Genomic DNA, 230,686 nt, shown 5'->3' on the forward strand with positions numbered 1-230,686 from the left:
TATTGGAGTGGCTTGTTACAAAGTTAATGACTCTTTCCTGCATTTTATCTAAGTATTCAAAGGTTTGCGGGACACCAATCACTAGACCAGTTAAACGCACAGGATGAATGGTCATCGTGGCTGTTTCTGCAATATAGGAATAGTCACACGATACAGCAATCGGGACACCAATAGAGTGGCCGCCGCCAAGTACAATCGATACAGTCGGTTTCGATAAAGATGCAAGTATTTCTGCAATCGCTAGTCCCGCTTCAACATCGCCGCCTACTGTATTTAAGATGATCAAAAGACCTTCAATTTTCGGGTTTTGTTCAACTGCGACGATTTGCGGAATGACATGTTCGTATTTGGTTGTTTTATTTTGTGGCGGAAGCTGCATGTGGCCTTCAATTTGTCCAATAATGGTGAGGCAATGTATATTTGTATCTTGCGGCAGCTGTGGTATGGCTGTTTCACCAAGCTGCTGTATTTTGCTCATAATGCTGTCTTTTTCTTCTGGCTTTCGCTCAGGCTGCTGTTCATTCTTTTCGTCCATTTGTCTCCATCCTTTCCTCAAACTCTCCTTCTATTATGAACAAGAAGGCCGTATTCAATCCGCATTCCTAGTGCCACATCAAAAAAGCCCAAAGAGCTTATGCTCCTTGGGCTTTCACATCACACTTCCATAATAATTGGAATGATCATCGGCTTACGTTTTGTTTTTTCATATAGGAATTGATTGAGTACATCGCGCATGGATTGTTTCAATGTTGACCATTCAACAATTGAGTTTTCCGTTTGCTCTTTGACAATTCCTTTGACCATTTCTGTCGCTTTTACAATCAGCTCTTCGGATTCTCTGACATACACAAATCCTCTTGTGATGATTTCAGGTCCAGAAATTAATTGTTTCTTTTGTTTATCAAGCGTAATAACGACAATTAAGATACCATCTTGAGACAATAGGCGTCTATCGCGTAACACAATGTTCCCGATATCACCAACGCCAAGACCATCGATCAAAATATTGCCTTGGTGAACTTTTTCACCGATTTTTACGTTCTGTCCTCTAAACTCTACAACATCCCCTTTATCAATCAAGAAAATGTCACTTCGTTTCATTCCCACTTCTTCAGCAATACGAGAATGTGCTTTTTGCATACGATATTCGCCATTCACCGGAATTAAATACTTTGGCTTTAGTAAGTTCAGCATCAGCTTTAACTCTTCTTGGCAGCCATGTCCAGAGACATGCACACGTTTTTGCGCAAAAATGACTTGTGCGCCGCTTCTTGTGAGGAAATCCACTGTTTTTGAATATGTGAGTTCTTGTCCTGGAAGAGGTGTAGATGCAATCACAACAGTGTCATCTTTTTCAATATGAAGCTGTTTGTGATTTTGTTTTGCCATTTTTGTTAAAGCAGCAAGAGGCTCTCCGTGGCTTCCAGCTGTCAGGATGACCACATCGTTTTTCGCCATTTTCTTCACTTCTTGAACTGGTACAAATAATTCTTCGTCTGCTGTGACATAACCAAGTTTGATCGCCAGCTGAAGAGTCGTCATCATATTCTTCCCTGCTACGGCAAGCTTACGGCCATTTTGATTCGCTGCATTAATGATCTGCTGCACGCGGTTAATGTTAGATGAAGATACAGCGACAATTACTCGATTTTCAGCATTGTACATCGCATTTGAGATTTCGTCTTGGACGAGCGCCTCAGAAGGTGTATAACCTGGTTTTTCAGCATTCGCACTGTCTGAAAGAAGTGCTAAAACGCCATTGTTTCCAATTTTCGCAATCTCTCCGATGTCACAGGCTTGGTTAAGCGCTGGGGTTTGATCAAATTTAAAATCACCTGTGCATACGATTGAACCAAGAGAGGTTTTAAAGCTGATCCCAACTGAATCAGGGATGCTGTGATTCGTTCTAAAGAATGATACCTTTGTTGTTTCAAACGTAATGACTGATTTTGCATGTACCTCACGCAAGTCAGCTTTTTGATTGAAGCCATACTGCTTTAATTTTTCTCGAAGTAACGCAAGGGTCAGCTTCGTTCCGTAAACTGGTACAGACAATTTGCTTAAGCAATGGAATACGCCTCCGATTGCTTCATCATGTCCGTGGGTAAGAAAAATTGCTTTCACCCGATCAGCACGTTCTGTTAAATAAGAGATATCAGGAATAACGACGTCAATGCCTAGCATTTCGTTTTCTGGATGCATCAAGCCTGCATCTACCACATATATGTCGGAATCAATTTCAATGACATATAGGTTTTTCCCGATTTCTCCAACGCCTCCCAGTGCAATAATTCTTACGTTCTCTGTATTTTTCTTTTTCAAAATTCTTATCCTCCTAGTCTCAAGCCCGTCCATCATCGCTTAATGCTATTATAACTGAATCTAATTTTAGAAAACAAGATGAAGTCACATTTTAAGAAAGTGTTTATGTATAAAAAACGGTCATACTCAGGGACATCTGAGAATGACCGCTTACGAAATCTTTTGTTTTGATCAGCTGTTTAAGACGCTGCTTAAATCCAGTCTCTCTTCTTCTGACAAAGGTAAAAGCGGAAGACGAACAGATCCGACATCTAGTCCTTTCAGCTGAAGAGCTGTTTTGACAGGCGTTGGATTTGGCGCTGTGAAAAGCTGTTTCATGATTGGGAGCAGCTTTTGATGGATCAATGCGGCATTGGCCGTTTGACCTGAAGCATAGCTTTTCAGCATTTGCTGCATATCAAGCCCTACGATATGAGACGCCACAGAGACCACTCCTTTTGCACCAACAGATACAGCTGGAAGTGTTAAGCTGTCGTCACCTGAATATACATCGAAATCTTCTGGTGTCTCTGCAATGATTTTTGTCATGGCATCAAGATCACCGCTTGCTTCTTTGATCGCGACAATGTTAGGTATTTGCGCAAGTTTAATGGTTGTTTCTGGGGCTAATGACGCAACCGTTCTCCCTGGTACATTGTAAAGCATGACAGGAAGAGATGTAGACTCGGCAATGGCTTTAAAGTGTGCATACATGCCTTCCTGTGATGGCTTGTTGTAGTAAGGTACGACAAGCATCACTGCATCAACGCCCGCTTCTTCTGCTTTTTTCGTTAGTTTGATAGACGCATTTGTATTATTACTGCCTGTTCCTGCAATGATTTTACAACGACCATTTGCTAATTTCACCGATTGCTGAAAAAGAGCGACTTTTTCTTCAGTCGATAAAGTTGGCGATTCGCCTGTTGTCCCTGCAACGACTAAAGAGTCACTGCCGTTTTTTAATAAGTAATCAATGAGAATTGATAGCTTTTGGAAATCAATGTTGCCCTTTTTATCAAAAGGTGTAATCATAGCTGTTGCGATATTTCCGAAATTCATTTTTTTCACCTCATCATGATTCAATCACATTTATCTTGAAAGTTCAAACACTTCGTGCAGGGCATTGACAGCCGCTCTCATGTTTTCTTCGTTCACTAGCACCCAAATGGTTGTATGGCTGTCAGCCGATTGTAAAATCGGAATGTTTTGCTCGGATAGAGCCGATACAATTTTAGATGTGACACCTGGTACACCCATGATGCCTGCGCCAACAGCTGATACTTTTGCACAATTTGTTGTCACAATTGGCGTATAGCCAAGATCTTTTAGGATCGATGTTGCCTTTTCAGTCATTGCACCTGTCACTGTATACACAATCTCACTCGGTGTAATGTTGAAGAAGTCGACACTGATTTGTGCGTTAGCCATAGCCTTGAAGACCTCTGTTTGGACGCTGTACTGCCCTTCTTTTGCCGGGACCTTGATTTGCGTCACATCATTGACATGTGCAATACCCGTAATGAGGCGGTCGTACACATCATGGCTCATTTTATCTGAGTAGTGTGACGTGACGAGTGTGCCCTCATCATCAGAGTATGTTGAACGGACCCTCATTGGTACTTTTGCTTGCATCGCAATTTCGACAGCTCTCGGGTGAATGACTTTCGCCCCTTGATATGCAAGGTTGCAAATTTCCGTATATGTCACGACTCTGAGCGGCTTTGCATTTTCAACAATGCGGGGATCTGCTGTCATGACGCCTTCTACATCTGTAAAAATATCAATGAAGTCTGCCTGTAATGCAGCACCTAAAGCAGCTGCGGACGTATCACTGCCGCCTCGTCCGATTGTGGTCACGTCCCCATTTTTCGCAGCTCCTTGGAACCCAGCAACAACGACAACATCATGTTCAGACAGTGCCGCCTCGAGACGTTCACACTTCATATCAATAATTTTCGCACTCGTATGCTCCTTATCTGTCACAAAGCCCGCCTGTGCGCCTGTCATTGCTACAGCCTTTAGCCCGTTTTCATTCAGCATACTTGAAAACACAACAGCTGAAATATTCTCTCCGCAGGAAACGAGCAAGTCTTTTTCTCGATTTGTCATATGCTGCGCGCTGCCATAAAGCAGACCAAGCAGCGTATCTGTCGCATAAGGGTCGCCTTTTCGTCCCATTGCGGAAACGACGACAACCGACTTATAGCCTTTCTCTTTTGCCGATAAGATATGTGCAAGTGCCCTTTTTCTACCTTGATCATCTTTGACAGATGTACCGCCAAATTTTTGGACAATTATTTTCACTGTTTTCACTCCAAGTTCATTCTGACGTAACAGAAGAGAGCAGGCGAAAGATGCCTAACTCTCTTCTGTTCGTCCTCATCATCCATTGAATGTTAAACTAATTTTAATGCTTTTAAGCTTTCTGCAATTTGAACTGAGTTCCATGCAGCGCCTTTTAGCAGGTTATCAGATACAATCCACATATGGAACCCGTTTGGACGGTCCAAATCTTTCCGAATGCGGCCGACAAATACGTCGTTTTTTCCAACAGCATCTGCAGGCATTGGATAAATTTGCTGAGACGGATCATCTTGCAGTGTAATGCCTGGTGCATCTTTAAGAATTGACTTAATGTCGTCAACTGTTGCGTCATTTGATTCTAGTTCGACGTAGACAGATTCTGAATGTCCTGTTTCAATTGGAAGTCTCACACATGTTGCCGCTACTTCTAGCTCTGGCATATGCATAATTTTTTTCGTTTCGTTGATCATTTTCATTTCTTCAAATGTATAGCCATTGTCTTGGAATTTATCAATTTGCGGAATCGCATTAAATGCAATTTGATAAGGCATGACTTCCGGCTTTACATCTTCTTTATTTAAAATGGCTTGTGATTGGCTGTATAGTTCGTCAATGGCTTCATGTCCTGCACCTGATACGGCTTGGTAAGTGGACACGATGACTTTTTTCATGCCATACGCCTGACGAAGCGGTTCTAATGCCGCTACCATTTGAATCGTTGAACAGTTAGGGTTTGCAATGATTCCTTGATGGTCATGCAAGTCTTTTTCGTTTACCTCTGGTACGACAAGAGGGATGTTTTCGTCCATACGAAAAGCACTTGTGTTGTCTACAACAATCGCACCTCGTTTGACTGCTTCAGGAGCTAGCGCCTTGGAAACATTTCCTCCAGCACTGAATAATGCAATGTTCACTCCTTCAAAGCTTTCAGGTGTTGCTTCCTGAACGGTATACTCTTGACCTCTGAATGTCACTTTTGTTCCAGCAGAACGTTTTGAGGATAGTAGAGTCAGTGTATCCATTTCAAAATCTCTGTCAGCTAGTGTTTTTAACATTTGTTGACCGACAGCTCCAGTCGCTCCAACTACAGCTACATGCAATCCTCTTCCCATCAGTAAAACTCCTTCCGACCCATCCATGATTCTTTTCTTTCGGATGGCCATCCTATGACTTTTTACATTTTATTTTACCATAGAAAAGCAAGGCTTGAAGCATCTTTTTTGAATCTTTCATGATTTTCTAGTGAATCTATTATTCGTTTGCTCCAATTAAAATCGGCTGAATTTGTCTATGCTGGAGCGCCTCTTCTACTGTTTGAGAAAGCAAATCCATGTTTGCGACCATGGAGGTCGGTTTTTTAAATGGATCATCTTGGCCAAATGGAATAAAGAAAATATTCTTTGTCGACATCAGCCTCATCAGATTTGTACCATTTAAGCCTAGCGCATCATTTGTTGAAATTCCTAAAACGACAGGACGATGATTTCGAATGGTTGCTTTTGCAGCCATTAAAACAGGGCTGTCTGTCATGGCATTTGCGAATTTCGCCATCGAGTTCCCTGTTAATGGAGCAATGACCATACAATCAAGTGGCAGCTTAGGTCCGAGCGGCTCTGCTTTCACGATTGAGTCAATCGCCTTAAAACCAGTCAGCTTCTCAATCCGCTCAATCCAGTCAGCCCCATCTCCGAATCTTGTATTCGTACTCTGGACCGTATATGACACCACTGGACGCACTTCTGCTCCTTCTTTTACAAGTGCTTCGATTTGCGGATAAACAGCTTCGTACGTACAGTGGGAACCAGTTAAGCCAAAGCCGATTCTTTTCCCTTTTAATGTTGTCATGATTCCATCCCCCTTTTTTCCTCTGCAAGTTCACATAAGAGCCCAGAAAGCACTTTTGCAATGATTTGCCCTGCTGTCTTTGGTGCAACAATTCCCGGGAGTCCTGGTGCAAGAAGCGCCTTCACTCCGTGTTTTTGTGCAAAGTCAAAGTCTGTTCCCCCTGGGCGGGAGGCGATATCCAAAATGAGTGTCTTTGGTGTCATACTGACGATGACAGATGAATCTAATACAAGGCTTGGAATGGTATTGATGATGATATCTACATCCGTTACTTCTTCTTTTAACCGGTCCATTGAAAATGGATCGAGTCCCATTTCAAAGGCCCGCGCTAAATGCGCTGTATCTGCTGCCCCTACTTTTACGTCCGCACCGAGTGCCCGAAATGTGCGGGCAATGGTGAGTCCTGTTCTTCCGAGCCCGAGGACAGCAACACGTGATCCATGAATCGTATAATCCGTTTGCTGAATGGCCATCATGATAATCCCTTCAACTGTTGGAATAGAGTTATATATGGCAATATCATCTCGCTCAAACAGCTTCACAAGTTTTCGGTTCACCTGCTTTGCCAGATTGTCTAAGTACGTATTAGAAATACCTGAGTACAAGGTACAATGGGCAGGGGTTCTTTCTAAATATGTTGCTTCTAGTAAAACCTGTTCATTTGAGAAAACTGTCGCGACAACACCTTCATCCGTTGCCCCTGATACTGGCAGGATCATACTGTCTACCTGTTCGAATGGAAGTTCTGACATTTTTAGCTTTTCAGCCCCAATAAATCCGTGATCCAGCTGATCAAATCCAACCAAAAACACTTTGGCATGCTGCTGTGACAGCTTGCGAATAATTTCAAGCTGCCTTGCATCTCCCCCGATCACCGCAACCGTTAAACCGCTCAACATACTGACCGTTCACCTTCTTTATTTAAAAAAGTCTGTAATATTTTCTGAATCTCCCTTCTAGCATATGAGGAGAGGATTCAGCCTGTGAACAAATCGGAGAGAGAAAAGAAAAAGAGCACCCATTTATGATGGATGCTCTTTTTCTCCGGGTGGCTGAAGTGCTTCAGGCACATCGATTATGATCATATCTGATCCTATTTTTTGAATGTGATTCCACGGGACGCGGATGTCATTTCCTTGCTTTCGAAAGCCAAACCACTTCACCGAAGGTATGATGAGTGCTGTTATTTGACCGTCCAGTTCATTGATTTCAAGGTCGGTTTGTCCAAGCACGCCAAGCCGCTCCGCTCTTTTGATATCGACGATCTCTTTTCCTGACAGCTCACTTAGCCTCAAAATCGCATCACTTCCCTTCCGTATCATATATGCAGCCACAAGAAGAAATAGACCGTCCCGCTTTTTCAAGTTATGAATGATGCCAATTTGAATACCAAGCTGGTTTCAGTAGATGAAAGCGATCATGGTCTGCCAGCATTCTCTCCACTCGGTTCACCATTTCTTTTACATGTTTAGGGTCATAAGAAAGCGTCCATACAATAGAAGAAAAGCAGCTCATTGCTGTATAGATGGAAAAAAGAAGCCAAAAATCGTCTGTGGCCTGCGTACTTACATAGTAATCCAGTTGCCCTGCTGAAAACGGAATACTGCTTTCTCGACTAAATAAGGACAATTTATAAAAGTCATGAACCGGGTCACCCCAGTCAGATTGATCAAAATCAATCACGCCGGCATACTCACCTCCTTGAATGATAATATTCCCTAAATGAAAATCATCATGCTGGAACTGGTTCGGTCTCGCCTTTACCGCATCAGCATGTGATTTGATAAAATCTAATACGAATTGATCTTGAGCAAAAGTTACTCCACTTGATTGATAGGCATGTACATACCGTTCATGTTTCGCCATGACTCTCTCATCCCATGGCGCGACATGAGAAGGTGCGTGACATGTATGCATGAAACTCAGCTCTCTGCCTGCCCGCCTCCCGATTTCATACTGCTCTTCATTTGTGAGCAGATGGATGGATGCTCTAGCATTCTCTCCTTCAATCAAGGAGAAAATACGATAGGTACAGTTAAGTTCAGCATTCATTCCAATCTCCATCACTTCAGAACATAGAAGCCCTCGATCTTTTAACTTTCGCTGAACTGACGCTTTTCTTTTAAAGCTGGAATACGTTTTGAGGTTTGATAGCTTGAGCACTAGCTTTTCACTAGAGGATGTTGTGACGAGATAAGTACGGTTTCCTGAAAAGCCAGATGTCATCGGCTGGAAGGAGATGGCTTGTGTCAGAAGCGGAGAGAGGCGTTTCAGTTTTTCATGTTCCATGAAAGCAGTGCTCCCTTCTTCTTTATATACAATAAAACGGCAGACCTCTTAGAAGCCTGCCGTGTTGTTTACATTATGATGGCTGATCACCCGTCGGACTAATAAGCGAGAGCGCATAATCTTCTGTAAAGATTCGTTTTGATAAGTTATTCACGCCGTCTAATGTGACGTGGTTGATTTCGTCAATAATTTCATCGAGTGTACGATGTTTGCCAAGGAGCAGTTCATTTTTACCGTTTCGGCTCATCTTGCTGTTTGTGCTTTCAAGGCTGAGCATGAGGTTCCCTTTCATTTGCTCCTTAGAGTTTTCAAGCTCTTTTTGCGTGATTCCCTCACGTTTTAAGACGTCTAATGTTTGTAAGATGGTTTCAGAGAGCAGGTTTAACTGCTTCGCTCCAGTCCCGCCATAAATCGTCAGCATGCCGTTATCTGCAAATGAACTGTGATAGCTGAAAACGGAATAAGCGAGTCCTTTGTCTTCTCTTACATCCTGGAACAAGCGGCTGCTCATGCTTCCGCCAAGAACATTGTTTAAGACGATTAAGTCATAGATGCCTTTATCTCCAGCTGGGAGGCCATTAAAGCCCATGCATAGATGCGCTTGCTCTGTTTCCTTTTTGCGTGTGAGCTTGTCATAGTGAAATTGCGGCGCTTCTAAAGGCTGTTTTTTCCCTTTCGTTTCATACGAACCGAACAACTTTTCAACCTCTCGAATGAAGGTGTCATCCACATTCCCTGCAACAGAGATCACAACGCGGTCCGGCGTGTAGAATTCATCCATATAAGCTCTAAGAGAGCCTCCGTTAAAAGTAGAAAGTGTTTCTTCTGTTCCTAAAATCGGGAAGCCTAAAGAATGATCACCATAAATCGCTTTGCTCAACAGATCATGAACGATATCATCAGGTGTATCCTCATACATTTTGATTTCTTCATAGACTACATTTTTTTCTTTTTTCAGCTCTTCTTCATCAAAAGCGGAGTGGAAGAACATGTCGCTTAATACATCGAGGGCGTAGCCAGCATGTGAATCAAGCACCTTTGCATAGTAGCAAGTGTATTCTTTTGACGTAAAGGCATTCACTTGACCACCAATGCGGTCAAAGGATTCTGCGATATCACGTGCAGATCTCGTCTTTGTCCCTTTAAAGAACATATGCTCCAGAAAGTGTGAGATTCCATTAATTTCTGGTGTCTCATGTCTAGAACCAGTTCCAATCCAGACGCCAATTGCGACAGATCTTACAGTGGGATTGTTTTCAAGTACAATTCTTACTCCGTTTTGGCATGTATACGTTTTGACCAAGTTTTGCTCCTCCTATTCAACAAACAGATCGGATCACGGATGTCTTTTTTCACTTAGGAGGTCTGAAACCGTTCCTAATTCATATCCTCTTTCCTTAATTTGAGTGATAAGTGCGTCAAGACTTTTCGCCGTCGAATCTGTTGGATGCATTAATATCATCGCCCCATTGTGAATTTTCCCAAGCACCCGTTTTTGTAATATGTCTGGTGACGGTTTTTGCCAGTCAATGGTGTCTACCGTCCACATAATGGTTTCCATTCCTTCTTCAGCAGCGAGTTTCACTGTTTCTTCTTTAAAGCTGCCGCTAGGAGGGGCGAACCACTTCGGTTTTTTTCCAAGGGATTCTTCAATTTGACGATTCGTTTTGGTAATTTGCTCTAATGCTCGTTCTCTTGTCAGTGTGCGCATATCCGGGTGATTGTATGAATGGTTTCCAATTTCATGACCATCTGCCACGATTTTTTTAGCAAGATCCGTGCTTTTTTTCACCCATTTGCCCTCTAAGAAAAAGGTCGCCTTGACCTGATGCTTTTCCAGTGTCTTTAACATCTTGATTAAATGCTCGTCACCCCAAGCCACGTTGATGAGGAAAGCATTCATTTTTTTATCTGGATGTCCCTTGTAAATGGGCTCAGCACCAAGTTCGTGTAAATGAATAGAAGGTTTTGTTTCATTGAAAACAAGCAGCTTTTCATCAAATGACCCTTGTTTTTTCATTTTTTCATAAGAGGCATCGATATTGACTGTCTGTCCATTTAGACCAGGCATCTTTTTCCACACTTTATCAATCTTAGCATTTTGCGCCTTCACTTCATAGTCAGAAGACTTCGATTCAATCTCTTGATATAAAATATCTTTTGAAACAGATGCAACCTCAGCATGCTCTTTCATTGATTCAATATATGTAACAGCAGCCGGCTGCTTCATCGTTTGATATGACACGAGCAGTAAAAATACAAACACAATGAATGGTAACGTTTTTTTCAATGGCTGTCCCTCCCCTTTACCACAAATTATGATGGGGAGAAACAAGCTAGAACTATTGTTAGCGCAAGAAAAGAAAGAAGCCTGGTACGGATACCTGGCTTCTAACACATTTCATTAAGACTGTTTTTCTTCTTTTTCCTTTTCTTCACGTAAAACAGCTTTGCGAGAAAGGTTCACACGGCCTTGTTTATCGATTTCAGTGACTTTGACAAGTAATTCATCGCCAATCTTCACGACATCTTCTACTTTGCCTACACGGTCAAGCGCAAGCTCAGAAATATGAACAAGTCCATCTTTGCCGCTGAAGATTTCAAGGAAAGCACCGAATTTTTCAATGCGTTTTACTTTACCTAAGTAAAGTTGCCCCACTTCAACTTCTCTCACAAGATCTTCAATGATTTTCTTCGCTTTTTGGTTCATGTCTTCTTCTGTAGAAGAGATAAAGATTGTACCATCTTGTTCAATATCGATTTTCACACCGGTATCTTCAATGATTTTATTGATTTGTTTACCGCTTGGTCCAATGACATCACGAATTTTATCAGGATTGATCTTCATCGTTAAGATTTTTGGTGCATAACGAGACAATTCTCCTCTAGAAGCAGGAATCGTTGACAGCATGCTTTCTAAGATTTCCATTCTTCCTTTTTTCGCTTGTTGGAGAGCTTCCTCCAAGATGTCTTTTGATAGACCATCGATTTTGATATCCATTTGAAGCGCTGTTACACCTTTTGATGTACCGGCAACTTTAAAGTCCATATCGCCAAGTGCATCTTCCATTCCTTGAATGTCTGTCAGCACTGTGTAGTATTCACCAGATTTCACAAGCCCCATTGCAATCCCTGCAACTGGTGCTTTAATTGGAACACCCGCATCCATCATCGCAAGTGTGCTTGCGCAAATACTTGCTTGTGAAGTAGATCCATTTGATTCTAGTACCTCAGACACAAGGCGAACCGTATAAGGGAAATCTTTTTCAGATGGGATCACTGGTTCTAATGCACGTTCACCTAGCGCTCCATGTCCGATTTCACGGCGGCCTGGGCCACGCATTGGACCTGTCTCACCAACACTGAATTGCGGGAAGTTGTAATGGTGCATGAAGCGTTTCGATTCTTCAACGCCTAGACCGTCAAGAATTTGCACATCGCCAAGTGCACCTAATGTACAAATACTGAGCGCCTGTGTTTGTCCTCTTGTAAATAGACCTGAACCGTGCGTTCTTGGCAGAAGTCCTACTTCTGAAGAAAGTGGACGGATTTGATCTACACCGCGTCCATCTGGACGTACTTTCTCTTCAGTGATCAGACGGCGAACTTCATTTTTGACAAGCTTGTTTAATACATCCTTCGCTTGTTTAATCGTCGCTTCGTCGCGATCTTCTTCTTCAAATTTCTCAACCACAGCTTTTTTCACAGCACTGATTGCATCCTCACGTGCATGCTTCTCATGTACTTGAATCGCTTTCAGCAGGTCTGTTTCAGCAAGTGCTTTTACTTCGTCTGCTAACGTTTGATCTACTTCATATAAAGGAATATCGATTTTTGCTTTACCGACTGCCTTGACAATTTCCTCTTGGAATTCGATTAAGCGTTTGATCTCTTGGTGACCATACATGATGGCTTCAAGCATTGTTTCTTCTGGTACTTCATCAGCACCAGCTTCGACCATGTTGATCGCATCTTTTGTTCCAGCGACTACAAGGTTGATGTCACTTTGTTCAAGCTGCTCTACATTTGGATTGATGATCAGCTTTCCATCAACTCGTCCTACTGTAACGCCGGCGATTGGTCCCTCAAATGGAATGTCAGACACACATAATGCTAAAGATGAGCCAAACATTGCAGCCATTTCAGATGAACAATCTTGATCCACACTCATGACGATACTAATGACTTGTACTTCGTTTCTAAATCCATCTGCAAATAATGGACGGATTGGTCTGTCAATTAAGCGGCTCGCAAGGATCGCTTTTTCACTTGGACGGCCTTCTCTTTTAATGAAGCCTCCAGGAATTTTACCTACTGCGTATAATCTTTCTTCGTAGTTCACAGTGAGCGGGAAAAAATCAAGTGGTTTTGGTTCTTTAGAAGCTGTTGCTGAGCTAAGCACAGCTGTATCTCCGTAGCGTACGAGGACCGCTCCGTTTGCTTGCTTTGCAAGCTGGCCAGTTTCAACTGTCAGTTGACGTCCAGCCCAGTCTATGGTGAAGACATGTTTCTCTTGTCCCATTCTGAGAAAAACTCCTCTCTTATCTTGAAATTTTAGTTAATTCTTATTATGAACAAAATGATTTTCACATATCAATGTGAAAGGTGTATGTAGAAGGGTTTTTGCCATTCTTTCAACATTTTAACCATAAAATATTAGTGATTATACGATAAAAAAGCGGGAATCCTCCCGCTTTTTACGATTATCGACGTAAGCCTAGTTTGTTAATTAACTCACGGTAACGAGTTACGTCTTTATTACGTAGATACGTAAGAAGATTACGACGTCTACCTACCATTTTCAAAAGACCGCGACGTGAGTGGTGATCTTTCTTATGAGTACGTAAATGCTCGTTCAAGTTGTTAATTGATTCTGTTAGGACAGCGATCTGAACTTCTGGAGATCCAGTATCAGATTCGTGTGTTTTGAACTCATTAATTAATTGAGTTTTACGCTCTTGAGTAATAGCCATCCTGTTTCACCTCCAAATCATGTTAGCCCCATCTACCTCGCAACCGTCGGTGAAGTCGGCCTGCCAAGTAAGTGGTTTTAAAGCTACAGGAATAATCATACTAAAAATATGCTGAATTTGCAAATGGTAGAGCTGTTTTTCTAAGAATTTTTTGTTTGCCTTAGCTGATCTTGAAAAAACTGAATCGCTTCTTCTTTATCTTGACTGATTTGAGCCGTTAACTCCTGGATTCCGTTAAATTTTTGTTCACTGCGAATGCGTTTGAACCACTGTAATTTAATCGGTTCACCATATATTTCTTCGTTAAAATCAAAGAGGTTTACTTCAATGGCAGGCTGATCAGGGCGCTTTTCATAAAAGGTTGGTTTATAGCCAACGTTACAAACACCGTCATACACTTTGCCTTTGACTTCTGCTCTTACTGCATAAACCCCTGTTGGCGGAATAATGTATTCAGCAGATAAACCGACATTTGCAGTCGGAAAGCCGATCGTCCGTCCTCGCTTATCTCCATGAATGACAATACCGCGCAGCTGATAAGGTTTTCCTAAAAGCTCACTCACATATTCAACATCCCCATTTTTCAATGCGGAACGTATGAGTGTAGAGCTGACTTTTCGGTCTTGATTGGACAACTTAGGAACGATGGTGGCCGTGATACGCCCTTTTCCGTACTCATCGAATGTTTCCATTGTGCCTGCACCAAAACGGCCAAACGTAAAATCAAAACCGGCTACTGCGTGCTTCACATTCAGCTCATCCAAATATTGATCCACAAACTCTTGAGGAGACAGCGCTGCAAAGCTTTCGCTGAATTGCACAATGTATAAATAGTCAGCGCCCAGCTGTTCGATGAAATCAATTTTATCCTCAAGCGGTGTAATTAAGTCCTTTGGTTCACGTGCTTTTTGCAAAACATGTGATGGATGCGGATGAAAGGTCATGACTGCTAAAGCCAATCCTTCTTTTCTCGCAATTCTTTTCGCTGCGTCAATAACTTTTTGATGTCCGAGGTGAACACCGTCAAAATACCCTAAAGCCATAACAGACGGGTCTTGATCCTTTTGATTCAATGTATGTGGGTGTGAGATATGTATAGTCTTCACGAGATGGTCACCTTTTCTTTAAGATTGCTTGTCCTGAGATAAGATCTTCGCCGGCTTCATCAGATTCTGTTTGGTCGGGTGCTTCATATATATCGCCATACAGCGGCCTGAAGGAGCAAAGACAGCGACACGATCTTCCTCTGCGAAATGAGCGAATTCATCAGGCATTGGCAGGACTGCACCGTTTTCCACTTTACTTGCTAATGTATCATTTATCTCCCATTTCGGCAAATGATTGAGCGCGCGCTCGATCGGGACAAGGTGCTCATCTACTGCTCCTTCCTCGCTTATATTTCGGAGCTCATCAAGGGTGATGCATTCATCTAGTGTAAAATCACCTGACCCTGTGCGAATGAGATGTGACATATGGGCTGGAAACCCTAGTTTCTTTCCAATATCAACCGCTAAGGTTCTGACATACGTTCCTTTTGAGCATAAAACGGTGAATCTAAATGATACCTTCCCATTCTCAAATAAAGCAGGTGTTGTCCGCTCGATACGGTGAATCGTAATTTCACGGCTCGGCCGCTCAATTTCAATGCCTTCTCTTGCATATTCATAGAGTTTTTTTCCGCCAATTTTCACAGCAGAAAACATGGGAGGAATTTGTTCAATGGTTCCTTGAAACTGTTTCAGCACAGCATCAATTTCTTCTTCTGAGATGGGTTTTTGCACCTTTTCTTCTTCTACGATCTCACCTGTTTGGTCTTCTGTTGTTGTAGAAAAGCCAATCGTGATTTCTGCATCATACGTTTTCGATTTATCTGTTAAGTATTCGACAATCTTCGTTGCTCTTCCGATACAAATGGGCAGAACACCTGATACCTCCGGGTCGAGAGTGCCTGTATGTCCGACTTTTTTGGTATGCAAGATCTTTCTCACTTTGAACACACAGTCGTGAGAGGTCATTCCTCTTTCTTTATGTAATAAAAGAACACCATTTATCATCTGCGTTCTCTCCTTTCATAAACGATGAAAAAGGACAGACGATCATCGCCTATCCTTATTTCAACGTCTTATTCATGATCTTTTGTGTTTAGTTCAGCAATCAGGCTTTCAATTCGATTTCCATAATCTACGGATTCATCGAATTCAAAGTGCAGTTCTGGTGTTTTGCGAAGTCTAATTCGATTGCCAATTTCAGAGCGGATATACCCTTTAGCCTTTGCAAGGCCTTTTAAGGTTTCCTCTCTTTTTTTCTCGTCACCGAGAACAGAAATGTAAACTTTCGCAATTTGCAAATCACCGGATACTTCAACATCGGTTACAGTCAAAAAGCCAATTCTTGGATCTTTTAGCTTTCTGCCTAGGATGTCACCTAATTCTTTTTTCATCTGCTCACCCACGCGGGTTGCTCTCATACTCATGATCTTATCACCTCTAATTAAAACCACTCAGTTTTCGTGATCGTTCGTTCAATTTCAGGAAAAGAATCAATAAAGCTTAAAACACGCTGCAATTCCTTTTCCACTTGAACCCGAGAGGAGGAAATCACGGCGATTCCAATTGATGTACGCTGCCATGTGTCCTGGTAATCCATTTCAGCCATGGTTACATTGAATTTATGGCGCGTTCTTGTCAATATACGCTGAAGAACCGCACGTTTTTCCTTCAGTGAGGAGGCATCATAGATGATGCACTCACATTCGGTATAACCGATCATTTTCTTTCGATTTCTTGCATAACGAATGATTCCATGACATCACCTTCACGGATATCATTGTACTTCTTAATGGTAATACCACATTCATAGCCTTGTGAAACTTCTTTCACGTCATCTTTGAATCGTTTTAATACGTCGACTTCGCCTTCAAATATAACAACGCCGTCACGGATTAAGCGGATACCACTATCTCTTGTAATGGTTCCTTCAGTGACATAGCCACCAGCAATTGTACCGATTTTAGAAACTTTGAACGTTTGACGAACTTCAACTTGACCGATGACTTTTTCTTCATATTCAGGGTCAAGCATCCCTTTCATCGCAGCTTCAATTTCATCGATGACTTTATAAATAATGCGGTGTAAGCGGATATCTACGTTTTCTGTTTCAGCTGTGCTCTTCGCATTTCCATCAGGACGTACGTTAAATCCGATCACGATCGCATTAGAAGCACTTGCTAATATAATATCAGATTCTGTAATCGCTCCAACACCCGTATGGATGATTTTCACTTTTACGCCTTCTACTTCAATTTTTTGAAGAGCGGCCGTCAGTGCTTCAGCAGAACCTTGTACGTCTGCTTTCACGATCAAGTTGATATCTTTCACTTCACCTTGTTTGATTTGCTCAAATAGGTCATCTAGAGATAATTTTGCTTTGTCTGAACGCTGTTCATCAAGCTGTTTCGAAGCACGCGCCTCACCCACTTGACGAGCTGTTTTTTCGTCTTTGAATACGAGGAACTGATCCCCTGCATTCGGTACATCATTTAAACCAGTGATTTCAACAGGTGTAGATGGTCCTGCTGTTTTCACGCGGCGTCCGATGTCATTAACCATTGCACGAACGCGGCCAAATGTATTTCCGACAACGATTGGGTCACCTACATGAAGTGTACCAGTTTGAACAAGAAGGGTTGCAACAGATCCTCTTCCTTTATCAAGCTCAGCCTCGATGACAGTCCCTTTTGCCGCACGACTTGGGTTGGCTTTCAGTTCTCCTACTTCGCTGACAAGAAGGATCATTTCGATCAATTCGTCAATGCCTTCACCTGTTTTTGCAGATAGAGGAACGAAGATCGTTTCGCCGCCCCAAGCTTCTGGTACTAAACCATGCTCAGTTAATTCCTGCATCACACGGTCAGGGTTCGCTGTTGGTTTGTCAATTTTGTTGACAGCGACAATGATTGGCACTTCTGCCGCTTTCGCATGGTTAATGGCTTCAATCGTTTGCGGCATCACGCCATCATCTGCTGCAACGACCAGAATTGTCGTATCTGTTACCTCAGCACCACGTGCACGCATCGTTGTAAATGCTGCGTGTCCAGGTGTATCAAGGAACGTGATTTTCTTGCCGTTTTCTTCAATTTGGTAAGCACCGATATGCTGCGTGATTCCACCAGCTTCGCCTTCGACGACTTTCGTCTTACGAATGCTGTCAAGAAGCGTTGTTTTCCCGTGGTCAACGTGTCCCATGATCGTCACAACTGGAGGGCGTACTTGCATATCTTCTTCTTTATCTTCAACTTCATACTTTTCAAGTTCAGTTTCTTCTAAAATAATGACTTCCTCTACTGGAACGCCATATTCAGAAGCGATTAATTCAACTGTATCTTTATCCAGCTCTTGGTTAATGGTTGCCATAACACCAAGCATCATCAGCTTTTTGATAATTTCAGCTGTTTCTTTTCCAAGCTCTTCAGCCAACTGGCCGACTGTCATTGAATTTGTAAATTCAATTTTTTCAGGAAGCTCTTTCTTAGGCTTCACAGGTCTAGCTTGCTGATGCTGCGGTTTGTTATTCCCACCGCGTTTATTTTTGTTTTTGTTTTGGTTGTTGTTTTTTTTGTTTTTATTAAATTGATTATTCTGCACGTCATTCTTCTTTCTATCATTGTTTTTGTTAGATGATTGTTTTTTTTGTTCTGCGGGTTTCTCGTTAGCTGTCTCTTTTGCTTTGGCTTTTTTGTAGATAGCGTCTAGCTTTTTCACAGTGTCGTCTTCAAGCGTCGCCATGTGGTTGTTCACTTCCACGTTCATATTCTTAAGCGCTGCTATAATATCTTTACTTGAAACATCTATGGCTTTTGCGTATTCATATACTCTCACTTTAGCCATTCGTTCACCCCCAAATAAATTAATCGAGCAAGCTTATCAGCTTCTTAGCGAAGCCTTGGTCAGTGACAGCGACAACTACGCGAGCTTCTTTCCCAATAGAACGTCCGAGAACGGAGCGGTCTTCAACTTTTCTAACCGGAACATTATAAAATTTGCATTTGTCAGATACCTTTTTCTCTGTGTTCGATGAGGCATCTGCTGCAAGAAGAACCAGCTTAGCACGCGCATGTCTAATTTCTTTGATCACAAGATCTTCTCCTGACACGACTTTACGAGCTCGATTTGCTAGACCAAGCAAAGGATACCATTCAGATTGAGTCATTTGGTTTTTTCACCTTTTCAGCTAGTTCTAGTAATTCTTCAAATATGTGTTCGTCAATCTGTGTCTGAAATTGCTGCTGTAAACTGCGTTTGTTCTTTGCCGCAAGAATGGTTTCTTTATCGAGAGAAAGGTAAGCTCCGCGTCCGTTCATTTTTCCGGTTGCGTCAACAGAGACTTCACCTTCTTTAGAACGAACAACACGGATCAGTTCTTTCTTTGGTTTCATTTCTCCCGTCACGACACATTTTCTAAGCGGGATTTTTTTTCGGCTATTCACCTTTTACATCACCTCTTATTCGTCAGATTCCTCAGCTACTGGTTCAGCCTCTAAGAAAAGAGATTCAGAGTCTTCAGTTCTTGGGAAAATACCGAGTTCCCTTGCATCTGTTTCGCTTTTAATGTCAATTTTCCAGCTAGTCAGCTTTGCTGCAAGACGAGCATTTTGACCTCTTTTACCAATGGCTAACGACAGCTGATAATCAGGGACAATCACTGTTGTCGCCTTATCTTCTTCATTTACAATGACATCAAGTACTTTTGATGGACTTAATGCATTGGCAACAAATTCAACCGGGTCATTAGACCAATGGACAATGTCAATTTTTTCGCCTTTTAGCTCGTTGACAATTGCTTGTACACGCTGACCTTTTGGTCCAACACAAGAACCAACTGGGTCAACATCAGGATCATCTGTACGAACAGATATTTTAGAACGGTCCCCAGCTTCTCTAGCAACCGATTTAAGCTCTACAGTACCATCATAAATTTCTGGCACTTCAATTTCAAATAAACGCTTTAAAAGACCTGGATGTGTTCTAGACACATAAATTTGTGGTCCTTTTGTTGTTTTTTCGACTTTTGTAATAAACACCTTAATGCGGTCATGTGGTTTGTAGTCCTCATTTGGCATTTGTTCGTTGACCGGAAGAAGGGCTTCGATTTTGCCAAGTGACACGTAAATGAATTTACTGTCAATTCGCTGAACGATTCCCGTCATAATGTCTTCCTCGCGATCGATAAACTCAGTGTAGATCACACCTCGCTCTGCTTCTCTCACTCGCTGCGTCACCACTTGTTTCGCTGTCTGAGCTGCAATGCGTCCGAAGTCTTTTGGTGTGACTTCAATCTCAACGACGTCACCTACCATGTAATTCGGGTTGATATTGGCTGCATCATCTACAGAGATTTCAAGGCGAGAATCATACACTTCATCTACAACATCTTTTCTTGCAAATACACGAATCGTTCCCGTTTCGCGGTTTAAATCAACACGAACATTTTGTGCTTGATTAAAGTTACGCTTATATGCAGAAATGAGTGCAGCTTCTATCGCTTCAATAATAATTTCTTTACTAATACCCTTCTCTTTCTCAAGAACAGTCAGGGCATCTAACAACTCACTACTCATTTTTATGGTTCCCCCTTATATCAATGAAAAGGTTAATTGAACGAAACTGCTAATCTTGCGTTAGCTATTTTTTCGTATGGAATATTGATCTCTTTCTTTCTTGTCTTGATCTTCACTGTCACTGTTGCAATCTCACCATCAAAGCTTGTAAGCTCACCTTCAAATGCTTTTTCACCATCAATTGGTTCATATGTTTTCATGAAAACATTTTTTCCAAGTGCTTTTTCAAAATCAGCTTTTTTCTTTAATGGGCGCTCCGCTCCAGGAGAGGACACTTCAAGAAAGTAGTTTTGGCTAATCGGATCTGCCTCATCAAGCTTTTCGCTCAAGGCTTCGCTCACTTTGGCACATTCTTCGATATCGACGCCTTTATCAGAGTCAATAAACACGCGAAGGAACCAGTTTTGACCCTCTTTGACAAATTCAACATCAACGAGTTCAAGCTGTAAGCCATCTAAAATTGGCTGCACCATTTCGCTTACGACATCCACTACTTTTTTGCTCATTCTCTTCCTCCTTGTGCTTTCGATAAACGCTCTTATCAATCATTCTGCATAAAAACCCTGCTTTATGTGAGCAGGGGGAGCAGAAAACGGATGAATAATGTCGAGACAAAAATTGCCTGTTCAATACAAAAGAGCGGGTTTCCCCACTCTTGTCTCGGTAATCGTTAGCATTTCCATAAAAACTATACCATATCCAATTTTTTTATGCAAATGAAGTTCCTCCTTATAACAGGTACTCGTCAACCGTTTACTTTAGTACCTCTCTCTTCCTTTATATATAAACGAAAAGCCAATATGAACAGAACGGGCTGATGATAATCGCAGCTGTATACTATGAGAGAAGAACAGAACTCCCTAGAAAGATGATCCCCATCTATACTAAGTCATTTCTATGTCGAAAAAGCATTTTGTATTAAACAGAATGGTTAATACTTAATATAGAAGAAAAGAGTGTAAACGTTAAAGAAATAAGCAGTCTTCCATTTTAATCCCTTTGCCTTTGCTCCCTCACTTCAAAGAAAACCCTTCTAACTTGTTTCTAGCGAATAAAAAATTGAGAAAAAATTCACATCGAACTCCTTGGAGAGTAGTCGGAATACTGTACTGATAACCTTTCAATTACACATAAAGAAAGGACCATGTTTATATGGAGTTATTTAGCCAGAATTTTTAATAAGCCATGCATGTAATAGTACAGGTGCTTTCTGTGTTGAACTGCTATATTCATCTGGAACCTGTCTTAACGTTTGTTGTAAATTTTCATTTCCTATTAACGATAAAAATTCCATACTAAATGGGCTAAATCCTCCAATTATAGAAGTACCAATCTTATACATCATATCTTTTCTCGGTTTGGTAATATAGGTGAGTAACTGTTCAAACTCAGATAATGTCAACGAGGCATGATATTGATCATATAAATACAGTTCTTCTTCTTTGCTCTGAACTGAACTCAATCCACTTTCTATACTATCTCGATTTAAATCAACAATATAAATAATAGATTCATTTGATAAATAAGGAAGTAACTGTTCTAATAATTCGATCGGATTTTCAAATAGCCCAAAACACAGATGTATTAAAATCACATCATAAGTTTTAGCATGTGATGAAAATTTTTTTATATCTGTACAAATAAAATCGGCTTTTATATTTAATTTATTTGCACAATGTATGGCTTCTTCAGATGAATCAATCCCAGTCAAATCAGCTAGAGGTAATTGCTTAGATATATACTCAAGCATCTGACCTTGTCCACATCCTATATCTAAAATAGAGACAGGTGTTTTTTTGAATGTTAGTTGATAATAAGAAATGAAAGTTTCAGCTGATAGAAATCGAGTAAATGGTGTTTCTCTATTATCATAATTTGAACTTATTTTTCTTTTATCTGGATCCAAAAACCATGACTGAGCCAGAGCTCTTTTTACTTCAAGCTCTTTGATCTTTTCTTGTATTATCACAGGGTTTACCACCTTTATAAAAGCCTCACCAGTCAGTTTCAGATAATACGGGAGGTTTCGTTTTGAATTCCTTTACTTTGAGAGGGTGAAAAAAATGAATGAATAGATTATGAGAAACATGAAATGCTATTGCTGCTAAAATCCCAAATGCAAAGTATGAAATAACTGTAATTAATGTAAAAAGCGACATATAAGCAGTTGACTTAGCACTGCCTAATGGTATATGTAGCAATACAAATCCTATTGAACTTATACAGATTGATACCGCAACAGATTCCCAAAAATTTGTTAGTAATAAAACCGGAAGGACGAACCTCCAAATCAATTCTTCTGATAAAGCCGTTAAAGGAAGAAAAACGATTGAATCAACATTGACAACATATCTACCTTTAAATACAATCACTTTGTTTTTTACTTTCCATAGCACTGATGGTAAAAGTACTCCTAACAAAAAGAAAAATAAAATGCCAAATACATTTTTACTATTCGAGAATTCAACAAAGAGTTCTTGAGAAAATGCTCCACAGCATATAGAAGCTCCGACAATGGTGAGTCCATCATAGCTCCTCTGAGGTGTGATATATGTTGTTAGCCTTCGATCGGGTGTTGATTTAGCTCTCATGATTTTAACAACCATTTTAGAGCTTAAGGGACCCAAAAAGTGAATGAGGATCCCTAAAGCTGCTATCATTGAAATCATTTATTTAAGTACCCGCAATCAATGTATAAATTGGGGCATCATCTACCCCATTAAATCCACCGATCAATTCCATCAACTCATCATCGATAAACCCTCCGAACGGTCGACTATTAATCTTCTCTGCAGTAGATAGCATGATCATATTTTGCATGACATGTCCTGCCTCCATAAAAACAAAGCGATAAGAACGATGTCCATACTTAAATCGAGAACGCCAAAAATTAGCTGAAATGACTACAGCAAATGCAAAATCTTGAACTGATTCTTCTTGTAACATTATTTTCTCAAATTCTTTTTCGGAGTAATCACCCATTTTAGTCAATCCTCTTCTATACGGATCGAAATGATAAACACCTTTGTCTAAAGTATCCACTTTGTTGGCTACAATAAATAGATCTAGAGGATAGAGCGCACCCCCAGATGGTATAGGACGTCTAGGCCCTTCTTTGCGCTCTACCAATCCATAACTCTTCTGTAAAACTGTTGAGAGTTGTTCTAATGAAACACTCCCGCCGCTAAAATAATCTGCACTTCTTCGTCCCTTAATGACATCGTCTAAAGATATATTTGTATTTAATGGTTTAGGTAGTGAAATTAAAGGTAGATCATCAAATCTTTTACTTGCATGTGTTGCAATCTTTTGCAAAGTTTGAGATCGTAGCAGCCCTGCAACACCAGGTGCGTCCCATGCCATTGAACCTCTATAGATTTTTGTTGCCTCAAACCAATTTTCAGAAGGATCATCAAACCGTAATGCTTCGTTTCCATACACAACATCAGCCAAATTAGTAGCATGTCTTTCAATACTATTCATATATTTAATCACCTTTCTACGAAATTAAGGAAATGGATGCGGTATTGGATTCAGTTCTTCTAACTTAAAAGGTTTATCTACTAAACCTAAATGATAAGAATGTTTTAAAATTCGTTCTCCACCCAACATTCTACCTCTATATAGAACGTCAATTGGTTTATATCCAGGAACAATTGATTTTACGACATAGGCACCAGCATCTTTTATATCAGGACTGGTTAAATCAAAAGTTGCTACATGATATCCTTGTTTTGATAAATGACTGACGAGATTAGTCCATAAGATGTCTGGAGAACCATCATCAAACGGTGTATAATCTTTAACGTCCACTAATTTCTCACTCGCAGTTAAAAAATCAGCTTCTTTCACAATAGCTGTTCCCGCATAGAGTTTAATATGATCTTCAAAACTATTTATATCACGATGATAATCTACATCTACTAGCGCATTCCCTAATCGTTGTTCTGTTTTTACCCAAGTTCTTGTATACATTCCCTCTATTGCAGCTTTCTCACATGCTCTTTCAATTGAATGAGCAGAGGCAGCGCCAATAGCAAATGGAGCTAAATCTGTATGAGGATTTCTTATCACTGCCAAAATAGTAGGTACACCAGAAAAAACGGTCATGTCTACTAAATGCAAATCAAGAGATGTAGGTTTAATATATCGTTCATAGAAATGTTTTAATCTAGGTGAAGTATTAATATCGATCTGCGGTAAACTTAACTTATTGTACCAAGTAAGCATAAATGCATCTCTTTCAATTGTTTCAAATAAACCTGAGATTGCCGCTTCTTGATATGTAATACCACAAGCTAGTCCATTACTAGTTGCATGACCAATATTTGGGTCTCCTGGCCACTCAGTATAGTTTGCAATATGAATTAATTGAGCAGGCGTCCAAACTTCTTCATTATTTTCAGCAATATGACCTTTTCTCCACCATAATTTTGTATCTTCATTCCATACATTATGAGGAAAATTCGGATCTTCATATTGAGTGACAGCATACATTTCCCACTTATCAAAGCCAATTACTGATTTGCCTTCATTGATTAAGTCCTTTTGTGTTCCAAAACATACAACATCAGAGTTTAAAGGTAAATAAGCTGCACTATATCTTTCTACCGTTTCACCTATAGCTGCTAATCTGGCTGCTGCTGGATTAGCAGATCCTCCCCCATTATAAGAATTAGATGGTACTCCAAATAAAATATTGCTGTCTGTACCATGCGCTCCATATGAATGACCCCATATATCATCAACGTCTCTGAGTTTTCTATACTCTCTACGGACTATCCCAACATAAGGATCCGCCAATTGGTCAAGTATCTTCCATGACTCTTCTAATGTTGTCCATTTATTAACCATAATTAATTATTCACCTCACCATGAAACCAAACTTGAGGAAAACCGGTATCTGCAGCTGGAGAACACTTAGGGCATCTTGGTACTCTATAAACACGATGATTATGAACAGATACTCCCTTATCATCTAAATTAATTGTTGTAAATCCACCTGGTGTTGCACTTGGTGCGTAATCTTTTAAAGTGAGCCATTCTAGAATTAAATTAATTGCAATCCCGATTTGAACTAAATTAATCGGCATATGATAAACCGGTTTCTTTTCAGGATTTACAGGTTTAATTTTCATTAAGTCTGAACGCAATACTTCGTCAGAAAAGTTTGCTGATTTTCGAAGGTTATAGCAATGTAAACAAGCTGATTGATGTGGTATAAAAAATGGACCTACCCAAGATGTCTGTCCGTCATATGGCACAATGCTTAACCAAGGTATATGGTCTTCTAATGCTAGATCATTTATTTCTTCAAAAATTGGATCTAGATGAGAATTACCAATAGCCACTCTCACATCTGGTTGCTTGGTTAATTCTCCTTTAAGTGCTACATTGAGCCCTGCCTCTTGCAAATGACGAATGAATTCTACAGCAACTGGGTTATAATCCTGCGTAATCACTTCAACAATCCCTGTTTTTAAACGATCAAGTATATCTTCAACCAATACTTGGCTACCGGCTCTTTCATAAGACAAAAGCGCAGTCAAATCAAAGTTCATATCAGTCTTAACACATATTCCATTCACAACTAAAAATTCGAGGACATGTTTTAATTGATCACTCTCAATTTCAAAATTCTCCTCTAGCTCTTTAATTGAAACCCCATTATCTTTCGTGAGATAATTAAAAATCTCTTGAATAAATTCAATAATTCCTTCACCTTCAATTTTGGTGACAGTTTGCGCTTTTAAACCAATCAAACTGCCTTCTAAACTACCTAGCGTAACGTGTGGTGCTAATTTATATCTCGTGCTTTCTTGTTCTTTGACAAACATACATTATTCCTCCTTTAAGAATAACTAATTTGTATTTTTAGATAATTGTGCACTTGTTGGGGGGTGACCAATTATTTGTTCTAGCGTTTTCGTAAATGGCTTTAAATGTTTTGAAGAAGAATATTCCTGAAACCCGACTAACCATTCTAATACGTCTAAAGGCATATTATTCTGGGATAAAATTGTTATAACCTCTTCTTTACTTTTACAATATAATTCAATTTTCATGTCTAAATCCTCTTCAAAGATATCCTTCAGCCTACTCATACTTACTAACTCTGGTCCTGTTAAATCATAAGCTTTTCCAGCACGCTTTCTAACATCTTTTTTAGGGATCAAACATGCCTTTACAACATCTCTTGTATTGATCCAATTAACTCCCTCGGGAGAAAATGCAGTTATTAATTTTCCAGTAGCACCTGCCCATCCTCTATAAAGTTCTATATTGATATCAAGCGGTGAAGTCCTATAAAGCATACTATTCTGATAAATTTCCAATAATTCACTTTCAAGAGAACCTAGTTCATCCTCGACATTATGCCTTCTATTAGATAAAATAATTGTTTCCGTTTGAAAATCAGTATTATTTATAAAGTATTCTTTGTCATAACTTACAGCTCCGCCCAAATCAATTATTTGAACAGGGTAGTCGTCATAATCAACTCTCATCTTCTCTAAATAGACTTTTATTGGTTCTCTAATACCGACATAATGAATACTCATAAACAGCACTTCCCTCTTTTCTCTTTCTTGACTCTCAGTTAAATAAAATGGTTAAACTTTTAACAAAAATAGTAATCTTCTTTTTGAGTTCTTCATAACATAGTTAACCTCGACTTTTTTCATACATTTATTAACTTAATATCTAAATACCCAAAACGTTTGATCCAAATTAACATCACCTCTCAATTAAAAAACAACATCGAGACCATATAATGACTTTAAATACATAAAATTTTAATTATAGTATTATTTTCCATGGTCATATTAAACCACACTTTTCTGGTGTTATCAATGTACTTTTCAGAAAATATAAAACTTTCACACTTAATTATTGACAAATAAAGACTTATGAACCATCATATGTAATATATCAACTACATAATCTATGTTGATAAATTTTATTTAAGGAGGTTTAAAGATGACTAAAATTACAATTCCAACTGCTTTGTCTGCTAAGGTACATGGGGAAGGTCAACATTTATTCGAACCAATGGCTGCGCGTTGCACTTGCACAACAATCATCTCAAGTTCTTCAACTTTCTAATCAACTTTAGGTTTTTTCGCAATATATGATTGAAAAGATCTCCCACACACTTAGCGAAGCAGACTTAGCTAGGTGTGTGGGCATCTTTTATTTGAAAAAAAATTTCCCATACTTATTCTCCTTAACGAAAACCTTGCATTTAACTCGCATTTGTAAAGCTTCATCTTATAATTAAACTAATACTTGTACTTCAATTTAAATTCTCTATATGACTGTTTCTCTTACGTATATTTGAATGTTTAACCCAAAGGCACACTAATGGATAGTGGATAAAACAAAAAAAGGCTATTGAGATTTTTCTCAACAGCCTACTACATTAACTATCGATTACTTTCACACTGCTTAAATCAGCCCCTTCTCCTTCTAAGATATGATAAGTCATTTTATCCATTGTCACTCCAATAAAATTTAATTTTTTAAACGTACATGATTTGAAATTAACATTTATTAATTTAGAATTCTCAAAAGAGATGTTTTTAAAATAACAATTTTCAAATGAAACATTTATTAAAGATGATTCATCAATACGAACATTGGGTAAATGACAGCCATATAAAGATGAATTCGTTATCTCACAATGTTCAAAATGAGATTGAGTCAAATCACTCTTTTCAAAAGTTGATGTGGAAATTTTAGAATTGCTAACATTCATTTTTCTTAGATAACACCCATTAAATTCTGAATGGTTCATCACTTTTTGTACGATCGATAGCCCTTTAAAATCGCACAACTTATACTTAACATTTATAAAAGTCAGCCAATCTAAATCAGCATTAACAAATATTTTTTTCACATGCTCTACTCGGTTATGATCATCAATAACTAATGTATTGACATCAATGCTTATTTCACCTGATTTCAGCTTTTCAATAAGCATATCCTGAACTTCTTCATCTTTTGTTCCAGCATTTTTCAGTTTTAATTTAACATTTCCAAGCATCTCTAATAATTCTTTTTTCTTTTCTTCATATGTTTTGTCTTTTTTATATGGCCGAAAACAACTTTCAACATATAATTTTAACTTTTCACTTAACATTGCCCCACTCCTTTTATAAAAAGACGGCTTACAAGTATTGATTTTTCGGTCAACGTTCTAGAAATTAGACTACTTGAAGTTTAGATAAATCATTAAAATTTAAGTTAGTTTATGTGCATAACATTCAGTTGAAATTTTTATAGCCTAGCCCCTGGCTCTCTTTATATATTTTTTATAGCCAACCAACGAAAGAATAAATCCTAACAGTGTATAACCTATAAGGACTACTGTTACTAAGATCAAATTCTCCCCCCCGGGTAGTGTTGATACTGATTGCACTAACCCTTGATGTGCCCAATACTGCGGGAAGAGCATACCAATTATTTTTAAATAACTAGGTAATTGATCAAATGGAGTCCATAAACCACAAGCAACCGCTGTCCCTAAAGCAATCATGTTCGTCATCACTAAGCCTGTATTCTCAGTTTTAGCAAATGCGGCGATGGCTACTCCCCATGAAGTGACTTGCATTGATAATAGGACAACTACTAAGAAATACGAGCTGTATTGTGTTATTTCAATACCATATAAGTAAACACCCAAAATGGTTAACAACAAAACTTGAAATAAAATGATGACAAAAAACGGAACGCACTTTCCAAGAAAAAAATTATGCGGCTGTAAGGGAGTACTTGCCAGCCTTGCCACAATTCCTTTCTCTCGATCTTTTACAAAGCTAATTACAATTGAAATAATAACAAATGTGGAAAAAAACACGCTCATTCCTGTAACCGATTGAGAAGCAACTAATGTTTTTTGTGCTTGTGAACTACCTGATGTAAATAATTCTATTAAAAGAATAATTGAAGCAACTGGCAACAAAATGGTCCAGAACAACAAAGATCGATCTTTCACCTGTTTTATAGATTCGATGCGGACTAATGGCCACATAAAAATCACTCCCGTTATATTAATTTAATTCAAATTCTTATATCACTTTTAAAATAATCACATTTTTTAATTATTTTACCATTTATGGATGTGTTTAATTATAATTAGTCAAATAATCTTAACTAACCTACTTATTATTTTAAATAGAAGGTTCACACAAGGTAATTCTGTTCGTTTGATTTATGCCTCTTCACTATGTCAGTCACTCTTATAAGTTATATGAATTGAAATATGAGAGTGGTTTTCATTCATAAAGACATTTTTATTGGAATTGATCACGCAAATCCGTTCCTGTTAATTGAAAAAATACATCTTCAAGTCTTGGTCTGTACAAAGATAATTGTTCGGGTACCAATGATTCTTTTTTACTCAGTTTAGCCAAACCTTCTAAAGTTTCTAATGGTTTTGTTGTTTTAACTAACACACCGCCTTGATAAGTTACAAAATCATACCCGAGACTAGTTAATGTTTTATTAGGAATCATAGATTCAAAAAAGACAGATGTTTCTGCATAACGATTCAAAAGTTCACCTATTTTTCCTTCTTCAATAATTTTTCCTTTATCAATGAAAGCCACATAATCACATAAACTCTCTATTTCCTCCATATAATGACTAACATAGATAATAGTTCTTCCCTCTTCCTTCAATTTGTTGATTATGTCAAAAATATAACGTCTTGATTGAGGATCTACCCCCACTGTCGGTTCATCTAAAAGAATTAACTCAGGGGCGTGCATGAGAGCGCAGCCAATATTCAAACGGCGTTTCATTCCTCCTGAAAAATTTTCAACTATATCATTTGCTCTTTCCCACAATCCTACATCTTTTAGTGTTTTTTCTACTCTTTCATCTAATGTTTTCCCTTTTAAACCATAAATCTGTCCAAAAAACTCCATATTTACTTTAGCTGTTAATTTTTCCTCTAAGCTGATGTCTTGCGGGATGTAGCCAAGCGCACTTTTAGACTCACCAACATGCTCAACTTTTCCTTCATAAGATTTAATTATATGAGATATAATTTTCATCAAGGTTGATTTACCAGAGCCGTTTGGACCTATTAATCCATAACAAACTCCTTCTGGAATCGTTAATGTAATACTTCTTAATGCTTGGGAAGTTCCATATTTTTTACTGACGTTCTCTATTTTCAACATTCGGCATTCTTTCCTTTCATCTCATTTATTTTTTAAAATGGCTTCAATAACTCTCAAATATTCTTTGTAAGCGTGCTCTCCTAAATCTGTTATACTAACTATTGTTTTTGGTTTTTTATCCACAAAGGTCTTTTTAATTAGCACATAGCCCGCTTCTTCTAATTTTTTTAAATGCGAGCCCAAATTCCCGTCTGTTACAGATAAAGAACCTTTTAAGAAGGTAAAATCACATGTTTCATAAATCATTAATAAACTCATAATCCCTAACCGGACTTTTGGATGGATTAAATCATTTAAACTATTGACATTACTCATTTCCTTGTCCTTTTCTTTTTAAAATCACACCAGTTAATAACAAACTTCCTCCACCAATAAAAGCAAAGATAATGTTCATTAAACTAGGAAATAATAAAAATGTAGTTACACCTAAAACACTTAACCAGAACCCCATAATAAAAATCTCTTTAGCTAGAACAATACCTAAAAGTAAATACATTATGGATACCAATAAAACAATATAAAAAGGTAAATTATCTACTGTATATGGTAATAAACCAACACATATTAAAAAAATAAAGATACCTAAAATGATTCCAAGACCAAGCCATGTGTATTGCAATTGAGTTCTTAAAAACAAGGGCATTGGTATCATTTTCCTTTGTTTAAAATATGTAGTTAAAGTGATAACCCAGCCCACAATACCTAAAACAAGCCAAAAGACACCTATAGTTATTGAATTAGCAAAAAGTAAAGGTATTGAATATCCCATTATCCAAATAAGGCCCCAAATGATAAAATAAATACTTGTTTGTTTACAATACTCTGTTTTATAGTTTGTAATCGTCTTGATATGAGATAAATTCTCTAATATTTCTGAATTATTCGATTTTTCATTCGGCATAAATAAACTCCTCTTCCACAAAGAACTCTGTACTACAGAGTATAGAGTTAAATTTCCATTTAGTCAAGTTAATGGAAATGTTTTTTTACAAATTAAGATAAAAAAATAACCACCTCCTTTTTTTAGGGGGAACGAAATCTCATAAATACCTTCTGTCTCTTGATCCTTTCTGAAAACTTGGTTTAAGCAATATAAACAGCAAATGAAGTTCCTTATTCAGCAGGCATTCGCCATCAGTTCTTTTCGTTCATTCTTTTCGCATGTTCACTGATAAGTGCTGCCTCCCTGCTCCCCTTTATGATGCGGAAACCGTCATAATCCCGATAGAGCGAATCATCGTCCTGAATACTTGTTAAAATCCAAAATTGACTGCCAGCTCCTCCGAGCCGCTCAACCGCTGACAGCCAGCTTTGATATACGTCAGGACGCGCTGATTGATTTTGAACGCCAAACTCTTCTAACACAACTGGTTTTCCGATTGACTTCCCGCGGGTGATATGGTCTTCGATCCATTTCACTCCCCAAGCAGCTGACTTGTTCCAGTGATCTGGGTACAGATGATAGGTTCCATAATCGATATTAGAGAGAGCCGTCAAACGATCCCAATCAACGCCTTCTCCGCCTCCATAAAACCAGTCTTCATGTCCTGGTATGCGAAAGAACCCTTCATCTCCTACTGCAACAAGATGGTGACGATCCAGCGATTTGATCCACGTACTCATTTCATCTGCCCATTTGACTAGTATATTTCCCGTTGGATCTGACTGCACACGCGGCTCATTAGCTAATTCCCAAGTCATAATAGCTGGATCGTCCTTATATTGAACACCTGTGTACGTATTGGTTCTTTCTAATACATAGCGCACATAATTTTTGTAAGCTTTTTGTATACGAGGATCTGTATAAAAGGCATCATGCGCTCCTGCCTCGAACCACTTTACGTATTGATTCATCCCGCCAAAATCATCCCAATTGTTCACTAGTGGGATGACAAGTTTTATTCCTTCCTGTCCCGCTTTATAAATCGCATAATCTAGTTTTTGAAAACCCGATTCTTCATAGACCCCTGGACTAGATTGTAAGACTGAGTTTTCTTGAGGGGCCCCATCGTGAAATCCCCAAATACGTATGACCTTTAAATTCATTGCTTTCATATCATCGAACACAGCATCTACCATCTTTTTAGATTTGTAATGGAAATAGTAATTATTTGTGCCAGCGAAGTAAAATGGTTGATTGTTCAGCGTAAATTGTGTACCAGACGTCTGTACATAAGAGGCGGCCTTAATTGTAAGTGAAAACCACCCGGCCCATATAGCGGCCACAAGTATGAAGCAAGACACTCTTTGAGTCCATTTCTTCATTTAAATTCCCCTCACAATCTAGCCTTCTTCAGGTACGATCACATCTAGCCGAAGCGGTGCTTGTTCATTTGAATCAAGTTCAATTGTCTGTTGTTTTAACAGTTTACTTTCTTTACCGATTCGAATCTCATATGTCCCGTGAAATGCTCGACATGTCACATTGCCATTAGCATCTGTTTTTTCAACTCTTTGTGTCGTCCACTCATTTAGAAGCTTTTCGTAACGTCGGCCTGCTTCATTTAAAGACCAATCATAATTCACGATGGCCGCATGCTCACCTCTCCAATGGGCACCTGCCCAAAATCCCCACATTAGCACTCCTTTTACGGCTGGATGACTAAATGCGACGCGATATAAAGCCTCTAGGTTATCCGCTCTTCTATTAGCGTCAGGGTGAACAGAATCGTACTCTGTAACCCATATAGGAAGACCAAGCTCAGCAAGCACATCGAGCCTCTCTTTTACAACGACTGGATCGACCCGTTCTTCAAAATGTCCTTGAACACCTATCGCCTCAATAGGTGCGCCTAACTGACGCAGTTCATTGATATGCGCTTTATAAGCGTGGTGCTCACCATATGAGATCACATTATAATCATTCACAAACAATAGTGCTTGAGGGTCAATTTTTTTCGTTTCTTCATACATCCACTTCCAAATATTTTTCCCGAAGCGATCTTTAAAAAATGAACCATGCATCATTTCATTGTTTACATCCCAATGACGGAATCTCCCTTTAAAATGATTACCCGCATGCTCAAGCCGGTTTTTCATGGCTTCATACACTTCGTGATTCGGTAGTGACCTCAGCCAGCTTGGATTCGCATCCTCTACCTCCCAAAATAAAGCGTGCCCTCTCACTGGAAGTTGATGTTTATCTGCAAAATTCAGCATCGCATCTGCTTTTTCGTAAGTGATTTTCCCTCTTTCAGGCTCATTCGCATACCATTTTGCCTCATTTTCAAAAACAGCCCAATTAAAATACTTCACAAAAAAATCGGCATATTGTTGATTAAACAACACTTGGTCATTCATCGCTGAACCAAATGCGAATTCATGCCTATTTTGCTTAATCTCAACCTCTATACCTGCTATTGGCTTTTTTTCGTGATTTGTGACATTTATTTCAAGATCTCTTTGTCTATGCTCTGAAATTCGATCATTCGCCTCTTTTTTCCACATCAGATTTATCTGCCCATTTTCGCCCTTGTTTAATGATTGATGAAGAAAACTTCTTTCTTTGACCATGTAAAAACACCCTTATCTTCACTGGATTTATATTTCCTAATCAAACTGCCGGCTCAAAGAAACCGGCAGCTTAAATTTGACCTGCTAGTTGATGAGACGATGATATTCAGCGTAGGCAGTGGCCATATCCACTTGAGACCAGAAACGGTGATAGGTGAAAACCGGTGCCCCATTCTCCCATTTGCCTGTTGCTTCATTAAATGAAGACTGATATTTACTCTCGAGTGAAGACCATGCTGGATCTTGTTTAATGTTCGGACGAAGATCAGCAAAACTCGTATAGACCCCATTACCTCCTCGCTGCGGATCAGAAGGAATAGTGCTGGCTCCAGGAATCTGATTCCCTTGACCAAATGTCCCGTTCCAACCATTTGGGAAATACACTTCTTTTTTAAAGAAGCGGTCATAGTCCTCTCTTTCTTCTTCTGTTACAATGCCCACGCCATCATTGTAATTCCACGCAACCTCAAGGAGCTGTGCGGCAGCATCTTTCGCTCTGACACCAAGCGCTGTATAATCCCCTGTTTCTAGCTTAGTGGCAGCAGCAAAGAAAGTTAAAGCCTTGACTAGACTCCCTAGTACGCCCGTATCCTGAGTTGGATCTTTTGTTACAGCTGTTAAGTTTGGATTTCCTGTTGCAGACTGGAACCCATTCCAAGTGTCAGGCTGTCCGCTCCAAGCAATATTTCCAGGAAGCCAAAACTCGCCAGGTGCACTCGTTGTAGCAACAGCAGCATTTGTTCCTCCTAGAATTCTTTGTCCTTGGTCATCTAAGAAATAACCCTCTTCATCCGACACAGGACGGCTGCCGATAAAAATGTAATCTAATGCATAGTTGACCCATTTTGTGATGCAAGATTTGGCCATTTGGACATTTTCAGATGTTTTGTCTCCATCTTTCACAAAAATGTAATAAAGCTCTGCTACGCGCTCCATCGGCCATGCCTGCATCCCAAACCAGTTATTAGAAGGCGGGTCAAGATAAACAGGTGCATCCTCATATGCCATATCGTAAAAAGTACTTCTTCCCGCCGGATAAGCACTATAGTCTCCATTCCAGCTATTGGTTGCACCTCCTGCAATCGCTCCCTCTTTAGATTGAAGCCATACATAAAATTCAAGCTGCCTTTTTAATGTTTTTTCCCAATCGCTTGCACCAGTAGCGGAAGATGGCTTTAAGCCTCCTTTGTCTGAGGATAAAGCATAAGCGGCGACAGGGTTTTGATACCCTTGGTGACAATGGCTAGCTCCAATACGCCATGACCAGTTGGCATGGTCGCCAAGTCCTCCGCCCCAAGAGGTATACCACGCCATTAAGTAATGACAGGCACCCTTTCCGTTTCCAGGGTACGGATTCCCCTGTTTGCCGCTTCCAATCGTTTGAAAATATTTATCGTACATACCGTAACGAAGAAAATCCCCCATTTTTTTCGCTTTATCAAGATAGGCTGACTCATTATAGCCGAGTTCCTTCGCCCAATACATCACTTGTATTGCACGCGCATCAGCATCCGTCGCATTGGTATAGCGCCACTGAGCAGCTGGTGCTTGATTTTCTTTTGTGAACAAGCTCATAAAGCCTTCATTCGGCTTTCCAAAAGATTTATCATCTTGTGAAGGATGAGGGATGGCCTCCCATACGGATTCCTGCGGCCCGCGCTGGAACGTGTTCACATATGCAGCTTTATGTGATGGGTTGAGCAAGTTTCCATATTTATACCAGTTATCGACATCAAGCAGCCAGTGCATTAAATACGTTTCATTCGTTCCATAGGTTGATTTCAATTCACCATCAATCGGATCTTGACCCGCAGGACGAGCACCGCTTAACTGGCTAGGGTATTGATCCGGGTATGGTTTTTCTGCTGCGTATGTGGCTGGGCTAGAAGGATTGTAGGCGCTCATATGCGGCTGCTCATCATTTCCATCTTCATTTACTGGGATGATGTACTTCTCCATATTGTCCCAGGCTGCCTCTAATTTGCTCCAATCCCCTGTGTAATGTCCGTACAACACCTCAAGCCACAGCCAATAGCTATACGCTTCTGAAGTTGTCATATGCCCGTAATCAGGCGCTTCGCAAATGAGCGTCTCGATTGAATGATACGGAATTCCTTCTGATGAAAAATATCCATTCGCATCACTTTTAATTTGATGATAAAGCGTTAAAAACCGTTCTTTGTTTGACAAGTTCTTCACCCTTTCAATACATCTTGATTTTTATTTGTCTGGAAGTGCACCAAATACCAAAGCACCATCATCAAAAACAGGAATCCTCGCTGTTTTTTGCATATTGGAAGTTAAGCCTTGAAAGGAATAATCATTTGAGGCATCCCATATATTCGCCCCATTTGGTGCAGATAATCGAAATTGTATTTCCTTCTTATGCTCTGATTCTCCTCCAGGAAAAATCGCTACGCCCGTAAAATCAATTTCTGCATAATATACGTGGGCTGATGCGTCATATACCTTCAGCGGAGATAAGGAAGCGCCTTCATTGTAGGCTGCTGTCACTTGAATATCTTTTTCAGTGAATCCCTTTGCAAAGACCTCACTCAGATTGACATAATATCTAAAGGACAGCGTTTGACTGCTTCTTGCCGGCCAGCCGGACCGATTGTATAGAACCGCCTTCACCTGAGTTGATGTTGTATCGTTATTCATCAGAGCTGCCTCTACAAAAAACTCATCCTGAGCCTGTTCTTTAGGCGGGAAATTTGGCAGCTTAGATTGCCCCTTTCCAAACAGCTGCACCATTTTGGCTATATTTCCAGTAAAGGCGGCATTATAGTCCGTCGCCACCTCGTTTGATACATAATCGGAGATGTCATCGTCATATTGATCCTGTGCATTAGGCCCGCCAACAAGCGCTCCATAAAGAGTGTGCCGATGATACGGAGGATTTGTCAGCTGGTTAGACCATGAGCCATGTGCAGTTCGATGGTGTGGATGCTTCGGCGGGTTCTGGCCAAACCCAACGACATAGCTTCTATTGAGCGGATTATCACCAAGCATATAGTGAGTTTGATTGACCGCAAACGTTTGATATCGATTCTTTTTTTCTTCATCTGAAACCCAATCAGCATAGACAAAGGCTAAAAATGCTGCATTTGCTGTATAACGAAGCGATCCCCATTGATCTAGCCATGCCAAACCGCCAGGCGTATAAGTGATTCTTTCGACTTTTCCATTTTGAACAAGACCTGTGGTCCAGTAATCGAGGTTACGCTCTGTCGATTCTATAAATCTATTCTCCTTCGTGATTCTTGCGAGTAAGATTTGTGAAGCGAAGAAAGTATTGTCCCATGACATGGTAAACGTATAATCCCAATCCTTTTGCCATTCTTCTACTGCTTTTAGTGCTTGATTTAAATAGGTCTCTTCATTTGTTGCCAAGTACAGCCAGATTCCGCCCCAAATGAGTTCGTCAATATAGCCGCTCCAGGAGTTGTAAAACGGCTGAGCGTTTGTGACACAATCTGTATACTCGCCGCGATACCTGTCAGCAAATGCATAAAGCTGTTTCGCGTGGGTCAGAAGCTTTGCTGCATAAGGGGCATCTGTCTCTTTAAAAATGATAGAACTCGCTGCTAAAGCTGCAGCAGTTTGTGCGGCTACTTCTGTTCCTGGACAATTTTCATCAATTTTAAAAGCTGGCCGGCTCATCGGCATCACTTCTGCCGGTCCCCACCAAGCATGATCAGCGTTCCCATCACCTACCTGCGCCCAAAACTCGTTCGGACCTGTATGTGCTTTCAAAAAATAATCCGTTGCCCACCTGATTTGATCGAGGATGTCATCAAGCAGTTCTGCCTCTTCATAGGCTTCTCGGTATTCATATACTGTCCATGCAAGCACAGCTGCTGAGTAGGCCATCGGAAGCCCAAATTTCACATGATCACCTGCGTCATACCAGCCGCCAGTTAAATCATGCCCTACATCCTTCCCGTCCTCTAGTCCAGAATCTCCCCGCCAGTTGAGACGGCTGCTTTCGGGAAGCTTTCCAGACCGCTGCGCTTCATAAAACAACAAGGATTTTTGAAGAACCTCTACATAGTTATAAGATGCCATTTCCGTATGACTCACTCCTTCTTTTTAGTCAAACATGAATAGACAAGCCACCTCCTTTTATTCAGAACGTGATTTGAACAGTTTTGAAAAGAATCAAATACGTTTCAAAAATAAGCATAGTAAACAGCAATCAGCTTTACGCTCATCGAAGGTTTTTTCTCTTGATTCTTTTTGTGACTGTACCCAGAATGATCATATGTCGCATGAGAACATTTCAGACGGCGAAATTCTCTTTTTTGCTCTATTTGGGTAGAAAGAATGACATACAATCTCTTCTCTTAAAACATCACGTTAAATCAAGTTATATGAATGAATAAGAAAATGATTCCATTTGGTGGAAAATCTTTATTAGTTAACATAATAAAATTATTGTATATTAAAAAAGAACGCCCCTTTAAGGACGCTCTTCATGAATCGCATTAAAACAAAGAAAGCTGGTTTTGATCGGGAAGTGCTTCTAAGCAGCCTTGACGATCTAAATATTCTAGAATCGTTTTCGACACTTTTCCGCGTTTTTGTAAATCTTCTTTTGAAAGGAATTCCCCGTCTTGTCGTGCGCGAACAATATTTAACGCAACGTTTGTTCCGAGTCCAGGGATCGAGTTGAATGGCGGAATTAATCCATCTCCATCAATGATAAACTCTGTTGCACTTGATCGATAGAGGTCCACTTTTTTGAAATGGTAGCCTCTTTCACACATTTCAAGTGCAAGCTCTAGTACAGTTAATAGGTTCTTTTCTTTCGGTGATGCATCTAGACCTTTTGAGTTAATATCGTCCATGACTGCTCGAATCGCATTCGATCCTTTTGTCATCGTTTCGATATCAAAGTCATCTGCACGAACGGTAAAGTAAGCCGCATAGTATAAAAGTGCATGATGCACCTTGAAGTAGGCAATCCGTACAGCCATTAATACGTAAGCAGCTGCGTGGGCCTTAGGGAACATGTATTTGATCTTTTTACAAGAATCAATATACCAGTTCGGTACATTATTATTCTTCATTTCTTCTTCCCATTCAGGGGGAAGTCCCTTTCCTTTACGAACAGACTCCATGATTTTAAATGCGAGTGACGGCTCTAAGCCCTGATAGATGAGATAGACCATAATATCGTCACGACACCCAATCACTTCACTTAGTTCACACGTTTTATTGTGAATGAGTTCTTGCGCGTTTCCGAGCCATACATCCGTCCCGTGTGATAGTCCAGAGATCTGAACGAGCTCTGAGAAGGTCGTTGGTTTTGTATCCTCAAGCATTTGCCGAACAAACCTTGTCCCAAACTCCGGAATACCGAGTGTACCTGTTTTACAGCCAATTTGCTCTTCTGTTACACCTAGAGGCTCTGTTCCTTGGAAAATTTTCATCACTTCTGGATCGTCTGTTGGAATCGTTTTTGGATCGATTCCGCTTAAATCCTGTAGCATACGAATAACCGTTGGATCATCGTGCCCTAGTATATCCAGCTTGAGCAAGTTGTCATGGATTGAATGGAAATCAAAATGCGTCGTTTTCCAATCAGAACCTGTCGCATCTGCTGGATATTGAATTGGTGAGAAATCATAAATGTCCATATAATCCGGCACTACGATAATACCGCCTGGATGCTGGCCCGTTGTCCGTTTGACCCCTGTACAGCCTTGGACAAGCCGGTCGATTTCTGCGCCCCTCATATGAAGATTATGATCTCCAGCGTAGCCTTTCACGTAACCATATGCTGTTTTTTCTGCAACAGTACCAATCGTACCTGCTCGGTATACATACTCTTCACCGAACAGCTCTTTCGTATAGTTATGTGCAATCGGCTGATATTCACCTGAGAAGTTCAAGTCGATATCAGGGACTTTGTCTCCTTTAAAACCTAAGAACGTTTCAAACGGAATATCATGTCCATCTTTTTTGTACGGCGTACCACATTCTGGGCAGTCTTTGTCAGGAAGGTCAAAGCCTGAACCAACAGATCCGTCATTAAAGAACTCCGAATGCTTACAGCTTGGACATACATAATGCGGGGCAAGTGGGTTCACTTCGGTAATCTCTGTTAATGTTGCAACAAGAGATGAGCCGACAGATCCCCTTGAACCAACAAGATATCCATCATCAAGTGATTTCTTTACAAGCTTATGAGAGATTAAGTAAATAACGGCGAATCCATGGCCGATAATACTTTTTAATTCTTTCTCAATACGGTCTTCTACAATTTTCGGCAAATCATCTCCGTAGATGCTGCGCGCCATTTGATAGCTCATTTCCCGTATTTCTTCATCTGCACCTTCAATTTTTGGTGTGTATAGGTCATCTTTGATTGGTTTAATGCTTTCGACCATCTCAGATACTTTTTTCGTATTCGCCACGACGATCTCTTTCGCTTTTTCGTCTCCTAGGAAGGAGAATGCTTCAAGCATTTCATCTGTCGTTCTAAAATGAACTTTTGGCAGTTCGTGACGGTTAAGCGGATTTGCTCCACCCTGTGATGAAATTAAGATTTTACGATAAATTTTGTCTTCTGGATGCAGATAATGCACATTTCCAGTTGCCACGACTGGTTTATTGAGCTTTTCGCCAAGCTTCACAATGTTTGTGATGATTTCTTTTAACGCACGTTCATCTCGAACAAGCTCCAGCTGCAGCAGATGCTGATACACTTCTGGCGGATGAACTTCTAAATAGTCGTAAAATGCTGCAATGTCTTCCACCTCATCAGGTGATTTTTGCATCATCCCTTCAAAGACCTCACCCTTATCACAGGCAGACCCGATAATTAAACCTTCTCGATATTTCTCAAGCTGTGAGCGCGGAATGCGCGGCACCCGGTAGAAATAATGAATATGAGAAAGAGAAACAAGTTTGAATAAATTTTTCAGACCGGTCTCATTTTGTGCGATCAGAATGGCATGGTAAGGACGTGAGCGCTGGTAGGCATTAGACTGACCCATGTTTTCATTCAATTGATCGTGATAGGCAATTTCTTTTTCAGCCGCATCTTTTAGCATCTTCAGCATGAGGTAGCCTGTCGCCTCTGCATCGTAAATGGCCCGGTGATGCTGCGTCAGTTCTATATCGAACTTTTTACAAAGTGTATTGAGCCGGTGATTTTTAAATTCAGGGTAAAGGAATCGGCCAAGTTCAAGTGTATCAATCACAGGGTTTGACGCTTTATCTGTTTTTAACAGGCGTTTGTACGCTGCATTTAAAAAGCCCATATCAAAACTTGCATTGTGCGCAACAAGGATATCTTGTCCAATCCATTCTTTGAAATCGCGCACGACATCGACGACATCTGGAGCATCTCTGACCATATCATCCGTAATACCCGTTAATTCGATCGTTGTCGCTGATAATGGGTGATGAGGATTTGCAAATGCCTCAAAGCGGTCAATGATTTCCCCGCCTTTTATTTTCACTGCTGCCAGCTCAATGATCGTGTCATAAACGGCTGAAAGTCCAGTTGTCTCTACGTCAAATACGACATACGTCGCGTCATCTAACAAACGGTGCTCCGGATTATAGGCAATGGGTACTCCGTCGTCGACCAAGTTGATTTCCACACCGTACATCATTTTGATGTCATGTTTTTTACTTGCTGCATACGCATCTGGGAAGGATTGTACAACCGCATGATCCGTCAGGGCAATCGCTTCATGTCCCCATTTTTTTGCTTGTTCCACCAGCCTGCCAATGCCAGTGACAGCATCCATTTGGCTCATTGGGGAATGCAAATGAAGCTCGACACGTTTCTCACCCTCAGGTGCCGTATCCTCTTTCAGCTGAGGTTTCATTTCATTGACGTCATTGGCAATCATGACAAGGTCTCTGACAAACGTATCGTTTTGAATGCTTCCTCTTGCTTTGACCCACATGCCTTTTTTCAATGATTTCATCAGCTGGGCATCTTCTTTTTCTCTTGCAAACATTTTGATTAAAATACTGTTTGTATAATCTGTAATCTTAAAGATACAAAGCGTTCTGCCGCTTTTCAGCTCACGCGTTTCTGCATCGAATACGTAGCCTTGAACGGTGATTCTTCGTTCCTCATCCATAATACTATCAAGCGTACGAATTTCTTCATTGTCTTTAATTTGATAGCCAATCATGAGAGGGCCAGACGGAGCTTCATCCTGCTCCTCACTTTCCTTCTTCTCCATCTCAGTGAGGGCTTGCATCGCTCTTTCTTGATCTTCAGCAAGCTTTTGTTCTCTGAACTTCTGAATCTCTTGATCTGATACAAAAATTTCTGTATCGAATTGCAGCTCTGGAAAGCCCACTTGTTTAAAAGCAGCCTGGAGCATTGGGCTGTACTTCTTCTTGATGGCCAAAGCCTCTGTTTCGCTTTTCGTTTTGATGATGATTTTATGTCCAGACAGCGATGGTTTTTGCTGCTGAAGCAAGCTGATGATTGGAGGAGAAATTCCTTGAAGCTCTTCCACACAATGTGACCAATACGATTGAACGAGCTCTTCAGAGATGTTCGGATCATTGACTTCAATCGTACAAGTGACTTGTGCAATATGAGAAAATGCATTTGTCAGCCTGCTGAGAAACATCGCATATACCTTGTAAGGCAGAAGCGCCTTAAATTTAAAAAGGAAATGCCAAGTTTTCGTCGCCTTATGCACCGTCAATTTGACGATTTCTCCTTCTTCAAAGTAACGACTGAGGTCATCATCTGTCATTTGAATCTGATTGAGTAATATATGAAATTGCCGCCGTGTGATCGGTAATTGTTCATCCAAGACAGAACCCTCCTTTTGTCAATCAGAAAGGTACCTCTTTTCTACAGGAGGTACCTTCATTTTTTTGTTCGTTTTTATGCTTGGCGTATAAATGAAATCAGCTCATCAACAGATACTTCATGTGATTCACCTGATTTTCTAAACTTCACTTCAACAATGCCTTCTTCTGAACGTTTTCCGCAGCTAATGCGAATTGGCAGCCCAATTAAATCACTGTCTGCAAATTTTACTCCGGCACGCTCTTGGCGGTCATCGAAAAGTACGTCAAAGCCCTCATCTTCTAAGCGCTCGTATAACGTTTCAGCCAGCTCTTTTTGAGCATCGTTTTTCATATTTAATGCAAGGAGATGAAGGTCATATGGCGCAACAGTTTCGGGCCAAATGATTCCTTTCTCATCGTGATGCTGTTCAACAATTGCTGAAAGAGTTCTAGAGATACCGATACCATAGCATCCCATAATCATTGGCTGCGCTCGTCCATTCTCATCGAGGTACGTCGCATCCATTGACTCAGAATAACGAGTGCCTAGTTTAAAGACTTGTCCTACTTCAATCCCTTTGGCAAACTGGATTGTGCCTTCTCCATCTGGAGAAACATCTCCTTCTTGAATCAAACGAAGATCTGTGAATTCTTTCACTGATACATCACGCGCAGGATTGACATTGACATAGTGATAATCCGCTTCGTTTGCACCTGCGACAGCATTTGTCATGCCTTTAACCGCAAGGTCTGCATAAATATCGACTTCTGCTTCCAGCTTCACAGGACCAACAAATCCAGGCTCTGTTCCAATGACTTCTAGTACTTCTTCGCGAGTAGCAAGCTCTACAAGCTGTGCTCCTACCAAGTTTTTCACTTTCACATCATTTACTTCATGGTCGCCTCTAGTCAGGATTAGAACATACGCATCATCTGCTTTAAACAAAACAGATTTGATACAAAGAGAAGAATCAACTTCTAAAAATCCAGCGATGTCTTGAATCGTTTTCACTTGCGGTGTGTGGACTTTTTCAAGTTCTTTGAAGTCCGCAGGATTTGCTTCTTCTCCGTGATAAACAGCTTCAGCCATTTCAATGTTCGCAGCATAGGAAGATGTGTCAGAGTATGCAATTGTATCTTCTCCTACTTCTGACAGTGCCATAAACTCATGTGTATCTTTTCCTCCCATTGCACCAGAATCTGCAATGACTGGTCTAAAATTAAGACCTACTTTTGAGAATACATTGGAGTAAGCTGTAAACATCTTGTTGTATGTGTCATCAAGGCTTTCTGGTGAAGAATGGAATGAGTACGCATCCTTCATAATAAATTCACGTCCGCGCAGCAGCCCAAAACGCGGTCTCTGTTCATCGCGGAATTTTGATTGAATTTGATAAAGAGTTAAAGGAAGCTTCTTATACGATTTTACTTCGCTGCGTACGAGTGATGTGATCACCTCTTCGTGCGTTGGGCCAAGTGCGAACTCGCGGCCATGACGATCTTTCATACGCATCAATTCTGGACCGTATGTATACCATCTTCCTGACTCTTGCCACATTTCTGCCTGCTGCAGCACTGGCATTAACAGCTCAGCTGCTCCTGCCTTTTCCATTTCCTTGCGAACAATGGATTGAATATGCTGGATGACTTTATGAGCAAGCGGCAGATAATGATAGATTCCGCTTGTATTTTGTCTAATGAACCCAGCTCTTACTAAGAGCTGATGACTTTTTGCCTCAGCATCTGCCGGCACCTCTCGAAGAGTTGGAATGAAAGTCAGGGATTGTCTCATGTCGTTACACCTCATTTATGAAATAGGACTACTCACAAAAACTCTTGTTTCCCGTAATGAGAAACAAGAGACATTGGTTTTTATAAAAATAATCGCTGGATGTCATTCCACGTAACCACTAGCATTAACAGCATGAGGAATGCAACACCGATAAAGACAACAAGTGCTTCTTTCTCACGATTAATTGGTTTACCACGAATGGCTTCAACAAACAAGAATAGTAAACGTCCTCCGTCTAGTGCAGGAATCGGTAATAAATTCACGATGCCTAAGTTGATACTAAGGAACGCCGCAAACTGCATTAATGTTAACACACCTTGCTTGGCTACTTCTCCTGTCATGTCATAGATCCCAACAGGACCTGCTAACATATCTAGTGAAAATTGTCCTGTGACAATTTTTTGCAAGTTCGTTAAAATCAGTCCTGCTGTTGAAATCACAGTCGTTCCTGAGGATGAAATAACCTTCAGAAATCCATTTTCAGTTGGCGGATAAGATCCGAAACGGCCAATGCTTTTTCCGTCTGCTTTCACAGCTTCTGGTACAACCTGCACAGTGCTTTCTTTGCCGTCTCGGTCAATGACGACATTCATTTTTTTCTCAGGGTTCTTTTGAACGGTTTGAACGACGTCTGTCCAAGAATTCATTTTATCCCCGTTAATGGACACGATGTGGTCTCCCTGCATGAGTCCAGCTTCTGCCGCTCGGCCGTCTTTCGTCAGCTTGCCGAGTATAGGATCATCAACGGTTACCCCTTGAATAAAGCCTAAAGCAACCAAAATCACATACGCCAGGATAAAGTTCATAATCGGTCCAGCTGCGATCGCTTTAATACGCTGCCATACCGTTTTTGATCCAAATTGACGATTGTATGGTGCGATTTGAATTTCTTCACCATCTGCAATATAAAAGCTTGTTTGACTGACATTGTAGCCAGTTAAAATATCTTCATTTCCAGCTTCATATCCTGAGATTCTCATGGCATGATCTAAATCAATCTGCTCAACTTCGATGACAAGTGCATCAGGATATTTTTCTTTGTCATTTAAAATGATTTTTTCTACTTCATTTTGCTCATTGAATAAGAGCCCCACTGTATGACCTGGTTTAATTTCAATGACTTCAGGGTCCTCTCCTGCCATTTTAACAAATCCGCCAATAGGGAGCAGTCTAATGGTATAAACGGTTTCCTTTCGTTTAAAGGAGAAAATCTTCGGCCCAAAACCAATTGCGAACTCGCGGCATAAAATCCCCGCTCGCTGCGCCATAATTAAATGGCCAAGCTCGTGGAAAAAAACGAGCGTTCCAAAAATAATAATAAACGCAATCACTGTATTCACGAACATACCACCTTATGTGAGGATTGATTGAACAAAGTCTCGTGTATCTTTGTCCACTTCATGGATATCTTGCAAACTAGGCGTTGAAATCACATGATGTCTATTTAGTGCCTTTTCAATCAATTCTTCAATTTGCAGGAACGTTACTTTGCCTTTCAGAAATGCATCAACTGCCATTTCATTTGCTGCATTGAGCACAGCAGGCATTGTCCCTCCTATTTTACCTGATTCATAAGCAAAATGTAAGCAGCGATACCTGTCAAAATCCGCTTTTTGGAAATTCAATTGTCCAATCTCCCAAAGGTTCAATGATTTCGCTTCTGGTAATGGCGCCCTGTCAGGGTATGTGAGTGCATATTGAATGGGCACTCTCATGTCTGGTGTCCCTAACTGAGCCATGACGCTTTTGTCGTGAAATTCCACCATCGAATGGATAATGCTCTCTTTATGTAACAGCACATCAATTTGTTCATACGGTATATCAAACAACCAATGTGCCTCAATCACCTCGAGCCCTTTATTCATCATCGTCGCTGAATCAATGGTAATTTTCGCTCCCATTGACCAGTTTGGGTGGTTCAGCGCTTCTTCAACCGTAACACCTTCAAGTTCAGTTCGTTTTTTATCTCGGAAACTACCACCTGAAGCTGTCACGATTAAGCGTTCAATGTTTTTAGCTTGTTCACCTTGCAGGCATTGAAAAATAGCGGAATGCTCACTATCGACAGGAAGTAAAGGTACATCATATGTTTTCGCGTACTCTTTTACTATATGACCAGCTGTGACAAGTGTTTCCTTATTTGCGAGTGCAATCGTCTTTTTTTGTTCAATGGCCTTTAATGTTGGAACAAGCCCAACACTTCCTACAAGTGCATTGACCACAACGTCCACTGCATCATAGGTCGCTGCCTCGATGTTGGCTTCATCACCAGCAGCCATCTTGACATCGTATTCAAATGAATGACCTTTTAGCGTCTGATAAGTCTCTTCACTTAAACATCCAACAAATTCAGGCTGAAACTGTTCTATGATTGGAATGGCCTTATCTACATTTCGGCCAAATGTCATGGCTTTCAGCTTAAATTTGTCTGGGTGCTGCCTAATCACATCTAATGTTTGTTCTCCAATTGATCCTGTTGCGCCTAATAGCGAAATATATTTCAAATTGCCACTCCTTCTCTCGTTCAATAAGTTTCTATGAGGTTAGCTGGCAAACGTTGCGAGCAGTAAATATAAAAACGGCAGAACGAACAAAAAGCTGTCAAACCTGTCCAAAATCCCGCCATGTCCAGGGAGAATTGTCCCTGAATCCTTTACGTGATAATGACGCTTTAAAGCAGATTCCACAAGGTCGCCAAGCTGTCCAAAGATACTGAGCAAAAGAGTAATAAACATAACAAGCAGATATGATGGCAAAAATCCTGTAACCGCCTGAAACACAAATGACAACACGACCGCTGTGACGATTCCGCCGATAAATCCTTCTACTGTTTTGTTTGGACTGATCTCTGGCCAGAGCTTTCGTTTCCCCATAGATTTCCCAATAAAGTAAGCACCTGAGTCAGTGGACCAAATAATCACTGCTGCGAAGAAGATCGCACTCATGCCATATAAGCCTCTAATTTGGATGAAATAATAGAAACTGACGCCAATATATAATGTCGCTAATACAACAAAAGCAACCTCATCGAATGTGAAAGAGTTTTTGCTCAACACTGTATAAGTTAAAAGGATTAAGACTGCAAATAAAGCAATTTGCATTTTTGATGCGTCTACGTTCGGGAAGAAGCTGTTCTCTCCGCCCATTAAAAGCCAAAGCAATATTAAGCTGACAATACCAGGAAAGCTGAAAATCGATATCTTTTTCATTCTTAGAAGCTCAAAGAGAGCGACACTTCCCATTAAGTAAATCAGCAGGGTAAATGGCATCTGTCCATATATAACCGCAAGTAAAAAGACTGCAGCTGCCAAAACACCCGTCAAAATTCTTTGTTTCATCTGCACCACCCTCTAAATTCCACCGAACCTCCGGCCGCGGCGCTGGTATTCTCCGATAGCGCCTATAAGATGCTCATCAGAAAAGTCAGGCCAAAGCACATCCGTAAAGACAAACTCGCTGTATGCAATTTGCCAAAGCATAAAGTTACTTAATCTAATTTCTCCACTTGTGCGAATAAGCAAATCCGGATCTTGAAGAGATTCTGTCATTAAATAAGCTGAAAACATCTCTTCTGTGATGTCTTCTGCTTGAAGCTTACCTTCTTTGACTTTTTCAGAAATTTGTCTGCATGCGGAGACGATTTCTGTGCGCCCTCCATAGTTGAGCGCAAAATTCAAAACGAGTCCGTCGTTATTCGCCGTACTCTTTACTGCGTTCTCTACCGCTCTTTTCGTATGCTGCGGGAGGCCGTCTGGATCACCTGTTAAGCGCACACGGACATTTTCCTCGATGAGTTCAGGCAGGTAGATGTTCAAAAATTCTTCAGGAAGCTTCATTAAAAAGTCTACTTCTAGTTTTGGACGTTTCCAATTTTCCGTAGAGAAAGCATACAAAGTCAGCACTTTGACATTCAGCTCATTTGCAAGCTTTGTCATGCGCTTGACGACTTTCATTCCTTCATGATGTCCTGCTACCCGTGGAAGAGCACGTTTTTTCGCCCATCTTCCGTTCCCATCCATGATAATGGCGATATGTTCAGGAATTTCTCCATTTAATATGTCTTCTTTTGTCAGGCTTTCTAAGTTGGAAGCAGCAGTTTGCTGATTCTTCCAATTTTTGAGTATATTGAGCATGAGATTCCTCCATCACCCAAAAAGGTTGCGTTCCCGCTAATAATATAGTCACCAACAGTATTAACAAAAAAACCCCCTGTAAACATGAAGAGGGTTTTTCACTATTATCTATTGTACATAGTTTTTTCTTAAACTTCCATGATTTCTTTTTCTTTATCTTTCGTCACGTCATCAATTTTAGCGACATATTCATCTGTCAATTTTTGAACATCCTCTGTCGATGATCTTAATTCATCTTCAGTGATCTCACCATTTTTCTCAAGCTTTTTCAACTCATCGTTTGCATCACGACGAACATTACGAACAGCTACTTTTGCTTCTTCTGAATATTTTCTTACCACTTTCACAAGCTCTTTACGTCTTTCTTCTGTTAGTGCAGGAATCGCAATGCGGATCACATTTCCGTCACTTGTTGGCGTGATGCCAAGATCAGACTTTTGGATCGATTTTTCGATATCACCGATGGCTGTTTTATCATAAGGTGTGATAATCAGCATACGTGCTTCTGGCACTGTGATTGACGCGATTTGGTTGAGTGGTGTTTGTGCACCGTAATAATCAACCGTCACTTTATCAAGCAATGAAGCATTTGCTCTGCCCGCACGAACAGTTGCTAGTTCACGTCCGTATGCTTGAACAGCTTTTTCCATTTTTTCTTTCGTTTGGTTCAATACTTCTTTTGACACGTTATTTCCCCCTCACAATCGTTCCAATTGATTCGCCATTTACGGCACGTTTAATATTTCCTTCTTCCATAATGGAGAATACGATTAATGGAATGTCATTGTCCATACATAATGAGGACGCAGTAGAATCCATTACAGCAAGCCCTTCTTTTAACACGTCAAGATATGAAAGCTTATCATATTTTACTGCATCCGCATCTGTACGAGGATCAGCACTGTAGACACCGTCTACATTATTTTTCGCCATTAAAATGACATCTGCTTCAATTTCTGCTGCACGAAGTGCTGCCGTTGTATCTGTAGAGAAATAAGGGTTACCAGTACCTGCAGCAAAAATCACGACACGTTTCTTCTCAAGATGACGGATCGCTTTTCTTCTTATGTATGGCTCTGCAACCTGTCTCATTTCGATAGAGGTTTGTACCCTAGACTGAATGCCAAGCGTTTCTAGGCTGTCCTGTAGCGCGAGTGAATTCATCACTGTTGCCAGCATGCCCATGTAGTCTGCTGTTGCACGGTCCATTCCCAAGTCACTGCCTGTCTTACCGCGCCAAAGGTTTCCTCCGCCTACAACAACTGCAACCTCAACATCAAGCTCTGCAATTTCTTTTACTTGCTTTGCAATTGATTGAATGACAGTTGGGTTAATTCCATTTCCAGCATCACCTGCTAGTGCTTCGCCACTTAGCTTCAGTACAATGCGATTATATTTCGGTTTGCTCATGATAACCTCCAAGTGTAAACTATACCGTCTCTTATTATGCGTAAGAAACTGTCTTTTGTAAATCAATATCCTCTAAAAAATAGGGAACACAGTGCTTGTGCTCCCTAAAAAAGCCCCAGAGAGCTTTTCAAACATTATTTTTTCACTTGGCTCATAACTTCTTCAGCAAAGTTGTCTTGACGCTTTTCAATACCTTCGCCCACTTCATAGCGAACATAAGTTTGAATGCTTGCGTTTTTCGCAGCTACTACTTGTTTCACTTTTTCATCTGGGTTTTTAACGAATGCTTGGTCAAGTAAGCAAATTTCTTCAAAGAATTTATTTAGACGGCCTTCTACCATTTTAGCTACGATATTTTCAGGCTTTCCTTCTTGAAGCGCTTGCTGTGTTAATACTTCGCGCTCACGGTTTGCTTCTTCTTCTGACACTTGGTCACGAGAAATGTATTTAGGGTTTACAGCAGCAACGTGCATTGCAATGTCTCTTGCAAGCTCTTCGTCAGTTGTTCCGTTAAGAACAGCTAACACACCGATGCGTCCGCCCATGTGTAAGTAAGAACCGAATGCTGCGTTATCTTCCTTCGTGATAACAGAGAAACGACGTAGAGTGATTTTCTCTCCGATTTTTGCAATTGCAGATGTGATATGCTCTTCAACTGTTGAACCGTTTTCCATTTTAGAAGCATGAGCTTCTTCAATTGTTGCAGGTTTAGCAGCAAGCAAATGATCAGCAAGTTCGTTAAGAAGAGATTGGAATCCTTCGTTTTTCGCAACGAAATCAGTCTCAGAGTTCACTTCTAGGATCACGCCTGTGTTGCCGTCAGTTTTGATAAGAGTTAATCCTTCTGCAGCAATACGGTCTGCTTTTTTCGCAGCTTTTGCAATTCCTTTTTCTCTTAGAAGATCGATTGCTTTGTCGATGTCACCATCAGTTTCTGTTAACGCTTTTTTACAGTCCATCATACCTGCACCAGTTTTTTGACGCAGTTCTTTAACTAATTGAGCAGTAATTGCCATTTTACATTTCCTCCTTCTATGTTAAAACACGGATTACTAGGTGAAAAAAAGGTGATAAAAGGCATTTCCCTCTTATCACCTTTTGAATAGGTTACGCAGTTGTTGTTTCAGTTTCTGTCGTTTCTTCTACAACAGCTTCTTCTTCGCCTTGTTTAGACTCAAGAATCGCATCTGCCATTTTAGCAGTTAGAAGTTTTACAGCACGGATTGCATCATCGTTTGCAGGGATCACAACATCAATTTCGTCTGGATCACAGTTTGTGTCAACGATACCGATGATTGGGATATTCAATTTACGAGCTTCTGCAACTGCAATACGCTCTTTACGAGGGTCGATAATGAAAAGTGCATCCGGAAGACCTTTCATGTCTTTGATTCCGCCTAGGAATTTTTCAAGACGCTCTAATTCTTTTTTCAGTTGAACGACTTCTTTCTTAGGAAGAACATCGAATGTACCGTTTTCTTGCATTTTTTCAATATCTTTTAAACGTTTGATACGTTTTTGGATTGTTTCAAAGTTTGTTAAAGTTCCACCAAGCCAGCGTTGGTTCACATAGAACATACCAGAACGGATTGCTTCTTCTTTCACTGAATCTTGTGCTTGCTTTTTCGTACCAACGAAAAGGATTTTTCCTCCGTCAGCAGCAAGGTTTTTCGTGAAGTTGTAAGCTTCTTCTACTTTTTTCACCGTTTTTTGAAGATCGATGATGTAGATACCGTTACGCTCTGTAAAGATGTAACGCTTCATTTTTGGGTTCCAACGGCGCGTTTGGTGACCGAAGTGAACACCAGCTTCTAGCAATTGTTTCATAGAAATAACTGACATTTTGTTGCCTCCTAATATAATGGTTTTTTTTCCTCCGCTCAAGTCATGTTCACATAAAACTGCGCCACGGCAGCACCTTCATACGAATCATTAAGCGTGTGTATTTAACACCAAGAAATAATATAACACATGATGGACTGACAATCAAGAATCCTTTACAGCTTTCCGCTAAATTTTAATAAAAGCTCGATTTCTGTCTTGCCAGTTTTCAGTTCTTTCGCTATTTCTTCTAGCGAATGCCCTTTGTCATATAAGGTCTTCACTTGGTCCTCGAATGTTTCTTCTATTTCACTTTCAGAAGGCACAGAAGCTTCTGATTCAAGATGTGGAACGGGTTCGTTTACCTTCTCTTCCTGCACTTCAACTTCACTAAGGAGAGCCGACAAGTGCTCTGGTACTGGATCTTCACTTTCTACCGATTGCTGGGTTTCAATTGGTGGTTGTGGCTGCTGTGGTGTCTGAAAATCCGATTTCAGCTCTTCAGCAGAAAAATCAGGGGAAGCGGCTGCCACTTTTAATAGTTTGTCATTCTCTTCTTTGACTTCCATCAAAAATGCAGCCAGGGTATTTTCCGTTTCTTCTAGAAGTTCTCGCTGCTTTTGTTCAGTTGCCTTCAGCGAATTCATTCTCGTATATAAAATGATCACAAAATAAATAAGTGCAGCATGAAGCATGAAGCTAATCAGCCATAACATATTTTTTCACTCACTAACTCTTTAAGATTGAATGGCTTTATCAAGCAGATGCTTAAGCTTGAACAATGCCTTTGAATGAATTTGCGAAATGCGCGAGGTCGATAAATTGAGCACGTGACCGATTTCTGTTAACGTCAGTTCCTCTTTATAGAAAAGACTGATCACGAGCTTTTCTTTTTCTGATAGCTCGGTCATTTTTTCAGCAAGCTGTTCTATTAATTCATCTTTCAGCATCTTCTCTTCAGGTGTCACTGTTTTCTCGTCGCGAATCATGACTTGGACGTTTTCACCGTCTTCTTGATCATGCAGCTTCTCGTCGATTGAAAGCAGATTCGCAAAGAATCCTTCATTCATTGTTGTGACAACATCCTGTTCACTCATGCCAAGTTCCTCTGCCACTTCTGTCGGCGTCACATTTCGTAAATAGCGCTGTTCAAGCTTTTCAATAGCCGCTTCTACTTTTTTTGTTTTTTCTCTTGATGTACGAGGCAGCCAGTCCTCTTTACGAAGACCGTCGATGATGGCCCCGCGGATTCTGAAGGATGCATATGTATCAAACTTCAGATCTCTTCCGGGGTCGAATTTTTCAAGGGCATCATATAAACCGAGCATCCCTAGACTGATCAAGTCTTCTTTATGCACTGACTTCGGGAGTCCGATGGAAATTCTTCCAACATGATATGTGACGAGCGGCATATAGCGGCGCATAAGATCATCTCCAGCAGCTGGGTCCTTCCACTCTTTCCATCTAGCCCATAGCGCCTGATCTTCGTAATTTAAGGATTGCATCTTTCTCCCCCTATACTTCCTTAGTTATATCTTCATAATGCCTTGCTTCACAGTGCGGATCTCAAGCTCTGTCGTAAGCGGATCAAATTCAATCGTACGGCCATTGTTCCCGCCCGTATCCTCACTAATGATCGGGATGCGATAAAGAGACAGATGTTCTTTAACAGCTGATACGTTTCTAGGTCCAATTCTCATCAGATCATTGGTTGACTTAAACTTAAACATTTCTGCGCCGCCAGCAAGTTTTGCCTTTAGCGCATGTTTGCGCGCTCCTTCTTTAAGAAGCAGATCAATTGTATGCTTGACACCTGTATCTGCATATTTAGCCAAGTTCTCCACTGCCCCTTTTGCAAGGGATGAGTCTGGAAGCATGACATGGACAAGACCTGCCAGTTTTTTTTCTTGATCAAACAGAACAAGTCCTACACAAGAACCAAGTCCGGATGTCCGAATGCGGTCCGGTGTTTTCACAAGCTGAACATCCGCTATACCAACCTTTACAACTGCCGGAATCTGAACGTTCATTACAGGTTACCTAATGCTTTGAATAGTTTTTCAAACGATTCAAAGTCTGGTAATAGAAACATATTTCCTTTCAGCTCTTGCTTATTTTGATCATCAAAAATCGATGTATCAATCACAATTGCCTGATCCCCTAGAGGGCTGAATTGCATTAACCCTTCACTAATGACAGCCCCGAACATATCGAGCGTAACATCTGGAACACTTGGGTGAAGCTGCAATTTTGTTAAATCGGCAAGGGCTGATAAATAAGAGCCTGCTAAAATATTTCCCAGCTCGTGTAGTGCTGACGTCCCCATCACATGCTCGTGAATGGTATCAATATCAAATGCCGGATCCTGTACAAGCTCTCTTACAAATTGCTCTGCTTGCTCAAATGGCATAATGAAAAAGATAGAGCCGGATAAATCTCCTTCCATCCGCAGGAAAATACTTGCAACTGGGAGGTCTGCACCGCCAAAGAAATCCATTAATTCTTCAAACGAGAGAACCTTGACAAACGGAACAGCCATATCTATTTTGCGATCCAATAGGCTGGCAAGAGCAGACGCGGCGTGGCCTGCTCCAATATTCCCAACCTCTCTTAATACATCCAGCTGTTCATCTTTTATTTCATTGAAAATGCTCATTTCACATCCTCCTTAATGAACAGGTGCATCTTGAACGCTCTTGTCGAGGACGGCACCAGGATGAATGATATTAAATAGACGCTGATCATGCTTAATGATACCTGTCACCCATGATTGTCCTTCTTTTTCAGCTGATTCAGGAGAAGATTCTACTTCTTCTTGATGGACTGTAATGACATCATTCGCTTCATCAACAATCCAGCCGACTTCAATGTCACCAACTTGTACAATAATCATTCTTGTTTCATCTGTAATGTCGTTGTCAGTTGATCCAAGTCTGACTCTAAGGTCGATGACAGGTGTCACGACACCGCGCAGATTAATAACACCACATATATAAGGGGCAACGCCAGGGACTCTTGTCGGCTGCTGCCATTTTTCAATGGACTTTACTTCTGATACTGAAATGGCGTATTCTTTTTTGTTTACGATAAACACAATCATTTTTTCGCCAGTTTTGATATCTGTACTCATTTCAGACCGCTCCTCTATTGTTTTTTACTTGATCAGTGCATTACAGTCAACGATGAGTGCAACTTGACCGTCGCCTAGGATTGTTGCGCCTGAGATCGCAAACACGTTTGGCAGGTAATCTCCTAGTGATTTCAATACAACCTCTTGCTGACCAATAAATGAATCGACCACAAATGCTGTCAGCTTATCTCCTTTACGAACAACGATGATGTGCAGTTCTTCCTCTAATTCATTCGCATTTGGTACGTGGAATTGTTTCTTCAAGTACACGACCGGTACGATAAATCCGCGGAAATCAATCACTTCACGATCATGCGTTTGAAGGATGTCGCTTTTCTTAATGACAGCCGTTTCAATAATAGAAGAAATCGGAATCGCAAATGTTTCCTCTTCCAATTTCACAAGAAGAACGGAAATAATCGATAATGTAAGCGGAAGCTGGATCGAGAATAGTGAGCCCTGTCCTTCTGTTGAGTTGATGCTCACAGATCCGCCTAGTGATTCCAGCTTGTTTTTCACAACGTCAAGGCCTACACCGCGGCCTGAGATGTCAGAAATCGTATCAGCTGTAGAGAAACCTGCTGCAAAGATCAATGAATCAATTTGATGATCTTCAAGCGTTTCCGCTTCTCTTTCAGTAATAACCCCGCGCTCTAATGCTTTTTCAAGCACTTTCTTACGGTTAATTCCGCCGCCATCATCTTCTACTTCAATGAAGACGTGGTTTCCGCTATGATACGCCTTTAATAGAACGGTGCCTTTTTCTGGCTTGCCTTTTTTCACACGTTCTTCTGGCGATTCAATTCCGTGATCTAGACTGTTTCTAAGTAAGTGTAAGAGCGGATCTCCAATCTCGTCGATGACTGTTCGATCAAGCTCTGTCTCAGCACCTTCAATGATTAGTTCAATTTTCTTATTCAGCTCTTTTGTCAATTGACGAATCATACGCGGGAATCTGTTAAACACTGTTTCCACAGGGACCATTCTCATGTTCAGGATGATCGATTGCAGGTCTCCAGAAATACGTGTCATTCTTTCAACGGTGTCTGTGAGTTCATTATTTTCTAATTCTTTGGCAATCTGCTCTAAACGGCCTCTGTCAATCACCAGTTCTTCAAATAGATTCATGAGAGAATCGAGACGGTCAATGTTGACACGAATCGTTTTTGTTCCGCCGGCAGCTGCACCGTTATTGCCATTTGCTTTTGGCGCATCGCTTGCTGGTGCTTTCGCAGCAGACACAGATACTTCTTCTTTTTCCTGTTCAGGTTTTGCCTCTTGTTTTTCAGCTGGAGCCGCTTCTTCAAATGCAGAGACTTCTGAGATCTCAACATGTTCAACTTCTGAGATCGCCATCACGATTTTTTTCACTTCATCCATCGGTTGTTTAGATAAATAAGAAATACTAAATTCAGATTCGAAATCTTCTGATTCTAAAAGTTCTGCATTTGGAACTGTTTTGACGACCTCGCCTGCTTCGTTCAGTCTTTCAAAGATCATATAGACACGAACGGCTTTTAATAAGCATGCGTCACTTAATGTCACATTGAGTTCATAACATTTAAAGCCTTGTTCCCTCGCTTCATCAAGCACTGTTCGTTCAAATTCGTTATAGTCTAAGTCGTTAGCAGCCGCAGCTGATACATCCGCTGTCTCAACACTAGGAGCTGCCTCAGCATGGCTTCCTGTCACATCTAGCTTTTTACTAACCTCTGTGACATCGCGTTTCCCATCTCCGCCTTCTGCAATTGATTGAACCATTGCTTCAAGGTGATCAAGTGCTTCAAACATCGTGTCCATTGACTCAGGTGTGACAATCATTTGTTCATTTCGAATGGCATCAAACATGTTTTCTAAATGATGTGTTAGCTGAGCCATATCAGCGTAGCCCATCGTTGCACTCATGCCTTTCAATGTGTGAGCCGCTCTGAATATATCATTCACTAGCTGCAAGTCGGTTGGGTTCTTTTCTAAATCAAGAAGTTTTTCATTACAAGTTTGTAAGTGTTCTCTGCTTTCATCTAAAAAGATATCTAAGTATTGGTTTACATCCAACGTGTTCACGCCCTCTCTTTTTTCATGGAGCTTATAATTGCATGTGCGATGTCATCCACATGCCTTGTTTCATGTGCAAGGCCTGCTTTAATGACTGATTTAGGCATTCCGAAAACAACACATGATTCTTCTTTTTCTGCAATGACTTTCGTATGACCGCTTGCGACCATTTTTTTGACACCTTCTGTGCCGTCACTACCCATGCCTGTCATAATGACAGCAATTTTCTCGTAACCCTTTATATTGCTGATGGATTCAAATAAATAGTTAACAGAAGGTTTGTGCCGGCTTTCCGTGTCCTCTGGAGACAGCCTGATGACTAAGGATGCCCCTTGTTCATGAAGTGACATATTCATTCCACCAGGAGCTATGTAAGCCACTCCATTTTTAGCGATATCTCCATCTTGTGCTTCTTTAATCGAAATTTGAGATAAATGGTCTAACCTAGTAGCAAGTGATGCCGTAAATCCTGCCGGCATATGCTGCACAATCAAAATGGGTGCTTCTATGTCCTTTGGCAGCTTCGTGACGACTCGCTGAAGTGCTCTTGGCCCTCCCGTCGATGTTCCGATTGAAATAATCTTTCGGAGTGAGCTGCTTTTTACTGCTTGCGGGCGAGGAAAAGCCACTGGACTTGGCGTCTTCATCACCGGCTTAGGAGAAATCTGCACTTCTGTGCGTTTCCTTGACATCCCTGCCGCAAGCACCCGCTCTACAATTTGGCCTCTTACTTTGTGCAAATCGAGGGAAATACTTCCTGAAGGCTTTGTCACAAAGTCAAACGCACCAAGTTCTAAGCAATGGATAGTTAAATCTTTCCCTTGCTTTGTCTGGCTTGACACCATAATCACGGCAAGGTCATGTTCAGCCAGAATTTGTTTTAATGCTTCTGTTCCATTTAAAACAGGCATTTCCACATCTAGTGTGACAACATCTGGATTCAGTTCCTTGATCCGTTTTAAGGCATCTTCCCCATTTCGCGCCGTTCCGACGACTTCTATTTCTTGCTCGGCACTTAGGAAATCACTAATGAGCTTTCGCATAAAGGCCGAGTCATCTACTACAAGCACTCTAATCATGAGTCCACCTTCCTCCTTTTAAAAAAAGAGGACAACTTATCTATAAACGTATGCTGCTCTCTCTGTGCCTCTCTTATCTGCTGTTGATAAAGTGTTTCTGCCAGCATCTTGATCGTTTTACTCAGCCTTGAGTGAGGCTGCTTGATATAAAATGGAATTTGTTCAGCCACTGCTTTAGGAACCGCAGGATCATCTGGCACAGCACCAGCAAATACTAGCTTTCTGTGTAGAAATGATGTGACCACTCCTGCTAATTTCCGGTAGGTTTCAGACCCTTCTGACGGGGTTTTACACCGGTTGACAATGATTTGCACAGATTGTTCAAACTGATGAATAGCTAAGTGTTTAATTGCGCTGTAAGCATCCATGATCGATGTTGGTTCTGGCGTTGTCACAACCACAACTTCTCCTGCTGATAAAACAAAAGGCAGTTGATCTTTTGACAAGCCGGCACCCATATCAAAGAAGATACAATCAAAGTCGTGCATCATTCTTTCCATTTCCTCTAGAAAGAAAGACCATTGATCTTTATCTAAAGAAAACAGCTGTTCAAGTCCGCTTCCGCCAGAAATGTAATAAAGGTTGTTCGTTCCTTGTGTCATAGCTGCTTGGAAGGATTTCTTCCTGACAAGAACATCTAATATAGAGCTAGTCGATGTTTTTCCTAGTAAAATATCAATATTCCCCATACCAAAATCAAGGTCGATGACTAACACTCGCTTGCCTGCATTTGCGATAGACAGTGCCATATTCAGCGTCAAATTCGATTTTCCTACCCCGCCTTTACCGCTCATGACAGCAATGGTTTTTGCCTGTTTGCTTATACCAAGAGGAGCCGGTGTGATCGTTTGATTCTGCTGAACGAGCTTTCTTAAACCTTCCGCTTGGTCGGGCTTCATCATTGTAAGACCATCCTTGTTAATTCAAGAGGAGAGCCCTCAAGAATATCCTCAGGTACATTTTGACCATTTGTTAAAAATCCAAGTCCGATTTGAGAGTCTGTAATGATTTGAAAGATTGTTCCCATCGTGTCTGTTTCATCTACCTTTGTAAAAATGAATTGGTCGATTGGAACGTGTTCAAATCGTTTAACCATGGCTCTCATGTCCTGATACTTCGAGGTCGCACTCATCACTAGGAAACTTTGAAAGCTTTCATCAAATGGAATAATGTCTGTCAGCTCTTTGATATACGCTTCTTCTTTAAAGTTACGACCGGCTGTGTCTACGAAAATATGATCATACTCTTTAAAGGTCTCTTGAGCTTTCACAAAATCCTCTCTCGAATAACAAACCTCAAGCGGTGCATTGAGCAGTTCCGCGTATGTTTTCAGTTGTTCGATCGCTGCAATTCGGTACGTATCTGTTGTAATAAAAGCGATTTTCTTTTGCTTCTGAATGGCAGTTTTGGCAGCCAGCTTTGCAATTGTTGTTGTTTTACCAGCCCCAGTTGAACCAAACAGCACAATGTATTTTGAACGAATCATCGGCTCATCAGAGGTATGAGCCGGCAGCATACCTGTCAGCAGTTGTTCAAGTTCTTTTTGAATTTGATCTTCCTTGACAGCACCCTTCGTTAAAAGACCTTTTAGGCATTCGTCTCGAATTGAATCATCAAGACCTTGATCCTTAAGCTTTTGATCGATTGCCATGAGAGGATCGGGCAGAATACCAGCATGCCGCTCATTCCTCGCATATTCTAAAGGCTGAGCATGAGAAGGTACTGGTTTCACTGCCTCAGGAGCAAGGGATGGCTCTGCAGGCCAGTGTTGAACCTGCTCCTTTTTCGGAATTACTGGAAGAGGAGGCGCAGGATGTACACCTTTACCCGCTCTTTCTTCAAAATCTTGATCCAGCACAGCTATTACTTCAACCATTTGCTGTTTCTTTAAACCGAATAGCTTTCGTTTAACAACGGTTTTGGAATTTAAAATGACGGCATCCTTCCCAAGCTGCTGCCTAATTTGAATCGTTGCCTCCTGCATTGAATTCGCTGTGATTTTTTTCATTTTCATTAGATATCCACCACTCCGATGCTCTGTACTTCCACATTTGCTTCTAGTTCGTTATAAGATAGTACCGGTAAATCCGGGAAATATCTTTCTAACAGCTGCTTGACGTACATTCTTATAGGAGGTGAGCACAATAGAACCGGCGTTTCCTGACGAAGCGAAAGCTGTTCAATTTCTCTCGCCACTGATTGAATCACACTTTCAGAGGATTCTGGATCTAATGATAAGTAGTTGCCATGCTCTGTTTGCTGTACGCTGTCAGCAATTACCTTTTCGACTCGACCTGAGCATGTCACGACTTTGAGCGATTCATTTTCTCTTGCATATTGTGCGGTAATCTGTCTTGCCAGCGCCTGTCTGACATACTCTGTTAACAAATCTGTATCCGTCGTTAATTTTCCGTAGTCTGCAAGCGTCTCAAAAATGGTGACAAGATTTCGAATAGAAACCTTTTCTTTCAGCAGTTTTGCCAATACTTTTTGAATATCACCAACTGCTAGTGGATTTGGCGTCACCTCATCCACTAAGACAGGATAACTTTCTTTCAGATGATCGATTAATTGCTTCGTTTCTTGGCGTCCGAGCAGTTCGTGTGTGTTTTGTCTAATCTTCTCTGTGATGTGAGTAGACACAACAGATGCAGGATCTACAACCGTATAGCCAAGCATCTCAGCCTGATCTTTTTCTGCTTCTGAGATCCATTTAGCCGGAAGACCAAAGGATGGCTCGATTGTTTCAATCCCTTCAATCGGATCATCATCAGGCGTAGGAGACATCGCTAAGTAGTGATCAAGCAGCAGCTCACCTTTTGCCACTTCGTTCCCTTTTATTTTGAGCCGATACTCATTTGGGTTAAGTGCAATGTTGTCTCGAATTCGGACAACTGGAATCACAAGACCTAGTTCGAGGGCAAGCTGCCTTCGGATCATCACAATTCGGTCTAACAGGTCACCGCCTTGATTTGCATCGGCTAGCGGAATCAGGCCGTAGCCAAATTCAAATTCAATGGCATCCATTTGCAGAAGGTGAATGACGCTTTCTGGACTTTTCATCTCTTCTACCTCTGCCTGTTCCTCTAGTACCTCTTCGATTTCTTCTTGATCCTGTTTGTTTTTCGACATCAAGTATGCGCCGAGGGCAAGTAAACCTGCGATCGGTCCTGTCAAAAGTACGCCGATTGGAGTAAACAACCCAAGAAGGAAGATCGTACCTGATGTGACGTAAAGCATAGCCGGGAATGCAAACAGCTGTTCAGTGATATCTGAACCAAGGTTCCCATTAGAAGCAGCCCTTGTGACGACAATCCCTGTCGCTGTTGAAATGAGAAGTGCAGGAATTTGTGAAACAATCCCGTCTCCTACCGTTAATAGTGTAAAGTGGGAAGCTGATTCTTGAATCGACATTCCTTGCTGAAGCATCCCAATAATAATGCCAAAAATAATATTAATAATGACGATGATAATACCTGCGATGGCATCCCCTTTGACGAACTTACTTGCACCATCCATTGCACCATAAAAGTCTGCTTCTCTCGCTACTTTTTCACGGCGATTTCTTGCTTCACTTTCTGTCAGCATCCCTGCATTTAAATCTGCATCAATACTCATTTGTTTCCCTGGCATTGCATCGAGGGTAAATCTTGCCGCAACCTCTGAAACACGCTCAGCCCCTTTGGTGATTACAACAAATTGAATGATGATCAGAATAAGGAAGACCACCAGACCCACGAGTACATTACCTCCAACAACAAATGAACCAAACGTTTCTACAACCTTTCCAGCGTCTCCAGTTGATAGGATAGATCGTGTTGTAGAGATGTTAAGCCCTAAGCGGAACAGCGTTAAGAGCAAAAGCAATGATGGAAATATTGAAAATTGCAGTGGTTCTTGCATGTTCATTGTGGTGAGAAGCACGATAAGCGCAAGAGAAATATTAATAATGATTAAAATACTTAATAGCATTGGCGGAAATGGTATGACCAGCATCGCCACAATTAAAATAACACTGAATAAAACAGATAAATCTCTTGCTGCCATGCCTGTTCTCTCCTTTTAAAACCAAAAATTCATAAAATCTTTTGTTTCGTTTTATATACGTAAGCTAAAATTTCTGCGATCGCCTTAAAGTATTCCTCTGGCACCGCTTGGTCGATGTCGACCTGATCATATAGTGCACGAGCGAGCGGCCGGTTTTCTACGGTCATGATATCGTGCTCTTTCGCAATCGTTCTAATTTTCAAAGCCAAAATATCTGTTCCCTTTGCCACAACAAAGGGCGCGTCCATCTTTTCTTCGTCATAATTTAAAGCAATTGCATAGTGGGTTGGGTTTGTAATGATGACGTCCGCTTTTGGGACTTCCTGCATCATCCGTCTCATGGCCATTTCCCGCTGGCGCTGTTTAATCTTTGATTTTATGAGCGGGTCACCCTCAGATTTTTTATACTCATCTTTGATGTCTTGTTTGGACATCCGCAAGTTTTTTTCATAATCAAATTTCTGGTACATATAATCAAGCCCTGCTAAGATCATGAGAGCACCTGCTGCATATAGACCCATAATCAAGGTCATATTTGCGACGAAATGAAGGGTTTCCTCTGCTGTTAATAAAGGAAGCCGCAGAATTTCATCAAAGTGCATCCAAAGTGCAATAAATGTCGCAAAACCAACAAAACCAATTTTCAAAATGGATTTTAACAGCTCTACGAGGGCTCGAATACTGTATATCCGTTTAAATCCTTTGATAGGATCTAGCTTTTCTAATTTCGGTTTGATGACTTCTGTTGAAAAGAGAAAGCCAACTTGTAAATAGTTACTGATGACGCCTGCCAGCATACCAACACCAAGGATTGGCATGAGAAGGAGCGCTGTTTCCTGAAGCAATTCCACAAATAGTTGATGAATATTAGATGTGCTAACCTTCATTAGCATGGTTGTTGAATAAAAACGTTCAATAAGCGCAATAATACGCTCTTTCATAAAAGGCCCAATAAAAAAGAATGATAAAAAGATTAATAGAAATGAGATGGCTGTATTGACGTCGGTACTTTTGGCAACCTGACCTTTTTTACGTGAATCTTGTCTCTTTTTCGGCGTTGCTTTTTCTGTTTTTTCACCTGCGAAAAATTGCAAGTCTAGTCTAAGCCTTGTCATCATGACGAACCACCGACCAATGCTAAGAAATTCCTCATGGTGAGTACAATCGTATCAAATGTATTTTGGACAACACCGAAGATGACGCCCATACAGATGATGATCATAATAAAACTCACACCCATTTTAATAGGAAGTCCGACCACAAAAACGTTCATCTGCGGAACTGTTCGTGCCACAATGCCCAGTGCCAAATCGACCAAAAACAAGCTGGCGACAACCGGTGCTGAGATTTGAAAGGCAATGATGAACATTTGGTTGAAGCTCTTTGCAATAAAGTAAGCAAAGGATTCACTGCCGAAATTCAGTGCGTACTGATCAACTGCAATATATTGAAAGCTATAATAGATTCCATCAAGCAGCAGGTGGTGTGCATTGGTTGCCAGCATCAATAGCAATGTGACCGTATAAAAAAACTGCCCCATCAGCGGCGTTTGTGCCCCTGTTTGCGGGTCAATTACATTGGCGATCGCAAAACCCATTTGAAAATCAATGAATGAGCCGGCAATTTGAACAGCGGACACCATGATATATGCAATCAGTCCAAGCAGAAGTCCGACCATTGCTTCTTTCACTGCAAGCATCATATAAAGACCGTCTACGTCGAGTGCTGGCGGTTCCTTAATCGTGCTAAAACTAATCACGGCTAAAAACAGTGAGAAGCCAACTCTGTGTACAGCTGGGATTGTTCTATGCGCTAAAAGCGGTACTGTCACAAAAAAAGCGGTGATCCGAATAAAAACTAACAGAAAAGCAGGGAATAATTCTATGATTGACATCGCTGGTTAACCTGCAAATCGATCTAAATTCGAGAACAGCTCTGTCGTAAAGGACACAATGGTTGACAGCATCCATGGACCAAACACAACAAGCCCAATAAGAACTGCAACAATTTTAGGAATGAACGCAAGCGTCTGTTCTTGAATTTGGGTTGTCGCCTGAAACACACTGACAATCAGTCCCACAATAAGAGCGAGCGCTAGAAGCGGCCCACTGACAAGCAATACCACATACACTGATCTTTCAGCCATCGTAATGACAAATTCTGAACTCATGTTTTAAGCACCTACTCTAAAAGCTTTGCAGCAAAGATTTAACAATCAAATACCATCCATCGACTAAAACAAATAACAATATTTTGAAAGGGAGCGATATCATAACCGGAGGAAGCATCATCATCCCCATTGACATCAGGACACTTGCGACCACCATGTCAATAATTAAAAATGGAATAAAGATCATGAAACCAATTTGAAATGCCGTCTTTAATTCTGAAATCGCAAAAGCGGGTACCATCGCCGTTAACGGAATATCTTTTATCGATTCAGGTGTATCCATTTTTGCGTAACTAAGAAATAAAGCCAAATCCTTCTGTCTCGTATGTTTACTCATAAACTCTTTAATTGGCACTTCGGCTTTTTCATATGCCTGATTTAGCGTAATGTCATCATTTAAAAGCGGCGTCAGTGCCTCTTTATTAATCTCTGAGAACGTGGGTGCCATGATAAAAAATGTGAGAAACAAAGCAAGCCCTACAAGCACTTGGTTTGGCGGCATTGAGTTGGTTGCAAGTGACGTTCTAACGAATGAAAGTACAATCACTATTCGTGTAAAACATGTCATTAAAATGAGAATGCCTGGTGCAACCGAAAATACGGTTAAAAGTAAAAGAAGACGGACAGACGTGCTAATGTTCCCTGCACCGCTGGAATTAAATAAATCGATAAACTCATTCATTTTGTTTCGGGCCTTTCTTTCTGACTTCTGCTTGGGTCTTTTTCAATTCGGCTAGCTGCGCCTTCAAATTGGCTGAAAAAGAAGAAGTGGTTGGCTGATTTTGTTTCTTTACCTGCGATGTGAATTTTTGAACGATTTTTGGTAAATCTGTTTTGCTTTCCATCGCTTCTTCATATTGTTTCACGATCGCTTCACATTCTTGTTCATCATCAATTTCTTTTAGCAGCTGGATTGAGTCCGCTACACCGACAACTAATACTCGTTTGCCCACTTTGATAAGCTGGACTGAACGGTTTTGGCCAACCGTCGTTCCGCCAATATTTTCAACATAGCGAAATGGTTTGAGTAAGCGGTTTTGCTTACCAACAAATCTCACCAATCCATATATGAGCAGGATGACAAAAAGTAAAGCACCAATCATTTTGACAAAATCCATAATGGAGACAGAAGAAGAGGGAACTTCTTCTGCCGGATTCGTTTGATTGTCAGTGGTTGTCTTTTCTGTATCCTTTTTGCTGCTTTTCTCTTCTTTGATCCAGTCATTCACTGTGCCATTTTCAGGATCTTTCGTTTCAGCAAACAGTGAGGCAGGCTGCATCGTCAAGAAAAGCATAAAACTGATCATTGCTATACATATCAAACGTTTTTTCAACAAGTCTTACACCCTTTTTTAGCCTAACGTTTTATTAATTGCTTCAAGTACACGGTCTGCCTGGAACGGCTTCACGATAAAGTCTTTTGCACCTGCTTGGATCGCGTCAATAACCATTGACTGCTGCCCCATTGCAGAACACATGATGATTTTTGCAGAAGCGTCGATTTGTTTAATTTCTTTTAGCGCTGTGATCCCGTCCATTTCTGGCATTGTGATATCCATTGTGACAAGGTCTGGAGAAGTTTCTTTGTATTTTTCAACTGCTTGAGCGCCGTTTTCTGCTTCTCCTACGACATCAAATCCGTTTTTTACAAGAATATCCTTTATCATCATTCTCATGAATGCTGCATCATCTACGATTAATACCTTAGTAGCCATTTACTTATTCTCTCCCTATATGTTTGTTTATTTTAAATTAGAAAGTCTTTCTGACTGACTTAATATATCAGTCACACGAACACCAAAGTTCTCATCAATGACAACGACTTCCCCTTTGGCGACGATTCGTTTGTTCACCAGAATGTCTACTGGCTCCCCAGCAAGTTTGTCCAGTTCAATGATACTTCCAGCTGAAAGCTCAAGGACTTCTTTTACACTGCGCTGAGTTCTTCCAAGTTCCACCGTAATGGAAAGCGGAATATCCATCAGCATATCAAGATTTCCAAGCTGGCTTGTTGTATGCTGAGGCTCACTGAACGCTTCAAATTCAACAGGCGCTACATTTACAGGTGCTGCCGGCTTTGGCTTCGCCTGTCTTTTCGCCGGAGCTGCTTGCTGCGCTGGTGCAGACTGCGTTTGCGGAGCTGCCGGCTGAGGTTCAGGTGTGCTCACTTGCGTGTCTTGAACCGGCTCTTCCTCTTGCGCAGGGTCTGTTAATTCTGCGATTAAATCCTTCGCAAATGTAATAGGATAAAGCTGCATAATATTTGAATCGATGAGTTCACCTATTTTTAATCTGAAGGATACTTTGACAAGCATTTCTTCAGCTGGAATGCGGTCTGTCCCTTCTCCTTCTTTCACATCAAGTAATTCGACGCGCGGCGGAGAAATATCAATCTTTTTATTAAAGACCGTCGACATGGATGTCGCAGCAGAACCCATCATTTGGTTCATTGCTTCTTGCACTGCACTTAAGTGAATCTCGCTTAAAGAAGGGTCAGCATTTGTCCCGTCTCCGCCCATCATTAAGTCCGCAATGACTGCTGCATCTGTTTGCTGGACGACAAGCAAGTTACTTGCGCTGAAGCCTTCTGTATAATTCACTTCAATAGCGACATACGGATGAGGAAATTCCTCATTCAGCATACTTTTTTGAATCACTGTAACAGTTGGAGTAGTAATCTCCACTTTTTGATTTAATAGGGTTGAAAGTGCTGTTGCAGAGCTACCGAATGAAATGTTTCCGATTTCCCCAATGGCATCTTGCTCCATTGCAGAAAGGATTGTATCAGGCTCTATATCGTCATTGCTGCCTCCTTTAAGGAGCGCATCGATTTCGTCTTGTGATAATTTACTTCCGTTATTCTCCATCTTCTTCACCTCTTATGTCGTGATCTAGAATTTGAATCGCCTGTTTCCGATTCACGCGGCCGGCCTGTCCCAAGAATTTCGGTTTATTTCCGACCATAACAGTAAGAGGCGCATTTACTGGTTTGTCCAAGGCAATACAATCACCAATTTCCAAATTCAAAAACTCTTCCACCGTCATTTCCGATTCCCCTAGCTCTGCGACTACCGGTATTTTTGCCGTCATAATCCGTTTTTCAATGGCCTTTGTTTCTTGTCGTTTTGGTTCATTTCGTTCAGACTGCATCCAGTAGTGTACAGACAGCTTCGGAATAATAGGCTCCAATACAACATGAGGAATACATAGGTTAATAACCCCGCTGACCTCACCAATTTGTGTATTAAGAGAAATGACGACAACTGTTTCGTTTGGTGACACCATTTGAACAAACTGGGGATTTACCTCGAAATCTGCCATTTCAGGCTCGATGTCGGTTATGGACTGCCACGCTTCTCTGTAATTTTCCAAAGCTCCCTCAAACATGTTTGAGATAATCTTTGTTTCGATTTCTGTAAGTGATTCTGTCTTATTATGACTAATGCCAATCCCGCCCATCAGCCTGTCCATCATGGCATAGCCGATTGTTGGGTTCACTTCAAGCATGATTCTTCCTTCAAGCGGGCTGACATAAAATAAGTTTAATAATGTCATATTAGGAATCGAACGAATAAATTCTTCGTATGGTACTTGGTCAACCGAGCTGACAGTAATTTGAATATATGATCTTAGCTGAGCTGAAAAGTGCGTGGTGAGCAATCTAGCGAAGTTATCATGAATCCTTGTTAAACTTCGAATCTGGTCTTTCGAAAAGCGCAGTGCACGTTTAAAATCATACACCTTCACTTTTTTCGTCGTTTCTTCTTTTTTCAGCTCTTCTGCATCCATTTCGCCTGTAGATATGGCGGATAATAATGCATCGATCTCATTCTGGGAAAGCACTTCTCCTGACATTTCTTCACCTCCATCGTGTCAATTAATCGCCTCTATTGCAGATTAAAGGAGGTTATATATACTTCTTTCACCTTGCCATCTTGCAAATAGTTATTCACTTTGTTTTTGACTAGTGTTTTAAAATGTTCTCTGCCTTTTTTGCCATCAAGTTCATCTGCATTCGTGTCTGATAAAATGTCGATTACGGCGTCTTTCACTTGAAAACTTCTTTTCTCGAGCTCTTCTTTTGCTTTTTCAGAGTCCGTTTCAATATTCAATACAAGTTTGACAGCATTTCCTTCAGACTTTAAATTAGTAATGATCTCAGGAATTTCAACAGAAGCTTTTACGACTTCATCTGCTGTTGGCTCTTTTTCTGCTTTTGCTTCGTCTGACCCATTCAGCAGAAAAAAGATGCCTGCTCCAATTCCGACGATGGCAATAATCATGATTAGCATTACTACGACTAATTTCTTCTTCATTCAAACTCCTCTATTCCTTGATTCAATGAAATGACTTGGATTTTTCTGTAGAAAGAAATGATTTTCTCTTGAAGCTGCTCTTTATCTTCTTTCACAACGAATTTCTTTCCATTGGCTAATGTAATGGTCGTGTCTGGAAAGCTTTCGATTTGCTCGATATGGAGAGCGTTCAGCATAAATCCTTTGCCATTTAATCTTGTCACTTCAATCATATTAAGCAGAGAAGCGATAAACCGCTCCCCCTACCTCCTATCGTTTCAGATTCACAAGCTCTTGCAGGATTTCATCAGATGTTGTGATCGTCTTTGCATTCGATTGGAAACCACGCTGTGCGATAATCATTTCAGTAAACTCGTCTGTTAAATCAACATTTGACATTTCAAGTTTACCTGTTTGGATGACGCCCGTTCCTTGTTCACCAGGTACGATAGGGTTACTTGGAGCACCTGAGCTTAAGGTCTGGCGGTAAAGGTTGTCACCAACTTTGTCTAACCCTCCTGCGTTACGGAAAGATACGAGTGATACTTGACCAACGGTTCTTGATACATTGTTTTCAACAACCGAAACCGTTCCATCTGGACCAACACTCACACTCGAAACGCCGTCTGGAATCGTTATCTTTTGTCCATTCATTCCAAGCAGATAATTTCCATCAGGGGTGACTAAGCTTCCCTCTGAATCAGTGTCGAAATTCCCTGTTCTTGTATAAAGAATTTCTCCTTGACTTTCAATCCGGAAAAACCCATCTCCATTGATATAGAAGTCGTAAGGTTCATTTGTATTTTGAGAAGATCCCGCTGACATGATTTTATCAATAGAAGATAAAGATGATCCTAAACCAATTTGTTTTGAGTTGATTGAACCAGAGTTGTTCGTTGGTCCACCAGAACTTCCAATGGTTTGGCTGACCATATCTTTAAAAGTGATACGGCTTTTTTTGTATCCGTGTGTATTGACGTTGGCTACGTTGTTGGCTACAACATCTAATTTTGATTGGAAGTTTTTCATTCCGCTAATTCCTGAGTAAAGTGAGCGTAACATTTATTTTCCTCCTCGAATTACTTCGTTTTTTCTCCAACTGCTGTAACATCCCAAGGGCTGATTTTCGTTCCATCTTCTAAATACAAGAAGTATTCATTGTTTATGTTTTTAACAGACTTCACAGTGCCTGATATCTCTTTATCATCTTGTTTACCGGATACTTCTTTACCAATCCATCCTACATACGTCGTAAACGGATCTTGGTGAGCAACAAATGTAGACATGAGCTGATTCAGCTTGGTGATAGAATCATTCATATTGGTTTGTTGTTCTAAAGATGAAAATGTTGCAAGCTGTGTGACAAACTCACGGTCATCTAGTGGGTTTGTCGGATCTTGGTTTTGAAGCTGTGTAAGCAATATTTTCAAGAATTGATCTTTACCGAGCGTATCTGTTTTCTTTTCTGCCTTTGAAGAAGTGTCTGTTTGTGCGACTGTTCTATTTGTAGCATCAACTGTTGCCATTAGATCTCCTCCTCTTCTTCATCTGACCCAACAAGAGCATCCAGTACATCTTGGAATTCTGCTTCCTGTTCATCAGGCTTCTGGAAATTCTGCCCTTTTGACTGCTGCTGCTTGTTTTCTTCATTAAACTGTCCAAATAACGACTGCTCATTTGATTGAAGCGGTATATGGAAACGGTCCACTTGAACCGACATATTCGGAAGCGCCTGTTTGAGCTGCGGCAGGTGATGCTCTAACAGCTCTTTCGCTGCTTGTGTCGAAGCTGTAATTTTACTCGCATACATGCCGTTTTGCTTCGTCAGCTGAATCGTGATAAATCCGAGATTTTCTGGATTTAATCGAACTGTGAAGCGTCCGCTTGAGTTTCCAAATGGCGTGAATTTCATTTGCTTCCACGTATTTAGTATTTGTTGATCAACCGTTCCTGGCTTTTCATCAGTTGTTTGTGTCTGCTGAACAGGAGCTGCTGATTGCAGTTGAAAAAACTGCTTATGACCTGGCAAAAGCGTATGAGTGATGTTTTTTTCAGAAGCAGGTGCAGCAGTGCTTTGTCCTTTGACAACTTCCTTTTTGATGAGCCATTCAAGGGAGGAAGCACCTTTTGCCGGAGAAGCAAGAGTAGATTCTTGTCTTGGAGAGACCAATTCTTTTAACTCTCCTAAAGCAATTTTCAACTCTTTGTCTGATCCTTTTGCGTTTGCCATCATATGGTCGATTAACTGATTAAAGTGTTTCAGCTCACTTTGAGACATCGAATTCAGCTTTGGTGCTGAACCCTGCGAGAAAAACTGCTCTTTTACTTGCTGAATCAGTTTCTCATCTACCCCATTTTTTGAAAGAAAGTGAATGAAGTCTTGACCCTTTGCTTCAATATCCTCCACTAACTTTGCATCAAAGCTGAGCGGCTGTTGATTGAGCAGTTGATATAAGAAAAAGTGGACTTGTATGAGCTGCTCACTATGTTCAGAAGCTGGCTTATCAGCTTGATCACCGTAAATGGATGATTCCATTTTTTTAAATAGCTCTTCTAGTGACTTGAGATCAGACGAATCAAGCGTTTGACCTTGAAGTGTTTGAAGCGCGCTAAGAAGGTCTCCGTTGATGCCTTCTTCAGGTGATTGCATCCATTTTTCAATGATTTGCATCGCATCATTGATGGAAAGAGTGGCACCCGCTGTCTCAGTATTCACAAGGTCGCTTTGAGCGCCTGCCCCGCTAAGTAATTGTTTAAACAACCCGCTTGCAGAGGCCACGCCGCTCCCCTTTGGTCCCGAGAGACCTTGAGACGATTGCTGTAAGGCTCCAATATCCAATAGCTTCACTTATTGTCCACCCCCATTTTCACTTTCTTTTTTAGAAAGCTCTTTCGTAAACGTAGCTGCCTTCTGAGGTGTTAGTTTTGCTAATATGTCTGTTAGTTTATTTTTGCTCAGCTCTTCGAGGATCTTCAATGCCTCTTTATCACTTAATTCTGATAAAATTTTGGCGGATTTCCCTGCGTCCATGCTTTCATAGATACTGACAATCTTCCCTTTAGGTTTCTGGTTAGAGGCTCCTGCCCCATCAGAAGTTGTCCCTGACGCATTATTACCTGATGTATCGCTTGATGAGGTGTTGTTTGTTGAACTATCACTCGCTGACGTATTATTCGCATCATTTTTAGATGTTTTTTCAAGCGAACTGATTTTTTGATTCAGTCTTTTAATCTCTTCATCACTTGTTTTTAAATCTTTTTGCGCAATTTCAAGTTCATTTTTTTGCTCTTTAATGGTCTTTTTCAGTTCCTTCAATTCTGCATCGCTTTGATCATTATGTGAAGATGACGTTTTTGAGGTGTCATCTGAACCAACCAAACTGCTGATCACCGGAATGTTTTGGAGCGGTTTCTTTAGATCAAAACCCGCAATATAAAGGATTGTGCCAGTCACAATCACAAGCACAATCAATGGGATAATGACAATAAACAAGATCCATTGAAATTTACCGCCGCTTGATTCCTTCGTTTTTTCCTTCTTAGGCATTCATCTCGACTCCTAATGTCCTTGAAACATGAATTGGCTGATAGAGATATCATCCATTTCTTTCATTTCAATGGCCTTATGTTCAAGGGAAAACTTTTCATACTGCTTTTCTTTCATTTTTTCAAACTTTTTAAACTCAATGTTTTTTTCAGTTAAATCAGATTGTTTTTCATTCATTTGATGGCGTTTCATGATCACAAGCTGCTGATAGTGCTGAATGGTGTTATCTAAATTGGTCACAAATTGCTGGTAATGACGCATTTCTTGAACACTCATACCACTTCTCAGCTTTTCTTCTTTGCTTTTTTCCATTAATTCTTTTTTACTCATATTTTCATAGAGTTTTTCAGCGACTTGCTCAAATGCTGAAACGGATTGTTGGTACGCTGCAAGTGACTTGTCTTTCTCACTTTCTTTCAGTTCTAAGAGCTTTTGAAATTTGTATTGATATCTCACTGTTTTTGTCAATCCTCTCTATTCATCAAACGGAGCAATAAATTCACACTGTCTTCAATAGATACAGCTTCTTCTACATCCTGCTTCAAAAATGAAATCAGATGAGGATAAGCCTGCATGGCCTCATCAATGTCTTTCGAGGAGCCTTTTTTATAAGCCCCAATGTTAATGAGGTCTTCAGCGTTTTGATAAGTGGATAAAAGCTGGCGGAACCGGTTGGCCGCCTCCTTGTGATCATGACTTGCGATATTGCTCATAACGCGGCTGATACTTTTCAGAATATTGACAGCGGGAAATTGTCCTTTGTTGGCTAAAGCACGATCAAGTACAATGTGGCCATCTAAGATCCCCCTGACTGTATCAGCGATTGGCTCATTCATATCGTCACCATCAACAAGCACTGTGTAAAACGCTGTGATGGAACCAAGCTGATTCGTTCCAGTTCGTTCAAGTAATTTAGGCAGTATAGCGAACACCGAAGGCGTATATCCTTTTGTCGTTGGCGGTTCGCCAGTTGCAAGACCGATTTCCCTTTGTGCCATAGCGACCCGTGTAACAGAGTCCATCATGAACATGACATTTTTCCCTCTGTCTCTAAAATATTCCGCAATAGCTGTTGCTGTATAAGCAGCTTTCATTCTCGTCAGTGCAGGCTGGTCAGAAGTTGCGACAACAACAATCGATCGCTTCAGTCCTTCGGCACCTAAATCCTTTTCAATAAACTCACGAACTTCACGGCCACGCTCTCCTACAAGGGCAATGACATTCAGATCTGCTTCTGTCTGCTTTGCAATCATCCCCATTAAGGTACTTTTTCCAACACCACTTCCAGCAAAAATCCCGATCCTTTGACCAGTGCCAACTGTGAGCAGACTGTCGATCACTCTGACACCAACGCCCATCTTTTCTCGAATCGGCGGCCTGTCCATCGGATTTGGGGGAGACTGTTCTGTCGAAACAGGCGCAAGTCCCTTTGGAAGCATACTGCCGTCCAGCGGATCACCGAAGGCATCAACGACTTCGCCGATTAATCCAGTCCCAACTTTGACCTTCAGCGACTCACCTGTCGCTTCAACTAGACTTCCTGGTGAAATATTGGATGCTTCTACATAAGGCATGAGCAGAATGTTTTCATCTCTAAACCCTACGACCTCTGCTTTTATCGGATCGTGCCTACGCCCTTTTTTATGAATGAGACACACGTCTCCGATAGAACTCTCCGGCCCCTTAGATTCAATCATCAGCCCAACAACTCGATTGACTTTGCCAAATCGTTTATAAGGATCGGCGGTTTCAATTGTTTCTTTTAACACATCAATGTTCATTTGTGATCACCTGAATCAATGACTTCTAGTAACTTTTCTTTCAACTGATTCATTTGGGTATCAACACTCGCTTCCACTTTTCCAAAGCTTGTTTCTACGTAACAAGTCCCTTTTGGCGCTTTTTCATCCGAGTAAATGGCAAGGTGTGTATCCTTTTGAAGGATTCTGATTAATTCGTCTTTATACTCCATCACATGATCGTAATGTTCAGGGTCAACATAGATGGAAATATCGTCATATTCTTTCACTTCTGAAATGACCTGCTTCACGAGAGCCAAAAATTGATCTTTCGTGTCCTCAGCCGAGTACCAAACGCGTTTGGCGAGTTCGAAAGCCAGTTCCACAATTTTTTCTGCGGAGCTTTCAATTTTTTCTTCGTAATCCTGCTTGGCAAGACTGACAATGTCATTCGCTTGATCAAGAATCGATTGGTACTGCATATTCGCATCTGTTTCACCCTTTTGGAAGCCATCTTGGTAACCTGCTTGTTTCGCTTCTTCAATGAGCTGCATTCTTTCTTCTTCAAAAGCAGCGCGGCGCTGATTGATTTCAGCCATTGTTTTTTCAAGCTCACTATTTGCTTGTTCTACTATACGGCTTGCTTGATCTTCAGCATCACTTAGTACAAGCTGCGATGCTTCTGTTTCATTGACAAGCTCTTCTTCGTGATGTTCTTTTTTAAACTCCACTTGCTGCAAAGGAATCGTTTGCCGGCCTTGCTCAGGAATAACAGATGTTTCATGTTTGATAATCCTAGACAATGATATCGTCTCCTCCGCCTCGAGCTATGACGATTTCTCCAGCTTCCTCGAGTCGTCTTACGATGCTGACAATACGAGTTTGTGCTTCCTCGACATCTCTAAGCCGGACAGGTCCCATAAACTCCATTTCTTCTTTGAACGTTTCGACCATTCGCTGTGACATGTTGCGGAAGACAATTTCTTTGACCTCTTCGCTTGCCACTTTGAGCGCGAGCAATAAGTCGTCATTTTCAACATCTCTGATCACGCGCTGAATCGCTCTACTGTCAAGAGTGACAATATCTTCAAAGACAAACATACGTTTCTTAATTTCATCAGCAAGCTCAGGATCTTGAATTTCAAGTGTGTCTAAAATGGTCTTCTCGGTCGCACGGTCTACACCATTTAGTACTTCTACAACCGCTTCGACCCCGCCCGTTTGCGTATAGTCCTGCGTAAAGGTTGAAGAAAGCTTTTGTTCAAGAATGCGTTCCACTTCATTGATGATCTCTGGAGATGTGCGGTCCATTAAAGCAATACGTCTCGCAACCTCTGTTTGTACTTCCTCTCCTAATTCAGATAAAATCTGCCCAGCTTGGACTGGATCTAAGTAGGAAAGGATGAGCGCGATGGTTTGTGGATGCTCATGCTGGATAAAGTTTAAGATTTGTTCTGGGTCAGCCTTTCGAGCAAAATCAAACGGTTTCACTTGAAGCGAGGATGTTAATCGGTTTAAGATGCTGTCCGCTTTGTCCTCACCAAGCGCTTTTTCAAGCACTTGTCTTGCGTACATAAGACCGCCTTGTGATATGTAGTCCTGCGCGATGGCGATGCTGTGAAACTCTTCGATGATTTCATCTTTCTTAGCAGTATCTACACTTCGTACATTGGAAATTTCTAATGTTAATTTTTCTATTTCGTCTTCAGACAGATGTTTGTATACAGATGCTGACACGTCTAGCCCTAAGGAAATCATTAGGATTGCTGCTTTTTGTCTGCCTGTTAGTCGATTTGGATCTTTTCTCGACATGTGTATTCCTCCTAATCCTCGGACAGCCAGCTGCGTAGCAATTTAGCAAAGTCTTCTGGTTTTTCTTTTGCCATTTTTTCAAGCTGATTTTTTCTCACCATTTCTTCTGTTTCTGGTTCAGTGTCGATATCAGGAACATGGATTGGTGTACGTTCATCAAACTCAAACTCTTCTTCCTCTTCTTTTCTGCGTTTACGCACAAGAAGAATAATGAGAGCGATAATTGCAAGTAGTAGCACACCGCCTACAATATAAACCCAGATTGGAATATTGTTTGATGGGTTTTCTGCTGCAGTTTGCTGTTTACCGTCTAATTTTGATACAGATAAAACAATTTTGTTATCTAAGTCCGCTTGAGTGAGCGCTTGACCATTTGTGTATTCTTTATCAATTGAAGTGCTAATGATCGTTGAAAGAATCTTTTTGATATCATCTTGCCTTTCAGGTGTTAAAGAGTTCACATCGTTTGCAGTTGGTGGTTCGACCAATGCTTGAATGCCAACATCTCTAATTTTATAAGGGCTCTCTTTGATATCTTTATGAATGCGGTTGACTTCATAGTTGATACGATCTTCGCTCTTTTCGTAATCTCCGCTACCGTTCGCTCCATCGGCGCCTTGATAATTTGTGACATCATCGTCGCCTGTTCCAGCGGTGCCTCCAGCTGCTGCACCATTTCCTGAATAAGTTTCAGCAATCTTTTCAGCACTGACAGCAATGCCTTGCATGTTTTCTTTATCAACTGGTTCTACAAGATCTTCTTTTCTTTTCTCTTCAGTAAAATCAATGTCTGTTGTGACCGATACAGCCACTTTTTCTTGACCCATCATTGTTCCGAGCAGCTGTTGAATTTTTCTTTGAAGGTTCTTTTCAATCTCTTCTTTTTTCTGCTGCTGTGCATCCATTCCACTTGCATAAGAATCGGAACTGCTGTTTAAGTCGTAGTAGTTGGAATCTTGGTCCATAATGACAATGTTTTCTGTCTTTAAATTCGGCACACTTTTTGAAATAAGATGATAAAGGCCTTTTACTTGCTGCGGCGCGAGCGTGTAGCCAGACTCAACTTGCAGCACAATGGATGCTGATGCATTACTTTGCTCTTCTCCAACAAAAACGGAATCTTTTGGCAGGTTAATCATAACTTTTGAATCTTTAATCCCATCAATCGTGTTGATCAGATTGGATAGTTCTGTCTGAGTTGCGTCTACTTTCAGAACATCAAATTCATTATCTGTTAAACCGAAGCCGGAATTGTTCGCAAAGAAGGAATAATCAATATTCCCTGTCTTAGGGAGACCCTCAGATGCGAGTGTTACTTTTAAAGTGTCGGCCTGCTTTTCTGGAACGAGAATCGTTGTTCCATTATTCGCAAGTTCCGATTTAACGTTTTTGCCATCCAGTTCCTGTTTGATTTGCCCAGCTTCTGCCTCAGACAAATCTCTAAACAATGGAACCATTTTTTCAGAAGAAGCAAAGATGCTAACAACCGTAATAATGATTGCTAGGGCAGCAACGCCGCCAATCATGAGTATTTTTTGTAATTTTGATCGATTTCGCCAAAACTCAACTGTTTTTGTTCTTAATTGCATTAAAGTACGATTCATCTTAACCCCCGGTCATTCCATTCAGTCTTTTTTTGTCCGTCAGCACCTCCTACATCTGCATTCTCATAATCTCTTGGTACGCTTCGACTGCTTTATTTCGAAACTCCGTTGCAGCTGTGAGTGTCACACTCGCTTTTTGCGAGGCAATCATGACTTCATCGAGATTGACATCTTTTCCTTGTGCAAGAGCATTTGTATACTGGTCTGATTTCAGCTGTGATTGATTTAATGCCTCAATGGAATTCTTCAGCACATCAGAGAAATTCGTTTGACTTTTAGGTGCAGCCGCCTGAACGGACGATGCATTCGTCAATTCACTTGCTTGCTGAGCGGTTTGAAGCTGGAAAGGAGATATTGCGTTAACCAATTCTTTTCACCTTACTTTCCTATTTCTAAAGCTTTCATCAACATGCTTTTATTCGCATTTAGTGCGGTCACGTTTGCTTCATATGACCTTGAGCTGCTGATGAGGTCAACCATTTCCTTTAATGGATCAACATTAGGTGTTTGAACATATCCATTTTCATTGGCATCGGGATTTGTAGGATCATATTGAAGGTTGAATGGAGTTTCGTCTTCTGTAATCTTCGTTGCTTTCACGCCGTTTCCTAATTTGCCGCTCGAATTCATGCTTGAGTTCAATATAGATGAAAACGATTCACCTGACGGCTGTAATGTGACGAGCTTACGTCTATAAGGCTCCCAGTTGCCATCAACCTGTTTCGCTCTTGTTGTATCCATATTTGCAAGGTTAGAGGATACAACGTCCATTCTGAGCCTCTGAGCTGTTAATGCTGAGGCCGAAGCGTTAACGCCTGAAAAAATTGACATCACTTACCTCCTGTCAAAACTGTTTTAAGAGAATTGAATTTTCCACTCATTCTTTCAACCAACGCATTATACTGAATTTGGTTTTTAGCGAGTTCACTCATCTCTTGATCAATATCGACATTATTTCCGTTTTCTTGATATGAAGTACGGTTGCTCGAAACAACTGAATAATTAGACCCTGTTTTAGAAAAATCAATGTGACCTTGGTATGTTTTTTTAGCATCTAACTTGATCGACGCATCGTTTAGCATATCATGAAAAGCGACGTTTTTCGACTTGTAGTTCGGTGTGTCTATATTCGCGATATTATTGCTTATGACTTTTTGCTTAACATTCGCTCTGCCCAAGGCATTCTCAAGGTTGCTTATCGTTCCAGAAAATATATCCAAAACCATATACCTCCAATCATATGTATTTCATTCCATTTAATCATGTCGAGATTTGTAAAACCATATGTTCATTGTAAGAAATAATAGGATTAAAGTCTATGATGTATATGTAAAAAAAACTCGTAATATATATCTATTTTATGAATAGGTATAAAGACCTAGATTCAAAGAACTAAGAATTGTAAGGGTTTTCTTGGAAAAAAGAGTGTCATTTTTCGGACAAATCCTCTTTTTTATAAAAAAATACCCCTTTTCAGCTTGTAATTTTGGCCGAAAAGGGGTTTTGATTAATGAGATTTTAAATTTTCAAGTTCGATTAAAAATTTGTTGTTTAACACTTTGATATACGTTCCCTTCATTCCAAGAGAACGAGATTCGATGACGCCTGCACTTTCTAACTTACGTAAGGCGTTCACGATCACTGAACGAGTGATTCCTACACGGTCAGCAATTTTACTTGCCACAAGAAGCCCTTCGTTGCCATCAAGTTCTTCAAAGATGTGCTCAATGGCTTCAAGCTCACTATATGATAGAGAACTAATCGCCATTTGGACAACGGCTTTACTTCTTGCTTCTTCTTCGATTTCCTCTGCTTTCTCACGAAGGATCTCCATTCCAACAACTGTTGCACCGTATTCAGCAAGAATTAAATCATCATCTTTGAATGTATCTTGCAAACGAGACAGGATTAACGTGCCTAAACGATCTCCTCCTCCGATAATTGGAACAATGGTTGTCAAACCTGATTCGAATAAATCACGGTTCTCAATCGGGAAAGCTGTATACTCACTATTAATGTCAAGGTTTGAAGATGTTTCAGGGATGTTGAATAGACTCTTTGTATATTCTTCAGGGAACTGACGGTCTTCAAGCATTTTCTTCATACGCGGATTTTCAATCTGCTGGTTGATCGAGTAGCCTAGAAGCTTCCCTCTTCTGCTTAACACGAAAATGTTTGAATCAATGACATCTCTCAACGTTTCTGCCATTTCCTTAAAATTAACTGGTTTCCCCGCTGCATCTTGCAGCATTGAGTTAATAATCCTTGTTTTTTGTAGTAACGCCATATTAATGATCCTCCTAGATTACTTTATTCATTTGTTAAAGTATAAATTGACTTAAGTCTTTGTTATTTGCAATCTTTCCTAGCTTCTCTTCTACATACTGAGGGGTAATGGTCACTGTCTCCAGTGTAATATCAGGCGCCTCAAATGAAAGCTCTTCAAGCAGCTTTTCAAGTATGGTATGAAGCCTTCTTGCACCGATGTTATCTGTCTCCTGATTGACATGATAAGCCACTTCGGCAATCTTATGAATAGCATCGTCAGAAAATTCAAGAGATATACCTTCTGTTTCAAGTAAAGCTTTATATTGCTTTAATAATGCATTATCTGGTTCCGTTAAGATTTTCACAAAGTCTTCGATACTTAATTTATCTAATTCTACACGGATTGGGAAGCGCCCTTGAAGCTCTGGAATCAAATCTGATGGTTTCGCCATATGAAATGCACCTGCTGCTACAAAAAGCACATGGTCTGTTTTCACTGCCCCATATTTCGTCATCACAGTTGAACCTTCTACAATCGGTAAAATATCACGTTGAACACCTTCACGAGAAACATCTGCAGATGATGCACCACCGCTTTTGGCGATTTTGTCGATTTCGTCGATAAAAATAATCCCTTGCTGTTCTGCTTTATAAACGGCTTCCTGACTGACTTCATCCATGTCAATTAGTTTTGAAGCTTCCTCAGCAGTTAACGCCTTTCTTGCTTCTCTGACGGTCAGCTTTCTGCGTTTTTTCTTTTTAGGCATGAGATTGCCGAGCGCATCCTGCATGTTCATGCCCATTTGCTCCATACCCGAGCCCTGAAGCATATCAAACATGGATGGCTGCTGCTCTTCCACTTCGATCGTGACGTAATGATCTTCAAGTTCTCCCATAGCCAGCTGATGAGTGATTCGCTTTCTTGTCGATTCAAGTTCAACTTCTTCACTTGATTGATCTCGATCACGGTCATCTTCATCAGAACCGCCAAACAGCATCTCAAAAGGATTTTTCACAGACTGGCTTTTTTTCTTGCCAGGAACAAGTAAATGAACAAGACGTTTATTTGCTTGTTTTTCTGCTTCTTCTTGAACTTCTTTCATCTTTTCTTCTTTGACAATTCTGATCGCTGTCTCAACTAGATCTCTGACCATCGATTCTACATCACGGCCGACATAACCAACTTCAGTAAACTTCGTCGCTTCCACTTTAATAAAAGGCGCACCAGAAATTTTTGCAATTCTGCGGGCAATCTCTGTTTTCCCCACACCTGTTGGGCCGATCATTAAAATATTTTTCGGAACGACTTCATCCTTTAGCTTATCATGTAAAAGGCTTCTTCTGTAACGGTTTCTTAAAGCCACCGCCACTGCTTTTTTCGCATCAAGCTGACCAATAATATATTGATCAAGCTTTTCAACTATCTCTCTTGGGGTGAACGGCTTTTTCTCCATACGTCTCATGTCCTTTCTATTCAAGCTCTTCTAAAGTGATTTGATCGTTCGTGTAGACACAGATTTCTCCGGCGGTTTCAAGAGCAGCCTTTGCAATATCTCTCGCTGTGAGGTGATCACCTGCATGTGTTTTGAGTGCTCTCCCGGCGCTAAGCGCATAATTGCCGCCTGAGCCGATGGCCAAAATACCGTCATCTGGTTCAATGACCTCTCCTGTCCCAGAGACAAGCAGGATGCTGTCTTTGTTCATAACGATCAGCATGGCCTCAAGCTGTCTGAGCATCTTGTCACTTCGCCATTCTTTCGCTAGTTCTACGGCTGCCCGCTTTAAGTTACCACCATATTCTTCAAGCTTCGTTTCAAACTTTTCAAAGAGTGTAAATGCATCTGCTACTGAACCTGCAAAACCTGCAAGCACCTTGCCTCCGAAAAGACGGCGCACTTTTTTTGCCGTGTGTTTCATCACGACAGCCTGCCCGAAAGTGACTTGACCGTCTCCAGCCATCGCACTTTTTCCTTTATGTTGAACGGCAAAGATGGTTGTTGCATGAAATGATGACATGAAAAAACCTCCTTTTAGGATCGTTTAAAAGCCCTTGGGTGATGAGACATGTATGTTTTCCTTAAAGAATCTTTTGATACATGCGTGTACACCTGAGTTGATGATAAATTCGAATGACCGAGAAGTTCTTGAACACTTCTCAAATCTGCCCCCTCATTTAAGAGGTGTGTGGCAAAGGTGTGCCTTAACATGTGAGGATGGATATGTAGTGTGCCTGACGCCTTTTTCATTAATTCAGTGAGAATGAATCGAACGCCTCTGTCTGTAAGAGGCGCCCCGCGCTGATTCAAAAACACATATGCATCAGCACGATCATTCCCCTTAGCTTTCAGCTTCTGCCTTCCATCCTCTAAATAAGTGATGAGCGCTTCATGAGCATATGAACCGAAAGGAACATACCGCTGCTTGCTGCCTTTCCCATGAACAAGCACTGTATCCAACGATAAATCAAGATCAGATTCTTTTAATGAACATAACTCACTGACCCTCATACCTGTTGCATAAAGAAGTTCTAAAATCGCTTGGTTTCTTTGCCCAAGCGGTGTGCTGACATCAGAAACTGTAAAAAGCTCTTTAAGTTCCTCTTCATACAAAAATGAAGGAATTCGCTTATCCTGCTTTGGTAAGCTAACGAGTAAAAAAGGATTTTCTTTCACAAGCTGTTCTCTTAATAGAAATTTATAAAAGCTGCGAAGCGCAGAGACTTTCTTACTAATCGTTCTTCTTGTCAGGCCTTTTTCATAAGCTTCTGTTAAATAAATTCTCGTATCTTGATAGGATACCTCTTCAAAACCGTCTATTCCTTGAATGTTCATAAATCTGACAAACTCTTCAATCGCTTCTGTATATCCTGAGATTGTTAAAGCAGAATAGTTTTTTTCAATTTGCAGATATTCAATGAATAAGTGGACAAGACGCTGTTTATTCGTCATTTTTACACCTCTTTAAGGCTTTTAAATGGTATCACATATCTTGCTTTCCGTGCAATGTTTTACTACAGAGATTTCGAAATAGTTTGAATAGTTTCGATTGCGCGCTTAGCGTACTCTGCATAACGCTCTTGTTTGTTTTTAATCCGAACACCAAGATCTTTCAGCAAGCCAAAGTTCGCATTCATCGGCTGGAAGCTTTTCTTGTTTGTCGATGTGATGTAATAAGCCATGCTGCCGATCGCCGTTTCCTCCGGAAGTGTCACAAGCTCTTCTCCTTTGACAAAACGAGCGGCGTTAATTCCAGCCACTAGTCCGGAAGCTGCGGACTCGACATAGCCTTCAACGCCTGTCATTTGTCCGGCAAAGAATAGATCCTCTCTATTTTTAAACTGATACGTTGGTTTTAAAAGACTTGGTGAGTTAATAAATGTATTGCGGTGCATTACGCCGTATCGAACGATTTCTGCTTCTTCAAGACCTGGAATCAAGCGGAATACTTCCTTTTGGTCGCCCCACTTCAGATGTGTCTGGAAGCCGACGATGTTATATAAAGTACCTGCTGCATCATCTTGTCTTAATTGAACAACAGCGTAAGGTCTTTTTCCTGTTTTCGGGTCTTCAAGTCCTACTGGCTTCATCGGACCAAACAGCATCGTTTTCTTTCCTCTTTTCGCCATGACTTCAATTGGCATACAGCCTTCAAAGAAGATTTCTTTTTCGAACTCTTTTAATGGCACAGTTTCAGCAGAAATGAGCGCCTCATAAAAACGATCAAATTCCTCTTCTGTCATTGGACAGTTTAAATAAGCGGCTTCTCCTTTGTCATAACGTGATTTCAAGTACACCTTATCCATATCAATGCTATCTTTCTCTAGGATAGGTGCCGCTGCATCGTAGAAATAAAGATATTCTTCACCAGTTAACGATTTTAATTCTTTTGAAAGTGCTTCAGATGTAAGCGGGCCCGTTGCAATAATTGTCGGACCTTCAGGAATGCTTTGCACTTCTTCTTGAAAAACCGTCACATTCGGGTGATTTTTCACGCGATCGGTAACGTTTGCTGCAAATTCATGACGATCTACTGCAAGCGCTCCGCCAGCAGGGACTGAGCTTTCGTCTGCTGCTGCGATAATCGCTGAATCTAAATGACGCATTTCTTCCTTTAATACACCGACCGCATTCGTCAAAGCGTTGGCACGCAGTGAATTACTGCATACAAGCTCTGCAAATTTATCTGTGTGGTGAGCTGGCGTTTGTTTGACAGGTCTCATTTCATACAAGTTGACTTTAATTCCGCGTTTGGCAATTTGCCATGCCGCTTCACTTCCGGCTAAACCTGCTCCGATCACATTTACAAATTGACTCATTGTACAACTCTCCTATTTCGTAAGTTCTGTTTGATGACATAAAAAAGCAGGTGAACAAGGCTGTTCACCGCTATTTTTGTTGTTCCTCTTTATAATCACAGTTCACACATTGAACTTGAATGCCTTTTTTCAGCTTTTTCTCTACAAGCATATTTTCGCATTTTGGACACTTTCTTTCAATTGGTTTGTCCCAAGAGACGAATTCACACTCTGGAAAACGATCACAGCCATAAAAAATGCGGCGCTTCTTAGATTTTCGTTCAACAATGTTTCCTTCATGACAAGTCGGGCATTTCACACCGATGTCTTTCACAATTGGTTTTGTGTTACGGCAGTCAGGAAAGTTAGAGCAAGCCATGAACTTACCGTATCGACCCATTTTGTACACCATCGGATGTCCACACTCTTCACAGTCAACTCCGGCGTATTCAGGCTCAATCTCAACTTCTTGCATCTCTGCTTCTGCTTTTTCTACCCGTTTTGCAAAGTCTTGATAGAAGCTGTCGATAATGCGAACCCATTCGATCGTACCTTCTTCAACGCTATCAAGTTCTTTTTCCATTTTCGCTGTGAATTCCACGTTAATGATTTCAGGGAAGAATTCAATGATTAAGTTAAGAACAATTTCCCCAAGCTCTGTTGGGATAAACCGTTTATTATCAAGTGCGACATAGCCGCGCTTTTGAATCGTATCTAATGTTGGTGCGTACGTAGACGGACGGCCTATACCCAGCTCTTCAAGTGTTTTGACAAGTCTTGCCTCAGTGTAGCGCGGAGGCGGCTGCGTGAAGTGCTGTTCAGGTTCGATATCTTTTGAAAGAACCGTATCACCTTCTTTAAGATCAGGCAGCATTTTGTCCTTTTCTTCTAGCTGGTCGTCCTTCCCTTCTACATATACCTTCATGAATCCAGGGAATTTCACTTTGCTCCCGTTAGCACGGAATGTAAGCCCGTTATTGTCAAGGTCTACACTCATTGTATCAAGAACAGCCGGCGCCATTTGGCTTGCCACGAATCGTTCCCAAATCAATTTATACAGACGAAGCTGATCTCGGCTTAAGACATGTTTGACATCTGCTGGTTTTCTTAGCGTAGAAGTCGGCCTGATGGCTTCGTGAGCATCTTGTGCATTTTCGTTCTTTTTAGCGGTTCGTTTTGTTGTATTTAAGAAATTCTTACCGTACGTCTGATCAATGAAAGCAGATACTTCTTCAATCGCCGTATTGGAAATACGTGTTGAGTCCGTTCTCATATATGTAATGAGTCCGACTGTACCTTCTTTACCAAGATCTATTCCTTCATATAATTGCTGTGCAATCATCATCGTCTTTTTCGCACGGAAGTTTAATTTTCTTGCAGCCTCCTGCTGTAAAGTAGATGTTGTAAACGGAACAGCTGGGTTGCGTTTACGCTCTTTTTTCGTCACTTTCTCTACAGAGAATTTGCTCCCTTTTAGTTTCGAAAGGATTTCTTTTACATCTTCTTTTGTTTTCAGTGGATGCTTTTTGCCATTGACGCCAAAGAAGCTCGCTTCGAAGCTTTCTTTTCCTTTTAGGAATGTACCGTCAATTGTCCAGTATTCTTCTGGTTTAAATTCATTAATTTCATTCTCGCGATCAATAATCAGGCGGAGTGCAACTGATTGAACACGACCGGCACTTAAGCCCTTTTTCACTTTCTTCCATAAAATCGGACTGATTTTATACCCGACGAGACGATCTAAGATCCGTCTTGCCTGCTGTGCATCAACTAAATCCATGTTGATCATACGTGGATGCTTAAAGGAATCTTTAATGGCATCTTTTGTAATCTCATTAAAGACAACGCGGCAGTCAGAAGAGAGGTCAAGGTCAAGGCTATGCGCTAAATGCCAAGCAATCGCTTCTCCCTCTCTATCGGGGTCAGCTGCGAGATAGACTTTCTTTGCTTTTTTCGCAGCTGTTTTTAATTCTTTTAAAACGGGGCCTTTCCCGCGAATCGTAATATATCTCGGTTCGAAGTCATGCTCAGTGTCAACACCAAGCTGACTTTTCGGTAAATCTCTTATGTGCCCCATTGAAGCCTTTACTTTATACTTTTTACCTAAATAACGCTCAATCGTTTTCGCCTTGGCTGGCGACTCAACGATGACTAAATAATCAGCCATACTCAAAATCCCCCTTAAGAGGTGTTCTCTCTTTATACATTTCACAATTCATATTTATGTTAATTGCACTTATCTAACAGGCAATCATTAAAAATTCTTTATGATGAACATCATTATAAACACGAAAAACAAAGTGTAAACTTAAATCCTCACTATTATTAAATATTCCTATGTCTTTTGTCAAACGATATTTTTATGAGAGTTCAGTATATTGAACGCTGCGGAAGGAGAATTCCTCTAAAATATCCTTCGTTGAATGAACAAGCTTTGCTCCCTGCTGTATAAGTCTGGCTGGTCCTGTGGAATTAGGATCAAAGATAGATCCTGCAACCGCAAATACCTCTTTACCTTGCTCAAGTGCTTGATACGCTGTAATGAGCGAACCGCTCTTTTCTTTGCACTGAATCACGATGGTTCCACTTGTCAGCGCACTAATTAAACGATTCCTCATTGGGAAATGCCACTTTTCTGGTTTCACATAAGGCGGATGCTCGGATAAAAGCAAATGATGCTCTCCCATGTATTGAGCCATTTGCACATGTTCCTTTGGGTATAAGTGCTGAAATCCGCCTGCTATAATACCGATGGTTTTCCCTTTATTCCGAATGCACTCTTTATGTGCAAGTCCATCAATTCCTTTTGCTAAGCCACTGACAATCGTCCAATCTTCCTTTACAAGCTCACCAACAATTTTCTTCACACATGCTTCTCCATAAGACGATGGAACTCGTGTGCCTACTACACCTAAACTTTTTTCTTCATTTAAATATGATATGTTTCCTTTTAGGAATAACACAGGGGGAGGATCATAAATATGTTTTAGTGTGCTGGGATATAAGGGTGATGTGATGGGTATCATGTGAATGTTTTGCTTTAAATAGGCTTGAACGATGTGTTGAAAAATGGGGAATTCATTTTCTTCGGCTTGTTTTAAGCGGGTAAAGTCGATCGTTTGTAATGATCGATCCTGTTTGAAATGTTGTGTTTCTTCATTTATATATAGCTCAGGATCGACTTTCCACCATTTTGTTAACAAAGAGGGTGAGATGAGGCCTTTTAAGCGGTGAAAAATCATTCTTTCGGACACGTTGTACATACCATTCCTCCAGTTTAAGATAGAAAGAAGAAGACTTGTCAAAGAACAAGTCTTCTTGTGTCATTAATGCGTTTTACAAGCTTCGAAGAGATTCTTCTCTTTTAACACTTTAATCAATGTTTCTCCCATGACAGATGGTGTCTCTGCCACTTCAATTCCACATTCACGCATTGTTTTTACTTTTTCATCAGCTGTTCCTTTACCACCAGAAATAATGGCACCAGCATGTCCCATGCGTTTTCCTGGAGGCGCCGTTTTACCGCCAATAAAGCCAACGACTGGCTTTGTCATATTTGCTTTTACCCATTCAGCTGCTTCTTCTTCAGCCGTACCGCCGATTTCACCGATCATAATCACAGCATGTGTATCAGGGTCTTCATTGAATGCTTTTAATACATCAATAAAGTTCGTCCCATTGACAGGGTCTCCGCCGATTCCTACAGCTGTCGATTGACCAACGCCAGCTTCTGAAAGCTGATGTACCGCTTCATATGTAAGCGTTCCAGAACGAGAAACAACACCCACATGACCTTTTTTATGAATGTAGCCAGGCATGATCCCAATCTTACATTCTTCAGGTGTAATGACACCTGGGCAGTTAGGGCCAACAAGTCTTGTCTTTTTCCCTTCCATATACCGTTTCACTTTGACCATGTCAAGCACTGGAATATGTTCTGTGATACAAATAACTAGATCGACTTCTGCATCAACAGCCTCTAAAATGGCATCTGCTGCAAATGGTGCTGGTACATAGATAACAGAAGCATTTGCTCCAGTTGTTTGAACAGCTTCAGATACTGTATTAAATACAGGAACTCCTTCTACTTCAGTTCCACCTTTTCCAGGTGTGACACCGCCAACAATATTTGTTCCGTACTCAATCATTTGTTTTGTATGGAACAATGCGGTTGAACCGGTAATCCCCTGAACAATTACTCTCGTATTTTTATTAATAAATACACTCATTTAGGTTCCCTGCCTTTCTGCTCTACTTGACTAAAGATACAATCTTTTCTGCCCCGTCAGCCATAGACTCAGCAGAAGTGATATTTAAGCCTGAATCACTCAGGATTTTCTTCCCTAATTCAACGTTTGTTCCTTCAAGACGTACAACGAGTGGTAATGTTAAGCCGACTTGTTTCGTCGCTTCAACGACACCTTCTGCAATGACATCACATTTCATGATACCGCCAAAAATGTTCACGAAAATCCCTTTTACATTTTGATCAGATAAGATGATTTTAAATGCTTCCGTTACTTTTTCAGCTGTTGCACCGCCCCCAACATCCAGGAAGTTTGCAGGGTCCCCGCCGTAATGCTTGATGATATCCATTGTAGACATCGCAAGACCTGCACCATTGACCATACAGCCAATATTTCCATCTAGAGAAATGTAGCTTAGATCATATTTAGATGCTTCAATTTCTTTTGGATCCTCTTCATCAAGGTCACGGTATTCTAATATATCTTTTTGTCTATATAAAGCATTGCTATCAAAGTTTAATTTCGCATCAAGTGCCATGACTTTTCCATCGCCTGTTACAACAAGTGGATTAATCTCAGCAATTGAACAATCTTTTTCAATAAACGCATTGTAAAGACTTGTCATAAACTTAACAGCTTGGCCAACTAATTTTGTTGGAATATTAATTTTAAACGCTACTTCTCTTGCCTGATAGCCTTGCAAGCCAATCGCTGGGTCGATGACCACTTTGACGATTTTCTCTGGCGTTTTTTCTGCTACTTCTTCAATTTCAGTACCGCCTTCTTCAGAAGCCATCAATACAATTCTTGATGTCGCTCTGTCCAAAACAAGTCCAACGTAGTACTCCTTTTGAATATCGCAGCCTTCTTCAATAAGTAAGCGTTTTATTTCGCGCCCTTCAGGCCCAGTTTGATGTGTGACAAGTGTTTTACCGAGCAATTCCTCTGCAAACCCTTTCACTTCATCTTTTGTTTTTGCAATTTTTACCCCGCCTGCTTTACCACGGCCGCCTGCATGAATCTGTGCTTTTACGACATATACAGAGCTTTCTAGCTCTTCTGATGCTTTCACTGCTTCATCAGGTGTAAATGCTACTTTACCATTTGGAACTGAAACCCCATATTTTCTTAGGATTTCTTTTCCTTGGTACTCATGGATATTCATTTCCCATCCTCCCAACATATGTAGAAACAAAAATTATAAAATAGACTGCGCTTTCATTTTAAAGAATAAAAAAGAGAATGTCTAGGGTTCTATGTAAAATCGTAAAATCCTTCTAAACATTCAAACTTTTATTTTATTAAAAATATAAATTTTTCAGCCAAATCACTTATTTTTCCTTATTTTTTCATTTTTTGATCTAACCTATAGATAAACGAAAATATTTCTGCTACAGTATCGTATAACGCTTCAGGGATCTCCTCATCAAGTGTTAAATGGCGCATGAGTTCGACTAAATTACGGTCTTCTTGGATAGGAACTCCCGACTTTTTTGCTTCTTCAATAATATGGTCTGCCACATAGCCGCTCCCTGTTGCGACGACTTTTGGCGCCTTTTGTTTTTCTTCATCATAATGTAGAGCGACCGCCCTTCTAAGCGGTTTTGAATCCTTCATACTCGTAAGTCCAGCCCTTTCTCGCTGATTTTATGAAAGTGTTCATCTAGAAAGTGAGACGGATCTACTGGCTCTTGTCTCTTCTTTGCTGTAATTCCCGTTAGACTGTATCCTAAGGCATTTAAATTCTCCCGAACAGCTGGAATCATCGGATTAATGGTTCCTTGAAGTTCATGACCGGTTTCAACTGTAATTGACATGACCTTTTGCTGAATCGTACAGTCGATTAATGTCTCTTCGAGGTTTTCCATGTTTAAGTAAAACATGAGACGGCACTGAGAAATATCAATAGAGCCATCTTTTTTCTTATGTCCTTTTAGAATAAAGGTTAAATCTTGAACACTATGTTTTGAAAAGAGCGGATAAGAGACCATCATTTGGCTGATGGTTTGGTTCTCCTGCTGCACAAATAACTGCCCGTTCAATCTATGAAACAATTGATCGACTTCTTTTTTTACGGGTTCTGGTAAATCAGCCTGCCTCACATCATTTAAGACGAGCTTTAATTGGTGAAGCTCCTGACTTTTTACATCCTGGCTGCCTTTTTCGAGTAGTTTCAGCATACCGATTTCATCTCGTACACCTATTGCCTTTTTCATCGTCATGAGTAAATCGAGCACATCGGTTTTATTGCTTAATGCGGGTTCCGTCTGCTGCACCACCTGAGCCAATGCTTTCGCCTCTGTTTTTGACAGGAACGGAAATTCTTTTTGAAGCACGGATGCTTTTGCGTCAGGCTGAGATCCTGCCTGCTGAAGCCCTTGCAGCAATGACGTGAGCTGTTTTAAGCTAGGCTCTTGCTGCCCGTCTGCACCTTGCTTCGTCAAACTTGCCATTATCCGCTCAATTTGCTGAAGCGGGATTTGCAGCTCTTTTGGACTTGTTGACTGCTGCACGTTAGTTTGAAGAACTTGGGTCGTCTGACGCTCTTGAGCGATTGGAGTTTGGCTATTTTCTTTTGGCTGAGACAGATTGGGCTGAGGCGTTACAGGTAGACTGCCTCCTTGCTTCGCCGCCCCTTCTCTCGCTGCTAGAAGGACCGATAAGAGCTTTTCTGCATGGACGGTCGTCTCAGCATCTATGACTGATCGAATGGCTTGTGTAAGGGCCTGTGTGGCGTCTGAGTGCTTCGGGAGCTGTGTTAATCGTTCTAGCAACGCTGTCATATCCTGATGAAGAGCAGAGGATGATTTCACGGCTAAAATTGATTGAAGCACTCCTTCCTGGATCGGCAAGTCTTTTTTTAAAGCAAATAGGAGTGCCTGAAGACCTTTTTTCACATCAGCTCCTTGAAGCTGTTCGATCCACTTCACTGCCGTTTTTAACTCTGCTTCGTTGATAACGGATTTTTCTTTTAAAAAAGCTGTGGCTGTTAGGATGTTTTCAAGTCCGTTTTTAAGTGAGAGACCTTCTAATAGTTTGGCAGCTGCATCCTTTAATGTCTTAGGGTCTTGATCAAATTGCTGTACTGGCCTTAGTTTATTGAGGCTGCCTCCACCCTCTTGTTCAAATTGGAACCAATAAAATGCGTCTGCTTTGAGCTGAGCCGCTAGCTGTGCTTTTATTTTTGTTGAGCCTATTTGAACAAGGGCTGTATCATCTCCAAGCATTTTCAGTACTTTACCGAGAATCAGCCGATGCACATTTTCCTTTCCTTCGGTGTTTAATGTAACAGATTCTGCCGCACTTAACCGGCTATTCAGTGCTGTATGTATGTCCTCAACTCTTGTCATCACAGGCAGCCTCCTTAGGTCAAAAATTTATGATATAACGGATTTCACTGGCGCAAACGATAATCGATGGATTGGGGCAGCTCCATGTGTTTGAATGGCAGCCAGATGCTCTTTTGTTCCGTACCCTTTATGTTTTTCAAATTGATACTCAGGGTACTTACGCCCGTATTCTTCCATCATCTGATCCCTTGTCACTTTTGCAATACATGCACCAGCTGCGATGGACGCACTTTTTGCATCTCCTTTGATGATATTCTCTTGGTGAATAGGAAGCGGGAGCGTCATGGCATCTATGAGTAGATAATCAGGTATATGAGTTAACTGCTCCACCGCTCTCACCATCGCCAGTCTTGATGCCTCGTAAATATTGATTTCATCAATCGTAGCCGCATCAACAATGCCGATTCCGATATCAAGTGCTTCTTTTTGGATCAGGTCATAATACGCCAATCTTTTTTTCTCAGATAATTGCTTTGAGTCGTTTAAACCGAGCAGGACTGTGTCTTCCTTTAATATGACAGCGGCTGCGACAACGGGGCCTGCCAGCGGTCCTCTTCCTGCTTCATCTATTCCAGCAATACATGTGTATCCCTGCGCCTTAGCTTTGTTTTCAAATTGCAGCATTTCATTCCATGCTGCACGAAGTTGCTGCTGCTTTTCTCTCTCTTTGTGCCACTTCTCTATCAGTTTTTGGACACTTTTTCTCGTATCATCTTTTACCAGCTCACGAATGTATGACTCGTCTTGCGAATGCTTTTCTATCAGTTCTTTTATTTGTTTCACCGTGTACATCAGCTTTTCGTCAGCCTCCTTCTTTATATCGGCAGTTTTCCGCAAAAAATAAAGACCCGCATGAGCTGCGTGTCTTTTAGCTTTCAGGCTTCTCAAAAGTGAGGGGACCAAATTTTTCTGTTCGAATATCCCGAATAATGATTTCGGTGGTTTTGTCGTAATTAATAAATCCACCGCTCATGAGACAGCCGCGCTTTGTACCTATTGCATCAAACAGCTCAACCGTATCTTCAGGGATCTCCGCCAGGTCATAGCGTTTTTTTAATCGCTCTGGATAGTTCTCTTCTAGAAAGCGAAGTCCATACACAGCGACATCCTGTAAGTTGATGATAGAATCTTTGATCGCTCCAGTCACCGCTAGCCTGAGTCCTACTTGCTCATCTTCAAACTTAGGCCAGAGGATTCCAGGTGTATCAAGCAGTTCAAGTTCTTTACCTACCTTCACCCATTGCTGTGAGGTGGTAATACCAGGCCGGTCTCCTGTTTTGGCAATGTTCTTTTTCGCTAAACGATTGATTAAGGTCGATTTCCCGACGTTGGGAATTCCGATAATCAGCGCCCGGATTGCACGCGGTTTGACACCTTTTGCTTTCATGCGGTCGAATTTTTCTTTTAAGATTTCTTTTGAAGTTGTGATGATCTGATTTAACCCTTGTCCATCGACAGAGTTAATAGCAAGTGACCGAACACCTTGCTGCTCAAAGTGCGCCTGCCACTCCTTTGTCACACGAGGATCCGCTTTATCTGCTTTGTTTAATAGCATGATTTTGGGTTTGTTCTGAAGGATTTCTTCGATCATTGGGTTTCTAGAGGACATCGGAATTCTAGCATCGGTTAATTCAAATACGATGTCGATGAGCTTTAATTTTTCTGTGACTTCACGTCTTGCTTTTGCCATATGGCCTGGAAACCATTGAATCGTCATATGTGCACCTTCTCTTCTATCGATTATCTCTATACATTGTACAAAAAAAGAGCCTGTTACAGGTAACAAGCTCTTTCTTTTGATATCATTATCGTCTGATTTCTTTGATACGAGCCGCTTTACCGCGAAGTTCACGTAGGTAGTAAAGTTTCGCACGACGTACCTTACCGTGACGTACAACTTCGATGTTAGCGATTTTTGGTGTGTGTACAGGGAATGTACGCTCAACGCCTACACCGTAAGAAATCTTACGAACTGTGAAAGTTTCGCTGATTCCACCACCACGACGCTTAATTACAACACCTTCAAAGATCTGGATACGCTCACGAGTACCCTCGACAACTTTAACGTGTACACGTAAAGTGTCACCAGGACGGAACGCAGGAAGATCAGTGCGTAATTGTTCTTTTGTGATTTCTTCAATCAAATGTTGCATCGTTTTCAACTCCTTCCAACAGATGCTCATGTCCTCTTTCTTCATTGCAGCGGAACATCGTTTTCAAACTTGAATCGGCAAGCCGTCCAAGTCACAAGTAGTATCATACCATACCTATATGCAGTGTGCAATACAATCTAGTCATTATGAAGCTGCCAAAGCCATCTTTTTTCTTCTTCTGTTAACGTTTTGCAAGAATCGATCAAATCTGGCCGTCTTGTATAAGTTCGCTTCAAAGATTCTTTGCGCCGCCACTCTTCTATTTTGGCATGATTTCCAGAAAGGAGCACATCCGGCACTTTTAGTCCTTTATAATCGGCTGGTCTTGTATAGTGAGGATGCTCTAGCAGACCTGTACTAAATGAATCTTCAATGTGAGACGCTTCTTTTCCAAGCACATGAGGCAAAAGCCTGACCACACTGTCTGCAATCATCATCGCTGGCAGCTCTCCGCCTGTGAGAACGAAATCTCCGATTGAGATTTCATCTGTGACAAGATGCTCCCTGATGCGCTCATCGTAGCCTTCATAATGGCCGCAAATGAACATAAGGTGTTCTTCTTTTGCAAGTTCCTCTGCCTTCTTTTGCGTATATCTTTCTCCTTGAGGACAGACAAGAATAATTCGGGGCTTCTTGCTTGCTTTGTTCGTCAAATCTTCTACCGCATCGAATACGGGCTGTGCTTTCAGTACCATACCAGCACCGCCGCCATACGGATAGTCATCTACTGTTTTATGCTTATGATCCGAATACTCTCTAAAATTGACAACATTGAATGAGACAGCTTCTTTCTCCTGTGCCTTTTTTAAGATCGATGAGTGGAGCACACCTTCGAACATTTCAGGAAAAAGTGTTAAGAAGTCGATTTTCATTCGTCAATGAGTCCTTCCATCACTTCAATGTGTATGGTTTTGGATGAGATATCGATCTTTTTGACGACAGATGGGATATAAGGAATCAAGGCATCTTTTTTACCTTTTCTTCCGACAACCCAGACATCATTTGCCCCTGGTGTTAAAATCTCTTTGATTTGACCGACAAGCTGATCATCTTCATCGTATACTTCACAGCCAATGATTTGGTGGAAATAAAACTCTCCTTCATCTAAAGAGCCGAGATGTTCTTTTTCTACTTTTAAGATTGATTCTTTCAATAGCTCTGCTTCATTTAATGAGCTAATTTCTTCAAATGTGAGCAAATCAAACTGTTTGTGCTGCCTATGTGATGCGACAGTGACTTTCAGCGGCTCCCCTTGACCTTGCTTAAAAATATAGAGGACGCTTCCTTTTTTGTATCGCTCTTCTGGGAAATCTGTCTTTGACACGACGCGTACTTCTCCGCGAACTCCGTGTGTATTAACAATCTTTCCAACATTTAACCATTCTTGTTCCATGTTCTCAATCACCCCTGACGTATTTCCACAATGGTGCCGTCTTTCACGACGATGACATTATCTTGCATCTTGTCATCCCATTTATCACCTATTTTCACTTCAACCAGCGCATCCACTTCTGTCTCTTTCATTTCACTCCCAAGCGGCAAAATATGCAGCTGCTCTACTTGAAAGTCAATTTGCTGGATCTTCTCCTGCCGTTTATCGATGGCTTTTTGAAATTGAGGGATGGCTTCTTGCTGATGTGGTTCTTTTTCATGTTTTTTCAGTTGAAAATATAGTTGATTGCACTCACGTTCTAGTCTTTCTTTTTTCTCCAAAAAAGTCGTTAACAGTTTGTCCTTACTGCTTTCAGTTAATACTTGCATGACGGTGACATGTTGAATGATCTGCATCTTCCTTTTTGTCCCCCTATCCGAAGGCATTTGTCCTCTACAGTATAACGAAAAATAGATTTAAACGTGTAAAAAAAGGGGAGGTCCTAAGCCCTCTCCCTTTTTAGTCAGCAATCTCAAGTTGAACTTTCTTAGAAGACTCTGCACTTGCTGCAAACATGACTGTTCGTATCGCTTTTGCTGTACGTCCCTGCTTTCCGATCACTTTTCCGGTATCTTCAGCATTGACAGACAGTGTGTAAATCACTTGCTCATCTTTTTCTAATGAAGATATGTGAATATCTTCAGGGAAATCAACAAGTGGCTCGACGATGGACACAATCAATTCTTCCAAGGACAGCTCATTCATTATTTGCTGTTTTTCGCATTATGAAATTTTTCAAGAATTCCTTGGCTTGAGAAAAGGTTGCGAACTGTATCAGATGGTTTCGCACCATTTTGAAGCCATTTAAGCGCTAATTCTTCGTTGATTTTCACCTCAGCTGGTGATAACACTGGATTGTATGTTCCAACTGTTTCGATGAAACGACCGTCACGTGGTGAACGAGAATCTGCTACAACAATACGATAGAAAGGAGATCTTTTTGATCCCATACGTTTTAAACGAATTTTTACTGCCATTTTACTAGCACCTCCGAAAATATTTCAACAAGATAGTATATTAACAATGATAAAAGGGTTTGTAAAGTGTTTTTTCTTAACAACGGTTTTATCATGTATAACCAATTACATAAATGGTAATTTAAAGCCTTTTTTCTTCCCTTTGGACATGTTGGTCATTTGCTTCATCATCTTTTTCATTTCGTCAAATTGCTTTAAAAGGCGATTGACTTCCTGTACAGATGTTCCGCTTCCTTTTGCAATCCGTTTTCTTCGGCTTGCATTGATGACCTCTGGCTGTTCTTTTTCCTCGGTCGTCATTGATTTAATGATCGCTTCGATGTGATTGAGCTGCTTTTCGTCTACTTGGACGTTTTTGAGCCCTTTCATTTTACCGGCTCCCGGCATCATTTGGATCAATTCATCAAGTGGACCCATATTACGAACTTGCCCAAGCTGCTCGAGGAAATCATCGAGCGTAAAGCTCATGGTCCGCATTTTTTGTTCAAGCTCTTTCGCTTTATCTTGGTCAACGTTTGCCTGTGCTTTTTCAATAAGTGTAAGCACATCTCCCATGCCAAGAATTCTTGATGCCATCCGCTCCGGGTGGAATGGTTCAATCGCATCCAGCTTTTCTCCTAGTGCGGCGAATTTAATCGGCGTATTGGTGACAGCTCGAATGGAAAGTGCTGCCCCGCCTCGTGTATCCCCGTCTAGTTTCGTTAGAACGACACCTGTTAAACCAAGCTGTTCATTAAAGCTTTTTGCTACATTGACAGCATCTTGACCTGTCATAGAGTCAACAACAAGGAAAATTTCTTCTGGACTCGCTACTTCTTTTACTTTCTGAAGTTCATCCATCAATTCTTCATCGATATGAAGGCGTCCTGCTGTATCTAAAATGACATAATCGTGGTGTTCTTCTTTCGCTTTTTCGATTGCCTGTTTGGCAATGTCGACAGGGCTGACTTGATCACCTAATGAAAACACAGGCATATCAAGCTGTTTCCCCAGCGTTTGAAGCTGCTGGATCGCTGCTGGTCTGTAAATATCTGCAGCCACCATCATCGGCTTGCGATTATGTTTTTTGCGAAGTAAATTGGCAAGCTTCCCAGTTGTGGTTGTTTTACCTGCCCCTTGAAGACCAACCATCATAATGACTGTCGGAGATTTTTTCGCTACAGCGATTTTACTCTCTTCCCCACCCATTAATTCAGTGAGTTCTTCTTTTACAACTTTAATGACCTGTTGTCCAGGGGTAAGGCTTTTCATCACCTCTTGTCCAACTGCCCGCTCGCTTACTTTTTTCACAAAGTCTTTGACTACTTTAAAATTGACGTCAGCTTCAAGAAGGGCAAGGCGTACCTCGCGCATCATTTCTTTTACATCTTGCTCTGACACTTTTCCTTTGCCGCGGATTTTTGAAATCGTCTGCTGCAGTCGGTCGGCTAATCCTTCAAATGCCATACTGTGCCGCCTCCTAATCTAATTTCTCAAGCGATTCAATTAAAGCTTCTGCTTCTTCCGTCTGAGCGGAATCTGCTACGAGCTCTCTCATTTTTTTGAGAAGTTCTTTACGCTCTTTAAATTTCTTAAACAAGAGCAGCTTTTCTTCATATTGTTCAAGCATCGCTTCAGTCCGTTTAATATTATCATAAACAGCCTGTCTTGATACTTCATATTCATCCGCAATTTCACCGAGGGAAAAATCGTCTAGGTAGTAAAGCGACATGTAGCTCTTTTGCTTTGCGGTTAACAACGATTGATAGAAGTCAAACAAGTAGTTCATTCTCGTTGTTTTTTCAAGCGTCATGGGCTCTCTCCCCTTTGTTAAGTTCATTCCCTTTACATCAACTAAGTTTACACGGTTCTCTACTGTGTGTCAAGTTTTTATCTTGTCACTCCATAAAGCGGCGTATAAATAAAAATGCCAGCAGTTTTGCCGGCATTTTTGTTAGTCCTCTTGATCAATCACGTCTGAGAATAATCCATACACATACGATTCTGCATCGAATTCTTGCAGATCGTCTACCTTTTCACCTAAACCGACAAGCTTCACGGGGATGTTCAGCTCATTTCGAATTGCAAGGACAATCCCGCCTTTTGCAGTCCCGTCAAGCTTTGTTAAAGCAATTCCTGTCACATTCGTCGCTTTAGAAAATTCCTTCGCTTGTGCCATCGCATTTTGACCCGTTGTTGCATCAAGAGCGAGCAGCACTTCATGCGGTGCATCTGGAACCTCGCGTTCAATGACTCTCTTGACCTTCTCTAGCTCTTTCATCAAGTTCACTTTGTTTTGCAGTCTTCCTGCTGTATCACAGATAAGGACATCCGCATTTTTCGCTTTTGCTGATTGAACGGCATCATAGATCACCGCTGCAGGGTCAGAGCCAGCCGTCTGTTTGACAACAGGGACACCTGAACGCTCTCCCCATACTTCAAGCTGCTCAATCGCACCGGCACGGAACGTATCACCTGCTGCTAAAATGACGGATTTCCCTTCATTTTTCAGCTTATTCGCAAGTTTGCCGATAGTCGTTGTTTTCCCAACGCCATTGACACCTACAAATAAAATGATATTTAATCGGCCCTCTTCGATGTTCAGCGCAGAGATTTGTTCCTCTCCGCTATTGTAGATTTCAACCAGTTTTTCAGAGATGACCGATTGTACTTCACTTGGGTCTTGAATGTTTCTTAGTTTCACTTCTTTTTTCAGCTCATCAATCAGTTCCATCACCGTTGTGAAACCGACATCCGCGCCGATCAGAACCTCTTCTAATTCTTCAAAAAAGTCTTCATCGACTTTACGGTAGCGAGAAATTAGTTCGTTTACTCTTCCTTGAAAGGAGTTTCTCGTTTTTTCAAGTCCATCTTTAAACTTTTCTGATACTGAATCGGTTTGCTGCGTAAATTTTTCTTTTAATTTCTTAAAAAAGCTCATTTGGTTCAAAAACCTCCTTTAATTACTGGACAAGCTCTTTCGTTTCTTCTAGTTTGACGGATACAAGCTTAGAAACACCTGACTCCTGCATAGTAACGCCGTAGAGCACATCTGCTTCTTCCATTGTTCCTTTACGGTGCGTAATGACAATGAACTGTGTTTCCTGGCTGTATTTCTTTAAATATTGCGCAAAGCGGAAAACATTTGCTTCATCAAGCGCCGCTTCGACCTCATCTAACACGCAGAATGGAACAGGTCTGACTTTTAAAATAGAGAATAGTAAAGCAATCGCTGTTAATGCTCTCTCTCCGCCTGAAAGCAGGCTTAAGTTTTGCAGTTTTTTCCCTGGCGGCTGCGCGACAATATCAACGCCAGAGTTTAGTAAATCGTTTGGATCTGTCAGCTTAAGATCTGCTCTTCCGCCGCCAAATAACGCTTGGAAAACTGATTCAAAATGCCCGCGAATTTGCGAGAATGTTTCAGAGAAGCGCTTTGTCATCTCTTGATCCATTTCTTCGATCACTTGGAATAATGTATTTTTCGCTTCTGTCAGATCGTTTCGCTGTTCTGTTAAGAAGAGATAGCGTTCATTTACTCGTTCATACTCATCAATGCTGCCTAAGTTCACTGTTCCTAGCTCTTCAATGGCTAATTTGATCAGCTTCACTCGTTTTCTTGCTTCATCTGGTGATAACGTCAGATGATACATCTCTTTTGCCCCTTCAAACGAAAGAGCATACTCTTCGTTCAAATAAGCGATGAGGTTGTCGAGCTCAACTTCCATACGGCCAAGCTTAATCTCTTCATCTTTTAAGCTTGTGGTGAGCTGCTTGTAAAGGCGCTTTTGTTCTTTCAGTTCATGTTCAGCAAATTCTAACGTTTCAGAAAGAGCCAGGCGCTGTTTACGACGCTCTGAAATAAGTGCGGTTGTTTTGTTTTTGTTTTCCAGTTTCTCTTTCGCCGCTTCTTCCAGCTGTTCTGCTCCGCTTGAGCTAGACGTCATTTCACTTGTTAAGAGTGACAGGTCTTCTTTTGTTTCCATCAGCGTTTGTTCAGCCTCTTCTAATTCGGCCATTAAGCTCGAAAGCTTTTCTTGTTCATTCGCTAAGGACTGCTCTTTTTTGGCCAGCGAGATTTTCAGCTCTGTTAATTCGGCAGAAATGGTTTCTTTCGTTGAGCTTTGAGTCTGCTTACGCTTTGTTAATGTATTGATCTCTTGATCAAGCGTGGTCAGTTTCTCCCCTATTGAAACTTCAAGGGCTGCCTGCGTTTTGTCCTTATCTGTAAGTTCAGTAGAACGCTGCTGCAATTCTTCTTTTTCTTGATCATAGAGTTCAAGGTGAGCATTAATATTTTTTTCGGCTACTTGCAGTTCGTATAGCTTCCCTTTGAGCTCTTGCTGCTTTTCTCGAAGGGTTTCTCCGCGTTGACGCAGTTCGTTTAATTGGCTTTCGTTTGCTGCAATCAATTGCTTCGTTTCTTTTGTTTCTTTTTCAAGGATCGTTGTTTTTTCTTCCATTTCAACGAGCTGCTTTGTTAATGTTTCGATCTCCCGGTTTCTTGAAAGAAGGGAGTTGTTCTTTTTCTTTACACCGCCACCGGTCATTGAACCGCCGGGGTTCACGACATCTCCATCAAGGGTCACGATGCGATAACGATGACCAAGCATTTTTGCCAGTTCATTGGCGCCTTTTAAGTCTCTAACGATAAGTACCGTTCCAAGCAAGTTCTGAATGACTTTTTGATACTTTTCATCAAAGGAAACAAGGTGACTTGCTACACCGATAAATGCAGCATGCTTCTCAGCTGTTTGGACGTCTCTATGCTGAATGGTTCGTTCTTTGATCACATTCATTGGCAGGAAGGTCGCACGTCCAAAGGAGTGCTGCTTTAAGTATGCAATTGCTTGTCTCGCAGCTGCTTCATTTTCTGTGACTACGTGCTGCGTTGCTGCGCCTAGCGCGATTTCAATCGCTGTCTCATGCTGCTGATCTGTTTGAATCAGCTCTGCAATGGCACCGTGAATACCGCCTAAACGCTCTTTTGCCTTTAAGACCTCTTTCACTCCTTGGAAAAAGCCTGAAAAGTCTTCCTGCATGGATTCTAGCATCTCTTTTTTTGATCTTGCCTGCTGCACATATTGATAGGCTTGGTAAAGAGCCGTTTCTTTTTTCTCGTATTGACGTTTCATTTGCTCAAGCTTTTGTTCCGCTTCCCTAAAGCGCTTGACCTGACCCAGTATGTCTTCTTCTAGTGCGGAAAGCTGCTGCTCAGCTTCTATTTTCTTTTCTTTGACAGACACACGTTCTTCGATGTGTTTTTGGTTGTTTTGCGTGAGCCGCTCCAGCTGCATGGCCGCTTGGCGCTGCTGTTCTTCTAGTAATTTACGTTCATTGCGGATGGTAGCCTGTTCATTAAGCAGATCAAAATAATCGCTTTTCAGCTGTTCAATTTGACCTTCCACATCTTCACTATGGAGCGACAGTTGATGCTGCTTTGTTTTCACTTCATCTTTTAGCTGCTGCACTTCTTTTTGAAGGCTGTCCCGCGTGATTTTCTGCTGCTGAATCTTTTCGGTTAACTGCGTCTGCTTTTCAGTTAAGCGAATGAGCGTTTCTTCTAGCTGTCCTTGGTTTGCAGCTGCATTTTTTTTCCGTTCTTTTAATACTTCTTTTTTTCCTTCAAGCTTTTCTAATTCCTCACTTGTGAAAAGAAGAACTTCTTGCAGGTCATTAATTGATTCGTCAAGCGCTTGAATGCGGTCTCTTGACTCTTCAATTTTGGCTTCTTTTGCTTGAATATCTGTGGACTGCTTCATTTCATCTTGTTTGAAGCGCTCGACAGCTTCACCAAGTGTTGTCCATTTTTCATGAAGTGCTTCGATGTCATGGACAGTTAAGGCAATTTCGACATTTTCAAGCTCTTCTTTTTTTTGCAAATAGTCCTTTGCAATAGATGCCTGCATTCTTAATGGTTCTACTTGATCTTCTAGTTCATGCAGAATATCTTCTACTCGGTTTAAGTTGTCCTGCGTTTCAAACAGTTTATTCTCGGCTTTTTTCTTTCTTGTTTTATATTTCAAAACACCAGCCGCTTCTTCAAAGATGCTTCTCCTCTCTTCTGCCTTGCTTGATAGAATTTCCTCTACCTTTCCTTGGCTGATGATCGAAAAAGCTTCTTTTCCAAGACCTGAATCCATGAAAAGGTCAATAATATCCTTCAAGCGGACAGATTGATTATTTATGAGAAATTCACTTTCTCCTGAACGATAGACTCTTCTTGTCACACTGACTTCGTGAAAATCGATCGGTAAAAAGTGATCTTCGTTATCTAATGTTAAAGTCACCTCTGCTAGATTGACTCTTTTTCTTGAGTCGCTTCCTGCAAAAATGATGTCTTCCATTTTTCCTCCGCGGAGGCTTTTCGCTGATTGTTCTCCAAGTACCCAGCGGATGGCATCGGTAATATTACTTTTGCCGCTTCCGTTTGGTCCAACAACAGCTGTGACCCCTTTGACAAAGTCCACGGTCACTCGCTGTGCAAAAGATTTGAATCCTATCACGTCTAAACGTTTGAGGAACATGAGAGTGATCCTCCTTATGTATTTAAAGTACTATCATCTTACCATATGAAGTGAAAAAAGATGATGGAAAACAGAGTGAAATCCCCCTGAATGACGAGGGGGATTTTATTGGTTCATATGATGTTTCTGCAATTTAGCAAGTGCTTCCTGTGCAGCATGCTGTTCTGCTTCTTTTTTAGAGCGGCCATTTCCAATTCCGAGCACTTCTCCGCGAAGGGATACATTTGCTTCAAATTCCCGGTTATGTGCTGGTCCTTTTTCATGCAGGATGTGGTATTCCAGTACACCTTTTCCATCGCGCTGAACGAATTCTTGCAGCTGGCTTTTAAAGTCCATGACGTGCGAGAACGCTCCATCGTTAATTTTCGGATAGACATAGGCAACTAGGAATCGTTCCACTGGCTCCAGCCCCTGATCTAAATAAAGTGCTCCGATAAACGCCTCGAATACGTCCGCTAAGAGTGCTGGGCGTTTTCTCCCGCCTGTCATTTCTTCGCCTTTTCCTAAAAGAACAAGGTCTCCGAAGGACAGCTCATGTGCCAGTGACACAAGTGACGGTTCACATACGATTGCCGCTCTCAGTTTCGTTAAATCTCCCTCGCTCATCGCTGGATATTTCGCAAATAAGAATTGAGAGATCGTCAATTCTAAAACAGCATCTCCTAGAAATTCAAGTCTTTCATTATCCTCGTATGGCTTTTTCCGGTGTTCATTCACATAAGAGGAATGCGTAAAGGCTTGATATAGAAGTTTTTCATTTTGAAAGTGTACAGAAATGCGCTGCTGGAACTCTCTAAATTGCTCTAGTTTTTTGCTCTGTTTCTGTTTGTCTTTATAGTGTTTTGGCATAGCAACCTCCAGGTAGGCTTAATCGCCTTTAAGGATACTGATTATATGGAGTCTCTCTTTCTACATGCAAGGAAACATTGCTCCTTAGCATCTGAAAAAGGCTGACAATTGATCAGCTGAATGTGTTGAAACTAACATAAATTTTCAAAGTCCCGTCATGAAAATAGACGGGACTTTGTTACGCTTATTGCTGGCTATTTATGTAGTTCACAGCGTCACCGACTGTTGCAATTTTTTCAGCATCTTCGTCAGAAATTTCCATATCGAACTCATCTTCAAGTTCCATAACTAGCTCAACTACATCAAGGGAATCAGCGCCTAAATCTTCTTTAAATGAAGCTTCCATTTTCACGTCAGCCTCATCAACGCCAAGGCGGTCTACAATAATTTTTGATACACGCTCTAATACGTCTGCCATTGCCTTTCACCTCCCCTCAAAGTATTATAGTTGATTCGTTTTTAAAAAACTAGAGAAAACCTAATGAAATTTTGATATTTCTTAGGACATAACCATTCCGCCATCTACTTGGATGGTTTGGCCTGTAATATAACCTGCTCCTTCTGAAGCTAAAAAGACAACGACGTTGCTAATATCTTCAGGTGCACCAAAGCGTGCAAGCGGGATTTGTTTGAGCATTTCAGACTGCACATTCTCATCAAGCTTGTCTGTCATATCTGTCGAAATAAAGCCTGGTGCTACTGCATTGACTGTAATATGACGGGTTGCCAGCTCTTTTGCTGTTGTTTTCGTTAACCCGATGACGCCAGCTTTTGCTGCAACATAGTTTGCTTGTCCAGGGTTTCCACATACGCCAACCACTGAAGCCAAGTTGATGATTCTTCCGCTGCGCTGTTTCATCATTTGACGTGTCACGGCTTTTGTACAGTTAAAGACCCCTTTTAAGTTTATGTTAATGACGTCATCCCATTCATTTTCTTTCATTCTCATGAGCAGGTTGTCCTTTGTGATCCCTGCATTATTGACAAGGATGTCAATTGAACCAAATGTGTCAATTGCTTGTTTCATGAGCGCTTGTACTTCTTCAGCATTTGAAACATCAGCTTTAACGGCAAATGCCTGCTGGCCAAGTGCTTTGATTTCGTCTACGACTTCATTTGCTTTTGCTTCGTTTCCAGAATAGTTGACGACAACATTTGCACCATTCTTCGCTAAATCGATCGCGATGGAACGGCCAATCCCGCGTGATGCACCTGTTACAACGGCTGTTTTATTTGTCAGCATCAAGAATCCTCCTTCAATGTTTGAATAGCTGCTTCAATTGTTTCCTGATCTGAAACAGAAATGGTTGTCAAGCGGCGATTGACCTTTTTCACAAGGCCTGAAAGTACTTTGCCCGGACCAATTTCAATAAACGTTGTCACGCCTAAATCAATGAGGCGTTCCACACTTTCTTCAAATCGAACAGGAGAATACAATTGTTCAATGAGCTTTGTCTCAATAGCATCACGAGATGTGACGATGTCTGCTGTTACATTTGAGATCACTGGTGTTTTGGCATCCGAAATGTCTAGCTTTGACAGAACATCTGTGAATTTTTCAGCGGCTGGTTTCATTAAGGCAGAATGGAAAGGTCCGCTCACTTCAAGGGCAATCGCACGTTTTGCGCCTTTTTCTTTCGCTTTCTCTGAAGCTAGTTCTACACCTTTTGCTGTACCAGAGATGACGATTTGACCAGGACAGTTTAGGTTAGCGAGTTCTACAAGGTGACCGCTCTCTGTCACTTCTTTTGTCACTTCTAGAAGCGCCGCTTGATCTAAGCCAAGAATCGCTGCCATGGCGCCTTCTCCTGCTGGAACAGCTTCGTTCATTAATTCGCCGCGCTTTCTTACTGCATAGACAGCACCTTGAAACGAAAGTGCGCCTGCTGCAACGAGGGCCGTATATTCACCAAGGCTATGTCCTGCTGCGTAATCTGCTTTGATTCCGCTCTCTTCAAATTTCTTTAAGATGGCGATACTTGTCGTTAAAAGAGCTGGCTGCGCATTATAAGTGAGCGTCAGTTCTTCTGCATCTCCTTCAAAAATCATCGAAGATAATTCAAAACCGAGGGTCTTGTCTGCTTCTTCAAATACAGCTTTAGATACCGCTTCTTGGTCAAATAAATCTTTTCCCATGCCAATTTTTTGAGAGCCTTGGCCAGGGAATAAAAATGCAATTTTAGTCATGCTGCTTTACCTCCATTAAGACTCGTTCGTGGTTTCTTTTTGGACTTCTTGATGAATGATGGCTGAAACGTCTTTTTCTACGATATCACGTGCCTGACGAATTGCATGAAAAATGGCGTTTTCATCAGAGGAGCCGTGTGCTTTAATGACAGGTGCTTTTAAACCAAATAAAGCGGCACCGCCATATTCGGAGTAATCCATTTTAGACTTCATCTGCATCAATTTCGGCTTCATCATGCCAGCTGCTATTTTTGCTGTGAAGCTGGATGTTAATGTTTCTTTCAGCATTTTAAATACAGAAAGGGCTGTGCCTTCAATCGTTTTCAAGGCGATATTTCCTGTGAAACCATCTGTGACAACAACATCAGCAACACCTTCTAGTAAATCACGAGACTCCACATTTCCTACGAAATTCAAGTCTGATGCTTTTAATAATTCAAAGGTTTTTTTCGTGAGATCGTTACCTTTTTTATCTTCTGTTCCTACATTTAACAATCCAACGCGCGGATTGCTCTTTGGAAAGACACGCTCTGCGTAGATTGATCCCATCATGGCATATTGCATTAGGTGTTCTGGTTTCGCATCAACGTTTGCGCCGACATCCAGTAATAAAAACCCGCTGCCATCAAGTGTTGGCAGTGTTGGAGCAAGTGCCGGTCTGTCTATGCCGTCGATTCTGCCTACGATAAACAATCCTGCTGTCATGAGAGCTCCAGTATTTCCTGCTGAGATGCAGGCATCTGCACGTCCCTCGGATACTTCCTGCGCCATTTTCACCATAGATGAATCCTTTTTACGTCTAACTGCACGCACTGGTTCATCTGTCGGTTCAATGACTTCTTTTGCATCTAAAATCGTGATGCGCTCGTTATTTGTTATGTATGGTTTGATTTTGTTTTCATCGCCGACAAGTGTAATCTCGATATCTGAAAATGCCGTTAAGCTTTTTTGCACACCGTCAATAATGGCTTTAGGGGCATGGTCTCCCCCCATTGCATCGACTGCAATTCTCATATTACGTGCCACCTTTTACTTTTGTTTTGAGCGATACATGACGAAGTCACCTGAGAAGACAACTTCCTCACCGACATAGCTGTTTACTTCAACTACAGTTCTGCCTTTTTCTTTATCATGTGAGGCTACTTTAGCTTTTGAGACGACTCGTTCGCCTTGTTTAACCTGCCTTGTAAATCTGATATTCGCTTTTGCTGTCAGCGCCAGTTCATCGTCGATGACGGCTACTGCGAGCGAATTAGCCTGGGCGAAGAGATGATGTCCCCTGGCAATTTGATTTCGGCTAAATACATGCTCTTTTCTCACTTCTAAAATGGAAATGGCTTGGTCATCAAGCTCTACATCAATCATTTCTCCAATCACTTCATCCAGCGGAAGTGACTTCACTTCATCCTCTAATGTCTTTTCGGCCACATGCTTAATTCTTTCGCGTAATTCAGGAATCGACAGTTCCAAACGATCAAGACGAACCGTTTGAATGCTTACACCGAATTTACTTGCCAATTCTTCATCAGTAATGAACGGAGTCGAGCTGATCGTTTGCTGGAGAAGCTTTTGACGTTCTTTTTTATTTAGTTTCATATGCAGACACCATCCGTACATTTATGACTAGGTACTAATAGTAGTATATAATCTCATAGATGATAAATCAATCCTTGTTTCAAAAAGACAAGAAAATTCCTCCAGCGCTTGATCAGCTTAATTTATCTCCGCCCAGCACCCCGCTGTCTACAAGTGTTTGCCGAAGTTCTTTGTATTCGGGGTCTGTCCAAAATGCGTCTGATTGCACAAGTTCTGCCGCATCTTTTCTAGCGGTTTCCAGCGCTCTGTAGTCATGAACCATATCTGCTACTTTAAATTCAGGCATTCCGCTTTGTTTTTTACCGAAGAAATCGCCGGGTCCTCTTAGTTCTAAGTCCTTTTCAGACAGCTCAAAACCGTCGGTTGTTTCGGACATGATCCGCATCCGCTCTTTCCCCGTTTCTGATTTTGGATCCGCCATTAAAACACAAAATGATTGATGCTCTCCGCGTCCAACCCGGCCTCTGAGCTGATGAAGCTGAGACAGTCCGAAGCGGTCTGCATCATAAATGACCATGATGGTCGCATTCGGTACGTTGACCCCGACTTCAACGACTGTGGTTGAAACGAGAATTTGAACTTCATTTGCTGTAAAGTCTCTCATCACCTGATCTTTTTCGTCACTCGCCAGTTTCCCGTGCATTAAGCCGATCGACCACTTACCGCGGTAAGCCTCTGTCAGCATACTGTGGACATCGATCGCATTTTGCACATCCAGCTTGTCTGATTCTTCTATGAGCGGACAAATAATATACGCCTGTCTTCCTTTTCTCAGCTCTTTATCCACAAATGCAAGAATCCTCTCAAGCATGTCATGCTTGACCCAATACGTTTCGATCTGTTTTCTGCCGGCTGGTAATTCATCAATGACGGATACGTCCATTTCTCCAAAGACAGTGATTGCAAGTGTTCGCGGAATAGGTGTGGCAGTCATAAACAAGACATCTGGGTCCTGCCCTTTACTTCTTAGTTTTTTTCGCTGTTCTACGCCAAACCGGTGCTGCTCATCTGTGATAACAAGACCGAGCTGCTGAAATTCGACTTCGTCTTGAATGAGCGCATGCGTACCGACTAATATATCAATCTCGCCCTCTTTTAGACGTTCCAGCAATTCTCTGCGGCGCTTTCCTTTCACAGAGCTTGTCAGAAGGGCGATATTCAGTCCCCATTTTTCAAACAGCTGGTAAAGTGAATCTGCATGCTGTTCTGCCAAAATCTCTGTTGGGACCATTAATGCACCTTGATAGCCGGATAAATGAGCGGCATAAAGCGCAATGGCTGCAACAGCTGTTTTCCCTGAGCCTACATCCCCTTGAAGCAGACGGTTCATCCGGTACGGGGATGCCATATCAGACATAATTTCATCAAGCACTCTTGATTGTGCCTTTGTCAGCGGAAATGGCAGGCTGTGAACAAACTCAAAAACAGCCTCTTTGGAAAACGGATGCTGGATGCCTGATGTTTTTTCTCGCTCTTTCTTTCTGATTGCCTGCATCTTCAACTGAAAGATGAGAAATTCCTCGTACACAAAGCGGCGTCTTGCTTGCTTGAGCGAGTCTCTTGTTTCTGGCAGGTGAATGGTTTTTAATGCTTCCTGATAGGACATGAGTTTATAGGCAAAGGCAAGCTGCTTTGGCAGTGGATCTTCGGCTTTGTCTACATAAAGTGACAGGGCTTGTTTTACAAAACGCCTCATCATCTTCACGGTTACATTTTCTTTTACTGAATAAACAGGCTCTATACTGCCATCTTGCTCGTGCGTCCCTTTTTTAAATTCCTGCACCATGATGGATTGACGGTTTTTATCCCATTTCCCAGTGACGGATACTGTATCACCTAAAACAAGGCTTCGTTTTAAATAAGGGCGATTGAAGCAAATCGCTGTGATGAGAAAACGCCCGACAAGCAGCCTGAATGTCAGCCTGCTTCGTTTTTTTCCATAATAGGTGAGGACGGGCTCACTGTGCACTTTCCCTTCAACTGTGACACGTTCATCATGCTTAACTTCTTCTAAATTACGAAGCTCATAGTCGTCATATCGATAAGGAAAGTAGCCAAGCAAATCGGCTACTGTATAGATTCCAAGTTCATTGAGTGTTTTTTCGGTTTCTTCTCCAATCCCTTTGAGGACAGAGACATTATCTTGCAGTTTCTGTATCACGAGATGAGGTCACACCTCCGAAAATCTTCTTTTCAAGCTCTCTTGCTGTCGGTGTTGCAGCAAGTCCGCCTTGTGCTGTTTCACGAAGTGCCGTTGGCATGGTTTGACCGATTTTATACATCGCATCAATGACTTCATCACATGGAATACGGCTTGTGATGCCGGCAAGTGCCATATCTGCTGCGATCATCGCATTTGATGCACCCATTGCGTTTCGTTTTACGCACGGTACCTCGACAAGTCCAGCTACTGGGTCACAAACAAGTCCAAGCATATTTTTCAGTGTAATCGCCATCGCTTCAGTAGATTGCTGAGGTGTACCGCCTGCCATTTCGACAATGGCTGCTGCCGCCATACCTGATGCTGAACCTACCTCTGCCTGACAGCCGCCTGCTGCACCAGAGATGCTCGCATTATTGGCCACAACAAAGCCAAATGCGCCAGAGGTGAATAGGAATCTGACCATTTGTTCCTTAGTTGGCTTTAATGTTTCTTTTACTGCAAATAACGTACCCGGCACAACACCTGCTGAGCCTGCTGTAGGCGTTGCACAAATCGTCCCCATTGCGGCATTGACTTCATTCGTTGCCACTGCCTTACTGACAGCATCTAATATAGTATGTCCAGACAGCGTTTTGCCTGATGCGATATATGCTTGAAGTTTGACCGCATCTCCGCCTGTTAAACCTGATAATGATTTCACACCTTTCAGCCCGTTTTCTACGGCCTGTTCCATCACTTCTAGGTTGCGGTACATCTGGGAGAAAATATCTTCACGTGACTTCCCTGTCACTTCCATTTCTTGCGCGATCATTATTTCTGAAATGGAGGTATTCCGTTCTTCTGTTAGCTGCACGAGTTCTTTGACGTTTTTAAACATCATTCATAACCTCCTTGTTGTTACTCTGCAATTTGTGTGACTTGAATAATGTTTGGCAGCGTTTCAAGCTCTGATAGGACAGCTGGGTCAATATTTTGATCCACTTCGATGGTCATCAGAGCCTCTTGCCCGACATCTTTACGTGCCACTTCCATATGACCGATGTTGATGGCGAATTTCGCTAACACATTGGCCACTGCTGCAATCGTGCCGTAGCGATCGTTATGAACCACAAGAATGGCAGGATGATTTCCTGAAAGCCTGAGCTCAAAGCCATTCAGTTCAGTGATTTCAATTTTACCACCGCCGATGGAAATCCCGATTAATTCAAGCTTTCCATTTGCATCTGATATCTCTACTTTTGCTGTATTCGGATGCGCTGGCACCGCATCTTCTTCTTTAAATTCAATGTCGATCTCTTTGCTTTTTGCAATATCAATCGCTGTTTTGATGCGTTCATCAAATGTATCAAAGTCAAGAACACCGCCGATAATGGCGACATCTGTACCGTGTCCTTTATACGTATCTTTAAAAGAGCCATAAAATGAAACGACAATTTGTTTCGGTTCTCTTCCAAATAAGCTGCGAGCCACTCTTCCTATACGAGCCGCACCCGCTGTGTGCGAACTTGATGGACCAATCATGACGGGTCCAATAATATCAAACACACTTCTAAATTTCATAGGTCTTCCCCTCTCATAACCACTCACATATTGGTTTGGTTCTTTCTTTAGACTAATGGATTCATTCGTTTCCCGCAACTCATTTCATCGTTGAATCACTAGTAAAAAATTGCAAAAGAAGAAGAAGGGCTTTATTTGCCCTTCTTTCGTTATTCAACAGCCAAAATATATGAATAAAGCGGCTGTTTTCCATCGTGGACTTCAACTTCTACCTCTTCAAATGTTTCTTCAATAAAGGCTTCTAACGCCTCCATCTCTTCAGATGATGCATCTTCCCCTTTAATGATCGTGACAATCTCATCATCTTCTGTCACCATTTTGGTCAAAAGCTCTTTTGCTGCATCTAATTGATTTTTCGCGGTTAAGGTAATTTTCCCGTTAAAGAGACCCATATAATCGCCTTTGGCAATATCAATACCATCAATTTGGGTATCTCTCACTGCAAAGGTAATTTGGCCGCTTTTCACGTGGTCAATCGCTTCTAGCATCGCTGCTTCGTTGTCTTCATTTGAAGCTGCTTCATTTAGAGAAAGAAGTGCCGACATTCCTTGGGGAACGGTCTTCGTCGGAATGACAACGACCTCACGACTTGAGACAGTTGCCGCCTGTTTCGCTGCCATGACAATATTAGAATTATTAGGTAAGATAAAGACGGTTTCGGCATGTACGCTTTCAATTGCTGTGACAATGTCTTCTGTGCTCGGGTTCATCGTCTGTCCGCCTTCAATGACGACGGAAGCTCCGATACTTTTAAACAAGTCAGCAATTCCTTCTCCCATTGCGACACTGACTACTCCAAAGCGCTGTTTTTCAGCAGCAGGTGCCTTTGGTGCAGCGGGCGCGTGTTCTCTTTCTTCGTTCACAATCGAGCTATGCTGCTCTCTCATATTTTCAATTTTCATATTGATCAGGCTGCCGTAGCGCTGTGCATAGGATAAGACATCTCCAGGCTGCTCTGCATGAATATGAACTTTCGCCAGCGTTTCATCAGACACCACAAGAAGTGAATCTCCGAATTCGCTTAAGTCTTCTCTGAAGGCATTCTCATCAAAGGACTGTTTGTCTTCTTCAAATTTCACCATAAATTCAGTACAATAACCAAATTCGATATCTTCAGTGTTCATATGGCTTTGTGCACTTTTATGATGCTCTGCACTGACAAGTTCTTTTAACGTTGGCAAAGAGGCCGCTTTCAGATGGAGGTCCTCTCCTCTTAATGAAGCAAGGAAACCTTCATATACGCACAGAAGTCCTTTACCCCCACTATCGACAACGCCCACTTCTTTTAAAACAGGAAGCAGATCTGGCGTTCGATCAAGTGATGCTCTCGCTTCCTCAATCGTTAACTCAAGAACGCGGTCAATGTCATTTTCTGCTGCTGAAACAGCAACCGCTTTCTTTGCTGCATCCTTTGCAACCGTTAAGATGGTCCCTTCAATCGGTTTCATCACGGCTTTATATGCTGTATCAACACCTGCCTGTAAGGCAAGGGCAAATTCTTTTGCATCAATCGTTTCTTTTTGTTCAATATGTTTACTGAAACCTCTAAAGAGCTGTGAAAGGATCACGCCTGAGTTTCCTCTTGCGCCCATCAACAGCCCTTTTGACAGGGCCACGCCGACCTTCCCAATATGATCGGTATTTGTTTCTTCAACTGCTTTTGCCCCTGAAGTCATCGACAAATTCATATTTGTCCCCGTGTCTCCGTCTGGCACTGGAAAAACATTTAACGCATCAACAATTTGTGCGTTTTGAGAAAGATGGTGAGCACCTGCAAGAATCATTTTTGCAAATGAGCGGCCATCAAGATTTCTAATAGACAATATATTTCCTCCTTACTACGGGTTCGTAACTCTTACTCCTTGTACATAAATGTTGACCGAATCAACAGAAAGTCCAACTGTGTGAGAAATCGTATATTTGACTTTCGTTTGAACATTATGTGCGACTTCTGATATTTTTGTACCGTAGCTGACGATGATGTACATATCAATATGAATGCGGTCTTCTTTTTGACGCACAAGAACACCCCGGCTGAAGTTCTCTTTGCGGAGAATATCCGTCAAGCCGTCCTTGATTTGATTTTTGGACGCCATCCCAACAATACCATAACAATCGATCGCAGCGCCTCCTGCCACCATTGCAATGACTTCATTTGATATATCAATTTGTCCGTATTTCGTTCTAAGTTCAATGGACACATTGGTTCCCCCTTTTTGAGAAATTGCCCTGAGTTATCACTATTTTACTATAAGACCCTTCTTTTTAAAAGAAATCATTCAATCCGACCCAATCCTACTTATACTATAGCCTAGATTTTTTATCAAGATGTCAAGGTATTTTTCTTGAAAGAGGAGTAAACAATCCTTGCAAACCCCTTGAAGCTGTGGTAAATTATTAAAGTATCTTGAGGCATCTCTAAGTACGTATATGAAGAATATGATGATGTTTTCGCAGTTAGGAGGGAAACAAATGGCACGTAAATGCGTTATTACAGGCAGAAAAACAAAAGCTGGGAACAACCGTTCTCACGCAATGAACTCTACAAAACGTACATGGGGCGCGAACCTTCAAAAAGTTCGTATTCTAGTGGACGGTAAGCCTAAAAGAGTATATGTATCAGCTCGAGCTTTGAAATCTGGTAAAGTTGAGCGTGTATAAGCAAGAGTAAACGCCTGCTACAATTAATTGTAGCAGGCGTTTTTATGTGGAAATAAAGGAGATTACTCATTAATCTTTCTTAAATGAACCAAGCATCGCACGGACAATGCCGCCAAGAAATCTAGGCAGTTTGATTGTATAAAATTTCATTTTGTCCCCCTCCTAAAAGTACCGCTTGCAGCACAATTGAGCTTAATCAGCCATCCACATTGATAGGTTGGTCAATCTTTGCTTCTTACCATTATTAATATGCCTTCATGAAAAGAAAAAGTACCATTTGAGTGGATGAGTTCGTTACTAATACATAGTGTGGAACCAGGCTCAATATGACAATTTTTCAGAGGATATTTGAAACCTTTTAATGTCAGCTTTTCAACCGGTGTTCCAAAGGGTAGAAACGACACATATTGTTTATCCTGATCTTCTTTTATTTCGTATGTACCAGGTTCAAACATTTGAATGATATTTTGTTTGTCTACAAGGGTGATATTCTGCTTGTGCTGAATCCCTTTGTAAAGAAGATGGATATTTCCTAGAAAATGATCAGCCCTTCCTCCCGTAATACCGTAGATGTAAATATGTGCTGGATGCTGACTCAATGCCCAGTTCAGTGCAAGCTCTAAATCGGTTTCATCCTTTTCAGCTTGAAATACATTCAGGGCAGGCAATTTTTCTTTCAGCTCCCGAAGCTCTTCTTCTGTCACACTGTCAAAATCACCAAAGGCTTTGGCAGGGATGATGCCTTGCTCTAGTAAGAAGAGGGTTCCACGGTCTACGCCAATCCAGAGAATATCCTTCTGTGATGCTTCATGTTCAAGTGGCGGAATGTATCCAAAAGGACCGCCGGCTACGATATGTATGTGCATGATATACGCTCCTCTCTATATAAAAAGAACCAAAGATCACAATGACTTTGGTTCCTTTCTTTACGCTTCTCGAATTGCCTGGATCGCTGCTGCGCGGTTGTCTTTACTGTATACCGCTGAGCCCGCTACAAGTAAATTAGCGCCTGCTTCTTTGCAATCCTTTGCAGTTTCTACATTGACACCACCGTCTATTTCTATCAGTAAATCGGTTAAGCCCTTTTGTTCACTCAGTGCTTTTACTTCTTTTACCTTCGTGAGAACAGATGGAATAAATGCTTGTCCCCCAAAACCAGGATTTACCGTCATGAATAACACAAGGTCCACATCCTCTAATACATGCTCAATGTGAGAAACAGGTGTGTGAGGATTCAAGACGACCCCTGCTTTTACACCTTGTTCTTTAATGTGCTGTATTGTTCGGTGTAAGTGCGGACAAGCTTCCACATGAACAGAAATAATATCAGCGCCTGCTTTTGCGAATGCAGGAATATACCGGTCTGGCTGCTCAATCATTAAGTGAACATCAAGCGGAAGACGCGTATGCGGTCTGATCGCTTCGACAACATTCGGCCCAAATGTCATATTCGGTACAAAATGACCGTCCATGACATCGATATGAATGTAATCCGCACCGCCTTGTTCCACATCACGGATATCTTTCTCCAAATTGGCAAAATCTGCTGATAAAATGGAAGGGGCAATATAAACCATGATTTAGTACCTCGGCTTTCTGTCTTTGATTTCAGTTAAAAACTCTAAATAATGCTGATAGCGATACTCTCTGATTTGATCATGCTCGACCGCATCTTTTATCGCACAGCCAGGCTCTTTCACGTGCAGGCAGCCTCTAAATTTACAATCTGCACTCCGCTCTCTGATGTCTAAAAAGTATAGACCTAGATCTTCTGCTTCGATGCCAGTAAATTCGAGCGAGCTAAAGCCAGGAGTATCTGCAATGAGCCCGTCTGCTGTTCGAATAAGTTCAACATGCCTTGTCGTATGCTTTCCTCGTCCGAGATGGGATGAGATATCATTTGTTTTCAGCGCCAATTCAGGACTCATCGCATTTAAAAGGGAGGACTTGCCTACACCAGACTGACCGGCAAATACCGTAATTTTATTGTGAAAATGCGGGGTCAGCTTCTCAATTCCGTCTCCCTCCATCGTAGAGGTTAAATGAACATCATAGCCAATTTGCCGATAGTCGTCTGCATATGCCTCGATAGTTTCACGCTCTTGATCTGTTTTCAATAAGTCCATTTTAGTGATGCAGATAATCGGCTCAATATGATTGGCTTCAACAAGCACTAAAAATCTGTCTAAGAGTGATGTGCTAAAGGTTGGTTCTGCTGCTGAGAAAACAAGTACCGCTTGATCGACGTTACTAATAGGGGGACGAACAAGTTCGTTTGTCCGTTCTTTTACTTCTAATAAGTAGCCTTCTTTATCGTTGTCTGCTTGATACACGACATAATCTCCAACAAGAGGTGTGATTTTGTTTTTTCGAAAAATGCCTCTTGCTCTGCACTGAACCACTTTTCCACTTTCTTTTGACTCATCCAGCACATAGTAGAATCCGCTTAATGCTTTAATAATTTTGCCCTCAGGCATAAAGTCCCTCCTTTATTCATCATCAGGGTATTCGATCGTTTTAGAGCTTACGACTTTATCATCAACCGTCACTTGATAATATCCTTTTTGACCTGGTTCAATCTTAAACTTAATGGTCCGCTCAGTCGGCGCAGTGATTTTAAAGCTTTCATATGAATCAGAGATGCTATGCTCCGCATCATCAATGGAAATTTGGACATTCATCTCCTGCCCTTCCGTTTCTGGTTCATAAGGGATCGCAATCTTTTCAGTCACCGTTTTGGCTGGTTTTTCCTTCGGTCCAAGAGAGAATGTAATCTTGACCGTATCACCTGGTTTAACAGCAGTTCCTGCTCCTGGTTCCTGCTTCATGACCTCGCCTTTTGGTACTTCGTCAGAATGCGCTTCTTTTTCATCAAGCTTTAATCCGTTATCCTCTAAATAATTCGATGCCGCCTGCTTACTATACGTCGTTAAATCACGTAATGTAATATCGGCAGGACCTATGCTGACAGTCAACGTGACTTCTTCATCTGCTGCTACAAGCTCTGTATTCGCTGAAGGATTCTGTTCCATGACAATCCCAGATTCGGTGTCATTATCATTCACTTCCTCCACAACGACCTGTTTAAACCCTTTTTTCTCTAATAATTCTTTTGCTTTATCGACCTTTTCGCCTGTAACATCAGGTAATTCGGTCTTTTCCTTGCCAGTACTTTCGTAAAGCTGAATTTCTGTCCCTTCTTTTACCTTTGTGCCGATTTTCGGATCTGTTTTGACGACAAGCCCTTTTTCAATTTTCTCATCAGCGATCTCAATTGGTTCCGAAGCGACGGTGAACCCAGCTTTCTTCAAGGTATCTTCTGCTTTTTCAACCGTCATGCCAGATACATCCGTGACCTCAACATCTTTTGGAAAAAGCAGCCCTGGAAACACAGTGATGGCTAAAATCGTCGCAGCGGTCAAAATAAATAAGATGGATGCCACAATCCATGGCCATTTTTTTCGTTTCTTTTTCGGCTTTTGTTTCTCTTTTTTCTTCGGTTTTTGAGCCGGGTGGACAGCTGTTTTTTCATTGTCTTGATCGATTAGATGATCTTGAATGATTGGGATCGCTTTCGTTGCTTCATGGTCTTCTTCAATGACAAAGCGTTTTTCTTTTAATCTGGCTGGATCGAAAGCGGTTTTTAAGTCTTTTTGCATTTCAGATGCATCTTCATATCGATAAAATGGATCTTTGGCCATCGCCTTTAAAATGATGTTTTCCACGCTTTGTGGAACAGAAGGATTCCATCTCCTCACAGATGGAGGCTCTGATTGCAAATGCTTCAGTGCGACACTGACAGCCGATTCCCCTTCAAATGGCATGCGTCCTGAGATGAGTTCATAAAGCACAATCCCAAGCGAATAGATGTCTGACTTTTTCGTTGCAAGACCTCCGCGTGCTTGTTCTGGAGACAAATAGTGCACGGAGCCTAGGACAGAATTTGTATGGGTAATGGTCGCTGAGCTGAGTGCCATGGCAATCCCAAAATCAGTGACTTTGATATTCCCCATATTGTCTATTAATATATTGTGAGGCTTAATGTCACGGTGGACGAGCTGTTTCGCATGGGCTTCTTCCATCGCCGCAACGACTTGCTCCATGATGCGAACGGCTTCTTTCGGATGAAGCGGGCCATTGGCGTGTATGTATTCTTTCAGCGTCATCCCCTCGACATATTCCATCACAATATAATAAATATCATCTTCTTCCCCTACATCGTAGATGCTGACAATATTCGAATGATCTAAGCTTGCAGCTGATTGCGCTTCCCGTCGGAATCGTCTAATAAAATCATCATCGCTCGCAAAGTCAAACCGCAAAATTTTAATCGCTACTTCGCGATCTAAAATCATATCCTCCGCCAAATAGACGTTTGCCATTCCGCCTCCGCCTATGACGCGAAGAATCTGATAACGGCCGCTGATCCTTTTTCCGATCAACACTTGCTGTCACCCTCCTCTGGCTGGGAGGAGATTTCTAACAGTACTGCTGTAATGTTATCTTCACCGCCGTTGTCATTCGCTGTTTGAATTAACTCTGTTACTTTTTCCTCTGGTGCGTTCGTTTGCGTTAAAATATGAATCAAATTCTCTTCTTCTACTTTATTCGATAGACCATCTGAGCAAAGCAGGATTTGATCTCCTGGGTCCACTTCAAAGGTGCGTGCATCAATTTGAACACGTTTATCTGTTCCTAATGCTTTCGTGAGCACATTTTTTCTTGGATGATATTCTGCATCCGCTTTTGAAATTTCACCTGTTTTCACAAGTTCATTCACAAGTGAATGATCATCCGTTAATTGGGTCAGCGCTCCTTCTCTTAGCAGGTAGCAGCGGCTGTCTCCAATATGCGCAATTGTGACCGTTTGCAAATGAACGAGCGCACACACAATGGTCGTCCCCATTCCTTGGCACTCCTCATTGTTTTTCGCATGTTCATATACTTGGTCATTAATGTCACTGATTTTTGAGATTAACCAGCTTTCTTGATCGGCTGGCTTTTCTGGAATTGAAGATGTTTTTTCCCAGTATTCTTTCAAAGAAGAGACTGCCATCTTGCTGGCGACATCACCAGCAAGATGACCTCCCATGCCGTCTGCTACAACAGCGAGAAGTGAGTCTTCTTTTGCTTCAAAAATACCTGCATCATCTTCATTATGCTGACGGACTTTTCCTGTATCGGTTAGAAAGGCTGCCCTTATCAACATTCGTCACCTCGTCTCTTCCTGACGCTCCTTCGCTCTTAGCTGACCGCAAGCAGCATCAATGTCATGGCCTTGCTCTCGTCTAATCGTTACGTTTACGCCGCGTTCTTTCAGCGTTTTTTCAAATAGGAAGATTTGTTCTCTAGGTGTTCTCACATAATCTCTCTCTGGTACATAGTTCACCGGAATGAGGTTTACGTGGCACTTGATTCCTTTTAAAAGGTCTGCAAGTTCTTCCGCATGGTGAACTTGATCATTTACTCCGCCAAACAGGCCGTATTCAAAGCTGACACGTCTACCCGTCTTTTGAATGTAGTATTCAATGGCTTCCATTAATTTTGGCAGCTTATATGCCTTATTGATCGGCATCAGGCGGCTTCTGATCTCTGTGTTCGGTGCGTGCAGAGATACAGCAAAGTTGATTTGCATTTGCTCATCAGCGAATTGATAAATCTTTGGAATGATTCCGCTTGTCGAAACTGTAATATGACGTGCACCAATATTTAAGCCGTTGTCATGGTTGATGATTTTAAGGAAGGCAAGCATTTCTTCAAAGTTATCAAACGGTTCGCCAATTCCCATGATGACAACAGAGCTGACTCTCTCATCTGTTTCGTCAAGTGCCTGCTGCACTTTTAATACTTGTGCAACGATTTCTCCCGCTTCAAGGTTTCGTTTTAAACCGCCAAGTGTAGATGCACAGAATGTACAGCCAATTCTACAGCCAACCTGAGTCGTGACACAGACAGAGTTTCCATATTCGTGACGCATAAGCACTGTTTCAATTGTATAGCCATCATGCAGTTCAAATAAAAACTTGATCGTTCCGTCCTGAGACGTTTGTTTGATCACGGTTTTTAAAGTTGTGATTGTAAATTGATCTTTTAATTTTTCTCTTAAATCTTTGGAGAGGTTAGACATTTCATCAAAGGATGTCACACGTTTCTCATAAAGCCACTCAAAAATTTGAGCTGCGCGGAAAGGCTTTTCGTCTTGTTCTTTTAACCATTCTTTCATTTCGTGAAGCTCAAATGAATAAATCGACGGCATATCTGTTTTCAGTTCTTTTCTTACTTTTTGTTCTGTCATTTTTTATCCCTTCTTTCTCATGCTGCAAATAAAGAAACCATCTGTTCCGAAATAATGAGGAAGAATTTGTACACTTCCGTTTTGAACAAACGGAGCAACCTGCTCAGGCAGCCGTTCATTAAGAGATAGATCGGGTTCGAAGTCTTGGTGTTCTTGTAAAAACGCATGAATCACTTGTTGATTTTCTGTTGGGTCCATTGTACATGTACTATATACAAGGGATCCGCCAGGCTTTAAAAGCGGAGCTGCTTCTTTTAAGATTGCCTGCTGAATAGCAGCAAGCCTTGCTGAGTCTTCTGGAGACTTAGTATATTTCATATCTGGTTTTCGTCTGATGACACCAAAACCAGAACACGGCGCATCAATCAGAATACGGTCAAATGAAGCTTCGCTGTAATAGTCATTCGCTTTCCTCGCATCAAGCGCTTTTGCCTCAATCTGAGTAAGGTTCAGGCGTTTTGCTGCTTGTTTGATGAGTTTCACTTTGTGTTCATGTAAATCAAGTGAAACAATTTGTCCTTCGTCGTTCATACGCTCTGCGATATGTGTTGATTTTCCGCCTGGAGCCGCACAGGCGTCAAGCACTGTTTCTCCCGGCTGAGGGTCTAGTGCTCTTGCGACAAGCATTGAGCTTTCATCTTGAATGGTCACATAGCCTTCTTGAAAAGAAGGGGTTGAAACGATGGACCCTTTCATCAGCTTGAGTGCATCTTCAGATAAGTCGCCGAGCTCCGTTTCGATTCCGGCATCCAGCAGTTCTTGCTGCAATGCCGCGCGGCCGGTTTTCATTCGATTGACACGGAGGGTTTGCTTTGGCGGTACTAAATGAATGCGGCACATGCTTTCTGCCGCTTCAAATCCGTACGACTGAACCCATTCCTGCACGAGCCATAATGGGTGGCTTGTCTCAATTGAAAGCCGCTTGACCGGATCTTTGATGTCATCAAAAGCCGGAACACCTTCTCTTTGCACGGAACGAAGAACGCCGTTCACAAGTGAAGAAATGCCCTTGTGCCCTCTCTTTTTCGTTAGCTCAACTGCTTCATGGATGGCTGCACGGTCTGGAATCTTTTCAAGGTAGACCATTTGATAAAGAGACATTCGCAAAAGCTGCATGACCCATGGAGCCACCTTTTGCGGTTTTTTCACAAATGGTGCCAGCATATAATCTAATGCCAGCTTATTTTGCAGTGTACCGTACACAAGCTCTGTTAAGAGCGGTTTGTCCTGATCTGCCAAGTCTTTGTCTTTCATGACTGACTGCAAAAGCAAATTACTGTAAGCTTGGTTTTGTTCAAGTTTGATTAAAGCGTCCAGCGCTACTTCTCTCACATTACTTTTCTTCATTCATTAACCCTAATTTCTGTCCAATTTCGATATTTGCGCCTCTTAAGAAGTCTTCGCCGCTCATTTTTTTCTTACCAGCTGGCTGCACACCTGTTAATAAAAGGCCTTGCTTATTCCCAGTTCCAATGACCGGACCTTCTTTTTGAAGCTCAATCACTTTCCCAGGTTCTTCTTGCACTTGAAGTGGAACTTTTTTCGCTTCCCATACTTTTAGATGAGCCCCGTTCCATTCAGTATAGGCAACTGGCCATGGATTTAAGCCGCGAACTTGGTTGTAAAGCTCTTCTCCGGTCTTTGTCCAGTCTAACCTTTCTTGCTCTCGCTTTATATTAGGTGCGTACGTTGCCGCTTCTTCATTTTGCGGAATTGGAGAAATAGATCCGCTCAGAACATTTGGCACAGTATCTTTCAGCAATGCGGCGCCTGCTACACTTAATTTGTCATGTAATGTACCGACATTGTCTAATTCGTCGATTTCTACTTCTACTTTACTGATCATGTCCCCTGCATCGAGTCGTTCCACCATGTACATGATGGTGACGCCTGTTTTCTTTTTACCTTGAAGGATCGCATAATGGATCGGCGCGCCGCCTCTTAGTTCTGGCAGCAGTGAGGCATGAACATTGATACAGCCAAACTGAGGTTCATCCAGTAATCGTTTTGGTAGAATTTGTCCAAATGCCGCCGTTACAATTAAATCGGGCTTTAATGAAAGCACTTTATCAATTTCTTCATAAAGACGCACCTTTTCAGGCTGCAGTACAGGAATGCCGTGCTTTAAGGCTTCCACTTTCACAGGAGGCGGTGTGAGTACTCGTTTTCTGCCTTTTGGGCGATCTGGCTGCGTGACGACCCCGACAACTTCGTATCCTTCTGTTATGAGTGTTTGCAGCACAGGTACTGAGAAATCAGGGGTTCCCATAAATACAATACGTGCCATTTTCTTCACCCTTCCATTTCCGCAAGTTCTTTTTCTGTATAGGTTTGAATGATTTTCGACGTGAATAATATACCGTCTAAATGATCAATTTCGTGCAATAAGGCTCTTGCTAAAAATCCTTCTGCTTCTATTGTAAATGGTTTGCCTTTCTTATCAAAGGCTTTTACCTTCACATAGCTCGGTCTTTCTACTGTGCCATATAAAGATGGAAAGCTCAGGCAGCCTTCAATATCTGTTTGACTTCCTTTCACTTCAAGAACCTCGGGATTCACTAAATCAATTCTGCCAGGTTCTTCTCCGATATCGACAACAGCCATTCTTTGTGAAATGCCGATTTGTGGTGCTGCTAGTCCGACTCCATCTAGCTCAAGCATTGTATCATACATATCATCAAGCAGTTTTTTGAGCTTTTTATCGAACGTATCAACAGGCTCTGCCTTTTGTTCAAGTACTTCTGCCGGATGTATGACTATTGGTTTTACTGCCACTTAAAGCCCTCCGTTTTACATCATCATATATGGATTCATATCTATTGAAATCATCAATTGTTTTTGTTCCATTTCCTTTTGATAATGATCTTGTATTTTCTGTAGTAAACTTGCCAGTTCATTTTCCCTTTTGTATTTTATCACGCATTGATATCGATATCTATCTTTGATCTTAGCGATTGGTGATGCAGCCGGACCAAGGATTCTTGTATTCGGTGCACAGTTCATTTTCAGGAACTGGACAATTTGATCAGTGACATGCGCTGCCTTCGTCACTTCCTCGTGTGATACCGTCACCATTGCCAAATAGTAATACGGCGGATAGGACTGGTGGCGGCGATGCAGCATCTCCTGTTCATAAAAGGCTTCATAGTCATGCTGCTTCGTTAATTCAATACTATAGTGAGAAGGCGTATACGATTGAATGATCACAGAACCCGCTTTTTCATGACGTCCTGCCCTGCCGCTGACCTGCGTGAGAAGCTGAAATGTTTTTTCACTTGAACGAAAATCAGGAATATGAAGAGACGTATCCGCACTGAGAACACCAACAAGTGTGACATCTGGGAAATCTAGCCCTTTTGCTATCATTTGCGTCCCGAGCAAAATGTCCGCTTCTTTATTGCCAAAAGACGTGAGGAGCTTTTCGTGAGCACCTTTACGAGACGTTGTATCTACATCCATTCGGATCACTCTTGCCTCAGGCAGTACTTTTGTAAGCTCTTCTTCTACACGCTGCGTACCCGTCCCAAAATAGCGAATATGCTCACTATGGCATTCTGGACATTCAGCAGGCACCGGTGCTTCGTGCCCACAATAATGGCATTTCAGCCGTTTTTGATAGCGGTGATAGGTGAGAGAAATTTCGCAATGAGGACATTGCTCCACATATCCGCAATCACGGCACATCACAAAGGATGAATAGCCCCTTTTATTCAGAAATAAGACGGCTTGTTCTTTTCTTTCAAGCACTTCCTTTAATCTGAGCATTAATTCTTCTGAAAACATGGACCTGTTGCCATTTCTCAATTCTTCTCTCATATCAATTAACGAAACGTGCGGCAGCTGCTGCTGGTTGACGCGATGTTTAAGCGTCAGCAATGTAAACACGCCTTTTTTCGCACGCGCGTAGGTTTCAAGTGAAGGGGTTGCACTGCCTAAAACGACTGGGCATCGATGCCTTCTGGCTCGTTCAATGGCGACATCCTTGGCATGATAACGAGGCATTTCTTCTTGTTTATAAGAAGATTCATGCTCTTCATCTATGATAATCATGCCTAGATTTTCAAATGGAGCGAAAACAGCAGATCTCGCGCCCACGACAAGCTTGACTTCCTTGCGGTGGATTTTCCGCCATTCATCATATTTTTCCCCTGTCGATAAGCCGCTGTGAAGTACAGCCACATTTGAGCCGAACCGTTCTTTAAACCGCTGAACCATTTGAGGGGTTAACGAGATTTCAGGAACGAGGACGATCGCTTCTTTTCCTTTTTGAAGGGCATGATCAATCGTCTGCAAGTATATTTCCGTTTTACCGCTTCCTGTCACCCCGTGCAGCAGAAAGGTTTCATGCCGGTCATCACTGACTGCTTGATGAATATGTTTTGCCGCTTCTGCTTGTTCTGGCATGAGATCAAGTGAAGCAGATGGTGTAAACGCCCGGTCACGATAAGGATCACGGTAGACCTCTTCATAGCTTTCTGTTAGCAGCCCTTCTTGAATAAAGGTTTTAAGCGTTTGAGAACTCGCGCCTGTTTGCTGCTGCAAGTCTTTCGCTAAAAAGGTCGTCTCACTCGCTTGAAGCAAAAAGGAGAGCAGTGCCTTTTGTTTCACCGCATTTTTCTTAAGCTGCTGTTGTTTTTCTTCAAGCTTATCTTTCGATACAGCTAGATGGAGCATGCGCACCTTTTTCTTTCCAGATTTTTGCGAGACGTGATACCTTACCTCTAGATGACCTTTTTGGACATGCTTTTGAATCTGTTTTAGTTGTTCGGCCGGGATGTCAGCGTAAAGGATGCTATCTCGCTGACCGAAAAGCTCTTTCAATGACTGCGGAAGTTCTTCATCTGACAGCACCTGAATTTCTTTTTCATACTTCGCCTTCATGGCTGCAGGCAGCATCGATTGAAGTGCCGTAATGTGATAGGACAATGTTTTTTCCGTCAGCCAGTGGGAAAGCTCCAATAGCTCATCTGTCAGAACAGGTGATAAATCAAATAAATCGACAATGTCCTTGATGTTTCCTGTCTTTATGTCTGTTTCGTCTTTGACTTTTGTCACAAACCCTTGAATCTTCCTTGGGCCAAAGGGAACGACCACCCTCATTCCCGCTTTGACGAGATCTTTGAATCGATCTGGTACACGGTAATCGAATGGCCGGTCAATGGCTTTCGTTGTGACATCCACGATGACTTCAGCAATCATGCTCGATCACGCTCTTTTGGCAACAGCTGTTTTGCCTCCTTTAAGATTTCAAAAGCGAGGTCTTTTTTGCTCATCATCGGCAGCTCTTTTGTTGTACCATCTGCTTTGATGATTGCTGCTACATTTGTGTCTGTGCCAAAGCCTGCACCTTCTTTTGTGACGTTGTTGGCCACAATCATATCTAAATGCTTGGATTCGATTTTCTTTTTCGCGTAATATTCTACATCCTGCGTTTCAGCTGCAAAACCGACAAGCACTTGATGCTCTTTTCTTTTCCCCAGCTCTTTTAAAATATCTTTTGTCCGGGTGAATTCAATCTCTAAGGCGCCGTCCTGTTTTTTCATTTTATGAGGATATGATGTCACAGGGGTATAGTCGGCGACAGCTGCTGATTTAATGACAAGGTCCGCTTCCTCGTACACATCTAATACGGCTTGATACATGTCCTCTGCCGATTCAACGTGCACCACATGTACATGGTCAGGTGCCGTTAAAGAAACAGGTCCTGAAATGAGCGTGACATCAGCCCCCATTTGCTGCGCAGCCTCTGCAATCGCATAGCCCATTTTTCCTGACGATCGATTTGTAAAGAAACGCACAGGATCGATGACTTCTCGTGTAGGACCTGCTGTCACCACGACTTTTTTACCTGAAAGCGGTAAGCTTTTTGGCTCTTCAAAAAATGCACGGATGTGCTCAACAATTTTTTCAGGCTCCTCTAACCGCCCTTTTCCAATGTAGCCGCAGGCTAAATAACCTTCACTCGGCTCAATAAACCGGTAGCCGTCCTCATATAATGTGCGAATGTTCCGTTTTACAGCCGGGTGATCATACATATGCACATTCATAGCTGGTGCGATCCATACAGGAGCGGTTGAAGCAAGTAAGGTCGTCGTGAGCATATCATCTGCAAGCCCTGCCGCCATTTTACCAATCGTATGTGCTGTTGCAGGGGCAACAAGAATGAGATCGGCCCAATCAGCTACGTCAATATGCGCAATGACTTTTGGATTGTTTTCTTTAAATGTATCCACATACACCTCATGTCGAGACAGTGCTTGGAAGGTAAGCGGAGACACAAACTCACGGGCAGATTCCGTCATAATCACTCTTACATTTGCGCCCGCCTGTACGAGTTTACTAGTAAGAGCAGCTGCTTTATATACGGCGATTCCTCCGCTGACGCCGAGCAAAATATTTTTTGACTGTAACATTTGTTTGTCCCCCTTAACGGCCTTTTTCACAAATTCGTCTACAATTCAAAAAAGTCAAAACCAATCATAGTTTTGACTTTTTTGAACGTATCGTATCTGCATAGCAGAAGCGATGTGTTATTCTTGATCCTCTTTTTCAAATGTCAAAAGACCGGCATCGATTTCTTCCAGTGCTTTGCCTACGAATTTGTAAGACTTTGTATTTTCGATTTGCTGATCTTGGTGGATCTGCATTTCACGTGCACGGCGTGCAGACACTGTCACAAGTGTATATTTTGAATCAAGTTTGTTCATCAATGAGTCAATTGAAGGATCTAACATAGTTTATTCTACCCCCAGCATTTTTTTATATCTTGGTGCGACTCTGTCTCTGCGCAGGTGTTCTGCAAGGACGATCGCTTTGATTCTTTCACAAGCAAGCTCGACATCATCGTTTTCCACGACATAGTCGTAAGCATCCATCATTTCAATCTCTTCTTTTGCAGCAGCCATTCGATTGCGAATGAGCTCCTCAGACTCTGTACCACGTGTAATGATGCGGTTTTGAAGTTCTGAAAGACTAGGCGGTGCAAGGAAAATAAAAAGACCTTCTGGGAATGCTTCTCTTACTTGAAGTGCACCTTGCACTTCGATTTCAAGGAAAACATCTTTTCCTTCGCTTAACGTCTGTTCTACATAGTCAACAGGCGTGCCGTAGTAATTCCCGACATACTCTGCCCATTCTAACAGCTTTTTGTTTTCAATCATATGTTCAAATTCTTCCCTGGATTTAAAGAAATAATCGACACCATTTCTTTCACCTTCACGCGGTTTACGTGTCGTCACAGAAATAGAGTATTCAAATTTCGTATCTTCCTGGGAGAAAATGGCTTGTCTGACCGTTCCTTTTCCAACTCCCGAAGGTCCAGAGAGAACGATTAAAAGTCCTCTTTCTTTCATAATGGCGTATTACCCCTGCCCTTCATCTATGATTTCTTCTTTTACAGAAAGTCTTTGCGCGACAGTCTCAGGCTGAACGGCAGATAAGATGACATGGTCACTGTCCATAATGACAACAGCACGGGTTCTTCTTCCGTATGTAGCATCTATGAGCATGCCTCGATCTCTTGCGTCTTGTATCATTCGTTTAATCGGTGCTGATTCTGGACTGACGATCGAAATCATCCGATTCGCTGAAATGATGTTTCCAAATCCGATATTGATCAACTTTATGGTCATCTTCTAACGTCCCCCTGTAATATAAACGTCTCTAGTCTCGCCGAAAGAGACGTACTGTAAACAGCATACACAATGACTATTCTATATTTTGCACTTGTTCTTTTATTTTTTCAATAGCACTTTTCATTTCAACCACCAGCTTTGTTAAATGATGATGGTTCGCTTTTGAGCCAATGGTGTTCACTTCACGGTTGAGCTCCTGTACAAGAAAATCAAGTTTTCTGCCGGCAGTACCGCCTTGCATCAAGATTTGCTGGAACTGTTGAAAGTGACTTTTCAATCTCGTAATCTCTTCTGTAATGTCACAGCGGTCAGCAAAGATGGCAGCCTCTGTTGTCAATCTGCTTTCGTCAAGCGCCTCTCCGATCCATTCTTGCAATCGCTGATTGAGCCTGTCTTTATACTGAGTCACAACCTCTGGTGCAAAGACTTTGATTTCTTCTGTATAGGCCTCTAATTCAGAAAGCCTCAGCTCACAGTCTTTTTGAAGTGATGTCCCCTCCTGCTCTCTCATGAAGCAAAGCTCCTTGACAGCCGTTTCACAAGCATCCATCAGCAATTGCTCTAACTGCTCATTTCGGCTGGCCGACTCTTCTACTTGAACGGCATGCTCCAGCCCCAGTAAGTCATGTGCATGCTGAATGCCTGAAATGTGATAGCGCTTCTCGAGGTCTTTTGCGGCTTTCATGTATTCATCAAGCAGCGGCCAGTCGATCTGCAAGGACCGGCTTGCTAGTTTACCGCCTTCAATCGTGACAAACAGCTCAATTCTACCGCGCTGCACGTGACGAAGAATGATTTTTTTTAATGTGTCTTCGAAATATAAAAGCGGCCTCGGCAAACGGGCATGAACCTCTTTAAAACGGTGATTGACCGATTTTAGCTCAACTGACACTGTCAGTTCTCCATCCGTTTTACTCGCTTGGCCGAATCCCGTCATACTGCGTATCATGTCAAAACACCCAATTCTTTCATATTAATAAAATGAAAAAGGTAATAGCAGACACTATTACCTCAAAATTATACCATAACGAATTATTTTTTTCTTGTCAAAAGTGATCCTGCCAGTAAAAAAGTTGGCAGTGCAGACATACCGATGATCAGCAGCCAATCAATTGGTGCAATGGCCACCGTTTTGAAAATCGGCTGAAGCGGCGGATAATAAATGACCACAAACATAAGTAAAAGTGATGACAAAACCGCACCGATCAAGTAAAGATTCCCGAATGGATTGCGTTCAAAGATGGACCGTTCACTGCGGCAGTCAAATACATGAATGAGCTGCGCCAAAACAAGCGTACTAAATGCAACAGTCTGTGCATATTGCAGGTTGTTTGGATCGCGGTGATACACAAACATAAATGCTAAAAGGGTCGCAAGCCCGATGAGGAATCCTCTAGATACAACCTTCCAGCCGAGCCCTCTAGCAAAAATACCCTCTTTCATGTTCCTCGGCTTTCGCTTCATGACATCGCCTTCTGGCTTATCCATGCCAAGTGCCATCGCTGGAAGACCATCTGTGACAAGGTTGACCCATAAAATTTGAATAGGAACGAGAGGAAGCGGAAGTGCTAGGAGCATCGCGAACAGCATAACCAAAATTTCTCCCACATTGGATGCCAGCAAATACCGGACAAACTTCCGAATGTTTTCATAAATATTCCGGCCTTCTTTAATGGCGGATTTAATGGTCGCAAAGTTGTCATCAAGTAAAATAAGAGAAGATGCTTCTTTGGCTACGTCTGTTCCAGTGATGCCCATGGAGATGCCGATATCTGCTTGCTTAATCGCAGGCGCATCATTGACCCCGTCACCTGTCATCGCCACAATATGTCCATTTTTTTGATAGGCCTTCACAATTCTCAGCTTATGTTCAGGTGATACCCGTGCAAAGACGTATACATTTTCAGCCGTTTGCTCAAGCTCTTTGTCACTCATCTGATCCAGCGCTTTTCCGTCGAGCACCTTTCCTTGCTTTGGTAAAAGGCTCAAGTCTTTGGCAATCGCTTTGGCTGTTTCCACGTGATCCCCTGTAATCATGACTGTTTTTATACCAGCATCCCTGCACTCTTTAATCGCTCGTCTGACTTCAGGACGAGGTGGATCGATCATGCCCTCTAACCCGATAAATGTCAAATCGGTTTCAGCCTGCTGGACAGAGTTGATTTTTTCTGTCAGACCGACTTTTTTATACGCAATGGCAATCGTTCTCAGCGCTTGTCTTGCTAAGCCTTGAATCGCAGCCTCTGTTTCTTGCCTGTGAGTGGTTGAAAAAGAAGCTGTGCGGCCGCCGTGCATGATATGACTTGAACGGTTCATCAGGACATCCGGCGCACCTTTTGCAATGACATACCGCTCTTTTTGATTCGTTTCGACGACGACTGACATCATCTTTCTTTCTGAATCAAAAGGAAACTCCTCTACAACGTGAAATCCGGCTTCGATGAATTGCTCAGTAAACCCTGCTTTACGTGCTGCGGTGAGAAGCGCCCCCTCTGTCGGATCACCATCAAGCCTCATTTCGCCGTCTTTTTCAACGATGGTTGATGTATTACAAAGCGCCCCGTATAATAACACCTTTTGCAGACTTGGATGTTTGTCTACATGGACAAGTTCTCCGTTTAAGGTGAAATCACCAGATGGCTCATAGCCCGTACCAGAAATATTCCACGTTTTGCCCTCTGCCCATACATGTGTCACAGTCATTTTATTTTGCGTCATTGTTCCTGTTTTATCTGAGCAAATGATCGACGCGCAGCCAAGTGTTTCCACCGCCGGAAGCTTTCTGACAATCGATTTTTGTTTGATCATCCGCTGCACTCCTAAGGAAAGTGCGACGGTGACAATCGCCGGCAGTCCTTCAGGAATGGCAGCAACCGCAAGAGATACTCCCGCCAGGAACATATGGTACAAATCATGTCCTTGCACAACGCCAAGAACAACAACGAGAACCGTTAAAAATAAAGCAGCAACAATTAGGATTTTCCCCAGCTGTTCGAGACGTCTTTGCAGCGGTGTTTCCATATTCCCTGCTGCATCCAGCATGCCGGCAATTTGTCCCATCGCTGTATTCATCCCTGTACCAATGACAACGCCCACGCCGCTTCCTCTAGTGACAAGCGTCCCCATAAAGGCCATGTTCGTCAAATCTCCAAGCGAGACATGGTCTCGTGAAAGCGGACTTGCGTGTTTGACCGCAGGGATGGACTCGCCAGTGAGAGCGGACTCTTCAATTTCTAAACTTTTGGTTTCTAGTAATCTAATGTCTGCCCCAATCCGGTCTCCACTCGAAAATTTCACAATATCCCCTGGCACGAGATGTTTAGACGGGATCTTGACCCATTCATTATTTCTCCTAGCATACACATGCGGGGTTGATAATTCCTTTAGCGCTTGAAGAGATTTTTCCGCGCGGCGTTCTTGATAAAAGCCGAGCACTCCATTAATCAGAACAATCGCTACAATTGCTACAGCATCAATGTATTCGCCTAAAAAAGCAGAAATGATCGTTGCCGCAAGCAAAATTAACACCATAAAATCTTTAAATTGCGCTAAAAAAATGATCAGAGCCGACGCCTTTTTCCCTTCCTGCAATTCATTTGGCCCGTGTTTTTCAAGCCGTTTTTGTACATCTTTTTCTGACAGTCCGTCACCTATCGATGTATTCATTGTTTTTAATAAATCGGTTTGGTTCAGTTCATGCCAATTCATTTGACCTCGTCCACTCCTCTTTTGTTCTCTCTCATATGCAGTGTTCTATAAGCCAGTTTATTCAGACTCGTCCTAAATCATGCTATAATAATAAGACTGCCTAAAGAACGAGAAACGGAAGGTTCTTTCAGTAGATTTGTGTGAAAGAAGAGGGTGTATCCAACATGTCATTTGACGGCATTTTTACATATGGTATGACAAATGAATTGCAAGAGACATTAACTGGCGGAAGAATTTCAAAAATTCATCAGCCATATAAGCACGAGCTGATTTTTCATATCCGGGCAAACGGAAAAAATCATAAGCTCCTTTTATCCGCTCATCCGAGCTACGCTAGAATTCAGCTCACAGAGCATCAATATGACAATCCAAGCGAACCTCCAATGTTTTGTATGCTCCTCAGAAAGCATCTTGAGGGCGGATTCATTGAACGTTTTGAACAGATTGGATTTGACCGGGTAATCGTACTTCATGTACGAAGCCGCAATGAAATTGGCGACGAACAGACTCGAAAGCTCTACATTGAAATCATGGGAAGGCATAGTAATTTGATTCTTGTAGAAGATGACACGCAGCAGATCATCGATGGCCTAAAGCATCTTTCTCCATCTGTGAACAGCTATCGAACGGTACTTCCTGGTCACGAATACCTTCTGCCGCCTGCGCAGCAAAAATTGAATCCGTTTGAAGTGACGAAGGATGATATTTTAAAGCATTTACGCTTTCAAGAAGGAAAGATCGCAAATCAAATTGTCGATACATTCTCTGGGGTTTCTCCGCTGTTTGCAAAGGAAGCTGTACACAGGGCCGGTCTTGCCAATAAGGAAACGATTCCAAATACACTGCTCGACATGTTCCAGCTTATTCGCATGCACTCCTTTACCCCGCAGCTCACAAGAAAAGACGGGAAAGAATATTTCTATTTATTAGAACTTCAGCATGTCCATGGCGAGATGAAGACATTCGACTCTCTCAGCCAGCTGCTTGACCGCTTTTATTTCGGAAAAGCTGAGAGAGACAGAGTTAAACAGCAGGCGTCTGACCTTGAACGGTTTGTCGTAAATGAAAAAAAGAAAAATGAAAACAAGCTCAAAAAACTGAAAAGAACTCTTGAAGAATCTCAACATGCACATAAATATCAGCTCTATGGCGAATTGTTAACAGCCAATTTATATGCCATCAAAAAAGGGGATAAAGAAGCGACTGTCATCAATTATTACGATGAAGATGGCGGAGAGATCACGATCCCGCTCAAAACAAACAAAACCCCTTCTGAAAATGCGCAAGGGTATTTCACAAAATATCAAAAGGCAAAAAATGCAGTAGAAGCGGTCAATGAACAAATTGAGCGGACGCATGAAGAGATTGCTTATTTTGAAGAGTTGATTCAGCAGCTATCCTCTGCCTCACCGAAGGATTTAGAGGAAATGAGAGAAGAACTTGTTGAAGGAAAATATTTACGCGCCAAACAAAAGCGCAACGCCAAAAAGAAAAAACAGGCGGCCATTCAGCTTGAAACGTATGAATCGTCTCAAGGTATTCCGATTTTAGTCGGAAAAAACAACAAACAAAACGAGTATTTAACCACAAAGGCTGCTGCCCGTGACGACATTTGGCTGCACACGAAGGATATTCCTGGATCACATGTCGTCATCCGTCATCAAGCACCTGATGAAGAGACGCTGCGTGAAGCGGCTCAAATCGCTGCCTACTTCTCGAAAGCAAAGGAGTCGAGCTCCGTTCCTGTCGATTATACGAAAATCCGGCATGTGAAAAAACCAAATGGAGCAAAGCCGGGATTTGTGACGTATGATCAGCAGCAAACATTATTTGTCACGCCTGACGAAGATGTGGTCCTAAAGCTGCGAAAATAATAAAAGCCGATAAAATCCCTTAAAGAGATTTTATCGGCTTTTTCTTTGTTGTTTTTTTCTTTCGATATAGAGAGCGTCAAGTGCATCTACATCCTCTTGTTCTAGCAACGCCTCAATTTCCGCAGCCAGTTGTTTTGTCCGGGCTGGGCTCGCACCGCTTGTAGAGACTGAAATCGTCACTTTCCCTGCTTTGACCACCTTTGGCACGATCACATTGCCAAGCTCTGATTGGCTCACACAATTCACTAGCTGGTGAGGCCGGGCTGTTTGTGCAATCCATTCATTTACCGCTGGATCGTTTGTAGCAGCTACAATGAAAAATGCACCCTCTAAATCTTCCACGTCCACTTTCTTTTCCTTCCAATTCAGGTTGTATGTATCAATGAGACGTGCCATCTCTTTAGAAATGTCAGGACTCACGACGGTTATATGGCAAGGCTCCATGCATAGCGCCTCTGCCCTTCTTGCGGCTATTCGTCCACCGCCGGCGATGAGCACTTGTTGATCGGTTAAATCAAGATGGACTGGAAGCATGGCTTTCTCCTTGGAAATGAAACGCATCGTCTTTGTTTAAAATGGTTTCTTGCACGCGTTCAATATAAGCCGCTTTTACATGCGGATGAAAGCCAATATACCGGCATACCCGGACATCTTTCAGCCTCTTTCTCGCCTGAGCCGCTTCATTTTCAATCTCTTTCATTAAAATACCCGTAAACAACAAGTAAGGAACGAGATAAACAGGCGCATCATCATCTGCTGTTAATTGCGCAAGAACATCTCGGTAATTTGGCTCACATGCCGTAATAAAACATGGCAAGACCTCTACGAGAGGGAGCAGGCGCCGGACATCGTCCGCAATGCCAAACACATCCCGCTTCACATCGGGGTCAGAGCTTCCGCGGCCAATTAAAAGAATCCGTGCTTTCCCGCCTTGATATCCTGCCTCTTCAATTCTTGCAGCAACCGCTTTTGTCACTTCTTGATTGACCCCGATTGGTTTTCCGTATGTGACCTTCACTTGCGGATATCGCTTTTGTACTTTCTCAATCTCGACTGGAATATCTGATTTGGCATGCATGGCAGTTAAAAGGAGGAGCGGGACGATCGCAATGTGTGTAGCTCCTTTTTTCACACAGGCTTCAAATCCTTCTTCTATAGAAGGGGCTGTCAGTTCTAAAAAACAAATTTCTTGTATATCTGCTTCTACTAACGGCATACAGCTTTTCATAAAAGAAATGGCTTTATCTTGTGCTTCTTTTACTCTGCTTCCATGCCCAACATAAAGTACAGCTTGTTTCATGTGGCTCCTCCCTCTACTTGTTTTGATCAGACGAAAAGACACGATCGATGTACGTGTCTTTTCTTTATCATTCTCATTTCTCGATTAAGGCGGGTTCAAACCAGCTCAGTTTTTGGTGAAAATGAACGACATCTCCAACTACAATTAAACTTGGATGCTCGATGCCTTCTTTTTCAACTGTTTCAGACAGTGTCGCCACAGTGCAGCAAGTCGTCTTTTGCCTCGTCGTAGTTCCCCAGTGTATAAACGCTGCTGGCGTTTCAGGATCGCGTCCATTTTTTAAAAGAAGCTGCTGCACTCTTTTCACGTTTTTGACGCCCATGTAAATCACAAGGGTATCAATCCCCGTAGCCAGCGCTTCCCACTTTTCTTCAAAATGCTCATCCTTTTGATAGTGACCCGTGACAAAAGCGACATTTGAGCTGAATTCACGATGCGTCACGGGAATGCCTGCATAAGCGGCCGCTGCAATACCAGAGGTAATTCCAGGGACGACTTCATACGGAATTCCGTGCTCAGCTAAGCATTCGATTTCTTCACCGCCTCGGCCGAATACAAAGGGGTCGCCGCCTTTCAGCCGAACGACAACGTTCCCTTCCTTTGCATGGGCCACAAGGGCTTCATTGATGGCTTCCTGTCTCATCGTATGATGATTTGGCAGCTTGCCGCAATAGATTAATTCCGCCTCGGGTTTGGCGTGGGCGAGTATTTCTTGATTGACAAGGCGATCATATAAAATGACATCTGCCTGCTGTATTGCCTTATGGGCTTTTAATGTAATTAAGTCTGGATCCCCAGGTCCAGCCCCCACAATGTATACTTTCCCCATCGTGCTTTTCTCCCCCTGCCATCAGGCGATTATTTCGCTCTTCCCTTTACATAATCAACAAGACGCTGTTTGGACTCTTCACGAGATAATTCACCTGTATCTAGTACGAGCTCAGGCGCAGCTGGTTCTTCATACGGTGAATCAATTCCGGTAAAGAATGGAATTTCGCCATTTCTGGCTTTTTTATATAACCCCTTTGGATCACGCTCTTCGCATACGTTCAGATCACATTTCACAAACACTTCGTGAAATTCTCCCGCTTCAACTAACTGTCTGACAATGCGGCGGTCTTCTTGAAACGGAGAAATAAAAGCCGTGATGACAATCGTTCCTTGTTCAACAAATAACTTTGCCACTTCTCCGATGCGGCGAATGTTCTCTTTTCTGTCATCATCTGAAAACCCTAAATCTTTATTCAGTCCATGCCTTACATTATCGCCATCAAGAACGGTGACTTGATAGCCTTGTTCAAACAGCTCTCTGGCCGCTGCATTTGCGATCGTTGATTTACCTGACCCACTTAGACCCGTGAGCCAAATAATGCCGCTCGTATGATTGTTTTTCTGTTGATATTCTTTTTTTGTAATAGATGAATCATGCCACACGATATGTTCATTGCTCATGTCATACCCTCCCATTAAGATACCGTCGTTTTTAATCCTTCGATTAATGTTTCAATAACTTCTTTTCGGCTGAACGTGCTTGGCGGTAATTCACCGTTTCTCAGCATCGTTCGAACTTTTGTACCTGAAAGAATGACATGCTCGCTTTTATCGTGAGGACATGTTTTTGGTGTTGCCATTGCTTCACATGTATTACAGTAGAAGCTATGTTCAAATTTTAACGGGGTAATGCCAATTTCTTCGCTTGTAAATTGTTCAAATAGCTCCTGCGCCTCGTATGTGCCGTAATAATCACCAACACCCGCATGATCTCTTCCCACAATAAAATGAGTGCAGCCGTAATTTTTACGAACAAGCGCGTGAAAGATTGCTTCCTTTGGACCAGCATAACGCATTGCCGCAGGAAAAACACCTAAAAAGACGCGATCCTTTGGATAATAACCGTTCAATAACACTTGATAGCTTTTCATTCTCACGTCTGCCGGAATATCGTCTGATTTTGTTTCACCGACAAGTGGATTTAAAAACAAACCATCGACTGTTTCAAGTGCTGTCTTTTGAATATATTCATGGGCACGGTGAACAGGGTTTCTCGTTTGGAAACCAACAATGGTTTTCCAGCCGTTTTCTTTGAAATGCCGTCTTGTTTCTTCTGGCTCATACGTAAATTGAGGGAATGGTTTTTCACTGCGTTTCGTCAGTGTAATTTTACCACCAATGTACGTGTCACCGCGTTCAAATAATTTTTTCACGCCTGGATGATTGCGGTCATCAGTTTTATATACATTCACCGCTTCTTTTTCCTTATCTGGTGTGTATTGATCCTCTACTTCAATCACCCCATATACAGTTCCATTATACGATAGACGCACAATATCACCTTGATGGATCTCAGCTGCCTTTTCCTTTGTCACTGGCAGTGTAATAGGAAGAGACCAAACAACACCACTTGCTAACCGCATACTGCTCACAACGGCTTCATAATCAGCTTTTGTTAAAAACCCTTCAATTGGACTATACCCGCCAATTGCTATGAGTTCAAGGTCTGCAAAGGAGATAGCATCTAGTTCAATTTCCTTTGCAGCCGTGCTGAGATCATACTCTTCATTTACTCGATTAATTAATACGCCACCATGTGGTGTTAAACTCATTTGTTCATCTTCCTCTCAATGTTCATATTTATTAGATGTAGATAGTCGGATTTGCCGTTAAATCCCGCCGCCCTGTTCATGAATCGAGCTGCTTTCATTTTTGACTGCCTTCATCAGACTCAGCGCACCAAGTGAGGCAAGCAGTACACTCATCATGATAAAGATAGAATAATAGTCTCCTTTTAAGAAAAGGCTCACCAGCAAATACGATAGGCTGAGTGATAAAAAGGGTGACACTACCCACACTTTCAGCATTTTTTTCACCACATGTTTATGAAAAATATTTGGTCCGCCTTTTGCCATTCCAAGCCCAATGATAGACGAGGAGGTGATTTGGGTAAGTGGAACTGGCAGCCCAAAAATAGAGCTGACGATGACAAGTCCAGCACCGGTACTCGAAAGCAAAATCCCTTCACCTGTTTGATAGCGGGTGATTTTCTTTCCGTTTGTTTCAAGCACTCTTCTTCCTAATAAAAGGGCACCCAGTGCAACGAAAAGTCCGCCGTAAAGCGTTCCTTGCCCAACGGATAAAATGCCTGAAGCAACAAGGGGGCCTACAGCATTTGCGACATTGTTCATCCCAGCAGAAAACGCTTCTAGAAATCCACTGATGATCAAAACGATCGATAAAATCATGGTGCCTTTTTTTGACAAGGTTCGTTTCGGGAACATTCTGATGATTTTGACTACAACGAATGTAAAAAGAAAAGCAACAATAGGAATGATGACCCAAAATGACACAATGACTAAAATGGATTTCACATACAATACTTTATACGCTACTGCAACTCCAACGACAGCACCTACTGTGACCTCACTTGTTGATAAAGGGATGGCCATCAGATTCGCTATAAAGAGTGATAATGCAGCAGAACCAATAATAATACAAACAATTTCAAGTGTAATGACAGATTCAGGCATAATTCCAGAGCTAATCGTTTTGACGACCTCACCGCCGCCAATGACTGAACCTGCTAAAATCCCAACTGCACATACGCTAAGTGCATAGATAGGCTTTTGAATAGCACCTGACCCGTACGCGATGCCCATCGAAGCAGCTGCACCACTCGCGCCAATGTTTAGAGCGAAAAATAAACTAAATAAAATTGCGGCGATTTCCATACATTATGCTCCCTTACTCATGTAATCCGCACTCAGTCTTAGCTGTGCCTGACCATCTGCCAGAACGAAGATCCTCGGCAGTAAATGCCGGCTGTGTACACGGGGCACAACCTATACTTGGATATCCCTGATCATGCAGCGGATTATAAGTAAGTTCCTCTCTAGATGCATATCTCCATATGTCCTTCCACGTCCAATGGATAAGCGGACATACTTTCACTGATTTGAATTTTTCATCCTGATTTAAAAAGTTCGTCCCTGCTCGCTTGGGTGACTGCTCTCTTCTTAAGCCAGAAAGCCATGCCGGATAGCCGGATAGCGCTTCTTGCAAAGGAATGACCTTACGCATATGGCAGCAGCTTTGAGGGTCCGTTTTCCATAGCTGATCACCATGCTGCTCGTTTTGCTCCTCAACTGTCAGCTCAGGGGTTTTCAGCACAATATCTAAACCTGGATATCTTTCCTTTACCGCATCAATCGTGTCGTACGTTTCCTTAAAATGCAGACCTGTATCTAAAAAGACAATTCTTGCATCCTTTTTTACTTTCGCAATAAGATCAATGAGGACGATGCCTTCAATACCAAAGCTGCATGCATAAACGAGCTGATCACCATAATGACCGTATGCCCATTTCAGCACAGATAAGGCCCCTTTATACAAATCATCCTCTTGAAATGTAATGGACGGCTCTTGCCAATTTTTATAAGTTAACATTGTTTCTCCCCTTCCGGAGTATCACTACTCTCCGCACTACGTCAACCGAATTTTTCTGTTTTCTTCCACTTGAATCACTTGACCGTCCTGAACAATCAGCGTAACTGAACCGAATTCATATCCCCAATCAGTTTCTGCATATGCTTCAATAAGTCTTCATCCTGATTTCGCTTCACTTCCATCTCGTCTTCCTCCTCACCGTTAAAATAAAAAAACTTCCTTTCAGTCCGAAAGAAAGATGAGGAAGCTCATTTCCTTATCTTTCAAAATAGAATCATTTTGCAGGAAGTAGCACCTTGCAAATCGCAGGTTGCCGGGCTTCATCGGGCCAGTCCCTCCACCTCTCTGGATAAGTGTTTTAATTTGTCTTAAATATTAACACAATTCAAACAAAAGTCAACCCGACTTTATTGATAGGATTAGTTTTTATTTGAATTTGAGTCTATTTTACTATTTTTAACCAAATAAAAAAGCTGTGCGGGTACGCACAGCTTTTTAGACGGTTTCTTCCATCCAAGATTCAGAGGAAGGATCTTGTCTCCAGCGTTTTAGTTTATTCATAGCAGAAGGCTCGATCGCTTTCAGCTCAAGTGCCACGTCTGTCAGTGTGTCATAGTCTGTTAGGGTGACATATGGAATGTTTTTCTCTTGAAAAGCTGCTGCAGCTTTTGGCAGTCCGTATGTGAAGATCGCGGCAACGCCTAGTACGTCACAGCCCGCTTCTTGAAGAGCAGCGACCACTTCAAGCACACTGCCTCCTGTTGAAATCAAGTCTTCTACGACGACCACCTTTTGACCTTTTGATACGGCTCCTTCAATTTGATTCCCTTTTCCATGTGCTTTTGGCTTACTTCTCACATAACACATCGGCACGTTCAGACGGTCTGCCGCTAATGCCGCATGCGGGATGCCTGCTGTTGCAGTACCAGCAACAACCTCCGCTCTTTCAAAATGAGTGAGAATCAAATCTTTAAGACCTTCAGCAATGTCGTGTCTTACTTCTGGGTAGGACAAGGTAAGACGGTTGTCACAATAGATCGGTGATTTGATACCGCTTGCCCATGTAAACGGTTCGTCTGGTTTTAATGAGACCGCTTTGATTTGTAATAGGTGTTTAGCGATTTTTGTTTTCATCTGGCAGTCACTCCCACTCTTTTAAAATTTGATGATAGGCTTCCAATGGTTTTTCAGCTTTTGTGATTGACCTTCCGACAACAATTTGTGAAACACCTTGCTCTTTTGCATAGGCAGGAGTCGCCACACGCTTTTGGTCATCGGTTTGATCATTTTGTAAGCGAATCCCCGGCGTGACAGTGAGAAAGGCAGGTGAGATGTGCTCATGAAGGGCTTTGGATTCATGAACAGAGCAAACAACACCGTCTAGTCCACTTTCATATGCCAATTGCCCGTACCGGATGACAGTCTCTTGCAGCGGACGGTCTATGAGCAATTCGCTCCTCATCATGTCTTCTGACGTACTCGTCAGCTGTGTCACTGCAATAATGCCTGGACGTTTTTGTCCAGCAGGCGTCCCGCTTTCAAGCCCTTCTAACGCAGCTTGCATCATATGTTTCCCGCCAGCAGCATGCACATTGACCAAATCAACACCAAGTGCGGCAAGCCGGTTCATTGCTTTTTGCACCGTTGTTGGAATGTCATGTAATTTGAGATCGAGGAAAATGCGGCAATTTTTTTCTTTGAGCTCGTCAAGGATAGCAGGTCCTTCTTGGTAAAACAGCTCCATGCCGACCTTCACAAATAATCGTGTCCCTTCAAAGGGTTCTAAAAAGGCGAGCGCTTCCTGCGCTACCGGAAAATCAAGCGCGATGATGGGCAAGTGCTTCATGTTTCCAGCTCCTTCCGATACATTCCTCTACAGATGAATAGCCATATGCTGCTAACACTCTTGGCAGTTCTTCAATGATTTCTGGGCAAATAAACGGGTTTACAAAATTGGCTGTGCCAACAGCTACTGCACTCGCACCTGCTAGTAAAAATTCAAGTACATCTTCAGCATTTTGTACCCCGCCCATTCCAATAATCGGAATAGAAACCGCTTGACTGACCTCATGTACCATGCGCACAGCGACAGGTTTTACTGCCGGGCCTGATAATCCGCCTGTTTTATTGGCAAGAATCGGTTTCCCCGTTTTTAAATCTAAACGCATACCGATTAACGTGTTAATCATCGTGAGTCCATCCGCTCCAGCAGATTCAATCGCTTGAGCAATCTCCACAATATTGGCTACGTTAGGAGACAGCTTGACATAGACAGGTACCGAAGAGACTTCCTTCACCGCTTTTGTCAATGCTGCTGCCATATGAGGATCTGTACCAAAGGCAATTCCGCCTGTTTTGACATTCGGACATGAAATATTCAGTTCAAGGGCATGGACATTTTTTGCTTGGCTGATTTGCTTGGCTACTTCGACATAATCATCGACCTGTGAGCCAGCGACGTTTGCAATGATCGGCGTATCAAACTGCTCAAGCCAAGGCAATTCATTTTCCAGCACGCCTTTTAGGCCTGGATTTTGAAGACCGATTGCATTGAGCATACCGGCACCTGTCTCCGCTACCCTTGGTGTCGGATTGCCAAATCTCGGTTCAAGGGTTGTGGCCTTGATCATGATACCGCCCAGCACTGATAAGTCATATAATGAAGCAAATTCCCTTCCGAATCCAAAGCAGCCTGATGCAGGGATAATCGGATTCTTTAAAGATAAGCCGGGTAACTCAACGTTTAGCATGACAATGCCACCTCCTCTGCTTTAAATACAGGTCCATCCAGACAGACTTTGACGTAAGGTTTTTCGTGCTGGTCGGTATGACAGACACATGCAAAGCAAGCACCAATTCCGCAGCCCATTCGTTCTTCCATTGAAATATAGACAGGCTTATCGGGATAAGAGTCTTTTAGTGCTTTTAACATAGGTGTCGGTCCGCAGGAAAGCATGACATCAAAGCTCAAATCATTCTCTTCAATGACACCTGTCACGAAGCCCTTTGAACCATATGTCCCATCAACTGTCGCGATAAACGTATCTCCGAGTGCTTGGAATTTCTCCTCGTAAAATACATCCTTTTTCGATTGAAAGCCAAGGACATGCTTGACGATGACACCTTTTTTCGTTAAACGCTTGGACAGTTCATATAAAGGCGGTACACCAATTCCACCGCCGACTAGTAAGGCTGTCTGACCTGGCTGAACAACTGAAGGATCGTACCCGTTGCCAAGCGGTCCTAATACATCGATGGATTCCCCATCCCGCTTTTGGGAAAGGAGCTTTGTGCCCTCTCCCTCTGCGCGGTAGATGATGGTTGCTTCTTGTTTCTCGGCATGAATATTGGCAATACTGATCGGTCTTCTCAGCAGCGGTGTCATGGACTCGCTGACCTTGATATGAAGAAATTGTCCAGCCGTTTGAAAGGAGTCCACAAGGTCACCTTTTAATGTCATTTCGTAAATATGATCAGCGATCTCTCGGTTTGAGACGACCGTCAAGTATGCTTTTTTCATATCGTTACTGTCACCTCAGCATTCGTTTTCACTTCTGGCATTTCGTCCGCTCTAAATGTCATGCTTTCCAGCACTCTTAAAATGGCTTCTGCTGTATCTAGCGACGTTAAGCAAGCTACGCCATTTTCAACAGCTTCACGTCTGATTCTAAAGCCGTCTCTTGCCGGTTGTTTTCCTTTTGTCAGAGTGTTGATGACAAATTGGGCTTCCCCGTTTCGAATGACATCGAGAAGGTTTTTGCCTTCTTCTCCTATTTTGCCGACAACACTTGATGGGATGGAGGCTTGTTTTAAGTAATTCGCCGTTCCTTCTGTCGCTAAAATATGATAGCCGATCGAATGGAATCTTCTTGCAATCTCAAGTCCTTCTTCTTTATCCTTATCAGCAACTGTTAGAAGAACTGTTCCGTCTTTAGGAATTTGAATGCCTGATGCAATTAATCCTTTGTAGAGGGCTTTTTCAATTGTGACATCTTTCCCCATGACCTCACCTGTAGATTTCATTTCAGGCCCGAGTGTAATATCCACTCTTCTTAGTTTTGCAAAAGAGAAGACTGGAACTTTGACGTACACCCCTTCTTGCTCTGTGTGAAGTCCTTCTTCGTAGCCATAGTTTTTAAGCTTGTCACCTAAAATGACTTTTGTCGCTAGATTTGCCATCGGGATGCCTGTAATTTTACTTAAGAAAGGAACTGTCCGGCTTGAACGAGGATTCACTTCAAGTACGTACACTTCACCTTTCGAGAGAACAAATTGAATGTTTAGCAGCCCAATAATATTGAGGCCTTTTGCAAGCTTGATCGTGTATTCTGCGATCTTCGCTTTGATCTCATCAGACAATGTTTGCGGCGGGTAAACCGCAATCGAGTCACCGGAGTGGACCCCGGCTCTTTCAATATGTTCCATAATGCCTGGGATCACGACAGTTTCCCCATCAGATACGGCATCTACTTCAATTTCTTTTCCCGTCAAATATTTGTCAATTAACACTGGGTGCTGCGGATTGACTCTCACCGCATTCTCCATGTAGTGAAGAAGCTCTTCTTCTTGATAAACGATTTCCATCGCACGACCGCCTAATACATAGGAAGGACGGACAAGGACTGGGTAGCCGATCTGATTTGCAATCGCTACAGCTTCAGGCACAGACGTAGCTGTTTTCCCTTTAGGCTGCGGCACGCCGAGTGCTTCTAATGTTTGTTCAAACTTGTCTCGGTTTTCGGCGCGGTCTAGGTCTTCAAGAGAAGTGCCGAGAATCTTCACCCCTCTATTTGATAATTCATCTGCTAGGTTGATCGCCGTTTGTCCGCCGAACTGGACGACGACTCCTTCAGGCTGCTCAAGATCAATGATGTGCATCACATCTTCTACAGTGAGTGGTTCAAAGTAGAGCTTATCTGAAATACTAAAGTCTGTTGAGACCGTTTCAGGGTTGTTGTTAATAATGATTGCTTCATAGCCTGCTTGTTTAATTGCCCACACAGAATGAACCGTCGCATAATCAAATTCAACTCCTTGACCGATTCTGATAGGACCTGAGCCTAATACGATGACGCTTTTCTTGTCTGTGCGTTCTGATTCATTTTCATCTTCATACGTGCTATAGAAATATGGCGTCTCGGATTCAAATTCAGCCGCACAAGTATCTACCATTTTGTAGACAGGTACGATGCCTGCTTCTTGTCTTAGCTTGTAGACATCCGCTTCATTCATATTCCACTCGCGGCTAATATAGATGTCTGAGAAACCTTTATCTTTCGCATCTTTTAATACGTCTGTATTGCCTTTGTTTTCTTTTAATGTCTTTTCAAATGCGATGATGCTTTCCAGCTTATGAAGGAAGAAGTAATCAATTTTTGAGAATTCATGTATTTGTTCAACCGTATAGCCTCTTCTAAGCGCCTCGGCGATATAGAATAATCGTTCGTCTCCCGCCTTGATAATCCGCTTTTCAAGCACTTCGTTTGTGATATCTGCTTCATCTTTTAATTCAATGTGATGCACATCAGCTTCAAGTGAACGGACAGCCTTTAGAAGGGACTCTTCTAATGTACGTCCGATCGCCATCACTTCACCAGTTGCTTTCATTTGCGTCCCAAGACGTCTGTTAGCAGATTCGAATTTATCAAACGGCCAGCGCGGGATTTTAGACACAATATAGTCAAGTGCCGGTTCGAAGGCAGCATAGGTTTTCCCTGTGACTGGATTCATCATTTCATCAAGCGTTAAGCCAACAGCAATTTTCGCTGCAAGTTTGGCAATTGGATAACCAGTTGCTTTCGACGCAAGTGCAGAAGAACGACTGACGCGCGGGTTTACTTCGATGATATAGTATTGAAAGCTGTCTGGGTCAATCGCCAGCTGTACGTTACAGCCGCCTTCAATGCCAAGTGCCCGGATCAGCTTGAGCGACACATTGCGAAGCAGCTGATATTCACGGTCACTTAATGTTTGGCTTGGCGCCACAACGATACTGTCACCTGTGTGGATACCGACAGGATCAAAGTTTTCCATGTTACAAACAACGATCGCATGATCACCGCTATCACGCATGACTTCATATTCAATTTCTTTAAAACCTGCAATGCTTTTTTCAAGTAAGCATTGTGTGACTGGGCTTAACTTCAGGCCGTTTTCGACGATTTCCTTCAGCTCTTGCTCGTTTGTACAAATTCCGCCGCCTGTTCCGCCTAATGTATAAGCTGGTCTCACAATGACAGGGAAACCGATTTGATTCGTAAACGCTATCGCTTCTTCAAGGTTATGGATGATTTCACTTTCTGGTACAGGCTCATTTAGTTCATTCATCAGATTACGGAATAAATCTCTGTCCTCTGCTTTTTGAATAGCTGACAGCTTTGTTCCTAATACTTCAACACCGCATTCAGCTAATACGCCAAGGTCTGATAATTCAACAGCAAGGTTAAGTCCAGTTTGTCCGCCAAGTGTTGGCAAGATCGCATCAGGACGTTCTTTTCGAATGATTCGTGTTAAGAATTCTGGTGTCAGTGGTTCGATGTATACCTTATCGGCCATTTCTGTATCTGTCATGATGGTCGCTGGATTGGAATTCACAAGAACGACTTCATAGCCCTCTTCTTTCAGTGCTAAGCAAGCCTGTGTGCCTGCATAGTCAAACTCCGCTGCCTGTCCGATGATGATTGGACCTGAACCGATGACTAAAATCTTTTTGATGTCTACGCGTTTTGGCATACTTCTTCCCCTTCTTTCTCAGTTGTATGAATCATGTCCATGAACTGGTCGAATAAGTAGTTCGCATCTTCTGGACCTGGTGACGCTTCTGGGTGGTACTGGACAGTGAATGCTGGTGCTTCTTTATGTTTTAACCCTTCAATCGTATTGTCGTTTAGGGCGATATGTGTGACTTCGAGCACGTCCTCGTTAATCGCACTGACTGTGTAGCCGTGGTTTTGAGATGTCAGTGTCACCTTGCCGGTGGCTAGTTCTTTGACTGGGTGATTCGAGCCTCTGTGTCCGAATTTCATTTTTTCAGTACTTGCGCCGCACGCAAGAGCGAATAATTGATGTCCAAGGCAAATGCCAAAGAGCGGAACCTTTCCAATCAATTGCTGAATCATCTCGACTGCTTCTGGTACATCAACAGGGTCTCCAGGGCCGTTTGAAAGCATGATCCCATCAGGCTTTAACTGCAGCACTTCATCTGCCGTGATATTGCACGGCACCACGATGACATCACAGTCACGTTTATTGAGCTCGCGCAAAATGCCATGCTTCATGCCGAAATCGACAAGGACAATTCTTTTTCCTCTTCCCGGGCTTGGATACGCATTTTTCACAGATACTTGACTCACTTGATCAGTCGGCAGCTGCATTGTTTGAAGGCGGCGGACTACGTCTTCCACTTGTTCATCCGGTCCTGCAAACGCCCCTCTTAAAGTCCCTGCACTTCGAATCATTCTCGTCAGCTTCCGTGTATCGATTCCGCTAAGACCTGGAATGTTTTTCATTTTTAAGTATTCATCTAGTGAGTATGAAGAGCGCCAGTTTGAGGGCTTTTCACAAAGCTCCTTCACAATCAGCCCTTTTACAAACGGTGTGATCGATTCAAAATCATCACGGTTAATGCCATAGTTGCCGATGAGCGGATAAGTGAGTGTGACAATTTGTCCGCAGTATGATGGATCAGACAAAATTTCTTGATAGCCCGTCATCCCTGTATTAAAGACGACTTCTCCGACTGACGATTCTAAGCTGCCAAAGCCTGTTCCTTCGAATACTGTTCCGTTTTCTAGCACTAAGCGTCTCTTCATTTTACTAGTCTCCCCTCTTCATACACGACTTTCCCAGATGAAAGTGTCATGACCGGCCATCCTGATACAGTCAATTTGTCAAACGGTGTATTTTGCCCTTTTGATAAGAAGCTTTTTTTATCGATTGCCATTTCTTTGTTTAAATCAATGAGTGTGATATCAGCTGTTTGTCCTTCTTCCAGCTTTCCATATGGAAGAGAGAAGGCTTCTGCTGGCTTGATTGTCATATAATCAACGAGTTCTTTTAATGTCCATTCGCCTGTTTTGACAAATCGTGTATACAGAAGCGGGAACGCTGTTTCAAGCCCGACAATTCCAAAAGGTGCACGCTGCATCGTTTCGTTCTTTTCTTCTTCAGTATGCGGCGCATGGTCTGTTGCGATGAAATCAATCGTTCCATCTAAAAGTCCCTCGATCAGTGCCTCGCGATCCTCTTTTCCTCTGAGCGGCGGGTTCATTTTATAGTTTGTATCAAGACCAGGGATGTCCGCATCACATAACAGCAGGTGATGCGGTGACACCTCAGCTGTCACACGGATGCCTGCTTTTTTTGCATCGCGAACGACTCGCACAGATTCTTTCGTACTGATATGACATACATGATAATGGCAGTTCGCTGCTTCTGCTAAAAGAACATCTCTTGCAATATGCACCGATTCACAAATGGACGGTATACCGTTTAATTCATTTGCTTTTGAAAATTCTCCTTCATGAACGCATCCTCCGTAAATGAGCGAGTTATCTTCACAGTGTGCCACAATCGCTTGATCAAGACTTGCTGCCTTTTTCATGGCTTCGTACATCATGCCTGCTGTTTGGATGCCAACCCCGTCATCTGTGAAAGCGAAGGCGCCTGCTTCTTTTAGTGCTGCAAAGTCTGTCATCTCTTCCCCAATTTGCCTAGTTGTGATGGAGGCGTATGGCAGTACTCTGACAGAAGAGGTCTCTTCGATCCGATTCATGAGCCACTCCATTTGCTCTTTTGTATCCGGAACTGGGCGTGTATTCGGCATCGCTGCAATCGTTGTATAGCCGCCTCTTGCTGCTGCTTTAGAGCCTGTTTCAATCGTTTCCTTTTTCTCTCCACCTGGCTCTCTTAAATGTACATGCAGATCAATTAAGCCTGGTGAAACAAATAGCCCTTTAGCATCAATGACCTCTTCTCCATCTTCTCTTTCTAAGTGACCAATCGCTTGAATCACTTCTCCTTCTACCCTAATATCCTGCTGCACTTTTTCACCTGTGCTTGTTAAGATAAAACCGTTTTTAATGAGATATGACATAGACAGAATCTCTCCCTTTTTGATGTAGTCTGCTATTTTGAAAAGCTCTTTTTAATACGGCCATTCGGATATAAACTCCATTTTCCATTTGCTTGAAAATTCGTGACTGCTTTGATTCCACTAAAGAATCATCTATCTCCACACCTCTGTTTACTGGTGCTGGATGCATTATAATGGCTCGTTCTTTCATGTTGTTTGCCCTGTTTACTGTTAATCCATAAGTCGATAAGTAATCTTCATTGCCCATTTTTTCAGCGTGCCGTTCATGCTGGATTCTAAGCAGCATCACCACATCAGATTGTCTAATGGCTTCGTCTACTTGGACATACGTTCCGTGAGGGTTTTGCTCATCTTGGAAGGAAGCAGGCCCTGAGAAAAGGACTGTCGCTCCGAGCCTTGAGAGTACTTCAGCATTCGACCTTGCCACCCTGCTGTGCTTGATGTCTCCATGAATCGAAATCGTTAAGCCCTCAAAGCCGCCAAACTCTTCATAGATGGTCATTAGGTCAAGCAGTGATTGGGTCGGGTGCTGCCCGCAGCCATCTCCAGCATTGATGATGGGAATCCCAACCTTCCCGATTAGCTCGTTGTAATATTCATCAGTGCTGTCTCTGATCACACAAGCTTTCACACCGATGGATTCAAGCGTTTTTACCGTATCGTATAGGGTTTCGCCTTTTTGAACGGAGGTGCTTGCCGCATCTAAGCTCAGTACATTCATCCCCAGTTTCTTTTCGGCAACTTCGAAGCTAAATCGTGTTCTTGTGCTTGGTTCAAAGAAGAGGTTTGCTACAAATTCTCCCGCTAAGCCAAGTTCTTGCTTCCCCTTTTTGAGAGCCGTTGCTTCTTCAATCAGCTGTAAAATCTCTTCTTTAGACAAGCTGCTCATTGTCGATAGATCATTCATTTTTTCTTCCCCCTCTAGTTTTTCATCACTTTCAGGTTCAAAAAAACCCTAAGCCTCGGCAGCTTAGGGTTCTCCAAAAGAAGCAGCGGCACTTTCGTGCATTCTGCTCATTTTAGAACCCTTGTCAGCCTCACTGGACTTCTTTTAAAAGGTTTTCTGTATTCGATTCATTTGACTCGTCATCCTCCGCTTTTTGCTGCGGCAGGATCAGGTTTAACAGGACACCCGTGATGGCAGCAAGTGCCATTCCAGATAGTGTGAGGTTGATTTGTTTCACCTCAATGAATGCCCCGCCAATTCCAATGACTAAGATGACTGATGCGATAATGAGATTACGCTTTTCTTCAAAATTCACTTTATGATCAATCAGGATTCTCAGACCGCTTGAGGCAATGATCCCAAAGAGCAGGAACGAAACGCCTCCCATGACCGCGGACGGCACTGTACTGATTAATGCTGAAATTTTTCCGACAAAGCCGAAGCAGATCGCAAAGACTGCTGCTCCGCCGATGACGAAGATACTGAACACTCTTGTGATGGCAAGGACCCCGATGTTCTCTCCATACGTTGTTGTTGGCGGTCCGCCAATGAGTGAAGCGAATATCGTCGCTGCACTGTCTCCTAAAATGGAGCGGTGAAGACCAGGTTTTTTAATAAAATCTTGCCCTACAACTTTACTTAACACCACTTGATGGCCGATGTGCTCAGACATTGTCACAAAGGCAACCGGCACCATCACTGTGAGAATGCTTAAAGTCACAGCAGGTGTGTAGTCGACAAATGGTACGACGAAGTCTGGTACAGCAAACCATTTCGCGTCAATGACCGGCTGGAAGTTCACAATGCCTTGTGTTAAAGCAAAGAGATAGCCGCTAATAATTCCGATTAATACTGGGATCAAGCTTAGGAATCCTCTTAGGAAGATCATGCTGATAATCGTGACAGCCAGTGTGAAGCCGGCGACCATTAGGTGCTTAAGGCTGTAAACAAGCTCGGTTGCATTCGGATCAACATACATCGCCATGTTGACAGCTGTTCCAGCGAGTCCGAGTCCGATGACCATAATGACTGGCCCTACGACGACTGGCGGCAGAAGTTTCATCAGCCAGCCTGTGCCGAGCCATTTAATAAATAGTGCAATGAGTGCATAAGCGACACCCGCCATGAAGGCACCAACCATTGCGGCTCCAGGGCCGCCTGTTGCTTTGACATTCAGTATGGGGGCGATAAAGGCAAAGGACGATCCAAGATATGCCGGAATTTGTCCTCTTGTAATGATTAAGTAAACAATGGTTCCAACACCACTTGAGATGAGCGCGACGGCCGGACTCATATCAATGATTTTTGGTACAAGAATGGTCGCACCAAACATGGCAAACAAATGCTGAAGGCTAAGTGACAGCCATGTGAACGGTTTTGGGATATCTCGAATGCCTAAATTGGCTTTTTGCTGACTCATGATTTTCCTCCTAGATGTGTCCTTTTTCATTAAAAAAGCCTCTTTGCGAGTATGCGCAAAGAGGCCTAGAAAAACCGTACACGTCACTTAAGCCGTGTGCTCGGTGTCTCTGTTATTGCCCTCTTTGCAAACTCTCTGGAATGCATTTAAAAAGGTTATTTTTCATATATAGCGACAAGGTCGTTTTGATCTACTTCATTCAGCTGAACCATGACGGTCTCTGCTTTTGATGTCGGAATGTTCTTCCCGATATAATCCGCTCGAATCGGAAGCTCCCGGTGTCCCCGGTCGACGAGAACAGCAAGCTGAATGGAAGATGGTCTTCCTACATCCACAAGGGCATCCATGGCCGCTCTGACGGTTCTGCCTGTAAACAGGACATCGTCAACGACGATCAGTGTTTTGTCATTAATGTCAGCTGGGATGTCTGCACCCTTTACAAGCGGGTCTTGGTTGTCTGTCTTTTTTGTCAGGTCATCACGGTATAGCGTAATATCAAGTTCACCCACTGTGACTGGATTTCCTTCAATTTGCTCGATGCGCTCTGCAAGGCGCTTTGCAAGATGAATGCCTCTTGTCTTGATCCCCGCAAGGATGACATCTTTCATCCCTTTATTGCGCTCAATCATTTCATGTGCAATTCGGGTAAGCGCTCGTCTGATCGCTTGTTCATCAAGAATGACTGCTTTTTGTTCCATCTTTTACACCTCTTTTTGACAAATAAAAAGCCCCTTCTGCAAAGGGCAGAGAGGGGCGTTCATTTGTGCATACACGTGCACAAATTGATCCGTTATCCTTCTCAGCCTCTCTGGACTGTTTTAAAGAATCTTCATTTCTTCGTTTATTATTTCAAAAAAAGAACTGCCTGTCAATCGTTATTTCTTAATGAATCGATAAAAGCTTGCATATCAGCAGGAATCGGTGCTGTGAACTCGATATATTCTCCTGTTCTAGGATGATCAAATCCTAGAACACCTGCATGAAGCAGCTGTCCATTAAAATCGACTGTCTTTCTCGGTCCATATTTCGGATCTCCTGCAAGCGGATAGCCGATATATTTCATATGAACACGAATTTGGTGTGTTCTTCCTGTTTCAAGACGGCACTCCACAACCGTGAAGTCCTGAAAGCGTTCAATCACATCAAAGTGAGTGACTGCTTGTTTTGCACTTTCTTTTGTAACCGTCATGCTTTGGCGGTCTTTTTTGTCTCTGCCAATTGGGGCATCAATTGTGCCTGTATCATGCTGGATAATGCCATGTACAACGGCCGTATATTTCCTTGTGACGGTCTTAGCCACGAGCTGATTGACGAGTGATTCATGCGCCATATCGTTTTTCGCGACCATTAACAGTCCAGACGTGTCTTTATCAATTCGGTGGACAATTCCAGGACGCATCACACCATTAATGCCTGATAAGTCCGTGCAATGTGCCATCAGTCCATTTACAAGTGTTCCAGAGACGTGACCTGGCGCTGGATGAACAACCATTCCTCGTGGTTTATTCACCACTAGCACATCTGCATCCTCATAATAAATATCAAGATCCATTGGTTCTGCTTCTACATCTAGTACTTCTGGGTCTGGAATCTCGACTTTAATCTCATCTCCAGCTTGTACTTTGTAATTGGCTTTCACTTGTTTCCCGTTTACTTCGATCAGCCCATCCTTTACCCACTGCTGGACTTGGGTTCTTGACCATTCTGGTTCTGTCGTGCTTAGAAATTTATCAAGCCGTTCACTCGTTTGATCTTCTGAAACGGCAATATTTACTTGATTCATGTAGTTGACTCCTTCGTTTTCTTTCCATCTAAAAGCATTTGAATGAAGAGCAGAATAACCCCTACACATAGAGAAGAATCTGCAATATTAAAAATTGGGTAGTGATAATTCCCAAAGACGAAATGAGCAAAATCTACCACTTCCTGACGGAAAACGCGGTCGATAAAGTTTCCAATCGCTCCGCCAAGCATTAAGGCCAGCGCTACTCCAAGCAGCTTGTCCTTTTGCCCATGCTTTTGCAAATAATAAACAATTCCCGCAATAACAACGAGTGTGATCACATAGAAAAACCACATTTGTCCTTGGAGAATTCCCCATGCGGCTCCTGAATTTCGGTGAGACGTGATATAAAAGAAGCCATCAATCACTGGATAAGAATCTCCGAGCATCATATTTTTGACAATGAGCCATTTTGTTAATTGATCTAAACAAATCATCACGAATGCGATTATGTAATAGAACACACACGTTCCTCCATCTTCATACTTTGATCTTTAAGCATTTTATCAAGAAAACAGGAAGGAGTAAAGAAACTTTAGTTGACAGACAAAAACCTCCCTACATGTGGAAGGCTTCAAAATGAGAATCATCTGATTCGTGAGGATAAGGAGTGAAGGCTTTTTTCTCGTATTGCTTATGATATAGAAAGTCGTCAGCCGTGCGGGCGGTAGGAAGAATACTCATTTGTTCAAGCGGAATGACCTCACCTGTCGCCTCACATATACCATAGGTTCCCTGCTCAATTTTTGCAATAGCAAGAGACACATCTTGCAGCTCTTCTTTGATGTGATAAAGAAGCGTGGTCGTTTGGACCTCGTTCATTGTGTCATGCTCAGCGGGTGAACGAAATGATGCGTATTCAAACAGTTTAGATTGCAGCTCTTCTTTCATTTGAAGGAGTTCCGTGTAAATCGTCTCTAGATCGCCATTCATGTCGCTATTTCAACTCCTGCCCTGTCGTGATAATCATATTGTTGCCCCGGCTGCTCACTTTAAAGCCATAAGATTTTTCCTTTCGTTCTAAACGCTGTCATTTTCGCAAAAAAGAAAACGCCCCGCATATGGCGGGGCGCTAGTTGGTCATATCACACTGTTAATTCTGGTAATATTTTTCCACGATTTCAGCATTTTTCAGTGACAATGTTGGGTATTTCGGATTTGCACCAACATCTTTTGAAATAATGCGGGAACGTTCGCACAGTTCTCCTTCTGCTTTTTGAACCAGAATCCGTCCTGATGTGTATCCAGGTGCTGATGCGTCAGCATTTTGCTCATCTTCTACCGTTAATTCAGAGATGATAAAGAGCTGCTTCACATCTTCTTTAATGGATGCAAGAAGATTTTTCACTTCTTCTGTCGCATAAAGAGTCACATTTGCTTCAAGTGAACGTCCGATGACTTTCTCATTACGCGCAATTTCGAGCGCTTTTAGCACATCGTCACGCACTTCCATAAAGCGGTCAAACTTCACTTCTGTCGCTTCCGCTTGAGGAACAGTCACACCTTCTGGCATATCTGTTAACTGAACACTTGGCTCTTCAACAAAACTTAAGTGGCTCCATAATTCATCTGCTGTATGCGGAAGAATTGGTGCAGTCAGCTTCACTAATGCCATTAATGTTTCGTAGAAGACCGTTTGCATGCTGCGGCGGTCTGGATGATCTGCATGCTCAATGTACACGACATCCTTTGCAAAATCGAGATAGAAAGAGCTTAGCTCAATCGTACAGAAATTGTGAATCGCATGATATACGACCGCAAATTCGTAATCATCATAGGCCTTTTTCACTTTATCAATCAATTTGTTTAATTTGATCAAGATATATTGATCCACTTCGCGAAGCTCTTCTACCGGCACCGCATTGACTGCTGGGTTAAAGTCAAATAGGTTTCCATGCAGGAATCGGAACGTGTTACGGATTTTACGATAGACCTCTGCTACTTGTTTCAAGATATCATCAGACACTGGGTGATCGGCTTGATAGTTGACAGAAGATACCCAAAGTCTAAGAATCTCCGCCCCAAGCTGCTTCGCTACCTTTGTTGGGTCAATCGTATTGCCTAATGATTTACTCATCTTGCGTCCTTCTTTATCAAGCGTAAAGCCGTGGCTTAGAACACCTTTATACGGTGCTTTTCCAGTAACAGCAACTGCTGTTGATAAGGAAGAGTTAAACCAGCCGCGATATTGGTCAGAGCCTTCAAGGTAAAGGTCTGCCGGACGGACAAGGTCATCTCTTTCTTCTAAAACGGCCTGGTGAGAAGAACCTGAATCAAACCATACATCCATGATGTCCTGCTCTTTTGTGAATTCACCGTTCGGGCTTCCTGGATGTGTAAAGCCTTCTGGCAATAGTTCTTTCGCTTCTTTTTCAAACCAAATATTAGAGCCATGTTCTCTAAATAATTGAGAGACATGCTGAATCGTTTCATCTGTGATGATCGGCTCGCCATTTTCCGCATAAAAGACCGGAATTGGAACGCCCCATACACGCTGTCTTGAAATGCACCAGTCGCCTCTGTCTCGCACCATGTTGAATAGGCGTGTTTCGCCCCATGCTGGAACCCATTTCGTTTCTTTAATATTGTCTAATAGCGCTTCTCTGAAGTCTTTAATCGATGCAAACCACTGAGCTGTCGCACGATAAATGGTTGGTTTTTTCGTTCTCCAGTCATGCGGGTAAGAGTGCGTGATAAAGTCGAGCTTTTTCAGTGCGCCTTTTGCTTCAAGCTGTTCTGTGATCGCTTTATTGGCATCCTCGTAGAATAATCCTTCAAAACCAGGCGCTTCTTCTGTCATCACACCTTTTTCGTCTACTGGACATAGCACATCAAGACCGTATTTCATACTGACAATAAAGTCATCTTCCCCGTGACCTGGTGCTGTATGAACACAGCCTGTTCCTGCATCCGTTGTCACGTGGTCGCCAAGCATCACAAGAGAGTCTCTACCATAGATCGGATGCTCTGCAACGATGGTATCTAATTCTTTTCCTTTTAATGTTTTCACGACTTCATACTCTTCAAAGCCAAGTGTTTTTGCCACTTGTTCAACTAACTCAGATGCGACAACATATCGCTCAGCACCCACTTGAAGAACGCTGTACTCTAGGTTTGGATGAACACAAATCCCAAGGTTTGCAGGAAGTGTCCAAGGGGTTGTTGTCCAGATGATGAATTGTTCGCCGTTTTCAAGTACGCCTTTGCCATCTTTCACTTTAAATGAAACGTAAATGGATGGTGAACGTTTGTCCTTATATTCAATTTCCGCTTCAGCAAGTGCTGACTCACTTGAAGGAGACCAGTTAACAGGCTTTAGCCCTTTGTAAATATAGCCTCTCTTCGCCATTTCTCCAAAGACAAGAATTTGCTGCGCTTCGTACTCAGGCTTTAACGTGACATATGGATTGTCCCAGTCTGCTCTTACGCCTAATCGCTTAAATTGATTGCGCTGACCCTCGATTTGCTTCCAAGCATACTCTTCACATAATTTACGGAATTCAGCTGTCGACATTTCTTTACGTTTGACTTTTTTATTTTTAGTGAGTGCTGTTTCAATTGGCAAGCCGTGTGTATCCCAGCCCGGTACGTACGGTGCGTGGAACCCATTCATTGATTTAAAACGGACAATAAAATCTTTTAGGATTTTATTGAGTGCGTGCCCCATATGAATGTCACCATTCGCATATGGAGGTCCATCATGCAAAATAAAGGTCGGGCGTCCTTTTGTCCGCTCTAAAACCATTTGATAGATGTCTTTTTCTGCCCACTCCTCTTGGATTTCAGGCTCTTTGTTCGGCAAGTTCCCTCTCATTGGGAATTCTGTTTTCGGCATTAATAAGGTGTCTTTGTAGTTCATACCCATTCCTCCATATGCAAATTCTGATTAAAAAACAATAAAAAAAGCCCTCTCATCCCATAAGGGACGAGAAGGCTTGTCTCGCGGTACCACCCTTTTAGACAGCGCTATGAAACAGCCGCTTATCCACTCTAAAATCGTAACGTGATCAGACGCCTTTTCTTACTCATTCATTTCAGAAAAGGAACTAAAGGGGTGATCTCATTGCAGCGTCTCGTAATGTCAGGCTTCCACCATCCCTGATTCGCTTTATTACGCATATGACAACTGCGAGTGTCCCTTTCAAACGTTTATCTCTTGTTAATTTATGATGGTATTATATGCAACATGTGCACGTCATGTCAAGATGACGCGCTTATTCTTTTTCGTCAAAGACAGCGTCAACTTCATATTCCAGTAAATGATCCCAATCGTCATTTTTTAGAAGATCAAGCTGAGCTTCGATGAGCATTTGGAAACGAGTTCTAAAGACCTTCGACTGTTTCTTCAGCTCTTCGATTTCCATCGCAATCTTTCTTGATTTTGATAGCGCTTCGTTGATAATACGATCTGCATTTTTCTCTGCTTCACGAATAATCAATTTCGCTTCTTTATCAGAATGACGTTTGACGTCTTCTGCTGCTTCCTGCGCCACAAGTATTGATTTGTTTAATGTCTCTTCAATTGTCGCAAAATGACCTAGTCTTTCGTCAAGTTCGTTTACTTTTTCTTCAAGTTCGTTCTTTTTGCGAAGCACGATTTCGTAATCTTTACGTACTTGGCTTAAAAACTCGTTTACTTCATCTTCGTCATATCCGCGAAAGCTTTTTGTGAACGTTTTATTGTGAATATCATTAGGTGTTAATGGCAACCTCGCCACCTCCAGATTCAAGTTCGTTATGTCAGAAGCTCAAATGTTACTTTAAATTTATCTTTTTTGGTCTTCCCATCAATCGTTTTCAAGCTAAATCGGCCAAATCCCCGTACAGAGAGCTGATCGCCTTCGCCGATTGTAAAGGAAGGGTCCTCAGTGACTTTCCAATTAACTTTGACAAGCCCATTTTTGACCAAAAGCTGTGCCTTTTGCCGAGACTGACGGCTGATTGCAGCACATACCGCATCAAGCCGCAGTGAAGAAATAGTATCTTCTTTGATGTCAGTCTTGCTCATAACCGGTTTTAAATCTGCCTGCGTGATTTCCTCTAATGAAACGGAGGCTCTGCCAACATGCGTCAGCTGCGCCCGCACAAAATCAGCGACATCACTTGTACAAATAAACTGCACATCTTCCTCTGAAAATAACAGATCTCCAAATTTTTGACGCTTCAAGCCTGTCCCAATCAGTGAGCCGAGAAGCTTCGGGTGTTCTAAGGAAATAAACTTTTTCGCATAATTCACCTGAAAATAAGACAGCTCAACATCCTGAGTAGCCGGTTCTAAATATTCAGGATAAATGAGAGCTCTTTTGCGCTCCGCTCCTTCATACCCGCCAAAAAACATGATCCCAAGCTCATCAGCATGCTGGATGACGGACTGGGTAATAAACTGCTCACGCGGATCAAGAAAGTCTGTTAATTTCATTCGATACTGGTCGAGTGCGATTTTTTTCCAGCCTAACACTTGGTCGACAAATGGCTGTTCGTCTTTTCTAAAATGTTGATAAATATCGCTCATTTTGTTCCCCTCTTATGTAAAAGAGCCTGGCAGCGCCAAGCCCGGCAGCCTGTCTACATGATTCCTGCAATCATTTGATAAAGACCTCTCAATCCATAATCTGAAGCAAAGCGAATCACAAGCAATGCCACAATTGGCGAGATGTCAATCATGCCAATTGGCGGAATAATTTTACGAAATGGTTCTAAATACGGTTCGCAAATATTTGTCAGAAAACGCCCAATCGATGTTTCTCTTGCAGATGGCACCCATGACATAAAGATGTAAATAATAATCGCGAATGAGTAAATCGTTAATACCGTTCCTAAAATATTAAAAATGAAATTTAGAATCACTATGATTTACCACCTCTGAGGTTCTTCCTCTGTCAAAAGTTCTGATATTGTGCCAGATACATCCACATTATCAGGTGTGCAGAGGAATATATTCGAGCCAATGCGCTGGATGTCTCCACCGATTGCATAAACAGTTCCGCTTAAGAAGTCAATGATTCGCTTTGCTTGATCGTGCTGAATGCGCTGCAAATTCACGACGACTGCACGTCTGTTTTTAATATGGTCTGCAATCTCTTGCGCTTCTGCATAAACACGCGGCTCACTTAACACCACTTTAGAGGATTTCTGCAAGCTTTGCAAGCTGACGACATTTTGTTTTCCAGTCTGCGGACGCTCTTGAAATGCCGCTTTGTCCTTCGTTCCTTTTTCTTCTTGGACTGGTTCTCTTTCTTCATCAATATATTCGTACTCATACTCTTCATCGTCGAGAGTGAAAAAGCTTTTAAACTTATTTTTTATGCTCATGTCACGCACCTCCTGTTTCATTTCCAACAAGTGAAGAGCCAATCCGAACGAATGTCGCACCTTCTTCAATTGCGATTTCAAAATCATTTGACATGCCCATCGATAAATGCTGACAAGGTGCATTTACTTGGTTAAGATGTTTTACTTCTTCTTGAAGATTTTTTAATGTTTGAAAGCAGTTTCGTATCACAGTGTGATCATCTGTAAATGGAGCCATCGTCATCAGTCCAGCAATTTCAATCTTTTTGAAATCAGCGAGCTGCTTCACAAATGGAATCACGTCTTCACTTTGTAAGCCGTGTTTTGACTCCTCCAGCGATGTGTTTACCTGTACAAAACAGCGAACCGTGTGATCCGCTCTTTTTTCAATTTCATTCGCAAGAGACATCCTGTCGAGCGAATGTAAGTAGTCAATTGTTTGAATGACAGATTTTACTTTTCGTGTTTGTAAACTGCCGATGAAGTGCCAGCTAATGCTTTCATCGGTTATGGCCGCTTGTTTTTCAAGTAACCCTTGGTCACGATTTTCTCCAAAGTGCAAAATTCCTGCTTCCTTGGCTTCTTGTGCTCGCTCAATCGAGACATACTTTGTGACAGCGACGACTGATACATCCGCTGGGTTCCGGCCGGCTCTTTTACATGCTTCGTTTATTTGTTCATTTATTTGTCTGAGATTCTCTCGTACATTCAATTGCTCTTATGCCTCCTTAAACCCGACAAAAGACATCATACGTCCTGTTTTCCCTTGATCACGCCGGTGCGAGAAGAAAAGCTGATCACTACAGCTTGTGCACATCGAACTGACATGTATGTTTTCTTCTTTCATCCCTGCATGAAGCAATACGTTTTTGTTTAATGTTTTTAAGTCTAATTTATATTGTCCTTGTGAAATTTCGGAATACACATCCTCTGTTGAAAAGGGAAGCTGTTTCACTTGATCCATGACCACGTCATCGACTATGTAGCAGCAGCTGCCAATGGATGGTCCAATGACGACTTGTATTTGATCGGTCTTGGCACCTTCTTGGTTGACCCATAGATCTACCATCTTTGCACCAATTTGCTTGACGGTTCCTTTCCACCCGGCATGGGCTGTTCCGATGAGTCCATTTTGCGGAGCTAGAAAATAAAGCGGAACGCAATCGGCGAAACAAAGAGCGAGCATCATGTTCGGTTCAGACGTATATAAGCCGTCTGTTCCAGGCAGTGCCTCATGATAATGAAGACTTCCTCTTCCTCTTTGCTCCTTGGTGACTTTCTTGATGCGGTCATCGTGTGTTTGGTCTGCAAACACCCAATCAGAGAGCGGCACAGCAGTAGCATCTGCTATGACTTGACGATTCATTTGGACACTAGAAGCATCATCTCCTACATGGAGTCCAGTGTTCAATGATTGATATGGAGAAAGGCTGAAGCCGCCATTTTTTGTCGTAAATCCGGCCAATACCTCTTTACCAGAACATGTCATGTTCGTCCAATCATGAATGGTCATTGCATAAGGTGATTTCTGCTGAAAGGGGTCATATTTGTGTGTCAAAGCTGCCCTCCCACCTTTCATTCATCTCTCTTTATTTCGCTCCTATTTTACCACAAGACATGCGTAGACAGTTAGTGGGATTCATTAAATATTACACTCAAATGTGCCCTTTCTACAGGTTTTTTTTCAAATTGATATGAAAACGTAATCTTTTTACCCGAAAAAGACATTGTTTGCTAAGAATGGAGAGCTTATTTTAAGGATCATTGAATAATTCATTGAGGAGTTATACGAATTTTAAGAAGACAATCGGACAAGTATCACATCTTCGCCAATTTTTACTATATTTCGCCACGGCACAATCATTTCCTCTTCTTTTCCGAAAAATCCCATCATTTTACCTGTGCCGCCGATAATGATTGCTTGTATTTTACCGCTCGTGACATTAATATCAATGTCCCCAATGGTGCCTAGTTTTTTTCCGCTCGACACATCGACGACATCCTTGATTTGGAATTCAGAAATACTGATCATCTGTCCTTCCCCGCCTTTCGTTTTCTACTATAATATGTATGTTGGAAAAGCAGGGATGCAGACCAATAGTTTCTTTCATCTACAATTTACTTAAGTGAGGACGGCCATTTCTCCACATCACATCTACCGGACATTCAAAGAAGGAAGAAAGCAAGTCGCTTGTCATCATCTCTTTTGTTTCTCCTTGATCAAAAACAGTCCCACCTTTTAATAATAAGGTGTGCTGAAAAACAGGCAAAATCTCTTCTGCATGATGGGTCGTGTAAAGCAAAGTGGGCGCATTAGGCTTTGAAGCAATGAATGAGATGGTCTCCAGCACCTGTTCTCTTGCTAAAAAATCAAGACCCGTCACAGGCTCATCTAAAATCAAGAGCTGCGGATCATTCATTAAAGCCCTCGCAATCAGGACTTTTTGCTTTTCTCCTTGTGAGAGTGTTTCATATGTCCGGTTCGCATATTTGAATGAACCAAATGCTTTTAATAGATCAATGGCCTTCTCTCTTATCTCTTCTGTCGGGGTTTCATAAAGCCCGATCGAAGCAAATGCTCCGCTGAGAACTATTTCAAATGCATTGTCGTCTCTGTGCAGTTTCTTTTCAAGTCCCGCAGAAATGAGGCCAATTTTCTTCCTGAGCTTTTCGCCAAGCGCCTCCTTGCCAAAGACATGTCCCAGCACGGTCATCTCACCTGACGTGGGGAAGTAATATGAGCAGAGCATATTTAATAAAGCGGTTTTTCCCGCACCATTTAAACCGTAAAGCACCCAGTGCTCCTCTTTGTTCACCTGCCAGTCAACAGATTGCAGCAGCCATTTCCCATTTCGTTTTAAAGAAACATCCTTCAATTCAAGTGACACCATCATTTCCCCCTGAGTAAAAATTCTGAATAAACAAATAATGAATGTTTACAGCATATCGCAATTGCTCTTTCTGGTAAACCTCACATAAAAAAAGCTGCTCCTTTTACGGAACAGCTTTTCTTTATAGCTACGAAATTTCAATTCGCACGCCTTCTTTTATATCAGGAAACGTGTGCGGAGATGCAAAGACAGCTCCCGGTAATACATCATCAAACGGCTCTTGGAAGTAGATCGAAATATGGCCGAGCTCTTTAAAGTTGTCATTTGCTTTATTGCCGAGGGCTGTGATCGTGTACGTTTGATCGCCCACTTGAATGGTACCGCCCAGCTTCAGCGGCTCTTCTTCTAAATGTTCGAACTCATGAATGACGGACATATCTCTTAATTCCTGCGGCGCTGCGGGTCCAAATAAAACAATCAGCTTATCTTCTTTAAATTGCGGGACTAAGATCCCAATTTCTTTTATGACAGATTGTGTTACCATGTATCTCGATTCCTCCTTTAATACGTTTAATACATACCGAAGCTGGCAACGTATGCGATCACAACAGATAGAACCCCTGTAATGAGACGGCTATACAAAACAGCTGGTACCCCATATTGTACCGTTTCCGGCTTCGCTTCACCAAGTGACAGACCAACTGGAATGAAATCACACCCTACTTGACCGTTGATGGCAAATAGTGCAGGGAGTGCAAATTGAGGCGGGATATTCCCTAGTGCAATTTGACTACCAATGAGAACACCGATGACTTGTGCAATGACTGCTCCAGGTCCTAAGACAGGCGATAGGAACGGCAATGTACAGACCACGACGAGCAGTAAGAGCCCCCATATAGATCCTGCCAGTGGTGATAGAAAATGAGCAATCAAGTCACCGATTTTTGTATAATTGATAATTCCAATTAACATACTGACAAATGCCATGAATGGAATAATGTTTTTCAAAAGCATATCAACGGAATCACGGCCAGCCTGATAGAACGTACCGGTGACTTTCCCAATTCCTCTTGAGAATCTCATGAGGAAATTACCTTTTTCCTGACGCTCGATATTTTCCTCTTTCAGTTTTGAATAGGTTTCTTTGAAATTCTCCTTGTCAATCGGCTCACTGTTTTCCTGACCTTCTACTTTCGCCTCACCATCAGATGCTTCCGCAAAGGAAATATCCTTTTCTGTTACGCCTGATACGAAGATATCCTCTGTAATATGTTTTGCAAGCGGTCCAGAAGGAGAGGATGCCAAAACGTCTACAGTTGGAATGCGCTTCATTGGATAAAGTCCGATTCGCGCAGTTCCACCGCAGTCAATGACAACACACATCATTTCATCTTCTGGTATCGAGTTTTTAAAGCCGTCACATGCTTCTGTCCCTGTCATTTCTGCAATTTTACGAGCAACTGGGTGAATGCCTCCCCCTGTAATGGAAACAACCTTTCTTCTTTTACCAGTCGGTTCAAGCTCCAAGCCTTTTCCCCATCCGCCAGCACCTTTTGCAACAAATACTTTGTGGTTTGTCATGTCTAACCCTCCCCTATTGTGAATTCGCTTTCATTTTTCCTGCTAAGTATTTTGTAATCCATTCAGTAATGATGCCGCGAAGTAAAATGACGACGATCCCGACTAAGAAGTAACGAACAGCAAGCTCTGACATTGAATATCCTGCTTCTTTAATCCCGTTCGCAATCCCTAAGTAGACAAACAGTTCTCCTGCGTTGGCATACGGGAACAGTGATGTCACCGGATGAACAAATGAAACAGCTGAATCATAGAATGCTGGTTTTTGTTTTTCAGGTAAGAAGCGGCCAAACGTATAAGCCATTGGGTTTGTCAAAATAAGAACAGATAAGATCGGCATTAACGTATAGCGCAAAATCGTATATTTCGCTGCAAACTGGATCGCTCTATTCACTCGCTCTTCTCCAATAAACTTCATGACAGCATAAGTGAAAGTAAGTAACACAACAAGCGTTGGAACGATGCCTGTAACAAGACCCATGAATTGCTTTCCACCGGCTTCAAACATTCCGATAAAGTGCTCTCCAAACCATTGAATCCATTCCATGTTTCATCTCCCCTTTCTCTAGTTCACATTTGTTATATTTTTTTTCGAAATCGAGACAAGTGCTTGTTCAGCCGCCATGGAAAGTGCGTGCATGACAGCTGGCCCCTTTTTGCGTTTTTTCAATGTCTGCTTCATCATATGGTGCTCGTCTAGCACTGCACCAACATGCTTTCCTTCATATGAAGGAACTTCTTTAAATTTAGATAAGATCGACACACCGCCAAGCACATGGCATTTTTGAATGATATAAGATTCATCCACAATGATGAGCGCTATGGCTCCAGGGCCAACTTTGCGCCGTTCCATTCCCGAAAACAAGTGATAGCCTTGCTTCCCTTTGTAGTCATCAATAAGTGAATCCATGCTCTTGCGGTAGTACTTGATTTGAATAAAAGATAACCCATACTGCACAATGAGAATGATACAAAGTACGATTGCTAATTTTTCCATAGCTTCACGTCCTTATGATTGAAATAAATGATCTTGTAATGAACGCAGCTTCCAGACCGTTGTGTTTGAATCAAGTTCTACATCATCATGAGTCAGGAATTGTCCTAATTTGATGTCTTTTTTCGCTACGACTTTTCCGCTGATTAAGCCAATTGGAATGTGGCCGTTCGTTTTCATGTCTTGATGTGTTTCAAGTACACCTCTTACGGAGTACCCGCCAATTCCGTCAAGTGATTCCCCTGCTTTAATCTCTCTTTTCGCAACAGCTACTGTTTCTGACACTGGTACACCAATTGGGTGGATGGATGAATCATGCTGTAAGACCGCTTTTGCGATGGTGACAGGTGTTTCAAGACTGGCTAAGTGGAAAGGACGGTAAAGTGTGTAGTGCGGACCTTTTCCAACTTTTAAATAGCGCAGTTCTTCATCCACTGGCTCAAGATCACTCTTGACGATGACAAATACGCCTGGTGCAAGTCCATTTACATATTCAACGACTCCGAAGTTATCCAGCACGCCGCCTTGCTGTTTTTGATTCAATTTATCTGCTACATTCTCTAAATTCGCTTCGACTCCGTGCATACCGACTTTATCAGGCAGAAGCCCTGTCGCATTACTTAATAAGTTCATTTCGGCCATTGTTTTTGTGCCGTCCTGGAATGCAGCCAGCATATGTGCACTCATATGTTTACTATCTGCTTCTGCTTTACACGTATCTGGGTTTGCTTCTGGGAAGAATGGGTTGTTCTTTCCTTTCCCGGCAACGAGCACCTCAAGACCCATTGTTTTCGCAAATTCATATAATTCTAGTGTTGCTGCTGGTTCGTCTCCAGCTGATCCTGAGTAAACAAGCCCTGCATTTGTGAATAACTTATGCATGACCAAACCGATAGTAATATCAACTTCTACATTTAAAAGAACGAGATGTTTTTTCGAATTAAGCGCTTCCAAAGAAATGTTTGCTCCGACCTCTGGGACACCTGTTGCATCTACTACAACTTCCACGAAATCTGATTGAATCACTTCTCTGTAATCATTTGTGACAACCATTTGATGCGGCTTCGCATGCTGCTTGTAGAAATTTGCTGCCTTCTCTGCTGCACTAAGGTGAATATCACAAACACCAGCGACAATCATGCCTGGAATTTTAGAAATTTGTGAAATGAGTCCAAAGCCCATTTGGCCTGCTCCAATAATCCCTACTTTGATCGGGTCTCCACTGCGTTCTCGAGCTAACAACTGTTGATAGATTGACATCTAAATCATCCTTTCAGGTTTTCTTGCTTCTCAATAGATTGCTAGAAATATAATCTGAAACTTTTAACAAATGTTATAAAAATTAACAAAAATCTGTTTCTTGTAACATTTGTTATTTTATTTATCATTTGTTATGAACTTAGTTTATATGATGTGTCAACTTTGTGTCAAGCTAAAATCGATGAAATTTTCAATCTTTTTGAGTCTTTAGACTCAAAAAAAACTACCTAATGATATTTAGGTAGTTACAGATTGTTGACAAAGGGCTAAAATGATCTTCATTTTAGCCTTTTGTCTTCTTTTCAGCGTGATAGAAAACCTTTGCAGTCTAGGAAGGACGAGTATCGGAGCGGAGCGAATTTGACATTCGTGAGCACCGGCACGCAGGACTGACACCGAATGCGAGGGTTTGTCTACACGCTGACTACCTAATGATATTAGGTAGTTACTTTAATAAGGCATCTCCTGTTCGTTCATCGGTAATTAATACATGAATTAATCCACCTGCTAATGCCGCCCGGATCGCTTCAATTTTCTCTTCGCCACCAGCGACACCTATGACAAGCGGAATTTCTTTCAGCTTTTGCGGGCTTATGCCCATCACCCGGTCGTTCCATGGGTGGGGATATACTTCCCCTTGATGATCAATAAAGTTATAGCAAATGTCACCTGCTACACCCTTCGCTTGAAGGATGTCCTCTTCGCCGCTTGTCATATAAGATTTCACCATCGTTGAATGCTGCGGAACACCGCCAATTCCGACAACCGCAATATTTGATGATTCTCCTAGTTCAATCACTTTTTTGATCGACGGCTGTCTAATCAGTACTTCCTTCGCTTCTTTCGTATCAAGCATGACGGGAACATGTAAAAACTCACATTTAGATTTGAGTGCCTCTGTGCATCTCGCAATAATATAGTTGGCGTGGATATCGACGTCTTCATTTCCCACACCTCCGACAAGCGGAACAAATGTCACGGATGGATAGTACTGAACAGACGTAAGCGCTTTCGCCATTTCATGCAGCGTTGTCCCTGAGGAAAAGCCGATAACTTGTCCATCCTTCATCACTTTTAATAAAAAGCCCGCCGCCGCCGCACCGATTCGGCTTTTGGTTGTGTCTTTGCTAAGTGTTTCCACACAGACGACTTCTCGCAGCCCATATTTGCGTTCTATTTTTCTTTCTAACGATCCATACTGTTGATTGACTTCATCATGAATAATGATTTCCACGATTCCTGCTTCACGTGCTTTTGCCAAATATTTCGATATGAGCGAACGGCTAACCCCAACAGCTTCTGCAATGTTAGATTGAGTGGCGCCTTCTTCGTAATACATATGCGCAACCTTAATGAGCAGCCTTCTTTCATCATGGAATGTCATAATAACCCTTCTTTCCGCTTAAGTGTTCCCTAACAAATGATATCTAAAATAACATTTGTTAAAAACAGATTAAATGAAAAAAATAACCGAGTCAATACTAGGGGCATGTTCTCTAACAAGAATGAAAAAAGCCGCACATGAAGCGGCGGCTTTAAAAGATGTTTTTATTCATTTGTTTGATGGCTGCTTTTTCAAGCCTTGAGACCTGTGCTTGAGAAATCCCGATCTCTTCAGCGACTTCCATTTGCGTTTTGCCCTGGAAAAAGCGTTTACGAAGAATCATTTTTTCCCTGTCGTTCAATCTGCGCATGCCCTCTTTTAAGGCCAATTCTTCCACCCATTGTGTGTCTTTGTTCCGTTCATCACTAATTTGATCCATCACATAAATCGGATCTCCTCCGTCATTATAGATCGGTTCAAACAAAGATACAGGATCTTGAATCGCATCTAGGGCAAAGACAATTTCCTCATGAGGCACTTCGAGCACTTTGGCAATGTCTTCTGCTGTTGGCTCCTTGCTTGTCTCACTAATCAGCCTCTCACGGACCTGAAGTGCCTTATAGGCAATATCTCTTAGTGAACGAGACACCCGAATCGGGTTGTTATCACGCAAGTATCGACGGATTTCTCCTATGATCATAGGAACCGCATAAGTTGAAAATCTGACATTGTGGCTTAAATCAAAATTATCAATTGATTTCATTAATCCGATACAGCCTACTTGGAAGAGATCATCGACATATTCGCCTCTGTTGTTAAAACGCTGAATCACACTTAAAACCAACCGTAAATTGCCATTGACTAGCTTTTCTCTTGCTGTATCGTCACCCTCATCTTGCAGCTGTCTGAACAATTTTCTCATCTCGTCGTTTTTCAGAACAGGCAGTTTGGAGGTGTCGACTCCGCAGATTTCCACTTTATTTCTGGACACTTTTTTCCCTCCCTACAGGAGCTGTTGTACAAAGTTCAGTATCTCCTTGGGATGGAAAAATATGCACGAGCGATGACGAGAATCATGTGAAAAAATGGTTATCCCTTTGATAGTAAAGGGATCGAGCTTTCAAAAAATTTTTTTAGACCATTTTATTAAATTCTTTTTGTAATCGTTTAATGATTCTTTTTTCAAGCCTCGAAATATACGACTGGGAAATCCCAAGCATGTCAGCGACATCTTTTTGGGTTTTTTCCTCACCGCCGACCAAGCCAAATCTTAGTTCCATGATCTGCTTTTCGCGGTCATTTAATTGCTCCAGCGCTTTTTTCAGCAGTTTTTTATCTACATTTGCTTCAATATCCCGCGTGATAATATCATCATCTGTTCCAAGTACGTCTGATAAAAGCAGTTCATTTCCGTCCCAATCAATGTTGAGCGGTTCATCAAACGAGACTTCTGAACGGATTTTATTATTTCGCCTCAAGTACATCAGAATCTCATTTTCAATACATCTCGAAGCATATGTTGCCAGCTTGATCTTTTTTTCAGGGTTAAATGTATTGACTGCTTTGATCAGGCCAATGGTTCCGATACTAATTAAATCCTCAATATTAATACCTGTGTTTTCAAATTTCCTTGCGATATAAACGACTAAACGCAAATTTCTTTCGATCAGAATCGCCCTTGCGGTTTGATCACCTTTTGGTAATTTGACAAGCAGTTCCTGCTCTTCATCCTTTGATAATGGAGGCGGCAGCGCTTCACTTCCACCAATATAATAAATTTCATCACTCTTTAGACCTAGCTTCATGAGGAGTTTATACCAGTAGTAAGTGAGTTTAAATTTTAATTTTTTCATCTTCTTCTCCCTTCTAAATGTCAAGTTGACCTCGTAAGATAAAAGACATCACAAAAAACTACGACACCCCCTGGATGATTTTCCCGTCTAACATATCTGGATGAATGATGGATTGAAATTCCTGATCTGCTGATAAACCGCTCAGACTCAACCCTACAAAACACTTGGCTGGCTGAATCATAAGCGTCTTTGAATAAATGAAGACTGTATCTGGTTTTAGGCATAGTAGAAAACCGTGATCATGACCGACTGCTCGATATGGAACAAGTCTTAATCGATCAAGAAGGGGAAATTGATCATCGATCTTTTGCATCACTTCAACAGGATGAGACTGTTTCATGAGCTCTATAAATGGCTCTCCGCAAATGGCCGTTAGCTGATCGGCCTGGACGATCATGACAGGTGTTTTTGTCATAGGATCATACAGCTGATTGCCAGAATCGACGAGTCCATTTAAGCGGATGGTCTCCCCGTGAATGTGTATCTCTACAAGCACTTGTTCATCATATTGTCTTTTTTTCGCACCAACCTCTCCTAATCTTTTCTTTGAAAACAGCCATATCGCAGGAAAGCCGGTTAAAACAAAAAGCCAGCTAATGGGATCACCAAAGCCATCATTTTGTGAAATGAGCAGGCCATCTTGGATCACTGTGTTGGTTTGCAAAAACGAATGAACCCCGATCATGCCTCCTCCCATCAAAAATGTTACAAAGTAAAAAGCAAACAGATTTTGAAAAAAGGAACGAAATCTTTGAAAACCAAAGGTTGCAAGAACGATGAAGACAGAAAAAAATAGTTTGCCTAAAGGGTGTGACACAACCATTGCAAATGGTGTAAAGAGCAAGAGAACAATGCTCGATCCAATGAGAGCTCCTAACATATATCGCCTTTTTTTTACTTGTCGTTTGAGAATAAATGCAGTGAGTAAGAGAAGCAATAGATCAAAACAAAAGTTTAACAGCCAGATCACATCTAAATAAATGACCACCTTCTGCTCCTTTCATCTGAAACAAAGAATCAAAAGCAGTACTTGCACTTGTTTGTACCAGTATAAAACAGTCAAGAGATGGAAGTCTGTCAATTCTTGTAGGGGATGATAGAGAACTTTTGGTGGATTGTTATTGTTTTTGTCGAGGAATGAGAGCGCGAAGCAAGAGAGTGTTCTTCTGGACAAGCTTTCAAACAATTGCTCGAAAAAAAAGACACGCTCCTGGAAATCGTGTCTTTTGTTTAAGTTACTTTTCATTGATGTTTAATGTGCCTGAAGCCTTTTGTCTTGTGACATTTCCATAATCATCTCGCACAATTACTTCAATGACCGCACCTTTTGCTTTGGCGGTAGAAGTAGCTGTCCAGTAGCCTTCATATGTTCCGCTAGATACTTCGCGAAGCGGCAGCTCTGTTGTATTTTGAAGCTTTGATCTCGCGTTTGTCAGCGGCATGTGAATAACAAACGTTGCGTCTAGCTTTTCCCTGCTGTTAAATGAAATTTTAACAGACTCTCCTGATGATAGATGGACATTCTCTGCTGGAGTCAGCTTAGAAATTTCAGGTGCCTCGTATTGGACATCGATATTGACTTTTTTAGTCGTTTTGTTTCCTGCTGCATCTTTCGCTGTTACTTTTATTGTATTTTTCCCGTTCTCAAGCAGTATTCTTGCGGAATATTTTCCATCTTTTACGGTTGCCTTTTTTCCATTTACAGTGACTTGATCAAGATGATCATCTGTGACCTTTCCTTCTACAGTGAGTGATTCTTTATTAGACTTTCCCCCTTTTTCAGGTGTATCTATGGTGAGTGCTGGAGCTGTTTGATCAATGATGACCTTTACTGGTTTTGATCGTTTCGTTGCGCCTTTATCCGTAACAGTCGCAGCTGTGAATACATGCTCTCCACTTGAAACTGTGACCTTTTCTTTGAAAGCGCCTGACTGATCTGCTTTCACTTTGGCAATCTCTTCATCGTTTTGATAAATCGCTACATCAAGCCCAGGGGAGGCTTTGCCTTCAATCTCCAGTTCACCTTTGTTCGAAATGGTTCCGGCCTTCGGAGATATAATCTCTGGCACATCTGCTTCATAGTCAACAAGCGCCCGAATCATATAATTCCCTTCTTCTTTTGGAGAAGGAGAAAAAGCACCGCTTGTCAGCTGCCAGCTTCTTTCAGCATTTGGACCATCTTCGTCCGTTGCAAGTCCTGGAGACTCCGTATTCTTTTTCGTTTGAATATAGACAAGATAGAAATCTCCATCCACCGTAATGGCTTGATCTTCTAAATCTACTTTTGTCCATTCACCATTACGCAGCGCATTCGCTTTTAGAGGTCCTGCAATTTTCTCCCCTGGAGCTCCATTCTTCCCAGAAGCATCATACACCTCAACCGCAAATTCATTCCCGCCAGGAGCTGGCCACTCTGATGACCAGAAACGGAAAAGCCCCCCTGTGAGTTGCGCTTGTTTCTTCCCCTTTTCTAATGAAAACTTCACAGCCCAGCCATTGCCAGGATCATAGAAGGCTCGCGCATTTTCAGCTGTTCCGTCATCGTAGCCAATTTCACCAGCAAAGCCGATGAATGGCTCCAGCTGAATGGCTTTTTTAACCGGCTTTTCTGTCACATCTGCTGTAAAAGAATAACCTTTAAACCCTTTCGCAAATACTTTGACGGTATAGACACCGCTCAATGCCTCTAGAGAAAATTCGCCAGCTTCATCTGTTTTCACCGGCTTAATTTTCGCATCCTCTACAAGATAAACCGTGGCATCCTTTACTTTTTCACCCGTTGCTTCATTGACAATTGTACCGGATATCGTTCGTTTCTTAAGTGGCTGTAAGGCGAAATTTGCCTCAGCCGTTTCATTTGAAGAAATATTGACTGTTTGTTTGCGTGATTCAAACCCGTAAGCTTCCGCTTTCACTGTGAATTCCCCTGCACTGTGAGTAAGCTGATATCTCCCTGTCGCTTCATCTGTGTACGTTGATTTTCCGCTTTCAAGAACACTAATTTCCGCTTTCATAGGAAGAGCTTTGATGGACGGAGCATCAAGATTTTTTTCCTTTTTCAATTCTTTTGTTTTTGCAGGCTTCTTATGTGGATGTACAGCCTTTTCTTTTTGAGGCAGGGCTTGATCTGTTATTTTCATATCACCTAAATTAACATCTTCGTTTGTCACCTGTCCTTCAATCGTGCCAATTCCATCTGTTAATGCCGTAATCGCCTCTTTTGCATCAACTAAACCTGCCCCATAGCCATTGTTAGGGGATTCCGGGAATTGCTGATCAGTCAACGGCTTCGCTGTATCAATGAGAATTTGTTCAATCTCTTCAACAGAAAGATCTGACTGTACTTGGCGAAGAAGAGCCACAACAGCTGAAACATGCGGACCAGCCATCGACGTCCCATTCCAGCCATCTTCATACCCTTTCCCTGGAATGGATGAACGAATGTTTACCCCTGGGGCCGCAATATCTGGTTTCATGACGCCATATGGAGACGGACCTTGCAGCGAGAAAGACCCCAATTTGTTGTCTTGATCCGTTGCACCCGTTGCAAAGGCCTCCTGATAGTTCGCAGGATTTGCAATTGATCCCTCACCACCAGGGTTAAATAAATCGGTATTGCCAGCTGAAAACTCTGGGAAGATGTCCGCCGCTCTCCAAACATTGACCACATCTTTATACCAATCATCAAGACCAGGCCCACCGCCCCAAGAATTATTGACGACATCTGGTGCCTTTTCTGGATGTGGGTTTCCGTCCTCATCTTTTGGTGCTAAAATCCACTCTCCTGCGTCAAGCAGATCAGCATCTGTACCACCATCTTCTGAGAAAGCTTTCACCGCAATCCATTTTGCGCCTGGTGCGACTCCGATTTGATTCTTTCCATCTGGCTCAGAGCCAACCATCGTTCCCGTCACATGTGTACCATGCTCTAAATCGTCGTATGGCGCTTCAGATCCTGTTGTAGCATCGTACCAATTGAATTCATGAGATGGATCATTCGGGTGTGCTGGATCAAATCCGCGGTATTTTTCCTTTAAAGCAGGATGATCCCATTCCACTCCTGTATCAATACTTGCCACAACAGTACCAGTACCGTCATAGCCTAAAGCCCACGCTTCTGGAGCATGAATCTGAGAAATGTTCCACTCGACTCCATCTACTGCTTTCATTTGTTTTTCCTGCTTAGACGTCTTCAAATCAACGGGGCGATGAATTTGACGGGTTTCATTCGGCAGCACTTGATCTACTTCTGGGAAGGAAGCCACCTTTTCCATGACTTCTTTCGTTCCCGTCACCGCTAGACCATTCACAATATAGTACGAATGAATCTCCTTCACTTGCTTTTTCTTTTGTTCCTTTTGTAAATACGTAAGCAGCGCTTGCTGCGTCTCCTCAGACGTTGCTCTTAATTCTGATACGACAGCTGATCTTTTTGTGTACTGCGTTCTAGCCGCTGTTAATTTCTGTTTTTTGGCTCTGGACACAGCTTCCTTCGCCACTTTTTGCGTATTTGTTTGCTCCTTCATTTTGATTAAAAAGGTCACCTTGTCATCCTGCTGAAACTGCTTCATTAATCTTGATGAGATCTTTGCTTTTGTTGTCTTAGAGGAAACAGCTTCCTCCTGATATGAGGTAGAAGTCGATTTTGCTTGAACCATCCCAAAGCTTGTCATCGTTAAAGTACCAATCACCATAAGACTCATCAAACGATAGCCGGCGGTCTTGCGAAACTTCAATTTCAATCAAATCCCTCCTCCTCAAATGGCCAAACAGAGTATATGTCTCACTCCTTTCCTTCTTTTGTTCATGACAAGATTCATGGTGTTCTTTTTAATGTAGTCAAATAAAGTTCATCATCTTGTCGTTTTTTGTAAGAGGGGTTAAAAATGATTCTTTTTTCTTAAGCACCTTAAGTCAAATTACATATGAAAGATGAAGTGGCTCTCACACATTTAAGACTTTTTGATTAGAGTCCCCTTATACGTTGAGACATGAAAAAACCCCTTCCAATGGAAGGGGTTAAGCTATACTCGATTAGCGTTTATTGCGGTTGCGTAAGAACGTTGGAATGTCCAGCGTATCATCACTTGATTGTGTATTTTGTCTCGGCTGAGATGATGGCTGCTGATGTTCCTCACGTTTTACTTCACGTTTTTGAGGAATGGATTGATTTTGCTTTAATCCTTGTCCTAGTGGATTTCTTTGTGGTTTTGTCACTTCTGGCTCTTGCTCAATAAATCCAGTTGCGATCACAGTCACCACAATTTCATCCTTCAAGTTATCATTGATGACAGACCCGAAAATCATGTTTACATCTTCGTCAGATGCAGAAGCCACAATATCCGCTGCTTCTTGCACTTCATAAAGACTTAGGTTTGTGCCACCCGTAATGTTCATGATGACGCCTTGAGCACCATCGATCGCTGTTTCTAGAAGTGGTGAAGAAATGGCTTTCTTCGCTGCTTCAGCAGCACGGTTTTCACCTGTTGCGACACCAATACCCATAAGAGCCGAACCTTTATTGGACATGATTGTTTTCACGTCAGCAAAGTCAAGGTTAATCAGACCTGGTGTTGCAATTAAATCGGAAATCCCTTGAACACCTTGTCTAAGCACGTTATCTGCCGCGCGGAATGCTTCCAGCATTGGCGTGTTTTTATCAACAATTTCAAGCAAGCGATCGTTTGGAATCACGATTAATGTGTCAACTGCTTCTTTCATAGAAGCAATTCCTTCAACTGCTTGAAGCTGACGCTTTCTTCCTTCAAATGTGAAAGGACGAGTCACGACTCCAACTGTCAATGCACCAGAATCTTTTGCGATTTTTGCAATGACAGGTGCAGCACCCGTACCAGTTCCACCGCCCATACCAGCTGTAACGAAGACCATGTCTGCGCCTTTTAGTACTTCTTCAATCTGCTCTTTGCTTTCCTCAGCAGCCTTCTTACCGACCTCAGGATTCGCACCTGCTCCAAGCCCTCTTGTCAGCTTAGCACCGATTTGCATTTTAGTTTCTGCTTTTGATAGATTTAACGCCTGTGCATCTGTATTGACTGCAATAAAATCGACACCTTGAACGTCATTTTCGATCATTCGGTTGACAGCGTTATTCCCGCCGCCACCTACTCCGATTACTTTAATTGATGCTAGGCCGTCTATATTTGTTTCAAACTCCAACATGCTGAATCCTCCTAATCCGTCGAAAATCTAATTCTATTCCCAGAACATATTAAATAGTTTTTTCATTTTGCCCGGTTTTTTATTTGTCTCTTGTTGTGATTTTTGTTTAACTTTCGGTCTTGGCTGCGCTTCTTTCACTTGTGGTGCAGAAGAAACCGGCTCCATGGATGCGCCTACTTCATGAAACGCCTCATCTGGCATTTGGAATCCAACCTGTCTGCCCTGAATCTTTGCATTGCGATAAGCAAAGTGGATCAGACCCACTCCTGTCATATATTGAGGCTCTCTCACCCCGATATAATTCGGACTTGCAATCCTGACATTGTTTTGCAAAACCGTTTGTGCAAGAGAAAGGATACCTGGTATGGCTGCCTGTCCACCTGTTAGAACGAATCCACCAGGCAAATCATGGACACCCATATTTCTTAATTCCTCTGCCACAAAGAGCAGGATTTCTTCCAGCCGCGCTTCAATAATGTTAGCCGCATCAAGTTGTGTATACGTTTGTTTTTGATCGGTACCGATCACAGAAACTTCAAATGTCTCCTCAGTCGATGCCTCATCATAAAACGCATGCCCAAATTGTTTTTTGATTCGTTCAGCTTCTTCAGTGGAAGTTCTAAGTCCTATAGACAAATCTTTTGTAATGTTCTCTCCGCCCAAAGGGATACTGTGAGTAGAATAGAGATGCCCGTTTTCAAATACGGAAATCGTTGTAGATCCGCCGCCAATATCGACAAGAGCTACCCCGAGATTTTTTTCATCTTTCGATAATGCTGCCGAGCCCGATGCGATTGGCTGCAAGCAAATATCCATAATTTCAATTCCAGCTCTTTCTACACATCGGAGCCAGTTATGTAGAATCGTTTTAGAACCTGTAATTAACGATCCTTCCACCTCTAGCCGAACACCAAGCATTTTTTTCGGATCTGTGATCTCATCTCTTCCGTCGACGATAAATTGTCTCGGAATCACGTCTACGACGAGATGTTCTTGAGGAATAGATACTACTTGTGCTGCATCTAAGACACGTCTCACATCTTCAGCATGTATTTCTTTGTTTTCACTAGATACTGCGACCACGCCGCTCGTATTCTGAATATGAATGTGGTTTCCATTAATTCCGACAATCGCCTTTTGTAAAGGAAATCCTACCATTCTCTCAGCCTGTTCAAATGCTTGTCTAATAGAATGAACTGTCTCATCTATATCAACAATCGATCCTTTTTTTAACCCCTCTGAAGGGACATTTCCAACACCTATAATGTTAAGCGAATCATCCGCCATTTCTCCGACGATGACTTTTATATTGGATGTACCGATGTCAAGGCTGACGTAAATTTCATTGTTGTTCATTCTATGGCACCTCCTCACATATCAATACTTTCTATTCTATTATTTGCTGAACAACAATACAATGAATGTGTTTTTACAAGTGTGTAACAAAACTTAAAAAATCAACATTTTTTATTAGGATTACTGAAAATATTCGTTACATCATATGTATATCCTTTTTTATGACTCACTTTTTTTCTTTTTTTCTCTTGAAATTGTCCATTTTGTTAGTAGAATTCTTCTAATAACTGCTATATTTTGAAACAATCTAACGCCGAATGCAAACATTCCGACTAAGTACAAGTCTACACCAAGATGGACGCCCAGAAAAGCTAAACTTATTGCGAGTATAATATTAAAGAAGAAGCCTGATACAAACACTAGTTCATCGTATGCCCCTTGCAGATGTGCTCGGATTCCACCAATCAATGTATCAAGCGCAGCAAGTACAGCGAGGGAAAGATAGTTAGAATACTCATTCGGTATCGTAAAATTTGTTAAGAAACCGATCGCAACTCCTATGATTAAGCCAAGTACAGGAAGCCACATTAAGATTTTCCCTCCTTTACATCTTCAAGAGGCTTCAATTCGTTTACTTGAATTGCACCGTCATATGCTTTTAAATGGATTTTTTTCTTCGGCTGGCTCATACTCAAGCTGAAGTTTTCCTGAGCAAACAAATCACCAATATCTGATACATTTAAACGGCTGTATAATTTGTCGGCCTGCTCACTAATCATTTTAATGTTGACTTCATCACTATCTAAGCTGTAACCATCTATTTTTGTCGTGCCATTAATATCTCGAATCACACTTGTATTAATTACACGGCGATCATTGATGGAAATATGTTTTGCCCCAAACATATTGGCTTCATTAATTAATTTTTTCAGAAGATCAGGCGGGATATTTTTCACTTCTTCTCCGGTAAGGTCCTTTGAAAAAAGCTGAGAAATTTCAATTTCAATCCCCTCCCCTTCCACTTCTGTAAAACCAGCCTTTTCTTTTAAATCTTTTAACGTTTTTGTTAATTGTGCTTCTTTTGATTGATCTCCTTGATGACCATATTTTTTTAGCATCTCGTCGTATTTATCAATTTCTTTGAGCAAATCCAATTCCTTACTTTTAGATGCAGATAAATCCTCTCTCAGTTCCCAAACATCACGAGTATCACGAACTTTGGGCTTTTGTAAAGAATTAAACTGGATGGAGACCATGATGCCAAATATGATCATTAAAGCTGTTAAACTAAGTAAAGGCTTCTTTTTCCTCAACACCACTCACCTTTTCACTTTTAATCTTTGTTTCTTAAAAGAGGGTTCATACGAATATCCGTTTTCTCAATCGTCATTGAAATGTGATCACTTGTCAGCTGATCGACCACTCCTCCTGCAATATTTAAAGCAGGTATTAACACAGCCGGATCTCCAATACCAGAAATGACAAATGGTGCTGGATGCTGAACACCATCAACTGTGACAACTGGACCGTTACAATGTATGTATGATTGGTGTGTAATTCTTTGCCCATTAATAGATACAGCAGAAGCCCCTGATATAAATAGTTCGTTTATCACATGAAAAATGTGGCTCTCATGCACAATGTAATTATTGACATTTTGTCCACTCGGGATATAAGATGCATCTTCAAGAGATACTTTGACCCCTTTTCCTTTTACACCGATCTCTCCTGTAAACATTCTGTATTTCTCAACATCTTCCAGTACATTAAAATACTGCTCTTTTTCATTTTTCAAATTGGACTCTGTCGCTTGAACCTTTGATTGAAGACTATATAATTCTTTTTCGAGTTTCTGATTCGCCTTTTCTTGCTTTGTGAGCTGACTTTTCAGAGAGTATTCTTTTTTCCATTGCTCTGTTCGAATGACATCTGCCTGATGCTGCTTTGTATATTGGTATGAAAAAGAAATCAGAAAACCAAGAACAAGCATGACAATTGAGAATATAACTGTTTTGCCTCTCAACGCTCATCTTCCTTTTTCTTAGATTTAAACGCTTCAAAATACGTAGCGACTTCCATATGGATTGTGCCTTTTTCAGAAGACGAAAGTTCTTTTACAATGGCTGGATAGGTTTTCATTTTATCACCGAATGTTTTAATTGATGCAATCACAGTGTTTCCGTCATTCATATAAAATTTAACTAGCCACTGGTTTGAATTTGTCGGCACATAATATACTTCTGAGATGAGTTCCTGAATAGAGGCTGGCAGCTGATTTAAAGATCTAACGGTTTGCTTCAGCTTCTCCTTATTGTCCCAATCGACAAAAATAGGTCCTGCATGACTCGGTGTAACTTCTTCTGATAAAGCGGTCCCATTTTCAAGAAGCTCATAATATAGATTTCCCTTTTGAAGATACGCAATATTTGCATATTCTTTGACAGCAATACTGACCTTATTTGGGAAATGCTTTTTGATCCTAACGCTTTTAATCAGTTTATTTTGTTTAATATGATCTGCTGTTATATCTTTATTTAAATTCCAAAACTCTGTTTCGCCTTCTTTAATTTGTGAAAGTTTAACAAGCTGTTTTGTAGAGACATGCTCGTTACCTGTGATGGTTAAAGAAGAAATTTTGCTGATTGGTGTTTGCAAATAAATAATAATTAAAACCATGATAAAAAACAGTAGTATAAAAGAGATCAGTCTACGATTCGCTTTTTGCTTCCTTTGTTCTTTAATTTTAGGAATTCGCTCTTCTATATTGACGATCTTTTCATTTTCATGATCAGGCCGCATATATACTCTTCACCTCATTCAAAGCTGCTTGTCCACACCTTTGGGTCATCATTTTGATGAGAAAACAAACGGCATTCTTTCATGCCGTTTGTTTTCCTGTGATGCCATCATTCATAAAAACTAGCTGTTAATTTTCTTCACCGATAATTTCTACCTCTGTATGCATATCTACGTTGTAGTCTTCTTTAATTTTCTTTTGGATGTACTGAATTAAGTCCAGCACGTCTTGAGCAGTAGCTCCACCAGCGTTGACTATAAAGTTGCCGTGCATATCAGATATTCTAGCTCCGCCGATTTGGTATCCTTTTAAATTCGCTTTTTCTACAAGCTGTCCTGCATATTCAGGCAGCGGATTTCGAAAAATACTGCCAGCACATGGCCGGTTATAAGGCTGGGTTTCTTTACGATAATCTTTATTTTGCTGCATTTTCTTTGTGATTTTTTCGCGATCATCCTGTTTGAGCTTAAACACGGCTTCGAGAACAATGCCAGGTCGTTCCTTTTGAAGGACTGATGTTCGATAGCTGAAATTCATCTGTTCATTTGTGAGCCACTCGATGCTTCCATCTTCAAATAAGATTCTAGCTTTCACAAGAATCTTACTGATATCAGATCCATGTGCACCTGCGTTCATATAAACAGCGCCTCCAATAGACCCTGGAATACCAGCTGCGAATTCCAACCCTGAAAGACCCTGCTTACTAAGAGATGTCGCGAGCCTTACGACAGAATAGCCGCCGCCAACTGTAATTTCTTCATCATTTACAGTTAGGTGATCCAGTCCAGCACCTAGCTTTAGGACAACTCCACGAATTCCTTTATCAAGTACAAGTAAATTCGATCCTCTTCCAATGATCGTCCAATTCGTATGGTGTTTTTTCACCTGATCCATGATCGTTTTAACTGCATCGATATCTTTTGGGATGATCAAAAGATCTGCTGGTCCGCCTATTTTCATTGTTGTATGATTAGCAAGCGGCTCATTTTCAAGTACTTTACCAACTTGCGCTTCTAATAATTCATTCTTCAAGTTCTCCATATTACCCTCCGCCTTACCTAATATCATTCCATCATGTAGTCGTAATATCTTTTAACACATTATATAAACGTGCAGCCGCATCTGGTACTCCGAGTTCTTTCGTTAAACGGCTCATTTGGTTGAGTTTTTCTTCATTACCGGCAATTTCATCAATTGCATGCAGCAGACGATCCCCTGAAAGCTCTGATTCTCTTAAAACAATCGCAGCATCATGTTTTTCAAGTGATCTTGCATTGATTTCCTGATGATTTGCCGTCACGTATGGGCTCGGAATAAAAATGGTTGGGATTCCAAGAGCCGTTACTTCAGCAATTGTTGTAGCTCCCGCTCTTGCAACAATCACATCGATCGATTTCAGGTACTCCGGCATTTGATGCAAGAAAGGTTTTGTGATCATATTAGGTGCTGCACCTTTTTCCTTTAGCTCATTCAACACTTTTTCATAATGAACCTCACCTGTGATATATAAAAGCTGGTAGTTTTTAGCCTTTAAATCATCTTGCATTTCGATCACTGCTCTATTGATAGGAGCAGCACCTCGGCTCCCGCCGAAAATAAGAACCGTTTTTTTCTGTTCATCGAGCCCAAATTCTTTAAGAGATTTCCCCTCTTTTATAGAGACGACTTCAGAGGCTCTAGGGTTTCCCGTAAATACAACCTTTTCAGAAGGAAAATGTGCCTTTGCTTCGTCAAAGCAGATGGCTACTTTATTAACATATCTCGCTAGGAACTTATTTGTAATACCAGGCAGGCTGTTTTGTTCGTGTATAATAGTCGGGATCTTCAGCTTAGAAGCCGCATAAACCACAGGCCCACACACATAACCGCCTGTTCCAATGACCGCATCAGGTTTGAATTCTTTTAAGTAAGATTTGCTTTTTTGAACGCCTTTCAAAAATCTCATCACCGTTTTGACGTTATCAAAGGAAAGCTTTCGTTTAAAACCTGAAATTTCTATCGCCTTGAAAGGGATATTTTCTCTTTCTACAATTTTCTTTTCAAGTCCATTTTCAGTACCGATATATAAAAATTCCACATCAGGATGCAGTCTTTTCACTTCTTTAATAAAGGCTAAGGCCGGATAAATATGTCCGCCTGTTCCGCCTCCACTGATTACTATACGCATTATACCATTTCCCCTCAATTTTTTTCTGCTCTGAACAAAGTATAAACCCTGTTTTAAACAACAGGGCTCCGTTAAAACCTGTAAAGAAGAGTCAAAAAACACGTTTTCGAAACAAAAACTGTCATTTTCACTCTTCAAATCATTTTTTTGTACTTTTGCAAAATAAACGTCAACATGGTTTCATGAGCTTCAGCACGTTAATATCTTGCGTACCTGCTTACATTCAAAAGTACGCCAATCGCCATCAGCATTAATGTCAGTGATGAGCCGCCATAACTAAGGAATGGGAGCGTGATACCTGTCACAGGAATAAGTCCAGTGACAACTGCGATGTTAATCATTACTTGAATGGCAACCATTGAAATAATACCAACTGCTAGGAAACTTCCATATAAATCTGGGGCTCCAAGTGCTATTCGTATGCCTCTCCATAATAGAACACTAAAGAGGAGTAAAATGAGTGATCCCCCTATAAAGCCAAGCTCTTCAGACAATATCGCAAAGATGAAGTCCGTTTGGGGCTCAGGTAAATAGAAGAATTTTTGTCTACTTTGACCAAGTCCCATTCCGAACAGACCACCTGGACCAACAGCGTATAAGGATTGAATAATTTGAAACCCACTGCCTAGCGGATCTTCCCAAGGATTTAAGTACGATGTAATTCGTTTTATTCGGTAGGGTGCTGATAAGACAAGTGCAGCAAACCCGCTGAGTCCTATAAGACCGAGAAATATAAAGTGAGCAATTCTCGCACCTGAAACAAATATCATAATAATACAGGTTCCAACCATCACCGTTCCTGTTCCCAGATCCGGCTGAAGCATAATGATGGCAAATGCAGAAAATACAATGCCTAAAGCTGGGGCAAAACCTTTGCGAAAGGATGTGATATTTTTTTGTTTTTCAGATAAGAATTTTGCAAGAAACGCAATCATCGCAAGCTTCATAAATTCAGAGGGCTGAATACTAAACGCACCGACACCGATCCAGCTTCTTGATCCATTTCTCTCCATACCGATACCAGGAATGAGTACAAGCAGCAAAAGGAGAAAACAAACAGCAATCAATATCTTTGACCAAGTCCGCCACGTCCAATAATCGACTCGCATAATGAAAAACATTGCGATAACTCCGATTCCGGCAAACAAAAGCTGTCTTTTTGCAAAATAAAACGAATCATCAAATTTATACGATGCCCACACAGCACTAGCGCTGTACACCATAATTAAACCAATCGTCAATAAAAGTAACGTAATGACAACAAGCAAAAAATCCGGAGAAGTTTTCTTATTCGTCAAGAGACCGACACCCCAAGCATAATTTCATTTGGGCTGTCAGTCATATGAGAGACAAGCCCTTATTTAAGCATATGCACGGCGTTTACAAACATGTCTCCACGTTCTTCAAATGTTTTATGTTGATCCCAGCTTGCACAAGCCGGAGATAATAAAATCACGTCTTCTTCTTCAGATATGTTAAACGCCGCAGGTACTGCTTGTTCAACATTATCGACATGTTTTACGTGATGTATTCCAAGCTCTTCACCAAGCTTCACAAACTTAGGTGCAGTCTCACCAAATGTGATAATTCCTTTTACATTTTTCATGAAAGGTTTCAATTCATCAAATTCATTGCCGCGATCAAGTCCACCTGCTAATAAAATGGTCGGTTGTTCGAAGGCTGACAATGCTTTACTTGTTGCCAAAATATTGGTTGCTTTACTATCGTTATAAAATTTCCGACTTTGAATTGTATCTACAAACTGCAGACGATGCTTCACTCCACTAAATGTCGTGAGAACGTGTACGATTGCTTCATTTGAGCAGCCTGCATTTTTCACAACACAAATAGCTGCCAAAATGTTTTCTTGGTTATGCTCACCAGGAAGGACAACATCCTTTACATCAATGATATGTTCATTCATGTAGTAAATTGCACCATGTTGAATAAACGCACCATGTTCTACTGGCTCTTTCACTGAGAAAAACACTTTTTTTGCTTTTGAACCTTCTGCCAGTTTTACGACCGATGGATCATCTAGGTTAATTACAGCGATATCATCTTCATGTTGATGTGCGAATACTTTCTGCTTTGCTTTTTCATACTCATCACGAGTGTGGTGATAGTCTAAATGTGCATCAAAAATATTTAATATTAAACTGATTTTAGGTCTAAACTCAACTGTTCCCATTAACTGAAAAGAAGAGAGTTCCGTTACGATCCACTCATCGCCAGCTGCATTTGCAGCGACTTCGCTGGCAACTGTTCCAATATTACCCGCCACTAATGTTTTTTGGCTGTCTTTTTTCAGCATTTCATAAATCAAAGTCGTGGTAGTGGTTTTTCCATTCGATCCAGTAATCCCAATAAAAGAGGATGAGGTTAAATGATACGCTAATTCTATTTCCGTCCAAACTGGAATTTGGCGGCGAAGCGCTTCTTGAACCATCACATTTTCATATGGAATTCCTGGATTTTTAATTAAAATCGTAATTTCTTTATCTTCGAATATACGAAGAGGATGACTGCCACAAACGACATCAATCCCCTTTTCAGAAAGTAGCTGAGCAGGTTCGTTTTCTTCAAACGGTTTTTGATCATTTACCGTCACATTTACTCCATGTTCATGAAGAATTGAAGCTGCCGCATATCCGCTTTTTGCAAGACCTAATACTAGTACATGTTCGTTTTTTAACATTTGCATCTTATTCAATTATAACCACACCTCGATGTAAATTCCTAAAACAGCAAGTAATAAACCAGCTGTCCAGAAGGTGACAACTACTCTCCACTCTGACCAGCCAACTAACTCATAGTGGTGGTGAAGCGGACTCATCTTAAAGATTCTTTTGCCGGTTGTTTTAAAGGAGATCACTTGAAGAATAACGGATAGCGTCTCAACAACAAATACTCCACCAATAATGACAAGTAAAATTTCAAGCTTCGTTAAAATCGCAATTGCTACAATGGCTCCGCCTAATGCTAGAGAACCTGTATCACCCATAAATACTTTTGCAGGATGTGCGTTAAACACAAGGAAACCAAGGACGGCTCCTGCAACAGCTACTGAAAAGATCGCTACATCATACTGGGATTGATTCCAAGCCAGTATGGCAAAAGCTCCGAAAGCAATAGCAGCGGTTCCAGATAAGAGACCATCCAGTCCATCCGTTAAGTTCACGGCATTAGAACCTCCGACAAGCATGAAAACGACAAGGATAAAGTAAGCCCATCCTAAATCAAAGCTGACGTCTGTTCCTGGAATGCGAATCGTCGTTGCAAACTGATAATAATGGAAAACTGCATAAAAGATCACTGCGATCACAATTTGACCGATTAATTTCTGTTTCGATGTTAATCCAAGATTTCGTTTCATCGCTACTTTAATATAATCATCTAAAAATCCTAATAGGCCGTAACCAAGTGTGACAAATAACAGTAAAAACATTTCTGGACTAATCTCAGAGAATTTGTTGATCATCACAATCGTTGTAATGGTGATAGAAAAGATAATCATAATTCCGCCCATTGTCGGAGTACCAGATTTCTTTTGGTGAGACTGCGGGCCTTCTTCTCTAATACTTTGACCAAATTTAAGTCTTCTTAAAAACGGTATAAAAATCGGGGATAAAAGAACACTGATTAAAAATCCCATTATGATTGTAAACAATATCACCTGTTCAAGCATCGTTCTTTACTCCTTCCGAATTTCCAAAGCCGTTTTCCATCAGAAAATTGCATTCATTATTATGGTATTCATTCGCGTTCTTCGTATGTTGTTTTTGTACAAAATGCTTCATTTCATTACACTCTTTTCATCATTTTAAGATTTGTTTAGATCTAAAATAGCGTCAACTGCAACCTTTGCATCATCAAAGTCATAGACTTGATCGCCAATGATTTGATATGTCTCATGGCCTTTACCCGCTATTAAGACTGTATCGCCTTTTTTCGCATTGGCAATGGCAAAGAAGATGGCTTGTTTCCGATTCACAAAGCTATGATAATACGCGTCTGGCACCCCATTTTCCATATCTTTTAAAATGGCTGAAGGATCTTCGCTTCTTGGGTTGTCTGATGTAAATACAGGTTCATCTGCATATTTCACAGCGATTTGGGCCATTTGAGGACGCTTTGTTTTATCACGGTCGCCGCCGCAGCCAATCACACAGAAAATTTTGCCCTCTGTTAATTCTCTACACGTTGTGAGGACATTTTCTAAACTGTCAGGTGTATGCGCGTAATCGACAATGACAGGGAAATCTTGATCGCAGTTTACAAGTTCAAATCTGCCTTTGACTCCCTCCAACTCTTCAATCGCACTAACGATCGACTCAAACGTTAAGCCAGATACGATCCCGACTGATACAGCTGCCAGGATATTATACACATTGAACTTTCCGACGAGGGCAACCGTCACATTCTTGGTGCCAATTGGAGTGACCAAATCAAATTGAGTTCCCTTCGGCATGATTTGAATATTTTTTGCCATGACATCTGCTTTTTGCTCTAAGGCATACGTCATGACTTCAGCAGCTGTGACTTTTTCAAAATAACTCGAAGCCTCATCATCTGCATTTAAAATCGCATGCTTGGGTTTATTGTGATGAAAGGCGCTTCCGAGCTGAGAAAATAGCAAGCTTTTCGCGTGTTTATATTCTTCCATTGTGTTGTGGTAGTCAAGATGATCCTGTGTAAGGTTTGTGAAAACAGCAATATCATAATCACATCCATGCACCCTGCCAAGATGGAGTGCATGTGATGATACTTCCATAATGGCTGTATCTACATCTTGATCAAGCATCTGTTTAAACGTTTTCTGAAGTGTGACACTTTCAGGTGTGGTGTTTTTCACGTCGAGAATGTCATCATTCACCTTCATATACATCGTACCGATTAAGCCTGTTTTCTTCTCGGCTTTTCTCATCATTTGTTCGATCATGTGTGTTGTTGAGGTTTTTCCGTTTGTGCCTGTGATCCCGATGAGATTCAGCTTATGAGTTGGCTGTCCATAAAACGCATCAGCTATTCTTGCAAGTGCTCTTTGAGAGTGTTTCACAATAATGACTGGTACATCTGTTATGTTAAGAGGGTGTTCCGCTACAATTGCTGCAGCCCCGCTTTTCACCGCTTTTTCAGCATAATCGTGTCCATCTACTGTATAGCCTTTTATACAGACAAAAAGGCTTCCCTTTTTCACCTCTCTTGAATCCATTTCAATGGAAGTGATATCAGGATTTTCGTTTATCAATTCGTTGTTTTCACTTTTAAAGTATGTAAGCAGTTCTTGTAATTTCATTTTCATATCAAACCTCTCAAATTCGTTCACGTGCATGTCTTGTGAAAAAAACACACAGTCTATATTTTATCGTAAAAAAAAGGATACATCCAGCGTATTCCTTAAGTTTCTGTTGGAAAAAACACACTTTGGACTCTTTTTTTCAAACGGTTCTTCTCTTTCAACAAAAAGAGGCAGCCGAATGAGTGCGGCTACCCTCTGTTCATTCTTTATTATTCATCGTTTAAGTATAATCTGATCGTGGAGCCTTCTTTGACCTTTGTCCCAGCAGCAGGTGATTGCTTCACTACTTTACTGCCAGTTCCTGAGGCATCGATCTTTAGGTTGATCAAGAGGGTTTCAAGATCTGAAACAGATCCTCCTACAAGATTCGGTACTTCAATGGTTTTTGTGTCCAGCCACTGGTACTTCTTTTCAATTTGCCCTTTTCTTTTTTTCACACCCATCTCTGGCAGGCTGTCCCGCATAATATGACCAACAATTGGTGCGGCCACGGTACCACCAAATTGAATGGTGCCTTTTGGGTTATCCACAGCCACATAGACTACAATACTTGGGTCATCTGCAGGCGCAAATCCGATAAACGACACAATATGGTTATTCTCCATATACTTTCCGTCCTTTACCTTCTGTGCTGTTCCTGTTTTTCCGCCGACCCGATACCCTTCAACAAATGCATTTCGGCCAGTTCCTTGGGCGACTACACTTTCAAGTGCAAACCTGATTTCTTTAGATGTCTCTGCTGAAATCACTTTCTTTTTGGCAATCGGTGATTGCTTTTTCACGACCTCTTTTGTGATTGGATCTATCCATTCTTTTGCAATATAAGGCGTGTAAAGTGTCCCGCCATTTACCGCAGCTGCTACTGCAGCTACTTGCTGAATCGGCGTAACAGATACACCTTGCCCAAAGGCCGTGGTCGCCTGCTCTACAGGACCTACACGATCAAGCGGGAACAAAATCCCCCGCCCTTCCCCTTGAAGGTCGATTCCTGTTTTTTGGCCAAATCCGAAATTTTTAATATAGGAAAATAATTTATCTTTCCCAAGACGGTCTCCTAGCTCTACAAAGCCGGGGTTACAGGAATTTTGAACCACTTCCAAGAATGACTGTGATCCGTGCCCGCCTTTTTTCCAGCACCTGAGTCTTGCACCATCAACTGTCACAGATCCGCTGTCAAAAAATGAATCGCGCTTTAAATTTACTTTCTTTTCTTCTAATGCTGCTGCAAGTGTAATAATTTTAAACGTCGAACCCGGCTCATATGTGCTCCACACCGGAAGATTTCGGTTAAACACTTTTGGGTCAACTGATTGATAGTCAGCTGGATCAAAATCTGGTCTGCTTGACATTCCCAGCACTTCACCATTTTTCGGATTCATCGCAATCGCAATCATACCATCTGGATTATACTTTGCCTGCGCATTGTCTAATTCCCGTTCTATGATGGTTTGTACTTTTGAATCGACTGTTAATTTCATATCAAGACCATCTTTAGGCGGTGTATAATCGTCTGCTTCATCTGGCATTTTCTGCCCTTTTGCATCGGAATAAAACTTCACAGAACCTTTTTCGCCTTTTAGATCATCGTCATAGTAGGCTTCCAGTCCAAGTAAACCTTGATTATCGATTCCAGCAAAGCCCAGTACATGTGAAAGAAAGCTGCCAAACGGATAATGTCTGATGCTGTCTTCTGCTACATACACGCCTTCTAAATCAAGCTCTCTTACTTCTTTTGCTTTTTCATGAGATACCTTTCTGCCCTCAGGAGAAATTCGTTCAATTGATGTTTTCTTCGTGACATGCTTGTACGCTTTCTCTTCAGACATATTCAGTACTGCTGCCAATTTCTTGCTTGTTTCTGCAGGATCTTTAATTTGCCGAGGGACGACCAATATAGATGGGGCACTTTTGTTCGTCGCAAGCTCTACTCCATTCCGGTCCAAAATATCTCCCCGTTCCGGTTCGAATGGAAGGTTTCGGCTCCATGAATCTTTTGCTAAGCTTGTCAGCTTCTCGCCCATAATAAACTGCACATATCCTAATCTAGTATCTATGATGAAAAAAATGATCACCCCAAACAGCAGCACGAAAAGCAATCGTTTTCTCACTGTTACACTTGACACTCGCACGCCCGGTTCACTCCTTACATATGGCTTGTTTTCATCATATGCAGGCCCGTCCTTTTGTAGAACGCTACGTGATATTCAGCTGGAGCAAAAGAAAAAACCTAGCAAGCGGTTTGCTAGGTTTAAAGTTAATTTGGGCTTTTAAATGTCACAGTGACGACTTTGTCTGAAATCTCCGCTCCACTTTTGACACTTTGTTTTACAGCATATCCTTGTCCATTTGTTTCTATATGCACACCGGAAATCGAAGCATATTGAAGGACTTCCCTTCTGGACCAGCCTGTCATATCAGGCATCTTAATGGTTTTCCCTGCTGTTTTCAAGAAGACTTTCTGGCTTTCAGAGAATTCAGAGCCCGCACTCGGCCACTGGCGTTTAATGGAGAGGCCGTCTCCAATGACAACAGGCGCTAAGTGTTTATTTTTGGCTTCTGTTTCCGCCTGCTTCACTTCTAAATCCAGGAATGAAGGCATCGTTTCTTGTTTCACTTTTTCTGCGCCTGATTTTTTATCGTCTGTTTTTGTTGGTGCAATATTTAAATATAGCAGACTATTTTTCATCACAGGGTTAAAGATTTGAGAAACCGGGGCAGACCCTGTTTCTGTTTCAGACAGCTGCGGCTGCTGTACAGCTACATAAACAAGCAGCTTCGGATCATCTTTTGGCGCCATTCCCATAAATGAAAAGACGTAATCGTTTCTTCCTTGGAGGTAACCGCCGGCACCGCCAATTTGTCCCGTTCCTGTTTTTCCAGCAACGTCGAAGCCTTTGATTTGGTAAGGCTGACCTGTTCCAATTTTTGAGGAAACAACCTCACCTAAAATGTCGCGAACTTGCTTCGCTGTATCAGATGAAATCGGTTTTCCTGCTGCTGTTGGTTCGTGCTGCAAAATCGTTTTGTTTGTATTCGGGTCTGTAATATGGTCAATGACATATGGCTTCATCATTGTTCCGCCGTTTGCTATCGCTGTGGCTGCTTCGATTTGTTGAATCGGTGTGATGGCTGACGCTTGACCATAAGCCGTCGATGCTTTGTCATATTCGTATCTATAATTGATTTTGCTAGACGCTTCGTTCGGCAAGTCAATCCCCGTTTTGTCATAGAAATGGAACTTCTGCAAATATTGTTCGTATCGTGTGAAGCCTAGTTTTTCTTTCGCCAGCTTTGCAAAGGCCACGTTTGATGAGCGGAGAACCCCTTGATGAAAGTCAATTTTCCCCCAGCCATTTCCGTTGTTGTGGTCTCTCACAAGGCCGCCGCCTACTTTATAAGTACCAGATTGATATTTGCCACTGCCTTGGTAGACCCCTTCTTGGATCGCCGCAGCGAGGGTAAAGATCTTCATCGTTGAACCTGGTTCAAACGCATATGAAATGACATCATTGTTATAATTCGTAATGTCTAGTTCATTTAAATTAAAGCTTGGCCGCTGCCCCATCGCGAGAACCTTTCCAGTTTTCGGATCAACGACTGTGGCAATGATTTTCTTCGGCTTATACTTTTTGGCAACCTGCGTCATACTTTCTTCAAGAAACGCTTGAATTTTTTGATCGATGGTCAGCGTGACATTTTTCCCGTCTTTCGGGGCGACAATGTCTTCTTTACTATTCGGCAAGGCCCATCCGCTTCTGTCACTGTTATATGTCACATAGCCGTCTTTTTCTTTTAAATATTTGTTCAGTGCCTTCTCAAGTCCCATTGCACCTGACATGTCCTTTGTCGCCTCATCTAATCTGGCATAACCGATCAGGTTAGAAGCAAACATGCCGTTTGGATAATATCGCTTCGTGTCTTTTTCAAATGCGACCCCTGGAAGCTTTAGCTTTTCAATTTTTTCCTTCGTTGAAAAACTAATATCTTTCCCCGCTTTACCAAACTCAACTTGGAATGCATCTTTTGTATTGAGACGCTTTAAAATTTCGCTTTCACTCATATCGATGACTTTTGAGAGCTCTTTTGCCGTCTTTTCTTTATCGACGACATGCATTGGGTGCTTAGGGTCCACTGTCATTTTCTTGCTCATGACCGCAATAAGCTTATACACAGATGTATCCTCAGCAATCACATTTCCATTCCGGTCTAAAATAGACCCTCTTTTGGCTTCAAGTGTTTTCTTCGATTGATATTGTTCATTAGCCTTGGCGGCTAACACTTGTCCATCAACCGTTCCTGTAATCTGAATATAGATAAAACGTGCTAGGATGATAAAGAAAAACAGGGCGAAGCAAATACTTGCAATTGCCGCGCCTCTGTTCATCATTTTATTCTTTTTAGGCATCGCCATGTTAATCGACCTTCTTAACATCTTTCGATATGCTTAAGCCTGCTTTTTTTGCGGCTTCGATGATTCTTTCTGGTTCACTCAGCAAGTCTTTTTCCTTTTGAAGCTCAGTGATCTTCTTCGATTCTAAAGATACTTGCTGTTCTAATTTCTGCACTTCAATATTGGCGTGATAGACAGCAAAGGCTTTAGAAATGATGAGAATGGAGCTGCACATAAGAGCCATGACAAACATGACAAGTAAGATTTTTTCACCAAGTGTGATAGAACCTCTTCTTTTAATGACAACCGATTGGCCTTGCTGCTCTGTTTGATGTTGCTTCACTTCTCTTTGATAAGCCAAATTACTCATAAGAAACCTCCTTTTTATCATCATCTATGGTGTCGTTTTACTTTTTTTCTGCAATTCGGAGCTTCGCTGAACGGGCACGGTTGTTATGTTCCAGCTCTTGTTCTGATGCAACGATCGGTTTTCTCGTGATCAGCTTCAGCTTTGGTTCAAGTCCTTCTGGAATCACTGGTAGTCCGTGCGGAAGTTCTGGAAGAGAAGACATTTCTCTAAATGTACTTTTACAAATCCGGTCTTCAAGTGAATGGAATGTAATGACAGAAATTCTCCCCTTCGGATTGAGTAACTCTATTGCTTGTTCTAGTGCTTCTTCAAATACTTTCAATTCATCATTTACGGCAATTCGGATCGCTTGAAATACTCTTTTCGCTGGATGTCCGCCAGTTCGTCTTGCAGGTGCCGGAATTCCTTCTTTGATAATGTCGACAAGCTCACCCGTTGTTTCAATTGGCGCTTTTTTTCTTGCTTCTTCAATTTTGCGTGCGATTTGCTTGCTGAATTTTTCTTCCCCATATTTGTAGAAAATCCGAACTAGATCTTCAAATGGCCATTCATTCACCACTTTTTTTGCCGACAATGCGGCTGATTGATCCATTCGCATGTCAAGAGGTGCATCATGGTGATAACTAAAGCCTCTCTCTGGTGTGTCGAGCTGAGGAGATGAAACCCCAAGGTCAAAAATCACACCGTCTACGCTTGTAATACCTTGTTCATTCAGACGTTCTTTTAAATATCGGAAGTTGCTTTTTATGAAAAGAATGTTCGCTTTAGCATCCGCGAGCTTCTCTCGTGCATGATCCAGTGCAGCATCGTCTTGGTCAAATCCAATCAATGTTCCTTTTTCTGATAATTGAGATAGTAAATATGAGCTATGACCTGCTCCGCCCAGCGTGCAGTCCACATATGTACCGTCTTCTTTTACGTTTAAACCGTCAACTGTTTCTTTTAATAATACTGTCTCATGTTGAAACATGATGTTATGGTCCCACCTTTTTCAAATAGAAATGAATGTGTAGAAAGCTTGCTGCACAAGGGATTATTATATATCAAATCCAATCATGTTTTCAGCAATTTCAGCAAAAGAATCTTCTTGCTCTTCTGTATATTGTTCCCAGATCGACTTACTCCACAACTCAATTCGATTTGAAACGCCGATGACCACACATTCTTTTTCGAGTTTTGCATATTGGAGTAGGTTTGATGCGATGTTTATACGCCCCTGCTTGTCCAGATCGCATTCGACTGCGCCAGAGAAGAAGAACCGGGTAAACGCACGTGCATCTTTTTTCGTTAGCGGTAGTGCTTTGAGTTTCTCTTCGATTAGTTTCCACTCACTCATAGGGTAGCCAAATAAACATTGATCAAGCCCTCTCGTCAGCACAAACTGTTCTCCGAGACCGTCTCTAAATTTAGCAGGGATGATCATGCGCCCTTTTGAATCAATCGTATGCTGGTATTCACCCATGAACATGATAATCAGAGCCCCACTTTCTCACCCTTACTCTCCACTATCCACCACTTCTCTCCACAAAACTTATTCTACACTGTTTCTACATAAAAAAAAACCCTGAACTAGTCAGGGTTCATTAAAACTTTATTTCAAAGTTTGACAATTTGTTGCTTGTTTTGAAATGAAAATGGCAGATTTTTGAACGTTTTGAAGAATTCTGGTCCATATTTGTTTAAAAAATACATGATATTCCAAATTCTTTCTTGCGGGGCGTCCAGTGGTTTTAAACTATTTTCAATCCGTTCAAAGTCCCGAAGGATATATCCTTCCTTCTCTTCCACACGCTGCGCCACCTTTTGATAAACAAATTGAAGCTGGTCTTCGATAAATTTGGCATTTTTATCTAGCAGCTGCTCGAAGTTTGGTTCAATCTCCAGTGCTTCTTGTCTCATCACACCATGAGCATTCGCTAATTCACGTTTGGCCTGTTGAACTGCTTGAACAAAGCTGTCTGGAAGACTTTGTTCAAAGTGCGCTTCTTTCTTTTCATTCACTCCGCTTGTCAGCACTTCTTCTACCGACAGTTCTCTAACCGGCAGTTTCTTGTTGATGTGCCTTTCAAGAATGGTCACATGCAGTCTTGGAAGAACAGGCGCCATCTTTAATTTAAAATGCTCAAAGATTCCTTTCAGTTCTCCCCAATAGTTAACCTCACCGTGTCCTGCCATAAAAGCAAGTGTTGGGAGAAGGCTTTCCTGCATCAAGGGACGCGTCACCACATTGTTGCTAAACCGTTCTGGGTGCTCCTCAACTTCCTGCAGAAGCTCTTCCTTTGTCCATGTAAGCCCCACTTCTGATATAGAAAACCGGCCGTTCTCTTTCTCAATTAGGAAACGTTCCTCATCATATTCGTAAAATAGGTTTGCCTGACTGTCACCAGCTTCAATGATCGGCTGATATCCTGCTCGTTTCATGGCGGCCTGCGTGTCTTTTAAGCGAGCAGTGACTGCATCATTTGTCTCAACAATGTGCTTGAATAACGCACGCTCAAGTGGTTTGACACCTAAGTCACCTGAATTAAATAAAAGCAGTCCATCTTCTTCAAAGAGGTCACTTACAATCCATTCAAAGAAATCAGTAAAGGTTTGTGATTTGCGTAAACATCGAAGAAGCTGATCGAGCAAGTCATTGGTGTACGCAGATTCTTCATATGTTGAAAACACATCACGGAGCCATTTCTCGGTTTTTTCTTGATCAAGCGGGATTCTTTTCGCAGCCGCTTTTTTGACGTTATGTAATGGCAGCTTTTGTTTCACTGGTTCTTTTTCGCCAGACGTGTACACAAAATTAATTTCATCTACGTCATGATCCTCACCGGCTACCCAAAAGACCGGAATCACTGGGACTCCAAGCTCTGTTTCTTTTTCTTTTGCAAACTGAATGATGGATATGATTTTATGTATGGTATAAAGCGGTCCTGTTAATAGACCAGCCTGCTGTCCTCCAACCACCATGACACTCCGTTCATCACGGATCTTTTCAATGTTCTGACGCATCGCTGCCGATTCAAACTTTGCATGGTATGCGCTCATATAATCCGCTAAAGCCTCGCGCGGGAAGCTCATTTCCATGAGATCGTCGTATCTCTTTTTCCATGTGTGCTCAGAATGTATATCATAATCAAAAAAAGTCGTCATCTCTTTTTTTTCTTCTATATAATCACGTATGAATAAATTCTGACTTCGGATGGAAAGTTCAGTCAATTGCATGTTTAGAACTTCCTTTCTTCAATAAATAGTTAGTTTCCCGAAAAAAGTATAGCATGTAAATGATCTCACTCAAAAGATTTTGTTTGCTTTTTTTCCAATACTTCCAAGCTTCGATAAAAGAAAGTGAGATGTGGCGCCGCAACACCTTGAACTTGAGCCTTTTTTAAAAGATAGCCAACGATGGCTTTTCTTTCGGTTTGGCGGCCTTTCACAATATCTTGAAGCATAGACGACTGATTCGCAGCCGTTTTCTCACAAACAGAGATGACATAAGGCCAGAGCCGCTCTTTTTCAGACAATCCCAAGATGGATACCGCTTCATCAAATGCACATTTCATCATGTATTCATATGAGGGGTTTGCGATCAATTCCCCGTTTCTCACATGCAGCAAAGCCGTCAGCGGATTAATACAGACATTGACAAGCAGTTTTTCCTCCAGCACCTTTTTCCATTCATCCGTATAGATCATCTGAAAATGAGATGATGTCTCATTCAATGCATTTTTTATATCAGCTGCTTCCTCATGCTGAAATGCCCCCCACTTGATGACACCAATACCTGTATGGTTCACTGCATGATCTGACATCTTCATAGCCCCGTGTTCTACCACACCTATATATAATGAATGTGCCGTTTTCCAATTCTCCAAATCTAATAAGTGAGCCATTCCGTTCTGTAAAAATAAGATACGCTGACGAGGTAATGTCGATAATTCATCGAGCACATCTTGCAAATGATGATATTTCACCGTCACGATGAGCAAATCAAATACTCCTGTTATTCCTGTCTGTGCATGAACAGCCGCCTGACATGTTTCTCCTTTTACTGTTCGCTGAATGCCTGATGCTCGAATCTCTTCTGCCTGCTCTTTTCTTCTTGTAAAGACCGTGATGTCATGATGCTGTGATAAATAACTAGCACAAAGCAGACCAATCGCACCGCCGCCAATGATTCCAATGTTCAACTGCCGCACTTCCCTTTTTCTGTTTACTTCATTATATCAATTATTGTAACAGGTTCATGTCGTGATGCAAAAAGCAGATGGCGCGCTATGATTGAATTTTTTTAATTTAAAAACTATAATAATAAGTGTAAAAACTTTTCGAGGCGGATGGGATGAAAACGCCTTCAATGACATCACTGTCGACATTATGTGTGTAAGGGGGAAGATCATATGGCACAAGTAAAACGACTTCTAATTAATTACAAAACTTTAGAGGAATTTAAACAATTTAAGGAATACGGCATACAAGAGCTATCCATGCTTGAAGACCTTGAAAGCAATATGATTGAAAATGACAGCAACTCTCCATTTTACGGGATTTATTTTGGAGATAAGCTAGTGGCACGTATGAGCCTTTATCAAGTGGACGGCTCAACGACAACGTATTTTAACCACAATCATGATTATTTAGAGCTGTGGAAGCTGGAAGTGCTTCCTGGGTATCAGCGCAAAGGGTACGGCGAAGCACTTGTTGAATTCGCCAAATCGTTCGGATTGCCAATTCGGACCAATCCGCGCGTCAAATCAGCCGGTTTTTGGGATAAAATGGGCTTTGAAGCAGTAAAATATGATATGGAGCGCGATAAGGGTGAAAATCCACTCATCTGGGAGCCCGCTCATATTCAAAAAAATACAGGTGAATCCGCTTAAAGACTGATCACAAAACGCCCCTCCTTTCTCTGTGAGGGGCGTCTCTTTATTTAGCATATTCTTTTAAGCTGATATTCTGTTTGACTCTTTCAACAATACCAATGAGTGCCCGGTAATCTTCTTCTGTCATTTTTAATTGCCGCTTTAAGTGTTCATTTTCTTCTGTAAGTGACTTCAATTGATGCTGTGCATCTGCCAGTTCCTCGCGTAAATGAGCAGGTCCATCAGGTTCTTTTTCAAGCTGCTCTAAAAACTGAATCACTTCTCGAAGGGTCAATTCAGCCTGAATTGAAGATGTCTTCTCTTCTATGGTTAACGCATGCTGTGGTAAACCAGAGGAATGAATACCGATTTTTTTACGCAGTTCTTTCCGCTGTTTTTTCGCCAGCTCTATGCCTGCCTGATATTGTTTTCTAACGTATGAGTTCCACCTGAAACCACATGCTGCAGCTGTTCTTGACAATGCTTTCCCGACTTCCTCAAATGCGGAAAGCTGCGTTCCTCCATCTCGAATGTGCCTTAAGACGACTTCTGCTAAAAGTAAATCTTCATCTTGTGTCCATGCGTCCTGCCTTGTAATCGTCAATTGATCATCCCCCCTGAATCTGAATACCACATCATATGCGCCTACTAGAGTAGATAGACTATTTGCAGGAGAGAAACCTAAAAAATAGACAAATAAAAAAACGCAAGGGAAGATTCCCTCACGTTTTTTTATCAAGCATTAGTTGCTTTTTACGTCTTTGCCTTTGTATGTTCCGCAAGATTTGCAGACACGATGAGAAATTTTCATTTCACCGCATTCTGGGCAAGCTACCATACCAGGTACTTGTAGTTTGAAATGCGTACGACGCAATCTTTTTTTCATTTTAGAAGTTCTTCTAAAAGGTACAGCCATTATTCCCACCTCCTTAAAGAGTTAAGATTCATTATTTTCTTCTAAGAGCTTCTTCAAGCCTTCCAGACGCGGATCAATTCGGTTTTGATGTGCATCTTCCGAAATGACCGCCCAGTCATTCCCTTCTTGTGGTGCAGCACCTTTTACATCCGTTTGGTCGCAAAAGATTTGCATCGGCACTTCAAGAAGAATTTCTTCCTTGACTATAGGCGTTAAGTCGATGATGTCGTCTTCTACAATAGAAACGTCTTCATCTTCTATATCGTCTGTCTTATGAAGTACAAATAGTTCTTTCGTTGAAATCGCAAATGGATAATTTACATCAACAAGCGTTCTTGAACAAGGCAATGTCATTTCACCTGTGATGGTTAAATCAAATGCGACTTGCTTTGATTCGATCACTCCAGTCCCTTTCACCTCTACCGGTGAAATTCGACGTATATCTGAATGAAGGCTAGTAAGTTCATTTAAGTCAACCGTCTCATGAAAATCGAAGCTGTTTTTAGCTTTTTGATGTAACTGATAAACTGTCCATTTCAATTGTATCACCTCTAAGAGCAACAAACATGATTATAGCTTTCATCATGTTATTTGTCAATATTTTTTCTTTACAGTCCTTTGTGATGTCAGAGGGTTGTTTGACATCAGTTCGCGGAATGCCTACACTGAAAAAAATGGGCTTCATTTTTCCCTTATGCTACTTTAGCATAGACCATTTAACCATAGCAAGAAAGGCGGAACATCTATTGAAAGCAACAGGAGTCGTTGTCGAGTATAATCCATTTCATTATGGACATGCCTATCATGTTCGTCAGGCGAAAACACATACCTCCTCAGATGTTGCCATTGCCGTCATGAGCGGTTCCTTCCTCCAGCGTGGTGAGCCTGCCATCGTCTCAAAATGGGCGCGGACAAAAATGGCGCTGCAAAACGGTGTAGACATTGTGTGTGAGCTTCCATACATATACGCAGTGCAAAAGGCAGAAACCTTTGCAAACGGTGCTGTGGCGATTCTAGATGCTTTAAAATGCCGCTCCCTTTTTTTCGGCAGCGAGGATGGTGACATTAAAGCATTTGAGCGAACGGCTCATGCTTGGCTTGAGAAAAAAGGAGAAATTGACCTTTTCACAAAAGAAAAGGTGAAAGAAGGCCTTAGTTATCCAGCAGCTGCAGCAGCTGCGTTTCAAGAGGTGATTGATCCTAAGCACTTACTGGATCTGTCCAAGCCAAATAACATTTTAGGTTTCCATTATGTCAAAGCCATCTTGGAGAGATCCCCTCACATGCAGCCCTTTACCTCTCAAAGGATTTCATCTGGTTATCATGATGAAGAACTTCCTAAAAATCAGAAAATCGCAAGCGCAACAAGTATACGAAAAGCCTTAAAAGATCACGGCACATTTGAAACAGTCGCCCCATATCTCCCAGAAGCTACGCTCAAGCAATTACATGACTATCATTCTTCTTATGGTCTTTTACATACGCAAGAAGCCTACTTTAGCTTCTTAAAACAAGTCTTTCACACAATGGATACAGCAGAACTAGAAGGCATCTATGAAATCGAAGAAGGCATCGAACACCGCATGCAAAAGGCGATTTCACATGCGTCCTCCTACGAGGAATATCTATCTCTTGTGAAAACAAAACGATATACGTGGACAAGGCTGCAGCGGATGAATACACATCTCTTAATGAGGGTGAAAAAGAGTGCCATGCATGAGCTGCTGAAAGAGAGAGAAGCGCCTTACATTCGTTTACTTGGTATGTCAAAGAAAGGGCAGCAATACTTATCTCTTGTGAAAAAAGAATTGGACGTGCCGCTCATAAGCAAGCTGTCTGCCTTTTCACATCACGCACTTGATCTTGATATTCGCGCGTCCCGCGTCTTCAGCCTGCCCGTTAGTGAGCCAATGCAAACGGACTTAACGGAAGCGGAGTTTAAAACCTCACCGATCCGATATGATGAAGAGACTGGTCTCTTCCAGTCTTAACAAAAAGAGCAGCCTTGATGAAGGCTGCTCTTCTTTGATTAAGATGCTTTCTCTTTTAATTTGTTTAAATAGTTCAGGGCATCTTGCATCGTATCTACAGGCACAATTTTCATATCACTTTTAATATCTTTCGCTGTTTTGACAGCATTTCGGTAGTCTGAATTTGAATCACCTTTATCGTTTGGTGCAAAGAATATATCTTTTCCGGCTTTATCTGCCGCCACGACCTTTTGATCGATTCCGCCAATTGGACCGACCGTTCCATCGGCGTCAATCGTCCCCGTTCCCGCAATCGCATAGCCATGTGTTTCGTCTTCTTTTGTGAGCTGGTTATAAATTTCAAGTGACATCATGAGACCTGCTGATGGGCCGCCGATATTTTCAATATCCACCTTAATGGAAGGCGAGACTTTCACATTTCGATCTGTAAATAATGATACACCGATTCCAACTCGATTCGGCTCTTCTTTAAATGGTTTTAACGTCACTTTCTCCGTGATGTCTTTGCCATTTCGTTCAAGGACAAAACGGACAGATGTACCTGCTTTTTTGCTGCTGATATACGAAACCATTTTATCAGCAGAATCATAGGTCTTGCCATCAACGCTTTTGATTCGGTCGCCCACTTCAATTTTGCCGTAAGCAGGCATTCCTTTCATCACGTAGCTAGCATATACCCCGTTAAACGTATAATCTACTTTTTTGCCTGCTTTTGTATACGCTGCAATCATGGCATTTTCTTGAGAGCTTTTCATCAGCTGTAGCTGTCTTTTCATATAATCTTCATCCGACTCCCCGTCCGCTTTAATATTTTCTTCCGGGACGATCTCGTCATATTTATTCATTTTCGCAAGCAAATACGTATACGGATTGGCTGGACCTACTTTTATCGTCATAAGTGAGAAGCTGCCCTTCTCGCCATATCCGCCGTCTACTTGAATGTGGGGAGCAATCTCGGTTGCATCACCCGGCTTTGTCACGTAATATGGCAGTTTGACAAAGGTTAAGCCAAATAATACAAGGATAACGACAAAAAAGCTGAGCCAGCGAATATTCAATTTTTTCATTCGATTAACACTCCCATTTATCAATGACATCTTTCAGTTTACCTGTTAGTTGATCTGCAGCGAGCTCACCTGCTTCAATCATCTCCTGCACCTGTGTAAATGCACTCGAGCTAAATGTTTCAAGCCTCGGCCGGATCATGACATCAGCGTGAATGGTTTGATGGCGGACCAATTCATTTTGAAGGATGTCCAAACTTTGCATAATCACATCCGATAATCTCGTCGCCTTTTCTGTTTTTTTCACCCTTGATACATCAGAGGCGATAATGAGGTCCGCGCCCATTTCTTTTAAAACAGACACAGGAATGCGGTCAACAACCGCTCCATCGACTAGCTGTCTGCCGCCCATTTCATGAGGAACAAACACGCCCGGAATGCTGATGCTTGCTCTGACTGCTTGTGAAACAGACCCTTTTTTAAACACGACCTTCTCCCCTGTCTCGAGGTCACAGGCAACCACCGCAAGGGGCATTCTTAATTCTTCAAATTTCTTCCCATATGTAAACGTGTGAATCAGCTGCAACATTCGATTCCCTTTTAAAAGACCGATTTTTGGCAGTGTATAGTCAGCATAATACTTTCTTCTGAAGACAAGTGCAAGTTTTTTCATTTTTTCTACGTCTTGTCCTGCCGCATAAAAGCTCCCAACAAGTGCGCCAATACTGCTGCCAGCGATCATATCTACCTGAATTCCTTGTTTCTCAAGACTAGATAAAACTCCGATATGCGCCATTCCCCTCGCACCCCCGGAGCCTAACGCAAGTCCAATGACTGGTCGCCTCATGAAAATCCACCCTCCTCTTTTCTATGCATATATACGAATCTATTGGTCTAAACATGCCCCTTCTGCTCGTATAGTAATAGAAGACAGGCTCGGCTAGTGTCTTTCTTTTTTGATCACGAGCTCGCCAATAGATCATAACAGCAAGGGGCGAAATCTCCATGAAAAAATGGAACACTCTGTTCATCGCTGCTTTTTTTATCTTTTTAACAGCCACTGTGATTACACATCCACAAACCTCTTTGCAAGCGTCTAAAAATGGACTTGCAATGTGGTGGGAGGTTGTATTTCCATCATTGCTTCCTTTTTTTATTTTGTCTGAGCTATTAATTAGTTTCGGGATTGTCAGATTTGTCGGGGTATTATTAGAGCCATTTATGCGCCCCATCTTTCGAGTGCCTGGTGTAGGGGGATTTGTCCTAGCAATGGGAATGGCATCAGGCTTCCCTTCTGGTGCGAAATTAACCACAAGACTCAGGCAGGAAGGACAACTGACACAAATCGAAGCAGAGCGCCTCGTTTCTTTTACAAATTCATCGAATCCATTGTTTATTTTCGGTGCGGTGGCTGTTGGTTTTTTTCATCATCCAGCTTTAGGGATTGTTTTGGCATGCGCACATTATTTAGGGAATCTCGCTGTTGGTGTGACGATGCGGGGATATAAAGCGCGGCATGATGCACATCTGAGAAGCCGTAAGCGATTTTTATTCCCACCGTTTCAAGAGGCATTCAGCGCTCTTCATACAGCAAGACTCACAGAGAAAAGACCGCTCGGCCAAATTTTAAGTGATGCGGTGATGTCATCAGTCCAAACTCTCTTTATGATTGGCGGCTTTATTATCTTATTTTCTGTATTTAGTAAAATGCTGTCAGTTGTTCATGTGACGGACCTCTTATCCATAGGGATCGGATATATGCTGCAAACGATGCATCTTCCGCCAGAATTAGATCTTGCGATGATTGCCGGTTTATTTGAAATCACATTAGGAAGTCAGCTGACAGGGTCACAGGAAGTCACCCTTCTTGCTAAAACGATTGTCGTCAGCTTTATATTAGGATTCAGCGGGTTTTCTGTTCAAGCTCAGGTCGCTGGCATTCTGGCGGCAACAGATATACGCTTTAAACCGTTTTTCTTCGCTCGTTTGCTTCACGGAATTTATGCAGCTGTTTTTGCCTTTTTATTGTTCAAGCCTCTTTATGTCTCTCGATCTGACATGGCTCTCCCAGCAGGTGCCTTTGAAGCAAGCCAGCAGGTCGTCGTGTACAGCAGTGTGCTTTGGAATCAGCTTGTGACAGCTGGCCCATTGATCACGCTATGCAGCTTGATCTTGTATATCGCGCTATACTATCAGAAATTAAAAAAAGGATGAGTGCACGGTGCGGTGCACTCATCCTTTAAATTTTTCTTTCAGCGCTGCTTCTACCTCTTTTGGGACAAGATCTTTGACTAATCCATGATATTTCGCTACTTCTTTGACAATGCTGGAACTTAAGAAGGAATATTGATTGTTGGTCATCATGAAAAACGTTTCAATTTCATCGTTTAACACTTTATTCATTGATGTGCCTTGCATTTCATATTCAAAGTCCGTCACAGCTCTTAATCCGCGTAAAATGACTTTGGCTTCTTTTTGTTTCGCATAATCAATAAGCAGACCGTGAAAGGATTCAACTTTGATATTTGGCAGATCCTTCGTCGCCTGGCGAATGAGCTCACACCGTTCTTCAACGGTAAATAACGGTTGTTTGGATGAGTTATTTAGTACACATACATACACTTCATCAAAGATCTTTGCACCTCTTTTGATGATATCCAAATGGCCCAATGTGACTGGATCAAAGCTACCCGGACAAACGGCTATGTTTCCCATGCTTTAATTTCCCCGCTTTCTATAGATCGTAATACCAGTCAACCCGTACAGTTCCTGTCTTGATATGTAAAGCTGTCCAGCTTCCTCTGGCAGTGTGACGTCCTTATCATGCTCACACACGATCACGCCGTCATCTGTTAATAAGGCATGCTCGTCAATCATTTCAAGAAGTGCTTTCAGCTGTTGATCTTTATAAGGCGGATCAAGAAAGATCGCTTGAAAGGATTCCTCTCGTTTCACAACGGCTGAGAGTGCACGCTTTGCCTCGTTTCGAAACACTTCACTTTGATCGAGCAGCGACAATTGATTGAGGTTTCCTTTAATCGTCTGAATTGCCTTCATATCTCGATCAACGAAAATGCAATGATCGAATCCTCTGGAAAGCGCTTCAATTCCTAAACCACCGCTTCCCGCAAATAAATCAAGGGCCCATCCGCCATCAAAATACGGGCCGATCATATTAAATATCGATTCTTTTACTTTATCTGTCGTCGGTCTTGTTGATTGACCTGGTACCGCTTTAAGTGTGCGGCCTTTTCTCGTTCCAGAGATGACTCTCATTTTCCCACCACTTTTTCTGCTTGCTTCTATTGGTTATTGTTTATGACAAAAAATTCAACATTATCTTACCACAACACTCCGCAGGGGACAATGCAAGGATTTTCATTCATTTTCTATGTATAGATCAAGGAATGCGGGGTCATACTATTTATAACAGCATCTGATGTGGTGCTGTTGCCAACCGCGGAGAAGACTTACGTTTCCCCATAAGTTCTTCCTCCGGTTTCTCCTCTCCCTTTGCCTTCTCCTTAATGAATCATTAAGAATAGAAGGACCCCGCGGGTGATGCCGCGGGGATTTTTTTGTGTCTTTAAAAGCCCACTTTATAATCATACTCTTTTGCTTTGTCCAATTTGGATTCGTACTCTAATTTAATAAAAGGTTTATATGAAGGCTCAACACGCTTCACAAATGGCAATGAGCTGAGCTTAGCCATATGACGCTCGAGATCATTCATATCACAATAGATCACTGCATACTTCATTTTCCTTGAAATATAGTGAACATTTCCAAATTTTCTTAGCGCCTTTGACTGCTTTAACGAATGCAGCCAAACGACCATCCCTTGACGTTTGGTTTCCATCTTTTCACCTGCCGCTTTTTCAATTCTTTTCAGTCATTATGTAAAAGACGAGACATTCAAGTCTCGTCAAGATACTTTACAGCCACAGCTGCCACCTGATCCACAGCCACCGCCGCATGATGATAGACCATCAAAATATGGGTTCCCTGTTGGAACTTTGATATATGCTGATACAGCTTGACCGATTTCAATACTAATCTCATCTAAGATGGATTGAATCGCTGTTTCTGCTTTTTTGAAATCAACCACTGTATCGTGAAGATCTAACTTTCTTTTGACCTCACGCATTTCCTTTGAGATCGTTCTATAGTCCGGATGGTATTTGCCGAACCGCTGCACATCCTCATATTGCTCTTTTACTTTTGTAAAATGGGCAATAATTTGTTGGGCTTCTTCGTCTTGCTGGAGACGCTTAAAGCAGTTGCGGTAATGTTCAGCCTCCTCCGACTGAAGAATCATGGCAGCCAATTGATTCGCTTCCTCTTGGAGCTCCACAGATTCGATTGTCGCATACATAAATGTTGCACCTCCAATTCATAGTTTACCACGAAACCTATGGATCAGAAAATGCTTTTACGTGACAAATACATCCCATGTTTCTCTTTTCTGCTTATATTCTGGATGACGGGAATTGAGCACAACGGTCATTTTATGCTTTCCTTTTGAAAGATGCTTGACCACAAATGCAGCAGTATACTCATTGCCTGCACGTTTTCCGTCTACATACACTGTAAAATATCCCGTCTTCTCATTCTTTTTTAGACGCGAAGGTTCAAGATGAAAATCTTGTAGTGTACTTTCTATATAGACAGAAGACCCCTGCACTTTGTATTTTAAAAAGCCTTGCTGCTTCATTTCGCTTTCGGCTTGCTGCATCACTGGTACAGCTGGATCTTGCTTCATGACTTGCTTCTCTCCATGTTGACTTTGACACCCGGTGACAAGAAAAAGCAATGCGCATATTGACAGCATCCATTTCATCTTCTGATTCTCCTTTCATCTACTTTTATAGGATGCTCAGGAAATAGACATCTTAATCAACTCAAAAAAGCCTCACCCGGCTCCATTTTGATTGCGCATTGCTTGGAACATTTGAATCATCATTTCAGCCATTTGAACACTGTTGCTCAACTGACTCACACGATGAGGAATGGTTTTTTCGTAAAAATTCATTTTATCTAATTCAAAGGACGATAGCTTTTCAGGATGTCGAGTCAGCTGTCTGTACCAGAGAGGACGCTGTCTGATGAATTTGATTCGATCCTCTTCGGCCATGACAAACTCCTGTACTTCTTTCCGCACCAAAAGCATCCCCTTTCAATTAATCTTTCCTGAAGGAGAATGGGTGCTGACTGCCTCCAGATGAACCTTTCTTTGAGCCATTTGATGAAAATTGTCCGAGTAAGCTTTGTAAAGAGGAAATAGACTGGCTCATTTTGTTGATTTGTTCATTCATTTGATCAGCGTCCATTTTTTTCACGGCAGAAACCATTTTAGACATAAAATCTGCTTTTCCCAATTCACTTGGCTTAGAGGCTTTTTCTTCTTTACCGCCTTCAGATTGCGTTTGCCGGTAAGGAGACCACATCTCGTCTTCTTCACCAAACATGATCCAATTTTCGTATACACTTTGCCAGCTTTTTTCTTGCGTTTGCACTTCTTGAATTAACTTCGGATGGCGTCTGACGAATTGTTTAAATTCATCAATGGATGTTTGTTTTTGTTTGTTTGTCATATCCTCACCCCCCCCATACAAATGCCTACTATACTATATACACCAGCAGCTATTTTGGTGAGCCTCTTTTTCAATCAAAAAAACAGCTGCGATTGTGCAGCTGCTTTCGTTTAAGATGTTTTCTTGATGAAGTTTTGAGTGTAGTATTTTTCTTTCACACCTACGCCAAGGTGTGTGTAATCTTTATTTAATAACGCCTTCCTATGACCTTCACTATTGAGCCAGCCTTCTACCGCTGCAGGTCCATCTACATAATTATAGGCAATGTTTTCACCTGCGAGCTGAAATGCCACCTCGCCTCTTTCTAACCGATCTTTCAGCGTACCGTATTTTTTTGATTCATGGGAGAAATAATGATTCTCTTTCATGTCCTCACTATGCATGAATGCCACTTCAGAGGTTTCATCATCCCACCTTAAGGTCGGCAGTTTGTACTTATGACGGATAATATTGGTCATATCAAAAATTTGTTTTTGACTGGAAGCTTCGATCTCTTTCCATTTTTCACCTGATATTGCCTCAGGTTCTATCAATTGACCACGATAGACGACCTCATATGGCTTTTGTTTCACAAATGTATCTGCGTTAAACGCCCTGATACTTGAAAGAGTGCTTTCAAACTTATCCATGTAAAGCTGAACATACACATCATCTCCCACTTTCACAGTGGGTCTTGTATTCATATCATCTTCTGAGAATTCAAAGCGGTATGAATTTTGTTCATCCTCTACATGAATGTAAGGTGCAATTTGTGTTTTTTTAAATACTTCACTTGTGGCTTGACCGATTTTAAACGGTTCGACATTGAGCCCGTCTCCTGTTGCAAACAGGGTCACCACTTTACTATCCTTTACCCCTACTTGAATATAGTGCTTCTTCGATTGGTTGTATATCCACCAGTCATAATCATATGCGGAAGGATCAATGCGATCTGGTTCTCCCAGCTGTTTAAGCACTTCGTTTGAAGATTTCCCCATAAAGGACATGAGCCCCTTTTTCGGGATGTTGATCGGCTTATCGCTAGATGTTTCTTCATTAGACACCTTCGGTTCATTGCTGTTTTCTTTTTCTGGTGAAGATCCATATTGAATAAACAGAACGTACGTTCCAGATATAATCAGGAGGATGAGGAGTGTTTTGAGCACAGTTTTCAAATAAACACCTCCGTTAAATTGGCAAGGTACAAAAAGTACCTTCTACTGTCATTTAAACAAAACTCGCTTCATTTATCAACGACAATACAGCCTATTTAACACGAATTTAAAATATGCCCCTCTTAATGAAGAAATCCTTGCCCGTGATCTTGATCCTGTTGAGAGATTTCTGTCAGTGCATCTCCCGCGCGATCATTTGATAAATCTTCGACTGATAAATCTCCAAGAGCGACAATCCCTGTTAAAGCGCCATTTTTCACAACAGGAATGCGGCGGAGCTGGTGCTCTGACATCAGCCGGACAATTTCTTCAAGCGTTGCATCTTCTTCAGCTGTCAGTACTTCCTTCGTCATCAGCGAGCCCACTTCCTGTGAGTTTGGCTTTTTTTCTGCAATGCCTCTGAGTACAAGGTCACGGTCTGTCACTATGCCAACGAGCTGATCTCCGTCAACCACCGGAATGGCCCCAATGTCCGCGTCTCTCATTTTGACTGCCGCTTCATACGTATTGTCGTCTTGCTGACATGTCACTACTTTTTTTGTCATAATATCTTTGATTTTTTTCGTTTTCACATCGATTCCTCCATCTATTATTTTCTTTATTACTGTAACCAGGTTATAAAAGAACATACCTTTCACAGTTGAAAGTTTAACGCTTTCATACTATGATTGTCAGTAAAGGGAATTTTTATAAGGAGGGGTTTTGGGTGAAGTTTGAAGGTACGGGGATTGAAAAGGTAGCAGCTGACTTAAATAAATTAGATTTCATCATGGAAAGTGAAGGATTTGTACGAGCCGATCAATGGGATTATGAGCGTGTGACGTACGACAGAAAGTATAACATGGTAGAGGGAACCTTTTATTTACGGATTTCCGGCTACGCCACCGAAGGAGATGTTGGTTCCAAAAGAGCACACATACAGCTTCTAACACCTTTACTTGGAAAACATTATTATCCGCACGGTGTTGAATACGGCGAAGGCGAAGATTTCCCTAAATCTCTCATCCAATCAAGCAAGAAAACGCTTGAACAGCTGAAAGATAAACTAGAAGCAATGACTGCTGAAGCATAAAAGAAGACAAAGGGCTAAAATCAAGATCATTTTAGCCCTTTGTCAACAATCTGAGCACAGCCATACGGCTGTGCTTTTTTCATTCATATTTCGGAATCAGCGCATCTGGTACGGCATCTTTCGCTCTTTCTTTTCTTGCCCAGTCAAAGAACACAACAGCAAGGATCGAGCCGTACACAATCTCCTGAATAATTTTCATCAAAATCGCGCCTAGCTGCTGGTCCTCTAGCAGAGGCAAGGTATGGAACATTTCAGGACCTGTGAGCGCAAGGCCTGCCAGCATATCACTTGGCACGCATAAGTGCAGTGCCTGTATCCAAGCGCCAGCATCAGAATAGGTTGCATAGATCGGTGCCTCACTAAACATGATGAGAGCACACGCAGGAGTCATCAATATTCCGTCTGCCATGATATAACCAAGCTTTAAAATGCCTGTAATCTGCGGCTGACTTTGGACTTTATGAACGAGCGGCCACCACATGAAAAAGGCAGCGATAAAAATGACCACCGTCATCAACGCATGATAAAACGGATCTGTTTTCACAAAATCAAACACAAGCGGAATGTGATACATCGAAAACAATCCGTTAAATCCAAGCAATGCAATTAAAGGCTTGGAAAACAAACGAAAAATTTGCTGAATGCCTGGTGTTTGTATGATCCGCTCCCAAATGGCCGCAGGTAATCCTGTAATAAGGAGAGGCGGAATGACTAAATAGAGCACCGCCATTTGCGCCATATGTGCACTAAACATAATATGCCCCATTAAATCAATTGGGCTTCCTTTCACGGCGTATAACAGGACAAGCCCCGTCAGAAACAACGTTTTCTCTTTCACCGTCGCACGGTGCTTTCCCTTTGTCACAAGAAGCAAATAAAGAGCAGCTGCTATGACAATACTAGTCAAATAGTAAGGGCTCCATAATGCCCGAAATCCGAATATTTCTAAGTTCTCCATTGCTGCGCCTCCTTCAAGGGCAAAGCGGGCTTACCACCAAATAATGGTCAAAAAGGCTAATACGGTAATAAACGCGACAAACACACCTGAGTAAAGAAACAATGCGGGTGTTTCATGCCCTTTTTGGTTCATGTGCATAAAATAATAAAGCTGAAAAGCCACCTGAATAACTGCAAGCAATAAAATAAATGGTACTGCGAACCAGTTCCCAACGTCTTCTGAAGCAATTGTTAAAAAGGCAACAAAGGTTAATCCAATCATCAAGCCGAAAGAAATGAGCTGATGCTTCATTTCTTCGGCATTTTTCTTTTTACGGTATACAAGATCGACTTTAGACTGATTTGTGTTTTTATTTCCCATTCTTATCCCACCATTCCCATTAAATATACAACGGTAAAGATGAAGACCCACACAACATCAATGAAGTGCCAATACAGACTTGCCACATAATATTTCGGCGCATTGTATAAATCGAGTCCGCGTCTCATATTTCGAATCATAAGAGCGGTAATCCAGCAAAGTCCGAAGGCGACGTGAGCCCCGTGAGTTCCGACAAGTGTATAGAAGGAAGAACCAAGAGCTGAGCTGGTAATTGTAAATTCATACGCATGCACATAATGATAGAACTCATAAATCTCAACCCCTAGAAATGAAGCACCTAATAGCACAGTCACGCCAAGCCAAAGCTGCATCTTTTTAAAGGCAAAGTTTTTCATATGATACATTGCATACACACTCGTTAAACTGCTCGTCAGCAGAAGCATCGTGGCAATAAAGACAAGTGTGAGATCAAACATATCAGTTGTTTTTGCTCCGCCTGCATTAGAGTTTTTCAGCGCCAAATACGTGGCAAAGAGCGATGCAAACAGAACGGTTTCTCCCCCAAGAAACAACCAGAACCCGACGAACTTATTCTTTCCTTCTAACGTGGCTTTCTCAGGAGAAGCCGGAAAGGTTTCTGCTGTCATTTTTTGTGGTTCCATTATGCTTTCACCCCTTTATCATCGTCATCGGTCAAATCTTCTTTGTGAATATGGTACCCATGATCATCTTTAAGAGAGCGAACCAGCATGGTCGCAAATGTAATGCCAAGACCAATGAAAATCACTGGAAGTCCCCAGCTGTGCTCTTGACGATACATGAAACCAAACGCTGAAACAAATAGACCGAATGAGATAATGACAGGTAAGATGGAATTATTCGGCATGTGAATATCATCGAGCGGTTCAGATGCTGTCATTCCTGTTTTACCATCCATTTTTTCAATCCATAATGGATCTAGTCCTCTGACAAGCGGAAGCTGTTTAAAGTTGTATTCTGGCGGAGGTGAAGACACTGCCCATTCAAGCGTTCTTCCGTCTCCCCAAGGATCGCCCGATACACGCTCTCCTTTTGCTGTAGTCCAGATGATGTTAATCAGCATGATGACAACAGCTACAAACATAAACAGTGCCCCAATCGTACTGATCAAGTTCCCAAGGTCTAGCCCCTGACCTGGCAGGAATGTAAAGACTCGGCGCGGCATGCCCCAAAGCCCGAGAAAATGCTGGATAAAGAAGGTTAAATGGAAACCAATGAAAAACAGCACAAAGCCAATTTTCCCAAGCTTCTCATTCAGTATTTTTCCAAACATCTTCGGCCACCAGTAATGCACACCAGCTAAAATACCGAATACGACCCCGCCAATAATGACGTAGTGGAAATGCGCCACGACAAAGTACGTATCATGGAACTGATAATCTGCTGCAGCTGCTGCAAGCATGACCCCGGTTACCCCGCCAAGTAAAAACGACGGTATAAAGGCAACGGAATACAGCATCGGCGTTGTAAACTTCACATTACCGCCCCATATGGTGAGCAGCCAGTTGAATACTTTAATTCCTGTAGGCACCGCAATCGCCATTGTGGCTACAGCAAAGATCGCATTGGCAATCGGACCAAGTCCTGTTGTGAACATGTGATGCGCCCATACCATGAATCCAAGGAAACCAATCAATACAGTAGCGAACACCATGGACGAATAGCCAAACAACCTTTTTCTTGCAAACACTGGAATGATTTCAGAGAATATTCCGAATGCTGGCAGGATTAAGATATATACTTCTGGGTGTCCGAAAATCCAGAACAAATGCTCCCAGATGATTGTATTTCCGCCGAGCTCTGGATTGAAAAAGCTCGTATCAAACATTCTATCAAGCATCAGCATCGCAAGCCCTGCTGTAAGTGGCGGGAATGCGAATAAAATCAGTGCTGAGGCGACAAATGTCGTCCATGTAAAGAGCGGCATTCTCATATACGTCATACCAGGCGTTCTCATATTAATAATCGTTGCAAGAAAGTTGATCCCAGCAATCAGCGTACCAATACCCGCTATCTGCAAACCTAAAATATAGAAATCCATGCCGTGCCCTTCTGAATTCAGCGTGAGCGAGGCGTATGCAGTCCAGCCTGCATCAGGTGATCCACCCATAAACCATCCAAGGTTTAAGAAAATTCCTCCGAAAAAGAACAGCCAAAAACCAAGTGAATTCACAAACGGAAACGCTACGTCACGTGCACCAATTTGAATGGGTACAACCGCATTCATTAATGCAAATAAAAGCGGCATTGCTGCAAGGAAAATCATCGTTGTTCCATGCATCGTCATGACTTCATTGTAAAACCCTGCACTTACAAAATCATTTTCAGGGATGGCTAGCTGAATACGGATAATCATCGCTTCCAGGCCGCCAATTAAAAAGAAAAATCCCCCTGCCACTAAATATAGTACGGCAATTTTTTTGTGGTCAACCGTCGTCAAGTAATCCCATAAGACAGCGCCAAACCCCCGCTTTTTAGCTATTGTACTCACCATGAAATCCCCCTCTTATCTCCCATTTGCCCCTTTTCATATAGATGTCTATCTTAACTTTACACAGACTGTGTCTGACAGATGGCTACTTCTCGGTTGTAGAGACATATTCGGGAGCTCTTAACAAAAACTTCACATCGATCACATACCCTCTTGCACATTCGCATTAGAAATTACTCGATTTTAAGTCCTTTTAAATACTCATAAAGTGCATCTGCTTCTGAGTCATTTAATTTAGGGTACGTCCCTGTCATTTTATTCCCTGGTTTAAAGCTCTCTGGATCTTTCAGCCATGCTTTCACATTTTCTTTGTTCATATCTTTGATTCCTGCTACTTTCGTTCGGTCTCCGAAGGTCGCAAGGTTTGGTGCCGTCCTTGCCGCTTCCGGCCGTTCGTCACCAGGCTCTACTGCATGACAGCTCAAGCAGTTTTTCTCTTTAAATAATTTTTCACCTTCAAGTGCGAGATCTTTTGTGGATGTAGGCTTCTTGTAATCAGCCATTTTTTTCGTCCATCCCAAAAACTCATCTTGAGAAAGCGTTTTAACTTTAAAGTCCATTAAAGCATGCGAGGGACCGCAAAGCTCTGCACATTTCCCGTAGAAATATTCTCCTGCATCTTTCGTTCGTTTTGAATCAAAGGTTAAATAAAACTTGTTTTCATTTTCTGTGTTTGTATCAATTTTACCGCCAGCCGATGGAACCCAGAAAGAGTGTTTCACATCGGATGCTTTCAGCTTAAAGTACACCTTTTGATCTGTCGGTACAATCAATTCCTGACTTGTGACAATCCCATAATCAGGGTATTCGAATTCCCACCAATATAAACTGGCTCTTACATTGACAACAAGTGTCTTTTCAGGATCTCGTTTTTTCTTATCCATAGCGCTTGTATCCCCAAGCTCAAGCGTGTATGCCACAACAGGCACAACGAGAATAATGAGGAGAAGAATCGGAATCGCTGTCCACGTAATTTCTAGGTTACGGTTCCCTTCCACCTGCTTTGGAATCGTATCTTCTCCCACTTTAGAACGTTTGAATTTAATGATGACGTAAAAGAAAATGATCGATACAACAATGACGACAAGAACCATAATGAGTGTACTCAGTACCGTTAGGAAAAACTGTTTATCTGCTACTTCCCCAACTGGTTTGAGTGTTGATAAGTATGGTTCACCACAGCCCGCCAAAACGAGCGTCAGTAAGAGAAACAGTGAATAAACACGCCATTTTCTTATCATAATTTGTCCCAACCCCTTTTGCTTGATCTCCTTTGCCTTTCGCTTTTTACCTCTTATTTATAAAATCACTTTTCACCCATTCATAACCCCCGCCTCTTATAAAAGCACTTACATTTCCTCTTTTCATAAAAAAATGATGTTTTTACTCAAAATACCATCTATGTATAAACAGAAAGCCGCCTAAATAGAACTGAATATCAGGCGGCTTTCATAGTTGTTAGAAAATGTTGTGTTATAAGATATAGCCCTTGTTTTGATGTGATCAAAGTGTATTTTACTCTAGAATAGTGTAATGATAATCATCGCGACGAAAAAGATGGTTAAGTAGTTTAATGAATAAACGAACATGAGCGTTGACCACTTCATGACGTCTTTCATTTTAAAGCCCATAAGGCCAATGACGAGCCATCCAATATTCAGCAATGTGCCAAGTGCGACAATCGGCCATCCTAATCCACCTAAGAAAAATGGAAGTGGAAGAAGACATGCTGTCCAAATGATAATTTGGCGTTTCGTGACTTCAAAGCCATAAACGACTGGCAGCATTGGAATACCTGCCTTACGGTAATCTTCCGTTTTCTTAATCGCAAGTGACAGGAAGTGAGGGATTTGCCAAATGAACATAATCATAAACAAAACCCAAGCCGTTGTGTCAATTGTACCTGTGACAGCTGTCCAGCCGATTAATGGCGGCACCGCACCAGATACACTTCCAATAACGGTATTGATGGTGTAATGACGTTTAGACCACATGGTGTAAAGAACTGCATAAGTAAAGACTCCGATAAAACCAATCACTGCTGATGTTATGGTTGTCATCAGAAGCATGATGAGTCCAAGTACAACAAGCAAAATACCAAATGCATACGCTTGCCCCGGCTGAATCTTACCTGTAACCGTCGGTCTTGTTTTTGTTCTTTCCATTAATATATCAATATCACGGTCAAACGCATTATTAATGGCGCATGAACCGGCAATAATAAGAGAAGAACCAATCATTGTTAACAGCACAATATCAAGATTCCCAAGGAAACTCATACCTGTAAAATAAAAAGCAAGCCACATTCCAGTAAATGTTGTAATGAAGTTGGAATTGACGATGCCCATTTTAATCAGAGCAAGAAAATCTTTCCAAGCTGTTGTTTCTTCTATTTGTCCATGAATAGCTGCTTCCGCGGCTGTTTTGGAATTTGCCAATGTGTATAACCTCCCTTGCCCAAACCTTCAAACGAACAAATGAAACGTAAATTCGTTACAACTCTATCATACAAGATAAACAGCTGTAAAAAAACATCCTATTAAATAATAAACGACAATCTTGAAGTTATTTGTGAACTTTTCGTGAATTTATAAGGATTTATGTGTGTTTCAGAAGGCGGTGCAAAATGAAATATTCTCTCCTCTATTTCTATCAGACTGTCAAAGAAAGATCAAGCACTCTAAATCTGTAAACTTTGTGAACTAACATATCATTTTTTTGTGAACTTTGGTCATTATGAATTGCAACAGAACACGCATTTGGCTTAAACTTGAGAGCATATGAGGTTTTTCATTTAGATCAGAAGTTTTTTAGAGAAGGTGAAATAATTTGATGAAATTTGCTTTAAGGTTATTGAGCGTGATCACAACGTTTGTGATGCTGATCGTTTTGATTGGCGGTGCGCTTGTGACGAAAACCGGCTCGGGTCTTGGCTGCGGCCGGCAGTGGCCCCTTTGCCACGGACGTTTCTTCCCTGAAATGAACCCTGCTTCCATCATCGAATGGAGTCACCGCATGTCAACAGGGGTTTCCACCATTCTTGTTCTGGCACTGGCGGTCTTATGCTGGAAAAAGATTAGTCCAGTATTCCGTGAAACCAAATTTTTGGTCATCATGTCGATTATATTCTTACTGCTTCAAGCGCTTTTAGGAGCTCTAGCCGTCGTGTTTGGTTCTAACGCCCTTGTGATGGCACTGCACTTCGGTATTTCACTCATTTCTTTTGCTTCAGTGTTACTGCTTGCGCTTCTTGTATTTGAAGCAACCAGATCTGAAACAAAGCTTGTGAAGCCGCTTCATATCGGCAAAAAAATGCAGTTCCATATTTATGGTTTGATCACCTATACGTATATCGTGGTGTATACGGGTGCTTATGTGAGGCATACAAAGTCAAGCCTTGCTTGTTCTGTCTTCCCGTTTTGTTCAAAAGACGGTGCACTTCCAGCGTACTTTAATCAGTGGGTGCAAATGTCTCACCGAGCAGCAGCACTTCTTTTATTCGTCTGGATATTTGTTGCGATGTTCCATGCCATGAAACATTATAAAGAACAGAATCAGCTGTATTATGGATGGATTATTTCAGCCATTCTGATTACACTTCAAGCCATTTCAGGTGTGATGTCTGTTTATTCTCAGCTTGCACTTGGTTACGCGCTGGCTCATTCATTCTTTATTTCCGGTTTGTTTGGGATACTTTGTTACTTCTGCTTACTCATTGCCCGGTTTAAATATGAAAGCAAAGAACCATTCAAATAAGAATTTGTATCCCCCTTTCATGCGGAATGGGGGATTTGTTTTATTGTTGTTTTGCTTCTTCAAATAGCGAAATGGCTTTTTTGCGTCTTTCCTGATGATCAACTGTCGGCAGCGGATATGTATCACCTAGCACACATCCCGATTTCAATTGCTCATCAATCGGCATTTTACTTGGTTCATGAATCCATTTTTCATCGACATGCTCTAGCTCTGGTACATATCTTCTAATATATTCCCCGCTCGGATCAAATCGCTTCGACTGGGTCGTTGGGTTAAAAATACGGAAGTACGGCACGGCATCTGTCCCGACAGAGGCAGCCCACTGAAATCCTCCGATATTTGACGCCTCATCATAATCCACAAGTTTTTTTGCAAAATACGCTTCGCCCTTTCTCCAATCAATCAAATAATCCTTTGTTAAAAATGAGGCTGTGACCATTCGCAAGCGGTTATGCATCCAGCCCTCCTCATTTAACTGTCTCATCCCTGCATCAACGAGCGGAAAGCCTGTTTCCCCTTTACACCAAGCTTCAAACAGCGCCTCATCTTCATTCCATTTCATTCCTTGAAACGCCGAATTGATTTCTTTTTCTTTCATCTCTGGATAATGTGCATAAATCATATGGTAAAAATCGCGCCATGCCAGCTCTTTGATAAAGGTCTCTCTGCCCTCGTCTTCAAATAGTGCTTCTTCATACATCGCATGAAAAATCGTTCGGATCGAAATAGTGCCTGTTTTTAAGAAACGCGACAGCTTGCTCGTTCCAAAAAGAGACGGAATATCTCGTTTCTCATGATAACGCGTTAATCTTTTTTGGATAAAGTGATGCAGCGTGTTCATCGCTTTGTCTGAGCCGATTTGTTCAAACTTCCTTGAGCAGCCCTTTAACAAGTCTCGCAGTTTGTCATTTCCTTTTTGCGAAAGTGACTCATCACAAATCGTATGCTCACTGCTGAAAAATGATTTGTCAACTTTTATCACAGGCTGCTTTTCTTGCTTACGCCATGATTGATAGTATGGGGTAAACACTTGATAATGTGACCCATCTGCTTTTAAAATATCTCGCGCCCCGTGAAGGTGTGTATCTTGCCACGTTGACACATGAATGCCCTTCTTTTCTAAAAAATCGGTTACTTGCTGGTCACGCCTTTGGCCGATACCCACTTCATCTTCATTAAAAAAGACGGCTTTGATGTCATACACATCCATGACCTGTTGAAAGACGCGCAGGACATCATCATGGAGAAGGTGAACATACACTTGAGATTCTCTTGCTTCCTTGACGAAATGCGCCAAGTTTTGAAAGAAATGTTCGTTGTTTATATCCACTTCCATTTCAGTAAAAAATGGATCTAGATGATAAAGAGCCAATAATTTGTACTCGTGTTTTTTTGCATATGTGATCGCTTTTGATAAGGCGATATGATCATCCAATCGCATATCTCGGCGAAACCAAATCACAACAATTTTCAAACTTTCTTCACCTCACTCTATAGTGTAATTACTCTCGCAGGCTGCTGCACATTTTAATGTGCTCAAAAAAAGACACATCACGACGGATGTGTCTCACTTATTATTCAGGCTTTAACACAATCAGCAGATCACCGGTTTGAATCGGTTCTCCATTTGTCACATGTATTTCATCTACGACCGCAGTGAATGGCGCTTGTACAGTCGTTTCCATTTTCATGGCTTCATTGATCATCAAATGCTCACCTTGCGAGATTTTCTGTCCTTTTTCCACGAGCACTTTGATGACAGTGCCTGGCATTGATGCGGCAATGTGATTTGGATTTGAACGGTCCGCCTTCATTTTTTCTTGAACGGAGGATTTGATGCTTTCATCCTTAATCACGACTTCACGCGGCTGTCCATTTAGCTCAAAGTAAAGAACTCTTGTGGCATCTGGATTCGGTTCTCCAATCGACACGAGTTTGACAATCAGGGTTTTTCCTTTTTCGATTTCTACCTCAATCTCTTCACCAAGCCTCATCCCATAGAAGAACGTTGGAGTGTCAAGAACAGAGATGTCCCCATAGCTTTCTGCTGTTTGGACAAATTCAGAAAAGACTTTTGGATATAAGGCATACGCAATCGCGTCTTGCTCTGTCAGCGTCAGGTCATGAGATTCTTTGAACTGCTGCTTAATGTCTTCAAAGTCCACTGGCTTCAGCTTCTCACCAGGTCTGACAGTGAGCGGTTCTTCTCCTTTTAAAATCAGCTTTTGTAATTTTTCAGGGAATCCGCCATGCGGCTGGCCTAAATAGCCTTTAAATAATTCCACAACAGAATCCGGGAAGTCTAATGTTGCTCCTTTTTCATAGACATCTTCCTCTGTTAAATCATTTTGCACCATATAAAGTGCCATGTCTCCAACTACTTTAGAGGAAGGTGTGACCTTCACAATATCACCAAACATGTCATTCACACGTCTGTACATTTCTTTTACTTCGTTCCAGCGGTCGCCAAGGCCAACACCTTTCGCCTGCTGCTGCAAGTTACTATACTGACCGCCAGGCATTTCATGCTCATAAATTTCTGTATGAGGTGAGTTCATGCCGCTTTCGAATTCACGATAGTATTTTCTGACAGAATCCCAGTATTGAGAAAGGTGTTCGACAGATTGGACGTTCATGTCTGGCTTTCTTTCATGTCCATCTAAAGCATAGTACAGTGAGCTTGCACTTGGCTGCGATGTGAGTCCTGCCATAGAGCTGACGGCCACATCCACAATATCAACGCCTGCATCAATCGCTCTTGCATAGGTGAACAGTCCATTTCCACTCGTATCATGCGTATGAAGATGGATAGGGATCGTGAGCTCATCTTTTAAAGCAGAGACTAACTCATAAGCTGCCTGCGGCTTTAATAATCCCGCCATATCTTTAATACCTAAAATATGTGCACCGGCAGATTCAAGCTCTTTCGCAAGAGATACATAATACTCAAGATCATATTTCGGACGAGATGGATCAAGAATGTCCCCCGTATAACAAATGGCTGCCTCTGCCACTTTGCCTGATTCACGAACAGAATCAATGGCAAGCGTCATGCCTTTGACCCAGTTTAAGCTATCGAAAATACGGAAAACGTCAATGCCTGCTTCGGCCGACTCCTTTACAAATGCTTTAATCACATTATCCGCATAGTTTGTATATCCGACAGCGTTTGATGATCTTAAAAGCATTTGGAACAACGTGTTTGGCACTTCTTGGCGAAGCTCTTTTAATCGTTCCCAAGGATCTTCTTTTAAGAAACGGTACGCAACATCAAATGTAGCACCGCCCCACATTTCCATACTAAACAGCTCTGGCCATAAACCTGCTGTTGGCTGGGCAACTTTCTTTAAATCATGTGTTCTGAAGCGTGTCGCAAGCAGAGACTGATGCGCATCCCTAAAGGTTGTATCTGTTAAAAGGACGCTATTTTGTTCTTTCACCCAATTGGCAAGGCCCTCAGGTCCATGTGTGTCTAACAATTGTTTTGTCCCAGACGGAATCTCTTGATGAAGAGGAAGCTTCGGTACAATTGGCTTGTCAAAATGAGGCTTCTTTTTCTCCGCTATACCAGGGAATCCATTAATGGTCACGTTACCAATATAAGTCAGCATCTTCGTTCCACGGTCTTTTTGCTTAGGGAAATTAAATAGCTCTGGCGTTGAATCGATAAACGACGTATCGTATTCCCCTTTTAGAAACTTCTCATGCTTTGCCACGTTTTCAAGAAACGGAATGTTTGTTTTAATCCCGCGAATCCTGAATTCCTGTAAATTTCGGACCATTTTAGCAGCCGCTTGGTCAAATGTGAGCGCCCATGTGGACAGCTTGACCAATAGTGAATCGTAATAAGGTGTAATGACTGCACCTTGAAAGCTGTTCCCTGTATCAAGTCGTACACCAAATCCCCCGCCTGAACGGTAGGCCATAATTTTTCCTGTGTCTGGCATAAAATCATTTAAAGGATCTTCTGTTGTGACCCTTGATTGAATGGCAAAGCCATGTGTAAAAATATCTTCTTGCTTTGGTATACCGACTTCCTTGCTGTGAAGGTCATGACCCTTTGCGACAAGAATTTGGGTTTGGACGATATCGACACCTGTGATCATTTCAGTGATCGTGTGTTCTACCTGTACCCTTGGATTGACTTCAATAAAGTAAAACTCTCCATTTGCGACAAGGAATTCTACAGTCCCTGCATTAATATACGATACATTCTGGGCCAACTGAACAGCCGCTTCACAAATATCTTCACGCAGTTGATCTGTAAGAGACACACTTGGCGCCACTTCAATGACCTTTTGATGCCGCCTTTGAACAGAGCAGTCACGCTCATATAAATGAATGATATTGCCGTGATTGTCACCAATCACCTGCACCTCAATATGTTTCGGATTTTCAATCAGTTTTTCAACGTATACTTCGTCATTTCCAAAAGCAGCTTTTGCCTCTGACTTCGCACGGTCATAGGCTTCCTTCAGCTCCTCTTTCGTTCTGACAATCCGCATACCTCGGCCGCCGCCGCCTAGTGAAGCTTTAATAATAAACGGGTAACCGTATTCTTCACCGAATTTTTCGACTTCTTTGACCGAATCAACTGGTCCGTCACTTCCTGGAATGACTGGAATTCCAGCTTTTTTCGCTTCATCTCTTGCCTTTACTTTATCTCCAAACATATCTAAATGCTGAGAAGTTGGACCGATAAATTGAATGCCTTCCTCTTCGCATCGTCTTGCAAAATGAATATTTTCAGATAAAAATCCGTAACCTGGATGGATCGCATCCACGTCATTTCGTTTTGCAATTTCGATGATCCCCTCGATATCAAGGTAGGCATCAATCGGTTTTTTCCCTTCTCCAACTAGATATGCTTCATCTGCTTTATAGCGATGATAAGAGCCCGAGTCTTCTTTGGAATAAATGGCCACTGTACGTAAATTGAGCTCCGTACAGGCCCTGAAGACTCTGATAGCAATTTCCCCTCTGTTTGCAACTAGAACCTTTTGAATTGTTCTCTGTGACATTTCTCACTCCTCCATATCCCTTAAAATTTTATATGTACTCTATAATAAAGGAAGAAATGAAAACTGTACACTTTTGTTTTCTAAAGATTCAAAGTTTTCTGCAATCCATTTTTTTGAACTGATGGCTTGCTCATTGATTTTTTCTTTTTGTAACGCTCTTTATATTCAGTAAACATGCTGATATTCAGCAATATTCCCATACAGCCGCTCAGTAAAATGATAGACGATCCCCCGTAGCTGATAAACGGAAGTGTGACCCCAGTAATCGGAATCAGACCTGAAACACCGCCTAAATTAATGCATGTTTGGATCGCAATCATGGAGGAAATTCCTATTGCAAGCAAACTTCCAAATGGATCTTCACACTTTCTTGCAATATAAAAACCTTTCACCACGATGAAGCCAAGGAGAGCGAGCACAAAAAATACACCGAAAAAGCCAAGCTCTTCTGAAATGATCGCCATGATAAAATCTGTATGCGGCTCTGGAAGATATCCGTACTTTTGAACGCTTTCTCCGAGACCCAGTCCAAAAAAGCCGCCTGATCCAATAGCATAATAGGAATTAATCAATTGATGTCCAGTCGCCCCTGCATCTTTAAATGGATCTTGGAAACTCTCAAAACGCCCGAGACGATTTTGCGTGAAAATTTTATCCCAAAAAAGAATAATAAATGGGGTCACGACGACCATCACGGCACTAAATAGCGCCAGCAGCTTCGCAAGTGTTTTCCCGCTAAAGCCTGAGCATAAAATCATCGCAAGGGCAATCATGCCAATGATAAAGGCTGTCCCATAGTCTGGCTGCAAAATGATAAATCCGCATAAGATCGAGACAATCACGATGGGAGGTGTGACTCCTCTTAAAATATGATCAATATAATGCTGCTTTTTTGCATACACAGCAGCAAGATAGATAATGACGACAATCTTCACAAATTCCGCTGGCTGAAGACTAAATGGGCCTATTTTGATCCAGCTTCTTGCGTTCCCTGCAATATGACCGCCAAAGTACACATAGATGAGTGAAAACACTGATAGCAGCAGCATACCGATCTGGAATTTCTTATTTGAAAACAGCTGATATGGAACTAGTGCTGTAAAGAACAAGATGACCGCTCCAACGATCATAAATAAAAGCTGTTTCTTAAAAAAATTATCTGGTGCGGCATCGTATCTGATCACAGATGTAATCATACTTGAGCTATACACCATGACCAAACCGAATGCGCTAATTAAAATAATGGCGAACAATAATGAGTAGTCATACGATTTTAGCATTCTCTTTAACATATAATCCTCTTCCTAACGTCTGTTTCTACTGCTTGATATCCTCTTAGCTGTTTTTATTCTACTACATTTTCTCCGTTTGATCTCGTTTTACCTCTTTTATATTGTTCGTCATTCATGAAAGAATCAAGTCCGTTTGACATCAATCAATGAAAAGAAAATAGAGGACAAAAAAACTCAAACTTATGTTGAGGAAGTTTGAGTTTTCAATCATTATTTTTTTGTGAACGCATCATGAAGTGCGGAAAGCTCTCTCTCAAGTTTATCGAGTAGTTTCTTACCTTCATGTTGATCAACTAATCCAAGCCGGACAGCAAAATCAATTTCTCTCGATAATCCGAACATTTGAGTATCTAAAACCTCTTCATAAAGAGGACATTGCGGCATCGTTAAGTTGTCCATTTGCACTTGGATCAATTTTAAAATTTTATCTGCATCCAATTTTAATAAAGCCAGTGCTTTTTGCCGATGATCGACTAAAATTTCTGACGCCAAAAGTATCCCTCCGTTCCCCAGGCGAGTACCTAATTCTTCTATTTATCATAAAGCGAAACGCCCAAAATTGCAAGCAGATTTGTACAGTTCGCTTTGTAAAAATAAAAAGAAGCCTTCCTTCATTAAAAGATACTCATCTCATATTTTTCACTCATCAGCTCAAGCAGCTTAATCCCAGCAATACTATTCCCTTTTTCATCCAGAGCTGGACCGAAGATACCGATCCCGAAATCATATGGTGCCGCCCCCATAATCCCGCCTGAGACACCGCTTTTAGCAGGAATTCCGATGTTAATGGCAAATTCTCCGCTCGCATTGTACATGCCGCACGTCACCATAAAGGTTTTACAAATTCTAGCGACATCTTTCGAAAGAATCTGCTTACCCGTCTCTGGATGTCTGCCGTCTAATGAAAAAACACAAGCAATTTTCGCCAAATCCAAGCTATTCATCATGATGGCACATTGTTTCGTATAGACGTCCATGACTTCTTCTACGTTCCCTCTAATAATATGATATTGCTTCATATAATAGCACATCGCCCGGTTAATCATGGATGTCTCAAATTCGGAGGCAGCTGTTTCTTTGCAGTATGTAATGCTTTTGTCATTTGCCAGCTCTCTAATGAAGCCAAGCAAACGGCTCAGCTGATCTTGCGGAGTCGCTCCTCTGATTAAACTCGTGACTGCGAGCGCCCCTGCATTAATCATTGGATTCAGCGGTTTATTCGGGCTCGCTGTTTCCAGTTTGATCATCGAATTAAACGGGTCACCTGTTGGTTCTTGTCCAACAAATTGAAATACTTTTTTTGGTCCTTCTTCTGAGAGCACGAGCGCAAGTGCTAATACTTTTGAAATGCTTTGAAGAGTAAACCGTTTATCTACATCTCCTGCCGAGTGGCACGTATTACTCACATGATACACAGCCACAGATAAATCCGTCTGATCCGCTTTGCCGAGTGCGGGAATATAGGATGCTACTTGACCATCTTTGGCCACTTTTTTTGCTTCTTCTACAAATCGATGAAGCTCTTCATTGTCGCGACATGCCATGCCTAATATCCTCCCTATCCTTCATGTAAGATTAGTGTGTACAAGGAGACGCATGTTTATGAAAGTGACAAAGCGGGGGAAAACTTCTATAATTTATGTTGGAAAGGGGTTGTCTTGAACATGAGCATCATTCAAATCAAGGGGAACGTACAGTACAAGATCACCATTGATCCAAGTGTATGGATTTTTGATGACCGTAAATTTTTAATGGATTCATTCTTTGAAAAAAGTGCAGAAAGTGAAGAGAATCAGCTAGATCAGGAGCTTGACCAAGAGCGGGTCATAAGAGAAGGTCAAACACTTCCACCCACGTTAAAAACAGAGAAGAAGTACGAAAAGGAAAGACTCGTCACAGGCAGCTTCGGGATGAAACTTGGCGATATGCTAAAAAATGCTGAGCCGCTTGAACATGCGGATACATGCGAATTTGTCACAGAAACAGGTACAATTGCTGTGCCGCTTTCTCAGGCAATGGAGAGCATTGCTCATTTCAGTCAAAATGGTAAGCCAATCACAGAAGAAGGACCAATCCACGTCTATTTCGCGGATCAGTCCAACCTCACTCAGCCGATAAAAGGTGTCAAAGAGCTGATGATTACATAAGTCAGAGGGTCTGGACTATAGCAAATCAGCGGCAAGCTGTGCAAGTCCAGACCTTTCTCCTTTGACAAGCTTGACATGTCCAGAGATTTGCTGTCCTTTGAACCGCTCGATCACATACGTAAGCCCATTATTTAAGCTGTCTAAATAAGGATGATCAATCTGCTCTGGATCTCCCATCAGCACAATTTTACTTCCTTCTCCGACTCGCGTTAATAATGTTTTCACCTCGTGCTTTGTTAAATTCTGTGCCTCATCAATGATAATAAATTGATCAGGTATACTTCTTCCCCGAATATATGTTAATGCTTCGACTTGAATAGATCCAATTCCCGCCAAAATCGCATCAAGTTCACCAGGCTTTTTTGTATTAAATAAAAACTCTAGGTTGTCATAGATCGGCTGCATCCATGGTCTGAGCTTTTCTTCCTTTTCTCCTGGCAAGTAGCCTAAGTCTTTCCCAACAGGCACGATTGAGCGCGCCACGATCAACTTTTTAAACATACCGAGATCCTCTGTCTGCATTAATCCGGCAGCAAGTGCAAGCAATGTTTTACCAGTCCCCGCTTTTCCGATCAGCGTCACGAGCGGAATGTCACGGCGCAAAAGCAGCTCGAGTGCCATCGTCTGCTGGACATTTTTTGGACGGATTCCCCAAATATACTCTTGATCATAAACGAGACGTTTCATATGCTCTGCCTTTTGATCAAGCATTCCTAAAGCAGAACCGCCTTCATTTCCCTTCATGATGACAAATTGATGAGGGTTGAATGGTGCACTTGTGACTTCTTTTATTGGTAATTGATTTTGCTTATAAAATGTATTCAATTGCTCAGTCGGAATGTAGAGCTCATGATAGCCATTATCGATGTCTTCATTTTGCAGGACACGGTCACTTAAGAAGTCTTCTGCTTGAAGCCCTATAGCATCTGCCTTTACCCGCACTAACACATCCTTGCTGACCAAAATGACAGGCCGGCCATGAGGCTTTGTTTCTTCCTCTAAGCTCAAATTTTTCGCGACTGCCAAAATCCGATTATCGTTCGTTTTTTCAATAAAAATTTCTTGAAGCTCATGGAAGGAGCGGTGATTCAGTTCAATGCGCAGCGTGCCTTTTGATTCTAGTGTAATTTTTTCATGCAGTTTCCCTTTCGATCTTAAACCGTCGATTAAGCGTGAGACACGCCGGGCATTTTGCCCAACCTCGTCCATATATCTCTTTTTCGAGTCTACTTCTTCTAACACAACGGCTGGTATGACGACCTCGTTGTCTTCAAATGAAAAGATTGAATTCGGATCCTGTAATAACACATTTGTGTCTAATACATAAATTTTACTCAGGTCCTTCGCCTCCTGATCGGGGTTTCATTCATCCTTGTCTTTCCCAAAACGATTGTTAAAATATATGTTTTCATGAATAAAGTTAGAAGGTTAATTCAACAATAAAATAAATCATGCAGTTTGTGAAGGAGGGAATATAGATGCGACTATTTATGACATTATTCATGATTCAAGCCATCATTCTGTTGGGCGCTTGCCAGCAGCAGGAAAAGCCAGAAGCACTGGACAAGCAAGATGGACGCCAGCACGTAGTACGGGTGTCAGACTCAACAAAGAAAAAGACCAATCAAGCCCGGTCATCCACAGATGTTGCGCAGCATCTTGTCAAAGTGACAGAGAACGTAGCAGATGTCAATGATGCAACGGCGATCGTCATCGGCCGCTATGCTGTTGTTGGTATTGATGTAAAAGATGATTTAGATAGAAGCAAAGTAGAAACCATTAAATATTCAGTTGCAAAAGCGCTGAAAAATGACCCAGAAGGTGCGAATGCTGTTGTAGTCGCTGATCCGGATACAGTCAGCCGGTTAAAAGAAATGGGCAAAGAAATACAAGCAGGCCGTCCTGTAAGTGGGATTATGGATGAACTAGCTGCCATTGTCGGCCGCGTGATGCCAGAGATGCCGAGAAATGAAATCGATCGTCACGAAAAAGACCCGACGAATGAGCCAAATGATCAGCTCAAACAAAACGATCAAAAGCAGTTAGACAAACATCAAAATGATCAATCAAACCATCATATGAATCAGAAGAAATAAAGAGAACGGCTTATATCTCCTGTGATATAAGCCTTTTTCTACGCTGATTTCAAGTGCTTGGAAAACATGCTATAATAAATGCAATAAGTGAGGTGAAAATGATGAGAGTGAAGTGCTCATTATGTGAGAAGCTTGAAACAATTGATGATGATACACTCGTTGCTAAGCGGTTAAGAAATCGACCGATTCATACATATATGTGCGATGACTGTCAGGAACGCATTAAAGTAAAGACAGAAGCACGCATCAAAACTGGCAGATTCTCTCTTTATCAAGATCCTGCGACGAAAGAGAAAAAGAAGAAAAAAGGAAAAAAAGAACAAAAGACATAAAAAAGACCTGACACATGTTCAGGTCTTTTTTTTACGTATTCACTGTTCCTTCTTTTTTTGCACGATGCAGCCGTATTTTATAAATAATCAAAATGGCAGCTGCCACGACTAGGCCTTCCGCTACTGGCAGAAAGATTCCTAGAAATGTGAGAAACGTGCAGCCAAAAATCAAAAACAAGTAAATCACGAGTGCTTTTAAAATCGGTAAACGTCTAGCAAAGCCGAGCTTAAAAACAATAATCGCTAAAACAAGGATGGTACCATATAGGAGCCACATCCCTGTTTGCGGATTTTCATCGACACGAAACAGCATCGCGAAAAAGGATAGATTTTCACTTACTTCCTGATCATTCAAAAAGATTCCCTCCCCTTATCTTTCAGGGTTCTATCTTTTTAATTCTTCATGGAATTACGATAATCCTGCTAGCTTTTTCTTCTTCGCTGCTTTCTCACGTTCGTTTTTATCTAAAATTTTCTTTCTTAAACGAATCGATTCAGGTGTAACCTCACAGTATTCGTCTTCATTCAAGTACTCAAGAGATTCCTCAAGTGACATAATACGTGGTTTCTTCATGCTCACCGTTTGATCTTTCGTCGCTGAACGTACGTTTGTTTGTTGTTTCATACGGCTCACGTTGACAACAAGATCGTTCTCACGGTTATGCTCACCAACAATCATTCCTTGGTATACTTCAGTACCCGGCTCAACGAAGATCACACCGCGCTCTTCAACGCCTTGGATTCCGTAAGCAGTCGCTTTACCTGTTTCCATTGAAACAAGTACACCTTGACGGCGTCCGCCAACTTGGCCAGACTGCATTGGCTGGTAGCTGTCAAACGTATGGTTTAAAATACCAAAACCACGAGTTAATGAAAGAAATTCAGTTGTATATCCGATTAAACCACGTGATGGCACTGTAAAGATCAGGCGAACTTGACCGTTACCATTATTGATCATGTCAATCATTTCACCTTTTCTTGCGCCCATTGATTCCATGATAGAGCCAGTGTGCTCTTCTGGTACATCAATTTGAACGCGTTCAACAGGCTCACATCGAACACCATCAACTTCTTTTACAATAACTTCTGGCTTCGATACTTGTAATTCAAATCCTTCACGTCTCATATTCTCAATAAGAATGGATAAGTGAAGCTCTCCGCGTCCAGATACAACCCAAGCATCAGGTGAATCAGTTGGATCCACACGAAGACTGACGTCTGTTTGAAGCTGCTGCTCTAAGCGCTCTTCAATTTTACGTGATGTCACGTATTTTCCTTCACGGCCTGCAAATGGGCTGTTGTTTACAACAAACGTCATTTGAAGTGTCGGCTCATCAATACGAAGGATTGGCAGGGCCTCTTGGTGTTCTACCGGACAAACCGTTTCACCTACGTTGATGTCTTCCATTCCCGATACAGCAACAAGATCTCCTGCTTTCGCTTCGTTGATTTCCACTCGTTTTAACCCTTGGAAACCAAAAATCTTTGTCACACGGAATTGTTTCACACTGCCGTCAACTTTCATTAAGGCCACTTGCTGTCCTACTTGCATTGTTCCTCTGAAGACACGGCCGATCCCGATTCTTCCAACATAATCATTGTAATCAAGTAGTGCCACTTGGAATTGAAGCGGCTCTTCATGGTTATCAACTGGGCAAGGGATATGGTTAACAATGGCTTCAAACAAAGATTCCATGTTTTCATCTTGCGTGCTCGCATCGTTACTTGCTGTACCATTGATTGCTGATGCATAGACAACTGGGAATTCAAGCTGTTCTTCTGTTGCATCCAATTCAATGAACAAGTCAATTACTTCATCGACTACTTCAGCCGGACGAGCAAAGTCGCGGTCAATTTTGTTGACAACAACGATTGGTGTTAAGTTTTGCTCAAGTGCTTTTTTCAGCACAAAGCGTGTTTGAGGCATACAGCCTTCATAAGCATCCACAACGAGAAGTACACCATCTACCATTTTCATGATACGCTCAACTTCACCACCGAAATCGGCGTGTCCTGGTGTATCTAAAATATTAATGCGTGTATCTTTATAATGGATCGCAGTATTTTTAGCTAAAATCGTAATACCGCGCTCTCGCTCTAAATCATTTGAATCCATGGCTCTCTCAGCGATATTTTCATTCGCACGGAAAGTACCAGCTTGATGGAGCAATTGGTCAACAAGCGTCGTTTTACCATGGTCAACGTGGGCAATAATTGCGATGTTGCGAAGATCTTTTCGAAGTTTCACATTTTCATCTCCTAAAATAATTAGATAACTTTCATATTATATCACAATCCTCTTTAAATGCCGATCGTTTTTCTGTAAACTTATATTAACTCTAAAAAAAGGGATGGAGACAAATGAAACAAATCAAATGGCTTCTATTATTATGTGCATTACTTGCAGTTGTCAGTATGGCGTTTATTGGGGTATCTCTTGCAGAAAAAAACGTGCTGGGTATTTGTCTAAGTATTATGTTCGCCATGATTTTCATGGGTACAGGATTTACATTAAAAAGAAAATTAAACGTGCAATCATAAAATTCCTCAAAAGCCTTTTACATTCTACATGTAGAAGGCTTTTTATTTTGAGTAAAAATAAGACCAACCACCTATGAAAGCTCGAGTGTAGAGACGAAACATATCATATATAATTGGCAAAAGTAAGCAATCTGAACCTCTTCATTTTTCGACAATAACGTTTATAGTTCTCCAAAACCAAACATAAAGTTACAATTTTCCTATTCTTCCACAAAGTTTCTCATGGTATGCTGTTCTTGCAACAAAATTTAACAGAAAAGGGAGAGAAAAGAAGCATGAAGAAGTTTTTGAGTAAATCGCTCAGCTCTGTTGTATTTTTCGCTTTAGCTATCATCCTTACTTTCACAACAGTAGCTCCTGGGCAAGCAAGTGCTGCAACTTTCAAAGGGATTCCTTTTGAACAGCAGCAAATCATTAAAGAATTATTGGAGAAAAACGAGCGCGTCATCAACATTCTCATCAATTCATTTGTTGAAGAAGACAACAGCTACACATTTGATGTGAAAAAAGCTGTTGAGCTCGGACTAACTGAAGAAGAAGCGGCGACTGCTGAGAAATTCTTAGATCGCGCAGCTGTTCTTACAATCGTTTTCAGTGAAAGCATCACTAAAAACGAAAAAGGGAAATTGATCTTTGATTCAGCAAAAGCTGTTGAACTTGGTCTTACGAAAGAAGAAGCAGCTAAATTCGAAAAACTTTTCAAATCAGTGATCAGACTTGCTGATCTTGCTGGTGATGCACTTGTTCTAGACAAAAAAGGAAACGTTGTAATTGATTCAAAAATTGCAAAAGGCCTTGGATTCAGCTCTACTGAATTACTTGTTTTCAACCAAATGCTGAAGAAAATTCCTCAAGAGCAATTAAAAACGTTCTATGATGCAGTTCAAATGGCAAAAGAAAAATTAAGCTAAGCACAAACCCCCCATCTGGTTCGCCCAGATGGGGGGTTTTTATTTCAGCCAATAAAGAATGATCACTTGACTTTTTCATATCGACAACTAGTCATTTGTTACCAAAAAGTTTCATCAAACACAAAAAATCACTTCATTCTCATGAAGTGATTTGGTTTATTTTTTATTTCCTCTGCCTTTTATGTAATCGTGTAAAATCTTTTCACAAACGGATCGATTTCCGGCGACGATACTGTTTTTCTCTAGAAAAGTTAGGCGTTCTCCATGTATATTTGAGTAGACAGCCCCTACTTCATCTAGAATCACACACCCTGCTGCATAATCCCACGGCGCAAGCCTTAACGTAACGTATGCGTCACTTCTGCCGCTTGCGATATAAGCGAGCTCAAGGGCAGCTGATCCAATCGTTCTCGTCCCTCTCACATCACGCACGAGACGGGCAAACGGTTTAGCATCAAAATAAGGGCTTTCGATCGCCCAGGTCGGGTTAATGCCGACAATGGCTTTTTCAATCGCTACATCTTTTAATGGCGGAAGCAGGGTATCATTCATATAGGCCCCTTCCCCTTTGACCGCATGGTAAAGCTCGTCATGAATGACGTCATAAATGAGACCGATTTTCCCTATGCCATTTTCAAATATCCCGATTGAAATGGCAAAGTTGCGTTTTTGATGGACAAAGTTCATTGTGCCATCGATTGGATCAATGATCCACACGATCCCATCCAGTGAGGTCACCTCTTCCCCTTGTCCCTCTTCTCCTAAAATGTGATGATCTGAAAATGTCGATTGTATCTTTTCAATGAAAAAACGTTCTGTTTCTTTATCGATATTAGTGACAAGATCATTTGGATTTGATTTTGTTTCAATTGATAGACCTTCCTGCATGGACGCTTTAATACGGCTTCCTGCTTCTTTTACCCAAAGCTTTGCAAGACGGTCAATTTCCACCCAGTTTGTCATCAGACTGTAAACCTCTTTTCTATGTAATACCTATTTGTATTAGCATACTGATATTATGTACGTAAAAGCAAGAAAAAAGCAGCTTCATACAAAAACGAACCGATGAATTGGTTCGTTTTTACCTCACCTTGTTTTACCCTTTAAGCTGCTCCCATTCTTTTCTTAGGCGCTCAAGCTTTCGTTTGCTGCGTTCGATTTGGATGTCATCTTTTTGCTCGATGGCTTCATGAAGCGTAGAAAGCTCATAATCCACCTCTAATCTCCACACAGCGATGCGATTCTTCTTCTCCTGTCTATACCCCTGCTTCACGATTTGCTTCATTTGGTCAACGCCCCTTCCAGAGAATGATTCATTCCTTGTCAGTTTTCATTGATAAAAAATTCAATCGATAAGAGAATTGGTTCTTGCTTATATCGTAT

At 41.7% G+C, this 230,686-nt stretch carries 232 protein-coding genes and 1 riboswitch (1 of these 233 cut by a window edge); of the genes, 13 read left to right on the plus strand and 219 right to left on the minus strand.

Annotation, left to right across the window (positions count from 1 at the left end):
- The 28 genes from C6Y03_RS01395 to C6Y03_RS01530 form a co-directional block, all read right to left on the minus strand.
- Positions 1-535, minus strand: partial view of a ClpP family protease gene (locus C6Y03_RS01395; protein WP_106038731.1) — the 5' portion only. 194 nt of this gene lie to the left of the window's left edge; 535 of the gene's 729 nt are visible here — the first part of the coding sequence; the start codon lies at positions 533-535; the stop codon falls past the left edge of the window.
- Positions 536-654: 119 nt separating this feature from the next.
- A complete protein-coding gene (gene rnjB, locus C6Y03_RS01400; protein WP_066030894.1) occupies positions 655-2,322 on the minus strand; it encodes a ribonuclease J2 in 1,668 nt (555 codons plus the stop codon).
- Between the two features lie 171 nt (positions 2,323-2,493).
- On the minus strand, positions 2,494-3,360 hold the full coding sequence (dapA, locus tag C6Y03_RS01405; protein ID WP_044142095.1) for a 4-hydroxy-tetrahydrodipicolinate synthase: 867 nt from the start codon (positions 3,358-3,360) through the stop codon (positions 2,494-2,496).
- A gap of 30 nt (positions 3,361-3,390) precedes the next feature.
- Entirely contained in the window at positions 3,391-4,605 is a 1,215-nt protein-coding gene (dapG, locus tag C6Y03_RS01410) for an aspartate kinase (RefSeq protein ID WP_034662253.1), read from the minus strand.
- A 92-nt stretch (positions 4,606-4,697) separates the two neighbouring features.
- Entirely contained in the window at positions 4,698-5,717 is a 1,020-nt protein-coding gene (gene asd, locus C6Y03_RS01415; RefSeq protein ID WP_034662256.1) for an aspartate-semialdehyde dehydrogenase, read from the minus strand.
- Between the two features lie 139 nt (positions 5,718-5,856).
- Positions 5,857-6,450, minus strand: coding sequence for a dipicolinate synthase subunit B (gene dpaB / locus C6Y03_RS01420; RefSeq protein WP_060596299.1), 594 nt, complete (start codon positions 6,448-6,450; stop codon positions 5,857-5,859).
- Entirely contained in the window at positions 6,447-7,349 is a 903-nt protein-coding gene (gene dpaA / locus C6Y03_RS01425) for a dipicolinic acid synthetase subunit A (protein WP_003212195.1), read from the minus strand. Before dpaA ends, dpaB begins: the two co-directional genes overlap by 4 nt.
- Before the next feature lie 123 nt (positions 7,350-7,472).
- Positions 7,473-7,745, minus strand: a complete 273-nt coding sequence (locus C6Y03_RS01430; protein WP_106038838.1) for a YlmC/YmxH family sporulation protein — start codon at positions 7,743-7,745, stop codon at positions 7,473-7,475.
- A gap of 70 nt (positions 7,746-7,815) precedes the next feature.
- Complete coding sequence (locus tag C6Y03_RS01435) at positions 7,816-8,739, minus strand: aminoglycoside phosphotransferase family protein (RefSeq protein ID WP_106038732.1); 924 nt, start codon at positions 8,737-8,739, stop codon at positions 7,816-7,818.
- Positions 8,740-8,812: 73 nt separating this feature from the next.
- Positions 8,813-10,042, minus strand: coding sequence for a M16 family metallopeptidase (locus C6Y03_RS01440; RefSeq protein WP_106036798.1), 1,230 nt, complete (start codon positions 10,040-10,042; stop codon positions 8,813-8,815).
- Between the two features lie 33 nt (positions 10,043-10,075).
- Positions 10,076-10,969, minus strand: coding sequence for a polysaccharide deacetylase family protein (locus C6Y03_RS01445; protein ID WP_223250457.1), 894 nt, complete (start codon positions 10,967-10,969; stop codon positions 10,076-10,078).
- Positions 10,970-11,143: 174 nt separating this feature from the next.
- Entirely contained in the window at positions 11,144-13,261 is a 2,118-nt protein-coding gene (pnp, locus tag C6Y03_RS01450; RefSeq protein WP_106038733.1) for a polyribonucleotide nucleotidyltransferase, read from the minus strand.
- A 181-nt stretch (positions 13,262-13,442) separates the two neighbouring features.
- Positions 13,443-13,712, minus strand: a complete 270-nt coding sequence (gene rpsO, locus C6Y03_RS01455; protein ID WP_008354438.1) for a 30S ribosomal protein S15 — start codon at positions 13,710-13,712, stop codon at positions 13,443-13,445.
- Positions 13,713-13,852: 140 nt separating this feature from the next.
- Positions 13,853-14,818, minus strand: a complete 966-nt coding sequence (gene ribF, locus C6Y03_RS01460; protein ID WP_106030864.1) for a bifunctional riboflavin kinase/FAD synthetase — start codon at positions 14,816-14,818, stop codon at positions 13,853-13,855.
- A gap of 18 nt (positions 14,819-14,836) precedes the next feature.
- Positions 14,837-15,766, minus strand: a complete 930-nt coding sequence (gene truB, locus C6Y03_RS01465) for a tRNA pseudouridine(55) synthase TruB (protein WP_066030895.1) — start codon at positions 15,764-15,766, stop codon at positions 14,837-14,839.
- Positions 15,767-15,834: 68 nt separating this feature from the next.
- Positions 15,835-16,185 carry a 30S ribosome-binding factor RbfA gene (rbfA, locus tag C6Y03_RS01470; RefSeq protein WP_007499525.1) on the minus strand — a complete coding sequence of 117 codons (351 nt, stop codon included), beginning with the start codon at positions 16,183-16,185 and terminating at the stop codon, positions 15,835-15,837.
- 17 nt (positions 16,186-16,202) lie between these two features.
- A complete protein-coding gene (locus C6Y03_RS01475; RefSeq protein ID WP_012009994.1) occupies positions 16,203-16,481 on the minus strand; it encodes a DUF503 domain-containing protein in 279 nt (92 codons plus the stop codon).
- Positions 16,478-18,598, minus strand: a complete 2,121-nt coding sequence (infB, locus tag C6Y03_RS01480) for a translation initiation factor IF-2 (RefSeq protein ID WP_106038734.1) — start codon at positions 18,596-18,598, stop codon at positions 16,478-16,480. Before infB ends, C6Y03_RS01475 begins: the two co-directional genes overlap by 4 nt.
- Positions 18,599-18,617: 19 nt before the next feature.
- Positions 18,618-18,920 (minus strand): YlxQ family RNA-binding protein, encoded by a 303-nt coding sequence (locus C6Y03_RS01485; protein ID WP_034662287.1) that lies wholly within the window; start codon positions 18,918-18,920, stop codon positions 18,618-18,620.
- Positions 18,907-19,197, minus strand: a complete 291-nt coding sequence (rnpM, locus tag C6Y03_RS01490; protein WP_034662290.1) for an RNase P modulator RnpM — start codon at positions 19,195-19,197, stop codon at positions 18,907-18,909. Before rnpM ends, C6Y03_RS01485 begins: the two co-directional genes overlap by 14 nt.
- 15 nt (positions 19,198-19,212) lie before the next feature.
- Positions 19,213-20,328: a transcription termination factor NusA gene (gene nusA, locus C6Y03_RS01495; protein ID WP_007499530.1), complete on the minus strand. Its 1,116-nt coding sequence runs from the start codon at positions 20,326-20,328 to the stop codon at positions 19,213-19,215.
- A gap of 32 nt (positions 20,329-20,360) precedes the next feature.
- Positions 20,361-20,834 (minus strand): ribosome maturation factor RimP, encoded by a 474-nt coding sequence (gene rimP, locus C6Y03_RS01500; RefSeq protein ID WP_003211398.1) that lies wholly within the window; start codon positions 20,832-20,834, stop codon positions 20,361-20,363.
- Positions 20,835-21,490: 656 nt separating this feature from the next.
- A complete protein-coding gene (locus C6Y03_RS01505; RefSeq protein WP_189318233.1) occupies positions 21,491-22,297 on the minus strand; it encodes a class I SAM-dependent methyltransferase in 807 nt (268 codons plus the stop codon).
- Between the two features lie 25 nt (positions 22,298-22,322).
- Positions 22,323-22,997 (minus strand): CPBP family intramembrane glutamic endopeptidase, encoded by a 675-nt coding sequence (locus C6Y03_RS01510; protein ID WP_106030860.1) that lies wholly within the window; start codon positions 22,995-22,997, stop codon positions 22,323-22,325.
- A 4-nt stretch (positions 22,998-23,001) separates the two neighbouring features.
- Positions 23,002-23,811: a SagB/ThcOx family dehydrogenase gene (locus C6Y03_RS01515; RefSeq protein ID WP_106038735.1), complete on the minus strand. Its 810-nt coding sequence runs from the start codon at positions 23,809-23,811 to the stop codon at positions 23,002-23,004.
- A 24-nt stretch (positions 23,812-23,835) separates the two neighbouring features.
- Positions 23,836-25,182 (minus strand): YcaO-like family protein, encoded by a 1,347-nt coding sequence (locus C6Y03_RS01520; protein ID WP_106038736.1) that lies wholly within the window; start codon positions 25,180-25,182, stop codon positions 23,836-23,838.
- A gap of 2 nt (positions 25,183-25,184) precedes the next feature.
- On the minus strand, positions 25,185-26,165 hold the full coding sequence (locus C6Y03_RS01525; protein WP_106038737.1) for a TOMM precursor leader peptide-binding protein: 981 nt from the start codon (positions 26,163-26,165) through the stop codon (positions 25,185-25,187).
- Between the two features lie 24 nt (positions 26,166-26,189).
- Complete coding sequence (locus C6Y03_RS01530; RefSeq protein ID WP_106038738.1) at positions 26,190-26,888, minus strand: Rossmann-fold NAD(P)-binding domain-containing protein; 699 nt, start codon at positions 26,886-26,888, stop codon at positions 26,190-26,192.
- A gap of 418 nt (positions 26,889-27,306) precedes the next feature.
- On the opposite strand from C6Y03_RS01530, the gene C6Y03_RS01535 reads away from it, so the two are divergent.
- Positions 27,307-27,432 (plus strand): plantazolicin family TOMM peptide, encoded by a 126-nt coding sequence (locus tag C6Y03_RS01535; RefSeq protein WP_003212531.1) that lies wholly within the window; start codon positions 27,307-27,309, stop codon positions 27,430-27,432.
- A gap of 316 nt (positions 27,433-27,748) precedes the next feature.
- On the opposite strand, the gene C6Y03_RS01540 is transcribed toward C6Y03_RS01535, so the two are convergent.
- The 85 genes from C6Y03_RS01540 to C6Y03_RS01960 form a co-directional block, all read right to left on the minus strand.
- Complete coding sequence (locus tag C6Y03_RS01540) at positions 27,749-28,468, minus strand: pentapeptide repeat-containing protein (protein ID WP_106030855.1); 720 nt, start codon at positions 28,466-28,468, stop codon at positions 27,749-27,751.
- Between the two features lie 144 nt (positions 28,469-28,612).
- Positions 28,613-29,359 (minus strand): ABC transporter permease, encoded by a 747-nt coding sequence (locus C6Y03_RS01545; protein WP_003212220.1) that lies wholly within the window; start codon positions 29,357-29,359, stop codon positions 28,613-28,615.
- A gap of 262 nt (positions 29,360-29,621) precedes the next feature.
- Entirely contained in the window at positions 29,622-30,515 is an 894-nt protein-coding gene (locus tag C6Y03_RS01550) for an ABC transporter ATP-binding protein (protein WP_106030854.1), read from the minus strand.
- Positions 30,516-30,536: 21 nt separating this feature from the next.
- Entirely contained in the window at positions 30,537-30,830 is a 294-nt protein-coding gene (locus tag C6Y03_RS01555; RefSeq protein ID WP_106030853.1) for a winged helix-turn-helix domain-containing protein, read from the minus strand.
- Complete coding sequence (locus C6Y03_RS01560) at positions 30,823-31,416, minus strand: hypothetical protein (RefSeq protein WP_106030852.1); 594 nt, start codon at positions 31,414-31,416, stop codon at positions 30,823-30,825. Before C6Y03_RS01560 ends, C6Y03_RS01555 begins: the two co-directional genes overlap by 8 nt.
- A 233-nt stretch (positions 31,417-31,649) precedes the next feature.
- Positions 31,650-32,780: a glycoside hydrolase 5 family protein gene (locus C6Y03_RS01565; RefSeq protein WP_106038739.1), complete on the minus strand. Its 1,131-nt coding sequence runs from the start codon at positions 32,778-32,780 to the stop codon at positions 31,650-31,652.
- A gap of 18 nt (positions 32,781-32,798) precedes the next feature.
- Complete coding sequence (locus C6Y03_RS01570; RefSeq protein ID WP_106038740.1) at positions 32,799-34,028, minus strand: endo-1,4-beta-xylanase; 1,230 nt, start codon at positions 34,026-34,028, stop codon at positions 32,799-32,801.
- Positions 34,029-34,112: 84 nt separating this feature from the next.
- Positions 34,113-36,218, minus strand: coding sequence for a glycoside hydrolase family 48 protein (locus C6Y03_RS01575; protein WP_106030850.1), 2,106 nt, complete (start codon positions 36,216-36,218; stop codon positions 34,113-34,115).
- Between the two features lie 30 nt (positions 36,219-36,248).
- Positions 36,249-38,099, minus strand: a complete 1,851-nt coding sequence (locus tag C6Y03_RS01580) for a glycoside hydrolase family 9 protein (RefSeq protein ID WP_066030899.1) — start codon at positions 38,097-38,099, stop codon at positions 36,249-36,251.
- A 419-nt stretch (positions 38,100-38,518) separates the two neighbouring features.
- Positions 38,519-42,772 (minus strand): PolC-type DNA polymerase III, encoded by a 4,254-nt coding sequence (locus C6Y03_RS01585; RefSeq protein WP_240667871.1) that lies wholly within the window; start codon positions 42,770-42,772, stop codon positions 38,519-38,521.
- A gap of 134 nt (positions 42,773-42,906) precedes the next feature.
- Positions 42,907-44,604 carry a proline--tRNA ligase gene (locus C6Y03_RS01590; protein WP_060596281.1) on the minus strand — a complete coding sequence of 566 codons (1,698 nt, stop codon included), beginning with the start codon at positions 44,602-44,604 and terminating at the stop codon, positions 42,907-42,909.
- An 80-nt stretch (positions 44,605-44,684) separates the two neighbouring features.
- Positions 44,685-45,950 carry an RIP metalloprotease RseP gene (gene rseP, locus C6Y03_RS01595; protein ID WP_106038741.1) on the minus strand — a complete coding sequence of 422 codons (1,266 nt, stop codon included), beginning with the start codon at positions 45,948-45,950 and terminating at the stop codon, positions 44,685-44,687.
- A gap of 6 nt (positions 45,951-45,956) precedes the next feature.
- Positions 45,957-47,108 (minus strand): 1-deoxy-D-xylulose-5-phosphate reductoisomerase, encoded by a 1,152-nt coding sequence (dxr, locus tag C6Y03_RS01600; RefSeq protein WP_060596277.1) that lies wholly within the window; start codon positions 47,106-47,108, stop codon positions 45,957-45,959.
- 39 nt (positions 47,109-47,147) lie between these two features.
- Entirely contained in the window at positions 47,148-47,942 is a 795-nt protein-coding gene (locus C6Y03_RS01605; RefSeq protein WP_060596276.1) for a phosphatidate cytidylyltransferase, read from the minus strand.
- A 12-nt stretch (positions 47,943-47,954) separates the two neighbouring features.
- Positions 47,955-48,737: an undecaprenyl pyrophosphate synthase gene (gene uppS, locus C6Y03_RS01610; RefSeq protein ID WP_034662319.1), complete on the minus strand. Its 783-nt coding sequence runs from the start codon at positions 48,735-48,737 to the stop codon at positions 47,955-47,957.
- Between the two features lie 128 nt (positions 48,738-48,865).
- On the minus strand, positions 48,866-49,423 hold the full coding sequence (gene frr / locus C6Y03_RS01615) for a ribosome recycling factor (protein ID WP_003212469.1): 558 nt from the start codon (positions 49,421-49,423) through the stop codon (positions 48,866-48,868).
- Between the two features lies 1 nt (position 49,424).
- A complete protein-coding gene (pyrH, locus tag C6Y03_RS01620) occupies positions 49,425-50,147 on the minus strand; it encodes a UMP kinase (RefSeq protein WP_008344767.1) in 723 nt (240 codons plus the stop codon).
- Between the two features lie 134 nt (positions 50,148-50,281).
- On the minus strand, positions 50,282-51,163 hold the full coding sequence (tsf, locus tag C6Y03_RS01625; RefSeq protein ID WP_012009978.1) for a translation elongation factor Ts: 882 nt from the start codon (positions 51,161-51,163) through the stop codon (positions 50,282-50,284).
- Between the two features lie 91 nt (positions 51,164-51,254).
- Positions 51,255-51,989, minus strand: a complete 735-nt coding sequence (rpsB, locus tag C6Y03_RS01630) for a 30S ribosomal protein S2 (RefSeq protein ID WP_003212093.1) — start codon at positions 51,987-51,989, stop codon at positions 51,255-51,257.
- A 155-nt stretch (positions 51,990-52,144) separates the two neighbouring features.
- Complete coding sequence (locus C6Y03_RS01635; protein ID WP_106038742.1) at positions 52,145-52,684, minus strand: Swarming motility protein SwrB; 540 nt, start codon at positions 52,682-52,684, stop codon at positions 52,145-52,147.
- 21 nt (positions 52,685-52,705) lie between these two features.
- The gene (locus C6Y03_RS01640; RefSeq protein ID WP_012009976.1) at positions 52,706-53,473 is read right to left on the minus strand and encodes a FliA/WhiG family RNA polymerase sigma factor; all 768 of its coding nucleotides are present in this window, start codon (positions 53,471-53,473) and stop codon (positions 52,706-52,708) included.
- Positions 53,474-53,497: 24 nt separating this feature from the next.
- Positions 53,498-53,998, minus strand: a complete 501-nt coding sequence (locus C6Y03_RS01645; RefSeq protein WP_003212153.1) for a chemotaxis protein CheD — start codon at positions 53,996-53,998, stop codon at positions 53,498-53,500.
- Positions 53,998-54,624, minus strand: coding sequence for a chemotaxis protein CheC (locus tag C6Y03_RS01650; RefSeq protein WP_034662328.1), 627 nt, complete (start codon positions 54,622-54,624; stop codon positions 53,998-54,000). Before C6Y03_RS01650 ends, C6Y03_RS01645 begins: the two co-directional genes overlap by 1 nt.
- Positions 54,625-54,636: 12 nt before the next feature.
- Positions 54,637-55,098, minus strand: coding sequence for a chemotaxis protein CheW (locus C6Y03_RS01655; RefSeq protein ID WP_034662331.1), 462 nt, complete (start codon positions 55,096-55,098; stop codon positions 54,637-54,639).
- Positions 55,099-55,122: 24 nt separating this feature from the next.
- A complete protein-coding gene (locus C6Y03_RS01660; RefSeq protein WP_106038743.1) occupies positions 55,123-57,153 on the minus strand; it encodes a chemotaxis protein CheA in 2,031 nt (676 codons plus the stop codon).
- Positions 57,154-57,158: 5 nt separating this feature from the next.
- Positions 57,159-58,232: a protein-glutamate methylesterase/protein-glutamine glutaminase gene (locus C6Y03_RS01665; protein ID WP_060596270.1), complete on the minus strand. Its 1,074-nt coding sequence runs from the start codon at positions 58,230-58,232 to the stop codon at positions 57,159-57,161.
- The gene (locus C6Y03_RS01670; RefSeq protein ID WP_106038744.1) at positions 58,229-59,134 is read right to left on the minus strand and encodes a MinD/ParA family protein; all 906 of its coding nucleotides are present in this window, start codon (positions 59,132-59,134) and stop codon (positions 58,229-58,231) included. The genes C6Y03_RS01665 and C6Y03_RS01670 overlap by 4 nt, the downstream gene beginning before the upstream one ends.
- Positions 59,131-60,246 (minus strand): flagellar biosynthesis GTPase FlhF, encoded by a 1,116-nt coding sequence (gene flhF, locus C6Y03_RS01675; RefSeq protein ID WP_106038745.1) that lies wholly within the window; start codon positions 60,244-60,246, stop codon positions 59,131-59,133. The genes C6Y03_RS01670 and flhF overlap by 4 nt, the downstream gene beginning before the upstream one ends.
- The gene (gene flhA / locus C6Y03_RS01680; RefSeq protein ID WP_060596266.1) at positions 60,246-62,279 is read right to left on the minus strand and encodes a flagellar biosynthesis protein FlhA; all 2,034 of its coding nucleotides are present in this window, start codon (positions 62,277-62,279) and stop codon (positions 60,246-60,248) included. Before flhA ends, flhF begins: the two co-directional genes overlap by 1 nt.
- A 29-nt stretch (positions 62,280-62,308) precedes the next feature.
- Positions 62,309-63,397, minus strand: coding sequence for a flagellar biosynthesis protein FlhB (gene flhB / locus C6Y03_RS01685; protein WP_106038746.1), 1,089 nt, complete (start codon positions 63,395-63,397; stop codon positions 62,309-62,311).
- Positions 63,394-64,173: a flagellar biosynthetic protein FliR gene (gene fliR, locus C6Y03_RS01690; RefSeq protein WP_034662349.1), complete on the minus strand. Its 780-nt coding sequence runs from the start codon at positions 64,171-64,173 to the stop codon at positions 63,394-63,396. Before fliR ends, flhB begins: the two co-directional genes overlap by 4 nt.
- A 6-nt stretch (positions 64,174-64,179) precedes the next feature.
- A complete protein-coding gene (fliQ, locus tag C6Y03_RS01695; RefSeq protein WP_003211206.1) occupies positions 64,180-64,449 on the minus strand; it encodes a flagellar biosynthesis protein FliQ in 270 nt (89 codons plus the stop codon).
- Positions 64,450-64,465: 16 nt separating this feature from the next.
- Positions 64,466-65,131, minus strand: coding sequence for a flagellar type III secretion system pore protein FliP (gene fliP / locus C6Y03_RS01700; protein WP_007499580.1), 666 nt, complete (start codon positions 65,129-65,131; stop codon positions 64,466-64,468).
- Positions 65,124-65,783 (minus strand): flagella biosynthesis regulatory protein FliZ, encoded by a 660-nt coding sequence (fliZ, locus tag C6Y03_RS01705; RefSeq protein ID WP_106038747.1) that lies wholly within the window; start codon positions 65,781-65,783, stop codon positions 65,124-65,126. Before fliZ ends, fliP begins: the two co-directional genes overlap by 8 nt.
- An 18-nt stretch (positions 65,784-65,801) precedes the next feature.
- On the minus strand, positions 65,802-66,164 hold the full coding sequence (gene cheY, locus C6Y03_RS01710; RefSeq protein ID WP_007499584.1) for a chemotaxis protein CheY: 363 nt from the start codon (positions 66,162-66,164) through the stop codon (positions 65,802-65,804).
- Between the two features lie 27 nt (positions 66,165-66,191).
- Entirely contained in the window at positions 66,192-67,316 is a 1,125-nt protein-coding gene (gene fliY, locus C6Y03_RS01715) for a flagellar motor switch phosphatase FliY (RefSeq protein ID WP_034662352.1), read from the minus strand.
- Positions 67,306-68,304, minus strand: a complete 999-nt coding sequence (gene fliM / locus C6Y03_RS01720) for a flagellar motor switch protein FliM (protein WP_106038748.1) — start codon at positions 68,302-68,304, stop codon at positions 67,306-67,308. The genes fliY and fliM overlap by 11 nt, the downstream gene beginning before the upstream one ends.
- Before the next feature lie 32 nt (positions 68,305-68,336).
- Positions 68,337-68,765 (minus strand): flagellar basal body-associated protein FliL, encoded by a 429-nt coding sequence (gene fliL / locus C6Y03_RS01725; RefSeq protein ID WP_034662353.1) that lies wholly within the window; start codon positions 68,763-68,765, stop codon positions 68,337-68,339.
- On the minus strand, positions 68,762-68,977 hold the full coding sequence (swrD, locus tag C6Y03_RS01730) for a swarming motility protein SwrD (protein WP_034662354.1): 216 nt from the start codon (positions 68,975-68,977) through the stop codon (positions 68,762-68,764). Before swrD ends, fliL begins: the two co-directional genes overlap by 4 nt.
- A 37-nt stretch (positions 68,978-69,014) precedes the next feature.
- Positions 69,015-69,806, minus strand: a complete 792-nt coding sequence (flgG, locus tag C6Y03_RS01735; protein ID WP_034662356.1) for a flagellar basal body rod protein FlgG — start codon at positions 69,804-69,806, stop codon at positions 69,015-69,017.
- A 17-nt stretch (positions 69,807-69,823) separates the two neighbouring features.
- Positions 69,824-70,270, minus strand: a complete 447-nt coding sequence (gene flgD / locus C6Y03_RS01740) for a flagellar hook assembly protein FlgD (protein ID WP_060596260.1) — start codon at positions 70,268-70,270, stop codon at positions 69,824-69,826.
- Positions 70,270-71,592 (minus strand): flagellar hook-length control protein FliK, encoded by a 1,323-nt coding sequence (locus tag C6Y03_RS01745; protein ID WP_106038749.1) that lies wholly within the window; start codon positions 71,590-71,592, stop codon positions 70,270-70,272. Before C6Y03_RS01745 ends, flgD begins: the two co-directional genes overlap by 1 nt.
- Positions 71,593-72,291 carry a MotE family protein gene (locus tag C6Y03_RS01750; RefSeq protein WP_106030839.1) on the minus strand — a complete coding sequence of 233 codons (699 nt, stop codon included), beginning with the start codon at positions 72,289-72,291 and terminating at the stop codon, positions 71,593-71,595.
- Between the two features lie 12 nt (positions 72,292-72,303).
- Positions 72,304-72,747, minus strand: a complete 444-nt coding sequence (gene fliJ / locus C6Y03_RS01755; RefSeq protein WP_034620036.1) for a flagellar export protein FliJ — start codon at positions 72,745-72,747, stop codon at positions 72,304-72,306.
- Between the two features lie 8 nt (positions 72,748-72,755).
- On the minus strand, positions 72,756-74,072 hold the full coding sequence (gene fliI / locus C6Y03_RS01760; RefSeq protein ID WP_034662365.1) for a flagellar protein export ATPase FliI: 1,317 nt from the start codon (positions 74,070-74,072) through the stop codon (positions 72,756-72,758).
- Positions 74,069-74,833 (minus strand): flagellar assembly protein FliH, encoded by a 765-nt coding sequence (fliH, locus tag C6Y03_RS01765; protein ID WP_034662367.1) that lies wholly within the window; start codon positions 74,831-74,833, stop codon positions 74,069-74,071. Before fliH ends, fliI begins: the two co-directional genes overlap by 4 nt.
- On the minus strand, positions 74,826-75,842 hold the full coding sequence (gene fliG, locus C6Y03_RS01770; RefSeq protein WP_008344808.1) for a flagellar motor switch protein FliG: 1,017 nt from the start codon (positions 75,840-75,842) through the stop codon (positions 74,826-74,828). The genes fliH and fliG overlap by 8 nt, the downstream gene beginning before the upstream one ends.
- 11 nt (positions 75,843-75,853) lie before the next feature.
- Positions 75,854-77,446 carry a flagellar basal-body MS-ring/collar protein FliF gene (gene fliF / locus C6Y03_RS01775; RefSeq protein WP_060596256.1) on the minus strand — a complete coding sequence of 531 codons (1,593 nt, stop codon included), beginning with the start codon at positions 77,444-77,446 and terminating at the stop codon, positions 75,854-75,856.
- Positions 77,447-77,495: 49 nt separating this feature from the next.
- Positions 77,496-77,813, minus strand: a complete 318-nt coding sequence (gene fliE / locus C6Y03_RS01780; RefSeq protein ID WP_007499609.1) for a flagellar hook-basal body complex protein FliE — start codon at positions 77,811-77,813, stop codon at positions 77,496-77,498.
- Between the two features lie 11 nt (positions 77,814-77,824).
- A complete protein-coding gene (flgC, locus tag C6Y03_RS01785) occupies positions 77,825-78,277 on the minus strand; it encodes a flagellar basal body rod protein FlgC (RefSeq protein ID WP_012009953.1) in 453 nt (150 codons plus the stop codon).
- Complete coding sequence (flgB, locus tag C6Y03_RS01790) at positions 78,277-78,666, minus strand: flagellar basal body rod protein FlgB (protein WP_012009952.1); 390 nt, start codon at positions 78,664-78,666, stop codon at positions 78,277-78,279. The genes flgC and flgB overlap by 1 nt, the downstream gene beginning before the upstream one ends.
- Positions 78,667-78,953: 287 nt before the next feature.
- Positions 78,954-79,733 carry a GTP-sensing pleiotropic transcriptional regulator CodY gene (gene codY, locus C6Y03_RS01795; protein WP_012009951.1) on the minus strand — a complete coding sequence of 260 codons (780 nt, stop codon included), beginning with the start codon at positions 79,731-79,733 and terminating at the stop codon, positions 78,954-78,956.
- Positions 79,734-79,767: 34 nt separating this feature from the next.
- Positions 79,768-81,168 (minus strand): ATP-dependent protease ATPase subunit HslU, encoded by a 1,401-nt coding sequence (gene hslU / locus C6Y03_RS01800; RefSeq protein WP_106038750.1) that lies wholly within the window; start codon positions 81,166-81,168, stop codon positions 79,768-79,770.
- Positions 81,169-81,184: 16 nt separating this feature from the next.
- Entirely contained in the window at positions 81,185-81,730 is a 546-nt protein-coding gene (gene hslV, locus C6Y03_RS01805) for an ATP-dependent protease subunit HslV (protein ID WP_003211247.1), read from the minus strand.
- 14 nt (positions 81,731-81,744) lie between these two features.
- Complete coding sequence (gene xerC, locus C6Y03_RS01810; protein WP_060596252.1) at positions 81,745-82,662, minus strand: tyrosine recombinase XerC; 918 nt, start codon at positions 82,660-82,662, stop codon at positions 81,745-81,747.
- A 62-nt stretch (positions 82,663-82,724) separates the two neighbouring features.
- Complete coding sequence (gene trmFO, locus C6Y03_RS01815; RefSeq protein WP_034662383.1) at positions 82,725-84,029, minus strand: FADH(2)-oxidizing methylenetetrahydrofolate--tRNA-(uracil(54)-C(5))-methyltransferase TrmFO; 1,305 nt, start codon at positions 84,027-84,029, stop codon at positions 82,725-82,727.
- 70 nt (positions 84,030-84,099) lie between these two features.
- Positions 84,100-86,175, minus strand: coding sequence for a type I DNA topoisomerase (topA, locus tag C6Y03_RS01820; protein ID WP_060596250.1), 2,076 nt, complete (start codon positions 86,173-86,175; stop codon positions 84,100-84,102).
- Between the two features lie 193 nt (positions 86,176-86,368).
- Entirely contained in the window at positions 86,369-87,271 is a 903-nt protein-coding gene (gene dprA, locus C6Y03_RS01825) for a DNA-processing protein DprA (RefSeq protein WP_034662389.1), read from the minus strand.
- 63 nt (positions 87,272-87,334) lie between these two features.
- A complete protein-coding gene (sucD, locus tag C6Y03_RS01830; RefSeq protein WP_003212080.1) occupies positions 87,335-88,237 on the minus strand; it encodes a succinate--CoA ligase subunit alpha in 903 nt (300 codons plus the stop codon).
- 22 nt (positions 88,238-88,259) lie between these two features.
- Complete coding sequence (gene sucC / locus C6Y03_RS01835) at positions 88,260-89,420, minus strand: ADP-forming succinate--CoA ligase subunit beta (RefSeq protein ID WP_012009945.1); 1,161 nt, start codon at positions 89,418-89,420, stop codon at positions 88,260-88,262.
- A gap of 176 nt (positions 89,421-89,596) precedes the next feature.
- Complete coding sequence (locus C6Y03_RS01840) at positions 89,597-89,872, minus strand: FlhB-like flagellar biosynthesis protein (RefSeq protein WP_003211418.1); 276 nt, start codon at positions 89,870-89,872, stop codon at positions 89,597-89,599.
- Positions 89,869-91,605: a glycosyltransferase gene (locus tag C6Y03_RS01845; RefSeq protein ID WP_066030915.1), complete on the minus strand. Its 1,737-nt coding sequence runs from the start codon at positions 91,603-91,605 to the stop codon at positions 89,869-89,871. The genes C6Y03_RS01840 and C6Y03_RS01845 overlap by 4 nt, the downstream gene beginning before the upstream one ends.
- Positions 91,606-91,632: 27 nt before the next feature.
- A complete protein-coding gene (locus tag C6Y03_RS01850) occupies positions 91,633-92,397 on the minus strand; it encodes a ribonuclease HII (protein ID WP_066030916.1) in 765 nt (254 codons plus the stop codon).
- 76 nt (positions 92,398-92,473) lie between these two features.
- Positions 92,474-93,322 carry a ribosome biogenesis GTPase YlqF gene (gene ylqF / locus C6Y03_RS01855; RefSeq protein ID WP_060596244.1) on the minus strand — a complete coding sequence of 283 codons (849 nt, stop codon included), beginning with the start codon at positions 93,320-93,322 and terminating at the stop codon, positions 92,474-92,476.
- 88 nt (positions 93,323-93,410) lie between these two features.
- On the minus strand, positions 93,411-93,758 hold the full coding sequence (gene rplS / locus C6Y03_RS01860) for a 50S ribosomal protein L19 (RefSeq protein WP_003212364.1): 348 nt from the start codon (positions 93,756-93,758) through the stop codon (positions 93,411-93,413).
- Between the two features lie 137 nt (positions 93,759-93,895).
- A complete protein-coding gene (gene trmD / locus C6Y03_RS01865) occupies positions 93,896-94,630 on the minus strand; it encodes a tRNA (guanosine(37)-N1)-methyltransferase TrmD (RefSeq protein WP_012009939.1) in 735 nt (244 codons plus the stop codon).
- Entirely contained in the window at positions 94,627-95,151 is a 525-nt protein-coding gene (rimM, locus tag C6Y03_RS01870) for a ribosome maturation factor RimM (protein ID WP_060596242.1), read from the minus strand. Before rimM ends, trmD begins: the two co-directional genes overlap by 4 nt.
- An 8-nt stretch (positions 95,152-95,159) precedes the next feature.
- Positions 95,160-95,546: a YlqD family protein gene (locus C6Y03_RS01875; RefSeq protein WP_050945054.1), complete on the minus strand. Its 387-nt coding sequence runs from the start codon at positions 95,544-95,546 to the stop codon at positions 95,160-95,162.
- A gap of 103 nt (positions 95,547-95,649) precedes the next feature.
- Positions 95,650-95,895 carry a KH domain-containing protein gene (locus C6Y03_RS01880; protein ID WP_106030835.1) on the minus strand — a complete coding sequence of 82 codons (246 nt, stop codon included), beginning with the start codon at positions 95,893-95,895 and terminating at the stop codon, positions 95,650-95,652.
- On the minus strand, positions 95,895-96,167 hold the full coding sequence (gene rpsP / locus C6Y03_RS01885; protein ID WP_003212139.1) for a 30S ribosomal protein S16: 273 nt from the start codon (positions 96,165-96,167) through the stop codon (positions 95,895-95,897). The genes C6Y03_RS01880 and rpsP overlap by 1 nt, the downstream gene beginning before the upstream one ends.
- 105 nt (positions 96,168-96,272) lie before the next feature.
- Positions 96,273-97,613: a signal recognition particle protein gene (gene ffh / locus C6Y03_RS01890; RefSeq protein WP_066030917.1), complete on the minus strand. Its 1,341-nt coding sequence runs from the start codon at positions 97,611-97,613 to the stop codon at positions 96,273-96,275.
- A 13-nt stretch (positions 97,614-97,626) separates the two neighbouring features.
- On the minus strand, positions 97,627-97,959 hold the full coding sequence (locus tag C6Y03_RS01895) for a putative DNA-binding protein (protein ID WP_012009935.1): 333 nt from the start codon (positions 97,957-97,959) through the stop codon (positions 97,627-97,629).
- A gap of 141 nt (positions 97,960-98,100) precedes the next feature.
- Complete coding sequence (gene ftsY, locus C6Y03_RS01900; protein WP_060596238.1) at positions 98,101-99,087, minus strand: signal recognition particle-docking protein FtsY; 987 nt, start codon at positions 99,085-99,087, stop codon at positions 98,101-98,103.
- Positions 99,088-99,109: 22 nt separating this feature from the next.
- Positions 99,110-102,670 carry a chromosome segregation protein SMC gene (gene smc, locus C6Y03_RS01905; RefSeq protein WP_106038751.1) on the minus strand — a complete coding sequence of 1,187 codons (3,561 nt, stop codon included), beginning with the start codon at positions 102,668-102,670 and terminating at the stop codon, positions 99,110-99,112.
- 105 nt (positions 102,671-102,775) lie between these two features.
- Complete coding sequence (rnc, locus tag C6Y03_RS01910; RefSeq protein ID WP_060596236.1) at positions 102,776-103,519, minus strand: ribonuclease III; 744 nt, start codon at positions 103,517-103,519, stop codon at positions 102,776-102,778.
- 184 nt (positions 103,520-103,703) lie between these two features.
- Positions 103,704-103,937, minus strand: coding sequence for an acyl carrier protein (acpP, locus tag C6Y03_RS01915; protein WP_003212028.1), 234 nt, complete (start codon positions 103,935-103,937; stop codon positions 103,704-103,706).
- 81 nt (positions 103,938-104,018) lie between these two features.
- Positions 104,019-104,762, minus strand: coding sequence for a 3-oxoacyl-[acyl-carrier-protein] reductase (gene fabG, locus C6Y03_RS01920; RefSeq protein ID WP_060596235.1), 744 nt, complete (start codon positions 104,760-104,762; stop codon positions 104,019-104,021).
- A complete protein-coding gene (fabD, locus tag C6Y03_RS01925; RefSeq protein ID WP_060596233.1) occupies positions 104,762-105,706 on the minus strand; it encodes an ACP S-malonyltransferase in 945 nt (314 codons plus the stop codon). The genes fabG and fabD overlap by 1 nt, the downstream gene beginning before the upstream one ends.
- Before the next feature lie 15 nt (positions 105,707-105,721).
- Complete coding sequence (plsX, locus tag C6Y03_RS01930; protein WP_034662420.1) at positions 105,722-106,720, minus strand: phosphate acyltransferase PlsX; 999 nt, start codon at positions 106,718-106,720, stop codon at positions 105,722-105,724.
- A 15-nt stretch (positions 106,721-106,735) separates the two neighbouring features.
- Positions 106,736-107,302 (minus strand): transcription factor FapR, encoded by a 567-nt coding sequence (fapR, locus tag C6Y03_RS01935; protein WP_024424199.1) that lies wholly within the window; start codon positions 107,300-107,302, stop codon positions 106,736-106,738.
- Between the two features lie 112 nt (positions 107,303-107,414).
- Positions 107,415-109,463: an ATP-dependent DNA helicase RecG gene (gene recG / locus C6Y03_RS01940; protein ID WP_106037767.1), complete on the minus strand. Its 2,049-nt coding sequence runs from the start codon at positions 109,461-109,463 to the stop codon at positions 107,415-107,417.
- A complete protein-coding gene (gene sdaAA / locus C6Y03_RS01945) occupies positions 109,441-110,343 on the minus strand; it encodes an L-serine ammonia-lyase, iron-sulfur-dependent, subunit alpha (protein WP_106038839.1) in 903 nt (300 codons plus the stop codon). Before sdaAA ends, recG begins: the two co-directional genes overlap by 23 nt.
- A gap of 20 nt (positions 110,344-110,363) precedes the next feature.
- Complete coding sequence (gene sdaAB, locus C6Y03_RS01950; protein ID WP_034662425.1) at positions 110,364-111,026, minus strand: L-serine ammonia-lyase, iron-sulfur-dependent subunit beta; 663 nt, start codon at positions 111,024-111,026, stop codon at positions 110,364-110,366.
- Between the two features lie 149 nt (positions 111,027-111,175).
- Positions 111,176-112,849, minus strand: coding sequence for a DAK2 domain-containing protein (locus tag C6Y03_RS01955; RefSeq protein ID WP_066030922.1), 1,674 nt, complete (start codon positions 112,847-112,849; stop codon positions 111,176-111,178).
- 15 nt (positions 112,850-112,864) lie between these two features.
- On the minus strand, positions 112,865-113,227 hold the full coding sequence (locus C6Y03_RS01960; RefSeq protein ID WP_003211680.1) for an Asp23/Gls24 family envelope stress response protein: 363 nt from the start codon (positions 113,225-113,227) through the stop codon (positions 112,865-112,867).
- Between the two features lie 271 nt (positions 113,228-113,498).
- Between C6Y03_RS01960 and rpmB the strand changes: the two genes are divergently transcribed.
- Positions 113,499-113,687 carry a 50S ribosomal protein L28 gene (rpmB, locus tag C6Y03_RS01965; protein WP_003212514.1) on the plus strand — a complete coding sequence of 63 codons (189 nt, stop codon included), beginning with the start codon at positions 113,499-113,501 and terminating at the stop codon, positions 113,685-113,687.
- 69 nt (positions 113,688-113,756) lie between these two features.
- Here rpmB and spoVM read toward each other — a convergent pair whose 3' ends face one another.
- The 17 genes from spoVM to C6Y03_RS02050 all read right to left on the minus strand — a co-directional run bounded on the left by spoVM (position 113,757) and on the right by C6Y03_RS02050 (position 131,324).
- Positions 113,757-113,837, minus strand: a complete 81-nt coding sequence (spoVM, locus tag C6Y03_RS01970; RefSeq protein ID WP_008354550.1) for a stage V sporulation protein SpoVM — start codon at positions 113,835-113,837, stop codon at positions 113,757-113,759.
- A 71-nt stretch (positions 113,838-113,908) separates the two neighbouring features.
- Entirely contained in the window at positions 113,909-114,553 is a 645-nt protein-coding gene (locus C6Y03_RS01975) for a thiamine diphosphokinase (RefSeq protein ID WP_106038752.1), read from the minus strand.
- A 60-nt stretch (positions 114,554-114,613) separates the two neighbouring features.
- Positions 114,614-115,264 carry a ribulose-phosphate 3-epimerase gene (rpe, locus tag C6Y03_RS01980; RefSeq protein ID WP_106038753.1) on the minus strand — a complete coding sequence of 217 codons (651 nt, stop codon included), beginning with the start codon at positions 115,262-115,264 and terminating at the stop codon, positions 114,614-114,616.
- Between the two features lie 3 nt (positions 115,265-115,267).
- Positions 115,268-116,164 (minus strand): ribosome small subunit-dependent GTPase A, encoded by an 897-nt coding sequence (rsgA, locus tag C6Y03_RS01985; protein ID WP_106030831.1) that lies wholly within the window; start codon positions 116,162-116,164, stop codon positions 115,268-115,270.
- Positions 116,165-116,176: 12 nt separating this feature from the next.
- A complete protein-coding gene (pknB, locus tag C6Y03_RS01990) occupies positions 116,177-118,132 on the minus strand; it encodes a Stk1 family PASTA domain-containing Ser/Thr kinase (RefSeq protein WP_106038754.1) in 1,956 nt (651 codons plus the stop codon).
- Positions 118,126-118,896 carry a Stp1/IreP family PP2C-type Ser/Thr phosphatase gene (locus C6Y03_RS01995; RefSeq protein ID WP_034662439.1) on the minus strand — a complete coding sequence of 257 codons (771 nt, stop codon included), beginning with the start codon at positions 118,894-118,896 and terminating at the stop codon, positions 118,126-118,128. Before C6Y03_RS01995 ends, pknB begins: the two co-directional genes overlap by 7 nt.
- A 3-nt stretch (positions 118,897-118,899) precedes the next feature.
- On the minus strand, positions 118,900-119,982 hold the full coding sequence (gene rlmN, locus C6Y03_RS02000; RefSeq protein ID WP_034662441.1) for a dual-specificity RNA methyltransferase RlmN: 1,083 nt from the start codon (positions 119,980-119,982) through the stop codon (positions 118,900-118,902).
- 3 nt (positions 119,983-119,985) lie between these two features.
- Positions 119,986-121,329 (minus strand): 16S rRNA (cytosine(967)-C(5))-methyltransferase RsmB, encoded by a 1,344-nt coding sequence (gene rsmB, locus C6Y03_RS02005; protein WP_106038755.1) that lies wholly within the window; start codon positions 121,327-121,329, stop codon positions 119,986-119,988.
- On the minus strand, positions 121,316-122,269 hold the full coding sequence (gene fmt, locus C6Y03_RS02010) for a methionyl-tRNA formyltransferase (RefSeq protein ID WP_106038756.1): 954 nt from the start codon (positions 122,267-122,269) through the stop codon (positions 121,316-121,318). Before fmt ends, rsmB begins: the two co-directional genes overlap by 14 nt.
- Positions 122,270-122,274: 5 nt before the next feature.
- On the minus strand, positions 122,275-122,757 hold the full coding sequence (gene def, locus C6Y03_RS02015; protein WP_034662448.1) for a peptide deformylase: 483 nt from the start codon (positions 122,755-122,757) through the stop codon (positions 122,275-122,277).
- 15 nt (positions 122,758-122,772) lie between these two features.
- Positions 122,773-125,181 (minus strand): primosomal protein N', encoded by a 2,409-nt coding sequence (gene priA / locus C6Y03_RS02020; protein WP_106038757.1) that lies wholly within the window; start codon positions 125,179-125,181, stop codon positions 122,773-122,775.
- Positions 125,178-126,395, minus strand: coding sequence for a bifunctional phosphopantothenoylcysteine decarboxylase/phosphopantothenate--cysteine ligase CoaBC (gene coaBC, locus C6Y03_RS02025; protein ID WP_060596219.1), 1,218 nt, complete (start codon positions 126,393-126,395; stop codon positions 125,178-125,180). Before coaBC ends, priA begins: the two co-directional genes overlap by 4 nt.
- A 117-nt stretch (positions 126,396-126,512) precedes the next feature.
- Positions 126,513-126,716 carry a DNA-directed RNA polymerase subunit omega gene (gene rpoZ, locus C6Y03_RS02030; RefSeq protein ID WP_003211647.1) on the minus strand — a complete coding sequence of 68 codons (204 nt, stop codon included), beginning with the start codon at positions 126,714-126,716 and terminating at the stop codon, positions 126,513-126,515.
- Positions 126,717-126,719: 3 nt separating this feature from the next.
- Positions 126,720-127,334: a guanylate kinase gene (gene gmk, locus C6Y03_RS02035; protein ID WP_003212381.1), complete on the minus strand. Its 615-nt coding sequence runs from the start codon at positions 127,332-127,334 to the stop codon at positions 126,720-126,722.
- Positions 127,335-127,343: 9 nt separating this feature from the next.
- Positions 127,344-127,613: an extracellular matrix/biofilm regulator RemA gene (gene remA / locus C6Y03_RS02040; RefSeq protein WP_008344898.1), complete on the minus strand. Its 270-nt coding sequence runs from the start codon at positions 127,611-127,613 to the stop codon at positions 127,344-127,346.
- Between the two features lie 76 nt (positions 127,614-127,689).
- Positions 127,690-128,565 carry a YicC/YloC family endoribonuclease gene (locus C6Y03_RS02045; RefSeq protein WP_106038758.1) on the minus strand — a complete coding sequence of 292 codons (876 nt, stop codon included), beginning with the start codon at positions 128,563-128,565 and terminating at the stop codon, positions 127,690-127,692.
- Between the two features lie 83 nt (positions 128,566-128,648).
- Positions 128,649-131,324, minus strand: coding sequence for a calcium-translocating P-type ATPase, SERCA-type (locus tag C6Y03_RS02050; protein ID WP_066030926.1), 2,676 nt, complete (start codon positions 131,322-131,324; stop codon positions 128,649-128,651).
- A 164-nt stretch (positions 131,325-131,488) separates the two neighbouring features.
- On the opposite strand from C6Y03_RS02050, the gene C6Y03_RS02055 reads away from it, so the two are divergent.
- Complete coding sequence (locus C6Y03_RS02055; protein WP_106038759.1) at positions 131,489-133,198, plus strand: Rqc2 family fibronectin-binding protein; 1,710 nt, start codon at positions 131,489-131,491, stop codon at positions 133,196-133,198.
- Between the two features lie 30 nt (positions 133,199-133,228).
- Here the strand turns inward: C6Y03_RS02055 and C6Y03_RS02060 are convergent, their stop codons facing one another.
- The 59 genes from C6Y03_RS02060 to C6Y03_RS02355 form a co-directional block, all read right to left on the minus strand.
- Complete coding sequence (locus C6Y03_RS02060) at positions 133,229-133,732, minus strand: precorrin-2 dehydrogenase/sirohydrochlorin ferrochelatase family protein (protein ID WP_060596216.1); 504 nt, start codon at positions 133,730-133,732, stop codon at positions 133,229-133,231.
- On the minus strand, positions 133,713-134,498 hold the full coding sequence (locus C6Y03_RS02065) for a sirohydrochlorin chelatase (protein ID WP_066030928.1): 786 nt from the start codon (positions 134,496-134,498) through the stop codon (positions 133,713-133,715). The genes C6Y03_RS02060 and C6Y03_RS02065 overlap by 20 nt, the downstream gene beginning before the upstream one ends.
- A gap of 73 nt (positions 134,499-134,571) precedes the next feature.
- Positions 134,572-135,327 carry a uroporphyrinogen-III C-methyltransferase gene (gene cobA / locus C6Y03_RS02070; RefSeq protein WP_034662468.1) on the minus strand — a complete coding sequence of 252 codons (756 nt, stop codon included), beginning with the start codon at positions 135,325-135,327 and terminating at the stop codon, positions 134,572-134,574.
- Positions 135,328-135,356: 29 nt separating this feature from the next.
- Positions 135,357-135,950: an adenylyl-sulfate kinase gene (gene cysC, locus C6Y03_RS02075; protein WP_034662471.1), complete on the minus strand. Its 594-nt coding sequence runs from the start codon at positions 135,948-135,950 to the stop codon at positions 135,357-135,359.
- Positions 135,951-135,964: 14 nt separating this feature from the next.
- Positions 135,965-137,101: a sulfate adenylyltransferase gene (sat, locus tag C6Y03_RS02080; protein ID WP_066030930.1), complete on the minus strand. Its 1,137-nt coding sequence runs from the start codon at positions 137,099-137,101 to the stop codon at positions 135,965-135,967.
- Positions 137,102-137,158: 57 nt separating this feature from the next.
- A complete protein-coding gene (gene cysP, locus C6Y03_RS02085) occupies positions 137,159-138,223 on the minus strand; it encodes a sulfate permease (RefSeq protein ID WP_066030931.1) in 1,065 nt (354 codons plus the stop codon).
- A gap of 13 nt (positions 138,224-138,236) precedes the next feature.
- Positions 138,237-138,938 (minus strand): phosphoadenylyl-sulfate reductase, encoded by a 702-nt coding sequence (locus C6Y03_RS02090; RefSeq protein ID WP_066030932.1) that lies wholly within the window; start codon positions 138,936-138,938, stop codon positions 138,237-138,239.
- A gap of 36 nt (positions 138,939-138,974) precedes the next feature.
- A complete protein-coding gene (locus C6Y03_RS19560; RefSeq protein WP_081311484.1) occupies positions 138,975-139,088 on the minus strand; it encodes a YezD family protein in 114 nt (37 codons plus the stop codon).
- 103 nt (positions 139,089-139,191) lie between these two features.
- Positions 139,192-139,294: riboswitch (SAM riboswitch) on the minus strand.
- Positions 139,295-139,433: 139 nt separating this feature from the next.
- Entirely contained in the window at positions 139,434-140,072 is a 639-nt protein-coding gene (pyrE, locus tag C6Y03_RS02100) for an orotate phosphoribosyltransferase (protein ID WP_066030933.1), read from the minus strand.
- 7 nt (positions 140,073-140,079) lie between these two features.
- Positions 140,080-140,784: an orotidine-5'-phosphate decarboxylase gene (pyrF, locus tag C6Y03_RS02105; RefSeq protein WP_034662484.1), complete on the minus strand. Its 705-nt coding sequence runs from the start codon at positions 140,782-140,784 to the stop codon at positions 140,080-140,082.
- On the minus strand, positions 140,756-141,688 hold the full coding sequence (locus C6Y03_RS02110; RefSeq protein ID WP_066030935.1) for a dihydroorotate dehydrogenase: 933 nt from the start codon (positions 141,686-141,688) through the stop codon (positions 140,756-140,758). The genes pyrF and C6Y03_RS02110 overlap by 29 nt, the downstream gene beginning before the upstream one ends.
- A complete protein-coding gene (locus tag C6Y03_RS02115; RefSeq protein WP_060596209.1) occupies positions 141,682-142,458 on the minus strand; it encodes a dihydroorotate dehydrogenase electron transfer subunit in 777 nt (258 codons plus the stop codon). Before C6Y03_RS02115 ends, C6Y03_RS02110 begins: the two co-directional genes overlap by 7 nt.
- Positions 142,455-145,670, minus strand: a complete 3,216-nt coding sequence (carB, locus tag C6Y03_RS02120) for a carbamoyl-phosphate synthase (glutamine-hydrolyzing) large subunit (RefSeq protein ID WP_106038760.1) — start codon at positions 145,668-145,670, stop codon at positions 142,455-142,457. Before carB ends, C6Y03_RS02115 begins: the two co-directional genes overlap by 4 nt.
- Entirely contained in the window at positions 145,655-146,749 is a 1,095-nt protein-coding gene (locus tag C6Y03_RS02125) for a carbamoyl phosphate synthase small subunit (protein WP_106038761.1), read from the minus strand. Before C6Y03_RS02125 ends, carB begins: the two co-directional genes overlap by 16 nt.
- Positions 146,746-148,032 (minus strand): dihydroorotase, encoded by a 1,287-nt coding sequence (locus tag C6Y03_RS02130; protein WP_106038762.1) that lies wholly within the window; start codon positions 148,030-148,032, stop codon positions 146,746-146,748. The genes C6Y03_RS02125 and C6Y03_RS02130 overlap by 4 nt, the downstream gene beginning before the upstream one ends.
- On the minus strand, positions 148,016-148,939 hold the full coding sequence (locus tag C6Y03_RS02135; protein WP_106038763.1) for an aspartate carbamoyltransferase catalytic subunit: 924 nt from the start codon (positions 148,937-148,939) through the stop codon (positions 148,016-148,018). The genes C6Y03_RS02130 and C6Y03_RS02135 overlap by 17 nt, the downstream gene beginning before the upstream one ends.
- Before the next feature lie 130 nt (positions 148,940-149,069).
- On the minus strand, positions 149,070-150,398 hold the full coding sequence (locus C6Y03_RS02140) for a solute carrier family 23 protein (protein WP_060596204.1): 1,329 nt from the start codon (positions 150,396-150,398) through the stop codon (positions 149,070-149,072).
- Positions 150,399-150,553: 155 nt separating this feature from the next.
- On the minus strand, positions 150,554-151,096 hold the full coding sequence (gene pyrR, locus C6Y03_RS02145) for a bifunctional pyr operon transcriptional regulator/uracil phosphoribosyltransferase PyrR (protein WP_024424234.1): 543 nt from the start codon (positions 151,094-151,096) through the stop codon (positions 150,554-150,556).
- A 170-nt stretch (positions 151,097-151,266) separates the two neighbouring features.
- Complete coding sequence (locus C6Y03_RS02150) at positions 151,267-152,181, minus strand: RluA family pseudouridine synthase (protein ID WP_066030939.1); 915 nt, start codon at positions 152,179-152,181, stop codon at positions 151,267-151,269.
- Positions 152,178-152,645 (minus strand): signal peptidase II, encoded by a 468-nt coding sequence (gene lspA / locus C6Y03_RS02155; protein WP_012009890.1) that lies wholly within the window; start codon positions 152,643-152,645, stop codon positions 152,178-152,180. Before lspA ends, C6Y03_RS02150 begins: the two co-directional genes overlap by 4 nt.
- Positions 152,646-152,739: 94 nt before the next feature.
- A complete protein-coding gene (locus C6Y03_RS02160; protein ID WP_106038764.1) occupies positions 152,740-153,114 on the minus strand; it encodes a TraR/DksA family transcriptional regulator in 375 nt (124 codons plus the stop codon).
- Positions 153,115-153,274: 160 nt separating this feature from the next.
- Positions 153,275-156,040 (minus strand): isoleucine--tRNA ligase, encoded by a 2,766-nt coding sequence (gene ileS, locus C6Y03_RS02165; protein WP_060596200.1) that lies wholly within the window; start codon positions 156,038-156,040, stop codon positions 153,275-153,277.
- A 355-nt stretch (positions 156,041-156,395) separates the two neighbouring features.
- A complete protein-coding gene (locus C6Y03_RS02170) occupies positions 156,396-156,890 on the minus strand; it encodes a DivIVA domain-containing protein (RefSeq protein ID WP_003211323.1) in 495 nt (164 codons plus the stop codon).
- Between the two features lie 26 nt (positions 156,891-156,916).
- Positions 156,917-157,693: a YlmH family RNA-binding protein gene (locus C6Y03_RS02175; protein ID WP_060596199.1), complete on the minus strand. Its 777-nt coding sequence runs from the start codon at positions 157,691-157,693 to the stop codon at positions 156,917-156,919.
- A gap of 53 nt (positions 157,694-157,746) precedes the next feature.
- On the minus strand, positions 157,747-158,028 hold the full coding sequence (locus C6Y03_RS02180; protein WP_106038765.1) for a YggT family protein: 282 nt from the start codon (positions 158,026-158,028) through the stop codon (positions 157,747-157,749).
- 6 nt (positions 158,029-158,034) lie between these two features.
- Positions 158,035-158,493 (minus strand): cell division protein SepF, encoded by a 459-nt coding sequence (locus C6Y03_RS02185; protein ID WP_034662521.1) that lies wholly within the window; start codon positions 158,491-158,493, stop codon positions 158,035-158,037.
- Position 158,494: 1 nt separating this feature from the next.
- Positions 158,495-159,184: a YggS family pyridoxal phosphate-dependent enzyme gene (locus tag C6Y03_RS02190; RefSeq protein WP_066031761.1), complete on the minus strand. Its 690-nt coding sequence runs from the start codon at positions 159,182-159,184 to the stop codon at positions 158,495-158,497.
- A 6-nt stretch (positions 159,185-159,190) separates the two neighbouring features.
- On the minus strand, positions 159,191-160,030 hold the full coding sequence (gene pgeF, locus C6Y03_RS02195) for a peptidoglycan editing factor PgeF (RefSeq protein ID WP_080869533.1): 840 nt from the start codon (positions 160,028-160,030) through the stop codon (positions 159,191-159,193).
- Positions 160,031-160,267: 237 nt separating this feature from the next.
- On the minus strand, positions 160,268-160,504 hold the full coding sequence (locus C6Y03_RS02200) for a YlmC/YmxH family sporulation protein (protein WP_008344958.1): 237 nt from the start codon (positions 160,502-160,504) through the stop codon (positions 160,268-160,270).
- Between the two features lie 79 nt (positions 160,505-160,583).
- Positions 160,584-161,363 (minus strand): ABC transporter ATP-binding protein, encoded by a 780-nt coding sequence (locus tag C6Y03_RS02205; RefSeq protein WP_106038766.1) that lies wholly within the window; start codon positions 161,361-161,363, stop codon positions 160,584-160,586.
- A gap of 127 nt (positions 161,364-161,490) precedes the next feature.
- A complete protein-coding gene (locus C6Y03_RS02210; RefSeq protein ID WP_106038767.1) occupies positions 161,491-161,847 on the minus strand; it encodes a PTS glucitol/sorbitol transporter subunit IIA in 357 nt (118 codons plus the stop codon).
- 26 nt (positions 161,848-161,873) lie between these two features.
- Entirely contained in the window at positions 161,874-162,884 is a 1,011-nt protein-coding gene (gene srlE, locus C6Y03_RS02215) for a PTS glucitol/sorbitol transporter subunit IIB (RefSeq protein WP_034662527.1), read from the minus strand.
- 13 nt (positions 162,885-162,897) lie between these two features.
- Positions 162,898-163,428 carry a PTS glucitol/sorbitol transporter subunit IIC gene (srlA, locus tag C6Y03_RS02220; RefSeq protein ID WP_003210918.1) on the minus strand — a complete coding sequence of 177 codons (531 nt, stop codon included), beginning with the start codon at positions 163,426-163,428 and terminating at the stop codon, positions 162,898-162,900.
- An 18-nt stretch (positions 163,429-163,446) separates the two neighbouring features.
- The gene (locus C6Y03_RS02225; RefSeq protein WP_034662530.1) at positions 163,447-163,878 is read right to left on the minus strand and encodes a transcriptional regulator GutM; all 432 of its coding nucleotides are present in this window, start codon (positions 163,876-163,878) and stop codon (positions 163,447-163,449) included.
- Between the two features lie 12 nt (positions 163,879-163,890).
- On the minus strand, positions 163,891-165,135 hold the full coding sequence (locus C6Y03_RS02230) for an NAD(P)H-dependent oxidoreductase (RefSeq protein ID WP_034662533.1): 1,245 nt from the start codon (positions 165,133-165,135) through the stop codon (positions 163,891-163,893).
- A gap of 445 nt (positions 165,136-165,580) precedes the next feature.
- Positions 165,581-166,519: a sugar-binding transcriptional regulator gene (locus C6Y03_RS02235; RefSeq protein ID WP_066030943.1), complete on the minus strand. Its 939-nt coding sequence runs from the start codon at positions 166,517-166,519 to the stop codon at positions 165,581-165,583.
- 151 nt (positions 166,520-166,670) lie between these two features.
- The gene (sigG, locus tag C6Y03_RS02240) at positions 166,671-167,450 is read right to left on the minus strand and encodes an RNA polymerase sporulation sigma factor SigG (RefSeq protein WP_003211879.1); all 780 of its coding nucleotides are present in this window, start codon (positions 167,448-167,450) and stop codon (positions 166,671-166,673) included.
- Positions 167,451-167,592: 142 nt separating this feature from the next.
- Positions 167,593-168,312, minus strand: a complete 720-nt coding sequence (sigE, locus tag C6Y03_RS02245) for an RNA polymerase sporulation sigma factor SigE (protein ID WP_007499746.1) — start codon at positions 168,310-168,312, stop codon at positions 167,593-167,595.
- Between the two features lie 58 nt (positions 168,313-168,370).
- Positions 168,371-169,300, minus strand: a complete 930-nt coding sequence (spoIIGA, locus tag C6Y03_RS02250) for a sigma-E processing peptidase SpoIIGA (protein ID WP_060596194.1) — start codon at positions 169,298-169,300, stop codon at positions 168,371-168,373.
- Between the two features lie 247 nt (positions 169,301-169,547).
- Positions 169,548-173,054, minus strand: a complete 3,507-nt coding sequence (locus C6Y03_RS02255; RefSeq protein WP_106038768.1) for a S8 family peptidase — start codon at positions 173,052-173,054, stop codon at positions 169,548-169,550.
- Between the two features lie 292 nt (positions 173,055-173,346).
- A complete protein-coding gene (gene ftsZ, locus C6Y03_RS02260; protein ID WP_024424252.1) occupies positions 173,347-174,492 on the minus strand; it encodes a cell division protein FtsZ in 1,146 nt (381 codons plus the stop codon).
- Positions 174,493-174,525: 33 nt separating this feature from the next.
- Complete coding sequence (ftsA, locus tag C6Y03_RS02265; protein WP_106038769.1) at positions 174,526-175,848, minus strand: cell division protein FtsA; 1,323 nt, start codon at positions 175,846-175,848, stop codon at positions 174,526-174,528.
- 159 nt (positions 175,849-176,007) lie between these two features.
- On the minus strand, positions 176,008-176,376 hold the full coding sequence (locus C6Y03_RS02270; protein WP_003210988.1) for a small basic family protein: 369 nt from the start codon (positions 176,374-176,376) through the stop codon (positions 176,008-176,010).
- Positions 176,376-177,101: a DUF881 domain-containing protein gene (locus C6Y03_RS02275; RefSeq protein WP_066030945.1), complete on the minus strand. Its 726-nt coding sequence runs from the start codon at positions 177,099-177,101 to the stop codon at positions 176,376-176,378. The genes C6Y03_RS02270 and C6Y03_RS02275 overlap by 1 nt, the downstream gene beginning before the upstream one ends.
- A 20-nt stretch (positions 177,102-177,121) precedes the next feature.
- Entirely contained in the window at positions 177,122-177,811 is a 690-nt protein-coding gene (locus C6Y03_RS02280) for a DUF881 domain-containing protein (protein ID WP_060596192.1), read from the minus strand.
- The gene (locus C6Y03_RS02285) at positions 177,808-178,587 is read right to left on the minus strand and encodes a cell division protein FtsQ/DivIB (RefSeq protein WP_106038770.1); all 780 of its coding nucleotides are present in this window, start codon (positions 178,585-178,587) and stop codon (positions 177,808-177,810) included. Before C6Y03_RS02285 ends, C6Y03_RS02280 begins: the two co-directional genes overlap by 4 nt.
- 127 nt (positions 178,588-178,714) lie before the next feature.
- On the minus strand, positions 178,715-179,626 hold the full coding sequence (gene murB, locus C6Y03_RS02290) for a UDP-N-acetylmuramate dehydrogenase (RefSeq protein ID WP_106038771.1): 912 nt from the start codon (positions 179,624-179,626) through the stop codon (positions 178,715-178,717).
- 31 nt (positions 179,627-179,657) lie between these two features.
- Positions 179,658-180,752, minus strand: coding sequence for an undecaprenyldiphospho-muramoylpentapeptide beta-N-acetylglucosaminyltransferase (gene murG, locus C6Y03_RS02295; RefSeq protein WP_066030946.1), 1,095 nt, complete (start codon positions 180,750-180,752; stop codon positions 179,658-179,660).
- A 197-nt stretch (positions 180,753-180,949) separates the two neighbouring features.
- Positions 180,950-182,050, minus strand: coding sequence for a stage V sporulation protein E (gene spoVE, locus C6Y03_RS02300; RefSeq protein ID WP_003212197.1), 1,101 nt, complete (start codon positions 182,048-182,050; stop codon positions 180,950-180,952).
- Positions 182,051-182,109: 59 nt separating this feature from the next.
- Positions 182,110-183,456 (minus strand): UDP-N-acetylmuramoyl-L-alanine--D-glutamate ligase, encoded by a 1,347-nt coding sequence (gene murD, locus C6Y03_RS02305; RefSeq protein WP_374955731.1) that lies wholly within the window; start codon positions 183,454-183,456, stop codon positions 182,110-182,112.
- Positions 183,457-183,465: 9 nt separating this feature from the next.
- Positions 183,466-184,440 (minus strand): phospho-N-acetylmuramoyl-pentapeptide-transferase, encoded by a 975-nt coding sequence (gene mraY / locus C6Y03_RS02310; protein WP_003211854.1) that lies wholly within the window; start codon positions 184,438-184,440, stop codon positions 183,466-183,468.
- A gap of 135 nt (positions 184,441-184,575) precedes the next feature.
- On the minus strand, positions 184,576-186,051 hold the full coding sequence (locus C6Y03_RS02315; protein ID WP_066031763.1) for a UDP-N-acetylmuramoyl-L-alanyl-D-glutamate--2,6-diaminopimelate ligase: 1,476 nt from the start codon (positions 186,049-186,051) through the stop codon (positions 184,576-184,578).
- 212 nt (positions 186,052-186,263) lie between these two features.
- Entirely contained in the window at positions 186,264-188,183 is a 1,920-nt protein-coding gene (locus C6Y03_RS02320) for a stage V sporulation protein D (RefSeq protein ID WP_060596190.1), read from the minus strand.
- 125 nt (positions 188,184-188,308) lie between these two features.
- Positions 188,309-190,459 (minus strand): penicillin-binding protein, encoded by a 2,151-nt coding sequence (locus C6Y03_RS02330; protein WP_223250459.1) that lies wholly within the window; start codon positions 190,457-190,459, stop codon positions 188,309-188,311.
- Between the two features lie 7 nt (positions 190,460-190,466).
- Positions 190,467-190,814 (minus strand): cell division protein FtsL, encoded by a 348-nt coding sequence (ftsL, locus tag C6Y03_RS02335; RefSeq protein WP_012009864.1) that lies wholly within the window; start codon positions 190,812-190,814, stop codon positions 190,467-190,469.
- A 37-nt stretch (positions 190,815-190,851) separates the two neighbouring features.
- Positions 190,852-191,784, minus strand: a complete 933-nt coding sequence (rsmH, locus tag C6Y03_RS02340; RefSeq protein ID WP_034662564.1) for a 16S rRNA (cytosine(1402)-N(4))-methyltransferase RsmH — start codon at positions 191,782-191,784, stop codon at positions 190,852-190,854.
- Between the two features lie 66 nt (positions 191,785-191,850).
- Positions 191,851-192,282, minus strand: a complete 432-nt coding sequence (mraZ, locus tag C6Y03_RS02345) for a division/cell wall cluster transcriptional repressor MraZ (protein ID WP_060596189.1) — start codon at positions 192,280-192,282, stop codon at positions 191,851-191,853.
- A 128-nt stretch (positions 192,283-192,410) separates the two neighbouring features.
- Positions 192,411-194,030: a bacillithiol biosynthesis cysteine-adding enzyme BshC gene (bshC, locus tag C6Y03_RS02350; RefSeq protein ID WP_106038774.1), complete on the minus strand. Its 1,620-nt coding sequence runs from the start codon at positions 194,028-194,030 to the stop codon at positions 192,411-192,413.
- A 65-nt stretch (positions 194,031-194,095) separates the two neighbouring features.
- Positions 194,096-194,995 (minus strand): 2-dehydropantoate 2-reductase, encoded by a 900-nt coding sequence (locus C6Y03_RS02355; RefSeq protein ID WP_060596187.1) that lies wholly within the window; start codon positions 194,993-194,995, stop codon positions 194,096-194,098.
- A 210-nt stretch (positions 194,996-195,205) separates the two neighbouring features.
- Between C6Y03_RS02355 and C6Y03_RS02360 the strand changes: the two genes are divergently transcribed.
- Positions 195,206-195,685 carry an N-acetyltransferase gene (locus C6Y03_RS02360; RefSeq protein WP_003211702.1) on the plus strand — a complete coding sequence of 160 codons (480 nt, stop codon included), beginning with the start codon at positions 195,206-195,208 and terminating at the stop codon, positions 195,683-195,685.
- A 46-nt stretch (positions 195,686-195,731) separates the two neighbouring features.
- On the opposite strand, the gene gerR is transcribed toward C6Y03_RS02360, so the two are convergent.
- The 3 genes from gerR to C6Y03_RS02375 form a co-directional block, all read right to left on the minus strand.
- A complete protein-coding gene (gerR, locus tag C6Y03_RS02365; RefSeq protein WP_060596186.1) occupies positions 195,732-196,271 on the minus strand; it encodes a sporulation-specific transcriptional regulator GerR in 540 nt (179 codons plus the stop codon).
- 138 nt (positions 196,272-196,409) lie between these two features.
- Complete coding sequence (gene rpmF, locus C6Y03_RS02370) at positions 196,410-196,583, minus strand: 50S ribosomal protein L32 (RefSeq protein ID WP_008354700.1); 174 nt, start codon at positions 196,581-196,583, stop codon at positions 196,410-196,412.
- 21 nt (positions 196,584-196,604) lie between these two features.
- Complete coding sequence (locus C6Y03_RS02375; RefSeq protein WP_034662575.1) at positions 196,605-197,123, minus strand: YceD family protein; 519 nt, start codon at positions 197,121-197,123, stop codon at positions 196,605-196,607.
- Positions 197,124-197,329: 206 nt separating this feature from the next.
- Here C6Y03_RS02375 and C6Y03_RS02380 point away from each other — a divergent pair, with 206 nt between their 5' ends.
- Positions 197,330-198,574: a nucleotidyltransferase gene (locus C6Y03_RS02380; protein ID WP_189318309.1), complete on the plus strand. Its 1,245-nt coding sequence runs from the start codon at positions 197,330-197,332 to the stop codon at positions 198,572-198,574.
- A 38-nt stretch (positions 198,575-198,612) separates the two neighbouring features.
- On the opposite strand, the gene C6Y03_RS02385 is transcribed toward C6Y03_RS02380, so the two are convergent.
- Together C6Y03_RS02385 and C6Y03_RS02390 are read right to left on the minus strand one after the other, a co-directional pair.
- Complete coding sequence (locus C6Y03_RS02385) at positions 198,613-199,641, minus strand: SepM family pheromone-processing serine protease (protein ID WP_034662581.1); 1,029 nt, start codon at positions 199,639-199,641, stop codon at positions 198,613-198,615.
- Positions 199,642-199,645: 4 nt separating this feature from the next.
- Positions 199,646-200,425 (minus strand): patatin-like phospholipase family protein, encoded by a 780-nt coding sequence (locus C6Y03_RS02390; RefSeq protein ID WP_034662583.1) that lies wholly within the window; start codon positions 200,423-200,425, stop codon positions 199,646-199,648.
- A gap of 158 nt (positions 200,426-200,583) precedes the next feature.
- Here C6Y03_RS02390 and ylbJ point away from each other — a divergent pair, with 158 nt between their 5' ends.
- A complete protein-coding gene (gene ylbJ, locus C6Y03_RS02395; RefSeq protein ID WP_106038776.1) occupies positions 200,584-201,792 on the plus strand; it encodes a sporulation integral membrane protein YlbJ in 1,209 nt (402 codons plus the stop codon).
- A gap of 18 nt (positions 201,793-201,810) precedes the next feature.
- Here the strand turns inward: ylbJ and coaD are convergent, their stop codons facing one another.
- From coaD to C6Y03_RS02440, 9 genes are all read right to left on the minus strand, one after another.
- A complete protein-coding gene (coaD, locus tag C6Y03_RS02400; protein WP_060596183.1) occupies positions 201,811-202,293 on the minus strand; it encodes a pantetheine-phosphate adenylyltransferase in 483 nt (160 codons plus the stop codon).
- A gap of 3 nt (positions 202,294-202,296) precedes the next feature.
- Positions 202,297-202,884, minus strand: a complete 588-nt coding sequence (gene rsmD, locus C6Y03_RS02405) for a 16S rRNA (guanine(966)-N(2))-methyltransferase RsmD (RefSeq protein WP_258182064.1) — start codon at positions 202,882-202,884, stop codon at positions 202,297-202,299.
- Between the two features lie 280 nt (positions 202,885-203,164).
- A complete protein-coding gene (locus tag C6Y03_RS02410) occupies positions 203,165-203,437 on the minus strand; it encodes a YlbG family protein (protein ID WP_003212137.1) in 273 nt (90 codons plus the stop codon).
- A 66-nt stretch (positions 203,438-203,503) separates the two neighbouring features.
- The gene (ricF, locus tag C6Y03_RS02415; protein WP_007499807.1) at positions 203,504-203,953 is read right to left on the minus strand and encodes a regulatory iron-sulfur-containing complex subunit RicF; all 450 of its coding nucleotides are present in this window, start codon (positions 203,951-203,953) and stop codon (positions 203,504-203,506) included.
- 57 nt (positions 203,954-204,010) lie between these two features.
- Entirely contained in the window at positions 204,011-204,418 is a 408-nt protein-coding gene (locus tag C6Y03_RS02420) for a hypothetical protein (protein ID WP_060596181.1), read from the minus strand.
- Between the two features lie 72 nt (positions 204,419-204,490).
- Positions 204,491-204,739, minus strand: a complete 249-nt coding sequence (locus tag C6Y03_RS02425; protein WP_034318044.1) for a YlbE-like family protein — start codon at positions 204,737-204,739, stop codon at positions 204,491-204,493.
- Positions 204,740-204,758: 19 nt separating this feature from the next.
- Positions 204,759-205,172 (minus strand): YlbD family protein, encoded by a 414-nt coding sequence (locus tag C6Y03_RS02430; protein WP_034662600.1) that lies wholly within the window; start codon positions 205,170-205,172, stop codon positions 204,759-204,761.
- Positions 205,173-205,282: 110 nt separating this feature from the next.
- Positions 205,283-206,326, minus strand: coding sequence for a CAP domain-containing protein (locus C6Y03_RS02435; RefSeq protein ID WP_060596180.1), 1,044 nt, complete (start codon positions 206,324-206,326; stop codon positions 205,283-205,285).
- Positions 206,327-206,448: 122 nt separating this feature from the next.
- Positions 206,449-206,871, minus strand: coding sequence for a CBS domain-containing protein (locus tag C6Y03_RS02440; RefSeq protein WP_034663862.1), 423 nt, complete (start codon positions 206,869-206,871; stop codon positions 206,449-206,451).
- A gap of 161 nt (positions 206,872-207,032) precedes the next feature.
- Between C6Y03_RS02440 and C6Y03_RS02445 the strand changes: the two genes are divergently transcribed.
- Positions 207,033-207,398 (plus strand): YugN family protein, encoded by a 366-nt coding sequence (locus tag C6Y03_RS02445; RefSeq protein WP_060596179.1) that lies wholly within the window; start codon positions 207,033-207,035, stop codon positions 207,396-207,398.
- A 79-nt stretch (positions 207,399-207,477) separates the two neighbouring features.
- Here C6Y03_RS02445 and ctaG read toward each other — a convergent pair whose 3' ends face one another.
- The 6 genes from ctaG to cyoE form a co-directional block, all read right to left on the minus strand.
- Positions 207,478-208,356 (minus strand): cytochrome c oxidase assembly factor CtaG, encoded by an 879-nt coding sequence (ctaG, locus tag C6Y03_RS02450; protein WP_060596178.1) that lies wholly within the window; start codon positions 208,354-208,356, stop codon positions 207,478-207,480.
- Positions 208,357-208,386: 30 nt separating this feature from the next.
- Positions 208,387-208,716 (minus strand): cytochrome c oxidase subunit IVB, encoded by a 330-nt coding sequence (gene ctaF / locus C6Y03_RS02455; RefSeq protein WP_003211520.1) that lies wholly within the window; start codon positions 208,714-208,716, stop codon positions 208,387-208,389.
- A gap of 2 nt (positions 208,717-208,718) precedes the next feature.
- The gene (gene ctaE, locus C6Y03_RS02460) at positions 208,719-209,339 is read right to left on the minus strand and encodes a cytochrome c oxidase subunit III (protein WP_034662610.1); all 621 of its coding nucleotides are present in this window, start codon (positions 209,337-209,339) and stop codon (positions 208,719-208,721) included.
- Positions 209,339-211,210: a cytochrome c oxidase subunit I gene (gene ctaD, locus C6Y03_RS02465; RefSeq protein ID WP_106036764.1), complete on the minus strand. Its 1,872-nt coding sequence runs from the start codon at positions 211,208-211,210 to the stop codon at positions 209,339-209,341. Before ctaD ends, ctaE begins: the two co-directional genes overlap by 1 nt.
- Positions 211,211-211,380: 170 nt before the next feature.
- Positions 211,381-212,448: a cytochrome c oxidase subunit II gene (coxB, locus tag C6Y03_RS02470; protein ID WP_034662616.1), complete on the minus strand. Its 1,068-nt coding sequence runs from the start codon at positions 212,446-212,448 to the stop codon at positions 211,381-211,383.
- Between the two features lie 279 nt (positions 212,449-212,727).
- Complete coding sequence (cyoE, locus tag C6Y03_RS02475) at positions 212,728-213,645, minus strand: heme o synthase (RefSeq protein WP_003211774.1); 918 nt, start codon at positions 213,643-213,645, stop codon at positions 212,728-212,730.
- A gap of 394 nt (positions 213,646-214,039) precedes the next feature.
- Between cyoE and C6Y03_RS02480 the strand changes: the two genes are divergently transcribed.
- Positions 214,040-214,963, plus strand: a complete 924-nt coding sequence (locus C6Y03_RS02480) for a COX15/CtaA family protein (RefSeq protein WP_106038777.1) — start codon at positions 214,040-214,042, stop codon at positions 214,961-214,963.
- Positions 214,964-215,003: 40 nt separating this feature from the next.
- On the opposite strand, the gene C6Y03_RS02485 is transcribed toward C6Y03_RS02480, so the two are convergent.
- The 5 genes from C6Y03_RS02485 to glsA form a co-directional block, all read right to left on the minus strand.
- Positions 215,004-216,437 (minus strand): cryptochrome/photolyase family protein, encoded by a 1,434-nt coding sequence (locus C6Y03_RS02485; protein ID WP_106038778.1) that lies wholly within the window; start codon positions 216,435-216,437, stop codon positions 215,004-215,006.
- Between the two features lie 100 nt (positions 216,438-216,537).
- Complete coding sequence (gene pyc / locus C6Y03_RS02490) at positions 216,538-219,984, minus strand: pyruvate carboxylase (RefSeq protein ID WP_095285105.1); 3,447 nt, start codon at positions 219,982-219,984, stop codon at positions 216,538-216,540.
- Between the two features lie 80 nt (positions 219,985-220,064).
- Positions 220,065-221,276, minus strand: a complete 1,212-nt coding sequence (ftsW, locus tag C6Y03_RS02495) for a putative lipid II flippase FtsW (RefSeq protein ID WP_034662626.1) — start codon at positions 221,274-221,276, stop codon at positions 220,065-220,067.
- A gap of 210 nt (positions 221,277-221,486) precedes the next feature.
- A complete protein-coding gene (locus C6Y03_RS02500) occupies positions 221,487-221,768 on the minus strand; it encodes an Fpa/YlaN family protein (protein WP_003212509.1) in 282 nt (93 codons plus the stop codon).
- A gap of 122 nt (positions 221,769-221,890) precedes the next feature.
- Positions 221,891-222,820: a glutaminase A gene (gene glsA, locus C6Y03_RS02505; RefSeq protein WP_106038779.1), complete on the minus strand. Its 930-nt coding sequence runs from the start codon at positions 222,818-222,820 to the stop codon at positions 221,891-221,893.
- Positions 222,821-222,940: 120 nt separating this feature from the next.
- Between glsA and C6Y03_RS02510 the strand changes: the two genes are divergently transcribed.
- A complete protein-coding gene (locus tag C6Y03_RS02510; protein ID WP_034662633.1) occupies positions 222,941-223,423 on the plus strand; it encodes a hypothetical protein in 483 nt (160 codons plus the stop codon).
- Between the two features lie 15 nt (positions 223,424-223,438).
- On the opposite strand, the gene C6Y03_RS02515 is transcribed toward C6Y03_RS02510, so the two are convergent.
- Positions 223,439-224,761: a PhoH family protein gene (locus C6Y03_RS02515; protein WP_060596173.1), complete on the minus strand. Its 1,323-nt coding sequence runs from the start codon at positions 224,759-224,761 to the stop codon at positions 223,439-223,441.
- A gap of 140 nt (positions 224,762-224,901) precedes the next feature.
- Here C6Y03_RS02515 and C6Y03_RS02520 point away from each other — a divergent pair, with 140 nt between their 5' ends.
- Positions 224,902-225,519 carry a YhcN/YlaJ family sporulation lipoprotein gene (locus C6Y03_RS02520; protein ID WP_034662638.1) on the plus strand — a complete coding sequence of 206 codons (618 nt, stop codon included), beginning with the start codon at positions 224,902-224,904 and terminating at the stop codon, positions 225,517-225,519.
- Positions 225,520-225,620: 101 nt separating this feature from the next.
- Positions 225,621-225,851: a YlaI family protein gene (locus C6Y03_RS02525; RefSeq protein WP_012009835.1), complete on the plus strand. Its 231-nt coding sequence runs from the start codon at positions 225,621-225,623 to the stop codon at positions 225,849-225,851.
- Between the two features lie 31 nt (positions 225,852-225,882).
- Here the strand turns inward: C6Y03_RS02525 and C6Y03_RS02530 are convergent, their stop codons facing one another.
- Together C6Y03_RS02530 and typA are read right to left on the minus strand one after the other, a co-directional pair.
- Positions 225,883-226,164, minus strand: coding sequence for a YlaH-like family protein (locus C6Y03_RS02530; RefSeq protein ID WP_044334035.1), 282 nt, complete (start codon positions 226,162-226,164; stop codon positions 225,883-225,885).
- A gap of 96 nt (positions 226,165-226,260) precedes the next feature.
- Complete coding sequence (gene typA / locus C6Y03_RS02535) at positions 226,261-228,099, minus strand: translational GTPase TypA (protein WP_106036759.1); 1,839 nt, start codon at positions 228,097-228,099, stop codon at positions 226,261-226,263.
- A 113-nt stretch (positions 228,100-228,212) separates the two neighbouring features.
- Here typA and C6Y03_RS02540 point away from each other — a divergent pair, with 113 nt between their 5' ends.
- Positions 228,213-228,392, plus strand: a complete 180-nt coding sequence (locus C6Y03_RS02540; protein ID WP_034662648.1) for a DUF5325 family protein — start codon at positions 228,213-228,215, stop codon at positions 228,390-228,392.
- Between the two features lie 275 nt (positions 228,393-228,667).
- A complete protein-coding gene (locus tag C6Y03_RS02545; RefSeq protein ID WP_066030952.1) occupies positions 228,668-229,303 on the plus strand; it encodes a hypothetical protein in 636 nt (211 codons plus the stop codon).
- A gap of 156 nt (positions 229,304-229,459) precedes the next feature.
- Here C6Y03_RS02545 and C6Y03_RS02550 read toward each other — a convergent pair whose 3' ends face one another.
- Both C6Y03_RS02550 and C6Y03_RS02555 read right to left on the minus strand, forming a co-directional pair.
- A complete protein-coding gene (locus C6Y03_RS02550; protein ID WP_060596168.1) occupies positions 229,460-230,266 on the minus strand; it encodes an inositol monophosphatase family protein in 807 nt (268 codons plus the stop codon).
- A gap of 133 nt (positions 230,267-230,399) precedes the next feature.
- Positions 230,400-230,588, minus strand: coding sequence for a hypothetical protein (locus C6Y03_RS02555; RefSeq protein ID WP_003211901.1), 189 nt, complete (start codon positions 230,586-230,588; stop codon positions 230,400-230,402).
- Positions 230,589-230,686: the final 98 nt, after the last annotated feature.

This window comes from Bacillus sp. LNXM65 (genome assembly GCF_002998575.1).
Lineage (GTDB): Bacteria > Bacillota > Bacilli > Bacillales > Bacillaceae > Bacillus.

What these genes read in the sequence shown, in the direction of transcription:
- dapA (WP_044142095.1), bottom strand. Translation starts at nt 3,360, where the DNA reads ATGAATTTCGGAAATATCGCAACAGCTATGATTACACCTTTTGATAAA.
- asd (WP_034662256.1), bottom strand. Translation starts at nt 5,717, where the DNA reads ATGGGAAGAGGATTGCATGTAGCTGTAGTTGGAGCGACTGGAGCTGTC.
- dpaB (WP_060596299.1), bottom strand. Translation starts at nt 6,450, where the DNA reads ATGACAACATTAAAAGGGAAAAGAATCGGCTTTGGCTTAACTGGTTCC.
- dpaA (WP_003212195.1), bottom strand. Translation starts at nt 7,349, where the DNA reads ATGTTGAGCGGTTTAACGGTTGCGGTGATCGGGGGAGATGCAAGGCAG.
- C6Y03_RS01435 (WP_106038732.1), bottom strand. Translation starts at nt 8,739, where the DNA reads ATGGAACATGAAAAACTGAAACGCCTCTCTCCGCTTCTGACACAAGCC.
- C6Y03_RS01445 (WP_223250457.1), bottom strand. Translation starts at nt 10,969, where the DNA reads ATGAAGCAGCCGGCTGCTGTTACATATATTGAATCAATGAAAGAGCAT.
- pnp (WP_106038733.1), bottom strand. Translation starts at nt 13,261, where the DNA reads ATGGGACAAGAGAAACATGTCTTCACCATAGACTGGGCTGGACGTCAA.
- rpsO (WP_008354438.1), bottom strand. Translation starts at nt 13,712, where the DNA reads ATGGCTATTACTCAAGAGCGTAAAACTCAATTAATTAATGAGTTCAAA.
- truB (WP_066030895.1), bottom strand. Translation starts at nt 15,766, where the DNA reads ATGATAAATGGTGTTCTTTTATTACATAAAGAAAGAGGAATGACCTCT.
- rbfA (WP_007499525.1), bottom strand. Translation starts at nt 16,185, where the DNA reads ATGAGTATGAGAGCAACCCGCGTGGGTGAGCAGATGAAAAAAGAATTA.
- C6Y03_RS01475 (WP_012009994.1), bottom strand. Translation starts at nt 16,481, where the DNA reads ATGATCGGTTATACCGAATGTGAGTGCATCATCTATGATGCCTCCTCA.
- infB (WP_106038734.1), bottom strand. Translation starts at nt 18,598, where the DNA reads ATGGCTAAAGTGAGAGTATATGAATACGCAAAAGCCATAGATGTTTCA.
- C6Y03_RS01485 (WP_034662287.1), bottom strand. Translation starts at nt 18,920, where the DNA reads ATGACTCAATCTGAATGGTATCCTTTGCTTGGTCTAGCAAATCGAGCT.
- nusA (WP_007499530.1), bottom strand. Translation starts at nt 20,328, where the DNA reads ATGAGTAGTGAGTTGTTAGATGCCCTGACTGTTCTTGAGAAAGAGAAG.
- rimP (WP_003211398.1), bottom strand. Translation starts at nt 20,834, where the DNA reads ATGAGCAAAAAAGTAGTGGATGTCGTAAGCGAAATGGTGCAGCCAATT.
- C6Y03_RS01510 (WP_106030860.1), bottom strand. Translation starts at nt 22,997, where the DNA reads ATGATTTCAATGATAGCAGCTTTAGGGATCCTCATTCACTTTTTGGGT.
- C6Y03_RS01515 (WP_106038735.1), bottom strand. Translation starts at nt 23,811, where the DNA reads ATGAATAGTATTGAAAGACATGCTACTAATTTGGCTGATGTTGTGTAT.
- C6Y03_RS01520 (WP_106038736.1), bottom strand. Translation starts at nt 25,182, where the DNA reads ATGGTTAATAAATGGACAACATTAGAAGAGTCATGGAAGATACTTGAC.
- C6Y03_RS01525 (WP_106038737.1), bottom strand. Translation starts at nt 26,165, where the DNA reads ATGTTTGTCAAAGAACAAGAAAGCACGAGATATAAATTAGCACCACAC.
- C6Y03_RS01530 (WP_106038738.1), bottom strand. Translation starts at nt 26,888, where the DNA reads ATGAGTATTCATTATGTCGGTATTAGAGAACCAATAAAAGTCTATTTA.
- C6Y03_RS01535 (WP_003212531.1), top strand. Translation starts at nt 27,307, where the DNA reads ATGACTAAAATTACAATTCCAACTGCTTTGTCTGCTAAGGTACATGGG.
- C6Y03_RS01540 (WP_106030855.1), bottom strand. Translation starts at nt 28,468, where the DNA reads ATGTTAAGTGAAAAGTTAAAATTATATGTTGAAAGTTGTTTTCGGCCA.
- C6Y03_RS01545 (WP_003212220.1), bottom strand. Translation starts at nt 29,359, where the DNA reads ATGTGGCCATTAGTCCGCATCGAATCTATAAAACAGGTGAAAGATCGA.
- C6Y03_RS01550 (WP_106030854.1), bottom strand. Translation starts at nt 30,515, where the DNA reads ATGTTGAAAATAGAGAACGTCAGTAAAAAATATGGAACTTCCCAAGCA.
- C6Y03_RS01555 (WP_106030853.1), bottom strand. Translation starts at nt 30,830, where the DNA reads ATGAGTAATGTCAATAGTTTAAATGATTTAATCCATCCAAAAGTCCGG.
- C6Y03_RS01560 (WP_106030852.1), bottom strand. Translation starts at nt 31,416, where the DNA reads ATGCCGAATGAAAAATCGAATAATTCAGAAATATTAGAGAATTTATCT.
- C6Y03_RS01565 (WP_106038739.1), bottom strand. Translation starts at nt 32,780, where the DNA reads ATGAAGAAATGGACTCAAAGAGTGTCTTGCTTCATACTTGTGGCCGCT.
- C6Y03_RS01570 (WP_106038740.1), bottom strand. Translation starts at nt 34,028, where the DNA reads ATGGTCAAAGAAAGAAGTTTTCTTCATCAATCATTAAACAAGGGCGAA.
- C6Y03_RS01580 (WP_066030899.1), bottom strand. Translation starts at nt 38,099, where the DNA reads ATGGCATCTTATAACTATGTAGAGGTTCTTCAAAAATCCTTGTTGTTT.
- C6Y03_RS01585 (WP_240667871.1), bottom strand. Translation starts at nt 42,772, where the DNA reads ATGACAGATGATGACCTCAGTCGTTACTTTGAAGAAGGAGAAATCGTC.
- C6Y03_RS01590 (WP_060596281.1), bottom strand. Translation starts at nt 44,604, where the DNA reads ATGAGACAATCCCTGACTTTCATTCCAACTCTTCGAGAGGTGCCGGCA.
- rseP (WP_106038741.1), bottom strand. Translation starts at nt 45,950, where the DNA reads ATGTTCGTGAATACAGTGATTGCGTTTATTATTATTTTTGGAACGCTC.
- C6Y03_RS01605 (WP_060596276.1), bottom strand. Translation starts at nt 47,942, where the DNA reads ATGAAACAAAGAATTTTGACGGGTGTTTTGGCAGCTGCAGTCTTTTTA.
- uppS (WP_034662319.1), bottom strand. Translation starts at nt 48,737, where the DNA reads ATGCTCAATATACTCAAAAATTGGAAGAATCAGCAAACTGCTGCTTCC.
- pyrH (WP_008344767.1), bottom strand. Translation starts at nt 50,147, where the DNA reads ATGAGCAAACCGAAATATAATCGCATTGTACTGAAGCTAAGTGGCGAA.
- tsf (WP_012009978.1), bottom strand. Translation starts at nt 51,163, where the DNA reads ATGGCAATTACTGCTCAATTAGTTAAAGAACTGCGTCAAAAAACTGGT.
- rpsB (WP_003212093.1), bottom strand. Translation starts at nt 51,989, where the DNA reads ATGTCAGTTATTTCTATGAAACAATTGCTAGAAGCTGGTGTTCACTTC.
- C6Y03_RS01635 (WP_106038742.1), bottom strand. Translation starts at nt 52,684, where the DNA reads ATGTTATGGCTGATTAGCTTCATGCTTCATGCTGCACTTATTTATTTT.
- C6Y03_RS01640 (WP_012009976.1), bottom strand. Translation starts at nt 53,473, where the DNA reads ATGCAATCCTTAAATTACGAAGATCAGGCGCTATGGGCTAGATGGAAA.
- C6Y03_RS01645 (WP_003212153.1), bottom strand. Translation starts at nt 53,998, where the DNA reads ATGAACGTTCAGATTCCGGCAGTTGTAAAGGTTGGTATAGCGGATGTT.
- C6Y03_RS01650 (WP_034662328.1), bottom strand. Translation starts at nt 54,624, where the DNA reads ATGAGCATTTTCAATGAAATAAAAGATGAACAGCTGGATGTATTAAGA.
- C6Y03_RS01655 (WP_034662331.1), bottom strand. Translation starts at nt 55,098, where the DNA reads ATGAGTACAGATATCAAAACTGGCGAAAAAATGATTGTGTTTATCGTA.
- C6Y03_RS01665 (WP_060596270.1), bottom strand. Translation starts at nt 58,232, where the DNA reads ATGATTAGAGTGCTTGTAGTAGATGACTCGGCCTTTATGCGAAAGCTC.
- C6Y03_RS01670 (WP_106038744.1), bottom strand. Translation starts at nt 59,134, where the DNA reads ATGATGAAGCCCGACCAAGCGGAAGGTTTAAGAAAGCTCGTTCAGCAG.
- flhF (WP_106038745.1), bottom strand. Translation starts at nt 60,246, where the DNA reads ATGAAAATGAAAAAAATCACAGCGAATTCAATGCAGGAGGCAACGATT.
- flhA (WP_060596266.1), bottom strand. Translation starts at nt 62,279, where the DNA reads ATGGCAGCAAGAGATTTATCTGTTTTATTCAGTGTTATTTTAATTGTG.
- flhB (WP_106038746.1), bottom strand. Translation starts at nt 63,397, where the DNA reads ATGATGACAAGGCTTAGACTAGACTTGCAATTTTTCGCAGGTGAAAAA.
- fliR (WP_034662349.1), bottom strand. Translation starts at nt 64,173, where the DNA reads ATGTCAATCATAGAATTATTCCCTGCTTTTCTGTTAGTTTTTATTCGG.
- fliQ (WP_003211206.1), bottom strand. Translation starts at nt 64,449, where the DNA reads ATGAGTTCAGAATTTGTCATTACGATGGCTGAAAGATCAGTGTATGTG.
- fliP (WP_007499580.1), bottom strand. Translation starts at nt 65,131, where the DNA reads ATGAATGAGTTTATCGATTTATTTAATTCCAGCGGTGCAGGGAACATT.
- cheY (WP_007499584.1), bottom strand. Translation starts at nt 66,164, where the DNA reads ATGGCTACTAAGGTATTAATCGTAGATGATGCAGCATTCATGAGAATG.
- fliY (WP_034662352.1), bottom strand. Translation starts at nt 67,316, where the DNA reads ATGGAGAATAACGGAAGTAAATTATCACAAGACGAAATCGATGCGCTC.
- fliM (WP_106038748.1), bottom strand. Translation starts at nt 68,304, where the DNA reads ATGTCAGGAGAAGTGCTTTCCCAGAATGAGATCGATGCATTATTATCC.
- fliL (WP_034662353.1), bottom strand. Translation starts at nt 68,765, where the DNA reads ATGAAGAAGAAATTAGTCGTAGTAATGCTAATCATGATTATTGCCATC.
- swrD (WP_034662354.1), bottom strand. Translation starts at nt 68,977, where the DNA reads ATGATTGAAGTGACAAGATTAAATGGCAAAGGATTTATGCTGAACGCT.
- flgG (WP_034662356.1), bottom strand. Translation starts at nt 69,806, where the DNA reads ATGTTACGCTCACTTTACTCAGGAATTAGCGGAATGAAAAACTTCCAA.
- flgD (WP_060596260.1), bottom strand. Translation starts at nt 70,270, where the DNA reads ATGGCAACAGTTGATGCTACAAATAGAACAGTCGCACAAACAGACACT.
- C6Y03_RS01750 (WP_106030839.1), bottom strand. Translation starts at nt 72,291, where the DNA reads ATGCCTAAGAAGGAAAAAACGAAGGAATCAAGCGGCGGTAAATTTCAA.
- fliI (WP_034662365.1), bottom strand. Translation starts at nt 74,072, where the DNA reads ATGAACATTGATGTGTTAAAAGAAACAATTGAAACCGCCGATCCTTAT.
- fliG (WP_008344808.1), bottom strand. Translation starts at nt 75,842, where the DNA reads ATGTCGAGAAAAGATCCAAATCGACTAACAGGCAGACAAAAAGCAGCA.
- fliF (WP_060596256.1), bottom strand. Translation starts at nt 77,446, where the DNA reads ATGAATCGTACTTTAATGCAATTAAGAACAAAAACAGTTGAGTTTTGG.
- flgC (WP_012009953.1), bottom strand. Translation starts at nt 78,277, where the DNA reads ATGTCAATTTTTTCAGGCGTTAACGCTTCGGCCTCAGCATTAACAGCT.
- codY (WP_012009951.1), bottom strand. Translation starts at nt 79,733, where the DNA reads ATGGCGTTACTACAAAAAACAAGGATTATTAACTCAATGCTGCAAGAT.
- hslU (WP_106038750.1), bottom strand. Translation starts at nt 81,168, where the DNA reads ATGGAGAAAAAGCCGTTCACCCCAAGAGAGATAGTTGAAAAGCTTGAT.
- hslV (WP_003211247.1), bottom strand. Translation starts at nt 81,730, where the DNA reads ATGTCATCATTTCATGCAACAACCATCTTTGCCGTTCAACATAAAGGA.
- xerC (WP_060596252.1), bottom strand. Translation starts at nt 82,662, where the DNA reads ATGACGAATAAACAGCGTCTTGTCCACTTATTCATTGAATATCTGCAA.
- trmFO (WP_034662383.1), bottom strand. Translation starts at nt 84,029, where the DNA reads ATGAGTCAATTTGTAAATGTGATCGGAGCAGGTTTAGCCGGAAGTGAA.
- topA (WP_060596250.1), bottom strand. Translation starts at nt 86,175, where the DNA reads ATGGCTGATTATTTAGTCATCGTTGAGTCGCCAGCCAAGGCGAAAACG.
- dprA (WP_034662389.1), bottom strand. Translation starts at nt 87,271, where the DNA reads ATGTACAACGTGTCCGAAAGAATGATTTTTCACCGCTTAAAAGGCCTC.
- sucD (WP_003212080.1), bottom strand. Translation starts at nt 88,237, where the DNA reads ATGAGTGTATTTATTAATAAAAATACGAGAGTAATTGTTCAGGGGATT.
- sucC (WP_012009945.1), bottom strand. Translation starts at nt 89,420, where the DNA reads ATGAATATCCATGAGTACCAAGGAAAAGAAATCCTAAGAAAATATGGG.
- C6Y03_RS01840 (WP_003211418.1), bottom strand. Translation starts at nt 89,872, where the DNA reads ATGAAGGATTCAAAACCGCTTAGAAGGGCGGTCGCTCTACATTATGAT.
- C6Y03_RS01845 (WP_066030915.1), bottom strand. Translation starts at nt 91,605, where the DNA reads ATGACAAGAGTTGAGGACATACATACAGCACTGAATAGCCGGTTAAGT.
- C6Y03_RS01850 (WP_066030916.1), bottom strand. Translation starts at nt 92,397, where the DNA reads ATGTACACGGTGAAACAAATAAAAGAACTGATAGAAAAGCATTCGCAA.
- ylqF (WP_060596244.1), bottom strand. Translation starts at nt 93,322, where the DNA reads ATGACGATTCAATGGTTTCCAGGCCATATGGCAAAAGCAAGACGTGAA.
- rplS (WP_003212364.1), bottom strand. Translation starts at nt 93,758, where the DNA reads ATGCAACATTTGATTGAAGAAATCACAAAAGAACAATTACGCACTGAT.
- trmD (WP_012009939.1), bottom strand. Translation starts at nt 94,630, where the DNA reads ATGAAAATCGACTTCTTAACACTTTTTCCTGAAATGTTCGAAGGTGTG.
- rimM (WP_060596242.1), bottom strand. Translation starts at nt 95,151, where the DNA reads ATGGAACAAGAATGGTTAAATGTTGGAAAGATTGTTAATACACACGGA.
- C6Y03_RS01875 (WP_050945054.1), bottom strand. Translation starts at nt 95,546, where the DNA reads ATGCAGATCATTCAACATGTCACCGTCATGCAAGTATTAACTGAAAGC.
- C6Y03_RS01880 (WP_106030835.1), bottom strand. Translation starts at nt 95,895, where the DNA reads ATGAATGAGCTGTCCTTGGAAGAATTGATTGTGTCCATCGTCGAGCCA.
- rpsP (WP_003212139.1), bottom strand. Translation starts at nt 96,167, where the DNA reads ATGGCAGTAAAAATTCGTTTAAAACGTATGGGATCAAAAAGATCTCCT.
- ffh (WP_066030917.1), bottom strand. Translation starts at nt 97,613, where the DNA reads ATGGCATTTGAAGGATTAGCCGACCGACTGCAGCAGACGATTTCAAAA.
- C6Y03_RS01895 (WP_012009935.1), bottom strand. Translation starts at nt 97,959, where the DNA reads ATGACGCTTGAAAAAACAACGAGAATGAACTACTTGTTTGACTTCTAT.
- ftsY (WP_060596238.1), bottom strand. Translation starts at nt 99,087, where the DNA reads ATGAGCTTTTTTAAGAAATTAAAAGAAAAATTTACGCAGCAAACCGAT.
- smc (WP_106038751.1), bottom strand. Translation starts at nt 102,670, where the DNA reads ATGTTCCTCAAACGTTTAGACGTGATAGGATTCAAATCTTTTGCACAG.
- rnc (WP_060596236.1), bottom strand. Translation starts at nt 103,519, where the DNA reads ATGCCAAAACACTATAAAGACAAACAGAAACAGAGCAAAAAACTAGAG.
- acpP (WP_003212028.1), bottom strand. Translation starts at nt 103,937, where the DNA reads ATGGCAGACGTATTAGAGCGTGTATCAAAAATTATTGTAGACCGCCTT.
- fabG (WP_060596235.1), bottom strand. Translation starts at nt 104,762, where the DNA reads ATGCTGACAAATAAAACAGCCGTTGTAACAGGTGCATCACGCGGGATT.
- fabD (WP_060596233.1), bottom strand. Translation starts at nt 105,706, where the DNA reads ATGACTAAAATTGCATTTTTATTCCCTGGCCAAGGCTCTCAAAAAATT.
- plsX (WP_034662420.1), bottom strand. Translation starts at nt 106,720, where the DNA reads ATGAGAATTGCAGTCGATGCAATGGGGGGAGACCATGCCCCTAAAGCC.
- fapR (WP_024424199.1), bottom strand. Translation starts at nt 107,302, where the DNA reads ATGAAACTAAATAAAAAAGAACGTCAAAAGCTTCTCCAGCAAACGATC.
- sdaAA (WP_106038839.1), bottom strand. Translation starts at nt 110,343, where the DNA reads ATGTTTAAAAACGTCAAAGAACTCGTGCAGCTAACAGAAGAACGGAAT.
- sdaAB (WP_034662425.1), bottom strand. Translation starts at nt 111,026, where the DNA reads ATGAAATTTAGAAGTGTGTTTGATATTATTGGACCCGTCATGATTGGT.
- rpmB (WP_003212514.1), top strand. Translation starts at nt 113,499, where the DNA reads ATGGCACGTAAATGCGTTATTACAGGCAGAAAAACAAAAGCTGGGAAC.
- spoVM (WP_008354550.1), bottom strand. Translation starts at nt 113,837, where the DNA reads ATGAAATTTTATACAATCAAACTGCCTAGATTTCTTGGCGGCATTGTC.
- C6Y03_RS01975 (WP_106038752.1), bottom strand. Translation starts at nt 114,553, where the DNA reads ATGCACATACATATCGTAGCCGGCGGTCCTTTTGGATACATTCCGCCA.
- rpe (WP_106038753.1), bottom strand. Translation starts at nt 115,264, where the DNA reads ATGGTTTATATTGCCCCTTCCATTTTATCAGCAGATTTTGCCAATTTG.
- rsgA (WP_106030831.1), bottom strand. Translation starts at nt 116,164, where the DNA reads ATGCCTGAGGGCAAAATTATTAAAGCATTAAGCGGATTCTACTATGTG.
- C6Y03_RS01995 (WP_034662439.1), bottom strand. Translation starts at nt 118,896, where the DNA reads ATGTTGATAAGGGCAGCCTTTCTAACCGATACAGGAAAAGTCCGTCAG.
- rlmN (WP_034662441.1), bottom strand. Translation starts at nt 119,982, where the DNA reads ATGACAGAACAAAAAGTAAGAAAAGAACTGAAAACAGATATGCCGTCG.
- rsmB (WP_106038755.1), bottom strand. Translation starts at nt 121,329, where the DNA reads ATGAAGAAAAGTAATGTGAGAGAAGTAGCGCTGGACGCTTTAATCAAA.
- fmt (WP_106038756.1), bottom strand. Translation starts at nt 122,269, where the DNA reads ATGGCACGTATTGTATTTATGGGAACCCCTGATTTCTCAGTACCTGTG.
- priA (WP_106038757.1), bottom strand. Translation starts at nt 125,181, where the DNA reads ATGATTGCTGAAGTCATCGTGGATGTCACAACGAAAGCCATTGACCGG.
- coaBC (WP_060596219.1), bottom strand. Translation starts at nt 126,395, where the DNA reads ATGTTACAGTCAAAAAATATTTTGCTCGGCGTCAGCGGAGGAATCGCC.
- rpoZ (WP_003211647.1), bottom strand. Translation starts at nt 126,716, where the DNA reads ATGTTAGATCCTTCAATTGACTCATTGATGAACAAACTTGATTCAAAA.
- gmk (WP_003212381.1), bottom strand. Translation starts at nt 127,334, where the DNA reads ATGAAAGAAAGAGGACTTTTAATCGTTCTCTCTGGACCTTCGGGAGTT.
- remA (WP_008344898.1), bottom strand. Translation starts at nt 127,613, where the DNA reads ATGACCATAAAGTTGATCAATATCGGATTTGGAAACATCATTTCAGCG.
- C6Y03_RS02045 (WP_106038758.1), bottom strand. Translation starts at nt 128,565, where the DNA reads ATGATACGCAGTATGACGGGATTCGGCCAAGCGAGTAAAACGGATGGA.
- C6Y03_RS02050 (WP_066030926.1), bottom strand. Translation starts at nt 131,324, where the DNA reads ATGAATTGGCATGAACTGAACCAAACCGATTTATTAAAAACAATGAAT.
- C6Y03_RS02055 (WP_106038759.1), top strand. Translation starts at nt 131,489, where the DNA reads ATGTCATTTGACGGCATTTTTACATATGGTATGACAAATGAATTGCAA.
- C6Y03_RS02060 (WP_060596216.1), bottom strand. Translation starts at nt 133,732, where the DNA reads ATGCTTCCAGTCCATCTTGATTTAACCGATCAACAAGTGCTCATCGCC.
- C6Y03_RS02065 (WP_066030928.1), bottom strand. Translation starts at nt 134,498, where the DNA reads ATGAAACAAGCTGTACTTTATGTTGGGCATGGAAGCAGAGTAAAAGAA.
- cobA (WP_034662468.1), bottom strand. Translation starts at nt 135,327, where the DNA reads ATGGGGAAAGTATACATTGTGGGGGCTGGACCTGGGGATCCAGACTTA.
- cysC (WP_034662471.1), bottom strand. Translation starts at nt 135,950, where the DNA reads ATGAGCAATGAACATATCGTGTGGCATGATTCATCTATTACAAAAAAA.
- sat (WP_066030930.1), bottom strand. Translation starts at nt 137,101, where the DNA reads ATGAGTTTAACACCACATGGTGGCGTATTAATTAATCGAGTAAATGAA.
- cysP (WP_066030931.1), bottom strand. Translation starts at nt 138,223, where the DNA reads ATGGAAATCGCCGCAATTTTATTTAGTTTATTTTTCGCTCTAAACATT.
- C6Y03_RS02090 (WP_066030932.1), bottom strand. Translation starts at nt 138,938, where the DNA reads ATGTTAACTTATAAAAATTGGCAAGAGCCGTCCATTACATTTCAAGAG.
- pyrE (WP_066030933.1), bottom strand. Translation starts at nt 140,072, where the DNA reads ATGAAAACAAAAATCGCTAAACACCTATTACAAATCAAAGCGGTCTCA.
- pyrF (WP_034662484.1), bottom strand. Translation starts at nt 140,784, where the DNA reads ATGAAGCACTTGCCCATCATCGCGCTTGATTTTCCGGTAGCGCAGGAA.
- C6Y03_RS02110 (WP_066030935.1), bottom strand. Translation starts at nt 141,688, where the DNA reads ATGCTAAACGTTGAGTTACCCGGCTTATCTTTAAAGAATCCGATTATC.
- C6Y03_RS02115 (WP_060596209.1), bottom strand. Translation starts at nt 142,458, where the DNA reads ATGAAAAAAGCATACTTGACGGTCGTCTCAAACCGAGAGATCGCTGAT.
- carB (WP_106038760.1), bottom strand. Translation starts at nt 145,670, where the DNA reads ATGCCAAAACGCGTAGACATCAAAAAGATTTTAGTCATCGGTTCAGGT.
- C6Y03_RS02125 (WP_106038761.1), bottom strand. Translation starts at nt 146,749, where the DNA reads ATGAAGAGACGCTTAGTGCTAGAAAACGGAACAGTATTCGAAGGAACA.
- C6Y03_RS02130 (WP_106038762.1), bottom strand. Translation starts at nt 148,032, where the DNA reads ATGTCATATCTCATTAAAAACGGTTTTATCTTAACAAGCACAGGTGAA.
- C6Y03_RS02135 (WP_106038763.1), bottom strand. Translation starts at nt 148,939, where the DNA reads ATGAATGATCTATCGACAATGAGCAGCTTGTCTAAAGAAGAGATTTTA.
- C6Y03_RS02140 (WP_060596204.1), bottom strand. Translation starts at nt 150,398, where the DNA reads ATGAGTCAGCAAAAAGCCAATTTAGGCATTCGAGATATCCCAAAACCG.
- pyrR (WP_024424234.1), bottom strand. Translation starts at nt 151,096, where the DNA reads ATGGAACAAAAAGCAGTCATTCTTGATGAACAAGCGATCAGACGAGCG.
- C6Y03_RS02150 (WP_066030939.1), bottom strand. Translation starts at nt 152,181, where the DNA reads ATGAATCAAGTAAATATTGCCGTTTCAGAAGATCAAACGAGTGAACGG.
- C6Y03_RS02160 (WP_106038764.1), bottom strand. Translation starts at nt 153,114, where the DNA reads ATGAATGGCGATCTAGAGACGATTTACACGGAACTCCTTCAAATGAAA.
- ileS (WP_060596200.1), bottom strand. Translation starts at nt 156,040, where the DNA reads ATGAACTACAAAGACACCTTATTAATGCCGAAAACAGAATTCCCAATG.
- C6Y03_RS02175 (WP_060596199.1), bottom strand. Translation starts at nt 157,693, where the DNA reads ATGAGCGATATTTATCAACATTTTAGAAAAGACGAACAGCCATTTGTC.
- C6Y03_RS02185 (WP_034662521.1), bottom strand. Translation starts at nt 158,493, where the DNA reads ATGAGCATAAAAAATAAGTTTAAAAGCTTTTTCACTCTCGACGATGAA.
- C6Y03_RS02200 (WP_008344958.1), bottom strand. Translation starts at nt 160,504, where the DNA reads ATGATCAGTATTTCTGAATTCCAAATCAAGGATGTCGTCGATGTGTCG.
- C6Y03_RS02205 (WP_106038766.1), bottom strand. Translation starts at nt 161,363, where the DNA reads ATGGTGTCACTTGAATTGAAGGATGTTTCTTTAAAACGAAATGGGAAA.
- C6Y03_RS02210 (WP_106038767.1), bottom strand. Translation starts at nt 161,847, where the DNA reads ATGGTAACACAATCTGTCATAAAAGAAATTGGGATCTTAGTCCCGCAA.
- srlE (WP_034662527.1), bottom strand. Translation starts at nt 162,884, where the DNA reads ATGACAAACCACAAAGTATTTGTTGCAAAAGGTGCTGGCGGATGGGGA.
- srlA (WP_003210918.1), bottom strand. Translation starts at nt 163,428, where the DNA reads ATGGAATGGATTCAATGGTTTGGAGAGCACTTTATCGGAATGTTTGAA.
- C6Y03_RS02225 (WP_034662530.1), bottom strand. Translation starts at nt 163,878, where the DNA reads ATGGAAAAATTAGCAATCGTACTTTGTATCATTCTCATTGTGCAGTAT.
- C6Y03_RS02230 (WP_034662533.1), bottom strand. Translation starts at nt 165,135, where the DNA reads ATGTCAATCTATCAACAGTTGTTAGCTCGAGAACGCAGTGGAGACCCG.
- C6Y03_RS02235 (WP_066030943.1), bottom strand. Translation starts at nt 166,519, where the DNA reads ATGACATTCCATGATGAAAGAAGGCTGCTCATTAAGGTTGCGCATATG.
- sigE (WP_007499746.1), bottom strand. Translation starts at nt 168,312, where the DNA reads ATGAAAAAATTAAAATTTAAACTCACTTACTACTGGTATAAACTCCTC.
- ftsZ (WP_024424252.1), bottom strand. Translation starts at nt 174,492, where the DNA reads ATGTTGGAGTTTGAAACAAATATAGACGGCCTAGCATCAATTAAAGTA.
- ftsA (WP_106038769.1), bottom strand. Translation starts at nt 175,848, where the DNA reads ATGAACAACAATGAAATTTACGTCAGCCTTGACATCGGTACATCCAAT.
- C6Y03_RS02270 (WP_003210988.1), bottom strand. Translation starts at nt 176,376, where the DNA reads ATGTGGCTTCCTGTACTTGGCTTAATCATAGGAGTTGCGATCGGTTTC.
- C6Y03_RS02285 (WP_106038770.1), bottom strand. Translation starts at nt 178,587, where the DNA reads ATGCGGCCTGATCATGAAAATGAAAAGATCGTCAATATAGAAGAGCGA.
- murB (WP_106038771.1), bottom strand. Translation starts at nt 179,626, where the DNA reads ATGGAGAACTTGAAGAATGAATTATTAGAAGCGCAAGTTGGTAAAGTA.
- murG (WP_066030946.1), bottom strand. Translation starts at nt 180,752, where the DNA reads ATGCGTATAGTAATCAGTGGAGGCGGAACAGGCGGACATATTTATCCG.
- murD (WP_374955731.1), bottom strand. Translation starts at nt 183,456, where the DNA reads ATGCAAATGTTAAAAAACGAACATGTACTAGTATTAGGTCTTGCAAAA.
- mraY (WP_003211854.1), bottom strand. Translation starts at nt 184,440, where the DNA reads ATGCTTGAACAGGTGATATTGTTTACAATCATAATGGGATTTTTAATC.
- C6Y03_RS02315 (WP_066031763.1), bottom strand. Translation starts at nt 186,051, where the DNA reads ATGAAATTACAAGAACTGCTTACATACTTTAAAAGTGAAAACAACGAA.
- C6Y03_RS02330 (WP_223250459.1), bottom strand. Translation starts at nt 190,459, where the DNA reads ATGCCTAAAAAGAATAAAATGATGAACAGAGGCGCGGCAATTGCAAGT.
- ftsL (WP_012009864.1), bottom strand. Translation starts at nt 190,814, where the DNA reads ATGAGTAATTTGGCTTATCAAAGAGAAGTGAAGCAACATCAAACAGAG.
- rsmH (WP_034662564.1), bottom strand. Translation starts at nt 191,784, where the DNA reads ATGTTTCAACATGAGACAGTATTATTAAAAGAAACAGTTGACGGTTTA.
- mraZ (WP_060596189.1), bottom strand. Translation starts at nt 192,282, where the DNA reads ATGTTCATGGGTGAATACCAGCATACGATTGATTCAAAAGGGCGCATG.
- bshC (WP_106038774.1), bottom strand. Translation starts at nt 194,030, where the DNA reads ATGCAATTGACTGAACTTTCCATCCGAAGTCAGAATTTATTCATACGT.
- C6Y03_RS02360 (WP_003211702.1), top strand. Translation starts at nt 195,206, where the DNA reads ATGGCACAAGTAAAACGACTTCTAATTAATTACAAAACTTTAGAGGAA.
- rpmF (WP_008354700.1), bottom strand. Translation starts at nt 196,583, where the DNA reads ATGGCTGTACCTTTTAGAAGAACTTCTAAAATGAAAAAAAGATTGCGT.
- C6Y03_RS02385 (WP_034662581.1), bottom strand. Translation starts at nt 199,641, where the DNA reads ATGAAAAAATTGAATATTCGCTGGCTCAGCTTTTTTGTCGTTATCCTT.
- C6Y03_RS02390 (WP_034662583.1), bottom strand. Translation starts at nt 200,425, where the DNA reads ATGAGGCGACCAGTCATTGGACTTGCGTTAGGCTCCGGGGGTGCGAGG.
- ylbJ (WP_106038776.1), top strand. Translation starts at nt 200,584, where the DNA reads ATGAAAAAATGGAACACTCTGTTCATCGCTGCTTTTTTTATCTTTTTA.
- coaD (WP_060596183.1), bottom strand. Translation starts at nt 202,293, where the DNA reads ATGGGAAACATAGCCGTTTGTCCGGGTAGCTTTGATCCAGTCACATTG.
- C6Y03_RS02410 (WP_003212137.1), bottom strand. Translation starts at nt 203,437, where the DNA reads ATGGAAACCAAACGTCAAGGGATGGTCGTTTGGCTGCATTCGTTAAAG.
- ricF (WP_007499807.1), bottom strand. Translation starts at nt 203,953, where the DNA reads ATGTATGCGACAATCGAATCTGTGGAGCTCCAAGAGGAAGCGAATCAA.
- C6Y03_RS02420 (WP_060596181.1), bottom strand. Translation starts at nt 204,418, where the DNA reads ATGAAATGGATGCTGTCAATATGCGCATTGCTTTTTCTTGTCACCGGG.
- C6Y03_RS02430 (WP_034662600.1), bottom strand. Translation starts at nt 205,172, where the DNA reads ATGACAAACAAACAAAAACAAACATCCATTGATGAATTTAAACAATTC.
- C6Y03_RS02440 (WP_034663862.1), bottom strand. Translation starts at nt 206,871, where the DNA reads ATGACAAAAAAAGTAGTGACATGTCAGCAAGACGACAATACGTATGAA.
- ctaG (WP_060596178.1), bottom strand. Translation starts at nt 208,356, where the DNA reads ATGGAGAACTTAGAAATATTCGGATTTCGGGCATTATGGAGCCCTTAC.
- ctaF (WP_003211520.1), bottom strand. Translation starts at nt 208,716, where the DNA reads ATGGGAAATAAAAACACAAATCAGTCTAAAGTCGATCTTGTATACCGT.
- ctaE (WP_034662610.1), bottom strand. Translation starts at nt 209,339, where the DNA reads ATGGAACCACAAAAAATGACAGCAGAAACCTTTCCGGCTTCTCCTGAG.
- ctaD (WP_106036764.1), bottom strand. Translation starts at nt 211,210, where the DNA reads ATGGTGAGTACAATAGCTAAAAAGCGGGGGTTTGGCGCTGTCTTATGG.
- coxB (WP_034662616.1), bottom strand. Translation starts at nt 212,448, where the DNA reads ATGATAAGAAAATGGCGTGTTTATTCACTGTTTCTCTTACTGACGCTC.
- C6Y03_RS02480 (WP_106038777.1), top strand. Translation starts at nt 214,040, where the DNA reads ATGAAATTTGCTTTAAGGTTATTGAGCGTGATCACAACGTTTGTGATG.
- pyc (WP_095285105.1), bottom strand. Translation starts at nt 219,984, where the DNA reads ATGTCACAGAGAACAATTCAAAAGGTTCTAGTTGCAAACAGAGGGGAA.
- ftsW (WP_034662626.1), bottom strand. Translation starts at nt 221,276, where the DNA reads ATGTTAAAGAGAATGCTAAAATCGTATGACTACTCATTATTGTTCGCC.
- glsA (WP_106038779.1), bottom strand. Translation starts at nt 222,820, where the DNA reads ATGGCATGTCGCGACAATGAAGAGCTTCATCGATTTGTAGAAGAAGCA.
- C6Y03_RS02510 (WP_034662633.1), top strand. Translation starts at nt 222,941, where the DNA reads ATGAGCATCATTCAAATCAAGGGGAACGTACAGTACAAGATCACCATT.
- C6Y03_RS02520 (WP_034662638.1), top strand. Translation starts at nt 224,902, where the DNA reads ATGCGACTATTTATGACATTATTCATGATTCAAGCCATCATTCTGTTG.
- C6Y03_RS02525 (WP_012009835.1), top strand. Translation starts at nt 225,621, where the DNA reads ATGAGAGTGAAGTGCTCATTATGTGAGAAGCTTGAAACAATTGATGAT.
- C6Y03_RS02530 (WP_044334035.1), bottom strand. Translation starts at nt 226,164, where the DNA reads ATGCTGTTTCGTGTCGATGAAAATCCGCAAACAGGGATGTGGCTCCTA.
- C6Y03_RS02540 (WP_034662648.1), top strand. Translation starts at nt 228,213, where the DNA reads ATGAAACAAATCAAATGGCTTCTATTATTATGTGCATTACTTGCAGTT.
- C6Y03_RS02545 (WP_066030952.1), top strand. Translation starts at nt 228,668, where the DNA reads ATGAAGAAGTTTTTGAGTAAATCGCTCAGCTCTGTTGTATTTTTCGCT.
- C6Y03_RS02550 (WP_060596168.1), bottom strand. Translation starts at nt 230,266, where the DNA reads ATGACAAACTGGGTGGAAATTGACCGTCTTGCAAAGCTTTGGGTAAAA.
- C6Y03_RS02555 (WP_003211901.1), bottom strand. Translation starts at nt 230,588, where the DNA reads ATGAAGCAAATCGTGAAGCAGGGGTATAGACAGGAGAAGAAGAATCGC.